Genomic DNA, 230,686 nt, shown 5'->3' on the forward strand with positions numbered 1-230,686 from the left:
ACAAGGACGTGCTGTCCGGTGTCGACGAATTGGTCCGGCGCGGCATGGCGGATCCCGACCGGCTCGGCATGATGGGCTGGAGTGCAGGGGGGCATATGACGGCACGGCTGGAGACCGTGACCGATCGTTTCAAGGCGGCGGTGGTCGGTGCCGGCGCGGTCGATTGGCCCTCTATGTACCTTGGTTCGGACACGCGCTGGCAGCGCAAGGAATGGTTCGTTACCCCGCCCTATGGAACGACCGCCCGCCGCGACCTCTATCAGGACTACTCGCCCCTTGCTGCCGTGGACAAGGTAAAGACGCCCACGCTCATCCTTGCCGGAGCGCAGGATGAACGCGTCCCTTCGGCACAGTCGGTGATGTATTACCGCGCACTCTCGGCGCTCGGCGTGGAGGCAGCGCTCTACCTGGCGCCGAGAGAGCCACATAATTTCAGGGAATTGCGCCACCGGCTGTTCCAGATCAACGTGCAGATGGACTGGTTTATGCGGCATGTACTTTCTGCCTCGTATGCGTTCGAAACGATGTCGCCGAAGTCAGAAGAATCGGATGGTGCGCCTGAGTTATGATTTGGATGAATTTGTATATTTAATATCCAAGTGAACTATAGGCTTCGAGAGCTATCGCGGCCGATTTTAGCGGCGGAATCGTGCCCGATGATCCAGAAGGTCACAAAGCGTTCGCATCGCAGATGAAGCTCCGCCACTTATGCCCAAGTTGAACAGTGCTGGCAGAACATGCGGGGAACGTCAGGCGTTAAGTAGCTGATTTTGCTGGTAGTGGATTTGGCGGCAAAATGGGGTGTGCTAACAACATTTCGCCTGTGACTGGTGGTTTGGTTTATCTTCACAGGTGCAGGTAGTAACAACCTGACCATGTATGTCGTCGAACGAGTCGCTCGCGGGCACCGCTATCTTTACCTGGTCGAGAGTGTGCGCGAGGGCAAAACCGTCCGTCAGCGCACGATCAAGGCTCTGGGCCGCAAGGATGTGCTGGCCGCGAGTGGTGAACTCGACAGGCTGGCCGCCTCGATTGCCCGCCACGCCGAACGCAGCGTCATTCTGTCCGATATCGATGCAGGCCGGATCGCAGCTCGCAGGATTGGCGGCCCGTTGCTGTTCGGGCGCCTGTGGCAGCGGCTTGGTGTCGATGCGGTACTGGAAGAGGTGCTGGAAGGCCGCCAGTTCGGCTTTGCCGTGGAGCGCGCCGTATTCGTCGCCACACTGCACCGCCTGTTCGTCTCCGGCTCGGACCGAGCCTGCCTGGACTGGATGGAGAGCTACGCCATCGACGGCAGCGAGGATCTTGCCCTCCATCACTTCTATCGCGCCATGGCCTGGCTCGGCGAGGAGATCGAGGAGAAGGCAGAAGGGGGATTGGCACCTCGCTGCGTGAAAGACGTGATCGAGGAGAAGCTGTTCGATCGCCGCCGAGACCTGTTCACCGACCTCAGTCTTGTATTCATGGATACGACGTCGCTCTCGTTCTACGGCGCCGGCGGCGACACGCTGGGACGGCGCGGTTATTCCAAGGACCACCGGCCCGAGCTTGCCCAGCTGATCCTGGCCGTCGTGATCGACGCCCAGGGGCGTCCGATCTGTACCGAGATGGTCCCGGGCAACACGGCTGACGTGAAGGTGCTCATGCCCATCGTCACGCGCCTGCGCACCCGCTTCGGCATCACCCGCTCGTGCGTTGTGGCCGATCGCGGCATGATCAGCGCCGATACGATCGCCGCCCTTGAAGAGCTGGGCATGGAATACATCCTGGGTGCGCGAGAGCGCACCAGCAGCGTCATCCGCGATGTCGTGCTGAACGACACGGCCCCGATGGTGCCCCTGGTTCTCGAGCGGCAGGCAGGAGACACTCAGCTGTGGATCAAGGAAGTGCGCGTTGGCAAAGGCGCAGATGCCCAGCGCTATGTCGTCACACTCAACGAAGCTGAGGCAAGGAAGGACAAAGCCGATCGGCAAGCGATCATCGATGGCCTCCAGACCCAGCTGAAGAAGGGTGACAAGGCCCTGGTTGGTAACTCAGCTTATCGCCGCTATCTCAAGGCCAGCGGCAAGACCTTCGAGATCGACATGGGCAAGCTTGCTGACGAGGCCCGCTACGATGGTATCAGCGTGCTGCGCACCAATGCCCGGATCACCCCGCTGCAGGCGGCCATCCGCTACCGTGACCTGCTTCAGGTCGAAGCCCTGTTCCGCGTCGCCAAGGCGAGCTTCGATACCCGTCCCATCTTCCATCAGTCCGATGCCGCTATCCGCGGCCATGTGTTTGTCTCGTTCCTCGCTCTGACGCTGGCCAAGGAACTCACCCGTCTTTGTCAGGAAAAGGGCTTCCAGCCCGAATGGCAGCCGCTCCTCAACGATCTCGATCGTCTTCAGGAAGCCACCATCGAAAAGGACGGCAAGGTCATTACCACCCGTACCCACGTCTCGGGCCAGGTGGGGAATGTCTTCAAGGCAACCGGCATCGCGCTGCCGGCCAATATCAGCGAGTTGCCACCGCAAACCTGAGCCTCTGCAAACTCAACCGACCCCAAAAATGTAGTGGTAACACTTGCGCCTGCGCGCGCATGTCATTGAACAAAAATACATTTTCGAAACGCACTGTTCAAGTTGGGTTATGGAGAGGTTGGAGATGTCGGTCCGGTCATTGCGGGCGTTCTTTCGGACAAGTTCGGTAAACTCGTTTCATTCTCGAAGTTTACCACTGATTTGAGGATCCTGCGCAATTGTCTCCGGTTTGGGGCGTTGAGGTGATCTCGTGGTAGCCGTTGTGTTAACCAACGGTGTTGACGTAAATTATGGCGCTTTCCAAGCGCTGGTAGGCGAAGCTGCCGGAGCTGCATTGCGCTCATGGAAAGGTATAGGGCGGCAGAAGAAAAATTGCGTCGATCAAGCGAGATGCGTCGTTCCCATATTGTTGGAATGAGTTCTGTTGCCTCTTCGCCACATTTCATCCCTCAAATATACTATCGGCAATTTTTAATTGATAATCAGGGTTTTTGGCGGAAAATGTCCTCCTGGTAATCTATGCGTTCGCGCAAGGTGATTTCCGACACCGGGTCGCAGCAGGTCTGGTCACGCTTCCTGCTGTGCGCACGAAAGAAGCAAGGGACACAACGTGAAAACATCCTTCCATAAAGCTGCTCTGCGCGGCGCGACGGGACTTTCGGTTTTTGCCATGCTCTGCGGTCCGGCCTACGGCCAGAGCACACCTCCGGCGGAAAACGAGGAGACGGTTGGCGAAGCGATTGTCGTTACCGGATCGCGCATCGCCCGCCGCAGCGTGGATACGCTGGAGCCAACCATCATCGTTGGCTCTGATCTGCTCGAAAACCGCGGTTTCACGAATGCCGGTGATGCTCTCAGGACTATCCCCGCGTTCGGACCGCCGGCCAGCAGCGGCGTCGGTGCGCAGTCCGGCAGCTTCGGTTCGGGGCAGACCTTCATCGATTTCTTTGGCCTTGGCTCGCAGCGCACCCTGACGCTGGTCAACAGCCGCCGCTTTGTCAGTTCGAACACGACCTCGATCTTCGGTCCTGTGGCGGCTGGCTCGCAGGTCGACTTCAACACCATCCCGACCCTGGCTGTCGACCGCCTTGAAACCGTGGCCGTGGGCGGCGCGCCGATCTACGGTTCCGATGCTATCGCCGGTACCGTCAACATCCTGCTCAAGCAGAAGTATCAGGGCATCAAGCTTGATGCGCAGACCGGTATTTCGGATGAGGGCGACGCGGCTTCCTATCGCCTCGGCATTCTGGCCGGCACCAGCTTCGGCGGTGGCCGCGGCAATATCGTTGGATCCTTCGAATGGAACCGGCAGGAAGGCTTGCTCTATACCGACCGCAAGCGCACCGCTGCAGGCTTGGCCTATGCCGCGCCGATCGATGACAGCCCCTATAGCCAGGTCATCATCCGCGACCGTCGCATTCCCACCATGTCCGAATTCGGTATCCCGCTCAGCGAGGACAGCGTGCCTCTCTTCGGCGGTGAAATCCTGGACGGTGCCGGCAATACGCTGAGGTTCGACCGTAACGGCAATCTCGTTCCGCTTGACTACGGCGAAGTTCACGGCGCCACCAATTCTGCCGGAGGCAATGGTCTCAGCCTGGTTCCGCTGACCAACCTGCTTTCGCCTACCGAGCGTTATCTCGGCTATGTACACGCCGACTATGAAGTCACCGACAACATCAAGGTCTTCGCCGAGTTCAACTATGCTCGTTCGAAGGGGACCGAACTGCGCGCACAGCCCGTCTATAACACCTGGCTCTTCGATGATGCAGGAACGCCGGACGGCAACCTGATCATTCCGCTTTCGAACCCGTTCCTTTCCGACGCCGCGCGCCAGACGATTGCTGCACAGCTTCCCGCCGGTCAGGATTACTTCTACCTTGGCCGCGCCAACACCGACATTACCTCGGGACTGGGCAGCACCACGGTTGAGCTCTACCGCATCACCGGCGGTCTCGAGGGCGACTTCTCGGTCGGCGATCGCAACTTCAAGTGGGAAGTGATCGGCAACTATGGCCGCTCGAAGACGCGGGGCAGCAGCCGTGAACTCGTTCAGCAGAACTTCGAGAACGCTCTGGCAGGATGCACCGGGACCAGTTCGCCGATCCAGACGGTCAGCAGCACCTGCGTGGCCTTCAACCCGTTCGGCAATCAGAACGGTCCGGAAGTCGCCGATTACATGACGACCGTTGCCCATCCCACAGCGACGAACCAGCAGTGGGTGGTCACCGCAGATATTACCGGCGACCTGTTCAACACCTGGGCTGGTAGCGTCGGCTTCGCGGCGGGCTACGAGCATCGCAACGAGAAGGCCGTGTTCGATCCCGGCGTGTTCTTCTACGGTATCCCCGACCCGACGGATCCCACCGCGGATCGCCAGTCCTACGGTCGTTCCATCCCGATCGATCCTGTTCGCGGCAGCTACAACACCGACGAGTTCTTCGGCGAGTTGACCGTGCCGCTCATCTCGCCCGACATGGGTCTGTCCTTCCTGCGTTCCGCTGAATTCCACGGCGCGGGTCGTTATGTGGACAACTCGCTGGCAGGTGGGGACTTCACATGGACCGCCGGGGGCAAGATCAACTTTATCGAAGACTTCGGCATTCGCGGCAACTTTACCCGTTCGATCCGTTCGCCGGCGATCACCGAACTGTTCAACCCGACCAGCGCAATCTTCACGACGGCAGAAGACCCGTGCGATTCGCGTTACATCACCACCGGCCCGAACCCGGCTGCCCGCGCCGCCAACTGTGCAGCGGCGGGTCTGCCGTCGAACTTCACGTCCAATATCGTGGATTTCACCAGCCGCGGTTCGCTTTCCGGTAATACCAACCTCGAAAACGAGAAGGCGAATAGCTGGACCATCGGCGCGATCCTCACGCCGCGTGCTCTGCCCGGTTTCTCGCTCTCGGTGGACTGGGTCAACGTCTCGCTGAAGAACGCCATCGTCAGCCTTGATGCCGACCAGACGATGGCCGCTTGCTACGATTCGACCAGCTTCCCCAACGCGATCTGTTCGCAAATCGATCGGCGTGCAGACGGGCAGGTCGAATTCATCCGGACAGGATATGTCAACGCCGCATCGTACAAGTACCGCGGCCTTCTGGCAGACCTGACCTATGTGTTCGATACGCCGTTCCTCGGCGCGGATAGCTCGATCCTTCTGAAGGGCAGCTATCAGTACATGGACAAGCTGGAGCAGCGTGTCGGCGTGGGCGATCTCGACATTACCCGCGGCAGCATTGGCTATGCAAAGCACAAGGGCACGGCGAGCATTGCCTACAAGAACGGAGGCTTCGGTGCCTTCACCCAGGTGCAGTATTTCGGCAAGTCCGAGGTCGATCCCAATGCTGCCCCCAACACCTATGAGTACCCCACTCGCAAAGCGGTGGCCTATGTCAGTGGCTCGCTGAGTTACGACATCAGCGAAGCTTACACGCTGCGTTTCATGGTGGATAATATCTTTGACACCAATGCGCCGTATCCGTCGCCGGCGGGAGTGAATAGCGTGACGACCTATTGGGACGGCATCATGGGGCGCTATTTCAAGGTCGGCGTTTCCGCCAAGTTCTGATTTCTTTCAGCTACAGAACTGAAGGGGTTGCGATTTTTCGTAGCCCCTTTTCATGCCGCGGCTGGACCTTTGTCTGGCAAGAGTTTTGTGCGGATGGGGTGAAGCCGGTCTGGCATCTCACCTTGTGCGAAGTCCCGCCCGGGGCTGCTTGCATGATTGTTGGGTGCGGCGCGGCGAGTTGGCGAGTTCGAAAACGTCGATGTCTGCGAAGCGAACGCGTTCGTCCGCGTAAACGGATGCTATTGAACCGCTGCGAAATCCAACCCGAAACGACCCAGATACTTCCTGAGCCGGTCGGCATCGTTGGTGCTGTTGCGGCGTGCGCGGGAGGCGGAAAAGAGGCGTCGTCCGGCTTCGGATAGAGACGTGCTCTCGCGGCATATCTGCAGGACGTAAGCTAGCTGCACGCGGTCGAAGGGGTCGATCTCGTTCAGTCTTTCTGCGTCGAGGATTGTTGCCAGTCCATCGTCCTTGCTGGCGGTGTGGCCTCGCCACAGGCGCCCAAGTCTGGTGATTTCGTTGTCGACCGTTGCCAGGTCGATGCGACCTTTCGGTGCAAAGGTTGCCATCCGCGTGACGCTGGCGGCGAGGTCGCGGAAGTTGCCGTTCCAGTGCGCGTCTCGGGACATCGCAAAGGTCAGATAGCGGCCGCGCGCTTCCTTGTTGAACGAAATCCGTTCGCGCTCCCGTTCGGTGTGGCGATCCAGTTCGTAGTCCAGATTGGGGGCGATGTCCTCGCGTCGGTCGGCGAGGCCGGGCAGGGAGAACGTCCAGAGGTTGAGGCGCGCGAAGAGGTCTTCGCGAAAGGTGCCGTCGGTCACGCAGCGTGCCAGATCGCGGTTGGTGCCGGCGATAAGCTGGAAGTCGCTGGACACCTCGCTGTCGGCGCCTACGGGCAGGAAGCGCTTGTCCTCGATCGCGCGCAGGATCATCGCCTGCTCATCCAGCCCGAGTTCGCCGATCTCGTCAAGGAACAGCATCCCGCCATCGGCGCTGCGCAGCAGGCCGGCGCGGTCGGCTGCGGCGCCCGTAAAGGCGCCTTTCTTGTGTCCGAACAGGGCCGACATTGCGCTGTCGCCGCGCAAGGTAGCGCAATTGACCTCTACGAATGGGCCGGAGACTTGCCGTTTCACTTTCTTGAGATCGTGAATGCGGCGGGCGAGCTGGCTCTTGCCGGCACCGGTCGGCCCCATCAGTAGGATCGGCGCGCGGGTACGCGATGCGACCTGCTCGATCTCCTCGATCATCGTGTTGAAGGCAGCGTTCCGGGTTTCGATCCCCGACTTCAGGAATGACGCGCTCTCGCGGCTGTCTTCGGCGAACCGGGTGGCGATGGAATCGTAGCGCGACAGGTCTAGGTCGATCACGCTCCAAGAGCCTGGCGCGGTGCCGTCAGCGCGACGGCTGGGCTGGGTCTGGAGAAGGCGTCCGGGCAGGTAATGCGCCTCTGTCAGCAGGAACAGGCAGATCTGCGCGACGTGGGTGCCGGTGGTGATGTGGACCAGCAGGTCTTCTGCTTCGGGGTCGATCTTCAGGGTGCGCGTGAAATCCAACAGCTTCCCGTAGACTTCCTCGAAATCCCAGGGGTCCTGAAAATCGACGACGTGGCGTTCGACCGTGGTTTCTGGTGAGACGGAGGCGATGTCCTCGCTGACGAAATCGGCGAGGCGGCTGTGCCCCGTGCCATGCATCAGCACGAAGCGGTCAACGCGCAAATCCTCATGCATGGCCAACGCCACCGAGGGGCGCCACTTCATCCAGCGCGAGGGGCCGAACTTGGACGCATCAAGCGTGGAGCCGAGGAAGCCGATGACGGTGGTTGATCGCATATATACATAGATATCAATTTATATAAATGGATACAAATCTGAGATCGTCGTCTTTTTGGCGATATCAGGCAGGAGCGGCAGCGGACTCTGGAAATTTGGCAGATTTCCGGGATTTTCAAATTTTTCTTCGGCGCAAAATCGAATTTGGCACGGTGCCTGCAACTACTGTTCCGTCGGAGCGGTCGAACACTCCGGCACGATGAAACGGGAAAAGCGGGGCGGCCGGAATGGGCCGGCTGCCTCCACTCCCGGAACAAGGAATTGCAACAATGGCTCTCAAGCGCCTCTTTGCCGGCACTGCCTCGCGGCTTCTGCCGCGCGCCGATGTGGTGAACCATGCAGGCGGCGTGGCCTATGCCTATGGCCCCGAAGCGAAGCTCGCTCAGCTGGCCGCTACCGGTTCGCTGTCCGACGGGTTCTACTCCGGCGCCGAAGCGCAGCTTGCCGATGTGCTGGCTGCCGCTGCGGATGTCTCGCCCGAATTCGTGGCCAAGGCTGCGGTCTATGCCCGCAAGTCCGGCGCGATGAAGGATATGCCCGCTTTGCTGACGGCCTACCTGACCACGGCCGATCCCGATCTTGCGCCCCGCGTTTTCGGGCGCGTGATCGACAACGGCCGCATGCTGCGCACGTTCGTGCAGATCATGCGCTCCGGGCAGGTCGGGCGGCGTTCGCTGGGCTCGCGCCCGAAGCGGCTCGTGCGCGAGTGGCTGGAGGCAGCATCGATGCAGCGCCTGATGGCGGCGGCTACCGGCAACGATCCCTCTCTGGCGGATATCGTCAAGATGGTTCACCCGGTGCCCGCGTCAGCAGAGCGGCGCGCGTTCTACGGCTGGCTGATCGGCAAGCCCTATGACCTTGCCGCACTGCCGGCCGAAATCGCCGCGTTCGAGGCGTGGAAGCGGGACACATCGCTGCCGCTGCCGCCGGTGCCGTTCGAATGGCTGACCGCGTACTCGCTCTCTGCGGAGCAGTGGGGCGAACTGGCCGCGCGGATGGGCTGGCAGGCGCTGCGCATGAACCTCAACACGCTTGCCCGCAGCGGCGCCTTCACGGTGCCGGGTGTGAGCGAGGCGGTGGCCAGCCGGCTCGGCGATGCCGAGGCGCTCTCCCGCGCGCGGGTCATGCCCTACCAACTCATGGCCGCCATGGGGCAGGTGGGGGACGGCGTGCCGCTGGAAGTGCAGGCGGCGCTGGAAAAGGCGCTGGAATCCTCGCTTGCGAAGGTTCCGGTCCTTGCCGGCAATGTCGTGGTCTGTCCCGACGTCTCTGGCTCGATGTCGTCGCCGGTCACCGGCTATCGCAAGGGGGCGAGTTCGAAAGTGCGGTGCATCGATGTTGCGGCGCTGGTCGCGGCGGCGATGCTGCGCGGCAACCGTAAGGCCCGCGTGCTGCCCTTCGAGTTCAACGTGGTCCCGCTGAAGCTCGATCCCAAGGCCCGCGTCGCGGTGAAACCCGCGAAGCTGGCCGGGGTTTGCGGGGGCGGCACCAATGTCTCGGCGCCGCTGGCTCTGCTCAACCGTGAGCGAGCCAAGGTCGATACCGTGGTGATCGTCTCGGACAACGAGTCCTGGGTCGATCCCTCACGGCACGGCGCCACGGCGACGATGGATGAGTGGAACCGGCTGAAGGCCCGCAACCCGGGCGCGAAGCTGATCTGCATCGACATCGCGCCTTACGGCAGCACGCAGGCAAAAAGCCGGGCGGACATTCTGAATGTCGGCGGCTTCACCGATGCGGTGTTCGACGCAATGGCGCGTTTCGCCTCCGGGCAGACGCGCGACTGGGTCGAAATCGTGAACGAAACGGAGGTTTGAAGAACGAAGGCGATTGCATTCTCGGCGAATGGGGCAAGGACTACACGTGTCGCAGGTTCGAACCCTGCCCGCCCGGAAACGGGCGGTAGCTCAGTTGGTAGAGCGGTCTTTGCCATACCTCGTCGCCGGGATGCATCACTTCAGGCTGCGGCGAATGCCGGTGGGACTACATTGGCACCACGCGCAGGTCCGACGAGTAAAGCGCCCCGATCCATCCCGACCTCGCGATGGGATGGATCGGGGAGATGCGGGTTCGAATCCCGCCTTGCCATGTAGCTTAAGGACCACGTCTCGCCATTTCTCGTCGCCACGGCCGACCCATTTTTTCACGGCGAATGCCGGGCAAGGACTACATCCTGTCACGATGCAGGCGCGGGTTCGAATCCCGCCAGGTCCACCATTCGGCGGGCCTGTAGCTTAGCGGTAGAGCGGCGCCCCTTGTGGGCAATGTCCTTCCCAATTCTCGTCGCCGTGACCCAATTCAAAGCTGGCGAATGCCGGCGGGACTACATCGGGTAGAGCACCTGCTCTGCGAGCAGGAGGTCGATGGTTCGAAGCCATCCCCGGGAAACCGGAGTAGCTCAGCAAAAACGTCTCGCCACCTCTCGTCGCCGGCACCTATGACGTATTTTCAAGGAGATCGGCCATGACCGACACCAGTTTCGAATTCCGGCAGGTCGAAGGCGGCGTGCCCATCAAGATGTGGACCCGCGGCGTGCCCGTGGACGAGAAGGCGAAGGACCAGCTTGCCGCCGCCTCGAAGATGCCGTTCATCTTCCGCCATGTGGCGGCCATGCCTGACGTGCATGTCGGCATCGGCGCCACCGTGGGCTCGGTAATCCCGACCAAGGGCGCGGTGATCCCGGCGGCTGTCGGCGTTGACATCGGCTGCGGCATGATGGCCGCGCGCACTTCGCTGATGGCGCACGATCTGCCGGACAGTCTGGACGGCATCCGTTCGGCTATCGAGCAGGCGGTGCCGCATGGGCGCGTCGTTGGGCGCGGCAAGCGAGACAGCGGTTCGTGGGGTTCTCCGCCGCCTGCCATTGTCGAAGCCTGGGCAACGCTCGGCGTGCGTTTCGAACGGCTGTGCGACAAGCACCCGCGTCTGAAGAACACCAACAACCTGACGCACCTCGGTACGCTGGGTACGGGCAACCACTTCATCGAGCTTTGCCTCGACGAAGAGGCGCGGGTCTGGATCATGTTGCATTCGGGCTCGCGCGGGGTCGGCAACGCCATCGGCACGTTCTTCATCGAACTGGCCAAGCAGGACATGCGCAAGTGGCACATCAACCTGCCGAACGAGGACCTAGCCTACTTCCCGGAAGGAACCGATCACTTCGACGACTATGTCGAGGCGGTGGAGTGGGCGCAGGACTTCGCGGCGCTCAACCGGCGCATGATGATGGCGCAAGTCATCGCCGCGCTGCGCCTGAAGATCGCCAAGCCTTTCGATGCCGAACTGGAGGCGGTGAACTGCCATCACAACTATGTGACGCGGGAAAACCACTTCGGTGAAAACGTGCTGGTCACCCGCAAGGGTGCGGTGCGGGCCGCCAAGGGCACCTTGGGGATCATCCCGGGTTCGATGGGCGCGAAGAGCTTCATTGTGCGCGGGCTCGGTAACCCGGAGAGCTTCCACAGCTGCTCGCACGGGGCTGGGCGGGTGATGAGCCGCCACGAGGCCAAGCGGCAAGTGTCGCTGGCCGAACATGTGGCCGACACTGCCGGCGTCGAATGCCGCAAGGATGCCGGCGTCATCGATGAGACGCCGCGTGCCTACAAGCCGATCGAGGCGGTGATGGCGGCCCAGGCCGACCTCGTCGAGATCGTCCATACCTTGAAACAGGTGGTCTGCGTGAAGGGGTGATCCCCCTCACGCGGGCCACCGTACCCGAAACCGAATGGAGTGAATACCGTGACCGGGCCAATCGACCCGACCGTAAAGGCTGAAATCGACCGGCGCCTTGCCGCGATCGAGGCGGATGATGGCGCGCGCTTGTTGCTGGCGGTGGAATCCGGCTCGCGGGCCTGGGGCTTTCCCTCGCCCGACAGCGACTACGATGTGCGCTTTGTCTATGTGCGCGCCCGCGATGCCTATCTGGCGCTGCGACCGCCGCGCGACGTCATCGAGCGGCCCATCGTCGACGTGATCGACCTCAACGGCTGGGATCTGCGCAAGCTGCTTGGGCTGATGCTGAAGTCGAACGCGACTGGCAGTGAGTGGCTGCAATCGCCAATCCGCTACCGCGCGGATCATCGGGTGATGACGCGAGTGGCGGCCTTGGCGGACATGGTTTTCGACCCGCGCGGCGTTGCCCGGCACTATGCCAGCCTGGGCCGCAATGCGGTGGATCGTTGGCCCGACGATGACGCGCCGGTGCCCGTGAAGCGCTACTTTTACGCGCTTCGTCCGGCGCTTGCGATCCGTGCCATGCGGCTCGATCCCTCGCGGCGGCCACCGATGAATCTCCAGCAACTCATGGCAGTGACCGATCTTTCATTCGCTACCGTGGAGATGATCGAGGATCTCGTCGCCGCAAAGCGCGAAACGCGCGAGCAGGGCAATGCCCGGCGTTATCCCGAACTCGACGCCCTGATCCGCAGCGAGCTTTTCCGCGACGAGCTGGGGCGCGGGGGCGAATTGCCCGAGCGACCCGTGTCGTCCGATGCGTTCCGGACGGCGGAAGACATTTTTCTGGACTTAGTAAACTCATGATCGAAATCGATGGATCCGAAGGCGAGGGTGGCGGGCAGGTCGTGCGCAATTCCTGCGCGCTCTCGCTCGTCACCGGAAAGCCTTTCCGCATCACCAAGGTGCGCGGCAAGCGCTCGAAGCCCGGCCTGATGCGCCAACATGTAACCGCGATCGACGCTGCAGCGCGGATCGGCAATGCCGATGTGCAAGGCCTTGAGGTGGGCTCGCAAGAAATCGAGTTCCGGCCGGGCCGGGTCGAGCCGGGCGAATACCATTTCTCGGTGGGCACGGCGGGCAGCACCGGTTTGGTCCTCCAGACCGTGCTGATGCCTCTGGTGCTGGCCGAACGGCCTTCGCGGCTGGTGCTGGAAGGCGGCACCCACAACATGCTCGCACCGCCGTTCGATTTCATCGAGCGGACCTTCCTGCCGGTCATCAACCGGATGGGCCCCAAAATAGAGGCACGACTGGTGCGGCATGGTTTCTACCCGCGCGGCGGCGGCCGTATCGAGGTGGACATCACACCCGCACCGCTTCACCCGATCGAATGTCTCGAATCCGGGGCTTTGGGCGCTGCTTCGGCTCAGGTGGTGTTCGCAGGGCTGCCCGGCGAGATCGCCCTGCGAATGGTGGCACGGCTCCGCAAGGATTTTCCGGATTGGCCGGAGGAAGCGTTTTCACTGCGCCAGTTGCCGGCCGATCAGGGGCCGGGGATCATTCTGATGATCGAGGCGCGCAAGGAGGCGGTGACCGAGATTGCCAGCGGTTTCGGACAGCTCGGCGTTACTGCTGAACGTCTGGCGAAGACCGCGGCCGGGCGGCTTAAGGGTTACGTCGAATCCGGTGCCTTCGCGGGCCCGTACCTGGCGGATCAGCTCGTGTTGCCGTTCTCGCTGGCAGGGGCCGGGTCATTCACCACCGTGAAGCCCAGCGGACACCTGCTGACGGGTATAGAGATTGCCCGGCGCTTTGTTGGAACACGCATCGATCTTGGTCTGACCGACACCGGGCATCATCAGGTTACGTTCGCATAGATTGGTCGGAGCCGAGGAGAATTCGGCTTTGAAGAGTGAGCCGCTACGGCTTGATGTAATTCGAATACAATCCCCTGAGTGGAATAAATCACGTTCTATGCCACTCAGGGGCACATCCCGCTTTTCCACCCTGCTGATGCTCGCGGTAGAAGTGGCTTTGGCCAGGCCTTGCGGTTCACAGGCCAACGGGGGGCGCTGTTCCGAACCGAGCGGCGCCGCCGGGATCAGATGGTATGCAGGTTGGTAGAGCGTAGAGCCGATGGTCTATGCCTTGGACTTTCCGGTGCCGCCGGGTTTGGGTGGTTGTCTGTACCGGATATGGACGCCGCGGCCCGGCGTGCGCCTGACTTCGAAGGCTCCGGTCTTTTCCACCAGGTCCCCGAGCTTGGCATGGCCGAAAGTGCGTGGGTCGAAGTCGGAGGCCAGCGCCGCCAGGCGCTGGCCAACGCCGCCCAGCGAAACCCAGCCGTCGTCGTCTTCAAGCTGTTTCACAGCGCGTCTAATAAGCGGAACCGCCATGGAAGGCGAACGGGCAGACGAGGCAGGTCGCTGATCCGGTCGTTCCGGTTCGTCGGAGGTCGGGGCTTCCGGAAGCAGGTTCTCGGTGTAGATGAAGCGCTTGCATGCCTGGCGGAAGCTTTCGGGCGTCTTCTGCTCCCCGAAACCGTAGACATCGATCCCCTGTTCCCGGATGCGAGCGGCAAGCCGGGTGAAGTCGCTGTCAGAAGACACCAGGCAGAATGCCTCGAAGCGGCCGCTATGGAGCAGATCCATGGCGTCTATGACCAGAGCGATGTCCGATGCGTTCTTGCCCACGGTGTTCGCGAAATTCTGGTGCGGCATGATCGCATGCGTGGCCAGAACGTCCGACCAGGATTTCAGGCGAGTGCCGGAAAAGTCGCCGTAGATGCGGCGCACACTGGCCTCGCCGATCTTGGCAATCTCCGCGAACAGTCCGTCCGCAATCCGGTAGGAAGCATTGTCCGCGTCGATAAGGACAGCGAGCCTTGGGGTTCTTGGTTCGGAAGCCATTTCTCATCATGACTTTTCGTAGGGCTGTCTTCCACTCCTAAATCAATTTCGGCCTTTCGGCTTTGCCTTGGGCTCATTCTGGACCGGCTAGGGCCGGGTGACTGTCCCCGCGCGTCCCGCGCGGCCGGGCTCTATCTCGCTTTTCTCGACCGAGCCGCCTTTGGCGTCTCGTCCCTGCGGGCGACGATCCCTGACAGGGGCGGCCCTCGCGGGCCGAATGCGGACGCCCTGCCTGCGGCATGGCGGCGCTTGCCCTGCTTCTGGCTGGCGGGGGGCGTCACGGACCGATAGCCACGCCATGGCGAGCCGCAAGGCGGGCTTTGCCCGCCTCCTCCACTGCGTTTCGGCCCTTCGCGTGCGCCCCGCCATCTTGGCGAGGCTCCTGGTCCGCTCCTGCCGCCCCCCGCCACCCCGGCGCCGGTCAATGGCGGTTGTAGAAAAGGAGTAGGGTAATGAGCAGGACAGAACGTCTCTCGCTTTATGGAGAAGTTACCACCCGCATCATCGCAGAGCTCGAACAGGGAAGGCTTCCCTGGGTGCAGCCTTGGGACTCGTGCCGGTGCCCCTGCATGATGCCGCGCAATGCGGCATCGGGGCGGGCCTATTCGGGGATCAACGTGCTCATCTTGTGGTGCGAGGCAGTGGAATGCGCGTTCAGTTCGCAGCGCTGGTTGACCTACCGGCAGGCCATGGCGGCGGGCGGGAATGTCCGGCGCGGCGAGAAAGGCACGGTGGTTTGCTATGCGGACCGCTTCACGCCCAGGGACGAGGCGGAAAAGGCACGCGGCGAGGACCGGGAGGCAAGAACGATCGCGTTTCTAAAGCGCTTCGTCGTCTTCAATGTCGACCAATGCGAGGGGCTGCCGGAGGACTTCGAGGAGGAGGCTGCGGTGCCCGATCCGGTTCTCAGTCATGCCGCAGTAGACCGGTTGATAGCTGCCAGCGGCGCCGATTTCAGGATTGGCGGAAACGAGGCCTATTACTCTCCGGGCAAGGATTACGTGCAGGTCCCGCCGCAGGCAGCTTTCCATGAGCCGGTGAACTGGTTCCGCACGGCGCTTCACGAAATGGGGCATAATGCCGTAATCCGGATTATGCCGCATGACCTCCGCAGAAGGCTGGTTTTTCAGGCATCGGCCATGCGGCTGTTCGGCATAATTAGAGCCCTTCCAGGAAGGCGAGAAGCTGGTCGTCGGGCCGGAACCGGCCTGACGGCGTTGGCGGAGCAGCGACGCGGGCGAGTGCCTTTTCCTTCATCCGCATATCGGCGTGGATGTAGATCTGGGTGGTCTCGACGTTCTCGTGACCAAGCCAGAGCGCGATCACCGCTGGATCGACGCCGTGATGGAGCAGGTCCATCGCCGTGCTGTGGCGCAGCGTATGCGGCGTGACCCGCTTGACGCCGATGCTCGGGCACGCGCGCGACGCCGTGAGGCAGTGCTTGCGGACCAGATGTCCGAGCGCATCCCGGCTCAGTCTCTCGCCCCGGATCGACGGGAACAGAGGCTTGCTCCCATCCTTGTCGCTGCCGATCCACGCCGCCAGCAGCTTGGCCGTCTCGCGACGGAGCGGGGTGGCGCGCTCCTTCCGGCCCTTGCCCATGCAGCGGATATGCGCGCCGCTTCCGAGCACAACATCGCCTCGCGTGAGGCCGACCAGTTCGGATGCTCGGAGGCCGGTCTGAACCGCGAGCAGCAGCAGCGCATGATCGCGCCGCCCCGCCCATGTCGTGCGGTCCGGCGCTTCCAGCAATGCCGCCATTTCGTCGGCGTCGAGGAATGTCACCGTGCGCTTCACGTAGCGCTTGTTCGGCATGGCGAGGATGCGCTGGCAGTGCAGCAGCCAGGTCGGATCGCTCATCGCAACGTAACGGAAGAACGAGCGGATCGCGGCGAGCCGGGTGTTACGGCTGCGCGCGGTGTTGCGCCGTGCCGTCTCGGTATGGACGAGGAAGTCGGCGACCAGATCGGCGTCGATATCCTCAACCGTAAGTTTGACGGGCGGCTTGCCGTGATGGGCGCTCGCATATCGGAGCAACAACCGGAACGTGTCGCGATAGCCCACAACCGTATGATGGCTCGCCTCCATCTGGACGCACAACCGGTCGGTGAAGAAGCGCTGGATCAGTGCAGGCAAGGCGACCGCGCTCACTGGGCTGCCTCCCGGCCATCGGCTGTCGCTCGCACCATCGCCAGATCAAGCATTTCCGGGACCGCTTCCAGATACCAGTATGTGTTGGAGGGATTGCTATGGCCCAGATAGGTCGTCAGCCGGATCATCTCGCGCGCCGGGTCTTTGCCGGTGCGATACCAACCGATCATCGTCTTGACCGCGAAGCTATGACGCAGATCGTGGATGCGCGGCCCGCGACCATGCTTGCAGTATGGCTGATGAGCCCGAAGCCCGATCTGCTGGCAGGCCCGCGCGAAGTTATAGCGGGCCGCGCAGTCAGTGAACCTCGTCCCCTTGTCCGTGACGAACAGCGGCTTGGCCGGATGGCCGATCAGCCGGTCGCGTTCGGCAAGATAGCCGATCAGCTTCGCAGCGACGCTCGGATCGAGTGGCAACAACCGCTCTTTGCCGAGCTTGCCTTGCCGGACGCGCAGCACGCCATGATCGTCATCGAGGTCATCACGATTGAGCCCGAGCGCCTCGTTGATCCTCAGGCCCGTGATCGCGATCAGCCCGAACAATGTCGAGCAGGTCAGCCCGCGCAGGCCATAGATCGATGGCAGCGCGTTGGCCGCTGCGATAATCGACCCGATCTCGGCATCGGTGTAAATATGCGGGCGCGACCGTTGGAAGCCACCCGGCAAGAGGCCACGCGGTGGCGGTTCGTGCCTCGGATCGAAGCTGCTCAGCCACTGCGCGAACAGCCGCACGACGCTGAGCCGCGCCGCTCGGGTCATCGTGGGAGCGCAGATGTCGATCTCGAAGGAGGCGGAGTCCAAAGGGGCGAGGCTCTTTGCCACGCTCATCGATGAGGTTGCGGATCGGTTGGCGGGCAATGCGGCCGAGGAGAGCGCTGATCCGGCCATTCGCAAGCTGAGGTCGTTCCAGTGAGGGGGCGGGATGACACTGCCGGCATGCCGCGCCGCCCGGAGCCGCTCGCCGTGCGCATTCCCGAGGCCTGTCGGATGATCGGTATAGGCAGGTCCAAGCTCTACGAGCTGATCGCCGACGGGACCATCCAGGTCGTCAAGATCGGCAGCATCACCGTCATTCCGGTAAGCCAGCTTCGCGCGCTGGTGGAGAGGGAGTGAGGCACAGTCCTGGCAAACTGGCATGGCGGGAGTTGGGACTTTGTGCTCGGTCCGCTTAAGAGCTGCCATTATAGAATAGCGGACGTTCGTACCTGAGGGTGCTGGTGTTAATTGCCGCCAACATTCCAGACATTCATGCCAGTTGATCTGGGTACCCCAACCGTTCGGCCATTCACGCTATTTGTGCCACTCTCAAAAGGCGTGGTCTGGTATTGCTCTGGCAGAAAGCCAAGCGTCCTATACCCTGGGAGGCCGGGTCAGACTATCGGGCATCGACTTCAGCGACGTGACGGCACCGTTACCCGAGATCGTCGTCGATCCGGCAGCAGACTGCCTAGAAATCGGGGCAGCCTCGCTTCCGTCAGCGAAGCTGTTTTCAGGGGCTAATCGTCGCGGTTAATACTTTGCAAACAACTGTCCCAAATTAGGCCATGCCAGGTCCATAGCTACTGCTCTGTGAGTAAATGCCGTTTGTGCGATTGATGTCGCTTTGACTTACGCCCGGATCGCATTCAATTTTAGACGCTATGCTGACCAAAATCGTGATTCGCAATGTTGGTGTACTTCGAGCCTTTAAGACGCCGAACGAAACTAACCTCGACAAGCTGACGCTGGTCTATGGCCGCAACGGTCGTGGTAAATCCACGCTGACGTCAATTCTTCGAGCCGCGCGCGACGCGAATCCCGAGATCGTCATGGGCCGCCAATCGCTTGGCAATGGCGGCGGAGCGCCACATGTCGTCCTGACCTCCAACGCCGGGAGCGTACTGTTCAAGGACGGCCGCTGGAACACCAAGGGAGCGCCGATTGAGGTCTTCGACACCACGTTCATCGCCGACAACGTTTTCGCCGGCGAACTAATTGACCTGTCGCACGATCGGGGCTTGTTCTCGATCATCATCGGGGCTGACGGCGTCCGCTATGCCAAGCACCTCGACCGGTTCAACGTCATTGCCAAGAATACGGCGGCGGCGCTGAAGGCGGCCGACGCGGCGCTTACCGCAGACGTGCCAACCGACATGGGCCGAGACGAATTCTACACCCTTGGTACGAACCCGGCATATGAGCAGCGCCTCGATGCAGCGGAGCGCACGCTGGCCGCCATCCGGCAGGCCGACAAGATCGCGGCCCTGAGTGACCTTGAACCCCTCTCACCCGTCGAACTCCCTGCCGACATCGGTCGAATTCTGGGGAGCACGGTTGCAGACATCGATGCGGCCGCGCGGGACCGACTTCGCGCCCATTTCAAGCGGTTCGGCTTCGACAAGAACGGCGAATCCTGGCTGACCTATGGCGTCGAACACATTCACGACGACGCTTGCCCACTCTGTGGCCGCGACGATGTCGATAGCGAGGGGATGGTCAGCATCTATGGCCAAATCTTCAGCGAGACCTACAAGGCACATCTCAGCGCTATCAATGTCTGCGGTTCCGATCTTGACCAGCAGTTGGGGGAAGCGTCTCGTCGGGCGCTGACCATTGCTGCCGCTAAGAACGCGACAGCGGCTTCGAAATGGTCAGATTACGTCCGGTTCGACCGCGAACTGCCCGACATTGCCGAATGCTTGGCCAAAATCGCAGATGCCCATGTGCTGGCCCGAACCCTGCTCGAACGCAAACGCTCCTCACCGCTGGAGGTGATGGAGAAGATCGACGACCTTGGCGCAGCGGCAGGAGCCGTCATTGCCGCACGGAATCTGGTCGATGCCTACAACTTCACCATTGCAGCGATGAACGAGACGATCCGTGCTGCGCGGGTCGCATCCAACACAACGGAGAGCGAGGCGCTGCTGGCCCGCGACAACATTAAGAAGCGCATCGCGCGCCAAGACCCTGGCGTTCAGGGCCGCATTAAAGCGTATCGCCGCGCGAAGAACCGGGATATTCGGGCGAAAGCTGTTCGAACCACCATCCAGGGCAAGCTCAAGCAAGCGAATGAAAGTGCAGCGGCGCACTATCACGCGAAGGTCAACCACTACCTTGCGCGCTTCGCCGCCAGCTTCACTATTTCGGAAATTTCCAACAGCATGCAGGGCAACGCTGGGCAGTCCGACTATGGGCTGCTCATCAAGGGCGAGGCGATCAAGCGCGGCCGCGGACGCATTTCAGATGCGGAACCGACGTTCCGCAACACGCTGTCCGCCGGCGACAAGACAACGCTGGCGTTCGCCTTCTTCCTCGCCAAGCTGGACCACGACCCGCTGCTGGCTTCCAAGACCGTGGTCATCGACGATCCATTGAGCAGCCACGACAGCCACCGTCGCCGGGAAACCATCGAGCGGGTCAAGGACCTGTGTTCGCGTTCCCTGCAGGTCATCGTCCTTTCGCATGACGAGTTCCTGCTCCATCAGGTGCAACAGCGCTGTGTCGGCGTGCCATGCGCTTCCATTCACGTCGACCTGTACGACAACGATGGATGGTCGACAGCGAAGACGGCTGATTTCGAACAGCTGTGCCTAGATAGCCATCCGAAACTGGTGGGTGAAATCGCTGCCTTCGTAGACAGCCGTCAAGGGAAAGCAGACGATGTCGTGTTCAAGATCCGGCTAGTGCTGGAAACGCATTTCCGGCGGTCATACTCGGCATACTTCGCGCGCAACTTGAACCTTGGGCAGATCGTGAAGAACATCCGGACATTGGGTGGCGCTCATCCATGCTTCCCGTTCCTTGCTAAGCTCGACGCATGCGATGATGCGACCTGCAACAAGCACCACGGCGATGATGCCCTCGTTGTCGAAAAGCGAGGGGTCGATCCCGATGACCTTCGTGTCATTGCCATCGATGCGCTGGAATTGGTCGGGGCGCGTCGTCCTACCGAGCCAGCGATCGCGGTGCTGCAGTAACGCCGTTCCGGCTGACGACTGAGATGAGTGTGCCCCCGGACTTCGAAGATGCGCTCGGAGAGTCGCTCGACGTCATCGACCGCGAATTGGCGAACGACGAGGTGCCGTTGCGCGACCGGCCCTTGCGGGCCGCGCGAGACTTCGTGACTTATTGCGTGATGCAGGTCGCGGTGGGCGAGGGGATCACCGAGCCCGGCAAATTCCTCGACTACATGGCGAGCGACTGGTTCAAGGCGATCTATGCCCGCACCGTAGGCTGGTATACCGCGCGCTACGGCCAAGCGGTGAAATCAGGGTCCGACAAATCCCACACCGGCTGCATCCTCGTGCTCGACACGCCGTTTGCGATGCGCATCCCGGTCGTGACGAAGCGGCCTGGCCAACCCGGCGAGACCGTTTGGGTCTGCTTCCCCCAGCAAGTCGAAGACGACGAAGACCCGCTGGAATGGATCGTCGATGGCCCCAATGTTCGCGAGCTGCCGCGCAGCGATGGACTCAAAGCGCGCCGCCAGGCGATCGAGATCGCCAATGCCGATCGAGTGATCGTGACCTCGATCATGGCACTCGAACTTCCGACCAAGCACTTTGCCTTCGAGACCGTCGCCGACGTGAACGTCGTTGCCCGCCTGTTGCGCCAAGTTCTCGACCTTGCGCTCGCTAGCCACTTCGAAGCGTTCGATCACGGTCTCGTAGGCGACATATTCGAGCCGGCGTTCGCGCCGGGGTGGTCGTTCCTCAAGATGCCGCTGGTAGGCGCAATCGACCGGCACTTCGACTTTAAGGCCGAGCGCCAATGGAAGAAAGAGGCGGGGCAATGACCGATCCAACAGTCTCGACGACGGGTGACGCGGGCGACTCGGTCGACGGTGCCGAAGAGACCTGGGTCGTTCGTTTGTTGATCGACACCAGCGTGTGGCTCGATCTCGCCAAGGATTATCGGCAACGGCCAACGCTCGCCGTGATCGAGCAACTGATCAAGGCCGATGCCCTGCGCCTGTTGCTTCCCGACCAGGTCTCGGCCGAGTTTGCGCGGAACAAGGAGCGCATTGTCCGGGAAAGCGGGCAGAGCCTGTCGTCGACCTTCCGCCGCGTCCGCGATGCTGTCGACCGGTTCGGAAACGCCGAAGGTAAGGATGCCGCGCTCGTCCAGCTCGGCGACATCGACCATCGCATCGCCATCCTGGGAGAAGCGGTCAATGAGTCGATCGCCCAGATCGAGGCGCTGTTCGCCGGCGCCGAACATATTGCTACCAGCGACGACGCGCTGCTTCGCGCCGCCGAACGCGCGATCGGCAAACGTGCGCCGTTCCACAAGCCCAAGAATAGCATGGCGGATGCCGTACTGATCGAGCTCTACGCTGCCGCCGCCGCCGATGAGGTGACGTCAGACGACGCCTTCGCGTTCGTCACCCACAACAAGCATGATTTCAGTGCGGTCGGCGCGGACGACCGCGCACCGCATCCCGACATCGCCGACCTCTTCGACGGCGAGCGATCGGTCTATGCCACCAACCTGGTCGACCTGCTGGGCGACATCGCGCCGGACTGGGTTGAGGAGCTCCGTGCCGAATTCGAGGACGAGATCGAGCCGCGCAAGCTGTCCGAGCTTCTGGCTGCCGAACGACTGCTCGAGCGCCAGATCTGGTACAGCCGCCATGGCTTGCGTGCACAGATGATTGCCGAGGGCAAGACCAAGGTTCTGCCCGAAAGCGAGTATTCGCGTGATCCGTACAAACCCAATGAGATCCTTGACACGATCTGGACCGGTGCGCTCGCAGCTGCAAAGCGGGTAGAAGAAGAGGTCGGTCTCGAAAATCTTGGACCCTGGGACGACTTCGAATGGGGCATGTTGAGCGGAAAGCTCAGCGCGCTGCGCTGGGTCCTCGGCGACGAATGGGATAACCTCGATACCTGACGGGATCCACGCATCATGCGGATTTTAGGAGTGCCATGTGCAATCATTATGGCTACGCGAATCTCCGGTAACAGGAGCGGATCAATCTGAACGGCCGAGATTTAGTGCGGAGCCGGCCGGCGGCTCCACGGCGGGCGAATGACTAATTCCGGCACGAGCAGTCATTCAAGCTTCAGTCTTAGAACGGCTTGAATCGGGCGTCTATCCGACGCTGACTGATTGACCGCGGTCGGCACGAAGCCACCGTTCCTTCAATATGTCACAGGCCCGAAGATCATCTTGTACTTCACCTGACCGATGAGCAACCGGTTTACACCGACGACTGCGACCGAGCCTTCGGCCACCGGTCGTCCGAAAATTGCTAGGTTCCCGATGATCTTGGACTTCTCAAAATCTGGAGATTGACCAAAGCGGCGCGTCGAGAGACCGTAAACGGTATCAAACGGATTTCCGCCGGTGTGAAGGACGCTGAAATAGGACGGGTAGATCATTCCGTCGAAACCACGCGCCTGGACGGCTCGGGCGATCTCCCGCGTGATCGGATACGCATGCGACTGGGCGAGGAACAACATCAAGACACTCAGGTCGAGGCTCTCGCACTCGGTGCAGTCTTCCTGCAGAATGGCGGAGAGATCGATCAGCTTCAGCGGGCGCTTCGGTCGCAAGGTTGCGATGTAGAGTTCATCTCCCGCCATGAAGCGGCACTCGTGAACGCAAATTTCCGCGTCCTGTGAGCCATAGAGAACCGGCAGGTCGGATGCATCGAGTCGGCCTTTGCCCCAATGCTCTTTCGGTGGTGCGTCATATTCGTCCGGCTTGGCCGGATTTTCTGGTGCCTTTCGAACTCGATAGAATTCTGTGTCTGTCAACGTGACGGTCGGATAGAGATCAAGAATCCGTTCGATTACTGCCGGCCGTCGCGCAGCATCCTGCAGATCCTCCAAAGGGGCGATATTTCCGATCATCCAAAGCCGCGGCCCATAGTGGAAAAAGCCGATATGCAGCACGTTCTGAAGCAGATTGACATCGGCGGCCAGCGGCGGGTCCGGGTTCAGTGACCCTTGCAGCGTCTCGTTGAAAACGATCGTAGGCGCTCCGCCATAATCCATGACGACAGTGCTGCCCTTCTCAAAGAAGGTTTCGGATAGCCAAAGCAGGTCGCCTCGCGTCAGACAATGTTTGGAGACTGCGCCGCAATTCGGACATGAGCGCTCCTCGGTCTCGAACCACCTTGCCATGTGGCGGAGTCCGCGATCTTTGAAACATTCCGCGCACAGCAGGATGTCGGCAGCAAGTTGCTCATCGTGATCGTCAGTCATGCATCATCCCCGCTGATCGCGTCTCCAGCGCGCTAGCCGGGTAGGTGTTTAGGTCAAGTGGCTTCAGTATGATCCCGTCTGGACGCATGTGAATGCCCTTTTTCGGCGGGAGCCGTCGCCGCGTGAATGTCAGCTATCCCCTCGACTTGGTTCCGAATCGGACAGACGCCTTCCGGCCAGTCCAAGGCATCCCGAATGAGAAAACTGCCGGTCCGTACCTGAGAGCGTAAAAATGGGTGCTGAATGACCGACAAGGGTCGACTACGGAAGGGTTGCTCGCCGTTGCTCGAGTGGGGGCTATCAGTTCGTTCTCGGCAGTACGGCTTGGCCATTGGAGCACGCGGCCGACCGCTCTGTGCCTGCCACTTGCACGGGCGCGGAGCAGGCGATGCGCACGGTCCCGTGGGTGCCGCTGAATTGAACCTGTGTGCTGGATCCCATCTCGAGATGGGCGGTGACCTTCGCTAGTGAGTCAAAAAGGACAGCGCCCGAGCGGCGGACATAGCTGGCGTCCACAACCGTGATCTCGTCAGGGTTCCTGTTTGCTTCACGGCGCGCGGGGCGGCTGACAGCCAGGACATAAGCGTCGGTGTCGAGGCCGGCTATCGTGGTATTGGCGTTTCGATGGCGAAGCCGTCCGTCCGCCAGAAGGTTGAAATAGACCTCTGTGATTCGATCGGTGCCGGTGATGCGGACGCCGATCCAGTCCATGCCTACAAGGCGTTCGACCCGTGATGCAGACTTACCGTCGATGCGGGGCTGCAGGGCAACCAGGAACTTTTCGCGATCGCTTTTCCCGACGGGCTGGAAGCCGAGGTAGGCTTGTTTTATTTTCGGGTCCTCGTCGGCGAGGCCCTCATGGCTGATGAGACGCAGTGCATAAGGATAGTCGGTCGGTAAGCCGCCATCCGGCAGAGTCGTGGGGAATAGCGGAATGACGTCAACTTCGGCGTCCCCGTCGCGAATTTCGACGGTCCTGCCTTTTCGCGTCGCGGTTCCGCCGTGATGGAGCAGCCACTCGAATTGGCCGGGATCGCGGCTGCGGACGTCGTCGAAGAGAATGATCGTGTCCCCGATCCAGAGGATGTTGCGGTAATTGCGCTGGAAGTATCGGCTCGTCGGTCCGGTGGCATCCGCCCAGGCGTAGCGAATGTTGGGCGTATCGAGAACGTGGTCGATCGTGCCCATTGAAGCCGAACCGTCGTACAGGTCGCTGGCGGGCTCCGCGTGCCCGTCGATGGTGACAACGTTATGGGCCTCGCTCTGCCGGTAGTAGGCATCGTATTCCGGCGTCGAATAGCCTGAATGGCCGGAATCCGCGATGAGCGTGCGACCCTTGTGGTATAGGATGAAGCTGCCTGCATCGGCGTGATTGTGGTTCCAGGTAAACCCGGATTTGACCCCGAGGAGCGTGGAATCGGGAGACCAATCACTTCGCATCGTTAGCAGGCCCTGATCCCGAGATACGTAAGTGCGCGATGTGGCGATAGGCGACGACGCGGAAGCGCGGGCCCGGGCGTCAGGGAAATAGGGGAGGTTGGTGGCATCCCTCCAGGCATCCTTCGCAGATACGCCGGAGAAGCCGGCGATGTACTTCAGGTACTCAGGATTGTGTTCGCCAAGCGCCCACAGGTCGGCCAGCGTGTGGCAACCACAACTTGGCGGGCGACTGTCACCGAAATTGAGCGACACCCACCCCTCGCTGCGAGGATAGCTGGTGGCGAGAAAATATCCCGCGACCTTGTCGAGTCCCCTGATGGAGGAGGGCGGGCTGCCCATCGCCTCGTTCCACGAACGGCGGAAAAGCATCAAGCTGTGCAATGCCAGTTCGGCATAGGAGACAGTTTCCGAGTAGGCGCCGTCACTACCGAAAGTGGGGGGTTTGGTGCCGATGCGGGTGCCTGGGAACTCGAACCATTCCACGCTCGCCTCGTCTATGCGGCGGGCCCATTCGAGGCCGCGAGGATCATCCTCGCGCACGGCGAGCGCCGCCACTCCGGCGCCGAAGACGATGTGTGCCCACCAGTTATGCCCCATCGTATCGAGCGCATGGATACGCTTTGCACCATCGACCCAGTCGTCCATGATCGGGAGTATGGCGCCTCGGATGATTCCCTGGACGATGGTCTGGCGGTCGGCCTGCGAAAGCGTGTCTCGAACGGCGTCATAGGCAATGCCGGTGCTCGCGGCGGCATAACCCATCCCGAGGTCGGATTTCCACGGCGGATCGCGGCGGGCGAGGGGGGCGTCGGTCAGCCAGTCCTTTTTGGCCGCGCGCTGCAGCAGGAGGGTCTTGGCTCCTTGCGCGTACTTTACCTGACCCGTGACACGGAATGCTAGTGCGAGAGCTTCCAGCGCACTGTCGATCTCGCGATCGCCGCGCGGCGGCGAGGACAGCGCCTTGTCCGCCGCCTTGCGCAGCACATCCCAGCGCGCGCGGGCTTCGGGGTCGTTGGCGACGAGTTGCTTCACCCGCGCGATGTTGCCAGGATTGAACGCCAGGGTGGCAGGGGATGTTTCGGCCTGTCCTTGAGCCATCGCAGGCACGGTTGCCAGTATCACGGCCAGGGTGGCCAGAGCGCTTCGCATCATCTCATCCATTCCCCGTCCAAGCCGTAGCGCCTGGACCAGTTGCTGTGTGTTTTGTGTCAGGTCATGCGCTCGAAAAGGATTGCCTGGCCGCCGCTTGGCTGCATTGCGACCTTCAGAATGGCCGCGGCATTCACATCACGCCGGGAGATGTCCACTTGGGTGAGTCGGGGTTCCTGCGCCCGGGCGCCGTCGGCAAAGATCATCGCCTGCCATCGCCCTTCGCCTAGGAAGTCGAGGGAAATCTGGATCGTGCGTTCCTGTTCATTGGTCATCGCGCCCAGAAACCAGCGATCCCCGCTCCGCCGGGCGACCGCCACGTACTCCCCGGGCTCGCCGGCGATCGGGCAGGTCTCGTCCCAAGTGGTGGGGCATTCATCGAACCAGTGCAGCGCGGGCCAGCTTCCGGTGCGGTACTTGCCCGGAGCATCGTACCAGTAAAGGAACGTGAGGGGATTGTAATAGACTGCCGCCATAGCCAGTTGGTGCGCGTTGGTCGTCTTGTTCATGTAATGATCGTAGCAGATCGTGTAGTCGATCGGACCCGACAGCGCGCGAGTGAAGGGCAGGGTGACGTTGTGCCGCGCGGTGGGGAACTGTTCGTTGCCGCGCACCCCTTCGAGAGCGACGTAGTTGGGCAGGGTGCGCTCCAGTCCGGCGGGACGCAGGTTGTCGTGCAGGTTCACCAGCAACTGATTGTCGCCGCAGGTCTTCACGAGGTTGTAAATCCAGTCCACATCCTCCTGCCGTCCTTCCCAGATGAAGCCGAACTTGATCCCGGCGATGCCCCACTTGCGGTAAGTGGCGACGATCGCATCGAGCTGGCGCATCGCAGGCACGCGGTCGACGTAGACGATGGTGCCGATACCGTTCTGGCGCGCGGCGGCGACGATGACTTCCATGTCGAGGCCGTCGATGGGACGGGTGGCATCGCTGGGGTCGGTGCCGTCGCCGTACCAGTGTGCGTCGAACTCGATGTAGTCGAGCTTGCGTTCGTGGGCGAAGGCGATGCCTTCCATGGCGCCTGCGTTCGAATAGGGCTTGCGGATTCGGAAGGCGCGGCCCGGGCGGATCCAGTCGTCGGAGCCGAGCCTGTCCGGCGTGGCAAGCGTGGGAATGAACCCTGCCTTGTCAATCAGTAGCGCAGGATGCTCGCCGACCATGATGACTCGCCATGGAGTCGTGAAAGGCGCTTCAACAGCGAACACGGGTGCGGCGTGGGTGTCGCCGGGCCCCGAATAGCCGGTGGCGCGGCCCGGGAAGTGCATAAGGCGGCTGACCATAGTCTGCTCATCCTCACCCGGTGCCAACATCATCCGCGGGTAGTGCAACCGGTCGGATTCGCAGAGTAGCATGGCAAGGCCTGCAGAAGTCTGGGCCAGCGCCGGCGTGTCGGCCAGCGCGCCCTTGTCGGTGCTGGCGGTCAATTCGGGATGAGGCACAGGCGCTATGCGGCCCGGCAAGGACACGGCATACTCGCCTTCGTCGCGACTGGTCCAGACGCGAGTTCCGGTTGGCATGCGGAATTCGACCTGCTCCCCCCCCAGCGTTATGGACTGCCCAGGCGCGGACATCAGGACGAAGCGACAAGCGATCCCGTCGTCGTGCGCGAGCAGGCGGATTGCGAAACGGATGCGTGTCCGGCGGTCCTCGAACCTGGCTTCCAACTGGCTCGCCCTGCCGTCATAGCGCGCGGCAATCCCGTACGGCGGATCCCACGTGCCATCGATAGCAATGATGTCCGAGCCCAGGAACCTCGCGTCCGGCCCGAGGCGCTTGCCATCGGCAAGCACGAGCGCCAAGCGCGAGGGCTCCAGCATGACGGAATTGCCGTGCCGGGCGGCCCAGCGCGGGTGCTCGCCGCGCGATGTCGGAATCAACAGTTCCAGCGTGGTGCGTCCATCGGGGGATGAAATAGTCAGGCGCTGATCCACAGCCGGAGCGTCGGCACGCGCCGCAGGGATGGTCGCGGCCATCCCAGTAGCGGCAGCGCCAAGGCTTGCCAGGACGGTGCGGCGATTGGTCTTCATGCTTGTGCTCTCTCCCGGGGGCGTACTGGTATCAGCGGAGTTGTAGGTTCTCGACGTGCTTGCCGACCAGCAAATCCGCCCCCTGCGGCGTGTCGACGCGTTGGCCGGCGATGTTGAGGTTTTCGATCGTGACGTTGCGAACGGCGGTCTTGGCCGAAAGACCCGATATGATCGACTGGCTCGGCATGCCCTCGCCGGAGAACGTGACGTTGCGTATGGTCACTCCGTCAATTCCGCGTCCTGGCGCCTTGTTGTAGCGGGCGTTGTTACCGGCGACGATGTTTATGAGTTTGCCTTCCTCGATCCTGTCGATGCGGATGTTGCTGAAGGTGATGTTGCGGATGAGCGTGCTGTCGCCCGAGTAGGCGGCGATCGCCCCTTCCCAGTCGGGATCGTCCTCGTCGAGATTGGCGATGTCGATGTTGTCGAAGGTCACGTCACGGATTGTGCGCGGGTGGGCATTGTCGCCAAAATGGCCAATATAAAGCGCGTGAGCCACATCGTTCCAGATGCGCAGATTGCGAACTGAAATGTCGAATGTGTCCCCCGGCGGGTTGATATCTGGAATACCGGTCTGTTCCGCTCGCTGGCGGCACAGCGGACAGTCGGCGACGGCATATATCACCACGGCGTCGTCCGACACGCGTAGATAGCCGCCATCGACGGAGACGTGTCGCGAGGTGGAGATGTTGATCCCGTCCGACCATTTGCCCGAGGTGAAGCCGGTGACGTTGCGCAGCGCGACATTGCTGGAATTGCGGATGTTGATGACCCGTGCGGCGTCCTTGCGATCGCTGTTGATTAGGATGAGGTCGGAGACCGCGACGTTCTGCGCTTTATCGAGGTCGATCCCCCGCCCGGGATCCCAGAGCATCCCGCGTCCCGATATGCTGACGTCCTTCACGCCCTCGAGTGCGAAGGAGCCTTTCAGGACGGCCCCGCCTGCAAGATAGATGCGCTCGCCAGACTTGACCGGGAACACGTCGCTGCCCTCGGGCGGGAGATGGAGCCCGGGCTCGAAAACGCGCACGTTCGGCCCCTTCGGCGCGGCCGCGGGCATGGCCCCTGCCAGGATGTGCAGGTTGCGGAGTCGGTCGTCATTGAACTGGAGCGAGAAGCTCTCCGGACGCGTCAGCGTCATGTGTACGATGCTTCCCTGGCGTTCCGGCTTCACCGCGCTCGCCAATGGAGCGACGGAGACCGTATCGAAGCGGCCATTGTTCTTCTGCACTTCGATTTCAACGGTGCCTTGAAAATCGAAATACACCATCGAAGCGTTTTGCTTGGTGTCGGTGTCGACCTGAACACGGTACTCGTAGAGGTCCTGCCACGGTCCGCCCGGCTTGCGCACCCGAACCGTGAAGTCGTCGTTGTGTGCCGAGTACAGCAGCCCCTTCGGCACCGAATATACCTGCAGCGCGTCTTCCGCCGCGCTTACGACTGGGGTCAGCGTGCAAGACAGGGCTACGACGGCAAGACTCATGCCGACACGACGGCGCAGAATGGCGTATTTGCGCATCGGCGGGGCTCCTAACAGATGCGACGACATCAGAAGTTGGCCGTTCCGGTCAGGAAGAACGAGCGTGGCTGGGTGGTCAGGATGCCAGTGGTGGCATTGGGATACATGCTGATGATCTGTGCTTGTGTCAGCCCGGAAATCGGCAGGTTCGGGTTCTGGATCGAGAAGATGCCGATGTCGTTGAACACGTTGTTGACGTTGAAGCCGAGACGGAAGTCGGGCGTCACATCGTAAGACAGCGAGAGGTCGGTCTGGGTCTGGGTCGGGAATGTCGTCAGCCCGGTGAAGCTGGACGGCCGGGAGCCAAGATAGGTGAAGTTGACGAGGGCCGTGAATGGGCCGGTTGCATACTCCAGGCCAATGCGACCCTGCATCTTCGCAAGGTTCTCAAGCTTGCTGTCGGGATACGCTTCGAGTTGGTCGTCCGCCCGGCCCGTCTGCCCCATGTTCCAGTTGTACCATTCGAGCGCCTTGCCCTTCTGGAGCGTCACGGCAGCCGTCAGGCGCAACTGCTGCGTCACCCGGATATCGCCCTCGATCTCGATCCCGTAGACCCGCGTCTTGTTGAAGGCGGGTGTGGTGACGTAGGTCGTGCCGTCAAGGTCGGTGCCCTGGCCGACAACGTTCACCTTGTCGAGGAGGGTGAAAAAGGGCGTCAGCGTCAACCGGACAGCTGGGCTCGCATAGCTGAACCCTGCTTCGTACTGCGTAATTAGGGGAGGGGTGATCGGCTGGTTTTCGGCCTTGAACACCGTATCGTAGCCACCCCAAAGGCCGTCGCCGTTCTTCTTGCCACGTGCGTAGCGGACGTAGGCCGAGAAGCGATCGGAGAAGCGATAGTTCGCTGCCGCCGTGTAGTTCACGAAATCCAGTTTCTTGTCGAAAGGCACTTCGCGGTTCAGCACGCCCACGAGATTGTCGTAGATCGTCAGCGGATCGCCATCGACGCCGCCGTAGGTGCGGTCACGCGCCAGCGGGTTCGCCGAGGCGAGCAGGTTCGTGCCCTTGTAACCAAAGCGCTCGTAACGGATGCCGGCATCGAGCGTGAGCTTGTCGGTCGCCTTCCAGTTGAGGCCGCCGAACAGTGAGGTCGAGCGATTTTTTACGGTATTGCGGACCGGTGCGGTGCCGATCGAACCGAACCCGGCGGGGTTGGTCATCTGATAGACATTGCCGGTCGCGGCATCGGTGAAGGTGACCTGCGCGGCTTCCATGTCCGATTCGATCGGGGCGATGTAGCCGCCGGGCGGGAGCAGCTCGCGCACGAACTTCGAGCGCGAGAGGTATCCGCCGGCGGTCACGGTCAGCCGGCCGATACGCTTGGAGATCGTCAACTGGTCGATGAACGACTGCTCGTCGAAATCGGTCGAGGTGCCGGTCCCCGAAATGACGCCATTGGCCAGAACCTGCTGGTTGGGCAGGTTGTTGGTCAGCACCGTGTAGCCGGTGGCGGCGCTGGCCACGCGGGCGAGCAACTGGCCGTTGCTGCCGGTCACCGTGATCGTTCCCGGAACGCGGCTGAGCCCTGCTGCGCTGAAGCCCAGGTTGTTCCACAGGTTCTGGTTGTCCAGGCCGTAGGTTCCGACGCCGTTCTGGTTGAGCTTCAGGCGGTTGTCGTTGAACCGGAAATGGTTGCTAATCTGGAGCGTGTCGTCGACGTCGTGTTCCCACTTGAGGCCCACGGTCCGCGCGACGGTGTGGTCGAGATTGTCCGGATCGAAGCGCTGGCTGCCCACGACGCCCGATCCGGGAATGGTGAAGGCTGATTTGCGGCCCAGTGTGTAGTTGTCGTAGCGCGATAGGCCGGGCGCGATCTGCGGATCGTCGAAGCCGATCGAGGGGATGCGCTCGGAATCGTAGGATCCGTTGTGATCGTCGAGATACTTGCCGTAGAGGACCAGTGAGCCGGAGCCGTAGTTCCAGCCCAACGATGCCTTGATCTGCCCACCCCGGTTGAACGGATAGGCGGTCGGCCGTGCGCCAAACGAACGACGGTAGAACCCGCCAATCGAGCCATAGACGCCGCTTTCACCGAATTCAGTGCCATAGTAGGCGTCCGCACGCTGATAGGGCTGGTTCTTGCCCTCGAGACCGAGGCGAACCGAAGCCACGCCGCCGTCGTGATCCGTGAGGGCGTTTTTGGAGATGTAGTTGAACAGGCCGCCGGGCGCGTTCGGCCCTGTGACGGTCGCACTGCCGCCTCGCAGCGCCTCGACGCGCTTCAGAGTAAGGTCCTGACGATAGAAACTGTCAGGCTGGAAGCCGCTACCCTGGATGCCGATCACGGGCAGGCCATCGTCGAGCAATGCAACGAAGTAATAACCCGATGTCGCAGACTGCGTCCCGACCGACAGGCCGCGCGCATAGACGATGTTGCGCGCCTCGCCGATCGATGAGTTCACATAGACGCCCGGCACGTTCTTCAGAAGGTCTGCCGCGCTGACCGGGGCCGAGCGTTGCACGGTGTCCGAATCGATTGTCGAGATGGCGACGGCGGCATCCCGCTTGGCAGTGCGGTTGAGCACACCTGTCACGATGATCTCTTCGAAAGTTGGCTCTTGTGCGTTCGCACCGGTTGCAGCGTCTTGAGCGAACGCTGGAACAGCCAAGCAGGAGGTTACCAGTAACGGCGCCAGCTTGATCGATGTACGAACGCCGCCGCTGTACCGCGACAAGGTGAAGGAACTCATGAGCGCTCTCCCAAGGGCGTCTGATTGTTACGAATCTGATATCGATATCAGTCGATGGTTGCAAGTGGGTATCGATACCAGAACTTGCTGTTTGCTTTATCGGGCGGAATTCGGGCCGATCTTGAATTTACCGCCGCACATCCCCGCCGCCGGCGGAGAACGCTTCAAGTTCATCCACACCCAGGAGGCTCATGTCGCCGGGTATGGTATGCTTGAGCACGGTATAAGCCAGCCCGGCCTCCGCCGTCTCGGCGAGGTCCGCACCTTGCAGCCACTTGTGCAGCACACCAGTGGCAAAAGCATCCCCGGTGCCGATACGATCGAGGATGCCGGTGACGTGAACTTCGTTCGTCTGGTGCGCACCGTCGCGCGCATCGAGGCGCGCCGCAATGCGGTGGTGGCCAGAATTGACAACGTGCCGCGCCGTCGAGGCGATCAGTTGCAGCTTCGGGAACGCCTCGAAAGCAGCCAGCGCCGCCTCGCGCCGCCGGTCGGAGCCAGCAACCGAGAACGCCTTGCCCAGCAGCAGAGATATGTCGCGGTGGTTGCCGATCATGACGGTGGCCGACTGCATCAGGTCGGTGAGGATCGCGCGCGGGTCACTCTCCCATGCATCCCAGAGGAGCGCGCGATAATTGCCGTCGAAACAGACGGGCACGCCGGCGCTTGAGGCCGCAGCTACGGCGGCTTGCGCAAGCGCGACTCCTCCGGGGCCGAGCGCCGGCGTGATGCCCGACAGGTGGAGCAGTCGGGCGCCCTCGAGCGCGGAGGCGAAGTCGAACTGGTCCGCCTTGGAGGTTGCGAACACGGAACCCGCGCGATCGTACGTGATCGACGAGGGCCTCAAGCCCGCTCCGCTCTCGAGGAAATAGAGACCCATGCGCCCGACATCGCGATCCATGTGCGTGGTATCGACACCGGCCGCGCCGAGGGCCGCGCGCGCCTTGTCGCCGAGCGGGCTCGACGGCAGGCGCGTCAGCATCTTCACGTCATGGCCCAGCGAGGCGAGCCCCGCCGCGACATTGGCCTCGGCCCCGCCGACGACCATGTCCAGCGCATCGCACTGGACGGTCAGCCGCGCGCCCGGCGTGGCGAAGCGCAGCAGGACTTCGCCGAAGGTGACGACATGACCGGAAGTGCTCCTGGTCATGTCAGCGCGCCAGCCAGCCGCCGTCGACCGCCAGCACCTGGCCGGTCACGTAGTCCGATGCCTCGGAAGCGAGGAACACGGCGGCGCCCGCGATGTCCTCCGGCTTGCCCCAGCGTCCGGTCGGGATGCGTTCGAGAATCTGGCGGTTGCGCGTCTCGTCGGCGGAAAGCGCGGCGGTGTTGTTGGTGGTGATGTAGCCCGGCGCGATCGCGTTGACCTGCACGCCCTTGGGTGCCAATTCGTTCGCCATCGCCTTGGTGACGCCGGAGACGCCCGACTTCGCCGCCGCATAGCTGGGCACGCGAATGCCGCCCTGGAAGGTCAGCAGCGAGGCAATGTTGACGATCTTGCCGGTTCTGCGCTCCACCATGCCCTTCACAGCCGCCTGGCTGAGGAAGAACAGGGTCTTGAGATTGGTGTCCATCACCGCGTCCCAGTCCGCTTCGGAGAACTGGAGCAGGTCGTCGCGGCGGATGATCCCGGCATTGTTGACGAGGATATCCACTTTACCGAGGCTCGCGACTGCCTCGTCGATCACGCGGCCGACCGGCTCGATGCTGGACAAGTCGGCCTTGATGTTTACCGCCTTGCGGCCCGTCGCGGCGATCAGTGCCAGCGTCTCGGTTGGCTCGGAACGGCCCGCGACGGCGACGTCGGCGCCCGCCTCGGCCAGCGTGACGGCGATGGCCTGGCCGATGCCGGTGTTGGCGCCGGTGACGAGCGCGGCCTTGCCCGTCAGGTCGAAGGAAATTGCCATGATACCATCTCGCCACTGCGGGCGCCGTCACGCGATCCCCGCGTGCGGCGTCCCTGATTATTCGTCATTGCCTTCGGTGCCGGAGCCGCTCCTACTGGAGCTGGCAGATATCCAGCACGTTCATGTCGGTGTAGTCGAGGTTTTCCCCGCCCATCGCCCAGATGAACGCATACTTCTTGGTGCCTGAGCCCATGTGGATCGACCACGGCGGGCTGATGACCGCCTCTTCGTTGGCGATCACGATGTGACGCATCTGGTCGGGCTCGCCCATGTAGTGGAAGATGCGGTCGTTCTCTTCCGGTAGTTCGAAGTACAGGTAGATTTCCGAGCGGCGGTCGTGGAGGTGCGGCGGCATGGTGTTCCAGACCGAGCCTTCTTCCAGCACGGTCAGGCCGAGCAGGAGCTGCGCGCTCTCGCACACGCCGGGGATCACGAGCTGGTAGATCGTGCGCTGGTTCGAGTTGGCGAGGTCGCCGCGCGCCAGCGGGTTGGCCTGATCGAGCGTGATGTGCTTGATCGGCAGCGCCTTATGAGCCGGGACCGACGCGATGTAGAAGCGCGCGCCCTCACCCTCGAAGATCACCTCTTCGCTGCCCATCGGCACGTAGAGGCATTCCTTGTTCTTCACCTCGAAACGCTGGCCGTCGACAGTGATCGCGCCTGGGCCGCCGATGTTGGTGATGCCCGCTTCGCGTCGCTCGAAGAACGACTTACCCTCGGCACTCTTGGGGACGGTCTGCAGCGGCAGCTTGAGCGGCTCCGCGCCCGGAACTGCGCCGCCGATGATGAAGCGCTCGTTGTGCGAGTAGTTGAGGTTGACCTCGCCGGCCTTGAACATGCCGGTGACCAGGTAGCGGTCGCGCAGTTCCTCGTTGGAGACACACTCCATCATGTCCGGATGGGTGGCGTGGTACGTCTTGCAGAACACTGGTTTCCCTCCTTGGGGTATCGGATTGTCTGACGTTGTTCGAATTCCTGGCCTGGCCTCGCACCTGCGACGAGGTGCGGGCGACAAGCGCATGCATTGGCCCTTCGGCAGCGATGTTGCAGGGGCCATCGGAAACCCAGCCCTCGCCGACCCGGTCTCCGGCTATGGAATGGAAAGCGGACCGGAAATCGGTGATCTCCCAGTCCTTCGCAACACTGCGTGCACAGGGGCGATGGAAAGTCATTGACTGATGCTTTCAACGGCTTTCGCCGGATTGATGATGACCCGGCGGTACCGGGTCATTGCTGGCGATCCACGATCGGTCACCTGCAGGATGACGTGGATCGGCTTCGTGGCGCCGGATGGAACGGTAACGGTCGCGATCGCCTTGTGGCTGTCGCGAATTTCGGGAGCGGCCTCGGGGAATGTCGATCCTGCTTCGGGATAGCTCGACCAAGCGAAGTCGAGCGGGTCCCCGTCGGGATCCCGCGAACCGCTGGCATCGAGCGTAACCGTTGTACCGGGCCTGACGGCGAGCGTAAGCGGGGAGGGCGAATGCGTCCCGTTCAGCGCGATTCGAGGCGCATGGTTCGCACAGGATTGGCATCCGGCCAGGGTCCAGGCGATGCGCGCTGCGAAGTCGTTCTGGTAGGCCTGGCGCCACCGCCAGATCGTGGCCTGCCCGCTGCGATAGGTTACGCCGTCCATGCCCACGACGGTATCGGTGGCATCGGCGAAGAGGCCCTGCTCGGGCGACACTCGACCGTAGCGGCCACCCCAACCTCCCCATTCGGGGTGTTCCGGAGAAGACAGACCGTTGCGCACGAGATTCATGAACGACGGGGTGTCCCCTTCCATGGCGTAGAGCCAAGCCGGATACAACGTGCCGAGCGGACCCTTGCGGATATTGCGGGACAGCCAGTCGTTCGTCACCAGTCGACCGTCGGGTCCGCCCAGCGCGGGAGCGACGATGTCGGGCCGTCTGTACAGATCGCCCGAGAACCCGCGCCAGGTCGCGGCCGAATAGTCGCCGAAGGCGTGGATGCTGCCGACCCAGAACAGCCCGGGAAAATTCGTCCTGATCCACGGGCCGGCATCGTCCTGGTCGGAGATCGCGTAGACCCGCAGCCGAGCGACGGCTTTGTGGACGGCCTCGGGCGAGCGGGTGTCGCGCATGTCCGTCAGCGCCTGCGCGAGGTCCACTGCGCCGCCCCACAGGGCGATCCAGAGCGGTCTGGCATCGTCGCGGTCGAGGGCGGCGATAATGGCGCGCGAGCCGTCGGTTGCCTTACCTGGGCCAACGCCTGCGAGGCCGTAGCGGGGGCTTCCCCGCTTGACAGTGCGGGCAAGGGTGCTGGCTTCAGGGTATCGACAGTCGTGGACGCGCAGGTTTCCGGCGACCTTCGCGTAGGCGGCAATCCGCTCATCCACGAGTTCGGGGCGGATCCGTTCATGCTGCCAGACCGAGGTCGACGCGACAACCGCCTCGAGGTCTATCTCGTTGGTATAGAGCAGTAGCCGGATCAGCGACTCTGAATCGTCCGGCTCGTTTCCGATGTCCGTCAGGACGATGAGCCGCGCGTTGTCGGGTTCGCGCGGACAGGCAGTCGCATCGGCCCTAGTCGCGCAGTTCGCCATCGTCGCACAGACCGCTATCGCCAATGCGCCGAGGCAAGCGGCCCAGCGAGCTGGGCTCGCGCGGCGCCGGAGCCGATCGGGCGGCGACTTCGGGGAGCGTCTGATCTTACGGTTACGCCAGGCCATGCGTTACGCCCAGTACGGCGACCAGGGACGACGCAGGCGCATCAGGGCCTCGAGATAGAAGTAGTCGCCCCAGATGCAGGCTTCATCGACGCCAGCCTTGTTTGGCATGTGGTAGACGCCGTGCAGCAGCAGCGCGTTGGACCCGTCGAGAGGCGCGAGATAGTCTTCCGAGAGCGTCTTCATGATCGCGACGGCCCAAGCCTCGTAGGTCTCGCGAAGGGCATCGGACAGCGGCAGTGCCTGGGCCAGCTCCAGCAGTCCGCAAGCGGCGATGGCGGCTGCCGAGCTGTCCCTGTCGACACCCTCGTTATCGGTGAAGATCAGGTCCCAGCAGCAGATGCCATCGTCGGGAAGACGGTTGAGGAAGTGGTTCGCCAGCCGCGACGCGAGGTCAAGGTAGTGCTGCCTGCCGGTGTGCCGCCAGGCGAGGGCGAAGCCATAGATGCCCCAGGCCTGTCCGCGCGCCCAGCTGCTGTCGTCAGAGTAGCCCTGGTGCGTGCTGCCGTGACGTGGTTCGCCGGTGACGGTGTCGACGTAGTAGGTATGGAAAGTCGAGGCATCGGGGCGCACCAGCAGCCGCGCGGCCTGCTCGAGATGCTGGTCGGCCGCGGCCGCGAAGCGAGGATCGCCGGTCTCGCGGGTCGCCCAGTAGAGCAGCGGCACGTTAAGGTTGCAGTCGATGATCATGCGGCCCCGTTCGGCGGGCACATCCATGTCGCCCCAGGCCTGGATGACCTTCGCCACCGGGTCGAAGCGCGCCAGCAGCTGTGCCGCCGCGGCAACGCCGGCATCCCTCGCGTTGCGATCGCCCGTCAGGCGATGACCGGCACAGGAGGACAGGGTGTACAGGAAGCCGAGGTCGTGATGGTCGACGTTGATGCGCTTGTCGATCCGGTTGGCGAACGAGGCGAGGTTCTGTACCGCGATCTTGCGATACTTGTCCGCCCCCGTGAATTCCCACGAGAGCCACAGCATTCCGGTCCAGAAGCCGTTGGTCCACTCGACGTTGTCGATGGGGCCGTAGATGTCGCTCTCGCTCGAGGGCGCGGGAAAATGGGTATCGAACTGCGGCAGCATGCGATCGACCCGCGCCAGTGCCGCGGCGATCCAGGCGTCGACCACGTCCGGACCCGGGCGTTCGAGCGCGCGGTGAGACAGAGCCTCGAAGGTAACTTCACTCATCAATGAGCATCCTCATAACGGTGAACGTCCGATGCGGATGCGATCGCGACGGTGTCGGACGCCTGTCCGTCCTTGAGGGGGACAGGCGTGTATTCGGGCGGGGTCGGGGCAAGGGAGATCGCCGACCAGATCCAGAAGAAGAGCGCGAAGCCCGCGATCAGGAAATAGGTGTGCTGGAAGCCGAACAGATCGTAGCCGGTGCCCGCAAGCGGCGAGAGGATGGCGAGGCCAAGCGAATGGCCGAAGCTGACGCCGACCATGTAGACCGTCGAGGCGAACCGGCTCTCGAAATGGTAGGCGATGTAGCGGAAGATCGAGACGGCCAGGATCGGAAGTTCCACGGCGTGCGCCATCTTGCACATCGAGATCGTGACCGGACCGATCGCGAAGCCCGATCCGGCGATGCGAATGATCATGATCATTGCCGCCAGCAGAAGTCCGCGGGTAGCGCCGATCCTGCGCACAATGAGCGGAGCCAAGAACATCCCCCCAGCCTCGACGAAGATCTGCGCCGCATTGAGGTACCCGAACATCGCGTTGCCTTCCTCCGGCGTGGGGAAGAGCGAGGAGAAGTAGAACGGGAACTGCTGGTCGTAGACGAGGTAGAGGTTGGTGACCCCCAGGATCAGGATCATGAACCGCCAGAACCGGGCTTGGCCGAATAGGGCGAGCGTGTCGCGCAGCTTCAACTGGTCGGCGGCCTGTTGCGCCGCCTCGTCTGGTTCGATCCGGGCAAGGCGGATTAACGGGAACAGCGCCAGGCCGGCGAGGCTGGCAAGGAAGAAGTTGATCGCCGGATCTAGGTTGTAGAGACGGCCGGAGAATGCCGCAGCCGTCGCGAAGCCGATCGAGCCCCACAGTCTGGTGCGGCTGTATTCGAAACCATAGCGCCGGCCGACACGGTCGACGTAGCTCTCAAGGGCATAGCTGCCAGCCATGAAGGTGAAGCCGAGATAGATCCCGCCCGCTGCCGCGCCGAGCGGCAGGCTCCATCGCAGCAGCGGCGCATAGACATACAGGAAGAAGGGCCCGGCAAGGATCACCAGCGAGGCAATCACGACCGGCACCACTTTGCGAAAGCCCATGCGATCGGACAGGAAGCCGTAGGCAGGCTGGGCCAGCATCGCGCCGATCGAATTGACCGCAAAAACCGTCCCGGCCTGGGCCCCGTTCAAGTGCAGCGAGCGGGTCAGCCAGATCGACAGCAACGACATCGCCATGGCCTGCGCGAAGAAGAACGCGAACAGGAAGGCGCTCAGAACAGCGTAGTTTCTCTGTCGATTGGCAAGCACGGCATCCTCGTTCTTTGTGTGGCGGCTGCTTCGACCTTGCGAACGCGCTGCCCTCTGTTATCGATATCACGTATGCAGCCGCGATTCCGGTTTGGCAAGGCCCTAACTTGACACATGGCCACGAGCGGTTATCGATATCAGGAAGGGAAGGGCGTCACCGTATCGGGTGTTCGCCGGCCGTGACGGCCCTGGAGAGGCAATTTGATGACAAATGAGTCGAAGCGCAAGGATAGCGGCGCGAAAAGTGCGCATCGCCCTGTCGTGACGATCCATGATGTGGCGCGCCATGCCGGCGTGTCATCAATGACGGTGTCGCGGGTGATGACCGGCAAGCGGCATGTCAGCGAGGCGATGCGCGAGCGGGTAAATGCCGCGATCGCAGAACTTGAGTATTCGCCCAATCTCAACGCCCGCAGCTTTTCGAGCGCGGTACGGGTGGGGGCGATCTATTCCAATCCTTCCTCGTCGAATCTGGGTACCTTCCTCATGGGCGCGTTTCGCCAGAGCGGGGAGAGCGGCTGCCAGTTCCTTATCGAGCCGGGCGCGAACGAGGCGGAAGCCATCGCCAGCCTCCATCGCCTCGTCGAGGCGCGCATCGGCGGGGTCATTCTGCCGCCGCCGCTTTGCGATTCGCAGGCGCTCCTCGATCTCGCGGCCAGCGCGGACGTGATCCCGCTCGCCTTCGCCACGGCCATCCCCCGCGAAGGCATCTCGGCGATCATCGTCGACGACTACAAGGGCGCTTTCGACATGACGCGCTATCTCATCGGCAAGGGGCATCGCGCGATCGGCTTCATCCAGGGCGATCCGGCTCACTCGCCGTCCCAGCGCCGCGAGCAGGGATACCGCGCGGCCATGGCGGGCGCATCGCTGACGATCCGCGACGAATGGATTGCGCCGGGCCTGTTCAACTACCGCTCGGGGCTCGATGCCGCGCACAAGCTGCTCGATCAGCCCAATCGGCCGACCGCTATCTTCGCCAGCAACGACGACATGGCGGCGGCCGTGACCGCGGTGGCCCATGGTCTCAATCTGCGCATTCCGGGCGACCTCAGCATTGCCGGCTTCGACGACGCGCAGATCGCCGCCACCATCTGGCCCGAGCTTACCACCATACGCCAGCCGATCTCGGATATGGCGTCGCGCGCGGTCGCGCTGCTGAGCGACCAGGTGCGCGAGGCACGCACCGGCGCACGGCCAGAAGTGCGGCACGTGCGCGAGATGCTGACACTGGTCGAACGCGCCTCGACCGGCGCGCCGATCGACTGAACCGGCTGCGCCTGCAGCCATCAAGACATTTGCGAAAGGACTATCGCATGACCATCTTCGGCGCGATCGAAGCGGGGGGCACCAAGTTCGTCTGCGCGGTAGGCAGTTCGGGTGGCGGCTCACTTCGCACCACCACCATCCCGACGCGCGATCCAGATGCCACTTTTGCGGATGTGGAGGCGTTCTTTCGCTCGGCGGCGGACCTCGAGCCTTTGGCGGGTCTGGGCATCGCCAGCTTCGGGCCCGTCGGCGTAGCCCCGGGCCTGCCGCACTACGGCCGCATCCTGGCGACACCCAAACCGGGCTGGGAGGGCACCGACATCATCGCTCGCGCGCACAAGTTTCTCGACGTGCCGATCGGACTGGATACTGATGTCAACGCCGCCGCCCTCGCGGAGATCGCGGCGATCGGCGGCGGGCTGCGCGATCTCGCCTATGTCACGGTTGGTACCGGGATCGGGGTGGGTCTCGTGAGTGCGGGCCGTACCGTCCATGGTATCGGGCATCCCGAGGCCGGGCACATTCCGGTCCGGCGTCATCCGGACCATGGTGATTTCGCCGGACTGTGCCCCTTCCACGGAGATTGCCTCGAAGGCCTTGCGGCGGGGCCGGCCGTGGCTGCGGCGTGGGATCTCACGCCTTCCCATGTTCCGCACGACCATCCATTTTGGGATGTCGAGGCGAGCTATCTCGCGCAACTGTGTGCTACGCTGTTCCTGACGGCCGGGCCGGAGCGCATCGTGCTCGGCGGCGGGGTGATGAAGCAGGAGCGCCTGCTGCCGCTGATCCGGGCGCGCACGCTCGAATTGCTGGGCGGCTATGTCCATGCGTTGCGCACGATCGAGGACATGGAGCGCACGATCGTCTCGCCTGCGTGCAGTGAGCCGTCCGGATTGGTCGGGGCTTTCCTGCTCGCCGAAGAGGCCGCAACCTGACCCGGGAGAAGATCATGCTTCGTACGAGCTCGCTTTCGCTTGCGGCCCTGGCCGCATGTCTGACGGCAAGCGCATCCGCCGGAGTAAGCGCCGGTGAGGGGCGCTGGATCGCCGATCAGGGCGACGGCACCTATCGCAACCCGGTGCTGGCGGGCGACTATTCGGATCCCGATGCCGTTCGCGTCGGTGACGATTTCTATCTCGTGTCATCCTCGTTCACGGATGTGCCGGGCCTGCCGATCCTACACTCGCGCGACCTCGTCAACTGGACGCTGATCGGCCATGCCCTCGGCCGTATTCCGCCTGACGACCACTATCGCACCGCCCGGCGCGGGGGAGGAGTGTGGGCTCCCGCGATCCGCCATCGCGATGGCCGCTTCGTGATCTACTATCCCGACCCGGACCGCGGCATCTTCATGGTCTCGGCGATCGATCCGAAAGGACCATGGAGCGAGCCGGTACTGGTGGACGGTACCACTGGGGCGATCGATCCGGCGCCGTTCTGGGACGATGACGGCACCGCCTGGCTCGCATACGCCTTCGCGAAGAGCAGGGCGGGCAAGGCCAATCTCATCGCACTCAGGCGGCTGAGTGCGAACGGGAGCAGAACCGAAGGCCCCGAACGCATCATCATCGACGCAGGGCAAATGCCCAAGGTTGCGACAAGTCTCGGGCCGCGTCCCTGGCAGACTACCGAGGGGCCCAAGCTCTACAAGCGCGATGGCTGGTATTACGTTTTCGTGCCCAGCGGCAGTGTCAAGGGCGGCTGGCAGGGCGTCTTCCGCAGTCGCAGGATTACCGGACCATACGAGGGGCGCAATGTGATGGATCAGGGCGGCACGGCGATCAACGGGCCGCACCAGGGCGCGTGGGTCGACACGCCGGGCGGCGAGGACTGGTTCCTCCATTTCCAGGATCGCGATGCCTACGGGCGAATCGTTCACCTCCAGCCGATGCGCTGGAAGGACGGTTGGCCGGTCATCGGCGCCGATACCGATGGTGACGGACGGGGCGAACCGGTGCTGGTACATCGCAAACCCGACGTGCCGACGCAGCCGGTCGCGGCTCCGGTCGCCAATGATGAATTCGAGGGAGGCTACTCTCTCGCCTGGCAGTTTGGCAGCAATCCAGGGAGCGACTGGGCCAGCGTGGAGGACGGATGGCTGAGGCTCAAGTCGGTGACGGGATCTGCGGACCTGTATGAGACCGGGGCGGTGCTGTCGCAGAAGGCTCCCGGATTGACGTTCTGCGCGAGTACGCTGATGCGCTTTGCGCCCCTGCGGCTCGGCGAGCGGGCCGGACTGGCGGTCCACGGGTTCAACTTCGCATGGATCGGTCTGGAGAACCGGGCTGAAGGCATTCGGATAGTGCAGGTGCGCAAGGACGGCGAGAGCCCTGGCCTACCCATCACCGAAACAGCAGGGCCGGTGCTGAAGCAGGATCGTGTCTGGCTAAGGGCCTGCGCCAAACCGGTCATGGTGGATGTGCCGCCACCGGACTTCGCGCCCTACTGGCCCTCGATGCTTCGAGATACGCGCATGGCGGTACGCTTTACCTACAGTCTTGACGGTATGCGTTACGAAGAGCTCGGATCGACGTTCGAAGCCAGGCAGGGACGCTGGGTCGGGGCTCAGATCGGTCTTTTCGCGCAGGCGGCCATCGGCACGCCGGCCGCGGTCGCGACGAGTGTCGGATACGCACAGTACGACTGGTGGAAGATCGGTCAGTGAAGCCCCTGGCGGTTGTCGCGCTCGGCGCGCTAGTCTTTGGACTTTCCGCACAGGCTGCGCCGCTCATTACGCCCGGAAGCCTCGAGGTCTACCCGCCGCCGCCGGGCAGCGACTACTATACCTCGTTTGACGACACTTTCACTGTGCGAGTACGTCAGCCGGGAGGGGAATGGCGCGACTTGTACGAATACCGCGTCATGGTCGATCTCGACAAGCCGCAGCCCGCCTCGATGGTCACGTTCGGCACCGGCGGCCCGGTCGAGGTGGCGATCCAGAAGAACAACGGCGCGGTCCGTCACGTCACCGTGCGGCCCGCGTCACGCGGAATAGAGGCCAGGCTCGTCGGCGCGATCGCCTATTTGAAGCTGGAGGGCCCTGCCAACCTGTCGGTCGAGTTTGACGATGATCGCCTGCATAACCTCCATCTCTTTGCCAATCCGATCTATACGGCCATGAGGCCCAAGGATGGTCGCAAGGTCGTGACATTTGGTCCCGGCATCCATGTCCCGCCGCGAGGACAGGACAGTTTCCGGTTTGAATCGAATACCGACGTGCGGCTTGCCGGTGGTGCGATTCTCAAGGGGCAAGTCGATGTCGCCGCGGCGCACAACGTGCGCATCGTCGGGCCGGGCATCCTCAAGGGCGGCAAGGAGGGGATAACCGTCCTTCATTCGCAGGCCATCGAGATCGACGGTCCGATCGTGATCAATCCAGGTCATTATACCTTGATGTGCGGACAATCGCGCGGGCTGACAATCCGCAACCTGCGCACCTTCAGTGCGGGGGGCTGGACCGATGGCATCGACCTGATGGCCTGCTCGGATGTCCACATCGACGGCGCATTCCTGCGCACCTCCGACGATGCCGTGGCGATCTATGCCGATCGCTGGGACTATCATGGCGATGCACGCAACTACCTCGTGGAGAACTCCACGCTCTGGGCGGACGTCGCCCATCCTGTGAATATCGGGCTTCACGGAAGCAAGGATGTACCGCGCACGATCGAGAACCTGGTATTCCGCAACATCGATATCCTCGATCACGACGAGGACGATCGCGACTATCAGGGCGCGTTGGCGATCACCGACGGTGACAACAACCTGGTCCGCAATGTGGTGTTCGACGATATTCGCGTCGATCGGATCGAGGAGGGGATACTGTTCAATTTCCGGGTGGTCTTCAACCAGAAGTACAGTCTGGCTCCGGGTCGGGGGATCGAGAACATTGTGATGCGCCGCGTCCGGTTACGCAGCGGGCGCGTGAACCGCCCCGTCATCGCCGGATACGATACGTACAGGACCGTGCGCGATGTCAGCCTCGTGGATGTCGGCGGACCGGATGGAGCTCTGTCGCTCGAGGATATCGATGTCGGACTCTACGCGGAACGGATCTCGGCTTTGCCGCGGTGAGGTACGTGCAATGAAAAAATGGGTCGCCGGCGGAGGAGCCGACGACCCATCAGGCTTGAGAGGGTCCGTTGGGAGGAATCCCCTCTCGTTCCGGAAGCGTCAGCTTCCGAAATTGTAGCGCAGCGTCGCGCCGAAGTTACGACCGTTCATGAAATGCTGGCGTTCGATCCCGGTCGCGAGATCGGGTTCGCCAACGAAGCGGTCGGCCGCCTCGTTGGTGAGGTTCGAGGCGGTGATCGCAAGCGAGAAGTTGTGTGGAAGTTTAAAGTTGATCGAGGCATCGAGCAGTCCGAAGCTTCGGATGTAGCGCCCGTCGATCGGGTTCGCCGCCAGGCCGAACAGGATTGCCTTTGAACGCCAGGTGTAGACGAGGCGCGCGGAGATCGTCTCGTCTTCGTAAAGACCGGTCACCGAGTACGAATACTTTGACGTCAGGGGCTGCATGGTCGTGACCCGCTGGTTGTTGAGCGTCAGCGGATTTTTCGTCTCGACATAAGTGAACGAACCCTGCACGCCGAAGTGGTGCGCGAAGTCGGGAAGGAAATCGTAGTCGAAGAAGGTCTGGCCCGCCAATTCGATGCCTTTGGCGGTTCCCTTCTCCGCATTGATGGTCTGGGTGATGAAGTATTGGTCGCCCGAGCAACTGGTATTGGTGGTCGGGGTCGGGGCTCCGGAGACGCTCTGGCACGACGAAACGCCGCTGAAGAAGCCGTCGATTTTTTTGTAGAAGAGCGCGGCGGATACGTAGTTCACCGACGAGAAGTAGTGTTCGAACGAGAGATCGAAGCTGTTGGCCGTCTGGGGCTTGAGGTCCGGGTTGCCGATCGTGCCTACACCGCTCACTGTGTTGATGATCAGCGAGGGATTGAGTGCCGAAAACTCGGGACGGGTGATACCCTTGCCGTAGCCAAAGCGCACCAGCGTATCGGGCGTAACGTATCCGGTCAGGTTGAAGCTGGGCAGCGCATAGGTATACGACGAGTTACTCTCGCTCGGCACCACGTTGCCGGTATTGAGCGGATCGATCATGGCGCGCACGAACGTGTCGGTCTTGACCACGCGAACGCCGGCATTGCCTTTGATCCGGTCGTCGAATAATCCGAAGTATGCAACAGCGTATCCGGCGTAGCTCTTCTCGCTAAAGTAGCGGCGGTTGAGCAAGATCTCGGGCAGCGCGTCCTCAGGCAAAATACCTGCGTTGGGGAAACGCGAGCGCACGTTATCGCCTAGCAGGGCATCGGGTGAGAACGTTAGGTAGCCGCCCGAGTAGCCCGCCTCGCCATTCATGAAATTTGTGGGGGATGTCGCGACGAGATCCGCCATCGAGACCACTGATATCGCGTTTGAGCGATCGGCAGCGAGCGCCAGGCCGTTGGTGGTCAAGTTGCGGTTGCTGAACGAGTAGTTGCGGTAGCGGTCCTTCTGGGTGGCATAGCGCGCGCCGACCTTGATGTCCTTGAGGAAGGAATTGTCGAATTTGTAGATCAGATCGAGCGCGGCCGAAATGCCGTCATCATGCCAAGCCTGATTGGTGGCGTTTGAGTAGTTGTTGAACACCCAGGAATTGGCCGATGACAGGTCGGGACCGGTGATCGCGACTTGTTGCGGACGCCCGAGATCGCGCGCGATGTCCCAGGTCAACCCGGCAGCCGAAGCCAGCGTCACGGCTCGGTTGTCCTGTGTCTGGTCGGCTTTGACGTAGGAGAAATCGAAATCGACGTCGAGGTGCTCGCTCGCTGCCCACTTCGTGCCGCCTGCGATCACGAAGGTTTTGTAGCGGCGATGTTCGTCACCGCCTGTCGTCGACAGTCCGGAATTCAGGAACGTGCCTCCGGTGATGCGCCGACCGGACAGCAGGTCGTTCGAACCGCCGTTCGCGTTGCGGTTGGCCAGCATCTCGTCGATCGTGAATGCCTGTGTCGTCAAATCTTGCGCGTACCGGCTATCGGTTGCGTTGAGAAAACGATAGTTCTGGTGGTAGAGGTACGAGTTGTAATTGCCCTCCACGTAGAACTCGAGGCCGGGACTCGGGCGCCATTGCAAGGCGCCATTGAGACCCTTGCGTGTGCGCGCATAGTCCTCCTGAGCAATGTTGGTCTGCACGCCAACTGACGTCAGTAGGTTCTGGCGCTCGTTGGCCGAGACGGTGGCCGGATTGACATCAGCCAGATAGGTCACATCCGCGCGGCCCAGATAGGCGCCATTGAGATTCAGTCCGGTGCCGACATTGGCTGCGTATTCGGCGCTGTCCGCGCGGATCGCCCGGCGGAATTGGGTGCCGCCGACTGCTGGCGTGTTGTCGCCGCGATTGAAGCTCTTGGAGTAGCTTGCCGCGAGCAGCACGCCGATCTCGCCGCCGCCCGGAAGGTCCCAGCGGTTCGACACCATTCCGAAGTATTCGGGCGTAAGCTTCTTGCCCAGATCGTTGTAGCGCCCGCCTGCTGCTGCGGATACCGCTAGGCCCTTGAAATCGAAAGGTTTGCGTGTGCGGATATTTACGAGGCCGCCGATCGCGCCCTCGATATGTTCGGCCGATGGATTCTTGAAGACATCGAGGCCGGCGACCATGCCTGGGCTCGCGCCCTCGACATTGAATTCGCGGCTGCCTGCGGTGAAGTAGGCGCGCCCGTCAACGCGCGATCCGGTCTGGCCCGTGAGGCCTCGGATGGTCAGGCCGGAACCGTTGCCCACGGGAGATGACGCCTCGCCGCCGAACCGATACGCCTGGACGCCCGGGACGCGCGTCAGGGTCTCCGCAACGTTCGGATCAGGCAGCTTGCCGATGTCCTGCGCAGTGATGGAGTCGACGACTTCCATCGTGTTCTTCTTCATCTGGACGGCGCTTTGCAGACTGGCACGGATGCCGGTCACCACGATGTCTTGGCTCGCGTTTTCAGCTGGATCAATCTCGGTCTGGGCAAGTGCAGGCATGGCAACGCAACTTGCGAGAAGCGCGGACGTCAAACGTACGGTGTTTTTCATGTATCCCCTCCTGCAGTTCGGACGCTTTGGCGCGCCCTGAACTTCCTCGACTCCCTCGAACCCTTTTTGGTATCGATACCTAAACTGATATCGATACCAGTTCGCCTGCGCAAATGAAATCTGATAATCGAGCGACGCAAGAGAAAATAGGAAATGATATCAATCTTATGACATCGGAGTTCTGCGGCTAAACTGCCTTTATGACGGTACGAGCCATTATCCCGTCACGTCCACGAACGCCGCCTGTCGCGTGAGTCGTTCTCGTTCATTCTTAACGCATGACGTTCAGGAAAAGGCCTGTCTTGGATGCCCGCAAGAAGGAGAACTGACGGACCACACCTGAGAGTGCGAAATTGGCTGTTGAACGACTGGGAAAGGTCGCGAGCGGCTGAACCTGACCGTCGGCGCCTCGGCATCAGCTTTTGACGGCTGAGTGACCGACATGGGGCGCGAACGTCTGTACTTAGGGACCGCGATTTGTTCGCTGAGGTGTTTGCAAGGGGCGATGGTGCCTAATCGAGGAGGTTGACCGTTCTCCCTGACGTCGCTCTAGCGACAATGGGGCTGCGAGCAATGTGATGGGTTAGTTAGGAATTTGGCGCTGCCATAGAGGGTTAATAGTTTCCCTACCTAGCTTATCCAGGTATCGACGTCTGATGGCCAAAGGTGTCTTCATCCATCGTTCGGACTCGATTTATGACGATAGCCCTGCTGAGCGGTATCAGTTTCCTCCGCAGTATCTGAGCCGAGTGAGCGCCTGCGTCGGCGATTGGGTCATCTATTACGAACCAAGCAAGATTCGGTTTTCGAAAGGGTACTTCGCAGTCGCGAAAGTGGATCGGGTAGTGCCCGACCCTTCCTCGCCTGGCATGTATTTGGCGCTGATCGAGCCGGGGTCCTATCTAGATTTTGTCAACATGGTGCCTTTCAACGGTCCACTTGGCATCGTTGAGCATGGGGTCCTGAATGAGGCTGGCAAGATCTCAGGACGGGCTCAGTCGGCGGTGCGACCTCTTTCGGATGGGGACTTCAATCGTATTATTGACCTTGGCATTGCCGAGGAGGATGAATTCTTGCCGCGCGTGGGTGCGATAGCGGATGCATCTAGCGCCGAATTTGAAATGGTGCGTGAGGAGCGCGTGCCATTCGTTCACGAGATTGAGCGCGATCGGGTCGCCTATCTCGGCTCACGCCTGGTGCGCGATGGTCTGTTTCGGCGGCGGGTCGTGACGGCCTATGAGGCCCGCTGTGCAATCACGGGTCTAAAGCTCATCAATGGTGGTGGCAGGGCCGAGGTGGAGGCGGCACATATCCGTCCCGTCGAAAAGGGTGGTCCTGATGTCGTGAGTAATGGCCTCGCTTTGTCGGGAACTGTGCATTGGATGTTCGATCGGGGCCTCATCAGTCTCGCCGATGACCTTGAGGTTCTGGTTAGCCGCCAAGCGAATGACGGCGAGGCGATCCGAGGGCTGATCAATCGCACGGGGTTTGCGCTTCCTCCTGCGCACATGGCTGATCGACCACATCCGAGCTTTTTGAACTGGCATCGCGAGCATTGCTTCAAGCATTGAGAACGGGCTTCCTTCGCTGACCGATCTGAAGTGACATGTAACAAAACCTCTGATAGTCTGATTTTCAATTCGAGGATTTGTTACATGCCTGCCCCCTCTGAACCGCAAAATGCCAGGCTGCTCCGCCTTCTGGGGGCGGGCGCGATGCTGCGCGCATCTGAGCTACGTGCGGCAGGCATCAACCCCCAGACTATCTCCAGGGCGGTTGAAGCGGGAGAGATCGAACGGATCGGGCGAGGTATTTATCAAAAGCCTGATGCTGACGTTGAAGAAGGTCAGATCCTTGCCGAAGCCGCACTCAGAGTGCCCAAAGGAATCGTTGCGCTCGTTTCTGCACTCGCATTCCATGATCTGACTGACCAGATGCCCCGCCGCGTTTGGATGGCGATCGGAGCCAGCGATTGGGCGCCAGTGCAGTCTTACCCGCCGATACGGCTGGTTCGTTTTACCGATGCCTACCTCCGATACGGCATCGAGCACCACGCGATCGCGGGCGTGCAAGTGCCAATCTACACGGTTTCGAAGACGCTGGCGGATGCCTTTCGCAACCCAAAGCTGGTGGACCGGTCAGTTGCCATCGAGAGCCTGCGCGCCGCACTTCGGCTGCGCAAGGCGACACCGGCCATGATTGCTGACGCCGCGAAGATCAGCGGTGCCTGGAAAACGATGCAGCCTTATCTCGAAGCGCTCACCTCCAATGGCTAAAGCGCCCGTCAACATCGCGAAGTCCGTCAAGGATCGCCTGCTCAATATCGCTCGCAGGGAAGGGCGCGTCTTCGACTTAGTGTTGGTACGCTTTGCTCTCGAACGCCTGCTCTACCGCCTTTCCGTGACCGAGCACCGCGATCGGTTCATTCTGAAGGGCGGAATGCTCGTCACCGTCTGGATCGACGACGACAACCGCGTGACGCGAGATGCCGATTTTCTCGGTCATGGCGATCCCGATCCCGAACGGCTGATAGCCGACTTCCGCCAGATTATGGCGGGCGAGGGCGATGATGGCCTTGGATTTGATCTGGATGCATTGTCCGCCGAGGTCATCCGTGAAGAGATGGAATATGGCGGGGTCCGTCTGAAGACTGCGGCCTATCTCGAGCGGACACGTATTCCGGTTACGATCGATATCGGTTTCGGGGATGCCATGGCCGATGCTACGCAGCACCTCGATTATCCGACCTTGCTCGACCTACCAGCACCCCAGGTACGATCATATCCTCCCGCCAGCGTCATCGCCGAGAAGTTTCAGGCGATGGTGGCGTTGGGCGTCATCAATGGGCGCATGAAGGACTACTATGACCTGTGGGCCATTCCTCGCGCGATAGAGATCGCCCCGAATGACCTCGATGCTGCGATCCGCGCGACCTTCGAGCGCCGCGAGACTGCAGTTCCGTCGGAGCGTCCACCGGGGCTCTCGTCCGAAATGAGTGGGGACAGCGCGAAGCAGCGGCAATGGCGTGCTTATGCTGCCTCACTCGAGCTTGAAAACCTCTCGTTGGAGGCCGTCATCGATGCAGTATGGGATTTGGTTGGCCCATCATGTGATCGGTTGACTGACAAGGCATAGCGGGCTCCGAAAATTCCAGCAGGCAATGTCTACTATCCCAACTGCGCCGCTGCTCCCGCTGCGGGTGCAGCGCATTGCGACGAGACGATCCGGGATATCGGGCTGGATCGAACCGAGACGGTGATGGTCGTGCTTGCGAATAGACGGCAAAATGCGAAGTCTGGCCGATGGGATCAGAGCACCGTATCAGGCCCACACGAACGCGCGGGCAATCACACTCCAAGGAGGGCCATTATTTTCGAATATGGCTACCACCGCCATTCGGTTCGGCTCAGCTATGTAACGCTTCGGCGATTTGCTTGTTGGTTGGGGGTGGAATTGGGGGTGGCGCTTTTCTTGATTTCTAGAAATTGACAAAAATTTCAGTCTAATAAGTGCCGTCGGCTGATCCCTCCTCCGCTACCAAAAATCAATCTCTTAGCATCGATACAAAGAAGCGGTTACACCGCTGTGTAAATCTTTCCGCCTGACGGCCGCCGTTTCCGGTGCTGCCGATCCATGCCTTACCCGCTGTTGGACGGCGCCTTACCTCGGGGTCGGTATTGGGATAGGTCTCGCAATTATCGCCCGTGATAAGTCATTGACGCAAGGCGCGGGCGGCGCAACTCTGCGGACGACTGTTAGCGAGAGGGGCGGGAATGCGAGGGGGCAAATCTGTGAGGCACGCGACCGGGGCCGCGTTGTGGCTGATTGCGGCGGGGCTTGTGCCTGGTGGCGGAGCCTCGGCGAAGGACATCGTGATCCACGCCGGACGCTTCATCGACGGAACCGGGGCGGCGCCTCGGCATAAGGTTTCGATTCTCGTTACCGATGACCGCATCACGGCGATCCAGCCAGGCTTCGTTACGCCGTCAGGCGCCGAAGTGGTGGACCTTGTGGACAAGACGGTGCTTCCTGGTCTCATCGATACCCATGATCACATCACGGCAGGATGGCATGCCGGAGACCCGATCCGCAATACGGTGACGCGCAGCGATTTCGAGGATGCAATCGAGGCGACCGTGTTCACGCGCAATACCCTGCTGGCCGGGTTCACGTCGGTGCGCGACTGCGGGGCCAATACCCAAGTCGTCGTCGCGCTTAAGAAGTCGATCGAGGGCGGGGCGGTGCCAGGGCCGCGCCTGTGGGTAGCCGGGGCGGCGCTCGGGCCGACCGGCGGGCATGGCGATCCGGTCAACGGGTTGCGCGCCGAGTTCGCCGATATTCCGCATATCGCCGACAATGTCGTCGATAGCCCCGAATCCGCGAGGCTGGCCGTCAGGCGGTTGAAGCGCGAGGGGGTGGATCTCATCAAGATCATGCCCTCGGGCGGGGTCATGTCGATCGGCGACGATCCCCGCCACCAGTTGATGACGGACGAGGAGATCAAGGCTGTCATCGATACCGCCCATGCGCTGGGCATGAAGGTGGCCGCCCATGCCCATGGCAAGGAGGCGATCGACCATACGATCGCGCTGGGCGTCGATTCCATCGAGCACGGTTCCTATGCCGACGCAGGCAGCTACAAGCTCTTTAGGCAGTATGGCGCCTACCTCGTGCCCACCATGCTGGTCGGGGAGCGGGTCTATCAGCGCGCGAAGGAGCACCCCGAGCAGCTCAATCCGTCCACTGCCGAAAAGGCGCTTGAGATCGCGCCGCTGCTGCGCCGGAACCTGCATGACGCTTATGCTGCGGGGGTGAAGATCGCTTTCGGCACGGATACTTTCGGTCTGTCGAAGCATGGCGAGAACGCGCAGGAATTTGCCTTGCTGGTGGGCGCGGGGATGACGCCGATGGATGCGATCCGCACGGCGACCGGCAATGCGGCAGATCTGCTGGGCAGCGCCGAAGTCGGCACTTTGCAGGCAGGGCGCTATGCCGATATCATCGCCGTGGACGGCGACCCTCTGGCCGATGTGAAGGTGCTGGAGAGCGTCGGTTTCGTGATGAAGGGTGGGGCGGTCGTCAAGTCGGGCGGCAAGCCGTTGATCTGAGGAGGCGGCTTTCGGCCCGCTCAGGCGGTCAGCCGGGCGCCATTGGCGCGCAGCGTTTCCATGACGCGCGCGGCGGCAAGTTCTGCAGGGTGCTCGACGCCCATCAGCGAGAACGTGCCGCCGAGCAGGAAGGCGCAGTGGCCGTGCACGTTGGCGATCAGCGAACTGGCGAGTTCGGCGGTCTTCGCGGCATTCGCATCCGGGAGTACCGAGGCGACTTCGCGAGCGATCATGCCGGTCAGGCGGACACGCTCGGCCACGAGGACCTCGGCCATGGGCACGCCTTCCGGAACGCGGTGCTCGTAGATGGCAGACCACAAGTTGCGGTGGCTGGCCGCGAAATCGAAGTAGCCGCGCACCAGCACCAGAATGCGCTCCTGGCCCTGCGTGCCTTCCAGCCGCTCGTCCAGCCACTGGGTCCAGAGCCGGAACGTCCGCGCATTGATGGCCATGACGAGCGCGCCGACATTGCCGAAGACGTGCATGACCGTGCCCACCGAGTAGCCGATGCGCTTGGCCACCTCGCGGGCGGAAAAGCGGGCATAGCCGCTTTCCGCCATGACCTGCCGCCCGGTGTCGAGGATCAGCGCGTGCAGTTCCTCGCGGCCATGGTCGGAGCGTCGGGCCACTTTCAGCTCGCTTTGCGTACGAAGGGATAGCGCATCTGGGCGAGGTAGCCGCTCGGCACCGCCTCGGGCACGCCGTAGCCCTGCGGCCACTTGCCCTTGGGGAAGTAATGGGTGCCGAACAGACGGTCGAGCCAGGGGAAGTGAATCGCGAAGTTCTTGTCGATCCCCTCGGCCTCCAGCGCGTGGTGCCAGTGGTGGAAGCGCGGCACGACGAGGAAGCGGCCAAGCCGGTCGAAGTCGCCCCGTACGTTCGCGTGGATCAGCGAGGAGTAGACGTAGACCATGCCGATATAGGCCTGCATCACCGAGGGCAGGAAGCCGAAGGTCAGCAACGGCAGCGAGGTCACGCCGCGCAGCAGCACGATCTCCACGAAGTGCATCCGGCCCCCGGCCAGCCAGTCCATCGAGCGCGCCGAGTGGTGCACCGCATGGAAGCCCCAGAGGAACGGTATGCGGTGGAACAGGCGGTGGAACCAGTACTGGGCCAGGTCGGTCAGGAACATCGCCAGCAGGAACTGTACCGCCCAGGGCAGGCCGCCGATCGCGCCGCGGATGCCGGAAAGGCCGGTGCCGTGGGCATTGAGGTAGCTCGACGGGGCCAGCGCCAGGAAGGTGATGAGCTGCACCAGCATCGAACTGATGAGGAAGTAGAACAGGTCCTCACGCCATTCGGCGCGGAACAGGCGCTGCTTGGCGCGGTGGGGGACGAGGCGCTCCAGCGGCGCGAACATCAGGCCGGTGGCGATGAGGTTCACCGCGAAGAAATCGACGCCGAAGAAAATGCCCCAGTCATGCATCTCGCGCGGCTGGACCGAGGCGCCGCCGAGGATCGTACCCGCCAGTGCGACGACCAGCGCGGTCAGGCCCAGCGCCTTGCGGGGGCGCAGCAGCAGGCTGAGCAGGGCGAGGGCATAGGCTCCGAGCAAGGTGGCATGGACCACGATGCGGAAACCGGAAGAGGCCAGCACGCGCGCGAGTTCGGGCGTGGCAAGCCAGTCCGGCCAGCGCAGCGCCGCGACGAAACAGAGTCCCGCGGCGGAGAGAATGAGGGCGAAGAAGCCGGAGAACCACCCCGTACCGAAGCCGCGCGCTTCGATCGGAGCCTCCAGATCGCGCATCAGCTTTTTCAGAAATCCCGTCATGTCCGTTTCCCTGAAAGTCGTGCTGCCTTCATATCGCTGAAATAGAACGCTGTCTAATTTTTTATTGTACGGTGTTCGATTTCACGATACCTCCATGCGGGAAATGTGATCGAGAGGGTAACGGCGTGACCGAGTTCCTGCTGCTGGCGACGATCTTTCTGGGCGGACTGCTGTTCGAAACGCGGCGGCGTCTGGTGCGCGTGGAGCGGTTGCTGCGAGAGGGGCGGCCTGCGGCGCCGGTTTCCGGGCCGGTTTCGATGCCAGATCCTCTGCCCGAGTTGGAGCGCGTGCAGGAGCCGGTGGACGTGTCGGTCCCGCCGCCTTTAGAGGATATTCTGCCTCCCGAGCCCGTCGAGCGGGTCATCGTTGAACAGCAACCGCAGCCGCAGGCACCGGCAGCGCCTTCCATCCCGGAAACCGTGTCCGAGCCGGTCATTACCGCGCCGCCGCCGCGCAGGGTGGTGGGCCTCGGCTTCGAGGACCTGTTCGGCCGCAAGCTGCCGATCTGGGCGGGCGGCATCACGCTGATCGTGGCGGCGGTGCTGATGGTGAAATACTCGATCGACACCGGGCTGCTTTCGCCGCTGGTGCGCATTGTGCTGGGCTTCACGTTCAGCGCGGCGCTGATCGGCGGCGGCGAACTGGCGCGGCAGCGGGCGGACTTCGTGCGCGACGAGCGGGTGGCGCAGGCGCTTGCCGGAGCGGGCGTGGGCGGTCTCTATGCGGCGACGCTGGCGGCAGCGAATCTCTATGGTCTCGTCGGGCCGGGGCTGGCTTTTGCGGGACTTTTCGCGATTACCGCGCTGGCGCTCGGTCTGGCGCTGCGGTTCGGGGCGCCTTGCGCGGTCCTTGGGCTTGTCGGCGGCCTTGCGACGCCTGCGGTCGTCCAGTCGGACAGTCCGAGCGTGCCGCTGCTGGCGGGCTATCTCGCCGTCCTCATCGGTGCGATCACCCTGCTTTCTCGCCGCCAGCGCTGGGTCTGGTTGGGCGTCGGCGCGCTGACCGGCGGTGCCGGTTGGAGCCTCTTGACGATCGCCATGGGCGGCCTCGACAGCGGTTCCACGCTTTCGATGGGTCTGCTGGTGCTGCTGATCGGTCTCGGCCTTCCGGCCCTTGCGCTGGAGGGCCGTGCGGCCCCGATCCTGCGCGGCGCGGCGGCAATCGTCGGCGCCTTTCAGCTGGCGCTGCTGGTGGCGAACGGCCACTTCGCGCCGCTGACATGGGGGCTTTACGGCTTGCTGTCGCTGGCGTTCTGCTGGCTTGCCGGAAACACGCCGATGCTGCGCCGGACGGTCGCGGTGCCGCTGCTGACGGCGCTCGGCCTCACTGCGTTCTGGCCCGCGCCTGAAGCCGGTCTGTTCACGGCGGTCATGGCCGGGATCGCGGCGATCTATGGCGGCTATGCGCTGCGGAACTTGTGGCGGGAAGGGGGCGGCTTCGTCGAAGTCGGCCTGCTCAGCGCCATTGCCCTCGGCGGTTATGCGGTCTGCTGCGCGAAGTTCTACGAGTCTGCCGCGGGCCACGACACCCGCTTCGCGCTGCTGGCGCTGGCCTTTGCGGCACTGCCTGCGCTGGGCGCCGGACTTGGCTGGCGGCGCGAGGCGCGTCACGAGGATGCCCGTTTCGCCTTGCTGGCCTCCAGCGTGGGTGTGCTGCTGATCGTGGCCGGTATGATGGGCCTTCCCGAATGGCTGGTGCCGGTCGTCTTCCCGGCCGTCGCGGCAGGACTGCTGGGCGTCGCCGTGACGGGACGGGACCATCGCCTGAAGCACGGTTCGCTCGGTTTCCTGGCGCTGGCGGTCGTCGTCGTGCTGGCGGTTTCGACGGAGAACGGCGCCCTGTCCCGTCTGGTGGAGACGGCGACAGTGACGCATCCGGGCCGCGCCCTGCTGCATTGGGGAGCGATGACCCTGGCCGCCGCTGCCTTCACCTGGCGGAATGCGGGAACGCGCCTGCGCTTCGGCTTGCAGCCGCTTACCGTGCTGCTTGGCTATGGCTTTGTTGCGCAACTGGTCCCGGCGCCGTGGCTTTCCGTTGCCTTGGCGGCTGCGCTGGTGCTGCTGGCCGAAGTGAATGGGCGCAAGCCTGTGCTGGCGCTTGAGGCGGCCCAGGGCACGCTGGTCGTGCTCGCGGCACTCTGGGCGCTGGAGCCGATGGCCTATTGGCTGACGGCGAGCGCGAACTCGGTAATGGCGGGCAAGTGGGTCCTCGTGACCGACCTGCCGACATGGGCGGAAGCGCTGCGCCGCCTCGTCGCACCAGCGCTGGCGACGGCCTTTGCGTTCTGGCGCATCCGTGCGCATCTGTCGCGCCCGGCCTTCCTTGCCGGAGCGACGATGGTCGGTCTGCTCGGTCTCGCTGGCGGCCACATCCTGTTCAAACAGGTCTTTGCGCTTGGCGATGAGGAAGCCTTCGCCCGCCTCGGCCTTGCCGAACGCTGCGTCTGGGAGGCTTTGCTGATCGGACTAGGCATGGCGGTCTGGCGCCGGTTCGCAGCGCGCGAGATCGCCCTGGGCTTCCTTGTTATGGGGCTGGTGCATGCGCTCTTTTATAACTGGATTTCGGAGAATCCGTTCTGGAGCCATCAGCAAGTGGGACCCTGGCCGTTGGTCAACCTGCTGCTGCCCGCCTTCCTCATTCCCTTCGCGGTGCCTTCGCTCGCCGCCCGAATCGCACCGGATCTGGCGCCGCGTTTCCAGCTTCCGGCGGACCTGCTGCGGATGGCGCTGATCCTGCTCTTCGCCTTCGCGACGCTGCGTCAGCTTTTTGCGGGAAGCCTGCTCTACGTCGGCTCGGTTGGCGAAGTGGAGAACATCGGTCGCTCGGTACTGGCGATCGCGCTGGCGCTCGGCTTCCTTGGCTGGGGCATCCGCGAGCGGTTGCGCAGCTGGCGCTTCGCCTCGCTGGTGCTGATGCTCGCCGCCGTCGGCAAGGTCTTCCTGTTCGACGCCTCGGGGCTGGACGGATTGCTGCGGATTCTCTCGTTCCTCGCGCTCGGCTTCAGCCTGATCGGGATCGGCTGGGTCTACAGCCGTTACCTGAAGCCCGAGGCGGCAGGCTGATGCGCTATCGCTTCCGCAAGGCGATAGCCAAGGCACTGGTGGAAACGAGCGGGCCGATCCAGTCGACCCACTGATCGAGCTTGGGCCATACCCTGAGGTCGAACGGTCCCCACCACGGCATGTTTGCGCGCAGGCCGTGGCCGTAAGTTTCGATCCAGCGGTACTCGGCCTGCGCCACTTCGCGGCCGAGGAAATAAGCCGAGGCCACGGCGGCGCCCGGCCACCAGCTGCCGGTCAGCAGGCGCAGCAGGGCCTGGACCGCGAGGGCTGCGAGCGTGTGCTCCAGCAGGTTCATGTCATGCTCCCGTTTGCGTGTGGGGGTCCTGTCCGGGATCGCCGGAAGATCGTCAATGCAATAAGGCTTTCCACAAGCCCGCTGAGCGCGTAGGGCGCCCCTATCCCCGGGGGGCCGCTCATGCGCGGCTGAGAGGTGGTCAGCAGACCACGACCCGCTGAACCTGATCCGGTTGACACCGGCGTAGGGAGGGCTGGCGGCAGAGCGTCCGTTGTCCCTCCGACTGGAGCGGACGAAAGACGATGACCCTTACCCCGACACATATTCGCAGCCTCACTTCCCTCGGCGGCGCCGCGCTGGCGCTGTTTGCGCCGCTGGCGATGGCTGAGACGGCGGCCGAGACGGCAGACGAGGCGCCCGACGCTCGCACCGATATCCAGGTCATCGGCCATCCCGACCCAGAGGGCCTGCTGCCGGACCAGACCGCGCCCAAGGCGATCAGCGCGATCTCGGCCGACTTCATCACCAAGCAGGCGCCGACCCTGAACGCCTTCCAGCTCGTCAACCTGCTGCCGGGTGCGAACGTCTCTTCCAGCGACCCTTACGGGCTTTCGACCAGTTCCGGCCTGACCATGCGCGGCCTCGGGCAGGATCAGATCGGCGTGCTGATGGAAGGCGCGCCGCAGAACGACATCGGCTATTTTTACGCTTATCCCTCGCAGTTCGCCGATGCCGAGAACGTGCGGCAGATCGCGCTTTCACAAGGCGCTGCGGCGATCGATGCGCCCGTGGTCGCGGCGGCGGGCGGTACGCTGGCGCTCTCGCTGGACGATCCGAAGCCGGAGATGGGCGGGCTGGTCAATCTCTCGGCCGGGTCCTATGACGCGCGCCGCGCTTTCGTGCGCTTCGACACCGGCACGCTCGGGGCGAGCGGGATCAAGGCCTTCATCTCCTATTCGAACAACCGCGCGGACAACTGGCGCGGTGCGGGCTTCGACAAGCGCCAGCACGTCGATGCCAAGCTGCTGCGCGAATGGGGCGAGGGCAACCGGGCCAGCATCTCGTTCTCGTACAACGATGCCAATACGTCGAGCTACGCCAGCCCGACCTTGGCCGACTGGAAGACCTCGGGCCGCGACTTCAATTATGACAAGCGGTACAGCGAGGGGAACACCAATTACTGGCGGCTCTACCGCGCGCCGTTCCGTAACTTCTACGTCGCCGCGCCGGTCCATCTGAAGCTGTCCGATCGTCTGGCCTTCGACAGTTCGGCCTATCTCCAGCTCGGCCACGGCAACGCGCCCTATGGCACCCAGCTCGCCGAGACCGGCAACTTCCTCGGCACCGAGGAACTGGCCCAGCCGATCACGCTGCCGGGCGCGGTGGACGGCGTCGCAACGGTGATGGGCAACTGGACCGGCAAGCAGTTCCGCGTCGGCGACGTCAGCAAGCTGACGCTTACGGCGGGCGCGCATACGATCACGGCGGGGGTCTGGTTCGACTACGGCACCGACCGCGTTACCCAGTCCTACACCTCGATCGACGCGAACGGCCGCCCGTTCGACATGTGGGGCTATCAGGACAAGGCCATCCGCACTGCCGACGGACGCCTGCTCGCCTACGAGAACGCGCGGACCGAAACGGTGACCAAGGGCTTCTTCCTCGCCGACAGCATCGCGGTGACGCCGCGCCTCGTCGTCGATCTGGGCTTCAAGGGCGTGGACGTGCTGCGCAATGGCCGCAACTACCTGCCCGGACCGCAGGACCGGATCCGCAAGGACAGCTTCGCCGCCCTGCCGCGTGCGGCGGTGCACTACAAGTTGGATGAACGGCAGCAGCTCTTCGCCAACGTGACCACCAACTTCCGCACCCCGAACGAGTTCGCGCTCTACAACAGCTATTACGGCGGCGAACTGGTGAGCGCGGGCACGACGAGCCTGAAGAACGAATATTCGGTCTCGGAGGAACTGGGCTATCGCTACATCGGCCCGAGCCTCTCGTTCTCGCTGACCGCCTTCCACTACCACTTCCGCAACCGGCAGGTAGCGACGGTGGTGAACAGCGGCGGCGCGCTGGTCAATTCGACGATCAATGGCGGTAGCCAGACTTCCTACGGCCTCGACGGCGAGATCGACTATCGCCCGGCCAAGGGCGTCAGCGTTTATCTCTCGGGCGAATACTTGCACACGCGGCTGGGTGACGATCTTGCGGTCGGCGGCGATCTTCTGCCGACCAGGGGCAAGCGCGCGGTCTCCAGCCCCGAGTTCCAGTTTGCCCTCGGCACGACCTACGATGACGGCCGTCTGTTCGGCAGCACTGCACTCAAGTATGTCGGGCGCCAGTACGCGACGTTCATGAATGACGAGAGCGTCAAGCCTTACGCCACTCTGGACCTCTCGGTTGGTGTGCATCTGGCAGGCCTGATCGATGCGCAGCGCATGGACTTGCGGCTCAATGCGATTAACGTGACCAACCCGCATGTGCTTTCGGGCGTGCAGGCGATCACCGCCAATGCGCTGGATACGGTCGGGCGCGGCGGCACGGTGATCGCCGGTTCCTCGTCGAGCTACTACGTCGGAAGCGGACGGGCCTTCGTGGCGACGCTCAGCCGCGCCTTCTGATCGTGAGCGGCATTTCGTCACATCTCGTGCACGGCATGGGCATGGCGCTCGAAGTGCCGCGATGGCCGACGATCACTGCCGCCGAGGCCGAGGCGATCTTCGCCCGCTTTCCCGAAGTCGGCACACCGGGCGCGCTGCTCTGGCATTCGCCCCGCCCGTTTTCGGCGGCGTGTCTGGTGGAGACGGAGCGGGGCGCGTTCTTCCTCAAGCGCCATCATTGGCGGCTGCGCACACCAGCTGCGCTAGCCGAGGAACATGCTTTCATGGCGCACTTGCGCGCGGCGGGCGTAGCCGTGCCGGACGTGGTGGCCGGAGCGGACGGCGTGGGCGCGATTGCCGAGGGCGAGTGGACTTACGAGGTCCTGCGCAAGGCACCGGGTCTCGATCTCTATCGCGACCGCCAGTCCTGGACGCCGTTCCTGACGCTGGGCCATGCCCGTGAGGCGGGCGCGGCATTGGCACGGCTGCACCGGGCGGCGCGCGATTTCCCGGCTGGGCCGCGCGGCGATCATCCGCTGGTCAGCAGCTTCACGATCCTGCCCGCGCGCGATCCGCTTCTGGCGGCGGAGGCCTATGTCGCCGCCCGTCCGGCGCTGGCCGCTTATCTGGCCGACAAGTGCTGGCGGCAGGAACTGGCGCGCCTTTTCGCGTCGCTGGGCGAGGGGCTGACGCAGCGGCTGGCGGAGCAGCCAGCGCTGTGGACGCATAACGACTGGCACCCCTCGAACCTGCTCTGGTCCGCCGAGGGTGAGGTGAGCGGGGTGATCGATTTCGGGCTGGCGACACAGACTTGCGCGCTCCACGATCTCGCTACCGCCATCGAGCGCAGCGCCGTGACCTGGCTCGATCCGGAGCCGGGGGCGGATGGGGAAGCCGCACTGGCGCTTCTGGACGGCTATCGCTCGGTGCTGCGGCTGAGCCGCGCCGATATCGCGACGATGATCCGCCTGCTGCCGCTGGTCCATATCGAATTCGCCTTGTCCGAGGCCGATTACTTCGCGGGCATTCTGGAGGATCGGATGCAGGCCGAACTCGCGTGGCAGGGCTACTGCATCGATCACGCCGACTGGTTTCTTTCCCCGCCGGGACAGGGCTTCCTGCGGGACCTCGAAACCGGAGCACTGTCCTGATGTCTGCACTGGAGATCGTCGCCGTCGCCGTGAGTTTCCTCGGCATCTGGCTGACGGCGAGGCGGAAACTGTTGTGCTGGCCGGTCAACCTCACGGCCTGCGCGCTCTATTTCAAGCTGTTCCTCGACGTGCGGCTCTATGCCGACATGGTGCTGCAGGCGCTGTTCGGCGCGGCGATCCTCTATGGCTGGACCGTCTGGGCGCGGGGCAGGGAGCAGTCCGGGGAGATCGTCGTCAGGCCGCTCTCGGCAGTTCAGGCGGGCAAGGGGCTGGCCATCGGCGCCGTGGCGGCAGTGGCGTTCGGCTGGCTGACCAGTCGCTATACCGACGCGGCCTTGCCGTGGATGGACTGCGCGCTGAGCAGCTTCAGCCTCGTCGCCCAGTACTGGACGGCAAGGCGCCACGCGGCGAGCTGGCTGCTGTGGATCGCCGTGGACGTGCTCTACGTCGGCATGTTCGTGTTCAAGGGGCTATGGCTGACCGCCGGGCTCTATGGTGCAATGATCGTCCTTGCCGTGCTCGGCTACCGTAATTGGCAGCGAGCACGGCGGGAAGAATCGTAAAGGATCAGCCGACGACGATCGCGCTGATCCGGTGGAAGAACGGGTGATGCGGCGTCGCGCCGTGGGCGACATGGGTGAACATGCCGTCGTTCAGGTTCGGCAGCTTCGATTCGACGCCGCAGACTTCCTCTCCGCCGCGCACGTCGATGTGGGCGTGGAGCTTGCCGTCGAACTCCAGGCCGATGTCGACCGCTTGTGGGAACTCGGCGCGCAGGACCTCCAGAACCCGATTGAGACGATCGGTCAGCGTCTCGTCCGTGGGGGGATTCGAGAGCGGGGAACCGTCGATCGAGTACAGGGATGCATCCTTGCGCATGGGGCGCGCCTCCTTGGAGAAACGGGTAGGAAATGGGCTGTTGCAGGACCCAGCTTACCCGTTTTCCCGTAACAGGAAACAGCCGAGTTTCGCGGATGCGACGGCTCGATCAACTATCGGACCCGGCGGCACAATCGCCGTCGCAGTCCAGGCGCATGCGGAACGGCCAGGCTGCGAATCGCCTAGCGCTTCTTGTGCGAAGGGCTGGTCTTCCAGCACAGCCAGGCCACGTTGAGCCAGCCTCCCATCGTCAATTGCCCGGCCCAGGCGATCAGGCCGTAGCCGAACCCGAAGGCGCCCGCGTCGATCGCCAGGACCAGCGCCACGAGCGTCCAGCCGCCAATGCGGGCGAGGCGGCTCTCGCGCTCGGTGAGGGCGCGACCGGCGAGGTCGCGCTGGTGGCGCTTCATCGAGAGCGCAAGCGCGGCGAAGGCGGCGGTTCCCAGCAGCAGGCAGAGCAGGTGGATCATGCCGTCACGGCCTCCCGAGGCTTGCGTCTTGCGGCGCGCGGACCTTCCGCGCGCTTGCGGGCCGCCTTGCGCGCACCCATCGCGAAACCGAGCGCCAGCAGCAGCATCACCAGATCGAACGAGACGAAGAGCCAGTCGCCCGCCAGCAGGCTCACCGGCAGCCCGCGCGAAGTAGTGAAGGCATTGACCAGCGGCACGGCGGCAAAGAGCGCCGCGGCGAGACCCAGCATTTCCGGCCAGGCGCGGGCGGAGGGGCGCACCAGCGCCCAGAGCAGCACCGCGAGCCAGGCCAGGAACAGGCTGTCGATCTCGCGTTCGGCGCGTTCGGCCATTTGCAGCGGCAGCAGACGGTTGGCCAGGAAGTATGTGGCGATGCCGATCGGGAAGCCCGCGATCGTTGCGATGTTGAGCTTTTCAACGAGGCGGAAGCCGAAGTGCGGGCGGCTGGGATCGGGCAACTTCGTGCGACGCTTGACCGTCCAGAGCACGAGGCCGCTGCCGACCATGATCGTGCCGCCGAGGCCGGACAGGAAGTAGAGCCAGCGCAAACCGTATTCGGCGTAGCGACCGGCATGGAGGCCGATCATCACGCTTTCGGTGGCGAGCGCGGCGCCTTTGGGCATGCTCTCGCCAACCGGGCGACCGGTGACGCCGTCGAAGGTCGCTTCCTCGCCGCGCGCGCCGATCGTGCCTTCGGGAGCGCTGGACATGGCGATCTGCGCGGTGCTGTCGCCAGGGTTGGAAACGCGCAGATAGCCTATGCGCTTGCCGTCCCAGCGGGCGGAGGCCGTGTGCATGATCGGGGCAACTGCAGCGAGCGGTGCGGGCTTGCCGCTGCGCGCGACGTCCTCGCTCTTGCCGAAGACGGCTTCCTGGAACGTGGTGCGATCGGCGTAGTTCGCGGCAATGCCCCAGGGCATGTACATCACCGCCAGCGTGACCAGCCCGGTGAACGTGATCATCAGGTGGAAGGGCAGGGCGACCACGGCGGTCACGTTATGCGCGTCCAGCCAGGAACGTTGGCCCTTGTTGAAACGCAGCATGAAGAAGTCGGCGAAGATCTTCTTGTGGGTGATGATCCCGGAGAGGATCGCCACCAGCATGAACATCGCCGCCACGCCCACGAGATAGCGCGCCCAGAGCACCGGAATGTAGTGCAGGTCGAAATGGAAGCGGTAGAGGAAGAAGCCGCCGCTGGTCTCGCGGGTGGAGATTTCCCGGCCGCTCTGATCCAGCACGGCACTGGTCTCGCCGCGCTTCGCGGGCTTGGCGCCGTCGCCGGGTTGCCAATAGACCTGGGTGGTGGCGCTGCGGCTATTGGGTAGCGAGATGTACCAGCTCTTCGCATCGGGCACGGTGCGCTGGAGGAAGCGCACGGCGCCTTCGGCCGCTGTGACCGGATCGGCGTCGCCCGTCACTTCCGGCTGCATCCAGCGGGTGATCTCGTTCTGGAAATAGGCCGAGGTGCCGGTGGCGAACATCGCGAAGAGCAGCCAGCCCAGCAGCAGTCCGGTCCAGGTGTGCAGCAGCGCCATCGACTGGCGCAGACCTTCCTTCACAGCCGGCCTCCCATGCTCAGCGAAAGCCAGAGAAGGCCCGCGCTTGCTGCGCTTCCCACCGCAAGCCACAGCCAGAGCCGCGCGATCGAGCGCAGGCCGAAGGCGAAGAGGGCTATTGTGGCGAAGATCGCGAAAGACAGCAGTGTGGCGGCCACGCTGGCTTCGGCGGGATTGACCGCCAGACCGTGCGCGAGCAGCCGGGCCAGGCAGGCCGTTATCAGCGAGGTGAACAGGTAGTTCGCGGGAATCGCCGCGACGATGCGCGACGTGACGTTCCAGCGGCCGATTCCCCGGCTTGTTCCCCTGGCATTGGCGGCGCTTCTGGCCATGCTCGATCTTCCCCCGAGAGCAGGATATTGCAAATCAATCGCAAGAAACGCGCGGTAGATTTGCGCCGCGCCGGTGTCAATGATTCTGGTTCGTGTCCGGTTCTGGCCGGGAGACCGGCGCAAAAAGAAAGGGGCCGCCTTTCGGCAACCCCTTCGCTTGGTTCGGTTGTCCGGGATCGATCAGTCGCGGCCCTTGCCGAAGGCGACGATCTGGAGCAGGCCGCCAGCCATCGCGACGTTCTTGAAGAAGTGGATGAACTGGTTCTGGTCGGCGAACTGCGAGTGGAAGAACACGGCAGTCGCGAGGCTGAACAGGGCGAGGCCCGCAGCCACCGTGCGCAGGCGGTAGCCCGAGATCAGCAGCGCGCCGCCGATCAGTTCGACCGCGACCGCACCGGCCATGGCGACGGCGGGAAGGGGCAGTCCGACCGAGGAGATGTAGGCCATCGTTCCGGCGGGGTCGGAGAGCTTGGAAAGGCCGCTCAGGATGAAGATGGCGGCGATCAGGATGCGGCCGACGAGCGGCAGGAACTTCACGATTCCGGTTTCGTTGGCGGCGGGAGCGATCTTGGCGGTTACGGTATTCATGGCTTTTCCCCTTCGGGCTTTGTCTGGAGAGGGTCCGGCCGGGTCGGCTGCGGGGTGCCTCGTTGAGACAGGAATTGCCCTGAAAAGAGGCTTCCGGAAATCCGGATAAATTTTATCGTATTGTTCGAATAATTCGAAATGCTATTTCAGCCTGCAAGCCTTCGCGTTTTCCAGCAGGTGCGCCAGGCCTTGGGTGTCGTGCCGACGATGCGGCGGAACAGGCGGGTAAGGTGGGCCTGGTCGGTCAACCCGCACATGCAGGCGATTTCGGACAGGGTATCGTCGCTCTGGAGCATGAGCCGCTGCGCGCGTCGGATGCGCTGGCGGATGACATAGGCATGCGGCGGTTCGCCCATGCTCTTCTTGAAGGAGCGGCAGAAATGCCCGGTGCTCAGGCGGGCGACCTCGGCAAGGTCTTTGCAGGACAGTCCGCCGGCAAGATTGTCCTCGATATGGTCGATCACCTTTCGCAATTGCCATCCGGCGAGGCCGCCCTTGGCGGTGATGTCGGGGAGGGCAACGGCCTGCCGAGAGGGCGGCAGGTGACGGTACGGCCAGTCGTGTGATCTGTCTGCGCTTGTCGTGCCCAGGTCTTCATGAAGCATGGCGAACTCCCCGGAGCCGCCGGTCGGTCTGCATCGGCAAAAGCGAAATCGACAAAGGCAAGACCAGTCGCGGCGCTATGGCAATGATTGTCGCACGGTAATTCATAACCGCAAGCCGATTCGTTATCGTCTTGCCATCTGATCATGACAATGTTCGGAAGAGGTCGCGTTTTTGACTATTTCGGATATTGGATTTTCGGCTGGGAAAGCGAAAGGATATTTACGCTCTCGCGCACCCAGCGCGCGCGATCAGATATCGGGAAGTTCGTCGAGGCCGCTGTCGCGCTCGCACTGGGCGACGAAGCGGTCGAGCAGCCAGGCCGCAGCCGGGCCGGGCGGCGTGTCGCGGCGCCAGATGCCGCCGAAGCGGTAGATACCGCCGGGATGGTCGGGCATCGAGAGGCGGATGAGCGTGCCGGAAACGAGATCGGCCTCGATCATCGGCAGCGGCATGTTGCCCCAGCCGATCCCCTGCCGCAGCAGCGCGTGCTTGGCGCCAAGGTCGGCAAGGCGCCAGGTCTTGGGGCTCATGACCGAGAAGTCCTTGCCCTCGGTGAAGCGCGAGCGGTCGCTGAGCACGAGCTGGGTATATTCGCGTCCCGCGCCGGGCGGGATCGGGTCCATCCGGCCGAGCGGATGGTCGGGCGCGGCCACCGGAACCATCGGTACCGCCCCGATCGAGACGCTTTCGAGTCCGTCCACGCCTGCAAAGAGCGGTCCGGAAAGCCCGATCACGGCTGTCCCGTCGAGGACCATCGAGGTGATCGCGCCGAGCGCCTCGACATGGAGGCGAAGCTGCACGGTCGGAAACTCGGCGGCAAAGGCGCGCAGGATCACGCCGAGGCTCTCGGCCGGGAACATGACGTCGACGGCGAGATCGACTTCCGCTTCAAGACCGTCGAGCAGGCCCTTCACTTTGGCGCGCAGCCCGTCGATGCCTTCAGCCACGCCGCGTGCCTCGGACAGCACGGCGCGACCGGCCGTCGTCAGCTGCGGCTTGCGGGTGCCCTCGCGCTCGAACAACAGGACACCGAGCTGGGCTTCGAGATTGGCGATGCCATAGCTGATAACGGAAACCGCGCGGTTCAGCTTGCGCCCGGCGGCGGCGAAACTGCCGGTATCGACGATGGCCAGGAAGATGCGAAGCTGGTCCAGGGTCGGCGTACCGGGGTTACTCACTTTTCAATCTCCTCGAACAGTCATGTCGATTTTATCCCTCTGAACTTGAAATGGGACCAAGTCTATATGGGTTTCAACAGGACGGCACCTAAACCCCGCCGCCCCCGGAGACAGCACATGATCGAACTTCGCCCTTATGACAGCCTCGGCGGTGCCAACCACGGCTGGCTCGACGCCAAGCATCACTTCTCGTTCGCCGGATACCACGATCCGGCCCGCGTCCACTGGGGCAACCTGCGCGTCTGGAACGACGACACGATCGCCCCGCAGACCGGCTTCCCGCCGCATCCGCACCGCGACATGGAAATCATCACTTATGTCCGCGAAGGTGCGATCACCCACCAAGACAACCTGGGCAACAAGGGCCGCACCGAGGCAGGCGACGTCCAGGTGATGAGCGCCGGCACCGGCATCACCCACTCGGAATACAACCTCGAGGACGTGACGACGAAGATCTTCCAGATCTGGATCATCCCGACCAAGGGCGGCGAACAGCCGAGCTGGGGCGCCAAGCCCTTCCCCAAGGGTGACCGTTCGGGCCAGTTCGTGACGCTCGCCTCGGGCTACGAGAACGACAACGACGCCCTGCCGATCCGCACCAATGCCCGCGTGGTCGGTGCTTCGCTCAAGGCCGGCGAGACTGCCGAATACCCGCTGGGCAAGGATCGCAAGGCCTACCTCGTTCCCGCCATCGGTGCGGTGCAGATCGAAGACGTCCGCGCCAATGCCCGTGACGGCGTGGCGATCAGCGACCTCGACGTGCTGCGAGTGACGGCGATCGAGGACAGCGAGATCGTCCTGGTCGACGCTGCCTGAGAAGAACGGGCCTAACGTGAGAAACGGGAGCGGGCGGAAATCGTCCGCTCCCCAATCTCCCAGATTGCATTTTCCCCATTCGGCGCCGACCTTCTTCCCCGGCGCTCAAACGCACAAAAGAAGCGCAAGGAAGGATTGCCCCATGACCGTCCACTCGTCCGATATCGAAGGCGTCGACCTCGTCGTTCTTCCCCCCGTCCGCGATCTCGGCGACGGTTTCCAGGTTCGCCGCGCGCTGCCCACCGCGCAGCGCCGCATGGTCGGTCCCTTCATCTTCTTCGACCAGATGGGCGAGGCGGTGTTTCGCAGCGGCGAAGGCCTCGACGTGCGCCCGCATCCCCACATCGGTCTCTCCACCCTGACATACCTCGTCGAAGGCGAGATATTCCACCGTGATTCGCTCGGCTCGGCCCAGGCCATCCGCCCCGGCGAGGTCAACTGGATGACCGCGGGCAGCGGCATCGTCCACTCCGAGCGCACCTCCCCCGAAGTCCGCGCCAGCGGCGGCAAGCTGTTCGGTCTCCAGACCTGGATCGCGCTGCCCAAGGAAGCGGAAGAAATCGCCCCGGCCTTCGCCCACCACAAGGCCGACGAAATTCCCGTAACCGAAGACGCCGGAACCCGCCTGACGCTGATCGCCGGTACTTCCGACGGCCTGACCTCGCCGCTCAAAACCTACTCCGACATGGTCTATGCCGACATCGTCATGCTCGACGGTGCGCGCTACCAGGTGAAGGCCGAGCACGTTGAACGCGCGATCTACGTCGTCGGCGGCGAAGTCGAAGTGGAAGGCCAGACCGGCAGCTTCAAGGAGACCGAACTCGTGGTCTTCAAGCCCGGCGCCGAAGTGGTGCTTCGCGCCAAGGGCGGCACCCGCCTGATGCTGCTGGGCGGCGAACCGCTTCCGGAAAAGCGCCACATCTTCTGGAACTTCGTCTCCTCCTCGCTCGACCGCATCGAGCAGGCCAAGGAAGACTGGAAGGAACAGCGCTTCGCCCGCGTGCCCGAGGAGCACGAATTCATCCCCCTTCCGGCCTGAGGAGCACCGGACCATGGCACATGGAACCGCCCATATCGGCGAAACCCCCTGGCGCACCGATATCGTTGTCGGCGGCCACGCGATCACCGCCGACGAACCGGCAGCACTTGGCGGGCAGGGCGCAGGACCGGCACCCTACGACCTGCTGCTCGCCAGCCTCGGAGCCTGCACGGCGATTACTTTGAAAATGTATGCGGCCCGCAAGGGCTGGCCGCTGGTCTCGGTGGACGTGGACTTGCGGCTCAAAGGCTCGAAGGAAGAGATGCATATCGAGCGCAAGCTCTCGATCGTCGGGCTGGATGAGGAGCAGAAAGCCCGGCTTGCCGATATCGCCGAGCGGACGCCGGTTACTTTGACTTTGAAGTCGGGGCTCGGGATCGAGACGGAACTGGTTTGAAGGTAAAAGGAAGTCCTGGGGGATGATCCCCCAGACCCTCGGAATGTCACCGTCGCGCGCCACCTATCCGGTGTGCTCTCCTTGCGGCGCAGCCAGTAAGTCTCCCGACGCAAGGGGTGCGCTAACGGATAGTGCAGGGCGCGACATCGACGGTAATGGGGGTGCAGGGGGGCTATGCTCCCCTGCTTTTCTTTTCTTTTCTTTTCTTTTCCTCCCCTGCTACTTCACCCCTTCTGGCGCAAAGCCCCCAGATCGATCCCGTGCTTGTTCACTTTGTAGTAGAACGTCTTGCGCGGCAGATCGAGCGAGCGGATAGCGGCGCCGATCTCTCCGTTCGCCGCGAGCACGGCGGCAATGATTTCCTCCCGTTCGAAGGCGTCCACGCGCTCGGTCAGGCCTTTGGCGGCTGAGGGTGACGGCGTGGGCGTGGATTCGCCGAGGCCCAGCACGAACTGTTCCGCGAAATTGGCGAGTTCGCGCACGTTGCCGGGCCACTCGTGGCGTTCCAGCATCGTCCGTACAGCTGCGCTTACCGGTGGCAGGTCGCGGCCGGTGCGGCGGGCGGCGTCTCCGGCGAAGCGGGCGAAGAGCGGGGCTATGTCCTCGCGGCGTTCGCGCAGCGAGGGGATGGAGAGGCGCATCGCGGCGAGGCGGTAGAACAGCGGCGGGAGCAGCGCCGGGGGCGGGCCGTCGGCGGTGTTCTGGCTGGTGGAGATCACGCGCATGTCGATCGGCATGGTTTCGTCGCGGCGGCGCAGCACGCGCTGTTCGATGAAGGGGAGCAGTCGCTCCTGGAGGTGCGCGGGGGCGCGGTCGATATCGTCGAGGTAGAGCGTGCCGCGCTGGGCGGCGGCGAGGCCGGGTTCGGCGTGGCCCGACGCGGTGAAGAGTGGGTCTGCGAGCGTTTCCGGCATTCCGGCACAGGCGAGGGGCAGGAAGCGGTGGCGTGCGCGCTTGCCGTTGCGGTGGATCAGGCGGGCTAGGAGGTCCTTGCCGGTGCCGGTCTCGCCCTCGATGAACAGGTCGATATCGGCATTGGCGAGCACCGGGATCATTTCGCGCAGGCGGCGGATGGCGGGGCTTTCGCCGAGGAAGGCGGGGGCATCGTCGGCCTCGGCCAGCGCGCGCAGGCGGCGGTTTTCGAGGGTCAGGGCGCGGGCGGTGGCAGCGCGGTTGACGGCGGCGATCAGGGTGTCGGGGGCGAAGGGCTTGGTCAGGAAGTCCCAGGCACCGGCCTTGAGCATCTGCACCGCCATCTCGATGTCGCCGTGGCCGGTGACGAGGATTATCGGCAGTTCGGGGTCGCGCTCGTGAAGCTGGCGGAACAGGTCGATGCCGGAGATCTGCGGCATGCGCACGTCGGTGACGACGACGCCGGGCCAGTCGGCGGTGATGGCGGCGAGGGCCGGGGTGGCGGCGGGGAAGCTCTCCACGTCGAATCCGGCGAGGCGGAGAAGCTGCGCGGTCGAGCGGGCGAGGTCCTCGTCATCCTCGACGAGGGCGATGCGGGTGGCGGCTTCCATCAGGCGAGTCTCAATTGCAGTTCGAAGGTGGCGCCGGTTTCGCTTGGTGCGAGGCGCAGGGAGCCGCCGAATTCCTGGGCGATGTCCTGCGCGATCACCAAGCCGAGGCCGAGGCCTTCGGCGCGGCTGGTGGCGAAGGGGGTAAACAGGCGGTCGGCGATTTCGGGGGCGATGCCGGGGCCGTTGTCGGAAACGCTGAGGCGCAGGGTCTCGCCTTCGGTGGTGACGGCGAGGGTGATGCGGGCGTCGGGCTGGGCCGCCAGCGCTTCGGTGGCGTTCTGGAGCAGGTTCACGAGGATCTGTTCGAGCCGGACCTTGTCGCCGCGCACTTTGAGATCGGCAGGTATTGCGGGTGTCTCGAAGGTCAGCGCGGCGAGACGCTCCTTCATGAGCAGCCGCGCGCCGTCGAGGACTTCGGCCAGCGAGATGGCGGTCTCGCCCGTCCCGGCCTTGCGGGCGAAGCCGCGAAGCTGGGCGGTGATGACGCCAATGCGTTCGGCAAGCCGGTCGATGGCGGTGAGGTTCTCGCGCACTTCGGCGGCGGCGCCGAGGTCGAGCAACTGGCCTGCGGAACTCGCGTAGTTGCGGATCGCGGCGACGGGTTGGGCGGTTTCGTGGGCGACGCTGGCGGTGACTTGCCCGAGGGTGGCGAGGCGGTTGGCGAGGCGCAGTTCCTCGCGCAGCAGCGCCGCACGCTGTTCGAGGGCGGCGCGTTCCTCCATTTCCCGGCGCAGTTCGGCGGTGCGTTCGGTGACGGCGGTTTCGAGCAGCGCGGTGCGTTCGCGGCGGCGGCGGTTGCGCTGCGCTAGCCAGCGCAGCGCGCCGACGGCGACGAGCGCGAGGATCGCCGCCACCGCCTGCGCGCTGCGCATCGGCGTGGTGACGGCGACGCGGATCGGCAGGGCGAGATTGACCCGCCACTGGTCGCGGTTGGGCGGGCTGGTGGCGAGTAGGAGCTGCGCGGTCGCGCCGGAGCGGTGCAGGAATCCGTCGCCATCGATCGCGTAAGGCGTCGGGGTCAGGCCGGGCGTGCCGATGTCGCCCGCGATCGCTTTCTGCCGGGCGGGAGCGATCGGGTGGGTCATGGCGAAGCGCCAGTCCGGGCGGCTCGCGACGAGTATCACACCGTCGCGATTGGTCACGAAAGTCTCGCCGCCTGCGGTGCGCCACTGTGCCTCGATTCGGTCGAAATCGAGCTTGATGACGATCACGCAGTCTCCGGCGGCCTTGCGCGCGAGATAGAGGCCGGGGCGGTGGCTGACGGTGCCGAGCGCGAACTGGGCGCCGTCGCCGTGTTTCAGCGCGTCGCGGTAGTAGCGGCGGAAGCGGTAGTCGCGGCCCACGAAGCTGTCCGGGCGGCGCCAGTTGCTGGCGGAAATCGCGAAGCCGTCCTCTCCTACGAGATAGATGGCGGAGGCGCCGATCTGCTGCGCGAAGGCCTCGAGCTTGGCATCGAGGCGGCGGTCGGCGCCGGGCTTGCGGTCTGCGGCGGCGATCACGTCGCGGTCGTCGGCGAGGGTCTGGGGCAGCAGGCGGAAGCGGGCGATCTCGCTGTCGAGCAGGGCCTGGCGCAGGCGGGCATCGGCGGCGACGGATGCGGCGAAGGCCGAGGCGGCGCGCTGGCGCACGATCTCTCCGACAAGGCCCGCCGCAATTAGCGCGGCGAGGCAGGCAGCGAGCAGCCAGGTCAGGTTGAGGCGGCGAGTCACCGCGTCTTTCTAGAGCGCGGGCAAGCGATGTGCAAATTTCTGCACATCGCTGCAGTGCAATGTGCCGATTTCTGCGCTCGGGAGGTTGGTGCCCATCGCGCAAAGGCCGGAAAATCAGCCATTTAAAACGAGTGCAAAAATGTCTTTGGCCGCAGCGTGAAATCGAACAGTCTTTGGCCAGCCCGCGATAAGCATAAGTCTTGAGCGGGCAGAGAGAGGAAGAAAGGCCTTACCCATGCACGCAACGTTGTCCGAAACGCACGAGCCGTCCGCACCCAAGCGCTGGTACGCGCATCTCTATGTGCAGGTGCTGATCGCCATCGCGGCGGGCGTGACGGTAGGCCACTTCGCACCCGGTACGGGTGAAGCGCTGAAGCCGCTCGGCGATGCCTTCATCAAGCTGGTCAAGATGGTGATCGCTCCGGTCATCTTCCTGACCATCGTCACCGGCATCGCCTCGATGCGCGACCTTCGCTCGGTCGGCCGCGTCGCGGGCAAGGCGTTCGGCTACTTCTTCTTCTTCTCGACCCTGGCGCTGATCGTCGGGCTGGTCGTCGCGAACGTGGTTCGCCCCGGTCACGGCCTGAACATCGATCCTGCCACGCTCGATGCCTCGAAGGTCGCAACTTTCTCCGAGAAGGCACACGAAACGTCGATCACCGGGTTCCTGATGGAAATGATCCCGGACACATTCCTCTCCTCCATGACCGAGGGTAATATTCTTCAGGTCCTGGTGATCGCCATTCTCTTCGGCATTGCGCTGGCCATGCTGGGCGAGCGCGGCGCGCGTCCGCTCTCGCTGCTCGAAGACGTCTCGCTGGTGTTCTTCAAGCTCGTCTCGATCGTCATGAAGGCCGCGCCCGTGGGTGCCTTCGGCGCCATGGCCTTCACCATCGGCAAGTATGGCGTGGGCAGTCTTGCCAACCTCGCCGGGCTGGTGGCGACGTTCTACGTGACCTCGGCGCTCTTCGTGGTCGTGGTGCTGGGCGTGGTCGCGCGGCTTGCGGGCTTCTCGATCTTCTCGCTGATTTCCTACCTCAAGGCCGAACTGCTGCTGGTGCTGGGCACCTCCTCCTCGGAAAGCGCGCTGCCCTCGCTGATGGAGAAGATGGAACGCGCGGGCTGCCCCAAGAGCATCGTCGGCCTCGTCGTGCCGACCGGCTACAGCTTCAACCTCGACGGCACCAATATCTACATGACCCTGGCGGCGCTGTTCATCGCGCAGGCCTGCAACGTGGAACTGACCTTGGGCCAGCAGGTGCTGTTGCTGGGCGTGGCCATGCTCTCGTCCAAGGGTGCGGCAGGCGTGACCGGTGCGGGCTTCATCACTCTGGCCGCTACCCTGTCGATCGTGCCTTCGGTGCCGGTCGCGGGCATGGCGCTGATCCTGGGCGTCGACCGCTTCATGTCGGAATGCCGCAGCCTTACGAACTTCATCGGCAATGCCGTGGCGACCGTGGTGGTCTCGCGCTGGGAAGGCAAGCTCGACACCGAGCGCTTCAACGCAGTCCTCGCCAATCGCGAACCTGCCGCCGAGCCGAGCCGGGTACTCGCCTGACCCGTGCTCGTCTGACCTGACCCGACACGGGGCGAAAGCCCCGCACAGGAATCACGGACATGAAGACAGTTTCCAAGCGGCTGCTGGCCGCCACCCTTTGCTGCGCCTCGTTTCCGGCCCATGCCGAAGAGGCGAAGACCCCGGTCTACCCGGTTTCCGCCAATGGCGACGGTGCCGTTATCAACGGCTACAGCATCTCGCGCTGGGCCGAGGACTGGCGGGTCATGGCGGACGCGAAAAAGCGCGACGATCCGCTCGACCGGCTCAAGTTCCTGCCGCTCGATGGCGACGGGGACATCTACCTGACGCTCTCGGGCGAGCTGCGCCTCCGCGTCAACCAGACCACCAACCCCAACTTGCGCGAGGCCGAGGCGCAGCGGCAGGACATCAGCCGCGTCGTCGCGGGGGCAGACCTCCATGTCGGCCCGCACCTTCGCTTCTACGGCGAACTGGCGCATGGCGGCCTTAGCGGTCGCAACCTCGGCACGCCTTCGAGCAACTTCCGCAACGGTCTGGCCGCCCAGCAGTATTTCGCCGAGGCGAACGGGCAGATAGCGGGCCTCGACGTGGGCATCCGCTACGGCCGCCAGGAATTCGTCGACGGTGCCAATCTGCTGACCTCGCAGCGCGACAACAATACCATGCACTACACGCTGAACGGCGTGCGGGCCTGGGTGCGCGGCAAGGCGCTGCGCGCCGACGTCTTCGACTTGCGCCCGACCGCTTATGGCGAGGACGGCATCGGTGACGACAAGAGCGATCCCGAGCGCCGCTTCTCGGGCGTGACGCTGGGCTATGCCGTGCCGAAGACGTTCCTGGGCGATTCGAAACTCTTCGTCGATCCCTTCCTCTGGCGGCGGCGCAACGGCGTCGGCACCTGGGGCGGGCGGATCGGCCCGGCGACGCGCTGGTATGGCGGGGTCCACGTCTACGGCGATGCCGGGCCGCTCCAGCTCGACTGGACGGTGAACCACCAGTGGGGCACGTTCATGGATCAGAAGATCGATGCCTGGCAGGTCCTGCTCGCCCAGTCCTGGCGCCTCGGCAAGGACAAGGCGGCGCCGCGCCTGGGCTTCAGTGCGGACTATGCCAGCGGTGGCGGCGGTTATGGTGACGGCAAGCTGCGCGACGCCTATTCGCCTTTCGGCAACAATATCTATTTCAGCTACCAGCTCTACCTGACGCCCTCGAACATTCGCGCCATCGCTCCCAGTTTCAGCTTCTCGCCGCTGAAGAACGTGAAAGTGAATGCCGAATACCGCTTTGCCTGGCGTGACAGCGTCACCGATGCGGTCTATCGGGCCAACGGCCAACCTTTTGCCGGCACCCAGAACGGCCGGGCGCGCAAGATCGCCGAACTCGCCCGCTTGCAGGCGGTCTGGCAGATTTCGCCGCGTGTCTCGTTCACCGGGCGCTACGAGCATCTCGAAGCCGGCCCCGCGCTGACCGATGCGGGTTACCGCAGCTCCGATTTTCTCGCGGGCTGGCTGAGTCTACGTTTCTGATGAAAGGTCATTGATGTCCCCGACCCGTCACGCTGCCGCCCGCGCGCTGCTTTCCGATCCCCTGACCAACAAGGGGACCGCCTTCACCGCCGAGGAGCGTGACGAGTTCGGCCTGCACGGCCTGTTGCCGCCCCATGTCGGCACGCTCGACAGCCAGATCGAACGTCGCCGCAAGGCGCTGGAGGAAAAGGAAAGCGACTTCCAGCGCTACGCCTTCCTGCGCGAGCTTCAGGATTCGAACGAGGTGCTGTTCCATGCCCTCGTGCAGAGCGACCTGCCGCGCATGCTGCCGCTGGTCTACACGCCCACCGTGGGCGAGGGCTGCGAGCGTTTCAGCGAGATCTGGCGCCGCCCGCGCGGGTTGTTCCTGAGCTATCCCAATCGCGACCGCATTTCCGACATTCTCGCCGATCCGGCCTACGACCGCGTGAAAGTGATCGTCGTCAGCGACGGCGAGCGCATCCTCGGCCTCGGCGACCAGGGGGCGGGTGGCATGGGTATCCCGATCGGCAAGCTGGCGCTTTACACCGCCTGCGCCGGTATGCATCCGTCCGAAGTCCTGCCGATCCTGCTCGATCTCGGCACCGACAACCACGCGCGCCGCGAGGACCCGCTCTATGTGGGCTGGCGCGCCCCGCGCGTGCGCGGGCAGGACTACGACGATTTCGTCGAAGCCTTCGTCAGCGCGGTGGACGATCGCTTCCCCGGCGTGCTGCTCCAGTGGGAGGATTTCGCGGGCAAGAACGCTTACGACCTGCTGGTTCGCTACCGTGACCGGCTGCTGAGCTTCAACGACGATATCCAGGGCACTGCCGCCACCGCGGTCGGCACGCTGCTGGCGGCGATCGGCAAGACCGGCGTGCCGCTTGCCGAACAGCGCGTCGTGCTGTTCGGCGCAGGCGCGGCGGGCAGCGGCGTGGCCGAGATGCTGGTGCAGGCGATGATGGCCGACGGGCTGGACGAGAAGGCGGCGCGTGCGAACATCTGGGCGGTGGACCGCGACGGGCTGATTCTGTCCGACATTCCGCGCCTGCCGCATCAGCAGCTCAAACTCGCGCGCGATCCGGCCGAGATCGAGGGCTGGAACGTCAGCGGCCAGAACATGATCTCGCTGCAGGAAGTGGTCGCCAATGTCCATCCGACCGTGCTGATCGGCACCTCGGGGCAGAAGGCCGCTTTCGACGAGCGGACCATTCGCACGATGGCCGAAAAGGTTGCGCGTCCGGTGGTCTTCCCACTCTCCAACCCGATCTCGCGCGCCGAAGCGCATCCGGCGGACATTCTCGAATGGACCGGCGGCAAGGCGATCGTCGGCACCGGCAGCCCCTTCGGCACGCCGGGCGTCACCCAGGTCAACAACGTCTACATCTTCCCCGGCGTCGGCCTCGGCGCCCTGGCCAGCGGGGCCACTGCGGTCAGCGACGGCATGTTCATGGCCGCCGCGCGCCGCCTCGGCGAACTGGGCGGCGGTGAGGGCGAAAGCAAGGGCGGCCTGCTTCCCGCCGTCACCGAACTGCGTGACGTGGCGCTCGAAATCGCCGTTGCCGTCGCCGCGCAGGCGCAGGCGGAAGGGCTGGCGACCGCAGAACCGGATGCCCTGACGCGCGAGAGCATCGCCGCGACCATGTGGCAGGCCCGATACGCCTGAGAAAAAAGGAAGGGGAGGGGCGCCGCTTCTCCCTTTTCCTATCGCTCATAAGAAAACGGGCCGTCCTTCCGGACGGCCCGTTTCTTTTTTCCGAAGCCGAAGCTCAGCCTGCGGGCAGCAGCCTGCGGTCGCTGGCGATGCGGGTCATCGCCTTCTGCAGCTTCTCGAAAGCGCGCACCTCGATCTGGCGGACGCGCTCGCGGCTGACGTGGTAGACCTGGCTCAGCTCTTCGAGCGTCTTCGGGTCGTCCGTCAGGCGGCGTTCCATCAGGATGTCGCGCTCACGTTCATTGAGGCCGTCCATCGCCTCGACCAGCATGGCGTGACGCACGGTCGCCTCTTCGGCATCCGCAACGGTCTCGTCCTGAAGCGGGCGATCGTCCGCGAGAACGTCCTGCCACTGGCCTTCGCCTTCCTCGCGCAGCGAGACGTTCAGCGAGGCATCGCCGCCCATCATCATGCGCCGGTTCATGTTGACCACTTCCTGCTCGGACACACCGAGCGTGGTCGCGATCTTGGCGACGTCATCCGGATGCAGATCGGAATCCTCGTAAGCGTCGAGGTTCTTCTTCATCCGGCGCAAGTTGAAGAACAGCTTCTTCTGCGCGGCGGTGGTGCCCATCTTCACGAGTGACCACGAACGCAGGATGTACTCTTGAATCGAAGCCTTGATCCACCACATTGCATAAGTGGCGAGGCGGAAGCCCCGATCGGGTTCGAACTTCTTCACGCCCTGCATCAGGCCGATGTTGCCTTCGGAGATGAGTTCCGAGACCGGCAGGCCGTAGCCGCGATAACCCATCGCGATCTTCGCCACGAGGCGAAGATGGCTGGTTACCAGCTGGCCGGCTGCCGCCGGGTCCTCGTGCTCCTTGTAACGCTTGGCGAGCATGTATTCCTGCTCGGGCGCGAGAAGCGGGAACTTGCGGATCTCGGACAGGTAGCGGTTGAGGCTCTGCTCGCCGCCCAGTGCCGGCACCGCCGGGAGATTACGTTCCTTGCTCACAATATCCGTCCTTTCCGGTCGGCCCGCGGTCGAAGACCCTTGCGAGGCGTCTTAGCTTGGGGCCACCTTTTAAAGATAGCACATTAATCCGATTTCAGTGTCGCAGTTCATCGATCAGTATCCGCATATCGTCGGGTAACGGACTGACGAAATGGACGTTCTCTCCTGTAACGGGATGGACGAAGCCAAGTTCCGCGGCATGAAGAGCTTGTCGGGTGAAACCGAGTCGCTGAAGAATCGGGCGAATCGCTGAAGGTGTACGACCATATACAGGGTCCCCTAATAGCGAATGGCCGATTGACGACATGTGAACGCGGACCTGATGGGTGCGTCCTGTTTCCAGGCGGCACTCCACGAGACTCGCGTTCTTCAGCGCTTCCAGCGTCTTGTAATGGGTTACGGCATGCTTGCCGCGCCCGTCCTCCACCAGCGCCATCTTCTTGCGGTTGACGTTGGAGCGGGCGATCGCGCCGCGCACGGTTCCGGCGACCGGGATCGGCCGTCCGGACACGACGGCCCGGTAGGCGCGTGCGATCGAATGGTCCGCGAACTGCACGGCCAGTCCCTCGTGCGCCTTGTCGGTCTTGGCGACCACCAGCAGCCCCGAAGTGTCCTTGTCGATACGGTGGACGATCCCGGGCCGCGCGACGCCGCCGATGCCGGAAAGCTGGCCCCGGCAGTGGTGGAGCAGGGCATTGACCAGCGTACCGTCGAGATTGCCCGCTGCCGGATGGACGACGAGACCCGCAGGCTTGTCGACGATGATGAGATATTCGTCCTCGAACACGACATTCAGCGGAATGTCCTGCGCCACCGCTTCGGCCGGGGCCGCCTCGGGCACGTCGATCGCGAAGGCAGTGCCGCCCGCGACCTTGAGCGAGGCCTGCGAGACCCGCTTTCCGGCCAGCGAGATCCGGCCTTCGCCCATCAGCGCCTTGATGCGCTCGCGCGAAAGTCCGCTCGCTTCGGCCAGCGCCTTGTCGAGGCGACCGCCGTCACTGCCGATGAAACCCTGGATGATGTTTTCGTGAGCCCCCATTGCCTGTAGGATTTGGGGATGAATGTCGAAGTGACAAGTGACGTGATCGCAAGATTGCATGAAGAATCCTTAAGCGCCCATCCGGAGGAGTGCTGCGGCATCCTGACGGGAGAGGGCGAGCGGATAGAGGCCGCGATACCCGCTGCCAATGTCGCGGCGCGGCCCACCCACCATTTCGAGATCGATCCGGCCACGCTGCTCGCCGCCCACCGCGCGGCGCGGCAGGGCGGGCCGGAAGTGCTGGGCTATTATCACTCCCATCCGGTCGGCCATCCGGTGCCCTCCGCCACGGATTGCGAACATTCCACCGGGGATTCGCGCATTTGGGCGATCATCGCGGACGGGCAGGTTGCTTTCTGGCGCGATACCGGGAATGGATTTTCGCCGATGACGTACCATATCGTCGCACCAGTGGCCGCTAATGGCCTGAATTCGAATGTCTCGCCCGAATGATTATCGATAACGGAAGTCCCCAGTCCATGACGACCAGTTCGCTCGAACTTGCCAGCCTGCTATGTTCGCGCCTGTGCCATGACATGCTCAGCCCGGTCGGCGCCCTGACCAACGGGCTGGAACTGCTCGCGGACGAGAAGGACCCCGACATGCGCCAGCGCTGCTTCGAGCTGCTGGACCAGAGCGCGCGGATCTCGGCAGACAAGCTGAAGTTCTTCCGCCTCGCCTTCGGCGCTGCGGGCGGCTTCGGAGACATGGTTCCGGTCAGCGAGGCGCGCGCCCTGATCGATGCGCTGGTGGCGAACAATGCCCGCATCGTGCTCAACTGGGCGCTGGCCAGCGAGATGCTGCCCAAGCCTGCGGTGAAGACGCTGCTCAACTTCGGCCTGATCGGCATCGAGGCGCTGCCGCGCGGCGGCACTCTGGAACTGGCGGCGGAATTCCGGGACGGCGTGACGGAGATCGTCGTGCGTGCGGCGGGACCCCGCATCGCCTTCGACCGTGATGTCGGCCGTGCGCTCGAAGGGGCGCTGCCGGAAGGCGATCTTTCCAGCCGCACCGCGCCTGCCGCGATGATCCAGCAACTGGCGCACGGGCAGGGCGGCAAGCTGCAATATGCCCTGGCCGAAGACGCGCTGGTCCTCGGCGCGGTTCTGCCGGGAGCCTGACCCTTCGACAACCCAGGACGCCCCTTCGACAAGCTCAGGGTGAGCGGTAGGTGATGCGATGCGATGTTTCAGACCCATTGTGGTCGGAGGTGATGCGATGTTCCCAGACCCGCTCAGGCTGAGCCTGTCGAAGCCTCCTCGGGAAAGCGCAGGTCCTGGAGCCACAGGTACCGGAGGCGTTGGGGCATGAACCGCTGGCTGGTCAATCGCACCGTCGCCTCGCCCAATTTCAACGAGCGCAAGCTGCCGATCTCGATGGTCGTGCTGCACTATACCGGCATGAAGTCCGCCGCCGAGGCGCTGGAGCGAATGTGCGATCCCGCGGCGGAAGTCTCGGCGCACTACATGATCGACGAGGATGGGATCGTCACTTCGCTGGTACCGGAAGGCAAGCGAGCCTGGCATGCCGGACGCTCGTACTGGCGCGGCGAGACCGATGTGAACTCTGCATCGATCGGCATCGAACTGGTCAATCCGGGGCATGAATGGGGCTACCGGCCTTTCCCGGAGGCGCAGATGGAAGCACTGCTTCCGCTCCTTGCCGATATCGTCAAGCGCAACCACATTCCGCGCGGCAACGTGGTCGGCCATTCCGACATCGCACCTGCCCGCAAGCAGGACCCCGGCGAGTACTTCGACTGGGCGCGGCTTGGCGAACTGGGGCTGGCGCTGAAAATCCCGGCGGCGAAGATGAACCTCTTCTACGACAATCCCGGTGCCTTCTATCTCGCGCTCGAACGCTTCGGCTACGACATCTCGGACGGGCGGGCGGCGGTGACGGCGTTCCAGCGCCGCTGGCGGCCCGAACTGATCGACGGCGAGATCGACGGCGAAATCGGCGCAATTCTGTTGGAACTGCTGTTGGAGCGGGGCAACGGCCGTGCTAGGTGACCGCTCGCACCGGGGAGCCGGGCAGCCGCGGGCGTCTTCGGACGCGCGAGGAAAGTCCGGGCTCCACGAAACAAGGATGGCGGGTAACGCCCGCCGGGCGAGTCGGGTTTTCAGGCCCGGCGAAGCTTAGGGAAAGTGCCACAGAGAGCAGACCGCCTCGCCAACAGGGTTCGTCCCTCGCGGCAGGTAAGGGTGAAAGGGTGCGGTAAGAGCGCACCGCGCTGCCGGTAACGGTAAGCGGCATGGCAAACCCCATCCGGAGCAAGACCGAATAGGGGCTGCGCGCTGTCTTGAACAGCGGGTCTGTTTCGGACCCAGGCAGCCCGGGTTGGTCGCTTGAGCGGCGCAGCAATGCGTCGCCTAGAGGAATGGCTGCCACCGCGGCGTAAGGTCCCCCCGTGGGGAGACCACGCCAGGTACAGAACCCGGCTTACAGGCTCCCCGGTGCGTTTTTATGACAATTTTCAGGGTTCGCCTCCTGGAAGCTCAGGCTTCGGCGGCGACTTTTACGGAAATCCCGTTTTCATCCTCGCAGGCCTGGATGAACCAGCGCTCGCTGCCTTCAAGCCCGATCGCGGTGAGGCGGCCGTGCATATAGGCGCCGGTATCGATGCCGACGCGGTTGGCGCGTACGGCAGGTTCCTCGGTGATCGTGTGCCCGTGGACGACGAAGCCACCGAATTCGCCATTGTGGCTGAGAAACGGCTCGCGAATCCAGCGGCAGTCATGGCCGAGCTGGTTTTCCAGCGGTGTATTGGGCCGCACGCCGGCATGGACGAAGACATAGTCGCCGAGCCGGACCATCTTGCGGAAACCGTCGATGAAATCGAAGTCCTGCTGCGGAATCGTCTCCATCGCGGCGCTGTGGAGGTCTTCGAGTTCGGCCTCCCGCACGAAGTCCGGATCGAGGCCGTAGGAGAGGATCGTCTCGCGCCCGCCGAACTTCAGGAAGCTGCGGAAGGCATCCAGCTTGTCGCGCGAGACGAGCAGCATTTCCTCGTGATTGCCCTGGATGAACTCGACATCGCGGCGATGGGCAAGCTCGCGGGCGGCGGCGAGCACCCCGGCGCTGTCGGGGCCGCGATCGATCAGGTCGCCGAGGAGAATGACGAGGCTGCGGCTGCCGCTGCGCTGGCTGTCGTCGCGCTCGATCGCCTCGATCAGGCGCTCGAACAGGTCCAGCCGTCCGTGGATGTCGCCTATCGCATAGACGCGCTGTCCGGCGGGCAGTTCGGGAAGGCGGGCGCTGGGAGCGCGGCCGAGCAGGTTTCTGATCTTCGCTAGCATGCGTCGCGCTGATTATAGAAAGCCGCGGCCCCGCCGACAAGCGGTCCGCATCGGCTTTCACGCTTCCTGAGCCAAGCCGTTCCGGCATTGCGGCGGGATATTTTATCCTTCTATTTCAGGTAGAAATCGACCGTCGTTACGACGCGGACTTTCTTGTAAGGCGTATCGGAGACGCCCCATCCACCTCCCGAATCGCCATCCCGCGCCTCGATCGTGAAGTAGCCCTGGGTCGCGCTCTTGATGGCGCCGACCTCGGCGCCGCTGTCCTGCGCGAACTGCTCGGCGGCCGCGCGTGCATCCTTGGTGGCGGCGGCGACCATCGGTGGTTTGATGGCGTTGAGTTTGGTGAAGGTGAAGGCCATGCCCGAGCCTTCCTCCAGGATGACGCCGCGCCGGACCAGTTCGAACTGACGCTTCACCGCATCCTGCGCCCGCTTGACGTCCTGGCTGCGCAAGGTCACGCGCTGGCGGACGGTGAAGCTGGTGGTGCCGCTGTTGTCCTTGCTCTGCTGGACGTTGGCGCCGGTCGGTTGCAGGGCGTCGGCGGGAAAGCCGAGTTCGCGGAAGAAGGCCTCGATCCGGCGGGTGTCGTTCTCCACCCCGGACTGCGCGGTGGCGAGATCGCCCGCGGTGGAGGAATAGGCGATCGTCCATGTTGCAAGGTCGGCGGTGACGTCCCGCTCGGCGAGGCCGCGCACGGTGACCGAGCGGTCGGCACGGTGCGCGCGCCGCATCCCGTCGCCCAGCAGGTAACCGCCGCCGACAAGGCCGATGGCGAGGATCGTGGAAGCCGCGATCCAGCGCTGGCCGGTGGATTCGCGCAAGAAGGAGGTGGAGTGACGGGGGCGTTCCGGGCTATTGTCGGTCATCGCGGCTTCTCCCTGAAGTCCTGCGGATCATGCTGTTTCCCGGCTGTATCCGTGATGAACCGTTATATACGTGCGATGAATTGAAGGAAATCCCGTGACAAAGTACCTCCACACGATGATCCGCGTGACCGATCCGGACGCGACGATCCGCTTCTTCGAACTGATCGGTCTCAAGGAAACGCGCCGCTTTTCGAGCGAGCAGGGCCGTTTCACGCTTATCTACCTGGCGGTGCCGGGCGAGGAATCCGAAGTGGAACTGACCTATAACTGGCCCGCCGAGGACGGCTCCTTCGAGGAATATACCGGCGGTCGCAATTTCGGCCATCTGGCGTTCCAGGTCGACGATATCTACGCGACCTGCCAGACGCTGGCCGATGCCGGGGTGACGATCAACCGCCCCCCGCGCGACGGCCACATGGCCTTCATCCGCACGCCGGACGGGATTTCGGTGGAACTGCTCCAGGACGGTCGCCTCGACCCCGCCGAACCCTGGGCCTCGATGCCGAACATCGGCAGCTGGTGACGGGTGCTCGCCGGCCTTCTTCGGGAGGCCGGCAGATTATTACAGTAACGGGCAAGTTAGTTAACTTTATGAAATAGACGCATGTTCATTGGTGCGTCTCCTCCCCTCCCCATATCCCGCCTGACGCGATGAAATTCCGAAGAATCGGTGGTCCTAAGCGATTTTCGATATTTCCGGCATGGAATCGATCCGGTCTAAAGCGGGGGCTAAGATGGGGTTGATGGAACTAATTCGGCAGGGGTTGAGTATCCTGCTTGTGATCGAGCGCGAGCTTTTGCTCTTTGCCGGATTCTGGTTGGTGGTCGGCACTGCCGACGAACTGGCCATGGACTGTTGCTGGCTGTGGTTCCGGCTCTCGGGGCGCGCGAGAACCACGCGAATCTCGGGGGAAGCGGTACGTGCGCCGCTTCGCGGGAAAGCGGCGGTATTCATTGCGGCCTGGCAGGAAGAGCAGGTGATCGGCCATACGGTCCGGCACGCACTTGCGGCATGGCAGCAGGAAGACTTCATCCTTTACATCGGTTGCTACGGCAATGACGGGCCAACCGTCTGCGCGGCGATGGAAGGCGCAGGGATGGACCCCAGGGTGCGCGTCATCATCCACGAGCGGGCAGGGCCGACGACCAAGGCGGATTGTTTGAACCGGCTCTACCGCGCCCTTTGCGACGATGAGGCGCAGTCCGGCACTCGCTTCCGCTGCGTGATCCTGCACGATTCGGAAGACATGGTGCATGCCGCGGAACTGGCGGTGATCGATGCCGCGCTGTCTTCCGCCGATTTCGTGCAGCTTCCGGTGCGCCCCGAACCGCAGCCCGCATCGCGCTGGGTTGGGGGCCATTACGTCGACGAATTCACCGAAGCGCATACGAAGTCGCTCGTCGTACGCGACGCGCTGGGCGCGGCGATCCCTGCGGCAGGCGTGGGTTGCGGCTTCGCGCGCGACATGCTCGAACGTATCGGCGCCAGCCGCCGCCTGGAAGGCGATTTGGAGCCATTTGCGGCGGAATGCCTTACCGAGGATTATGAGCTGGGCGTGCTGGTCTCGCGCGAGGGCGGACGCTCGCGATTTCTGAGGGTTCGGGACGAGACGGGCGAACTCGTCGCCACGCGCGCATACTTCCCGGCCCGATTGAAGGAATCGGTTCGCCAGAAGACGCGATGGATTCACGGAATCGCATTTCAGGGCTGGGAGCGGCTCGGATGGGCGGGGAGCGCTGCCGATACCTGGATGGCGCTGCGCGACCGGCGAGGGCCATTGACCGCCATCGTCCTGGCGAGCAGCTATGCGCTTGTCCTCGTCGAAGGGATACTCGGCATTCCGCGCGTGCTGGGCTGGGATGTCCCGGGCATGCCGGGGCCGCCCTTGCTTGGGTGGATGATCGCGGCGGGTCTGTTCAGTCTGCTCTGGCGCAGTTTCCTGAGAGCGACGCTGACGACGCGGGAATACGGTTTTCCCGAAGGCGTCTGGGCGATCCTGCGGATTCCGGTGGCGAACTATATCGCGATCATGGCCGGACGTGATGCTCTGGCTTCCTACATCCGGACATTGCGGGGCGGGCAGGTGACCTGGGACAAGACCCGGCACGATGCGCATCCGGCTTCCGCTGGTGGAGCGGCGGCATGAGCGTGGTGCAGAGGCTTCGCGGACAGCCGCTGATCGCATTGCTGGCCGTGCTCGCTGGCTGGATGGGCGGGCGGATCTCGGCCTGGGATAATCCCCTGCCGGTTGCGGCCAAGGGTGTTCAGACGATGCGCCTGTCGTCGGTGGAAGGTGCGAAAATAGCCGGATCAGGCCAGGCGGACATGGCAGCGGGGCCTCAATCGCAGCCCGGTGCGGGCTTCTATCCGGCATCCGTTTATGGCCCGGCACCGGGTCTGCCCTATCCCGTGTTCGTGAAAGTGCCGGTCTGGGTTGAGAGGCCGCATCGATGGTATTCCGATCGAGGTCGGGCCCTGCCGCAAGGGCCTTCGGGAGTTGCCTATGGTACGGCCGGAGAACTTCCCTCGGCGATCGGAGCGCTTCGGTTCGGTTCGGAAACGATGGAGGACACGCGGCTACCGGCAGGTCTGCCGCCGGTCTGGCAGTTCGCTGCGCAGCCCTATCCGTCTTCGAGCGCTGCTCCGGTGCCTGTCGCGGTCGCGCGGCCCCGGCGGTGGTCGGTCGACAGTTGGGCACTGCTGCGGCAGGACGGCGCCGGACCGCTCGCCAACGGCGCGCTTCCGGCGACTTACGGGGCGAGCCAGGCGGGCGCGGTGCTGCGTTATCGGCTTTCGCCCGGCGACGCGCGACAGTTGACCGCCTACATGCGCACCACCGCCACGCTGGGTACGGCCATGCGCGAGACGGCTGCCGCACTGGGCGTGTCGGCACGTCCGCTTCCGGGCCTGCCGGTCATTGCTGCGCTGGAAGGACGGCTGACCGAACAGGGCGGGGAGCGGCGCTTCCAGCCGGCGGCCATGGCCGTGACCCAGCTTCCCTATTTCGCCTTGCCGGGCGGTCTGCGGGGCGAGGCTTACGGGCAGGCAGGCTATGTGGCAGGCCGGTTCGCGGCGCCGTTTGCGGACGGCCAGTTCCGGGCCGACCGGACGCTGTTCTCCTTCGGCAAAGTCGAGACCCGGCTTGGCGGCGGGCTATGGGGCGGCGCGCAAAAGGGGGCTGGGCGGCTCGATGCGGGGCCGTCCGCGACTGTGACCCTCCCGCTCGGGAAGGGGCTGTTCGGGCGTGCGGCGGTGGACTGGCGGTTCCGGGTCGCGGGTGATGCCGATCCGGGTTCGGGACCGGCGCTCACTCTATCCGCAGGATTCTGATTCGCCGCTTTCCTCGCTGCCGGTGCTGCGGTAGCGAGAGGGGTGGAATGGATGTCTATCTCCCCATAGCCAATCTCTCCGTCAACGGGATCATCATCGTTGGCCTGGGGGCGATCACCGGCCTGCTTTCGGGCATGTTCGGCGTGGGGGGCGGCTTCCTGACGACTCCGCTGATGATCTTCTACGGCATTCCGCCAACCGTGGCCGCGGCCTCGGCGGCGAGCCAGGTGACGGGCGCCAGCGTGTCCGGCGTCTTCGCCCATACCCGGCGCGGCGGGGTGGACTATCACATGGGCACGGTCATGGTGGTGGGCGGGATCATCGGCACCGGTATCGGCGCCGCGCTGTTCAGCCTGCTGCAACGGCTCGGCCAGATCGATACGGTCATCAATATCCTCTACGTGCTGATGCTCGGCGGCATCGGCGGGCTGATGGCCAAGGAGAGCATCCAGACCATCCGCGCCGAGCGTTCCGGCGTTCCCATCGCCGCGCGCAAGCGGCGGCATCACCCGATGGTCGCCAGCCTGCCGCTGCGCTGGCGTTTCTATCGCTCCGGCCTCTACATTTCCCCGCTGGCACCGTTGCTGCTCGGCATCGGCACGGGCATCCTGACGATGTTGATGGGTGTGGGCGGCGGCTTCATCCTCGTGCCCGCGATGCTCTATATCCTCGGCATGAGCGCCAATGTCGTGGTCGGCACCTCGCTCTACCAGATCCTGTTCGTCACCATGGCGACGACGATGATGCATTCGATGACCACCCATGCCGTGGACATCGTGCTTGCCTCGCTGCTGCTGCTGGGGTCCGTCACCGGCGCGCAGCTCGGCGCGCAGTTCGCCCAGAAGGCCAGTCCGGTGAAGCTGCGCCTGGTGCTGGCGGTCATCGTCCTGTTGGTGGCCGGGCGCATGGCGATCGGCCTCGGCTATCGGCCCGACGAGATCTACACGGTCTCCCCGTTGTGAGGCGCGCGCTGGCTCCGGCTATCGCGCTTGTCGCGGCACTGCTGCTTGGCGGCGCGCGCGATCCGATCCTGGTGCCGGAAATCTCGCAGCATGAGGTGGACTTGCGGCAGGGCTTCACCGGCACCGAACTGCTGCTCTTCGGCGCAATCCTGACGCCCGAGGGTTCCCGCGCCGCGCAGGACTACGATATCGTCGTCGTGCTGAAAGGGCCGACCCAGTCCATCGTCCTGCGCGAAAAGCAGAAAGTGGCGGGAATCTGGATCAATGCCGACAGCACCGAACTGCGCTCGGCGCCGTCCTACTACGGCCTCGCGTCGACCCGGCCGATCAAGGACATCGTCGACGACAAGACCGCCGCCATCTACGAACTCGGACTCAAGTGGCTGCAACTCTCGCCGATCGGCGCCATCGATCCTGCCGAGCAGACCCGCTTTTCCGACGGCCTAGTCGATCTCAACCGCCGCAGCGGTCTCTATCGCGAGGAAGAGGGCGGCGTGAAAGTGAGCGAGCAGGTGCTCTATCAGGCCCGCATCTGGCTGCCCTCGCAAGTGCCGACCGGCACCTATACTGCCGAGACTTACGCGGTGTCCCGTGGGCAGGTGGTGGCTTCGGCGAGCAGCCAGGTGGAAGTGCGCAAGCTGGGGTTCGAGCGGGCCATCGCCAATTTTTCGGAGAACTACGGCTTCGCTTACGGGCTGCTCGCGGTGATGGTCTCGGTCGGGATGGGCTGGCTGGCGGGTCGTCTATTTGCGCTGCGGTGATCGGGCGTTTAGCCGGAAATTAACCGCGAGTGCCTAGCAACCCCGGTGAAACGGCTTGCTGCGGAGGCACATGAACGAGATGCGAATGGTGGGCGGCGAGGCGCAGCATGAGGCCGGGCGCGAGATTGGCCGCGAGCCGATCGGCGCCATCCTCGAAATTTCCGGCGCGGGCGCCCGCATTGCCTTCGATCTCAACCGGCTCAGCGTTTCCGCGCAGGACGACGATCCTTCGGTCGCGATGTCGGGGCAGGTCGGCAGTCAGGTGAAAGTGCGCGTCGGTCGGGGCTGGCTGCTGGCCAGTATCCGCAACCAGAAGAGCGATGCCACGGTCCCCGGCGGCATCGTCGCCGAGGCGGACTTCCTCGGCGAAGGGCTGGAGGAGCGTCTGACCGGCCGCATCCACGGTTTCCGCCGAGGCGTGACGCGCTATCCCATACCGGGCGCGCTGGTCTATCCCGCCAGCACTGACGACTTGCGGCAGGTCTATGCCAGCGACGGGCGGCAGGCGATCCAGATCGGCACCGTCTATCCCACCAAGGACATTCGCGCCGGGCTCTATATCGACGCCTTGCTCGGCAAGCACTTTGCACTGCTCGGCTCGACCGGCACCGGCAAGTCGACCAGCGCCGCGCTGATCCTTCATCGAATCTGCGAGCAAGCGCCGGAAGGCCATGTCATCATGGTCGATCCGCACGGCGAATATGCCGCTGCCTTCCGCAACAGCGGCGTGATCCTCGATGTCTCGAACCTCCAGATGCCCTACTGGCTGATGAACTTCGAGGAGCACTGCGAGATCCTCGTCACTACTCGCGGCGACGAGCGGCAGCTCGATTGCGAGGTGCTCGGCAAGTGCCTGCTGGAGGCGCGCTCGCGCAACCGGCTGGCCGAGCAGATCGGCAAGATCACCGTGGATTCGCCGATCCCCTATCTGCTTTCCGACTTGTCGGTGATCCTGAACAATCACATGGGCAAGCTCGACAAGGGGCATTCGAGCGCGCCCTACATGCGGATCAAGAACAAGCTCGACGAACTCAAGGGCGATCCGCGCTACCAGTTCCTGTTCTCCGGCATGCTGGTGGGCGACACGATGGCGGAGTTCATCGCCAAGCTGTTCCGCCTGCCTTCGGGCGGGCGGCCGATCTCGATCATCGACGTGTCCGGCGTGCCTTCCGACATTACCAGTACCGTCGTTGCGGTGCTCAGCCGCATGGTCTTCGACTTCGCGGTCTGGGCGCGCGAGGAGAAGACGCGGCCGATCCTGCTCGTCTGCGAGGAGGCGCACCGCTACGTTCCCAATGAGAAGAACGCGGACGGCTCCTCGGTAGGCCGCATTCTCTCGCGCATCGCCAAGGAAGGGCGCAAGTACGGCATCTCGCTGGGTCTCATCACCCAGCGGCCTTCCGACCTTGCCGAAGGCGTGCTGTCGCAGTGCGGGACGATCATCGCGATGCGGCTCAACAACGACCGCGACCAGGCTTTCGTGCGCGCCGCCATGCCGGAAGGCGCGCGGGGGTTCCTCGATTCGATCCCGGCGCTGCGCAACCGTGAGTGCGTGATCTGCGGCGAGGGCGTGGCGATCCCGATCCGTGCCGCGTTCGACGATCTGGAGGAATTCAAGCGTCCGGCTTCCGCCGATCCCTCGTTCACCGAACTGTGGAACGTCTCGGGCGGCGAGGAGGAGATGGTCCTGCGCACGGTTCAGCGTTGGCGCGCGCAGGGGCGGTAAGTTTCAAAGATCGCACGCTGCGCGCCACTTGCCCCAGCGGTAATAGGCGAGGGTGAGCGCCACGGTCAGCGCCGAGCCGACCGGATAGGACCACCACAGCGCCTCGCTGCCGATCAGCGGATAGGCGAGATGGTAGAAGCCGAGGCGTCCCGGATAGAGGCCGAGGAACATGATGATCAGCGGCATCACCACGGCGCCATAAGCGCGCAAGGTACCGGTGAGGATCATGGTGATCGACACGATCACGTAAGAGGCGGTGCAGACCAGCTGGATATGCCGGGCGATCGGCATCGCCGGGCTGTCTCCGCCGAGGAACAGCGCCAGCAGCGGGCGGTCGAACACCACGATAAGCGTGGCCAGCAGCGTCGAGAGCGCGAGGTTTGTGGCGAGGCCGATCTCGGTCACCTTGCCTACGCGGCCGTGGTCGTGCGCGCCCAGCGACTGCGCGACCATCGCGCTGACCGCCGAGCCGATCGCCATCGCGGGCATCTGGAGATAGTTCCACAGTTGCAGCGAAGCGCCGTAGGCCGCCGCCGAATCCAGCCCCTCGCGGTTGACGAGGCCGACCATGATGAGGCCCACCGAAGAGACCAGCAGCATCTGTGCGCCCATCGGCAGACCCTTCAGGATCACATAGCGCAACTCGCTGCCGCGCGGGATCAGGTAGCCGAGTTCCGCGCCGCGCAGGCGCATCGGCAGGTCCTTGCGGTAGATCGTCCAGAGCTGGAACACCAACCCTGCGAAATTCGCGAAAGCGGTCGCCGCCGCCGACCCGGCGATACCCAGCGTGGGCAAAGGGCCGGGGCCGATGATGAGCAGCGGGTTCAGGATCACGTCCAGCGCCACCGTAAGGATCATCGCATAGAGCGGCGTCCTGGAATCGCCCGCGCCGCGCATGCCCATCGACACCATCAGCGAGAGCGAGCCGAGCGGCAGCGTCACGAAGATCACGCGCAGGTAGGCCAGCGCCTCGATCCGGCTCTGGCCCGGCGTGCCCAGCGCATGGAGCAGGGCGTCCGCGCCCAGCCATCCGGCCAGCCCGCAGATCACCGAGAGCAGGAGACAGAAGCCCACACCGGAACCGAAGGTCCGCCGCGCCGCGTCGATATCGCGGGCGCCGAAGTGCTGGCCCACGCGCACCGTCGTCGCCATGCCGAAGCCGAAGACCAGCGCGATCAGCAGGAACATGATGATATTGGCATTGGCCGTCGCCGCCAGCGCGCTCTCGCCCAGCAGCCGCCCGACCCAGATCGCGTTCACCGAACCGTTCAGCGTCTGGAGCACGTTCGAGATCAGCATCGGGATCGAGAACACCAGCAGCGTCCTCAGGATCGGCCCCTGCGTAAGGTCGCCCTTCATCCGCGCCATCTTTGCGGGAGCGGGCGCTTCCTCAGGTTCGGTTTCCCCGTGCGGGATCGGCGATGCCTCGTTCATGTGCCCCCTCAAGTGCCCCGCGTGTCGCCCCAGATGTGGATGTGCAGGCGGTCGGTGAAGCGATAGCCTTCCTGCGTGCAGATGTCCGAGAGCCATCCCGACCTCTGCCGGATCACATCGCTGGAGCGGCCCTCCGGCATCAGGAATATCCGCTCGGCGGGGATCGCGTGGCGCTCCTTCAGCGCGCGGACCTCATCGACGTCGGCAGGTTCCGCCACCACGAACTTGAAGTAGGCACGCGGATCGGCGGCCCAGGCGTCGAGCCGCTCGGGCACCAGCGCCAGTTCCGCCGGATTGCCGCTGTGCGAGAGCTTGGGGCTGACATTGTATTGCTGCACCCGCGCATCGAGGCTGGCATGCGGAGCAACCGAGCCGTTGGTCTCGATCTCGACATGCATGCCCGGCCGCGCCTCGTCGAGCGCCGCCAGCATTCGCGCCAGTTGCGGGCCTTGCAGCAGCGGCTCGCCGCCGGTGATGACAAGGCGGTCGGGCGGCAAGTCCGCCACCATGCGCGCCACGTCGGCTTCCTCGGCCATGACCTGATTGGCCTTGCGCTCGAACGCCAGTTCATCGCGGTGGAAGCGATTGTCGCCGGTGAAGCGCCATGTGTACGCCGTGTCGCACCACTGGCAGGCGAGGTTGCAGCGCGACAGCCGCACGAACGTGCTCGGCCGCCCCATGCTGGCGCCTTCGCCCTGAAGCGAGGCGAACACTTCGGGTTCGCCGGGAGTGGTGGTGGCAAGGGCAAGCGTCACGGATGGTCTCGAATGCAAGGTTACGGTTTTAAGGGGTGAGGTTGACACAGTTTACACGGTCCAGAGGAAAAGTGTCACCTTGTGGCTGGTATCGCGTGGGAGGATCGAGGTGTTCACGCGCGCGAACGTGTCAGATGCGCGCGGTGTAGGAAAATAAAAAAGTCCTGGGGCCCTTCGACAAGCTCAGGAGATCCCCCAGACCCTCGGAATGTCTGCGTCGCGCCCCGCCTATCCGTTTCGCGCCCACTGAGAGCCGGGAGACAAAATTGCCTGCGGCGGCAAGGAGCGCACCACGTAGCTGCGCGCGCAAGGAAGCCAGTATTGGGGGTGCAGGGGGTGTTGACCCCCTGCTTCAACCCTTACTTCTTCAACCCAGCCGCGCCAGCGCCGCAGCCAGACGCTCCGCTTCGGCCGAATGGTGCGCATGGTCGGCGCGGGCCTTTTCGATCGCCTCGGGCTTGGCCTTCTCGACGAAGGCCGGGTTGCCCAGGCGCTTGTCGAGCGAGTCCCGTTCCTTGACCGAAGCGGCCATGGCTTTTTCCAGACGGGCCTTCTCGGCGGCGATGTCGATCACGCCTTCCAGCGGGATCGCCAGCGTCGCGTCACCCGCACCCACCTGCATGGCGGCACCGGCGGGAGCGGCTTCGAACACGATCGCGTCGAGACGGGCTAGACGGTCGATCACGGTGCCGTTGCGGCCGATCACCGCGCGGGTCGCGTCCGAGGGATTGGCGACATAGGCGGTGAGGCGTGCGCCCGGCGCGATGCCGAGTTCGGACTTAGCGCCGCGCAGGTTGCCGATCAGGGCGATAAGCCACTCGACTTCGGCCTTGGCTTCGGCATCCACCGAGGCTTCCGGCGCGGGCCATGCGGCGACGATCAGGTCCTGCTCGCGCGTGCCCATCTTGCTCCACAGCTCTTCGGTGACGAAGGGCATGAAGGGGTGGAGCATGACGAGGATCTGGTCGAGCACCCAGCCGGCAACGGCCTTGGTCTCTTCGTCGAAGTTGCCCTTGATCAGTTCGATGTACCAGTCGCAGAACTGGTTCCACACGAAGTGGTAGATCGCGTTGGCGGCGGCGTCGAAGCGCAGGTCGGCCATGGCCTTGTCCAGCGCGGCGACGGTTTCGACGACTTCGCCGATGATCCACTTGTTGACGGCGGACGTGGCTGCGGGCGCCTTGACCGAGGTGCTGGCGACGATGCCGCTGGACTGGCAGAAACGCGCGGCGTTCCACAGCTTGGTGGCGAAGTTGCGGTAACCCTCGACGCGCTTTTCATCCATCTTCACGTCGCGGCCCTGGCTCTCCATGGCGGCCATGAAGAAGCGCAGTGCGTCGGCGCCGTACTTGTCGATCAGGCCCAGCGGATCGACCACGTTGCCCTTGGACTTCGACATCTTCTGGCCGTCGGCAGCACGCACCAGACCATGGAGGTAGAGCCGCTTCCACGGCACTTCCTTCATGAAGTGGATGCCCTGCATCGCCATGCGCGCATCCCAGAAGAAGAGGATGTCGAAGCCGGAAACCAGCAGGTCGTTCGGGTAGTGCTTCTTCAGCAGCGGCGCGTCTTCATCAGGCCAGCCGAGCGTGGCGAAAGGCCAGAGCGCGGAGGAGAACCAGGTGTCGAGGACGTCCTCGTCGCGGGTCAGCTTCTTGTTGCCGGCCTGCGCCTGTGCTTCTTCCTCGGTTTCGGCGACGAAGATCTCGCCGTCCTCGCTGAACCACGCCGGGATGCGGTGGCCCCACCAGAGCTGGCGCGAGACGCACCAGGGCTGGATGTTTTCCATCCAGTTGAAGAAGGTCTTTTCCCAGCTCTTCGGGACGATCTCGATGGCGCCGGAGCGGACGGCTTCCATCGGCGGACCGGCCAGCGTCTGGGCATCGACGTACCACTGATCGGTCAGCCAGGGTTCGATCACCACGCCGCTGCGGTCGCCGTAAGGGGTCTGGATCACGCGGTCCTCGACCTTTTCGAGCAGGCCCTCGTCTTCGAGGAACTGGACGATGGCCTTGCGCGCCTCGAAGCGGTCCATGCCGATGAACTGCGGCGGCACGAGGCCGTCCTGCGTCTGGCAGACATGGGCATCGGCATCGAGCATGTTGAGCATGTCGCCGGCCTTGAAGCCTGCGCGCTTGCCGACTTCGAAGTCGTTGAAGTCATGACCCGGGGTGATCTTCACCGCGCCCGAACCCAGTTCGGGATCGGCGTGTTCGTCGGCGACGATGGGAATCTCGCGGCCGGTGAGCGGCAGGGTGACGGTGGCGCCGCGCGCCAGCAGGGCCTTGTAGCGCTCGTCCTCGGGATTAACCGCGACGGCCATGTCGGCCAGCATCGTTTCCGGGCGGGTGGTGGCGACGTGGATGTAGCCGGAACCGTCCGAAAGCGGATACTTGATGTGCCAGAAGTGGCCGTTGGTTTCGCGCGTCTCGACCTCAAGGTCGGAAATGGCGGTGCGGAACTTGGGGTCCCAGTTCACCAGGCGCTTGTCACGATAGATCAGGCCCTGCTTGTGCAGGTCCACGAAGACCTTGACCACGGCCTTGGTGAAGTGCGGGTCCATCGTGAACTGCTCGCGGCTCCAGTCCATCGAGCAGCCGAGGCGGCGCAGCTGGCCGGTGATGGTGCCACCGGATTCGGCCTTCCACTCCCAGACCTTCTCGATGAACTGCTCACGCGTGTAGTTGGCGCGCTTGTCCTGTTTCGCTTCCATCTGGCGTTCGACCACCATCTGGGTGGCGATGCCGGCATGGTCGGTGCCGACCACCCAGAGCGCGTCATTGCCCTTCAGGCGCTCGTGACGGATCACGATGTCCTGCAGCGTATTGTCCAGCGCGTGGCCGATGTGGAGCGATCCGGTGACGTTCGGCGGCGGGTTCACGATGGTGAACGGCTGCGCGTCGGCACGCTCGGGGCGGAACAGCCCTTCGCTTTCCCAATGCTGGTACCACTTCGCCTCGATCTGGGCGGGGTCGAAGGTCTTGTCGAGGGCGGCTTCTGGCCCGGCTGCAGGAGTGTCGGTCATGGCGCGGCGCTTTGCCAGTAGAGGCCCCCGCGCGCAAGTACGGGTGTTATTTGTGGGGTGCGCTCGTCACATCCGTGACGAGCTTGCGGCACCGGCCCACTCCCCCACCCGACCTCCCATCTAGGATACACTGAGTGGGAGGTCGGGTGGGGGAGTGGGCCGGTGCCGCTTCCGGGCGTGAGCCCGGACGAGCAATTGCGAAATCAACAATCTGTCGCGGCAGGGGAACCCCTTGCCGGTACAGGCATTTTCCCCCAATACGAGCGCACATGCGGGAATGGGCTGAATTCACTCTGTCGGAAAACGACCAGGACGGCGTCCAGACTGTGGCGCTCAAGGGGCCGTTGCGCGTCCATTCGCTGGGGAACCTTGGCGAGAAACTGGCGACGCTGCACGGCCCGTTCGCGCGGGTCGACATGTCCGGCGTCACCGATATCGACACGACCGGGGCTTGGCTGGTCTGCCGCTATGCCAGTGAGCACAAGCTCGAAGTCGTCGGCCAGAGCGAGCAGGCCAAGCGTCTTTTCGCCGCCATCGGCAAAGTCCCCGAGGAAGAGGCCGAGATCGAGCCGGTGCGCCCGCTGCTGCTGCGCACGGTGGGCGAACTCGGCGAACTCGTGGTCGGCTGGGGGCATGGCCTCGTCCGCATGGTCGGCTTCCTGGGCGAACTCATCACCTCGCTGGGCACTGCGATCCGCCATCCCTCGCGGCTGCGCGGCACGGCGCTGGTGCACCACATGCAGCATGTGGGCATCAACTCGCTGTGGATCATCGGGCTTATGAGCTTCCTGATCGGCATCGTCATCGCCCAGCAGGGCGCGGTGCAGCTCGCGCAGTTCGGGGCGGAGATCTACACGATCAACCTCACCGGCCGCCTCGCCATGCGCGAACTGGGCATCCTGATGACCGCGATCATGGTCGCGGGCCGCTCGGGTTCGGCCTTCGCGGCGCAGATCGGCACGATGAAGCTGACCGAGGAGGTCGATGCCATGCGCACAATCGGCGTCTCGCCGATGCAGGCGCTGGTGGTCCCGCGCGTGCTAGCGGCGATGCTGATGATGCCGCTGCTGGGCTTCTATTCCACGGTCCTGGCGATCATCGGCGGTGCCTTCATCGCCAATTTCGCGCTCGACATTCCGTTCTGGACCTTCCTCCAGCGCACCCAGGAAGTGGTGCCGATCACCGACGTCTGGGTCGGCCTGCTCAAGGCGCCGGTCTTCGCGCTGATCGTCTCGCTGGCGGGCTGCTACCAGGGCATGCAGGTGACGTCGAACGCTGAGGAAGTCGGCGCGCGGACCACCCAGGCGGTGGTCACGGCGATCTTCACCGTGATCGTGCTCGACGCCTTCTTCGCGATCTTCTTCACCAAGATCGGCTGGCAATGACCGAAACCGCGCACCATGAAGCCGAGACGCTTGAGGCTGAGCGCCCGTCCGACGAATTTCCCATCGTCGTCGAGGGACTGAGCAACGTCTTCGGCGAGCACGTCATTCACGACAACCTCTCGCTCAAGGTCCGCAAGGGCGAGATTCTGGGCGTCGTCGGCGGGTCCGGCACCGGCAAGTCGGTGCTGATGCGCTCGATCATCGGCCTCCAGCAGCCTGCGTCGGGCGAGATCACCGTGCTCGGCCACCGCATGGGCGATTCCACCGACGAGGAAGACATCGACCTGCGCTCGCGCTGGGGCGTGCTGTTCCAGGGCGGCGCGCTGTTCTCGACCCTGACCGTGGGCGAGAACGTGGAAGTGCCACTCAAGCAGTTCTATCCCGAGATCGACGATACCCTCCGCAGCGAGATCGCCCGCTTCAAGGTGCGCCTGGCCGGACTGGCCGAAGAGTCGGCCTACAAGTATCCGAACGAGCTTTCGGGCGGCATGAAGAAGCGCGCTGGCCTTGCCCGCGCGCTGGCGCTCGATCCGGAACTGCTGTTCCTCGACGAGCCGACCGCCGGGCTCGACCCGATCGGCGCGGCCGCCTTCGACGACCTCACCCGCGAACTGGCGGATACGCTGGGGCTGACGGTGTTCCTGATCACCCACGATCTCGACACCCTCCACGCCATCTGCGACCGGGTGGCGGTGCTGGCCGACAAGCAGGTCATCGCCGTGGGTACGATCCCCGAGCTACTGGCGCTCGATCACCCGTGGATCCAGGAATATTTCAACGGCCCTCGAGGCCGTGCCGCGCTCTGCGCGAAGGAAGATGTCGCGATGAAGCATGACGCGCCTGTCGCGCAGGACGGTTCCGCCCCCGCGGGGCCGCCCATGAACACTACCACTAAAAGCGGGGCATAGGGCACACAGCATGGAAACACGGGCCAATCACATATGGGTCGGAGCCGTCACGCTGGTGCTGCTGGCGACGCTGGCGGCGTTCATCATCTGGATCGCGCGGATCAACGATACCGCGCGCAACGAGTATGACATCTTCTTCAAGCAGTCGGTCGACGGCCTCGCCAAGGGGTCGGGCGTCGATTACGCGGGCGTGCCGGTCGGGCAGATCAAGGAGATCGAGCTGTGGCCGAAGGACCCCAGCTTCATCCGCGTGCGCATCAAGGTGGACAAGAAGGTGCCCGTCACCGTCGGCACCACCGCGACGATCCAGGGCAGCTTCACCGGCGTCGCCGACATCCAGCTCGAAGGCGCGGTGAAGGATGCTCCGCTGCTGACCGAACCCGGTCCCGAAGGCGTGCCGGTGATCCCGACCAAGCGCGGCGGTCTCGGCGAAATCCTCTCCAACGCGCCGCTGCTGCTGGAACGGCTGGCGACGCTGACCGAGAACCTCAACCTGCTGATGTCCGAAGAGAACCGCCGTTCGATCACCGGTATCCTCAAGAATACCGACAAGATGACGAAGGACCTCTCCGCCGCGACGCCGCAGATGAAGCAGACCCTGACCGAGCTTCAGGGCACGCTGAACCAGGCCACCAAGACGCTCGTCGCCTTCGAGGGCGTTGCGGGCAAGGCGGACAGCCTGCTGGGCGATCAGGGCAATTCGCTGGCCGCGCAGCTGCGCCAGACGCTGGGCGCCGCGCAGAAGTCGATGGAGACGCTCGACCAGACGCTCCAGCACGCGCAGCCTGCCTTCGACAAGGTCTCGAACCAGACCCTGCCTGCCGCCGAGGCCGCGATCCGCGATCTGCGCGCGACCAGCAGGGCGCTGCGCAGCGTGACCGAGAAGATCGACGAACAGGGCGCCGGTGCGCTCATCAAGGGGCAGAAGCTGCCCACCTATAAGCCATGAGCACGAGAACGACGATGGGAACCGCGATGAAGCTTCGGCACAAGACCCCGATCCTCGGCGGCGCGCTCGCGGCCATGGCAGCCCTCGCGCTGTCCGGCTGCATCAGCCTTGCGCCCAAGCCGCCGGAAGTGCTGTTCCGCCTTTCGTCAGAGGACCGCGCGCCGGTCGGTACGCAGCGCAGTGGCGAGATCGCGCAGGCGATCGTCGTGCTCGATCCCGAAGCGGACCGTAGCCTCGATGCCCTGCGCATGCCGGTGCGGATCGACGCTGCGACGATGTCCTACCTCAAGGATGCGTTCTGGATCGAGAAGCCCAGCCGCCAGTTCCGCTCGCTGCTAGCCGAGACGCTGCGCGCCGATACCGGACGGCTGGTGGTCGAAGGCGTGGAATTCGAAGTAACCGGCAAGACGCTGGTCGGCGGGCGACTGCTCGACATGGGCTACGACGTGCCGACGTCGTCGGTCGTCGTGCGCTTCGATGCAGTCCGCACCGAACGCGGCGGGCCGATCGAGACCAAGCGGTTCGAAGCCGTGGTGCCGGGCGTGAAGCCGGAAGCGGCGGCGGTCGGTCCGGCGGTCAATCAGGCGGCGAACAAGGTGGCGCAGGAAGTCGCGGCCTGGGTCAAGGGTGAGCAGAAGTAAGAGGAAGACCCGGGGGATGATCCCCCGGACCCTCGGAATGTCTACCTTACGCACTACCTATCCGTAGTGCGCTCCTTGCGGCGCAGCCATTAAGTCTCCCGACGCCACCTTGGGCGCACGACGCCGTTGGTCCGCGTGACCTCGACAGTAACGGGGTGCAGGGGTAATAACCCCTGCATTATTCTTTTCTATTTCAGGTCCGCGAAAGTTCCGCCAGCCGGATCGCCAGCTTGAACGCTTCGAACCGCGCCGCGCGACGTTCGGCGGCTTCCCAGTCCTCGCCCCAGAGTTCGACCTGCCAGTCCTCTTCGAGGTTGGCGGCGTTCCACAGCATGTCCGCGTCGCTATCGGGCCGGATCGCGGCAAGGGCGATCACCAGCGAGGCGGCGAGGCTGGATAGCATCTTGAGTGCCGCCAGCGCGAAGTCGTTTTCCGCGGCGAGGGCGGTTTCGAGGCGGGCCAGGGTCTCGGCGGGCTGCGGCTTGTGGAGAATGCCGGAGATACGCGCGAAGTGCACGTCGTAGCGCGCTTCGGCTTCGGCCAGCAGCGGTTCCCAGACGGCAAGCTGGCGCTGGTAGAGGGCGTCCTCGGGATCGCCGCGATAGCAGAGCGTGTCGGTCTCTGCGTAGGGCAGGACATCACGCACGGCCTGGGCGCGGTCTGCGGCGACGGCGTCGATGGCGAAGTCGGCAAGGTCGCGCAGGAGGAACGACTGGGGATCGATCTGCTCGCCTTGCGCCGCCCATTCCGCTGCCAGCGCTTCGGCGAGCGCCTGGGTGGGGACGACTTGCGGGCGGCCACCGGCGGTCTTGATCGGCCTGCCGTCGAGCAGGACGCGCCAGCCGCCTTCGGTCTCTGCGGCTGCGGCTTCCTTATAGAACCGCTTCATTTCGGACTCCGCCACTTGCGGGCGAGGACCTTGGGCGCGACGAAGGCGCCGACGAGGCCGCCGATGATGAGCAGGTAGCCGAGCCAGAGCGGCAGGGCGAACTTGTTGGCGCCGATCGCCATGCCCGCGATTACGCAGGCGGCGCCGAGGATGCGCACGAGCTGGATGATCGCGAAGCGCGCTTTTGCGGGATCGGGTTCGCTCACGTCAGCAGGTACTCCAGGAGTTCGTTCGGGGCTTCGGCGACTTTTTCCGCGCCTGCCTCGATCAGTTCGCGCGGGTGGTGGTAGCCCCAGTCGACGCCGACGGCGCGGGTTCCGGCAGCCTTGGCCATCTTCATGTCATAGGCGGTGTCGCCGATCATGACCGCCTGCTCCGGCATGGCGCCCGCCTCGATCAGGGCTTCCTCCAGCATGGCCGGATGCGGCTTGGAGGGGTGGCGGTCGGCGGTCTGGAGGGTGACGAAGAGGTCGGAAATGCCGTTCGCCTTGAGGCAGTGGGTGAGGCCGCGATCGGACATGCCGGTGGCGACCCCCAGCGTCCAGCCGCGCGCGTGGAGGGTGCGCAGGCAGTGCTCGATGCCGGGGAACAGCGGCTGCGAGACGCGGCCTTCCTCGCGGGCCTGGCGGAAGGCGAGCTTGTAGGCCTCCGCCATGGCGTCCTGCTGGGCTTCGTCGCTTTCGGGCAGGAGCTGGCGGATCGCCTGGGGCAGCGAAAGCCCCACGGCGCGCCGGATCAACCCGCGCGACGGCGCGGCGAGGCCGAAGGCGGCGAAGCTCGCCTCCATGGCCTCGCAGATCGGCGCCTGTCCGTCGACGAGGGTGCCGTCGCAGTCGAAGACGGCGAGCTTCACCGCTTCCCTCGCGGCGCCGGGGGACGGCTGCCTGCGGGCTTGCCGGGGCCGGGACGGGCGCCGCCGGGCTTGCGCGGGCCTGCCTTGACGCCGGGCTTGGCGCCTGCACGAACCGGCTTGGCACCGGGCTTGCCCGTTCCCTTGCCCGAAGGCTTCCCGCGCGAGCCGGGGCGCTCGGAGGCACCGTCGCGGCGCGAGCGGCGTTCGCCGCGGCGTTCCTTGCGGTACTGCTTGGCGTGGGCCTTGGCGGCGCGCTTTTCGTCGTCCCTGGTGAACTCCGGCGCGGATTCGGGCAGTTCGGCGCCGTCCGCCTCGTCGAAGCCGAGCGAGGCCATCGAATTGGCGAAGTGCTCGGGCAGGGGGGCGGTCACGTCCAGCGGGGTGCCGTCCGGATGCTCGATGATGAGGCGGCGGGCATGGAGGTGCATCTTGCGGCTGATCGTGCCGGACAGGAAGGCTTCCTGTCCGCCGTACTTGCCGTCGCCGACGATCGGGTGGCCGATCGCCGCCATATGGACGCGCAGCTGGTGGGTGCGGCCGGTCAGCGGGTGCAGTTCGACCCAGGCGGCGCGGTTGCCCGCACGGTCGAGCACGCGGTAGCGGGTCTTGGCGGTCTGGCCGCCTTCCTCGTCGACGTGCATCTTCTCGCCGCCGCTGCCGGGCTGCTTGGCGAGCGGCAGTTCGATCATGCCGTCATTGATGCTCGGCACGCCGACCACCAGCGCCCAGTAGATCTTCTTGGCGGTGCGCCCGGAAAAGCGCTTCGAGAAGAACGCGGCACTGCCCGGCGTGCGGGCGATCAGCAGGACGCCGGAAGTGTCCTTGTCGAGCCGGTGGACGAGGCGGGGACGCGGGCCTTTCTCGGCATAGGCGTCGAGCAGGCCATCGACGTGCTCCTTCATGCCCGAACCGCCCTGGGTGGCGAGGCCCGGCGGCTTGTTGAGCACGATCGCCGAGCGGTCCTGCGTGAGGACCATCGAATCGGCGAGTTCGATCTCGGCCTCGGTCAGTTCGCGGCGCGGGCGTGAGCCGCCGAGGCCCGGCTTGGCCTCACCGCCCGGCGGCACGCGCAGGATCTGTCCGGCGGCGAGGCGGGTGTCGACATCGGCGCGCTTGCCGTCGACGCGGATCTGGCCGGTGCGCGCCCAGCGCGAGACCATCGCGAAGCCCACTTCGGGGAGGTGGCGCTTGAACCAGCGGTCGAGCCGGATATCGGCATCGTCGCGGCCGACGGTGAACTGGCGGACGGAATCTGAATTGTCGCGGCTCATGCGGCGACTCCCTTCGTGATGGAAAGGCCGGCAAACAGCGCGGCGAAGCCCGCGATCAGAGAGATCGCGACATAGAAAGCCGCAGTACCAAGTTGCCCGCGCGAGACGAGGGCAATGGTATCGAGGCTGAACGAGGAAAAGGTAGTGTAGCCGCCGAGCACGCCGACGCCGAGGAGCAGGCGGGCATTTTCTCCGCCCCCGCCGGGCGTGAGCAGCCAGCCGGCAAGCAGGCCCATGGCGAGGCTGCCGAGCACGTTGACGGTCAGCGTGCCGTAGGGAAAGGCGCCGGAACGGGCGGGGCCGAGCAGGGCGGTCCAGGCCAGGCCGGTCAGGAAACGCAGCCAGGCTCCGAAACCACCGCCCAGCGCGACGAAGGCCGACGCGGCGAGAAAGGAAGGTTGGGGCATTGCGCCGCCTTAGCCGCGAATGCTCGGATTTCCAATCGTTCCGTCCGACCGGATCGCTGCAGGGGCTTCTATAAAGGTCATTGGGTGCGACCCCACTCCGCAAGGAGACATAATGATGCAGATATCATCGTCGACGAGCGCGCTGAGCGCTCTCATCAACCCCCGTCAGGACATGGACGACAAGCTTTCGACCGCGGTCGGCAACGGATCGATCAGCGACAGCGATGCCACGGTGCTCGAATCGGCGCTCGATTCGATCGACGACGCGCTGGAAACCGACTCTTCGGGCAGCCGTCTCGATCCTTCGCAGATGAAGGACCGGATCGATTCGCTGATCTCCGACCAGGTCGAGAACGGCACTCTGACCGAGGATCAGGCGAGCACCCTGCAGGCGCTCTTCGCACAGGGCCCGTCGCAGGGCGGCGGCGAAACCGGCGGGGCTGGTGAAGCAGGCGGGGCAGGCGGCCCCGGTGGTCCGGGTGGTCCCGGCGGTCCCAAGGGTGCGGGCGGTCGGCCTCCGGGCGGCGCCCCGGTCGAAGAGGCCGACGAGACGGACGAGACCGAGGAAACGGACGATACGGACGAAACCGATTCGACCGAAGAGACCGACGAAACGGAAGAGTCCGACGAGGCCGATGCGGCTCTGGCCGCGATGCAGGCGTTTCTGGATAACCTGAAGGCCCAGCAGGCCGAAGGCGCGACCTATACGGCTTCGGCCGCGACTTCGGCCAGCGTCTCGGCTGCGGGTCTGATCGTCGATCAACTGGCCTGACGCGCCGGATCGGTGTATAAGTTCTCTCCGCCGGGGCATTCCACACCCGGTGGAGGGCGCTTTTCGGCCAATCGATGGCCAAGATTGCTTGCCTTACGGCGCTGGCAGTGCTAGCGGCCCCCAACTTCGAGCCGAACCCCTCAGGGATTCGGTGTCATTACGTTTTTTCTTTCAAGGTACCTTCCGCGTCGGAATGCGGAATTCGTGCCTTCGATTTGTGAGGTGTGTCGGTTTATGCAGATTCTCGTCCGCGACAACAACGTCGATCAGGCTCTTCGGGCTCTCAAGAAGAAGCTGCAGCGTGAAGGCGTCTATCGTGAGATGAAGCTGCGTCGCCACTTCGAGAAGCCCTCGGAAAAGCGCGCCCGCGAAAAGGCTGCCGCTGTGCGCCGCGCCCGCAAGCTGGAGCGCAAGCGCATGGAGCGTGACGGTTCCAAGTAAGATTGGGATCGGCCCCGTGCTCCTTTGAAGTGCGGGGTTGCGGCAGGCGCTTTCTGCTCTTTGGTGAGCGAAGCCATGCCGCTTCAATCGGATCGCTTTCCCGCGATTGCGATTGGCACATCTTAAATTGCTCGGCTTGCGGCTTGAATGCCGCACCGGCTTGAGCCATGAGGGCGCGGAAATTCCATCCGCGCCCTTTGTGCATCTGCCGTGCAGTTGCCGACGCCGGGCGAACCCGAACGAGGCCCTAGACCATGACTGAGATCACTCGCGTTCCGTTGCAGCCGATTGCCAAGGGCTCGCTGGGCAAGATCTGGCTCGGCGTTGCCGCTGTCGCGCTCGCCGCGGGCGGTGTCGCCTATGCCGCGCTGCCCCCGCAGGTTCACGTCAAGACGCTGACCGCCGGAACCGGCGAATCGCCGACGATCGCGGACGTGGTGCTCATCAACTACAAGGGCACGCTGCCCGACGGTAAGGTGTTCGACCAGGCGCAGCAGGTGCCGATGGCCCTCAACGAGGTGATCCCCGGCTTCACCAAGGCGCTCGTGAAGATGCAGCGCGGCGGCAAGTACGAAGTCGAGATCCCGGCCAAGCTCGCTTACGGCGACAAGGCCGTGGGCCAGATCCCCGCCAATACCGACCTCAACTTCCAGATCGAGCTGCTCGACTTCAAGAGCCGCGCCGAGATCGAACAGCAGCAGCGCCTGATGCAGCAGCTTCAGCAGATGCAGGGCGGTGCGCCCGGTGCAGTTCCGGGCGGCATTCCGGGCGGCGCTGCCCCCGGTGGTGCTGCTCCCGGCGGCGCGACGAACTGATCGCGGCGCTTCGGATGATCGTCACCCTTCGTTCCTCGCTCCTGGCACTTGCCTTGGCCCTGCCTGCCGCCGCTCCGCTGGCGGCGCAGGACAAGTCGGCTGCACCGGCTGCCGCACCCGGCGGCATCGCTCCGGCGCCTGCCCGCAAAGTGGCTGTCACCACGCTGACTGCGGGGCAGGGCGCCAAGCCCACCCGCGAGGACTATGTGCTGGTCAGCTACAAGGGCATGCTCAAGGACGGCACCGTGTTCGACCAGAACGAGCAGATGCCGATGGCGGTCGCCGGTGTGGTTCCCGGCTTTGCCGACGGCCTCGTGCAGATGCAGCGCGGCGGCACCTATCGCCTCGAAATCCCCTCGGAGCTGGCTTACGGCGCCGAGGGCGGCGGGCCGATCCCGCCGAATTCGGACCTCGTCTTCGAAGTGACCCTGGTGGACTTCAAGACCCAGGCCGAAATCGATGCGATGGTCGCCGAGCAACAGGTGCAGCAAGACGCTCGTGAACAGGCGCAACCGGCCCGCTCGGGCCAGTAAGGCGCCTGCTGGACGCTCCCCGCGTGGCGGCGTCCCTGCTTGAAGCATTTTCGGACGGGTGCTAGCTGCCCGGTCCTGACATTCCGGCGCGGCGCGCGCCCTGCCGGGCAAATCTGAAGGAAAGCCATGTCGGTCGATACCGCAACCGTTGCGAAGATCGCCAGCCTCGCCCGCATCAAGGTGAGCGAGGCTGAAATCGAGGCGATGGTCCCCGAACTCAACGGCATTCTCGCCTGGGTCGAGCAGCTTGGCGAAGTCGATACTTCGCAAGTCGAGCCGATGACCGCCGTCATCCCCAATACGCTGCGCCTGCGCGACGACGTGATCGATGCCGATCCGCTGACCGGCGGCGACAAGCGCGATGCCGTTCTGGCCAATGCTCCCGCCGCCGAACACGGCTTCTTCGGCGTGCCCAAGGTGATCGAATAATGACTGACCTTACTGAACTCGGCGTCGCGCAGATCCGCGACGGTGTTGCGGGCGGCGAATTCACCGCCGTCGAAGTGGCCGAGGCGTTCAACGCGAACGTCGCCGCGGCGCAGGCCGCACTGAACGCCTTCATCGTCGCGACGCCCGAAAAGGCGATCGAAGCGGCTCAGGCCACCGACGCCAAGCGTGCCAAGGGCGAGGCTCTCGGCAAGATGGGCGGCGTGCCGATCGGCATGAAGGACCTGTTCGCGACCTTCGACGTGCAGACCACGGCCGCCAGCCACATGCTGGAAGGCTTCAAGCCGCAGTACGAATCGACCGTCTCGCAGAAGCTGTGGGATGCCGGCGCGGGCATGCTGGGCAAGCTCAACCTCGACCAGTTCGCCATGGGCTCGTCGAACGAGACCAGCTACTTCGGCAACGTGATCTCGCCGTGGAAGCGCAATGACGGTGGCAACGCGGCGCTGGCGCCGGGCGGTTCCTCGGGCGGTTCGTCGTCGGCTCTCGCCGCGCGTCTCTGCCCGGCTGCTACCGGCACCGACACCGGCGGCTCGATCCGCCAGCCTGCCGCTTTCACCGGCACCACCGGCATCAAGCCGACTTATGGCCGCTGCTCGCGCTGGGGCGTGGTGGCGTTTGCCAGCTCGCTCGACCAGGCAGGCCCGATGGCGCGCTCGGTGCAGGACTGCGCGATCATGCTCGAAGCCATGGCCGGTTTCGATGCCAAGGATTCGACCAGCCTCGACCTCCCGGTGCCGAACTGGGAAGCTGCGCTCTCGGGCGACATGAAGGGCAAGAAGGTCGGCATTCCGAAGGAATACCGCGTCGATGGCCTGGACGAAGACGTTGCCAAGTCGTGGGACGACGGCATTGCCTGGTTGAAGGATGCGGGTGCGGAGATCGTCGAGATTTCGTTGCCGCACACCAAGTACGCGCTGCCGACCTACTACATCATCGCCCCTGCCGAAGCCTCGTCGAACCTCGCGCGCTATGACGGCGTGCGGTACGGCCTGCGCGATCTGCCGGACGGTGCGAACCTTCAGGACATGTACGCCGCGACCCGCGCCGCCGGTTTCGGCCCCGAGGTGAAGCGCCGCATCCTGATCGGTACGTACGTGCTCTCGGCCGGTTTCTACGACGCCTACTACACGCAGGCCCAGAAGGTCCGCGCGCTGATCGCGCAGGACTTTGCGAAGGCCTTCGAGCAGTGCGACGTGATCCTCGCGCCGACCGCGCCTTCGGCCGCCTTCGGCCTTGGCGAGAACGTCGACGATCCGCTGAAGATGTACCTCAACGACGTTTTCGCGGTGCCCGCCTCGCTTGCGGGTCTTCCGGCGATGTCGGTCCCGGCCGGCCTCAACCGCGAAGGTCTGCCGCTGGGGCTTCAGGTCATCGGCAAGGCCTTCGACGAACAGGGCGTGCTGAACGCCGGTCTCGCCATCGAGGCCCGCGCGCAGTTCTCGGCCAAGCCGGAGAAGTGGTGGTAAGCTGGTCGTCTCTCTTCGAACTGGTCGGCGGCATCGCGGAGATGCTGGGCGACCGGGCACCGAAACGGAGGGACGACCGACCCGCTCGACGGCGCGAAACGCCGGAACGGGATTTGAATGACGGGGCGAGGCAGCGGCACGGGTTGCTGCGTCGTTCCAGAAGTGGACCGAAACACGATGACTGAATCAACCTATCGCATCCAGGGCGCCACCGGTGACTGGGAGGTCGTGATCGGCCTCGAAGTCCACGCGCAGGTCACCTCGAACTCCAAGCTGTTCTCCGGATCGGCGACGGCATTCGGCGCGGAGCCGAACTCGCAGGTCTCGCTGATCGACGCGGCGATGCCGGGCATGCTGCCGGTTCCGAACCGCGAATGCATCCGTCAGGCCGTGCGCACCGGCATGGCCATCGAGGCGCAGATCAACAAGTGGTCGCGCTTCGACCGCAAGAACTACTTCTACGCCGATCTTCCGCAGGGCTACCAGATCAGCCAGCTCTACCACCCGATCGTGGGCGAAGGCTCGCTGACGATCGAGGCGGACGAGAAGGCAGGTATCCCCGCCGACAAGGTGATCGGCATCGAGCGCATCCACGTCGAGCAGGACGCGGGCAAGCTGATGCACGACCAGCATCCGACGATGTCCTATGTCGATCTCAACCGCTCCGGCGTGGCGCTGATGGAAATCGTCAGCCGCCCGGACATGACCTCGCCCGCCGAGGCCGGTGCCTACCTGTCGAAGCTGCGCACGATCCTGCGCTATGTCGGTTCGTGCGACGGCAACATGGACCAGGGTTCGATGCGTGCCGACGTCAACGTCTCGGTGCGCCGCCCCGGTGAGGAACTCGGCACCCGTACCGAGACCAAGAACGTCAACTCCGTGCGCTTCGTCATGCAGGCGATCGAGCACGAGGCGAGCCGTCAGGTCGACGTGCTGGAGAGCGGCGGCAAGATCGTGCAGGAAACCCGCCTGTTCGATCCCACCAGCGGCTCGACGCGCTCGATGCGTTCGAAGGAAGACGCGCACGACTATCGCTACTTCCCCGATCCGGACCTGCTGCCGCTCGAACTCGACGACGCCTTCCTGGAGGAATGCCGCGCGAGCCTGCCCGAGCTGCCGGACGCCAAGCGCGCCCGCTACGAAGGCGAGCTGGGCCTTTCGGCCTACAATGCCGCCGTGCTGACCGCCGATGTCGATACGTTCGCCTGGTTCGAGGCGCTGCTGGCCGAAACCGCTTCGGCGCAGGGCAAGCAGCCTGCCGAAGTGGCCAAGCAGGCGGCCAACTGGCTGATTTCCGAATTCTTCGGCGCGCTCAACAAGCTGGGCAAGTCGCTGGAAGACTCGCCGATCAGCCATGAGCAGGCGGCGGAACTGCTGGCTCTGGTGGGCAAGGGCACGATCTCTGGCTCGATCGCCAAGCAGGTGCTGGAAACGATGTTCGAGACCGGCGACAACGCCGGGATCATCGTCGAGCGCGAAGGCCTGAAGCAGGAATCGGATACCGGCGCCATCGAGGCCAAGGTGGACGAGATTCTCGCCGCCAATGCCGACAAGGTCGCCCAGTACAAGGACGGCAAGGTCGCGCTGTTCGGTTTCTTCGTCGGTCAGACGATGAAGGCCATGGCGGGCAAGGGCAATCCGCAGGTGGTGAACGAGATTCTCAAGGCCAAGCTGGGCTGAGGGTTTCAACCGACAAGAAAAGGGCCGGGAAGCGCATCCGCTTCCCGGCCCTTTTTCGTATCCCCTGTCCTTCGCGGGGACGACGGGGTTGATTGAGGTGGGCTTTTTAGCGGCGCTTCCGTCAGCTCGTTTTCGTACCCGTCAGCGTCATCGAGCCGAAGAACCCCGCCTTGATCGTGCCGGTGAGATCGGTGCCGTCCACTTCGGCCTTGCAGTCGAGGTCTATGGCCATCGGCGAGGTCATCTTCATCTTCCAGCTAAGCCGGTTGCCGTCGATCCGGCCCTCGCGCAGGTCCATGGTGCCGAGATCGCCGGTGATCTGGCCGGTGAAAGTGTCACCTTCGGGCACGATGGTCAGCGTGCCCTTCTGGTGCCCCATCGGGGTCTTGGTCGAACATTCGTAGGTTCCGCCGAGCAGCGACATCGTTCTCTCCTTATTCTCGGACGTGTTATTCCTGGCCTTCCGGCGCCGCCGGTGCCGCACGGACCTCGACCGGGATGCCGAGGCCCTTGAGCTGCGGTTCCACCACCTTGCGGTCGCCCACCACCACGAAAGTCAGGCCCCTGGGCTGGAGGTACTGCGCGGCGGCGCTGCCGATCGCCTTGGCGTCGATCGTGCGGTACTTGGCGGCGAGGGTGACATAGTAGTCTTCCGGGCGGCCGAGGCGTTCGTTCTTGCGGATCGCGGCCTGCACGGCGGCGCCCGTCTCGAACTGGTTGGGCAGCTGGCGGATCGCGCCTTCGGTTACGCGCTGGAGTTCTTCCGCCGTCACCGGCTTGGTCGCCGGGAAGGCGCCCATGTCGGCGATGATCGCCTGGATCGCCGCGCCCGTCTTGTCCGACTGGACCGGCGCCGCGACTTGCACCGAACGCGGGCCTACCGGCTGGGCGACGCCGCTGCGCACGCCGTAGCTCCAGCCCTTTTCCTCGCGCAGGTCCTTGTTGAGGCGCGAGAGGAAGCCGCCGCCGACGATGTCGCTTGCCAGTTGCAGCGCTTCGGTGTCCGGCGTCTTACCGGTCATCGGCAGGACGCGCCCGGCCATGATGACCGACTGCGGCGAGTTCGGGCGGTCGATCAGGACGATGCGGTTGGCGCCGACGCTGGGCACGGCGGCATCGAGCCGCTTGACGGGCTTGGGCGCGGCGGGGGCCTGCCACTGGCCGAAGGCGCGCTCCAGCATGGGCTTCAGTTCGTCCATGCTCACATCGCCGACGACGGTGATCCGCGCAAGATCGGGGCGCAGCCACTTGTCGTGGGCGGCCTTGAGCTGGTCCGGCGTCAGTGCGGCGAGCGAGGCGGCATTGCCGAGGCCGTCGCCCGGCTGCGCATAGGGATGCGTGCCGAAGAGTTCGGCGCCGAGCGAGCGGGCCGCCAGCGCGCTGGGGGTGGAGAGCGTCTGCGCCAGTTCGGCTTCGGCCTGCGCCTTGACGCGGGCCACTTCCGAAGGCGCGAAAGCCGGATCGCGCACGATCTGCGCCATGAGGTCGAGCGAAGGCGCGAGATTGGCCGAGAGCGCCGAAAGCGTCACGCTGCTGGTATCGAGCGAGCCGTCCACCGAGATGCTGGCGCCCAGACGCTCCTGCGCCTCGGCGATCTGCGTGGCGTCGAGCTTCGAGGTACCCTGGTCGAGCATGGCGAGCATCAGGCCCTGGGTGCCGGGGGTATCCAGCGCGTCGGCGGCGTAACCGGCGTCGAAATCGAGCGAGAGCACCAGTTTCGGCACCGCGCTGCGGCGGGCGAGGGCGACCTCGATGCCGTTCGAGAGCGTCGCGTGCTCGATGGCCGGGAAAGTCAGCGCGCCGATCTGGCCGAGTGGCGGCATTTCCCGCTTGGGTCCGGCGGGCACGGCGGCGACCTTGGTCTTGGGATCGGGGCGTGGTGCCGGTTTCTGGGCCTCGTCGCCCCAGCCGCCCATCGCATCGCCGCTTTCCTTGCGCTCTCCCGGTACCACGTCCAGCGAATAGACCGGGCGCGACAGCCACTTGTTGAGGGCCGCCTTGATCTCGGCGGGCGTCAGCGCCGCCATGCGGGCGAGGTCCTGCTTGTACTTGGCCGGATCGTCCGAATAGACCTGACCTTCGGCCAGCGTCGCGCCCTTGCCGCTGAAGCCGCCGACGCGCTCAAGTCCGCCGATTTCGCCGGAGAGGGTGCTGACGACGGCGCGGCGCACTTCGTCCTCGGTCGGGCCGTCGCGCAAGTAGTCCGCCAGCACCTTGTCGAAGCCGGCATCGGCCTTGGCGCGGTCCACGCCGGGCTTCACGTCCATCGCCATGGTCAGCAGGCTGAGCTGCTGGAAGACCTGCTCAGAGGCCGTCACCGCGACGGCAAGCTGCTGGCCGCGCACCAGTTCGTTGTCGAGCCGCGAGCTGGCGAGGCCGCCGAGGATGTGCATGCCGATCTGGAGCGCAGGCGTATCGGCATCGTTAAGGCCCGGCGCGGTCCAGTTGCGGGTGAGACGCAGCACCGGTACCTGATCGGCGATCTCGCGCTTGACCGGCGCGGCGAGCGTGACCGGATCGGCGGCCACCGGCTTGATGTCAGGCCCGCGCGGGATGTCTCCGAACCACTTCTCAACCTTGGGGCGGGCCGTGGCGGCGTCGATATCGCCCGAGAGCACCAGCACGACGTTGTTGGGGCCGTAGTGGTCGGTGAACCACTTGCGCACGTCGGTCAGCGTGGCGGCGTCGAGGTCGGCCATCGAGCCGATCGTCGAGTGGCGATAGGGGTGGCCCACCGGCAGCAGGCCTTCGCTCTGGGCATATTCGAAGAGGCCGTAGGGCTGGTTGTCGCCCTGGCGCTTCTCGTTCTGGACGACGCCCCGCTGCTTGTCGAGCTTGTCCTGGGTCACCGCGGGCAGCAGGTGGCCCATGCGGTCGCTTTCCATGAACAGCGCCACGTCGAGCGCGCCTGTCGGCACGGTCTCGACATAGTTGGTGCGGTCGTACCAGGTGGAGCCGTTGGTGGGGGTGGAGCCTGCGGCTTCCAGCGGAATGTCGAAGTCCGGCACATTGGCCGAGCCGCCGAAGAACAGGTGCTCGTAAAGGTGTGCGAAACCGGTCTTGCCGCGCGGTTCGTTCTTGGAGCCGACCTTGTAGTAGGCGGTCACACCGACGATCGGGGCCTTGCGGTCGGTGTGGACGATCGTGGTGAGGCCGTTGGCCAGCACGAACTTCTCGTAGGGGATGTCCACCTTGGCGATGAGGTCGGCGGGGGAGGCGGGGGCCGCATTCTTGCCAAAGGTTGGGTAATTGGGCGGTCCGGTCAGCTCGGGCGCCGGCGGAGTGGCCGGATAAGTCGTCGCACAGGCGGAGAGGAGCAGGGCGGCGGCAAGCGCGATGGCGCTGGAACGAGGAGCAAGTCGCATGGGGCAAGGTCTAGCACGTTGTTCGCGGCTGACCAGAGGGGCGATTTGCCGGGGATGCCGGAGACTTGGCGACAATTCCTGCAAAATCCTCGTCGTCCCCACCTTCGCGGGGACGACGAGGATTTTGGTTTGGGCGATGGTCCGCAAGGTCGATCCGTCAGTCCGGACGGACACGATCAAACCCGTATTCGCCCATGCCTCGTTTGGGGCTGGCAATTATCGCCCGCGCACCCATCTTTGTCGCAGGCCGGTTCCGGCTCTTGTGTTTCAACGATTTTTTCGCGGCGTCGGCATCGTGTCCGAAAATCACGACGGCACGCCTTGTGTTGCATAAAGGCAACACTATATGGTCGAGATCAGGAGGCAATTCATACCATGAATCTCGAAAAGTTCACCGACCGGGCCAAGGGGTTCCTTCAGGCGGCGCAGACCGTGGCGATCCGCATGAACCACCAGCGCATCAGCCCCGACCATATCCTCAAGGCCCTGCTTGAGGATAGCGAGGGCATGGCGTCCGGTCTGATCCAGCGCGCGGGCGGCAATCCGGCCTTCGCGCAGCAGGAAGTCGACAAGGCGCTGGCCAAGGTCCCGACCGTCTCGGGCAGCGGCGCGCAGGGCACGCCCGGTCTCGACAACGATGCCGTGCGCGTGCTCGATCAGGCCGAGCAGCTCGCCACCAAGTCGGGCGACAGTTTCGTCACCGTGGAGCGCATGCTGCTGGCACTGGCGCTCGCCACCACGACTTCGGCGGGGCAGGCGCTCAAGGCTGCCAATCTCACCCCGCAGGCGCTGGAAGCGGCGATTACCGATCTGCGCGGCGGTCGCACCGCCGACAGCGCCGGGGCGGAAAACGCCTATGACGCGATGAAGAAGTATGCCCGCGACCTGACCCAGGCCGCGCGTGACGGCAAACTCGATCCGGTCATCGGCCGCGACGAGGAAATCCGCCGTACCGTGCAGATCCTCGCCCGCCGCACCAAGAACAACCCGGTGCTCATCGGCGACCCCGGCGTCGGCAAGACCGCCATCGCCGAAGGCCTGGCGCTGCGCATCGCCAATGGCGACGTGCCGGACAGCCTCAAGGACCGCCAGCTCATGGCGCTCGACATGGGTTCGCTGATCGCGGGTGCCAAGTATCGCGGCGAGTTCGAGGAACGCCTGAAGGCCGTGCTCGACGAAGTGAAGGGCGCGGACGGGCAGATCATCCTGTTCATCGACGAGATGCACACGCTGATCGGCGCGGGCGCTTCCGAAGGCTCGATGGACGCGGGCAATCTGCTGAAACCGGCCCTCGCGCGCGGCGAACTGCACTGCATCGGCGCGACCACGCTCGACGAGTACCAGAAGTACGTCGAGAAGGACGCGGCCTTGCAGCGCCGTTTCCAGCCGGTCTTCGTGGGCGAGCCGACAGTCGAGGACACGATCTCGATCCTGCGCGGCCTCAAGGAGAAGTACGAGCTGCACCACGGCGTGCGGATCACCGACGGCGCCATCGTGGCGGCGGCGACGCTCTCCAACCGCTACATCACCAACCGCTTCCTGCCGGACAAGGCGATCGACCTCATGGACGAGGCCGCCAGCCGCATCCGCATGGAAGTGGAAAGCAAGCCCGAGGAGATCGAGAAGCTCGACCGCCGGATCATCCAGCTCAAGATCGAGGAAATGGCGCTCGGCAAGGAGACCGATGAGGCGTCCAAGGACCGCCTTGCCACTCTGCGCGAGGAACTGGCCAATCTTGAACAGCAGTCGAGCGAACTGACCACTCGCTGGCAGAACGAGCGCGACAAGATCGCCGCCGAAGGCAGGATCAAGGAGCAGCTCGAAGCCGCCCGGGTGGAACTGGAGCAGGCCCAGCGCCTCGGCGATCTCGCCAAGGCGGGCGAGCTGTCCTACGGCACGATCCCCTCGCTGGAGCGCAAGCTTTCCGAAGCCCAGGCCCAGGCCGATAACGCCCTGCTGCGCGAGGAAGTGACCGAGGACGACATCGCCGGTGTCGTCAGCCGCTGGACCGGGGTGCCGGTCGACAAGATGCTGGAAGGCGAGCGCGAGAAGCTTCTCAAGATGGAGGAAGTGATCGGTGCGCGCGTGATTGGCCAGAAGGATGCGGTCTCGGCCGTGTCCAAGGCGGTGCGGCGTGCCCGTGCCGGGCTACAGGACCCGAACCGGCCGCTCGGCTCGTTCCTGTTCCTCGGCCCCACGGGCGTCGGCAAGACCGAACTGACCAAGGCGCTGGCGGGCTTCCTGTTCGACGACGATAGCGCGATGGTCCGCATCGACATGTCGGAGTTCATGGAGAAGCACGCGGTCTCCCGCCTGATCGGCGCGCCTCCGGGCTATGTCGGTTATGACGAGGGGGGCGTGCTGACCGAAGCCGTGCGGCGCAGGCCCTATCAGGTCGTGCTGTTCGACGAAGTCGAGAAGGCGCACCCGGACGTGTTCAACGTGCTGCTGCAAGTGCTCGACGATGGCCGCCTGACCGACGGGCAGGGCCGGGTGGTCGACTTCACCAACACCCTCATCATCCTGACCAGCAACCTCGGCAGCCAGTACCTGACCCAGCTCGACGAAGGGCAGGACGTGGACTCCGTGGAGCCGCAAGTGATGGAAGTGGTGCGCGGGCATTTCCGGCCCGAGTTCCTCAACCGTCTCGACGAGATCGTGCTGTTCCACCGCCTCGGCCAGGAACACATGGGCCCGATCGTCGATATCCAGGTGGCGCGGGTGCAGAAGCTGCTCAAGGACCGCAAGATCGTGCTCGACCTCACCGATGCCGCCAAGCGCTGGCTGGGCCGGGTGGGCTACGATCCGGTCTACGGTGCGCGTCCGCTGAAGCGCGCGGTGCAGCGGTACTTGCAGGACCCGCTCGCCGAGAAGCTGCTGGCCGGCGAAGTGCCTGACGGTTCGCACCTCCGCATCGACGATGGCGATGGTGCGCTGGCGATCGTGGTGGAATGATCGCGGCTAAATGAAAAGGGCGGGGGAAGCCGATCGCTTCCCCCGCCCTTTTCGTGCCCGGTCCTGCCGTGTCAGCCGACGCGGCGGCCCTTCACGCCGTTCTGTCCGTCGATGCGAATCCAGTAGGCGCCGAGCGAGGCCTTTTCGAGCTGGATCTTGTTGCCGACCCGGGGGGAGCGCAGCCGCGAGGACGGCTCGCCGGTTTCCCACACCGCGCCTTCGGTGATGGTGATGCGCCAGTTGCCGCGCGGCAGTTGCTCGACGCGGGTGATCGTCGAATCGAGCACCTGGTCGACTTTCGCTTCGCTTTCGTCCTTCTTGCCGTCGAACAGCCCGATGCTGGGAAGCGGGAAACCGAACAGCGACTTGCGGACGGTGCGGGCTTCCTCCTTGTCGACCACCTTGACGTCGCCCTGCGTGGCCGATGCCACCAGTACGCCGGCCTCGCGGTCATAGCAGGCGAGGCGGGCGGTGCTGTCGGTGATGGCCTGGCAGGCCGCGAGCTTTTCCAGCGAGCGCGGCAGGCCCTTTTCGTCGTCCCTGGCCAGGCCCGGCTGGGAAACGGCAAGCGCGGCGATGGCGGCAAGGGCCGCGGCGGTAGCAAGCAATCCGGTGCTTCTGGTCATGGGTGCCCCTGACTTCTGGAATATGGCAAATCGTGTTCGAAGATCGCGCCGGAAAGGTCAAGCGCGGCGCACTCAGCGGCGCTCTCAGCGGCTGCGCAGCCACCCGGTCATGGCATAGCGCCGATAGGCCGCCGCGCGGGTCACTTCGCTGACGCTGTGCATCTGGCCGACGCGGAACAGGTCCAGCGTATTGAATGCGGGGACCACGCCTTCCACCTCGTCGGCGTCCTTGTGCACCAGCAGCAGGCCGCCCCATTCGAGGCGCCAGACCGGGTTGAGGCTGAAGACATAGGCGGCGTGGCGGTTCTTGCCGGGGAAGGCATCGTCATGGCCGGTCAGGAAGTCGCCGGGCGAATAGGCGGTGGCCTGGCTGTCGGCGAAATCGACGGCGGGGGTGCCGATGATCCTGCGCAGCAGGTCCCGCGGCGCGCCGGTCGACAGGAATTCGGCGAAGCGGGCAAGGGTGTCCTTGCTGGCCTTGCGCGCCTGTGCCTCGTCCGGCACGCGGATCGCCTCGTAGCGGTACTGGAAGCCGCTGCGTGCCGCGCCGTAGACCGCCTGGTCGAGCGCTTCCTGCTGTTCGGGGGCAAGCCCTGCGCGGGTCTGGCGGTCCAGTTCGATCAGCTTGTCGCCGCTGTTGAGCACTTGCTTCCAATCCTCGCGCCCGCGCAGCAGCGCGTGCATGCGCTCGGCACAGGCCGGATCGAGAAAGCCGCGAATGCGCACGCGCCCGTCGCGGGCGAAGCGGGCGGCAAGGTCTTCGGCGTCGATCTCGGGGTGGAGCGAAAACTTTTCGGACATCGTCGTGCCTTGCACCAAAGCGGGCGCTTGGGAAACCCTGCGGGGCTGTGCTATCCGCCTGCCACGGCCATGACGATCACGCTTTTCCAGCTCAACCCCGCGCTCGACCGCAAGGCGCTGCGCGATACTTTCCTCGCCGAGGGGCGCGTGCAGGTGCGCGATTTCCTCGTGCCCGAAGCCGCGCGGACGATCCGGCAGGTGCTGGAGACAGCCACCCGCTGGGGGCTCGCCTTCCAGGCCGGTACCAAACCCAACCGTAGCCTGCGGCCCGAAGCGATCCAGGCCATGGCGCCGACCGAACGGCGCGCCGTGGCGGAGGAAATCCACGCAGCGGCAGCGGCGGGCGAATATGCGGTCCGCTTCGCCAACTATCCGATCCTCGACGCCTATCTGCAGGGCTGGGACCGCGGCAGCCCGCAGGACCTGCTGCTAGAACATATCAACGATCAGCCGTTCCTCGACTTCGCCCGCGACATTTGCGGCATCCCCGAATTGCTGAAGGCGGATGCCCAGGCGACCCTGTTCGCGCCGGGTGACTTTCTTGGCGTGCATACCGACAGCCATGTCGGCGAGGGCTGGCGCGTGGCCTATGTCATGAACTTCGCGGACCCGGACTGGAAGCCGGACTGGGGCGGCTATCTCAATTTCCTCGATGAGGAAGGGGATATCGTCACCGGCTGGAAGCCGCGCTTCAATGCGTTGAATCTGCTCCGTGTGCCCCAGCCGCATTCGGTGAGCTATGTGCCGCCGTTCGCGCCTGCGCATCGCTTCGCGATCACCGGCTGGCTGCGGGACCGGTAATGGCTGGGCCCGAAATGGCAGGAACGCGGATGGCAGGAACGGGCTTGCGCGAGGCGGTCATGGCTGCCGAGAAGGCGGGAAGGGCCGATGAGGCCCGGCGGCTGTTCGATGCCGCCATTTCGGCCAGTCCCGGCGATCCCGGTCTGGTCAACAATGCGGCGGGCAGCGCCTTGCGGATGGGCGATGCCACGCGGGCGGAGACGCTTTATCGCCGTGCCCATCAGATGGTGCCGCAGGATGCCGAATTCGCCCTGAACCTGGCCATCGCGCACGGGCGTGCGGGCCATCACCGCGAGGCGGTGACCTTGCTGGCGCGATTCGAACGGGTCTGCTCTGCGCAGCCGCGTTACTGGTCGGTTCGCGCTGCGGCAGAGCGCGATGCCGGACTGCTCGCGCATGCGGCGACCAGTTACGAGCGTTGCCTCGCGCTGGAACCGGGCCATGCGCGTGCCCTTCACGGCCGGGCGCGGGTCGCGCTGGAGCGGGACGAAGGCGATGCGGCGGAGCGCTACGCCCGAGCCATCGCAGCCAGCCCCGGCGATGCCATGCTCTGGCTTGGGCGGGCACAGGCTCTTGAAGCCGCGGGTCTGACGAACGAGGCGCGCGAGATCGCCGATACGCTCAGCGCGCAGATGCCGGCATGGCTCGATGCCCATCGCTATCTGGCGGAACTGCGGCTCAACATGGGGGACGGGGAAGGGCAATCGAGCGCCTTTGCCGATCACTATGGGGCTGCTGCGGCGAAGGTTCCGGAAAATGCCGAAATCCATGTCGGCTGGAGCGAGGCGCTGGCGGGTGCGGACAGGTTCGCAGCCGCCGCCGATGTCGCCGCGCGCGGACTTGCCGCCCATCCGGGAGATTCTTCGGTGAGGCTGGCGGCGGCGACGTTTGCCAGTGCCGCGGGCGATCTTGAGCGGGCCGAAACCCTGTTCGCGTCCCTACCTGGCGCGACAGTGCTTCAGCAGGTCGAGGAAGCCCGCCATGCCTTGCGCCGCGCCGATCCCGAGCGGGCGGAGACCTTGCTGGCGGCGGCGCTGGCCGAAGACCCGCAGGATATTGCAGGCTGGGCACTGCGCAGCCTGGCTTGGCGCATGCTGGGCGATCCGCGCGAGGACTGGCTGCATGGGCAGGACGGTCTCGTGCAGTTTCTCGCGCTGGACCTGGCGCCCGGCGATTTCGACGAGGCGATCGGATTTCTCGAATCCCTGCATGACAGGTCGTTCCATCCTATCGGCCAATCGGTGCGCGGCGGGAGCCAGACGCGCGGGGCGCTGTTCCAGCGGATGGAGCCGGAACTCGAAAAACTGCACCACGCGATCGTCGCTGCGGTCGAGCATTATCGCTCGGGCCTTCCGGCTCTGGACGCGGCACATCCATTGCTCCGCCACCGCGAGGCTGACTTCGCCATCACCGGCTCATGGTCGGTGCGGCTGGGGCCGGGAGGACGGCACAGCGTGCATATCCACCCGAAAGGACTGCTGTCCTCGGCGCTCTACCTGCAATTGCCGCCGGTCGATGCCGCGGACCCGCAAGGCGGGTGGCTGGAACTGGGCGGGGCGCCTCCGGAAATGGGGATCTGCTTGCCGCCGCGGACGCAGATCGCGCCGCGCGAAGGCCATCTGGCATTGTTCCCCAGCACCCTGTTCCATGGAACGCGGCCCTTTGCGCAAGGCCGGCGGATGACCGTGGCGGTCGACATTACCCGCATAGACTGACGGGGCGACACGCCAAGCCGGTGCATGACGGTCCGGGTTCTCCCGCGGCCGCCAAAAGTTGTGCTCGCGGACTATTTCCGTCGGCTGCCGAGCGACAGGGGCAACGGTGGGTAAAAAGGAAAGGGCGGGGAACCGAAGTTCCCCGCCCTCCTTTTTCGAACCTTTCAGGCTCGGCTGCCTCAGAACGAGAAGCTGGCCGAGATGAAGAAGTCGCGACCCAGCGGGTCGTAGGTACCCGGATAGGTGTTGGCCTGTTCCTGGTTGTCGCCCAGAAGCGGCGGCTTCTTGTTGAACAGGTTGTTGATGCCGAAGTTGATGTTGACCGCTTCGGTCGCCTGGACGCCGAAGGTGAGGTCGAACAGGTCGTAGGCCTTGATCTTTTCGACCGTGTAATCGGTCGAATCGTCGTCGTCCCTGACGCTCGAGAGGTGACGCCAGCGGAAGCTGGTGGTCAGCGGACCGTCGATCCACGACAGACGCGAGACCCACTTCCACTTCGCAGTCGGATTGCCGCAAGCCAGCGTACCGAACTTGCCCGCGCACTGGTAAGTCGTATCCGGGTTGTCTTCAACCGGGGTATACTTGCTGTCGATGAAGCGGGTGCCAGCGAAGTTGAAGTTGAAGCGCGAGGTCTGGCCGAAGAGACCGAACTCGGCTTCCTTCACGTAGTTCAGTTCGAAGTCGACGCCCTGGACGCTGAGGCCGCCGGTGTTGGCGTTCAGGATCGCAGGCGGATTTTCGCCGTCCATTTGACCCAGCGCGTTACGCGAACCGACGATGGCCTGGCAGTACGGGCTGTTGATGTCCTGGATGACATTGTAGCACAGGTCCAAGGTGTTCGCGAGACCGCCACCGAAGGTGCCGACCGCGCCCTTCACCTTGATCTTGTACCAGTCGACAGTCAGCGACAGGCCGGGGACCATGCTCGGGCGAACGACGACGCCTGCAGTCCACGAGTCCGAGGTTTCTTCGTGCAGGTCGGGGTTGCCGCCGAACAGGCCCTGGATCTGGGCGTTGGGCTGCAGCGCCGTGCCGCTGCCGACCTGGCTGAGCGGAACGCCGGTGGCGACGCAGAGGTCACGGATCGTGACGTTGGTAGCCGAAGCTGCCAGACGGCAGGGATCAACCGCGCCGGGGAAGCCGACTGCCTGGCCACCGAACAGTTCCGACACGTTCGGTGCACGAACGGCGCGCTGGTACTGGCCGCGGAAGGTGACGTCGCGGATCGGTGCGTATTCGACGCTGCCGGCATAGGCCCAGACGCCGCCGACCCTGCCGAGCGAGTAGTCCGAGTAGCGGACGGCGCCGGTGGCTTCGAGGCGCGAGATACCCGGCATGTTCGCCGCGATCGGCACGCGAAGTTCTGCGAAGAAGTCCTTCACGTTGTAGCTGCCCGCGGTCGGATCACCGGCGTTGAAGCCGATGACGTCGCCCGAGGAGAGCGCGGTGTCGGGGATGAATTCAGCCGCGACCTTACGGTATTCGGCGCCGACTGCGATGCCGATATCGTCACCGCCGAGGCCGAGGTTGAACAGCGAACCGCTGACCGAGGCGCTGGCGACCTGGAGGGTCGAAACGTCGCCGTTCTGGGCGGTGATCGTGATCTGATCGACCATGTCCTGGGTCAGGGTGCCCGGACCGAAGATGTTGATCGCGCTGTCGGTACCGTCGAGACCGGCCTGGAAGGCCGAACGCGAGATGTTGCCGTACTGGATGTTCGAGTTACGGGTGCGCGAGTACGAGTAGTACGCGTCGTAGCTGAACTTGTCGTTGATCGGGCCCTTGATGCCGATCAGGGTGCGGAACGCGTTGCGCTCGTCCTGGCTGATACGGCTGCCGGTTTCGAGAACGCGGCGGGTGACCGAAAGCGGCACGATCCCGTCGCCCACGACGTTGCCGGTGTTTACGATACCGTCGAGCTGGTTCAGCGAAGCGATCTGCGAGGCCGTGAGGAACGGCGAGACATTCGCGATGTTGACCTGGAACGTGCCGGTCACCGGGGTGGCGGCCAGTTCGTTGTCGACGCGGTTGTTGACGAAGGTCACTTCCGAATAGACGGTGTTGCCGCCGCCGAGGTCATAATCGGCATAGCCGCCGACCATGTAGCGTTCCTGCGGAACCATCAGCGCGTTCGCCGGACCGTAGTTGTACGCATCCGTTGCGGCGTTGTAGGGACGGGCCGAGCCGGGGCTTTCGAAGAAGGCGCCGGGCGAGCAGAAGATGTTGCCGGTCGGGCAGTTCGCGGCTGCATAGGTCGAGGTGAAGCGACCCTGCGGCGTCGTGGCCGAACCGCCGAAGGCAAAGCCGCCGTCGCCGTCGTCGGTCAGGACGTTGCGCGAGTAGCCGCGGGCGCCCTGGTAGATCGCCTTTCGGTTGTAGTATTCGGTGAAGACGGTGGCGTGACCGCGACCTTCTGCGAATTCCGAACCCAGTGCGAGGTAGGCTTCGTAGCGGCGGCCGTCACCCTGTCCGGTGAGGCTGTACTGGCTGCCGGCTTCGATGCCCTGCACGTTCTTGAGGCGGAAGTTCACGACGCCGGCGATGGCGTCCGAACCGTAGACGGCCGATGCGCCGCCGGTCACCACTTCGACGTTCTCGATCAGGAACGCCGGGATGGTGTTCATGTCGGTGACTTGGTTCGCGTCGTAGGACATCCAGCGACGGCCATTGACCAGCACCATCGTGCGCTGATCGCCGAGGCCGCGCAGGTTCAGCGTCGAAACGCCGCCACCGGGGTTGTTCGAGAATGCGGTCGTGCCGGGGATGACCTGCGGCAGGGTGTTGATGACCTGCTCGACGCTGACGGTACCCGAGAGCTTGAACTCTTCGTTGGAGACGACGGCGACGGGCGCTGCGGTGTCGAGGTTACGGCGAACGATGCGCGAGCCGGTAACGACGATGGCGGGGCCTTCTTCGCCCGATGCAGCGGCGTCAGCCGATGCGTCCTGCGCGTGGGCGACCTGGCCTGCGCAGACGACGGCGAACGCCGAAAGGCAGGTTGCGCTCCGCAGCGCGGCCTTCTTCAGAGTGGTTTTCACGTTTGTGTGTCCCTTGTTGCTTTCGTCCGCCCACCATTTGAAGCGTGACCAATCTCTGGTGGGCGACCCGGATGCAGGCAGGCTGACGCCCGAAAGCGAATTGCTGCCATGGGAGGTTTTGTTGCGCCGGTGGGGGCACGATTCAATGCAATTTGCTGCGCCGCGCAATTTGGGTGCAACGTTGTGCCATTCCTGCAACAGCCGGTGATGTTAAAGAAATCCTCCCTTTGCGAATCGCGCGCGTTCCTGCGGTAAAGTTGCGGTAACAGAGCTGTTGTGTGGAGGCCATGATCTGCAATAAAATTGCAGCAATCGGCATGGGGTGGAAATCCTGTATCGCAACTGCGGCCTTGGCCGCTTGCGCATTGACCCCGCCTTCGCCTCCTTTTAACCGTGTGCTTAATTAAGGGCGCGCCGAAAAACGCGGGCGGCGAGAAACGGCGCTCCTTTGCGGGGGCGGGAAAGGGAAAAGGCAATGATTCTGGACAGCAGCATGGCTGCCGTCGTTACCGGCGCGGCCTCCGGGCTCGGCGCGGCGACTGCGCGTGCGCTTGCGGAAAAGGGCGTCAGGGTTGCGGTATTCGACCTCAATGTCGAAGCCGGAGAGGCTGTCGCGGCCGAGATCGGCGGTATCTTCTGCAAGGTCGATGTGACCGACGATGCCAGTGTCGATGCGGGCTTCGCCGAGGCCCGCGCGGCGCATGGCCAGGAGCGCATTCTCGTCAACTGTGCGGGGATCGCACCTGCCTCCCGGACCGTCGGTCGCAACCGCGAGACCGGCGCGCCGCGCGCGCATGACATGGCGCAGTTCGAGAAGACGGTTCTCATCAATCTCGTCGGTACGTTCCGCTGCATCAGCAAGTCGGCGGCGGGGATGGTCACGCTCGATCCGCTGGATGATGCGGGCTCTCGGGGTGTCATCGTCAATACCGCCTCGGTGGCGGCGCAGGACGGGCAGATCGGGCAGGCGGCCTATGCGGCGTCCAAGGGCGGGGTGCTGGCGATGACCTTGCCGGTCGCGCGCGATCTCATGGGTGAGGGCATTCGCGTCAACACGATCCTGCCGGGCATCTTCGAGACGCCGATGATGGCCGGAATGCCGCAGCCGGTGCAGGATGCGCTGGCGGCGATGGTGCCGTTCCCCAAGCGCCTCGGCAAGCCTTCGGAATATGCGAAGCTGGCGCTCTTCATGCTTGAAAACGACTATATGAACGGCGAATCCGTCCGCCTCGACGGCGCGATCCGCATGGGTCCGAAGTAAGGCGCGGCAGCGTTATGGCACAGGGCATTTCCTCGACCGAACACGGCGCGCTGCCTCCGGGCGCGCGGGCGCAGCTGCTGGATACGGCCAGCGCGATCATGCGCGAGGGCGACGTGATCGACATCTCACTGTCGGAGCTGTCGCTGCGCTCGGGCCTCAATTCGGCGCTGGTGAAGTATTACTTCGGCAACAAGGCGGGATTGCTGAAGGCACTGCTCGACCGGGACTGGCAGGCGATCGTCACCAGCGTGGACGCGCTGGTGGCCAAGGACGGCTGGTCGCCCGAGGCCAAGCTGCGGCGTCACCTGTGGAAGGTCGTCGATACGTTCTACGAGGTGCCCTATATCAACCGCCTGACCATGCGCATGGTGCGCGAGAGCGACGATACCGAGGCGCGGCGCATAGCCGATTCCTATCTCTCGCCGATCTACCGGGCCTATGAGCAACTGATCGGCGACGGGGTGCGGGCCGGAGTGTTCCGTGAAATAGATCCGCAGCTTTTCTACTTTACCGTGACCGGCGCGGTGGACCGTTTCTTCTCGGCACGACTGGTGCTGAAGCATTGCTTCGATCAGGATTCGTTGACCGAGGAACTGCGCGACCGCTACCGCGAACACACGATCGACATCATCATGGCAGGTATCCTTGCGCGCTGAGAAAAGCAGCTTCTGGCATCTGGGCATCATCGGCGGTTCTGGCCTCGCCGCAGGAATCGAACTGGAGGACGCGCAGGAGATTGCCGTCTCCAGTCCGTTCGGGGCGGCTTCCGGGCCGGTCACGACCGGGCGGCTCGGCGGGGTGCGCTTCACGTTCATCGCCCGCCACGGCGCGGGCCATGCGATCCCGCCCTCGGCGGTGAACTACCGCGCCAATATCGACGTGCTCAAGCGCTGCGGGGTGACGGACGTGCTGGCGCTTTCCGCGATCGGCTCCCTGCGCGAGGAAATGGCGCCGGGCCACATGGTCATGGTCGACCAGTTCATCGACCGGACCACGGGCCGCGTCGGCAGCTTCTTCGGTACCGGGCTGGTCGCCCATGTCAGCCTGGCGGACCCGGTCTGTCCGCGTCTGTCGGAATTGGCGGGCGCGGCGGCGAAGGCGGCCGGGGCGAAAGTCCATCCTGCCGGGTGCTATCTCGCGATGGAAGGCCCGCAGTTCTCGACCCGCGCGGAAAGCCGCATGTACCGGGGCTGGGGCGCCGACGTGATCGGTATGACCGGCATGCCCGAGGCCCGGCTCGCCCGCGAGGCGGAGCTGCCTTACGCGATGCTCGGCATGGTCACGGACTACGATTCCTGGCGCGAGGAAGAGGCGGGCGTCGAGGTCAGCCATGTGCTCGAAGTCATGCACGGGAATGCCCGCGTTGCGCGGGATTCGCTACGGGCGCTGGCGGCGAGTCTGTCTGAGGAGCGCGCGCCCAGTCCGATCGACCGGGCGCTCGACCATGCGCTGATCACTGCGCCCGATGCGCGCGATCCGGCTGTGGTGGCGCGGCTCGATGCCGTGGCCTGTAGCCTGTTCGGTGAGCGGGACTGAGACGCCGCCGCCGGGGGCGTAGCATATCCCACTTTCTCAAGCTGACCTTGCATCCCGCTCAGGCTGAGCTTGTCGAAGCCCCCCGAGACGTGGCGCGAGGCCTCCCATCCTTCGACAAGCTCAGGATGAGCGGGGGTGGAAGTCGTACGGGATGAGAAACTACGGGCCGGTGGCGATCTGCCCTGTGCGTTCCCGGAAAAACGCCGGACTTCAGCCGCCGCGCGTTACCGGGATCAGCGCTCCGGTGATCGCGCGGGCGGCGTCGGAGGCGAGGAAGCCGATCACATCGGCGATCGCCTCTGGCTGCACCCAGGTCGAGAAATCGGCATCCGGCATATCGGCGCGGTTGGTGGGGGTGTCGATGATGCTGGGCAGGACCGCATTGACGGTGACGGAAGTTCCCGCAAGTTCCTCTGCCAGCGCTTCGGTCAGGCGGTGGACGCCGGATTTGGAGGCGGCATAGGCGCCCATGCCCGCACCGGCCCTGATCGCCGCGCCCGCGCCGATGTTGACCACGCGGCCTGCCGCCGAAGCCTTGAGCCGGGGCAGGGCAAGCTGGGTGATCGTCGCCGCCGTCGTCAGGTTCATCGCCTGCATCCGCGCCCAGCTTGCCAGCGATCCGCCTTCCAGCGTCTCCCAGGTGAAGCCGCCCGCGACATTGACGAGCACGTCGATGCCGCCATGGGCCGCGACCACCTGGTCCAGAGCAGCCTGCGTAGCGGCCGCGTCGGTGAGGTCCAGGCCGCCGATTTCCAGTGCGCCTGCGAGCGGTTCTCTGGCTTCGGGCGCGAAGTCGATGCGGGCAACCTTGTCTCCTGCCGCAGCGAAGGCGGCGGCCACGGCCGCGCCGAGAATGCCGAAACCACCGGTGACGATAACCGAACGTGCCATGAGAACTCCTCGCTTTGATACGAGGCTAACCGCCTGTCGAGGGCGCGGCAAGACAGGCGGGAATGTCGATGCAGCGTATACGGAAAGGGCGGCTTCCCAAGGGAAACCGCCCTTCTTTGCATCAGTGCAGCGTAATCAGAGCTGGCCGAGCAGGTGGTCGGCCGAGCTGACCTCGAAGGCGCCGGGCGCTTCGACGTTGAGCTGCTCGACCACGCCGTCGTTGACCACCATCGAGAAGCGCTTGCCGCGATGGCCCATGCCGAAGGCAGTGCCGTCCATCACGAGGTCGATCGCCTTCACGAAGTCGCCGTTGCCGTCGGACAGCATGGTCACGTCGGCCGAGCCACTGGCCTTGCCCCAGGCGCCCATGACGAAGGCGTCGTTGACGGCGGTGCAGGCGATCTCGTCGATGCCCTTGGCTTTCAGTTCGGCGGCCTTGTCGACGAAGCCGGGCAGGTGCTTGGCCGAGCAGGTCGGGGTGAAGGCGCCGGGAACCGAGAACAGCGCCACCCTGCGGCCGGCGAAGAATTCCGCGCTCTGCACGGGTTCGGGGCCGCTTTCGCCGGCCTTGACGAGCTTCACGTCGGGCAGCGTGTCACCAATGGCGATGGTCATGGGATAATCCTCTTCAAGCATGGAAAATGTGCCGTGCAGATATAGAGCCGCGCGAGGCGCGGGCAATGCGGCGGCCGAACCGAAATTCACACTTCTGTGAATTTCGCATCAGACTGTTAGATGGCGATTACCTGGCTCGCCAGCCGGTCCACTTCGGTGCGGTCGTGGCTGACGTAGAGGATCGGCAGGGCGAGCTCGTCGCGGATGCGCTCGATCACGGTGAGGATTTCCTCGCGTCTTTCCGCGTCCACCGAGGCGAGCGGCTCGTCCATCAGCAGGAAGCGCGGGCCGGAGAGCAGGGCGCGGCCGATCGCGACCCGCTGGGCCTCGCCGCCGGAAAGCGTGGCTGGACGCCGATCGAGCAGGTGTCCGATGCCGAGGAAGCCGAGCGCGGTGTCGAGGTCCATCCAGCGCCGGTCGGGCGGCGCGAGGCGCCAGCCGTAGAGCAGGTTGTCGCGCACGCTCCGGTGTGGAAACAGGCGCAGGTCCTGGAACACATAGCCGCAGCGGCGCTGCTCGGGCTTGAGGTCGATGCGGCGGGCCTTGTCGAACAGCACCGTGTCTTCGACGAAGATGTGCCCCTCGCTCGGCCGGGCGAGACCGGCGATGGCGTCGAGTAACGAGGTCTTGCCTGCGCCCGAGGGTCCGAACAGGGCAGTCAGCCTGCCTTTCTCGGTGCGGAAGGCATAGTCGAGCTGCAGCTTGCCGCGCCGTAGGGTGATGGCGACGTCAAAGGGCATGATGCGCCGATCCTTGTCCGCTGCGGCGGGCCAGCCATTCGGACGCCACCAGGGCGACGACCGAGACGAGGATCGACAGTACGGCAAGGCGCGTCACCTGCCACTCGGAGCCGGGCATCTGGAGCGCGCTGTAGATCGCCAGCGGCAGGGTCTGGGTCTCGCCGGGGATGTTGGAGGCGAAGGTGATCGTCGCGCCGAATTCGCCGATCGAGCGGGCAAAGCCGAGGACGAGGCCCGCCAGCACGCCGGGCATGGCCAGCGGCAGGGTGACGCTGGCGAAAGTCCGCCAGCGCCCGGCGCCGAGCGTGCGGGCCGCGCTTTCGAAGCGGCGGTCGACGGCCTCGATCGAGAGGCGCATGGCCCGCACCATCAGCGGCAGCGCCATGACCGCGGCGGCGAGCGCGGCGCCGGTCCAGCGGAAGATGAAGGTCAGCCCCAGCCACTCCGCGAAAAAGCGGCCGAGCGGTCCATTGGTGCCGAAGGCGATCAGCAGCAGCCAGCCGGTGACGACCGGCGGCAGCACCAGCGGCAGGTGGACCAGCGCGTCGAGCAGGACTTTGCCCGGAAAGCGCCAGCGCGCCAGCACCCAGGCGAGCGCGAAGGCCAGCGGCAGGGCGGCGGCCATCGCCACGCCGCTGACTTTCAGCGACAGGACCAGAACCTGCCATTCCTCCGGGGTGAGCATCGCCACGAGCGCCGCAGGATCAGCGCGTGCCGAAGCCGAAGCGGCGGAACACCGCCTTGCCTTCGGCGGAGATCAGGAAGCGGCGGAAACCCTCGGCATCCTTGTGGCGCGAGGCGGCGAGCAGGGCGACCGGATAGCTGATCGGATCGTGCGAGGCGGCGGGGAAGGTATCGACCACGCGCACGCCAGGTTCGGCGCGGGCATCGGTGGCGTAGACGATGCCGAGCGGCGCCGCGCCCCGGCTGACGAGGGCGAGGGCGGCGCGCACGTTCTCGGCCGGGGCGAGCTTGCCCTGCACCGAAGGCCAGACCTTGAGCCGCGTCAGCGCCTGCTTGGCATAGACTCCGGCGGGCACGGCATTGGGATCGGCCACGGCTAGCCGGTTCGGCCCGAGCGCGGCGGCGAGGCGGAAGCCCGGCGCGATCTTCAGGCGCACGGGCTTGCCTGCCGGAGCGATGAGCACGAGGTTGTTGGTGAGGAACGACACGCGGGTCTTCGATCGCAGCAGGCCCTTGCCCTGAACTTCGTCCATCCACGGCTCATCCGCCGAGACGAACAGGTCTGCCGGTGCCCCGGCCTCGATCTGGCGGGCGAGGGCGGAGGACCCGGCAAACGAGATCTTCGGACGCGGATGGCCTTTCGCCGCCCAGGCGTCGGCTACGGCGTTCATCGATTCCTGCAGGCTGGCGGCTGCCAGCACCAGCGGACCCGATTGCTGGGCGAAGGCGTGCGGCACCAGCGCGGCGAAAGCCATGAACAGCGAGAGGACGAAGGCAAGCGGCCTGCGCATGGGGGAAGACTCCGGAGCGGGTGCCAGGGAAAGCGGCTGTATCCGGTCGTATATGGATGGAGCGGGGCTTGGCAAGGCGTTGCACCCCCTCCCTTGGTTTGGGGGCGAAGCATGCTCCGGCCCTGCGTGAGGGCAGGGGAAACGGCCTGAGATCGCATGCGATTCTGTTTTTCTGGGCAAGCCCCGGCGATGATGTTAGCATCCCGATTCTGCGAATGATCCGGGGCCGTTACGCCACAAAGGCGGACGGCATTGAATCGGCGGCAAGGTCGCCACGCATAAGAGGATGTTGTGAATGAACGTCATTGACGAAGGTATGTTCGATCGCCGTTCTGATGGGTTTGCCGGCGTAAGTTACGGAATCAGTTCAAGCCTCGTCTATGCCGCGCAAAGCGGCAGGCTGAGCGATCAGGAGCACGATGCGCGCGGCCTCATCGTCGCCGTTGCGCTTTGCGCCTGCTGCTGGCTCGGCCTGGGATATTTCCTGCTCGTTTGAGAGGGAAGGGAGGGGCCGCCTCCCTCCTTCATGGAGCGAGAAATGCCTTCACATCGCCCATGAAGCGATCGAACTGGTCGTGATGGAGCCAGTGTCCGGCATTCTCGTACTCGACCAGCGTGGCGCTGGGCAGCAGGTCCATCCGGCCGCCCCTGGCCGGGCTTTCCGCAAAGCTGTTCCTGCCCCAGAGCAGCAGCACCGGGCAGGTGATCGCCTGCCAAAGCGCGACGACGTCGTCGGTGGGCAAGTCGGAGGCGGACCAGACGTTGAGGTAGTTGTCGAACTTCCAGCTCCAGGTGCCGTCCTCGTTGCGGCTGGCGCCGTGGATGGTGAGGTGACGGGCCTGCTCTTCGGAGAGGAAGGAGTTTTCCTCCTTCATGCGCTGGTAGGCGTCCTTGCGGGTCGCATACTTGCGCGGCGCCCGGCCGGAAGCGCGGCGCTTGTCCTCGATCCACTGCCGGAGCCGCTCGCCCACGCCGCGCTCCTCCATCTGGCGGCGGAGACCCGGTGGCGGGCCAAGGCCCTCGATATTGACCAGCTTCTCCACTTTCTCCGGGAACAGGCCGGTGAACCGGGTCGCGATGTTGCCGCCCAGCGAATGGGCGACGATGGTCACTCTCTCGTGCCCCAGCGTGTGGACCAGTTGCGCGAAGTCGTAGACGAAGGCGTCCATGCCGTAGTGTCCCTCGGGCGACCATTCGGAATCGCCGTGGCCGCGCAGGTCCGGGCAGATCACGTGCCAGTCGTGCCGCAATTCCTCGGCCACCCAGTCCCAACTGCGGCAATGGTCGCGCCCGCCGTGCTGGAGGATCAGCGGCGGCGCCTCCGGATTGCCCCAGTCGACATAGTTGAGGCGCAGGCGCTGCGAGATGAAACGGTTCGAGGTCGGTCCGAGCTGGCTTTTCATGACAGAACCGTGATGCGCCGCGCGGCCAAGGTCAATGGGGCGGCTCAATGGCAGGTTAGCCGGGATTTGCGGGGATCAAGATATTCCTTACCCTGCGCGGCGCTTGGCAAACCGGGGTGCTTGCCCCTATCTCGCCCCCAACGATATTCGCCCCTTTCACGCCGGAGACTTTCACATGGCGACGACGCACAAGACCCGCATGCTCATCATCGGCTCCGGCCCCGCAGGCCTTTCGGCCGCGATCTACGGCGCCCGCGCCGGCATGGAGCCGATCGTGGTGCAGGGTCTCCAGCCCGGCGGCCAGCTGACCATTACCACCGATGTCGAGAACTATCCCGGCTTCCGCGAGGTCATCCAGGGCCCCTGGCTGATGCAGGAAATGGAGGCGCAGGCCGTCCACGTCGGCACCCGCATGATGTACGATATCATCACTTCGGTCGACCTCTCTGGCCCGCTCTTCACCGCGACCGCCGATTCGGGTGACATCTACGAAGCGGACACGCTCGTCATCGCCACCGGCGCACAGGCGCAGTGGCTGGGCGTTCCCGGCGAGCAGGAACTCTCTGGCAAGGGCGTCTCGGCCTGCGCCACTTGCGACGGGTTCTTCTATCGCGGAAAGAAGGTCGTGGTGATCGGCGGCGGCAATACCGCTGTCGAAGAGGCGCTCTACCTCACCAACCACTCCGACGAAGTGACCCTGATCCACCGCCGCGACACCCTGCGCGCCGAGAAGATCCTGCAGGACCGCCTCTTCGCCAACCCCAAGATCAAGGTCCTCTGGGACAAGCGCGTCGATCGCTTCATGCCCGCCGAAAACGGCGAACTGCGCGCTCTCGCGCTGATCGATACCAAGACCGGCGAGCAGAGCGAAATCCTCACCGACGGCGCCTTCGTCGCCATCGGCCACGCGCCCGCCACCGAACTGTTCAAGGGCAAGCTCGCCATGGACGAGACCGGCTACCTCCTCGTCGAGCCGGGCACGCCCAAGACCGCGATCCCCGGCGTCTTCGCCTGCGGCGACGTGATGGACCACGTCTACCGCCAGGCGATCACCGCGGCAGGCACCGGCTGCATGGCCGCGCTCGACGCCGAGCGGTATCTCGCGCATCGTGAGTTTGCCGAGGCGGCGAAAGTCGAGGCCTGATTTTCAAGGAAACAAGGGTTTCTGGGGGCTGAGCCCCCGGACCCGCGGAATGTCTGCCTTTGTGTCCGCCTAACCCTGGGGTGCGCATTGCAGGGCGTGGGTAATCCTTGATTTACCCAATAAAACCCCGTCGTCCCCGCGAAGGCGGGGACCCCGCTTTTCTTTGCGGGCGTGGCGATAAGGAAGCGGGACCCCCGCCTTCGCGGGGGCGACGGAGCTTGTTTTGCTAAATCTGCGGGTGACGAAAGGCGCACGTGCCTATTCGCCGGTCAGCACGTCCAGCACTTGCGCCAGCAACCAATCCTGTGCCTCGGGTTCCACATAGCTATGCGTAGCCCCGGCGCACTGCCGCAAGCGCGTGTCCGCCTTGTCCCAGTTCGCCAGAAACGCGAGACCCGTGCGGTCTCTTGCCGCGACCAGCAGCCGAACCTCGCCTGAAAAGCCCGACAACCCACGCGCGATCTCCTGCGCCAGACCGGCAGGAGCCGCTGGCGCCGGACGCATCGCGGCAAGAAGGCTCCGCACCAGTCCGCCGATCGCCACTTGGCCGGTCAGCAGCCGCCGGATCGCCGCCGGATCGGCCAGACGACGGCGATAATGGTCGCGCACCACTTCGGCAGGGGCTTCCGAGGCATCGTCCTCGATGGTCCAGGGATTGGACAGTACCAGCGCGTCCAGACCCGCACCTTCAGCCAGCATCAGCGCGCTCGCCGCGTCGCAGTTGCCGAACCCGATCACGCGGCGGACATTTGGGCATTCCCGACGGAGGGCAGCGAGCGCGGCGCGGATATCCGGCCCGTTCGAGCGGAAACCGTGATTGTCGCCCTCGCTGTCGCCCACTCCGCGCCGGTCGAAGCGGAGCACGGGGAACCCTTGCGCGGCGATATTGGCGGCGAGACGCGCCTGTCCGTTCCACGCCCCGGCGCGCACTTCGTTGCCCCCGGAGACGATCAGCAGCGCGGTATCGCCCGCCGCCTCATCCAGCGTCCCGACAAGCTGCGCGCCCTCGCAGGCAAAGGTGAAATGCCGCCGCGTCATCCTTCCAGAGCCTCGATAAGAATCGCGGCGAGGGCGTCGGCCTGGGCAGCATCCTCGTCCGGCTCGGCGCGCAGCCAGAGGCCGCTGCCGCCGACCCGCTCCTGGGCGATGACCTGTCCGGGACCGGCCTCCAGCGTTTCGAGGTCGCGGAAAAGCGCAGCGCCGAGCGGATATCCAGCCAGCACGATCCCTTCGCGCCGCGCCGTCTCGGTCAGCGAATCGCGATTTTCCTCAAGCCCGGCTTCCCGTCCGGCGAGCATCCGGGCGCGGAGCATGCCCCGCAAAATCTGCGCGCCCTTGACCGGCGCATAGTGGAAGGCGGGCAAGTCCGGCGTGAACAGGCAGCCGCCGCGAAGGCCCAGCACATGGGTCGCGGCGAAATGATGCGCGGAGGCCTGCATGGCCTCGCGCCAGAGCCCCGCGTCCTGGGTTTCGAGGCCGAGCAGGCTCTCGTTGGTGCCGGGCAGGTCCGGCAGCATCGTGTCGATTCCGGCATGACCGAGCCGACGCATGACTTCGACCGTGAAGCGGCGCAGGCGATTGCCCTCGTCGAACAGCGCGGGGACGATCAGCAGGCGCAATGGGCGCGCACGATCAAAAACGAGGGCTAATTCCTCGCCTCCGTGGACGTCTGAGGGCCATGTCGCGGGGATCAAGTCATGCTCCCCGCAAGCCGGATCACACCCCGACAGGTCAAACCGTGGCGCGCTTGGCTTTCGCGAATTCGAGCAGGCCGCCGAAGGTCTCCAGCATCTCGCCGTCGATCTCGTCGTCCTCGATGATGATGTCGAGCCGGTCTTCCAGCTCGGTCAGCAGGCCGGCGACCGCCATCGAATCCAGCTCGGGCAGGTGCCCGAACAGGCCGGTATCGGCATCGAACGTCTCGGCCTGACCCTGCTTGAGGCCCAGCACGTCCGCCAGGATGCGGCGCAGCAGCAGGTCGGTATCGTCTTGCATGGCCCCTCTCTTCGGGCATTTTTTCCGTTACCCCGCGCCTCTAGCCGCGCTTCGCAGTCGCGGCAAGGTATTGCGCGCCGCTTCGCAGCAGGTCCCGTCCCAATGTCGGCCAGTTTCGCGGCGAGCCCGCGCGGAACATGTCCAGCCGATAGCGCGGGCGGACCACTTCCATCCAGTCGCGCTTGTAGGGATCGTCGCCGGTGCCGAAATCGACGAGATCGACCCGGTCCACGTCGATGACATGGCGGAACAGCGTCGCGCTCAGCACCGATCCGGGCGAGAGCGGTTTTGCCGCCTCGCGGTGGGCGAGCTTGTGAATCCACGCGGTGCCGTGCTCGACGGTCCACATCTGCGCCGCCACCGGCGCGCCCTCGGAAAATGCGATTCCGAGCCGGAGTCGCCCCGCCTTGCCTTCCGCTTCGGCAAAGGCGCGCAGAAAGGCGGGGCTGCCTTCCTCGGGCTTCCAGCTTTCGGCGTAGATCGATTCGTAGGCGTTCCAGACCTCAGCGTCGAAATGCTCCAGCACCCGTGTCTCGACTTTGCCCGACTTGCGCCTCAGCGTCGTGCGCAGCTTGCCGGGGCGTGAGACGAGGTATTGCTCGTAGCTGCGGCCATCGACGGGGAGGATGTGGTTGCTGTCGCAGATGTCGCGGCGGACCAGCCATCCGGTGTTGCGAAACGCCGCTTCGAGGCGGGAGGCGCTGCGGTCTTCGTCGGGAAGCCCGGAAAGCGTCAGGCGGCGGGCCTTTCCGGCAAGGTCCCGCGCGAGCGCTTCCAGCAAGCCATCGGGCCGCGAGGCAAGGGGGCGATAGCGGAAGGTGTACCAGTTCGACAGCGCGTGGAGATGGCCGCCATCACCCCGCAAAGGAAGGGCGGCGATATCGCCGCCCTCGCGCGCCACAGCGATCAGCGGGGCCAGTCCGCAATGCTCGGCCAGCCCGGCGAACCACGCCAGCCGGTCGAAGGGCGCGCGCTGGTTGCTCTCGGAAAGCCATGCGGTTAGCTGGCCGTCCGATTGCACTTGCTTAAGATCGCGGTGATAATCGACCTGTACCAAACCCTTGTGGAGCCTTTCCCGCCATGATCCTGCCGCTCGACCATCTCGCACTGCGCGGAGAGGATTCGGCCGAGGCGCTCGTGCTGCGCGGAGACGTGCTGGACTACAAGGCCTTAAGAACCCGTGTCTCCCGCCTTGCGGCATGGCTCGCGCGCGAAGTGCCGGAAAAGGGCGCGCGGGTGGCGTCTTGGGCGGCCAAGGGCGAACTGACCTGCCTGCTGCCGCTCGCCGCCGCGCGGGCGGGCCTTGTCCATGTGCCGATCAACCCGCTGCTCAAGCACGGGCAGGTCGCGCATATCCTGGCCGACAGCGGCGCCGTGCTGCTGATCGCCACGCCTTCGCGGCTGGCCTCGCTGGAGGAGGGCGACGTTCCCGCCGCCTGCCGCCGGATCGAGGAAGGCGCAGCGCTCGCCGAAGCGCAGGCGCTCGGCGGCGACATGGCGCCCTCGCAGGCCGATCCCGAGGAACTCGCGGCGATTCTCTACACCAGCGGTTCCACCGGGCGGCCCAAGGGGGTCATGCTCAGCCATGCCAACTTGTGGCTGGGGGCGGAAAGCGTGGCCGACTATCTCGGCGTTACCCAGCAGGACCGGGTCCTGGCGGTCATGCCGCTCTCGTTCGACTATGGGCAGAACCAGTTGCTCTCGACCTGGCATGCGGGCGGCTGCGTGGTGCCGCTGGACTACCTGATGCCGCGCGACGTGATGAAGGCGGTGGACCGGCACAATATCACCAGCCTCGGCGCGGTGCCGCCGCTCTGGGTGCAGATCTGCGAGATCGACTGGCCCGCAGAGGTGGCCGCGAAGCTGCGCCGCCTGACCAATACCGGCGGTGCGCTCACCGTGGACCTCGTGCGCCGGATGCGCACGCTGTTCCCCGAGGCGCGGCTTTTCGCGATGTACGGCCTGACCGAGGCGTTCCGCTCGACTTATCTCGATCCGGCGCTGATCGACACTCATCCGACCTCGATGGGCAAGGAAATCCCCCATGCCGAAGTGCTGGTGGTGAACGAGGCCGGAGAGATCGCCGCCGACAACGAGGAGGGCGAACTGGTCCATTGCGGCCCTTTGGTCGCCCATGGCTACTGGCAGGACGCGGCGCGCACTGCCGAACGCTACCGGCCCGCGCCTTCCGGCTCGCGCTATGGCGGCATGGCGGTCTGGTCGGGCGACCGGGTGCGGCGCGATGCCGATGGACTGCTCTATTTCGTCGGTCGCCGCGATGCGATGATCAAGAGCGCGGGCAACCGCATCAGTCCGCAGGAAGTGGAAGAGGCGGCGCTGGCGACGGGTCTCGTTGCCGAAGCGGTGGCGCTGGGTGTGGCCGATGCGCGGCTGGGGCATGCGGTCCATCTCGTGGTTCGCGCTTCCCCCGGAACTTCTGACGCCGAGGCAGAATTGCCGCGTAAACTCATGCAGGAACTGCCGAATTTCATGCAACCCAAAGTGATTCACTGGCGTCAGGCCATGCCGATCGGACCGAACGGCAAGATCGACCGTAACGGGCTTGCGGCGGAGTTGGCGGGGGCGTTGTCGGCATGAAGCCGCTCGGTCCGATCCCCGCCGGTTTTGCGGCGATAGACGGCGTTCTCGCGATCGGCGGCAGGCCGGTGACGCAATGGGTGGAAGCGGCGGGCGATACCCCGCTGTTCCTCTACGAAGCGGCGCGAATCCGCAGCCGCGTGGCGGATTTGCGCAGTGCCATGCCAGAGCGGTTGGCGCTGCACTATGCGGTCAAGGCCAACCCGTTTGTGCCGCTGCTCTCACTGATGAACGGGCTGGTGGACGGGTTCGACATCGCCTCGGGCGGCGAACTCGCCATCGTGACCGGCGCGGGGATCGACCCGGCGGCGGTCAGTTTCGCCGGTCCCGGCAAGCGCGACCGCGAACTGGAAGCGGCGATCCGCGGCGGGGTGACGCTCAACCTCGAATCGGAAGCCGAGGCCCGGCGCGCTCTGGCCATCGGCGAGAAGCTGAGCCTGACGCCGCGCCTTGCCATCCGGGTCAATCCGGATTTCGACCTCAAGGGCTCGGGCATGAAGATGGGCGGCGGCGCCAAGCCTTTCGGCATCGATGCGGGGCGCGTCCCGGCGCTGGTGCGCGAGATCGCGGCCAGCGGCGCGGAGTGGCGCGGCTTCCACATCTTCGCCGGAAGCCAGGCCCTCGATGGCGCGGCGATTGCCGAGACGCAGGGGCAGGCGATCGACCTCGCGGCCCGGCTGGCGCAGGAAAGCGGCATGCCGCTGCCGCATTGCAATCTCGGTGGCGGCCTCGGCATTCCCTATTTTCCGGGTGACACCCCGGTCGATCTGGCTCTTGTGGGAGAGCGGCTGGCGGCGCGTTTCGAGGAGCTTCCCGAGGTCTTGCAGAGCACCGCGTTCTGCATCGAACTCGGCCGCTATCTCGTTGGCGAATCGGGAATTTACCTCGCCCGCGTGATCGATCGGAAGGAGAGCCACGGCGAGGTCTTCCTCGTCACCGATGGCGGCCTTCATCACCAGCTTGCCGCCTCGGGCAATTTCGGCACAGTGGTTCGCCGCAACTACCCTTCCGCCATCGCCACGCGCTTCGACGCGCCCGTGGAGGAGGAGGCCTCGATCGTCGGTTGTCTCTGCACCCCGCTCGACAAGCTGGCCGACAAGGGCGGTTTTCCGCGTGCCGACGTGGGCGATCTGATCGCGGTGTTCTGCGCCGGAGCCTACGGCGCCTCGGCCAGCCCGGCAAATTTTCTGGGGCAGGGACCGGCGCTGGAAATGCTGGTCTAGCGGGATTTCCGCCGCTCCAGCCCGTCGCCCCCGCGAAGGCGGGGGCCCCGCTGCCTTGCGTATGGCGCGAAGAAAAGCGGGGTCCCCGCCTTCGCGGGGACGACGGGGTGGGGCGGTTCAAGACATGGGGTAATGCCGTTAGAACCCGACGCCGATGTTGTCCCATTCCGGGACCGCGCGGGAATCGCTGGCTCACGACTAACGCAATGTTCACCCTTTTGAGCGATAGGCGAGGCTGGAAATTTGCCCGGTCCGCCAGTCTGGTACGGCGGAAGAGACGGGCGCCTGAAGGGATTGGTCTATGTCGCAACGCCGCTTCACCGGACTGCTGGCCGGCTCCGTGCTCGCCAATGTCGTCCTGTCCGGCTGCGCCCATGCCGCGCCGAAGCAGGAGCTTCCGCCCGCCCAGTTCGTGGCGATGCAGGAAGGGCCCAGCGAGGAATACGTGATCGGTCCGCTCGACCAGCTGACCGTGTTCGTCTGGCGCAATCCCGAACTCGGCGCCAAAGTGCAGGTGCGACCGGACGGACGCATCACCACCCCGCTGATCGCCGACATGCCCGCCGTGGGCAAGACACCGGCGATGCTGGCGGAGGACATCCGTCTCCAGCTGTCGCAGTACATTCAGGACCCGCTGGTCTCGGTGATCGTGGACGGGTTTTCAGGCACTTACAGCCAGCAGATCCGCATCGTCGGGGCTACCGAGAAGCCTGCCTCGATCCCCTATCGCGCCAACATGACCGTGCTGGATGCGATGATCGCGGTGGGCGGCCTGTCCGAATATGCGGCGGGCAACCGCGCCCGCCTGATCCGTTTCGACAAGGCGAGCGGCAAGCAGACCGAATATGCGCTGCGCCTCAGCGACCTGCTGAAGAAGGGCAAGAGCAAGGCCAATGTCATGCTCAATCCGGGCGATGTCATCATCATCCCGGAAAGCATGTTCTGAGGACCTGAGGGGAGCGGCGCGGCGCGATGAACGGCCTCTACGAAGAACTGCTGGCGGCGCTCCACAGCGTCTGGCACCGGCGCTGGATCGCGCTGGCGGCGGCCTGGGCGATTTGCCTGCTCGGCTGGCTGGCGATCGCGTTGATCCCGAACACTTACGAGTCGCGCGCGCGGATCTTCATCCAGCTCGACGACGCGCTGGCCGAGCAGGTCGGCATCGGCGTGGCCGACAAGAAGCGCGATATCGAACGTATCCGCCAGACCCTGACCAGCGCGGTCAATCTTGAGAAAGTCGTGCGCGGCACCCGTCTGGGCGACACCATCCAGTCGCCCAAGCAGATGGAATCGGCGGTGGCGGGGCTGGGCAAGAACGTCTCGGTGGTCGCCCAGCAGGACAATCTGTTCGAGATCACCGCGACCGCCAATTACGCCTCGTTCTCCGATGCCGAGAACGCGCAGCTGGCCCGTGAAGTGGCGCAGAAGCTGATCGACATCTTCCGCGAGGAGAACCTCTCGGGCGACCGCGGGGACATGGTCGAGACGCTGACGTTCGTGAACCAGCAGCTCCGCGCCCGCGAGAAGGAACTGGAAACCGCCGAACAGCGCCGCACCGCTTTCGAGGCGCAGCATCCCGAAATGGCGCTCGGCGGCGCGGCGGTGGCGCAGCGGCTGGAAAGCTCGCGCACCCAGCTCCGCGATCTGGAAGCCGATCTTTCCGCCGCGCAAAGCTCGCTGGCGGCGATCGACGGGCAGCTTGCCGGAACCCCCCGCTCGGTGGCGGGCGGCGGGGCAGGCGGTGCCGCCGGAGCGCTGGCCACCGCGCAGGCCGAACTGGCGAGCATGAAGGCGCGCGGCCTCACCGACAATCATCCCGACGTGATCGTGGCGCGCAACCAGATCGCGGGCCTTCGCAGCGCGGCGGCGCAGGAAGCGGCCAGCGGCGGCGGGGCGCCCAATCCGGCCTATTCCTCGCTCCAGTCGATCCGCGCCGAGCGGCTCGCCAATGTCCAGGCGCTGACTTCGCGCAAGGCGGCCTTGCAGTCCGACGTGGCTTCGCTGACTGCCTCGGCGATCCAGGACCCGGAACTCGCCACCGAGGCCCAGCGCATCAACCGCGACTATGACGTGTTGCGTCAGCAATACGACAAGCTCCTGCAGGACCGCGAGGAACTGCGCCTGCGCGGCGAAGTGAAGACCGAGCGCGAGGCAGTGAAGTTCCAGGTGGTCGATCCGCCGACGACGCCGCGCAAGCCGGTGGCGCCGAACCGTCCGCTGCTGCTGGTCGGGGTGCTGATGGCCGGTCTCGTCGGCGGCTGCGCCGGGGCTTTTGCGCTCGGCAAGGTGCGTTCGGTCTTCGCCACGACGGCGGGGCTGGAGCGGGCGACGGGCCTCCCGGTGCTCGGCGCGATCTCGCAGAACGTGACCGATCAGGTCCGTCTGCTGCGCCGCCGCCGCCTCAAGTATTTCTTCGGTGCGGGCGCGGCGCTCTGCGTGCTTTGCGTGGTGCTGCTGGCGGTCGAATTCATCCAGCGCGGCATGGTGGCCTGAGGAACGGCAATGACCCAGCACAGCAAGATCCCGCTCTCGGGCCAGAACAAGACCCGCGCTCCCGGCGAATCGCTGATCGAGCGCGCCGCCGGACAATTCGATTTCAACGCGATGATCGCGCGTCCCGGCCCGCTGCCCGCCGAACCCGCGCGCAAAGCTGCGGCTCCGGCTCCTGCCGAGCCGGTCGCGCCAGTCGTTAGCGCACAGGCCGTCAATGCACAGGCCGTCAGCGCACCCGTAGCGGCGCCTGCGCCGTTCGCGCCGCCGCCGGGTCTCGGTGCCGAACTTCCCGTCGAAGCGCCTGCCGAAGCCGTCCCGCAGCCCGCGCCCGCTTTCCATGGCGAGCATCATCCGGTCGACCGCGAGCAGCTTCGCGAACAGGGCCTGATCGTGCCCGAGGGCACCGTCACCACGCTGCTGGAGGAGTTCCGCATCGTGAAGCGCCAGCTGCTGGTCCAGGCCGGTGACTTGCGCCGTCAGGGTGCCGGAGCCGCCGCGCAGCGCATTCTCATCAGCTCTCCCCATCCGGGCGAGGGCAAGACCTACTGCGCGCTGAACCTTGCGCTTTCGATTGCGGCGGAGAAGGAAAGCGAAGTCCTGCTGGTCGATGCCGACTTCGCGAAGCCCTCGATTCTGTCCGCGCTCGGGCTTCCCGGCGGGCCGGGGCTGATGGACGCGCTGATGGACGAGACGATCGATCCGGCGGCCTGCGTGCTCGGCACCGATATCCCCGGTCTCTGGGTCATGCCTGCGGGCGATACCACGATCAACGACAGCGAATACCTGTCCTCGTCGCGCACCGCAGCGGTGCTGGAGCGGCTCACCGAGAACGCGCCGCGCCGCATGGTGATCTTCGATTCGCCGCCCGCGCTGGCGGCCTCTCCCGCCGCTGAGCTTGCCAAGTACGTCGGCCAGACCGTCGTCATCGTGCGCGCCGACCGGACCGGGCAGGGCGCGCTGGAAGATGCGATCTCGCTGCTGAACGCCTGCCCGAACGTGCAGCTTCTGCTGAACGACGCGCAGTTCAGCCCGAGCGGTCGCCGCTTCGGCTCCTATTACGGGTACAAGGGATGACGTCCCGCCAGATGAAACTGAGTACGATGAAATTGGGTACGCTGAGTCTGGTCGCGCTGGCTGCTGCGACGGCGCCGTCCGTACAGGCGCAGACGGTAGGCTACGATCAGGTCGGCAGCGGTTCCGATGAGGCGACCGCGCCTTCGTCGGATGCAGGCGGGCGTGGCAAGTCCGGTCGCGGCGAGCGCAAGCCGCGCCGTCTGGAAGTGACGCCCTATATCGAGATCGACCAGATCGTCGACGCGCAGCTTTCGCCCGGCAGCGACGTGCTGACTTACACCCAGCTGGCGGCAGGCGTGGACGCGGGCATTTCCGGGCGCAACAATGCGCTCTCGGCCTCGGTCCGCTACGAGCGCTACATCGGCTGGGGCCGCAAGGCGCGGGACGGCGATGCGATCAGCGGGCTGGTGCGCGGCTATACCACGATCACGCCGGGCCTGACACTGGAAGCGGGTGCGCTCGCGACCCAGGCGCGCGTCGAGAACGGCGGCTCGGCGCTCTCCGGCGGGCTGGTGAACGACACTACCCGCACCAATATCTACTCGGTCTACGGCGGCCCCTCGTTCAAGACCCGCGCCGGGGATATCGACCTTTCGGCGAACTACCGCGCCGGTTTCACCAAAGTCGAGCAGCCCGATGCCTATGTCGCCGTGCCCGGCGGCGCGGCGGCGGACCTGTTCGACAAGAGCGTGACCCAGATGGCCGACGTTCAGGCCGGTGTCGCGCCGTATGTGATCGCCCCGGTGGGCCTTGGCGTTGCGGGCAGTCTCTATCAGGAGGACGTCTCCAACCTCGACCAGCGCGTGCGCGACATGCAGGCGCGGGCGCTGGTGACGGTGCCGGTCAGCCGTACCGTGCAGGTCGTCGGCGCGATCGGTTACGAGGATGTCGAAGTCTCCAGCCGCGATGCGCTGCGCGATGCCGACGGCAATCCGGTGATCGGCCGCGACGGTCGCTACGTCACCGACAAGAGCGCCCCGCGCGAGCTGTCCTATGATGTCAGCGGGCTGCTCTGGGATGTCGCGGTCATGTGGCGCCCCAGCCGCCGCACCTCGCTGTCGGCCCATATCGGCCGCCGCTACGGCTCGACCAGCTTCGGCGGCACGCTGGCCTATGCGCCGGACGACCGCAGCCAATTGAGCGTCGGCGTCTACGACAGCATCAGCGGCTTCGGCGGCCAGCTCAATCGTGCGCTCGACCAGTTGCCGGACGACTTCGTGGCCGTGCGCGACCCGGTGACCGGCGAACTGCGCGGCTGCGTGATCTCGCTCGACGGCAACAACTGCCTCTCGGGCGCGCTCGGCTCGGTGCGCTCGGCGGTCTATCGCGGACGCGGGATCGCCGCGAGCTATTCGCGCGAGATCGGCCATATGACCGCGGGCATCGGCGCCGGTTACGACCGCCGCGACTTCATCGCCGGGCGCAACACCGTGCTTGCCGCTGCCGACGGCGTGGTCGATGAGAACTGGTGGATCGCCGCCTATCTCAACGGCCAGCTCGGCCGCGATGCGGGCTGGTCGGCCAATGTCTACGCCAACTGGCTGAACAGCAGCGACGCCCTGACCGGCAATGTCACGGGCTACGGCGCCACGCTCGGCTATTATCGCATGCTCGCTCGCCGCCTGCGCGCGAGCGTGGCCTTGGGGATCGACGGGGTGACCCGCGACGATCCGCTTTACGACGACTACTGGACCGCGTCGGCCCTGGCGGGCCTGCGCTACAGCTTCTGATTGCGAAGGAGAGCAGGGATGTTCGACCAATTCTACGGGTTCGAGGGCCGGCCTTTCCAGCTGACGCCCGATCCGGCCTTCTATTTCGAGAGCGCGACGCACCGCAAGGCGCTGTCCTATCTCGGCTATGGCCTGGCGCAGGGCGAGGGCTTCGTGGTCATCACCGGCGAAGTCGGCGCGGGCAAGTCCACGCTCGTGTCGCACCTGATGGCGACGATCGATCCGGCGCGGCTCACCGCCGCCTGCATCGTCACCAGCGCGCTCGACGGCGAGGCGATCGTCCATGTCGTCGCGCAGGCCTTCGGGCTACCGGTGGCCGGGCATGACAAGGCCTCGGCGCTCGGCGCGATCGAGAGCTTCCTCCATGCCGAGGCCCGCGCGGGCCGCCGCTGCCTGCTGATCGTGGACGAGGCGCAGAACCTGGCGATCGACGCGGTCGAGGAGCTGCGCATGCTGTCGAACTTCCAGCTCGGTTCGCACCCGCTGCTCCAGACCCTGCTGCTTGGCCAGCCCGAATTCCGCACGACTTTGCTGGAAAGCCCGCTGCTCGAACAGCTTCGCCAGCGGGTGATCGCCACTCATCACCTGACCGCGATGGAGCCGCGCGAAGTGCAGGCCTATGTCGAGCACCGCCTGAACTGCGTGGGCTGGAAGGGCAATCCGGGCTTCGATCACCGCGTCTTCGCCGAAGTGCACGAGGCCACGGGGGGCATTCCGCGCCGGATCAACCAGATCGTTAGTCGCCTGCTCCTGCTCGGCGCGGTGGAGCAGCGTTCGCTGATCGACCTCGACATGCTGCACGACGTGCTCGACGAACTGGACGAGGACGGCACCCGCAACCTCGTCTGCCAGAGCGAGCCTCTTGCCGAGGATGAGGCGCCCGTTGCGCCCGCGCAAGGCGCTGCACCGCACGTTGACGCGCTCGATGCCAAGGCAGCGATTGCGCTGATCGAGGCGGCTCTGGCCGGGCGCGATTCGCAGATCGATGAACTTCAGCACGCGGTTCTCGAACTGGCGGCGAATGTCGAGCGCCAGAAGGACGCGGGCGCTGCGGGCGAAGACCCGCGCGTTGCGGCGCTGCAGGACCAGCTCGCTCAGGCGGCGGCGCAAAGCGCCCGGCTGGAGGCCCGTCTGGAAGAGCAGGAACGCACCTTGCGCCACACGCTGACGATGCTGATCGAATGGTTCGAGGGCGGCGACGGCCAGCGCCAGGCTGCCTGAGTTTCCGGCCTGACTGCCCTCGCACCGAGCCGACAAGGATGGACGCCATGAACGACACCCGACCCATCAACGGCCTCTCGGTCGATGTCGAGGACTGGTTCCAGGTCGGCGCCTTCGAGACGGTGATCGACCGCGCCGACTGGCCCGCCATCCGCACGCGGGTCGAGCGCAATTGCGACGATATCCTCGCGCTGTTCGACGCAGCGGGGGTCAAGGGCACGTTCTTCACGCTCGGCTGGGTGGCGGTGCGCCATCCCCGCCTGCTGCGCCGCATCGCCGAGGCCGGGCACGAGATGGCCAGCCACGGCTGGGACCACGAGCGGGTGTTCCGCATGGATGCCGCGACGTTCGCGCGCGATCTCGACATGAGCCGCAAGGCGATCGAGGACGCCGCCGGGGTCGCGGTGAGCGGCTACCGCGCGCCCAGCTTCTCCATCGACGCGCGCACGCCCTGGGCCTTCGAGGTGCTGGCCGAGCAGGGCTATGCCTATAGCTCCAGCGTCGCGCCGATCGCGCACGATCACTACGGCTGGCGCGAGGCGCCGCGCTTCGCCTTCCACCCGCTGGCGGACAGTCCGCTCGTCGAGATTCCGGTGACGACCGCGACGTTCGCCGGACGGCGGCTGGCGGCGGGCGGCGGCGGGTTCTTCCGCGTGCTGCCTTACGGTTTCTCGCGCTGGGCGATCCGGCAGGTCAATCGCGCGGGCCGTCCGGCGGTGTTCTATTTCCACCCCTGGGAGATCGACCCGAACCAGCCGCGCGTCTCCGATGCCCCGCTGCGCTCGCGCCTGCGGCACTATACCAATCTCGGCGTCATGGCGGGCAAGCTGCGCCAGCTCATCGGCGATTTCCGCTGGGGGCGGATGGACGAACTCGCCGCGCGCGAGGCCGAGCGGGCAGTGCCGCTACAGGAAGCGCTGGCGGCATGAACGCGCCTTTCGCTCCGGTGGCGGGCGCGGTGCGGTTGGTCGATCTCGACGATCCCGGCGAAATTGCGCGGCTGGAACTGTTCACCGCCCGCCACCCGCAGGCGACTCCATTCCACCGCCCGGCCTGGTTCGTCTCGGTCGCGAAGGCGACGGGCAACCGCGCGCTGGCGCTGATCGAGGAGCGGCAGGGCGAGATTTTCGCTTTCCTGCCGCTCGATGCGATTCATTCGCCGGTCTTCGGGAGGCTGCTGGCCTCGTCCGGCTTTGCGGTCGGCGGCGGGCTGCTGGCGGTTGAGGGCGCCGATGTCGCGGCAATTTTCGCGGCGCTGGAGGAACTGGCGCTGCGCCAGTCCTGCCCGGCGATCGAACTGCGCGGCGGCGTGCTGCCGCAAGCGGGAGAAAGCTGGGCGCTCAGGACTGAGAGCCACTGCAACTTCGCACGCCCGCTGGCGGCGGATGACGAGGCGCAATTGCTCGACATTCCCCGCAAGCAGCGCGCCGAGGTCCGCAAGGCGCTGGCGAACGATCTCGACGTGGAGATCGGCACCTCCGAGCGCGACCGCGCGGCGCACTATGCGGTCTTCGCGGAAAGCTATCGCAATCTCGGCACCCCGGTTTTCCCACGCGGCCTGCTCGATGCCGTTCTCGATGCTTTCGGGGAGGACGCCGATGTGCTGACCGTGCGCCATCAGGAGCGCCCGGTCGCCAGCGTCATCACCCTCTACCATCGCGGCGCGGCGATGCCTTACTGGGGCGGCGGCACTCACGAAGCACGCGCCCTGCGCGCGAACGACCGGATGTATTACGAGCTGATGCTCCATGCCCGGCGGCGCGGTTGCACTCTGTTCGACTTCGGCCGCTCCAAGACTGGCAGCGGGGCCTACCACTTCAAGCGCAATTGGGGCTTCGAGCCGGAGCCGCTGACTTATGCAGCCTGGACCGCACCGGGGGCCAAGAAGCGCGAGGCCGATCCGACCAGTTCGAAGCTCTCGCTCCAGATCAAACTCTGGCAGCGCCTGCCGCTGTCCGTGGCCAACCGGCTCGGACCGCTGATCGCGCGCGGCATCGGCTGATGGGCGAAATCCTCTTCCTCGCGCACCGCATTCCGTTCCCGCCGGACCGGGGCGACAAGATCCGCTCGCACAATGTGCTCAAGGCGCTGGCGTCGCTGGCGCCGGTGCATCTCGGCTGCTTCGCGGACGACGCGGCAGACCATGCCTGCGAGGGCGATATGGCGGCGCTGGCGGCAAGCCATCTCTTGCTCGCACGCGGCAAGTCGCTGCCGCGCGCGGGAATCGAGGCACTCGCCAAGGGCCTTCCGCTCAGCCTGACAGCCTTTCACGACTGCCGCATGGCGCAATGGGTCGAGGAAGTTCTGCGCAGCCGCCCGATCGAGACGATCTTCGTCTTCTCCGGCCAGATGGCGCAATATGTTCCCGGGCATTTCCGCGGGCGGGTGATCGTCGATCTCGTCGATGTCGATTCGGCCAAGTTCGAGGCCTATGGCGCCGAGGGGCGCGGCTTCCGTAGCTGGATGGAGCGCCGCGAAGCGCGCCTCCTCCGCGCCGAGGAAGCCCGCATCGCGCGCCGCGCCGACCGCACCCTGCTGGTCAGCAAGGCCGAGGCGGCACTGTTCACCGCGCGACTGGACGATCCGGCCTGCACGGTCGAGGCGATGGGCAACGGCATCGACAGCACGCTTTTCGACCCCGCAGGCGTAGCGCCGGAGCCGCGCATGTCGGCTATAGAAGGGCCGCGCCTCGTGTTCACCGGCCAGATGGACTACGCCCCCAATATCGCGGCAGTGGAGCGGGCGATCACCCGCATCCTGCCGCTGGTCCGCGCCCGCTGCCCGGATGCGGGCCTGCACGTGGTCGGGCGCAATCCGCCGCCTGCGCTGCTCGCCCACCATGGCCGCGAGGGCGTTCATGTTTGGGGCCGCGTCGAGGACATTCGCCCCTGGCTCGCGGCTGCCGACATGGCGCTGGTGCCGCTGGAAATCGCGCGCGGGGTGCAGAACAAGGTGCTGGAGGCGATGGCGGTGGAACTGCCGGTCGTGCTCTCGCCGGGCGCCGCGACAGGAATCGAGGCGGAGGACGGACGACATTTCCTTGTCGCGACAAGCGACGCGGCGCTGGCCGATGCCGTCATCGCGCTTGCCCATGACAAAGACCGCAGCCGCGCCATGGGGCAGGCTGCGCGCGAATGGATTTGCGCCCATGCTAGTTGGGAGGCTGCGTTGGCCGTACTGCCGCGCATGATCGGCATGGAGAAGGAAAGCCTGACCGATGCCGCCTGAGACTCTGGCCGCCAAGGCGCCCTCGGGCTGGCACTGGCAGAATGTGCCAGCGCCGTGGCGCCCGGCGCTGATCCGCTGGAGCCTTGCCGCGCTCGTGCTGCTGGCCGCCTTCTTCGGCGACTGGGCGGCGATGGCGCGCCAGTGGTGGGATATCTCGACGTACAATCACATCGTGCTGATCCCGCCGATCCTCGGCTGGCTGGTCTGGCAGCGACGCGGCGAACTGGCGAAGCTTGTGCCGCTGTGCTGGTGGCCGGGATTGGTGCTGATGGCGGGGGCGGCGTTCCTCTGGCTGCTTGGTGCGCTGTCCGGTCTCGATCTGGCGCGGCAGGCAGGCGCGGTGGCGATGCTCGGCGCGACGGTGCCGCTGCTGCTCGGGCCGCGGGTGACGGCGGGGCTGTTCTTCCCGCTCTGCTACATGGCCTTCCTCGTGCCGGTGGGCGAGGAACTGGTCGAAGTGCTCCAGACCATCACCGCCAAGATCACCGTCGCGCTCACCCATGTCAGCGGCATTCCCGCGACCATCGACGGCGTGTTCATCGATACGCCTGCGGGCCTTTTCGAGGTGGCCGAGGCCTGCTCCGGCGTGAAGTTCCTAATCGCTATGATCGCTTTCGGAGCGCTCGCCGCCAATGTCTGCTTCACCAGCTGGCGGCGGCGCGCAGGGATAATGCTGGCCTGCCTGCTCGTGCCGATCTTCGCCAACGGCGTGCGTGCCTGGGGCACGATCTATGCCGCACAGATCGTCGGCGTGGAGAAAGCGGCGGGTTTCGACCATATCGTCTACGGCTGGGTGTTCTTCGCGGTGGTGCTCGCGCTGGTGATCGCGGGCGCCTGGCGCTTCTTCGACCGGCCCCTCGATGCGCCGATGATCGACGCCGAGGCCATCGTGCAGGCGCCGATGCTGGGCCGTCTCGAACGCGTGCGCGTCCCGGCGGCGGTCGTACTGGCCGCGCTGGCGCTGATGCTGGTGGGCGCCAAGGCCTGGGCGCATCGCGGCGACACGCTCGCGGCGCCGCTGCCGCAGCGGATCGACCTGCCGCAAGTGCCCGGCTGGAAGCGCGTGGACTACACTCCGGCGATCTGGTGGGAACCGCGCGCGGAAGGCGCCGACCACCGCCTGCTCGGCCGCTATGCCGATAGCGAAGGCCGCAAGGTCGATGTCTTCGTCGCGCTCTACGCCGGACAGGGCGAGGGCCGCGAAGCGGGCGGCTTCGGGCAGGGCGCCCTGACGCCGGGCACCGCCTGGTCGTGGCAATCACCCGGTCCCGCCTTCGGAGCAGGCCGCAGTGAACGCCTGCTGGGCGGCGGCAAGGTCGAGCGTCTCACCGTGACCTGGTATCGCACCGGAGACCTGCTGAGCGGCAGCAATACCCGCCTCAAGCTCGCCGTCATCGGCGGAAACCTGCGCCTTCGTGCAAGTCCCACGGCGATGCTGATCCTCTCGTCGGAAGGCCGGGACGCTGCCGATGCGATTGTCCGTTTCCAGGCCGCGAGCGGGCCGACCGGCGCGTGGATGGACCGCGTGACCGGGCTCCGCTAGGCCAGCACTTATGTGCGGAATCGCCGGTATCTATCATCTCGAAACGCCCAAGCCGGTGGACCCGGCGCGGGTAGAGGCCATGTGCGACGCGCTGGCGCACCGCGGGCCGGACGGCAGCGGCGTCTGGACCGCGCCCGGTGTGGCGCTGGGCCACCGGCGCCTCTCGATCATCGACGTGGCCGGTTCGCCCCAGCCGATGGCCTCGCCGGACGGGCGGGCGATGCTGGTCTTCAACGGCGAGATCTACAATTACCGCGAATTGCGGCGCGAACTGCGCGCCACCGGCGCACAGTTCCGCACCGACGGCGACAGCGAGGTGATTCTCGCCGCCTGGCAGCGCTGGGGACCGGACTGCGTCACCCACCTCCACGGCATGTTCGCCTTCGCGATCTACGATCTCGATGCGCGGACCCTGTTCCTCGCCCGCGACCGGCTGGGCGTGAAGCCGCTGTTCCTCGCGCCGCTCAGCGACGGCAGCCTCGCCTTCGGGTCGGAATTGAAGGCGCTGCTCGCCCATCCCCTGTTGCGCCGCGAGATCGATCCGTTGGCGGTCGAGGACTATCTCGCCTGGGGCTACGTGCCCGATACGCGCTCGATCCTGAAAGGCGTGACCAAGCTGCCCGCGGGCCATTCGCTGCTGCTGCGCCACGGCGCGCCGCTGCCCCGGCCGGTCCAGTGGTGGGACATTTCGTTCGCCGAGCGCCGCAAGGGCAAGGTGGAAGACCTCGAAGCGGAACTGCTCCACCTGCTGCGCGAGGCGGTCACTTCGCGCATGGTCGCTGACGTGCCGCTGGGCGCCTTCCTCTCGGGCGGAGTGGATAGCTCCAGCGTCGTCGCGCTCATGGCCGAGGCGAGCGGTGCGCCGGTCAGGACCTGCTCGATCGGCTTCGACGTCGCCGCGCTCGACGAGAGCGATTATGCCGCGCAGATCGCCCGCCAGTTCGGCACCGACCACCGCGCCCGGCAGGTCTCGCCCGATGATTTCGAGGCGATCGACGGTCTCGCGGCGATGTTCGACGAGCCTTTCGCCGATGCCTCTGCGCTGCCTACCTGGCGGGTCTGCCAACTGGCGCGCGAATCGGTGACGGTGGCGCTCTCCGGCGATGGAGCGGACGAGGCCTTTGCGGGCTATCGCCGCCATATCTTCCAGCGCGGCGAGGACCGTGTGCGCGGGCTGATCCCGCAGGCGATTCGCGGGCCAGTGTTCGGCACGCTCGGGTCGCTCTATCCGAAGGCGGACTGGGCGCCGCGTCCGCTACGGGCGAAGTCCACGCTGCTCTCGCTGGCGGCGGACAGTGCGGAAGGCTATGCCCGCTCCATCGGCTTCACCCCGCCGGAACTGCGGGACCGGCTCTATTCCGACGATTTCCGCCGCCTGCGCGGGGACTACCGGGCCGAACAGTCCGTGCTCGACATGATGCGCGCCGCTCCGGCCCGCTCTGGCCTCGACCGCTCGCAATATGCCGATCTCAAGCACTGGCTGCCCGGCGATATCCTGACCAAAGTGGACCGCGCGAGCATGGCGGTCAGCCTCGAAGCGCGCGAGCCGCTGCTCGACCATCGCCTGATCGAGTTCGCGGCCAGCCTTCCCGAAAGCTTGCGCGTGCGCGGCGGGCAGGGGAAGTGGCTGATGAAGCGGACCATGCGGCGTTTCCTGCCCGAGCAGATTCTCTACCGGCCCAAGCAGGGCTTCGTAACCCCGATCGCCCAGTGGTTTCGCGGGCCGCTGGCGCAATCGGCGCGGGAAATCGCCTCCAGCGCGACGCTCGCCCGAACCGGCTGGCTCGATGCGCCGCGCCTCGGCGGCCTGGTCGAGGAGCATATTGCCGGCAGAAGCGACCATTCGCGTCTGCTATGGCAGCTCCTGATGCTGGAGAAATCGCTGACCCATTTGGGCATAGTCTGATTTTTCCTCTTTTCCCGGGACTTAGCTGCGCTAACCAGGGATTCCGAAAATCTATAGTGAAGGCGGGTTAACCTAACTTCTTCTTAGGACCTTTGCTCTAGTCCGGGCAGCGACACCATTATTGCAGGGCGTCCATGAAGAGAGCAGGTCGTCAGTACACGATTGAAATGCGGACGCTTTCCGCTGTGGAAGGCCATGTCCTGCAAATGGGCGCTGAGGGGATGAATTTGCGAGGAAATCATGCCTGACCTGCGCGCGTGGATCGCGAAAATCTGGAAGAGCGCCCGGTTCCGGATCGTCTTCTGGGCGGCGCTGACCGGCGTCGTCCTGGGCGTGACCGGCGCCGCGCTGCCGCTGGAGGATGTGCTGGTCAACGGGCGCACCTGGCTGCGCATGCACCCGTCCAAGGGTGAGATCGTCATGGTCTTGCAGGACGGCAAGACGCTTGAGGAACTGGAGGTTCTCGACGTCACGCGTGGGAATGATGCAGATGTGATCCGCAACCTGCAGGGCGCGGGCGTCAAGCGGGTGTTTATCGATCGTTTCCTGAACGATAGTGACAAGGAAGCGGGCCGCGACCAGTTCCTGGAAGCGCTAAAGGCGTTTCCGAACCGTGTGTTCCTGGGCGCGATGCCGGCCAAGGATGGGCCGCGAGGGAATTACGCCGCCGGCACGCCGCCGCGCGCGTTTCTTGAGCATGCCGATGCCGTGTCACTCCTGGCGTTGGATCATCCCTTCAACCTGAGCATCAGCCTGCCATTTTCGTCCGACAGCCCGGTGGGCACCATACCAAGCATGGCGGCGAAGATCGCCGGCGTGACTAGACCCAGCGACCGTGTGTTTCGTCCGGACTATGCCATCGATTACACGACCATCCCGACGGTTAGCTACGTCGATATCCTCAAGGGGCGGTTCGACAAGGCGGCGGTTCGCGGCAAGGACGTGATCATCGCGCCGAGCGCGGAAGTCTATCATGACCTCCACACTCTTCCTGCGCAGGGTTATGCTCCCGGTGCGTTTTTCCATGCGATCGCGGCGGAAACCCTGAAGGAAGGCGTTCCGATCGAGCTGGGTTGGCTTCCGGCATTCCTTCTGGTGCTGGGCGTTGTCCTGACCGGGCTTGGCCGAGGCCGCGTGCTCGATATCTATCGGTTCACGGGGCTGGTCGCGGTCCTGATCGTTGCTCCTCTGGCACTCGACCAGTTCCGCATCCAGGTGGATATCGTTCCCGCGATCGCGATGGCGGCCGTGGCCGTGTTCCGCATGCGCAATCTCGACCGTGTCGAGGTCGCCGGAGAAACCAATTCGGGTTCGGGGCTGCCGAGCATACAGGTCCTGCGCAAGTACGACGCGGTTTCAAGCCGCATCCTCGTGGCGCTTCAAATCCGCAATTACGGCGCGATCATCGGCAGCTTCGCCGAACACGTCGAGGGGCAAGTCGCCAACGAGATCGTCCGTCGTATTCGCATCAGCGACAGCGAGGTTACGGTCTACCACGAGGGCGGCATGTTCATGTGGCTCTCGACGATCCGCAGCACCTTCGATCTCTTTGAGAACCTCGAAGGTCTGCACCGAATCGTCCAGAACGGCATCCAGGTCGGCGGACTCGATATCGACCTCTCGTTCAACTGCGGCATCGATTCGGAGTTCGACCGCCCGGTGTCGAGCCGCGTCGCCAGCGCCATGCAATCGGCCGAGGAGGCCGTGCGCAACGACGAGCTCGTCTACAAGTTCGACAGCCGCAAGCATGAGGCGCAGTGGGAAATCTCGCTGCTTACCCAGCTCGATCGGGCGATCGACAACGGCGAGGTCTGGGTTGCCTATCAGCCCAAGCTCGACGTCGCCAGCAACCGCGTGACCGGCGCCGAGGCGCTGGTGCGCTGGACGCATCCCGAGCGCGGACCGATCAGCCCGGACAAGTTCATCCGCATTGCCGAGGAATTCCACCGGATCGAGCGGATCACGCGGTTCGTGATCGACGATGCCGTGCGTTCGGCGGTCGAACTCCGCCGCCATGGTTTCGACATGAGCATGTCGGTCAATATCTCTGCCCAGCTTCTCCGTAATCCGGGGCTGCCGGGCATGATCGCCGAAATCCTCACGATGTACGGTCTGCCGGCGGACAAGCTCATTCTGGAGATCACCGAGACCGACCGTCTCGACCGCAGCTCGCGGACCTTCCAGATGCTCCAGAAGCTGGTCCAGTCCGGTATCCGCCTCTCCATCGACGATTTCGGCACCGGCAACGCTACGATCGACTATTTGCGCTATCTTCCGGCTACCGAGGTCAAGATCGACAAGGTCTTCATCCAGGCGATGGAAGGGAACAAGGAAGACCTGCTGCTGGTGCAGTCCATCATCGAAATGGCCCACTCGCAGGACCGGGTCGTGGTGGCCGAGGGCGTCGAGACCCAGGCGGCGCTCGAAATCCTGCGCGCCATGCAGTGCGATGCGATCCAGGGCTACTATGTCAGCCGTCCCGTCCCGTTCCGGGACCTCCTCACGCAGATCGTGGGAAGAGAGCCGCGACGAACTGGTTAAAAAAGTCTTGATGACTTCTTAACCTATTGTTATCCATGTCCTCAGCCGCAAAATAGCGGCGGTTCACATGGGGTAATGTTATGTACAGCTGGAACTGGGGCAGCCTCGGCCGCTAATAATCAATCGGGTGCGGCACTTCGCAAGAAGTGCCGCACTTTCTCGTTATGGGGTATGAAAACCCAGTAAATCAGGGTTTTAATGCAGGTCTGGCATGTTCCGGGAACATTCTGACGTCCTCTCCGGCATCGGAGCAGGGCGTTTTTTATTGCCGCCGGTCTGTTAACGACTTGGGGTGAAGTCGCTTTGCTCGGACAAGAATCGGTTAACGCGAAAGCCCTTGAAGGCGTCCGCGTTAACGTTTGATTCGCAAACTGTTAACGATTTCAGTCTTCGCCGTGGCCCATGGCTAGGTAATCGGCGCTCTGCATCTCGTTGAGACGGCTGACCGTGCGCTCGAATTCGAAGCGGCCGTCGCCGGCTTCGTAGAGATCTTCCGGCGCCGCATCGGCGGCTGCGATCAGCTTGACTTTGTTCTCGTAAAGGGCGTCGATCAGCGTCACGAAACGTGCGGCCTCGTTTCGGCGGTCGGGCCCCATCTTCGGAATCCCCATGATGAGGACCGTGTGATAGGCGCGGGCGATCGCGAGATAGTCCGCCGCGCCGCGGGCTTCGCCGCAGAGGCGCTTGAAGCTGAACACGCCCACGCCCTTGAGGCTCTTGGGCACGTGTAGCATGCGTCCGCCGCCCACATCGATATCGGCAGAAGGCACGTGCTCGCTGTCTTCCGGCGGATAGTCGGTCAGACGGTAGAAGACCTCGCGCGCCTGCTCCGTGGCGTGCTCGCCCAGCGGATGATACCAGGTGGCCATGCCCCCCAGACGGTGGAGGCGGTAGTCGGTCGGGCCGTTGAGCGTCAGCACGTCCAGTTCCTTCTCGATCAGGTCGATGAAGGGCAGGAAATGCTCGCGGTTGAGGCCGTTCTTGTAGAGGTCCTTCGGCGCCCGGTTCGAGGTGGTGACGATCGTCACCCCTTCGTCGAGAATGAGGTGGGTGAACAGCCGGCTCATGATCATGGCGTCGGCGGAATTGTTCACCACCATCTCGTCGAAGGCGAGAACGCGCACGTTGCGGGCGATGGTCGCCGCGACCGGCGGGATCGGGTCGCCGCTTTCCTTGCGGCGTTCCTCGCGCAGCAGCGCGTGGACTTCCAGCATGAAGGCGTGGAAGTGGATGCGGCGTTTTTCCTCAATGTCGAGGGTCTGGTGGAACAGGTCCATCAGCATGGACTTGCCACGCCCGACGCCGCCCCACATGTAGAGGCCGCGCGGAGAGGGGGCCTTCTTGCCCAGCAGCTTGCCGAACAGGCCGGTGGACGTCCGCGCCTTGTAGATCTCGCGCTGGAGCTGGTTCAATCGCTCCGCGGCGGCGGCCTGTTCCGGATCGGAACGAAGCTCGCCGGTCGCGACCAGCGTTTCGTAGCGTTCGAGCATCGCGGTCATTGCACGCCTACCTTGAAGGGACGGCCTGCGGCGAGGGCGGGTTCGAACGACACGGGGTCAGCGCGGTTGAGGGAGGTCGGGTCCGAAGACTCAGACCTGACGCTCGGCCTGCATCTTCTTGATTTCGGCGATCGCACGCGCGGGCGAGAGGCCCTTGGGGCAGACGTTCGCGCAGTTCATAATCGTGTGGCAGCGGTAGAGGCGGAAGGGATCTTCCAGCTCGTCCAGGCGCTCACCGGTCATTTCGTCGCGGCTGTCGGCCAGCCAGCGATAGGCCTGGAGCAGGATCGCCGGGCCGAGGAACTTGTCGGAATTCCACCAGTAGCTCGGGCACGAGGTCGAGCAGCAGGCGCAGAGGATGCACTCGTAGAGGCCGTCCAGCTTTTCGCGCTGTTCGGGGCTCTGGAGGCGTTCCTTGCCCGAAGGCGTGGTCGAAACCGTTTGCAGCCAGGGGCGGATCGAGGCGTACTGCGCGTAGAAGTGCGTGAAGTCGGGGACGAGGTCCTTGATCACTTCCATGTGCGGCAGCGGGGTGATGCGGATATCGCCCTTGAGGTCCTCGATCGCGGTGGTGCAGGCGAGGCCGTTCTTGCCGTTCATGTTCATCGCGCAGGAACCGCAGATGCCTTCGCGGCACGACCGGCGGAAGGTCAGCGTCGAATCGAGTTCGTTCTTGATCTTGATGATCGCGTCGAGAACCATCGGGCCGCAGTTGTCGAGGTCGATCTCGAAGCTGTCGTAGCGCGGGTTTTCGCCCGAATCCGGATCGTAGCGGTAGACGGTGAACTTCTTGACGCGCGTTGCGCCTTCAGCCTTGTGAACCTTGCCCTGCTTCTTGATCTTGCTGTTGGCCGGGAGGGTGAAGCTCGCCATGAAGAAATCCCCGTGATCTTGCACTGCGGCACGAACCGCGACTGTGAATGTCCCCTTAGCGATTCAACCGCGTGGGGCAAGGGCCAGAGTGCGTATGATAGCGGTTTCGTGGCCTCAGGGTGTTGCAAATCGGTCCCGCGGGATTGCGGCAGGCGAACGATTCCCGGTGTGAGGCAAATGAATCGCGGGCGATCGAAACGCGGAGCTGGATAAGAAAAGGCCCCGCACGTTGCCGTGCGGGGCCTTTGATCGGCTGGTTTGGAGGAGGGCGGTTTTAGCCGCCCTCTCACCGTCAGTGTCCGGCCATCAGTTGCCGAAGGTGCGCTGCCACCAGCCGCGACGCGGGGCCGAACCATCGTCCGAAGACTCGGCTGCGACGGTCTCGTCGTTGGCGGGGGCTGCGACCACCGGCTCTTCGGCTGCCGGTTCGGCAGTGGCCTTGGCGGCAGCCTTGGGCTTGGCCTTCGTCGCAGTCTTGCGCGCGGGCTTGACGGGGGCTTCCGTAGCCTCGGCAGTGTCGGCCTTGCGGGCGCGGGTGCGCTTCGGCTTGGCAGGCGCTTCCTCGGCGGCCGGAGCTTCTGCAGGTGCTTCGGCCGTTTCCTCGACCTTCTTGCGGCGGGTGCGCTTCGGCTTGGCCGGAGCCTCTTCCTCGGCAGTCGGCGCTTCGGCGACCGGAGCTTCGGTTACGGCTTCGACCGTCTCGGCCTTCTTGCGGCGGGTGCGCTTCGGCTTGGCCGGAGCCTCTTCCTCGGCAGCCGGCGCTTCGGCGACCGGAGCTTCGGTTACGGCTTCGACCGTTTCGGCCTTCTTGCGACGGGTGCGCTTCGGCTTGGCGGGGGCTTCCTCGGCCTCGACGACCGGTTCGGCGGCAACCACCACTTCGGCGACGACTTCGACGGGTTCCTCGGCTTCGGTCACGGTTTCGGCCGATTCCTGGCTGCCGTTCTCGCCGCCTTCACCGTTCTCGTCGCGACGTCCGCGCCGACGACGACCGCCACGGCGACGACGCTTGCGCGGTGCCTCCGATTCGTCGCCTTCCGCGGCAGGAGCGAATTCGCCGTCGGTTTCGGCTTCCGCTTCACCGTCTTCGGCTGCGACGTCGCTTTCGCCCTCAGCTTCGAACTCGGAAGCCTCTTCCGAGCCGTTCTCGTCACGGCGACCGCGACCCCGGCGACGCTTCCGACGCTTGCGGCGCGAGCCGCCTTCATCGTCCTCGTCACGGGTTTCGCCGCGGGATTCGCCCCGGCCGCGCGGTTCTTCGCGCTCTTCTTCCTCGAACTCTTCCTCTTCGTCGATGAAGTCGTCCTCGACGTCTTCGGCGATCGGATCGAAGCGCGGCACGAACTCATTGCGCGGGCCGGACGAGATCACGCGCATCTTCGCGCCTTCGTTCTCGCCTTCGGGGATCACTTCGACAGTGACGCCGTAGCGGTCCTCAATGTCGGCAAGGTCGGTGCGCTTGGCGTTGAGCAGGTAGATCGCCGCTTCGGTCGAGGCGAAGAGCGAAACCACGACGCCCTTGCCCTTGGCTGCTTCGTCCTCAATGAGGCGCAGCGCCGAGAGACCCGCCGAGCTGGCGGTGCGGACGAGGCCGGTGCCGTCGCAGTGCGGGCAGGAGCGGGTGGTCGCTTCCAGCACGCCGGTGCGCAGGCGCTGGCGGCTCATTTCCATCAGGCCGAAGCTGGAAATGCGGCCGACCTGGATGCGGGCGCGGTCGTTCTTGAGCGCTTCCTTGACCGCCTTCTCGACCTTGCGGACGTTCGAGCCGTACTCCATGTCGATGAAGTCGATCACGACCAGGCCGGCCATGTCGCGCAGACGCAGCTGGCGAGCGATTTCGGCAGCGGCTTCGAGGTTGGTGGCAACCGCCGTCTGCTCGATCCCGTGCTCCTTGGTGGCGCGGCCCGAGTTGATGTCGATCGAGACGAGCGCCTCGGTCGGGTTGATGACGATGTAGCCGCCCGAACGCAGCTGCACGACCGGGTCGTACATCGCGGTCAGCTGGTCTTCGGCGCCGAAGCGCTGGAACAGCGGGACGGGATCGGCGTAAGGCTTAACCTTGCGGCCGTGGCTGGGCATCAGGAGCTTCATGAAGTCCTTGGCGGCGTGGTAACCGGCCTCGCCCTCGACGATCACTTCCTCGATGTCGCGGTTATAGATGTCGCGGATGGCGCGCTTGATGAGGTCGCTGTCCGAATGGATCAGCGCCGGGGCGGCCGAACGCATCGTCTGTTCGCGCAGCTCGTCCCAGAGGCGGGCGAGGTAGTCGAAGTCGCGCTTGATCTCGGTCTTGGTGCGCTGGAGGCCCGCCGTGCGGACGATGCAGCCCATCGAGCGCGGCAGGTCCATTTCGGCGATGATCGACTTCAGGCGCTTGCGGTCCGAGGCCGAGCTGATCTTGCGGCTGATGCCGCCGCCATGGCTCGAATTCGGCATGAGCACGCAGTAGCGGCCCGCGAGGCTGAGGTAGGTGGTGAGGGCCGCGCCCTTGTTGCCGCGCTCTTCCTTGACGACCTGCACCAGCAGCACCTGGCGGCGGTGGATCACGTCCTGGATCTTGTAGCGGCGGCGCAGCGCCATGCGCTTGGCGCGCAGTTCGTCGGCTTCCTTCGAGCGACCGCCGCTGCGGCCACCCTGGCGGCGACCGCGACCACGGCGGCCACGGCCACCGTTTTCTTCCTCGGAGGCTTCTTCGTCAGCGGTTTCGAAGCCGTTCTCGACGGCGCCGTCCTCGATCGTGGCGACCTGGTCCTTCTCGGACGTGTCGACTTCGGTCAGGCCGCCGTCGTCGTAGCCTTCGCCGCCGTCTTCGTCCTCGTCATCGCCTTCCGAAGCGCGCAGCGCGGCTTCTTCCTCGGCATGGGCGGCTTCTTCCGCCAGCAGGGCCTCGCGGTCCTCCTTGGGGATCTGGTAATAGTCGGGGTGGATTTCGCTGAAGGCCAGGAAGCCGTGGCGATTGCCGCCGAAATCGACGAAGGCCGCCTGGAGCGAAGGTTCCACGCGGGTGACCTTCGCCAGGTAGATGTTGCCCTTTATCTGCTTCTTGTCGGCCGATTCGAAATCGAACTCTTCAATGCGATTTCCCTTGAGTACCGCCACCCGCGTTTCTTCCGGGTGGCGCGCATCGATGAGCATGCGCGTTGCCATTGTGTATTCTCCGTGCGCGCTCTGCCCTGGCCGGATCAGCCGGGGCGGCGCGTGTCTGTTCGATGAAGCCCGCCGTGAGGACATGAGGCCTGCCGGATGCGGCAAGGCCTGCCTCGAAACGGCCTGTCTCCAAGCGGGCATGGGTAAGTTGTGAAACGGGGCAATCCAGCGCCCCGAGTGCGACGGTTTTTCTGTCTGCCGCGCCGGAGGGCGCGGGGGTGCCTGCGGTCTTGCGGCGGAGTGCCGAGAGACGTGCGGGCGTGTCTGCGAGCGGAAGTGCGCGTGGCGATTTCGGACACGCGAAGAATTGCGCCCACACCGCCACCGCCCGTTCGGGCGTCGGCTGGCAAGGCGGCAATTGGCTTCTCATCTCTCGCGTCAACCTGTTCGATCCGGAACGAATTTTCCGGTTTTTGACGGCCGGGACTTGGCCTTGTCGGTCTTGGACTTGGCCTTGTCGGTCATGCGTCGGTCCTGCCCGGCGCCGTTCGAAGCGGCGTCTTTCCGGAATGCGAGAACCGAGGCTTTTTTATCCCGGGTCGGAACGGCCTAGCATTCAAGACACTGTACGGCAAGTTCATTGCCGAACTGTGTGTCATATCGCTTCCGGAATTGCCGCCAGAGGCGTGAAATCGGGGGAAAAGCGCGTCGTGGCGGGATTGCGGGGCGGGTGGTGGAATCCTAGTCAAAGGCCATGTCGCGCCCGATCCAGCTCGCCATGATCCTGTCGGCGCCTCTGGCGCTGGTGATTGCGTTGTGGGTGCTTGGTCCGCGTTTCGTGCTCTCGCCGCGCGATCTCGATTACGTCGTCCGTTTCGACCTGCCCGACGGCAACATGCCGGTGGACCTGCCGCGCATCGATGGTCCGCCCGACGCCAGCCGCCCGCTCGTGGTGATCGACGCCGGGCACGGCGGTTTCGATCCGGGCGCGGGGCAGGGCGACCTCAAGGAAAAGACCGTGGCGCTGCGGATCGCCACCGCCTTGCGCAACCGCCTGCTCGAAAGCGGCGGCATCCGCGTGGCGCTGACCCGCGATGCCGACCGCTTCATCGCCTTGCCGGACCGGCCCGACATCGCGCGCCGTCTCGGCGCCGACCTCTTCGTGTCGATCCATGCCGACAGCGCCGATGCCGATTCCGCGCGCGGTGCCAGCGTCTACGTCCTTTCGGAAAAGGGATCGAGCGAGGCAGCTGAGCGCTTTGCCGCGCGGGAAAACCAGGCCGGGCGGGTCAACGGCGTGGCGCTGGCGCAGACCAGCCAGACGGTCGGCGCGATCCTGCTCGACCTGTCGCAGCGCGGCACGCAGGCAGGGTCGACGCAAGTGGGCGAGCTGGTCCTGCGCGAGATGCGCGGCGCCGGGCTCGGCCTGCACCGCGACGAAGTCCAGACCGCCGCGCTCGCCGTGCTCAAGGCGCCGGACATTCCCTCGATTCTGTTCGAGACCGGCTATATCAACAACCCGGCGGATGCCGAACTGCTCGGCTCGCGCAAGGGGCAGCAGGCGCTGGCCGATGCTGCCGCCCGCGCCATCCGCGCCTATTTTGCGCGCAAGGTGGGCGCTTGAAACGGAACTGCTGGCAGAGCCAGCGCTGCGACGAAAAGAGTGCCGGGCGTCTGGCCTTGCCGGAAAAGGGCGTGCTAGGACCGCGCGACCGGAGCGGCTCAGTCTCCGATTAATCTGTTGTTGCCGCATTTTCCGGGCGCTCGGGTGTTTCCACCTGACCTCGAAATGCTCTAGAGGGCAGTCGAAATGACCGACGAGATCATCGACAACGGCGCCGAGCAGCCGCCCGAGGACGCCCACTATCGCATCCATCGCGGCGCCGGTTCGCGCTTCACCCGGCCCTTCGCCGCATTCGGCGGGGCCTGGCGCGAGCGCAAGTGGCTCCGGCGTTTCACCTATGTCGGCGGGGTCGGCCTCGTCGCGCTGGGCGGGCTATGGGTTGCCTTCACGCATGACCTGCCGGACGCCAGCAAGCTGCTCGAATACCAGCCGCCGCTGCCGACCATGGTGCGCGGCGTCGATGGTGCGATCGTCTACAGCTATGCCCGCGAACGCCGCGTGCAGCTGCGCTACGTCGATTTCCCCAAGCCGCTGATCGATGCCTTCCTCTCCGCCGAGGACAAGACCTTCTGGACCCACGGCGGCGTCGACGTGACCGGGCTTGCCGGCGCGGTGGTGGACTATGCCGCCAAGCTCGGCACCGGCGGCCGCGCGCGCGGCGGTTCGACGATCACCCAGCAGGTCGCCAAGAACATCCTGATCGGCGACGAATATTCCGTCACCCGCAAGCTCAAGGAAATGGTGGTCGCCCGCCGGATCGAGAGCGTGCTGAACAAGCAGCAGATCCTCGAACTCTATCTCAACGAGATTCCGCTCGGCCGCCAGAGCTTCGGCGTGCAGGCGGCGGCCCGCGCCTATTTCGGCAAGGACGTCGACCAGCTCCAGCTTCATGAGGCGGCGTTCCTGGCGATCCTGCCCAAGGCGCCGGAACGCTACGGCCGCAAGCAGTACGAGGGCATGGCGATCGAGCGCCGCAACTGGGTGCTCGACCAGATGGTGACCAACGGCTGGGTCAGCCGCGCCGATGCCGATGCTGCCAAGGCGCAGCCGCTCGGCCTGATCGCCCGCCGGGTGGAGACCTACCCCACCGGCAATGGCTACTTCATCGAGGAAGTGCGCCGCCGCCTGATCGAACAGTATGGTGAGAAGGCCGAGGACGGTCCGAACAGCGTCTATGCCGGCGGCCTCTGGGTGCGTACCTCGCTCGACTACCAGATGCAGGACGCGGTGCGCGATGCCTTGCGCGCGGGTCTGCTGCGCTATCAGGGCGCGCGCGCCTGGTCGCGGCCGATCGCCCATATCGACGACATGAGCACCTGGCAGTCGCAGCTGATCGTTTCCAACAAGACGATCGACTACAAGGACTGGCGCGTCGGCGTGATCCTCGACCGCAGCGGCTCCACCGGGCGGATCGGCTTTGCTGACGGCAATATCTCCACGCTGACCAACATTTCCGAACTCGCCAAAGTGGGCGATCTCGTGGCCGCCGCGCCGGTGTCCTCGGGCACTTATGCGGTGCGGACGATCCCCGAAGTCTCGGGCGGCATGGTCATCGAGCAGCCCGGCACCGGCCGCATCATGGCGATGCAGGGCGGGTTCGATTCCGGGCTCGATTCCTTCAACCGCGCGGTTCAGGCCGAGCGTCAGCCCGGCTCGACGATCAAGCCCTTCGTCTATGCCACCGGCCTGCAATACGGCATGACCCCGGCGACGCAGGTGCTCGACAGCACCTTCTGCGTCTATCAGGGCGGTTCGCTGGGCAACAAGTGCTTCCGCAACTTCGGCGGCGAGGGCGGCTCGGGCAGCCACACGATGCGCTGGGGTCTCGAACAGTCGCGCAACCTGATGACCGTGCGCATCGCCAACGACACCGGCATGAACCGCGTGGTGAAGACCTTCAAGACGGTCGGCATCGGCGACTACAAGCCCTACCTCTCGTTCGCGCTCGGTGCGGGCGAGACGACGGTTTCGCGCATGGTCAACGCCTATTCGGCGCTGGCGAACAACGGCGTGCAGTTCGCCTCCTCGCCGATCGACTACGTGCAGGACCGCAATGGCAAGGTGATCTGGAAGTCCGACAACCGCCGCTGCGATACCTGCAACATGCCCGAGTGGGACGGCAAGCCGATGCCGCGCATCCAGCGGCGCGGCAAGCAGGTGCTCGATTCCGGGACCGCCTATCAGGTGGTGCACATGCTCGAAGGCGTGGTGACGCGAGGTACTGCGGTCACGCTGCGCGACCTCGGCATTCCGATGTTCGGCAAGACCGGCACGACCAACGGCCCGACCGACGTGTGGTTCGTCGGCGGCACGCAGGACTATGTCGGCGGCGTCTACCTCGGCTACGACACGCCGCGCTCGCTGGGCGGCTATGCCCAGGGCGGCCGCATTTCCGCGCCGATCTTCAAGCAGGTGGTCCAGGCCACCAAGGAGCGCTGGGGCACGCAGCCCTTCGTCGCGCCTGCCGGTATCCGCATGGTGCGGATCGACCGTGTCAGCGGCAAGCAGGTCATGGGCGCGGAGCCGGGCAACGATCCCAAGTCCGCGGTGATCTGGGAGGCCTTCAAGCCCGACACCGAACCGCGCCAGTATTCGCCGGAGGATGAGTTCGCCCGCCGCCGCGATGCCCTCGTCGCGCAGATTCGCGGGGTGCAGGAATCGCGCCAGGCGGCGGCTGCGGCGCGGGCCGGAGACGTGCAGGACTTTGCCGAGCAGCAGGGCGGCGTCTACTGATCCAGGGTTCGGGTCGGCGTGGGGGCGCTTCGGCGCCGCTCCGCCATCACACCGGCGTAAAGGCGTGGTTGCGGAACAGCGCGAGCGCGTCTTTCGCGGTCATCGGGCGGCCATAGTAATAGCCCTGGATCTTGCGGCAGCCGAGCTTGCGGATCATCTCGACTTCCTTCTCGGTCTCGGCGCCCTCGGCGGTCGTCGACATGCCGAGGCTGTCGGCCATGGCCACGACGGCGCGGACGATCGCCAGGCTTTCCGCATTGCCGGTGGCCGCGCCCTGCACGAAGGAACGGTCGATCTTGATGGTCGAGAAGCGCAGCTTGCGCAGATAGCCGAGCGAGGAATAGCCGGTGCCGAAATCGTCGAGCGCCACCTTGCAACCCAGCGCCATGATCTTTTCGAGCGCCGAGCGGGCGAGCGTGGCATCGCGCAGGAAGATGCTCTCGGTCACTTCCAGCTCCAGCCGCGCGGCGGGTAGCCCGCTCTCGGTAAGGGCCGAGACGACGCCGGTAACGAAATTCGGATCGAGCAGTTGCTCGCCCGAGACATTGGCAGCGACGCGCACATGGTCCGGCCAGTTCATCGCTTCGCGGCAGGCTTCGCGCAGCACCCATTCGCCGATCGGGAGGATCAGCCGGGTATCCTCGGCGAGCGGGATGAACTTCACCGGGCTGACGGCGCCGTGTTCGGCGCTGTTCCAGCGCAGCAGCGCCTCGAAGCTGACGACGGTCTCGTTCTGCGCATCGACGACCGGCTGGAAGTGCAGCGCGAATTCCTTGCGCTCCAGGGCGGTGCGCATGGCCGATTCCAGCTTGCGCCGCTCCTCGGCATGGGCATGGTGCGCGGGTTCATAGGAGAAGTGCGCATTGCCGCCATCGTCCTTCGAGCGGTAGAGCGCGAGGTCGGCATTGCGCATCAGCGTCTCCACCGCCTCGCCGTCGCGCGGGCCGATGGCCGAGCCGATCGAGGCGCCGACGAACAGCGTGTGATTGTCGATCTCGTAGGCCTGCGACAGGCTCTGGATCACGCGCTGCGCGACGCGTTCGACATAGCCGAGGTCGGAAGCGTCACGGACGACGATGGCGAATTCGTCGCCGCCGAGACGGCCGCAGACCTCGCGTTCGGTCATCTGTTCCTTGAGCCGCTCCGCCACGCGGGCGAGCAGCTGGTCGCCGACGTGGTGGCCGAGCGTGTCGTTGACCGCTTTGAAGCGGTCGAGGTCGATCATCAGGAAAGCGCAGCGCAGGCGCCACTGCGCGGCATGGGACAGGGCCTCGCCCAGAGCCTCTCCCAGCATCAGCCGGTTGGGCATGCCGGTGAGCGGATCGTAGCGGGCGAGCCAGGCGATCTTGTCGGAATTCTCCCGCGCTTCGGTGACGTCGGAGCCGACGCCGCGAAAGCCGTCGAACTGGCCGTTCTCGTCGATCTGCGGGGTGCCGGAAAGCTCCCACCAGCGCGCCCTGCCGCCGATGGTGACGCGGACCAGCAGGTTGGAAAACTTCTCGCGGCGCTTGAGGCGCTCGGCAAGGTCGTGGAGGCTGGCGGGGAAATCGCCGGTTTCCCAGTCCGCTCCCGCGATGAGCTGGAGAAACGAAAGGCCCTCGATCTCGCGCGCCTGCTTGCCGAGCGCAAAGGCGAAGCGCGGGGAGACGGCGCGGACGCGGCGGGCGGGATCGGTTTGCCAGAGCCAGTCGGCCTCGCCATCCTCGAATTCGCGCAGGAGCAGCGAGACCACTTCGTCGCGCTCGACCATGCCCGCTTCGGCGACTTTCCCGGTCAGGAACTGCCGCGCGGACTGGATCACGCCAGCGACGAGGACGGCGATGAAGGCGGAGGCGACGAGTGCCATGTCGATCAGGCCTACCAGCAGAAAGCAGAGGATGGCAGAGCCGCCGACAAGGCCTGTGAAGACCAGCGTGCCCAGCGGTATGCCGGGGATCAGCACGGCGAAAGCCGTCATCAGCATCGCGATCACGGTCCAGAGCTTGACCTGGACCTGAGGATCGAGAAACGGCCCGAAACCGCAGACCGGGATCGACCAGACCAGCCCCTTGAGCAGAGTGGCGGCGATGTAGGCGCGGGTCTCGCCGGGATGCAGGCTGCGGCTTTCGACCGCGGAAACCATTCGGTCGATGCGGGCGCCGTACCAGACCGACGCACAGACGAGCATGGCCCAGGCCAGCACGAGGGTCAGGTCGAGGCGCGGCGCCAGCAGTGCGACTGCGGCCAGCATCGCCGCCAGCTGCGTGGCAGCACGTGCGACCGGCGCCCGGCCGAGGCAGGAGTACTGGATGCCCCGCAGGCGCGCCCAATCTCCTTCCGCCGGCTGGTGCAGCCCGAGGATCGCGGAGACCGGCAGCTCCTTCGGGAGCGGTTGAATGGCGTGGGGCCGCTTTCTCACATTTCAGGGCTTACCGAGCGAAGGGTTATCGCCCGGTAAACCATAGGGCATTTCCGCGATGGGAGGAAACACCCCTGCGACGGAAGAAAACCGCCGATACGGTGCTATTCGACGGTGACGCTCTTTGCGAGGTTGCGCGGCTGGTCGACGTCGGTGCCCTTCACGCAGGCGACGTGATAGGCCAGGAGCTGTACCGGCACGGCATAGACCAGCGGCGCGATCAGCGGGTGGACGCGCGGCATCTCGATCGTGGCGATGCAGCCTTCTCCCGCTTCGGCAATGCCTTCGGCGTCGGAAATCAGCACGACCTTGCCGCCGCGCGCGCGCACTTCCTGCATGTTGCTGACGGTCTTCTCGAACAGCGGGCCGGAAGGGGCGAGGACGATCACCGGCACCGCCTCGTCGATGAGCGCGATGGGGCCGTGCTTCATCTCGCCGGAGGCATAGCCCTCGGCGTGGATGTAGCTGATTTCCTTCAGTTTCAGCGCGCCTTCAAGGGCCAGCGGATAATCCGGACCGCGCCCGAGATAGAGCACGTCGCGGGCAGGGGCGATGAGGTGTGCCATGGCGGCGATCTCTTCGTCGAACGCGAGCGCGGCGTTGAGACTGGCGGGGGTTTGCAACAGGTGCTGGACGACTTCGGTTTCCTCGGCCCGGTCCATCCGTCCGCGCTTGACCGCGAGATGGGCGGCGAGCGCTGCCAGCACGGCTAGCTGGCACGAGAAGGCCTTGGTGGAGGCGACGCCGATTTCCGGTCCGGCATGGGTCGGCAGCAGCAGGTCCGCCTCGCGCGCCATCGTGCTGGTGGGCACGTTGACGACGACGGCGATGGTCTGCCCGGCCGCCTTGCAGTGCTTCAGCGCGGCCAGTGTGTCCGCCGTCTCGCCCGATTGCGAGATGAACAGGGCAAGGCCGCCCGGCTCCAGAACGGGATCGCGGTAGCGGAACTCGGACGCCACATCGATGTCGACCGGCAGGCGGGCGAACGTCTCGATCCAGTACTTTGCGACCATGCCCGCGTAGAAGCTGGTGCCGCAGGCGACGATGGTGATGCGCTTGATCGCCGAGAGGTCGAAATCGATCTGCGGCAGGGCGACCGACTGGTCCACCTGGTGGATGTAGCTGCGCAGGGTCTGCGCCACCACGGTCGGCTGCTCGAAGATCTCCTTCTGCATGAAGTGGCGGTAGTTGCCCTTCTCGATGGCGACCGCCGAGGCGCCGGAGGAGACGATCTCGCGCTCCACCGGGTTGTTGTCGGCATCGAAGATCCGCGCGCCTTCGCGGGTGATGACCACCCAGTCGCCTTCCTCAAGGTAGGAGATGCGCTGCGTCAGCGGGGCGAGGGCAAGCGCGTCCGAGCCGAGGTAGGTCTCGTCCTCGCCATAGCCGACGACCAGCGGCGAGCCGAGGCGGGCGCCGATCAGCAGGTCCGGGTGCTGGCGGAAGGCGATGGCGAGGGCAAAGGCGCCGCGCAATTGGGGGAGGGCAACCTTCACCGCCTCTTCCGGCGACAGCCCGGCCTCGACCTGCTCCGAAACGAGGTGGGCGACCACTTCGGTATCGGTCTGGCTCTCGAAAGTGCGGCCGCGCGATTCGAGGGCTTCGCGCAGCGGCTTGAAGTTCTCGATGATGCCGTTGTGGACCAGCGCGAGGTGCTCGGTCGCATGTGGGTGGGCATTGGCGGCGGTGGGGGCGCCGTGCGTGGCCCAGCGCGTGTGGGCGATGCCGATCAGGCCCGGCGCGGTATCGCGCGCGAGTTCGTTCACGAGGTTGATCAGCTTGCCCTGCGCGCGCCGGCGGATCAGCTGGCCGTTCTCGACCGTGCAGACGCCCGCGCTGTCATAGCCGCGATATTCCATGCGGCGCAGGCCGTCGACGAGCCGATCCGCGACCTGTTCCTTGCCGACGATGCCGATGATTCCACACATGCGCTTGAAGTACCTTGTTCGAGACGGAATTTGCCTTGCCGTTACACCGATAATGGTTGGCGTTTGGTGGCGCCACCATGAAGGCTTGGTAATGTGTGCAAAGTGGTAGGACTTGAGAGGTAATCCCTCTCTCAGTCGTCGCCGCTGAGCAGGGCGCCGATGCCGCTCACCGCGCCGAGGCCGAGCAGGGTGCTCTCGCCGCGGTTCTGCCCGCCGTAAGGCACGGCGGCGGCCATCATCCGTCCCGCGAGGCGCGAGAAGGGCAGCGACTGGATCCAGACCTTTCCGGGACCGCGCAGGCGGGCGAAGAACACGCCTTCGCCGCCGAAGATCATCGACTTGACCGAGCCTGCGCGCACCACGTCGAAGTCGATGCCCGACGTGAAGGCGGCGACGCAGCCGGTGTCGATGTGGAGTTCCTCACCCGGTGCCAGCGTCTTTTCGATCACGGTGCCGCCCATCTGCACGAAGACCCAGCCGTCGCCTTCCAGGCGCTGCATGATGAAGCCTTCGCCGCCGAACAGGCCGGTCATGATCTTCTGCTGGAAGTGCACGCCGATGGAAACACCGCGCGCGGCGCAGAGGAAGGCGTCCTTCTGGCAGATCAGGCGGCCGTCCACCTCGTCGAGCTTGATCGGCACGATCGAGCCGGGGATCGGGGCGGAAAAGGCGACTCGCGCCTTGCCGCGACCCTCATGGGTGAAGACCGTGGTGAACAGGCTCTCGCCGGTGACGAGGCGCTTGCCCGCGCCCAGCAGCTTGCCCATGAAGCCGCCGCCCTGCTGCTCGGAACCGTCGCCGAACACGGTGGACATGGCGATGGAGGAATCTTTCCACACCATCGCGCCGGCTTCCGCCACGGCGCTTTCGCCGGGGTCCAGCTCGATCTCGACGAACTGGAGTTCCGCGCCCTTGATCTCGAAATCGACATCGTCGGCGATGGCGGAATTGCGGCTGTGGCTCCAGGGACTGTTCGACATGGGAAACTCCGGCAGGCAGGAAAGATCGGTTGCCCGCTATCTGGGATTCGTGAAAGTTCTTGTCAAATTGCGCCTGTCGGATAGTCTATCTGTTTCGACGAACACTGTTCCGACGAAAATCGCCCGGCAAATACCCTATGGGGTCACGACTGGGGCGTGATCGGTGTTCCTGGAGAGGATAACACCGATGAACTTCACCAAGAGGTCGGTTTCATTTGCTTTTATCGGGCTGGCCCCAGTCGCTTGTTTAGGCGTGGCTTGCTCTGGACCTGCTTTCGCGCGCGACATCGGCGGGAGTGCCGCAGTGGTGAACACCGCGCTCCATGTCGATAGCCGCAACGATGTGAGCAAGGGATTCGCACTGATTCGGGCCGGCAAGCCTGCGCAGGCGGTGAAGATGTTCGATTCGGTGATTCTCGCGAGCGAACAGGCTTTGGGCGGCGATGCCCGCCCGCGCCTCTGCCAGTCGGATGCCGCCGCGGCGCCGGTTGCCGCGGGCAAGGCGGTGGCGGTCAGCAGTGCCGTTTGCGACGCGCATTTCGGCAAAGGCTATGCGCTCGTCGATCTCGGCCGGGGCGACCTTGCCGAGGCCGAACTGCGCCGCGCCACCGAACTCGCGCCGGACAATGCGCATTTCGCCAACGAATATGCCGAACTGTTCAAGTCCCGCCGGGAATGGCAGCGCTCCTACGACCTCTTCGCCCATGCCTGGGCGATCGTCGACAAGAGCACTTCGGGCGAGGATGCCAAAGTCGCGGCGCGGGCGCTGCGCGGCATGGGCTATACCCGGATCGAGATGGGTCGGCTCGACGAAGCGGAGAAGCTGTTCCGCCAGTCGCTGGACTATGATCCGAGCAATCAGGGTGCGAAGACCGAACTGGACTTCATCGCGCAGAAGCAGGCCATCGGCGCCTGATTCGTCAGACCTGATCGGATAAGTTCGTCAGGGAGGATGGGCGGTCCGTGAGGACCGCCCGTTTTCGTATCATTTGGCCGACTTTTCGGCCTTTTTCTTTTTCATCGCATCGTGGAAGCGGTCGGCCCAGCCGGGCTTGACCAGCTGTTCGCCGCGCACGAGGCGAAGTTCGCCATCGGCCACGTCGCGGGTGACGGTGCTGCCCGCGGCAACGATGGCGTCCGCGCCGATCTTCACCGGCGCGACGAGGGCACTGTTCGAGCCGATGAAGGCACGCTCGCCGATCACCGTGCGGTGCTTGAAGTAGCCGTCGTAATTGCAGGTGATCGTGCCCGCGCCGAGATTGGCCTTCGCGCCGACCGTTGCGTCACCGACGTACGTGAGGTGATTGGCCTTGGCACCTTCGCCCAGTTCCGCGTTCTTCACTTCGACGAAGTTGCCGACTTTCGATCCCTTGCGCAGCACGGCGCCGGGGCGCAGGCGGGCATAGGGGCCGACGGTGACGCCGCTTTCCAGCGTCGCGCCCTCAAGATGCGAGAAGGCGTGGATGACTACGCCGTCCGCCACGGTGACGCCCGGCGCGAAGACGACGTTCGGTTCGATGGTGACATCGCGGCCCAGCTTCGTATCCCAGGCGAAGAACACGGTTTCGGGCGCGATCAGTGTCACGCCGTCGGCCATCGCCGCCACGCGGCGCTTGGCCTGCCAGCGGGCCTCGGCCTCGGCCAGTTCGCCGCGGCTGTTGATGCCGCCCACTTCGTCCGGATCGGGCGTGACGATCACCGCGCAGGGCCGCCCCTCGAGCGTCGCCACGTTGACGATATCGACGAGGTAATATTCGCCCTGCGCATTGTCGTTGCCGACGCGGGCGAGCAGGTCGAACAGGTCCGCCGACTTCACCGCCATCAACCCGGAATTGCACAGGCGGCAGGCGCGCTGTTCCTCGGTGGCATCCTTGTATTCGACCATCATCGCGATGCGCCCGTCATCGTGGGCGAGCACGCGGCCATACTGGAGCGGGTCCTCCGGCTCGAACCCGAGCACGACCACCGCAGGCGAATCGTCGGCATGAAGCCGCTCGATCATCGCGCGCATCGTGTCGGTGCCGACGAACGGCACGTCGCCGTAGAGAATCAGCACGTCGCCCGCGAATCCGGAAAGCGCGGCTTCCGCCTGCTGCACCGCATGGCCGGTGCCCAGCTGCGGCTCCTGCACGGCGATCGCAGCGCGGCTGCCGAGGGCTTTCTCCAGCTGCTCGCGGCCATGCCCGGCCACCACGACCTGCCGCTCCGGCGCCAGCGCGGCTGCACTTTCCAGCAGGTGCTCCAGCATCGGGCGACCGGCTATGGGGTGGAGGACCTTGTGCAGGTCACTCTTCATGCGGGTGCCCTTGCCTGCGGCGAGGACGACGATAGCGAGAGGCGTGGAATGTTCGACCATGTGCATCACTTGCCAGCAAATTGTTGCGGTTTCCACCGCGGGAAGCCACTGAGAAGAGGATGACAGATTTTCCCTTCGACATCGTCGGTTTCGACCTGGACGGAACCCTGCTGGATTCGCTCGGCGATCTGGGCGTTGCGCTCAACCACGCCCTCTCGCTGGAGGGGCGCCCGCCGATCCCGAGAAACGCGGTGCGCGACCTCGTCGGCGGCGGTGCGAAGAAGATGCTGGCCAAGGGACTGGACGTCACCGGCGGCTCTGTCTCGGACGAGCGGCTGAACGAATTGCACCTCGCGCTGATCGACTTCTACAGCGACCATATCGCCGTGGAAACGAAGCTCTATCCGAGCGGCGAGGCGATGCTCCAGGGCCTCGCGGCACGCGGGGTGAAGATCGCCGTCGTGACCAACAAGCTGGAACGGCTCGCGGTGAAGATCTTCGCGGAGATGGGCCTCTCGCACCACTTCTTCACGGTGATCGGCGGCGATACGCTCGGACCGGGCCGGGCCAAGCCGAAGCCTGACCTCATCGAACTGATGCTGGAGCGGGCCGGAGGCGGTCGTGCTGCCTTCGTCGGCGACACCACTTACGATACCGACGCAGCGGCGGCGGCGGGGATTCCTTGCGTTGCGGTGAGCTTCGGCTTCAACGATCGCCCGCCGCTGGAACTTGGCGCTACGGCGGTGATCGATCACTTCGATGAGCTGATTCCAACCCTTGAGTCGATCGGGGCGGGAGCGGTTTGAAGTTAAGAGGAAGTCCTGGGGGATGATCCCCCAGACCCTCGGAATGTCTACGTCGCGCGCTGCCTATCCGTCGCGCGCTCCCTGCGGCGCAGCCAATAAGTCTCCCGACGCAGCCATGGGCGCGTAACGGAGTTGGCCCGCGTAACCTAGACGATATTGGGGGTGCAGGGGGGCTATGTTTATCCTGAGCTTCGCCGAAGGGCTCTCCTGCTTTTCCCTTACTTCTTCGAAACTTCCACCCCCTCCGGCAAAACCAGCACTTCCAGCCCCTTAGCCGGATCAAGATAGCGCTGCGCCATCGCCTGAACGTCGGCGGGGGTTAGCGTCATCAACCGTTCGCGGGCCTTGCTGAAGCGTTCGATCCGGTCCGCCTGCGTCTGTGCGCGGTCGACCAGCGAGAGCCAGCCTGCGTTGCCCTTGAGTGCGTTCTGGAAGGCTTCCGCCAGCGGCGCGCGAGCGCGTTGCAGCACGTCATCGCTGACGGGCGCCGTGCCCAGTTCGCGCACGACTTTGGCGATGGCCTCGCGGCTGGCGGCCACGTCGGCCACGTCGACCGAGGCGTTGATCGAGAAGGTGCCGTAGCCTTTCCAGTAGTGCGAGAGCGCGCTTCCGGCGGAGGGCGAGTAGGCCTTGCCGAGGGCTTCGCGCAGGCTGTCGGTCAGTTCGATGCGCACGACCCGTTCCAGCAGTTCGAGCCGGAGCGTGTCGAGTGCGTCCGAATCGTCGCGGGTCGGCCAGGTGAGCCGCAGCAGCGCCTGGTCGGCGGCGCCGGTGTGGCGCAGGATGCGGGGGCTGCGGTCGGCGGTGAAGGTGCGCGGGGGCTGGTCGTGGTAGGGGCGGAAGGCGGTTTCGCGCGTGGGGAGGGCGCCCAGCGTCCGGGCCACCATGGCAATGGCCTTGTCCTCGTCGAAATCGCCGACGAGGCCTATTTCCACGGCGCCGTGGGCGAGGCGGTCGGAAATGTCCTGCTTGAGTTTCGCGTAAGTCAGGTGGCGGTAGGCTTCGACCGACTGGAGGCTGAAGCGGGGATCGTTGTCCGAGACGATGCCGCCGAGGTCGGCGCCGAGCGACGAGGCGGGTGTCGCGCGGAGTTGGGCGAAGCTGTTGTTGACCTGCTGGCGGTACTGGACTTCGCCTTCGGAGCGATAGCCGGGGTCGGTCATGAGCGCGGTCATCAGCTGGAGTTGCAGTTCGAGGTCGCGCGGCGTGGTGGCGGTCTGGGCGTCGAAGCTGGAGGCCGCGTTGGAGAGGCCGAAGCCGAGCGTGTGGCCGGACATGATGGTGTCGAGGTCGTCGCGGCTGTGCTTGCCGAGGCCGCCCTTGTCGAGCCAGTTCACCATGTCGGTGGCGAGCGGATTGTCGCGGGTGTCGAGGCGGTCGCCGCCGTCGATGGAGAGGCTGACGCGAATGCGGTCCTTTTCCAGCTCGGTCGGCTTGAGGTTCAGCATGACGCCGTTGGCGAAGCGGATTTCGCGGATGCCGAGGATCGGGTCGTGGGTGTCGCTGACGACGGTGCCGGGGGTGCCGAAATCGGTATAGGCGAAGGCGGCCAGCGCCTGTGTGTCCTCGCGCGGGACCGGGCCGCGGGTGGCGCGTTGCCAGGCGGTGCGGATCGCCTGTTCGCCGCCTTCGGGCGCCTTGCGGCCTTCGAAGCGGATCAGCGGCTTGTCGAGCGCCAGCGCCTCGCGCTTGAGGGCGGCGAGCACGGCCTTGGGGGTGATTGTGGGGGCGAAGGCTTCGAACCGTTCGAGCGCGGACGCCGGCGTGGTGGGGACGAGGCGGTCGTCCACGAGGGCGAGGGCGATGGCGGCCAAGGTCGCGTTGCTGCGGGTATTGGCCGAACCGGCGGCGTTGACCAGCGAGGTGCGCAGCTGGGCGAGCTGTTCGGCGATCTCGGCGGCGGTGAAGCCGTGGGCGAGGGCGCGGCGATATTCGCGGGCGGTGGCGGCAAGGCCGTCCGCCCATTTGCCGTCCACGCTGTCGATGATGAGGCGGGTGGAGCGGGCGGTCTCGAAGACGTCGCCGGTGCCGAAGCCCGCACCGCGGAACGGCGGCTCGGCATTGCGGGAGAGGCGCTGGAGGCGGCGGTTGATGATCGCATAGCCGACCGAGCGGAGCAGGCCTTCCTGACGCTGGGCCACGCTGTCCGGTTCGTCCATCCAGGCGCCGTTGCGCTGAATGACGACGCGTTCGGATAGCGCCGGATCGATCCATATGCCGGTGCGGTTGCGGTCTTTCGCATCGACCGGGCCGGGATCGGGCTGGGGCTCGGCTGCATTGCCGGTCCAGTCGGCGAAGTGGCGTTTGATGTCCGCTTCGACTGCGGCGGCGTCGAAATCGCCGATGACGACCAGCGTGACATGGGCGGGCACATATTCGCGCTCGTAGAAGGCCCGGAGCTTCTGCGCATCGGCGGCATTGAGCGTGGCGACGGTGCCGATCGGGAAGCGGCTGCCATAGAGGGCCTGCGGGTAGAAGAACCGCGTCGAATCGATGGCGTTGCGCAGGCCGAAAGTGTTGCGGTCGCGCATTTCCGAGAGGATCACGCCGCGCTCGCGGTCGATCGCCCCCTGGGAGATGGTCAGCTCGCTCGCGGTCTCGCGCATCAGCATGAGCGCGGTGTCGAGCAGTTTGGCGTCATTGCGCGGCAGGTCGAGCTTGTAGACGGTGCGCTCGAAATTGGTCGAGGCATTGGTGTCGGCGCCGAAGGCGAGGCCGTCGCGTTCGAGCAGCGGGATCATCTGGCCTTCGGGCACGCGCTTGCTGCCGTTGAAGGCCATGTGCTCGACGAAGTGGGCATAGCCCTGTTCGGCGTCGCTTTCGTCGAGCGAACCGGCGGCGACTTCCATGCGCACCACGCCGGTCCCGGCGGGCGTCGCATTATGGCGGATCACGTAGCGCATGCCGCTCGGGAGGCGGCCGAACCGGAAATCCGGGTCGAGCGGGATGTCGCTCTTTTCGAAGGCCCAGCTGGTATCGGGGACTTTGGATGCGGCTTCGCGGGCGAGGACCGGCAGCGGCGCGGAAAGGAGAAGCGCGGCAAGGAGAGCTGTTCGCATGGCGCGAAAGTGGCGCAGCAAGCCGCTGATAACAAGAGGGAGCGGTGTCGTCCGGTGCCGCAATTCGCCCGCTCCGGAGGCAAGAAGGCCCGGCGCACCTCGCGGTGGCCGGGCCTTCTCGTGCATGACTGCTTGGGCTTACTTGCCGCGCAGCTTGCGGTGCTTCGACAGGTCGAGGACTTCGCTCGGGCCGTTGTCGTCCTGCAGCAGGCCGAGGCGGCGGGCGACTTCCTGGTAGGCTTCCTCCTCACCACCGAGGTCGCGGCGGAAGCGGTCCTTGTCCAGCTTTTCGCCGGTGTTCATGTCCCACAGGCGGCAGCCGTCGGGGCTGATTTCGTCCGCCAGGATCACGCGGCTGTAGTCGCCGTCCCAGATGCGGCCGAATTCGAGCTTGAAGTCGACGAGGCGGATGTTGATCGCGGCGAACATGCCCGCCATGAAGTCGTTCACGCGGATCGCCATCGCCGAGATGTCCTGCATCTCTTCATTGGTGGCCCAGCCGAAGGCGGCGATGTGCTCTTCGGCGATCATCGGATCGCCCAGCGCGTCGTCCTTGTAGTAGTATTCGATCAGCGTGTGCGGCAGCGGCTCACCCTCGGGGATGCCGAGGCGCTTCGAGATCGAACCGGCGGCCACGTTGCGCACCACGACCTCGATCGGGATGATCTCGACCTGGCGGACCAGCTGCTCGCGCATGTTGAGGCGGCGGATGAAGTGGTTGGGCACGCCGATGTGGTTGAGGCGCGTGAACACGTACTCGCTGATGCGGTTGTTGATCACGCCCTTGCCCTGGATCGTGCCCTTCTTCTGCGCGTTGAACGCAGTGGCGTCGTCCTTGAAGTACTGGATCAGGGTGCCGGGTTCGGGGCCTTCGTAGAGGATCTTGGCCTTGCCCTCGTAGATCTGGCGGCGACGGGACATGCGTGTTCGTCCTTCGAAACTGTAAAAGAGCAAGCCCCGGACCGTCTATAGTCGCTTGGACCTTGGGCCGGGGCGTTCGAGCGGGCATATAATGGAAGCAGGGGCAAAAGCAAACGGCGCTTGCGGCGTCCAGAACATCAGGCCGAACGTCAGGCGGACCGTCAGCCCCGCTTCGGCGCGAGTTCCGCCGCGAGATTGCGGGCGGCGGCGCTGACTTGCGCCCATGTCGTCTCGAATCCCTCGGGGCCGCCGTAATAGGGATCGTCCACGTCCTGTCCTTCGAGACCGGGAACGTGATCGAGCAGCAGCGAGAGGCGGGCCTTGTGCCTGGCAGGGGCGATCCGGCGCAAGTTCGCGAGATTGCTCGCATCAAGCGCGACGATGCGGTCGAATCGGTCGAAGTCCTTGGGCGTGACCTGACGGGCGCGATAGGCGGAGATGTCGATGCCGTGGCGCAGCGCTTCGGTGCAGGAGCGCGGGTCGGGGCCTTTGCCGATGTGCCAGGAGCCGGTGCCTGCCGAATCGACCTCTATGTCCAGCCCCTCCGTCTCGGCTTCGTGGCGCAGGGCGGCTTCGGCCAGCGGGGAGCGGCAGATATTGCCGAGGCAGACGAACAGGATGGATGCGGTTTCGGGCATGGACCCGACCTAGCGCCGGGTGGCGGGGATTTCCAAACGGATTTCGATCCTGCTCAGCGGTGGCCGAACAGGCGCTCGATCAGGGTGGGCTGGTCCATCGGCTGGATCGGGCCGTGGAAGCGGCGGCGCAGGCCGGGGTCCTGCGGCGGGCGCGGGGTCCAGATGCGCTTCGAGCGATACGTGCTGTCCTGGGTCAGGGCCATGGGCGGAAGGGTCCTTTTCCTCGGTTCGTTTCTTGGGAAATAAACCGCTTTTCCGCCTGAAAGTTTCCTTAACCGATCTCCACCACGCCAGTCAGCCTGCCGGAGCGGCGACTTCCTCGGCCAGCTGGCGAACGATCGCGCCGACGTCGCGGCCGAGGAACGGCTTGCCCAGCATCGGCCGCTGGTTGTGGCGGCCGGGCAGGTGCTGGCGGTCGTAGCCGCTGACGAAAGCGAAGGGCGTGGCGCGCGAGGCCAGTTCGTCGGCCACGCTGTCGATACGCTCGCCGTTGAGATTCCCGTCGAGCAGGGCGAGGTCGGGCGCGGCCGCGCGGATCATGGCGAGGGCCTGTTCGCAGGAAGTGGCCGGGCCGATGGCAATCGCGCCCGAATCCTCGATCTCCATCATCAGTTCCATGGCGACCAGCGGCTCGTCCTCGACGATCAGGACCTTGAGCGTCCGGGATTGCGTGGGAGCGGGCGCGGGCGGGGCCTTCGTTTCGATGGGAGCGGCGGGTTCGGGCGCAGCATCCTCGCCCAGCGGCAGGGCGAGGTGCCAGCGGACGCCGGTGGGCGCATATTCGGCGCTGATGCGGGCGCCGTCGGCGCTCATGCTGCTCTCGATCAGGGTGGAGCCGAAGCCGCGCCGCTCGGGCGGCTGGACCGGCGGGCCGCCCTGTTCGGTCCAGGTCAGCGAAAGCACTTCCCGCGTCAGCGACCAGTCGAGCGCGACGGTGCCGGTCTCGTTCGAGAAGGCGCCGTACTTGTGGGCATTGGTCGCCAGTTCGTGGAGGATCAGCGAGAAGCGCAGCGCCAGTTCGGGCGGCAGGTCCACATCCGGTCCCGACAGCCGCAACCGTTCCTCGCTGACCGCGCCGATGGCGACCTGCTCGGCGATGAGGCTGCGCAGACCGGCGGGTTCCCATGTCGTGGCGCTCAGCAGCGAATGGGCGCGGGCGAGCGACTGGAGGCGGCCGCTGAACGACTGCTGGAAATCCTCGGCGGAGCGCGCATGGCGGAAGCCCTGCGAGGCAATGGCCTGAACCGTCGCCAGCGTGTTCTTCACGCGGTGGTTGAGTTCGCCGATCAACAGGCGCTGGGTTTCCTCGGCGCGGTGGCGTTCGGTGACGTCGAGCAGCTCGATCATCACGCTCGCCCCGCGCGAACCGGTTCCGGCCAGCGAGGAACAGTACCATTCGCCCTCGCGCAAGGCGCCGCCCGCGCGCAGGAAGCGGTGGACCTGGGTTTCCCGGCGATCCTCACCGCCGAGCAGTGCGCGCATGCCCTCGACCACGCCGGGGCGGTCGGCAGGGGCGAGGAACGGGGCATCCTCGACCTTGAGGCCGAGCACGTCCTGCGCGGAAAAGCCGATTTCGCGCTCGGCGCTGCGATACCAGCTGACGATCCGCAGGTTCGCGTCGATCTCCAGCACGGCCAGCGGCGAATTGTCGCCGTGCGCGCGCAGACGGCCCAGCGCCAGACCGAGTTCGTCGCGCTGGCGGGCGATCTCGCGGCGCTGGCGGGCCAGTTCGACGAAGACCGCGACCTTGGAATTCAGTTCCACCATGTCGAGCGGCTTGAGCAGATAGTCCACCGCGCCTGCCTCGTAGCCGCGGAAACGGCGGCGCTCGTCGGTGGCGAGCGCGGTGAGGAAGATGATCGGCACGGCGCGGGTGCGCTCGGTGCCGCGCATCAGTTCGGCCAGTTCGAAGCCGTCCATCTCGGGCATCATCACGTCGAGCAGGGCCAGCGCGAAATCGTGGCGGAGCATCGCCTCCAGCGCCTCGTAGCCGGAGGAGACGGTGACGAGTTCGACGCCGGGTTGGTCCAGCGCGGCTTCGAGGACGAGCAGGTTCTCCCGGATATCGTCGACGGCCAGGATCTTGAGCGGCTCATTCAGCAAGGGCGTGCTCCTGGACGTTGTGGGTCGTGCGGCGCCAGATCTTTTCGAGCGGCGCGAAATCGGCGAAGCTCTCGCCCTCGGCGGAGAAGTGCACGGTCTCCTTCGAACCGAGGCCGAGGAAGCCGCCGGGGGGCAGCGACTGGGCGAAGAGGCCGAGTGCGCGGTCCTGCAGGGTGCGGTCGAAGTAGATCAGCACATTGCGGCTGGAGACCAGCTGGACCTCGGAAAACACCGCGTCGCTGGCGAGATTGTGGTCGGCGAAGACCGCGCGGCGACGCAAGCTGGGATCGAAGCGGGCGACGCCGTAGTTGGCGGTGTAGTAGTCCGCCAGCGAGGCCTTGCCGCCTGCCTCGATATAGTTGCGCGAGAAACCGGCGATGCGCTCGATCTCGTAGACCCCCGCCTCGGCTTTCACCAAAGCGGCGGGGTTGATGTCGGTGCAGTAGAACAAGGTGCGCTCTTCCAGCCCTTCCTCGCGGAACAGGATGGCGAGCGAGTAGAATTCCTCGCCATTGGCGCAGCCTGCCACCCAGACCTTGATCGAGGGCCAGGTGCGCAAGTGCGGGATCACCTGTTCGCGGATCGTGCGGAAGTATTCGGGATCGCGGAACATCTCGCTGACCTGGATGGTCAGGAAGCCGATCAGGACGTTCAAGCTATCGGGATCGTGGAGAATGCGGTCGAGCAGGCTGGAGAGGTGCGGATAGCCGAAATGCGACTGCGCGCGCTGGAGCCGCCGCAGCAGCGAGGCGCGGGAATAGTCGCGGAAATCGTACTGGTAGCGCCGCCAGATCGCCTCGACGAGAAGATCGACCTCGATATCCTCCACCGCCTCGGCGGCGCGTCTTGCGATGGGCCTCATCGGGGCATCCAGACGCGCACGAGGCTGAGCAGCTTGTCGACGTCGAGCGGCTTCGACAGGTAGTCGTTGGCGCCCGCCTCCAGGCATTCGCGGTGGTCGCGCTCCATGGCCTTGGCGGTGAGGGCGATGATCGGCAGGTTCTGCCACTGGGACTGCATGCGAATCTCGCGGGTGCAGGTGAGGCCGTCCATCTCGGGCATCATCACGTCCATCAGGACGAGGTCGATGGCGGAGCCGTCACTGTCGGCGGTGCGGGCCAGTTCGTTCAGCGCCTCGATGCCGTTCCGGGCGATGCGAACCTGGACGCCGTGCGGTTCGAGTACCGAAGTGAGGGCGTAGATGTTGCGGATGTCGTCCTCGACCACCAGGATCTGGCGGCCTTCCAGCGCGGCATCGCGGCCGAGTGCGCGGGCGAGCAGTTGCTGCTTCTCGTCCGGCAGTTCGGAGACGACCTGGTGGAGGAACAGGGTCACTTCGTCGAGCAGGCGTTCGGGGCTCTTGGCGCCCTTGACGATGATCGACTTCGAATAGCGCCGCAGCCGCATCTCTTCCTCTTCGGAAAGTTCGCGGCCGGTGTAGACGATCACCGGGGGGAAGCCGACGCTCTCGTCGTGCGAGAGGCGTTCGAGCAGGTCGAGGCCGGACATGTCGGGCAGGTTGAGGTCCAGCACCATGCAGTCGAAGGTCTCCTCGCCGAGGCGGGCGAGGCAGTCGGCGGCGCTCTGGACGTCCACCGTCTCGACATCGCGCGAGGCGAGTAGGAGGTGGATCGCCTCGGCCTGGCGGGGGTCGTCCTCGACCACCAGCACTCGGCGCAGGCGCTGGTCCATCCGCGCTTCGAGGCCTTCGAGCATGTTGACGAGGGTGTCGCGGCTGACCGGCTTGAACAGATAGCCGACCGCGCCGCTGGCCAGCGCGGCATTGTCGTCGTGGTCGGCGGAGACGATGTGGACCGGGATATGGCGGGTGCGGGTGTCGCGCTTGATGCGGTCGAGCACCGAAAGCCCGGTGTGGTCGGGCAAGTGCATGTCGAGGATCACTGCCTGCGGCAGGTATTGCCGGGCGAGCAGGGCGCCTTCGTCTGCGGTGCCCGCGATCAGGCACTCGAAGCCGACTTCGTGGGCGAGGTCGCAGAGGATGCGGGCGAAGGCGGGGTCGTCCTCGACGATCAGGATCACGCGGGAATCGCCCGAGAGCGTCTCGCGGTCGTCCTGCGGCACCGGCGCGCGGCGGCTGAGCGGGGCGGTGGTCGCGCTGGCCGCTGGGGTTGGCGTCGGGGTGGAGCGAGTGGGGATCAGCGGGGTGCTGGCGGCGTCGCCCGGCTTGAAGGCCACCGGCAGTTCGAGCGTGAACGTGCTGCCCTGGCCCGGCGTGCTGGCGACCGTGATCGTGCCGCCGAGCAGATGGGCCAGCTCGCGCGAGATCGACAGGCCGAGGCCGGTGCCGCCGTACTTGCGGGCAATGCCGCCGTCGGCCTGGCGGAAGGCCTCGAAGATCGCGTCCTGCTGGTCGGCGGGAATGCCGGGGCCGGTATCGCGGACGGCAAAGGCGAGGCGGCCCGGCGCCGTGGGCGCGACCGTCAGCGAGACTTCGCCTTGCGCGGTGAACTTGACCGCGTTCGAGAGGAAGTTCTTGAGCACCTGCTCCAGCCGCAGGGGATCGGTCTCGATCTCGCCGACGCCCTCGGCGGCGGCCATCGTCAGCGACAGCCCCTTGCCGGAAGCGGCGGCGCCGAAAGTGTTCTCCAGCTTGCCGAGCAGGGCGCTCACCGGCACCCGGTGGGGTTCGAGTTCGAGACGGCCCGCCTCGATCTTCGAGATATCGAGCACGTCGTTGATGAGCGTCAGCAGGTCGTTGCCCGAGGACTCGATGGTCTCGGCATAGCGGACCTGTTCGCCCGAGAGATTGCCGTGGCGGTTGTCGGCCAGCAGGCGCGCCATGATGAGCAGCGAATTGAGCGGGGTGCGCAGTTCGTGGCTCATGTTGGCGAGGAATTCGGACTTGTAGCGGCTGGCCTGTGCGAGTTCGTCGGCCTGGCTGCGCAGGCGTGCCTGCGAACGGGTCAGTTCGTCGCGCTGGGCTTCGAGCGACTGGGCCTGTTCCTCCAGCTGCGAATTGCTGCGTTCGAGGTCCGCCTGCTGTTCCTCCAGCTGGCCCTGCGATTGGAGCAGGAGCTTGCTCTGGGCTTCCAGTTCGTCGTTGGTGGCGCGCAGTTCCTCGCTCTGGTTCTGGAGTTCCTCGGCCTGCTGCTGGGTTTCGGACAGCAGGTGCTCCAGCCGGGCGCGGTACTTGGCCGAGCGAAGCGTTACGCCCAGCGAGCCGCCGACGATGTCGAGGAAGGCGGCGAGGTCCTCGGCGCGCGCGTCCGGCGCATTCACGAAGCCGAGTTCGAGCACGGCGTTGACGGTGCCGTCGACCTTGGTGGCGCCGAGCACCAGCCGCGCCGGGCTGGCCTGTCCGAGCGCGGTGCCGAAGGCGAGGTAGCCTGCCGGAATCTGCTCGATCGTGGCGGTGCGGCCGTGGCGGATCACTTCACCCAGCAGGCTTTCGCCCGGCGCGATGGCATCGGGCAGGGCGGCGCCGGCGGGCACGCCGTAAGTGGCGACTTTGCCGAAGGCGCTGTCGTTCTTCACATAGATCGCCCCGGCGACAGCGCCGAAACGCTCGGCCAGGAAGGCGAGGGTGCGGCTCCCCAGTTCGCCCAGCGAGAGACTGCCCGCGGTGGCGCGGGCGAGGTCGGCCTCGCTCTCGCGCAGCCACTGCTGGTGGCGATTGGCATTGCGGTAGCGGATCAGCACGAAGCCGATCCCCGCCAGCAGCAGGTTGGTTGCCCCCGAGAGCGCGCGGTTTGTCACCGCCACATCCAGGCCCAGCCCCTGCGGCGCTATCAGATAGGCCGCCACCGCGCAGCCGATGCCGAGGATCGCTGTGAGCAGCGGCGTGATCGGGCGGCGCGCAACGAAGGCGATCACCGTTGGCAGCAAGTAGAGCACGCTGACCCCGCTGCCGAGCGGGATGGTCGCGTCGATCAGGAGGGCAAGCCCCAGGACGATGATGATGACGAGCGCAAGCTGGACGTGAGGACTGAAGGCCTTGCTGGGCGACATTATGATTCTCAAGGAGAACGGCCGGCTGCAGGTGGGCCGCGCTTCCCCCAAACTTCGGCGCGGTCCCCGGATCGAGGTGTTCAACGCCTTGGGAAGGCTTCGGTTCCCGTCAGATTACGCAAAATTGCATGTTCCCCTGGAAACCCCCGGCGAGAGGCACGGTGGCTTGAGGGTTTCATTAAGCAGTTTCCCTTAGAAACGCTCCGATTCCACTACGTTTCCTGTTGAAAGACGGTTCGCGCGATGCGTCACTTCCTGAAAGCTCATTCGAACCTGATCGCGGACCGTGCCGGTGCCGTGCTGCCGATGGCGGCGGTGGGCATGCTGGTGGCCGCGCTGATCGTGGGGGCGGCTGTCGATCTCAGTCGTCGCTACAAGGCGGAGAACCAGTTGCAGTCGGCTTGCGACTCCGCCGTGCTGGCCGGTCGCCGGACGGTGACGACCGAAGGCTTCGACAAGAAGTCCGAAGATGCCGCGGACGCCTACTTCGCGACCAATTTCGACGACGCTTCGCAGGAAACCTCCGGCACCGTATTCAACGCGGAATCCGAGGATGACGGGCAGACGGTGAAGGGCGCGGCCACCACGACCGTCAACACGCTGATCATGCGCCTGTTCGGTTTCGACAGTTTCTCGGTGGCGGTAAGCTGCACGTCTTCGATGGGCATGGGCAACGCTGACGTCATGCTGGTGCTGGACACGACGGGTTCGATGGCGAGTTCGCTCGACAAGACCACCCGCATCGCCGCGCTGCGCTCGGCAGTGAAGAACTTCTACAAGACCGTGAACACCGCGACCAAGGAAACCAATGCGCGGGTGCGCTACGGGTTCGTGCCCTACAGTTCGACGGTGAATGTCGGCAGGTTGCTGACCGGGTTGAGCCCGAATTACATCGTGGACAGCTTTACGTACCAGACGCGGGTCGCGCGGATCGTCGACTATTCCAGCGGCACGAAATCGACCGGATCGACCAGCTACCAGGACGTCTCCACGTCAAACTGGCGCCGGGGCAACACGGGGTACAGTCAGAGCAATTGCAACAAGGCGCTACCGGCTTCGGGCAGCTACAGTAACAATGGCTCGTCCAGTCTGACGACGACCACGTCGGGCGATACGATCACCGTAAAGGTCACGCAGCCGGTCACCCGGACGGTCTATGAGTGCCGGGAGTACCGCTCCAGCTATTACGTCTATTCCGGAACCGAGACGTCGAACGGCAATACGACGACGACCTATACGAAGTCGAAGTGGGTGGATGCACCGACGACGAAGTCCGATTTCATCGAATGGAATTATACGGCGGCCAGCCGCCCCACGAGCCTGTTCAAGACTTTCGCCTCGACCACGACCTACACGGGCGATAACGGCACGGCCCAGTCGACCTCCTGGTCGGGCTGCATCATCGAGCGCGGCACGGTCAACAGCGACACCTTCAGCTACTCCAGCGTGACCGGCATCTCGCCTTCGGGCGCGCTGGACATCGACATCGATTCTGCGCCCGGTGCCGACGACAAGACCAAGTGGGCGCCGCTCTGGCCGGAGATTTCCTATCGCCGCGCGGGTTCGAGTTCGAGCGACTACACGCTGGCGGACTCCAAGACCGGCGCCTCGGCAGGCACTTATTGCCCGGTGAAGGCGCAAGGGCTGGAGGAAATGAGCCAGGACAACTTCAATGCCTATGCGGATTCGCTGACCGCCGTGGGCGGCACGTACCTCGACATCGGCATGATCTGGGGCGGGCGCATGCTCTCGCCGGATGGCATCTTCCAGAGCAACGTCAATCTGAAGCCGGCCAACGGCGGCGAAGTATCGCGCCACATCATCTTCATGACCGACGGCGAGATGGATACTGCCAACTACGTGCCGCAGGCCTGGGGCATGGAATGGTGGGACCGCAAGGTCACCAGCAACGGTTCCAAGTCGCAGGAAGACGCCCGGCACACCCAGCGCTTCCGCGCGGTCTGCGAGGCGGTGAAGGCCAAGGGCATCCGGGTCTGGGTGATCGCTTTCACCTCGAAGCTATCCGATGATCTCAAGGCCTGCGCTTCCGACGAAAGCTCCTATCTGGCCAGCAATTCGAGCGAACTCGACAGCGCCTTCCAGGAAATCGCCAAGCAAGTGGGCGAGTTGAGGATCACCCAGTAATGAGGAAGGGACTGTCCCTGCGCCGGATTGCGGAGGACCCATCCGGCGTGACCGTGGTGGAGTTCGCGTTGATCGCGCCGGTGTTCCTGCTGCTGCTGATGGGCATCTTCGATCTCGGGCACACTGCCTATGTTCGCTCCGTGCTTCAGGGCGCAGTGCAGCAGGTGGCGCGCAATGCCACGCTGGAAACGGCCGACACTGCAACGGGTGACGCCTATGTGCGCGAGGCGGTGCAAGGCGTCGCGCCGGGGGCAGAGGTCGAATTCTCGCGCTCCAGCTATTACGACTTCACCGATATCGCCCGGCCGGAAGTCTGGGCCGACAAGAACAACAACGGCCGCTGCGACAATGGCGAGGCCTATACCGACGAAAACGGCAACGGCCAGTGGGACGCCGATATCGGCAAGAGCGGCAACGGCGGCGCCAACGACATCGTCGTCTATAAAGTGAGCGCGACCTACAAGCCGCTGTTTCCCGTGCCCGGCCTGACCGATCGCAATGCCACGCGCACGCTTACGGCCACGGCGGTGAAGAAGAACCAGCCTTTCGCGCTCCAGACCGAATATGGCTCGGCGGCGGGGACCTGCAAGTGATCGCGCCGCTTTCGTCTATCCGCAGGGAAGCGCAGCGCCTGCGCGCCGATCGCAGCGGCGTTTCGGTCATCGAGTTCGCGCTTGTCCTGCCGATCCTGCTGACGCTGGGCATGTACGGCACCGAAGTGGCCTACATGGCGATGGTCAACATGCAGGTCGGCGAGATCGCCACCTCGGTGGCGGACAATGCCTCGCGCCTCGGCCAGACGGACAACACCGCCGTCGCGCCGACGGTGAAGGAGACGGACGTCGATTCGGTCATGTGGGGCGCGCTGTCGGAAGGTGCGAGCTTCAACTTCGTCGATAATGGACGTATCATCCTTTCCAGCCTCGAAGTCGATCCCTCGACCAGCCGCGAGTACATCCACTGGCAGCGCTGCCGCGGCAGCCTGGCACGCGCCTCGTCCTACGGTGTGGCTGGGACCGGCAAGACCGGCAACCTGCTGAACGGCATGGGCAAGACCGGGGCGAAGATCCATCCGGTCGCCAATTCGGCGGTGATGTATGTGGAAGTCTATTATCGCTACCAGCCGCTGTTCGGCACGATGTTCGTAAAGGATGCTGAGTTCAGGCAGGAAGCGGCCTTCATCATCCGCGACAACCGCTCGCTCAATCCCACCGGCACGACAGGCGGTGTCACTGGCGGAAACGGGAAGTCGCTCTGCACCTGAGCGGTGCGCTAAGCGTTTGCAAATTTTGAAGAAATGGTCGGGGAGACAGGATTCGAACCTGCGACATCTTGCTCCCAAAGCAAGCGCGCTACCGGGCTGCGCCACTCCCCGACCCTTCGGGTGTCGATGATAATTTCCGAAGCCTTCGCTTCGGGGCCGTTGGTGGGCCCGGCAGGATTCGAACCCGCGACCTAGCCGTTATGAGCGGCCAGCTCTAACCGCTGAGCTACAGGCCCCAACTGCCGCGCCCGGCTTCATCGACGACGCCGGGCGGATTGCGCGTTAGCCCGGCAATTCGTTCTGTGCAAGGGCCAGACTGGAGATGATGTCGGTAACATGGCTGGGTTTTACACCGCGGCGGTGCAAATGGGAAAAAAGCGTGCGCCACCAGTCGTAAAGCGCGTCGAGATCGTGGGGCGCGCGGACGTAAGGGGTGTAGCCGGGCACCAGCGAAGGGCTGTGGAACGAGAACACCAGCACCGGCAGGCCCTGGTCGATCGCGACATCGACGCCGCGCAGGGCTTCCTCCACGGTCACGCCTTCGGGCGTGAGCGGAATGCGCTCCAGCAGGCCGGCGCGGGCGAGGGCGCCACGCAGTCGCGGGGCGCGCCACAGGGCCGGATAGATCGTATTGCCGAGCTGGCGCAGCGGCCCCCAATATACCGTCGTTAGCGGCAGTTCGAGCAAGTCGCCCGCCCGATAGGGCTGCAAGGGGTGCTGGCGATAGTTGGGGCCGCCCGAGGCGCTGTAGTCGAACCGCGCGCGGACCGAAGTGTCGATGGCGATGCCGAATTCGGTGAGAATATCGGCGGTGCGGGGGCCGAGGCCGTAACGACCGGCGCGGTAGATCAGCGGCGCGGTGCCGAAGGCCTCCACGATCCGGGCGTGGAGCCTGGCGAACTTCTCGCGCTCCAGTTCGAAGGGGAGATTGCCCGCGAAGGAGTTGAACTCGTTCACCGCCTCGTCGAACGGCGGGTTGACCCAGGGGTGGAGCTGGACGCCGACTTCGGCGCGTCCGGCCGAGACCGCCTCGCCGATGGCCTCCACCGCTATCTCGGAATCGGCGACCGGATAGTCCACGAGGTAGATCGGCACGATGCCGAAGCTCTCGCAGAATTCCTGGAACATGCGCAGGGCGGGGATCGTGCGGGTGCTGTGGCCTTCGCGGTTCAGCGGCGCGTTCCAGTCGAACTCCTCCTCGGTGTCGACGGTGACGATGAAGCGCTGGCCGAAATCCTTGCCGAAGTGGGCAAGGGCATCCGGACTGGGCGGGAGGAGGAGGTTTGGCCCCGGCAACACTGACATTTCCTCGATCGGCCCCTTATCGGGTCGCATCCGACAGGGCGGCGACATGGACGGATGATGTGACAGGAATGGCCTAGCGGTAAAGTGTTCCGCTTCGGTAAAGGAGGCGCATCAAATTGCGCGAAGGCTCGCTTCCTGGATGGCGGGGAGCGAGAGCTTGAGTTCGTTTTCCTCTCGTTCCAGCCCGCCTCCGGCACCGCTGGCTTCGGCGGCGGCGAGGCGCAAGGTGAAGCCGATCCCGAACATGCCGGTGGAGAGCGACTGGCCGCGCTCGCTGACCGGTGTTTCGAACAGGCTCTGGGCGTCGCGGGCGATGAGCAGCGAGGGCAGGGCGATCCGCATGGTGATACGGCCGTTCTCGACGGCAAGCCGCACGGGCAGCAGCTCCTGCGGCGCGGTCATGCCCGCCAGGACCGCGAAGACGCGCCAGAGTAGGCGCTCGATCTCGATGCGGTCCACGGCGACGAGAACGGGAAGCGCTTCCGCGGGCGGCAGCACGAAGCCGCTGCCGCGCGGCTCGGTCCAGGCCTTGAGGCGCGCGACCGTCTCGGTCAGCACCGAGGCGAGATCGCATTCACCGGATTCGATGCCGAGCGCGCCGGATTCGAGCTTCACCAGCCGGTCGAGTTCCTCGAACCCGGCGAGGATATGCGCGCAGTCTCCGGCAATGGCGGCGGCGAGGGCGCGATATTCGTGCGGGGCGGGGCCGTAGAGTTGCTGCTGGATGATCTCGGCGGCGACCTGGATGGCATTGGCCGGGGTGCGCAGTTCATGCAGGACCTGGCGCATGCGGTCCGCTTCGCTCGGTTCGGCTGCAGGTGCGGCGTCGACGGGGGCGATCCTGCCGGGGCGGCGCAAGCGGCCTGCATAGCCGGTGAAGCGACCGCTGGCGGGATCGAATTGGGGCACTGCGTCGACCTGCCAGCCGCCGCTGACGGCAGGCGCGCCGGTCACTTCGATCCGCGCAGCGCGCAGCGGCTGGCGGTGGCGCATCGACAGCGCAAGGCCGGGGCCATGCAGCAAGGCCGAGGCCAAAGGGCTGGAGATTGGCGGGCTGGGCGATAAGGGCGCGGATGGATCGAGCGGTTCGCCCAGCGCCGGGTCGAGGGCGGGAAGATTGAGGCCGATCAGCGCGCTGGCATGGACGCCGTCCGCCCAGCAGATGCGGCCTTCCGCGTCGGTGGCGAAATCGATGGCGGCAAGAGCGGGCGCGGGCGAATCGGCAAGCGGCAGCCGGGTAGTATTGCCGCTCGCCGCCGTCTGGCTCTCGCGGGCCTTGCGGAATTCCTCGATGCGGCGGACGATCGCGCCGATCCCGGCTTCGTCTTCATTCGTGAGAGGTGCATTGGTCGCGCTTCGGTTGGCGGCCTGCTCGAACTCGGTGAAGGGGGCTGGTTCGGGAAGAACCTGTTCGGCAGGGAGGACTTCTGCCTCGGGGAATGCAGCCTCTTCGATCAGTTCCAGCGGCTCAGCCGATTCGGGCTTGGCAGTGGGCGCGGTTTCGCAAGGCGGAAGGGCGCGGTCGCGGATGCCGAGGCGATCGAGCAGGGCTTCCACTTCCATGCCGAGATCGCGGCGGTGGCGCAGAATGCCGCGCGCACGCACCGGCAATGCGGGGACGAGTTCCAGCCAGCCAGCCTCGTCGAGCCGGGCGGTGCCGATGGCGGCCGTGGCGACTTCGGGTTCCGCTTCGGCAAACAGGGCGAGCAGGCGCGGGTTGGTCAATGGCTGGAGCGGCTGGCGTACCAGCCGCGCGCGGTCGGCGGCTGGAATTACCCCCGCCAGTTCCGTAACCCGCGCAAAACCGGCTTCGATAGCGTCGGAATGCGCGTCGCCGGGCAGGCGGCCGAGGATGTCGATCAGCTGCCTATACTGGATACGCGCCAGCGCGTCCCCGGAGGACGGCAGGCGCAATACCGTGGCAAGGCGATCGTCGAAGTGCATTCCGGCTCCTTGGTGTCTGATCCGAAACTGTCGTTTCGGATCGTTCGGCACCGGCCCTCTCCCTCACCCGACCTCCCAACGAGCGTACCCTGTGGGAGGTCGGGTGAGGGAGAGGGCCGGTGCCGAACCGAAATTCGCGCTTCCGCGAATTTCGAATCAGACCGTTACGCGCCCTGCAAGTGCTTGCGAAGGCGCCCTATCCCTATCCTGCCCGATTTAGCCGCTGAGAGGTTAAGCCGAGGTCACCAGGCTTCTATCAAACTGTGCAGACGCTGTAAGTCGGTAGATTGTAGGCGTTGCAATGCGGGACGATTACGCTATGGGATAATATTATTACAGGGTTGTCGGCGTTTTCGAGTGGATATTGCATGCCGGATCACGCTGCGCGCCCCGCAAGGAAAGTTTCGCATGATTAATCTCGATGACATCGATCGCCGCCTGCTCGCAGAGTTGCAGGACGAGGGGCGGATCACCAATGTCGAACTCGCCCAGCGCGTCGGTCTCACCGCGCCGCCTTGCCTGCGCCGCGTGCGCAGCCTTGAGGAATCGGGCATCATCCAAGGCTACCACGCCGACCTCGACGCCTCGAAGCTGGGCTTCACGATCACCGTCTTCGCGCTCGTCAGCCTGAAGAGCCAGGCCGAGGAATCGCTCCGCGCCTTCGAGGACCACATGAAGGGTCTGCCCGAAGTCCGCGAATGCCACATGCTCAACGGCGAGATCGACTTCATCCTGAAGATCGTCAGCCGCGACCTTCAGAGCTTCCAGGAATTCCTGACCAGCAAGCTGACGCCCGCCCCGAATGTGGACAGCGTCAAGACCTCGCTGACGATCCGCACCGCCAAGAGCGTGCCCGGCGTTCCGCTGGAAGCCTGAGAGCGATACACCGCGTGGCAATGACGAAGAAAACGCGCCGCGTCCTCCTGTTGGGCGCGGCGTTGCTGTTGGTGGGCGGAAACCTCTGGTGGTTCACTCGCCCGCCCGAGCCGCGCCTGCCCGATTTCGAGCTGGGCGCGATTCCCTTGCAGGCGCAGTTCCCGGCCGGGGAACTGGCGCGCCTTCCGGTGTTCGACCGGGGGCAGGGCCAGGGTCGGGGTCAATGGCTGGTCGAGGGGCATCCGGTGGCGTCGCTTGGCGCGCTGCGTCGCCATGTGACCGGCGCCGATATGGGCGGCACGGACGGCAATTATCTGCTGCTCCGGGTGCCGGAACCCGGCTCGGCGGATCAGGTTCGCGCCATGCTGCTGTCGCTGGCGGAGCAGGGGGAATGCGTCGTCGCTCTTACCGACGGTTCCGCCAAGCCGGATGCCGATGGACGCATGGCGGCGCCTCTCCACCGGATCGTCACCGTGCGTGACGATTCCGGCGAGATGCATCGCTGTAAAGCGATTCAGAGTTCCGCGGCACCTTCCAGCGCCAGCAGGTAGCTTTTCGCGCCAAAGCCCGCGACGGTCGCCTTGGCGGCCATGCCGACCCATGACTTGTGGCGGAATTCCTCGCGCGCATGCGGGTTGGAGAGGTGCACCTCGATCACCGGCACCGTGATCGAACGGATCGCATCATGCAGCGCGACCGAGGTATGCGTATAGGCGCCGGGGTTGATCAGCACGGCATGGGCGCCTTCGTCCTCGGCTTCGTGCAGCCAGTCGACGAGGTGGCCTTCGTGGTTGGACTGGCGCATGTCGATCGTGCAGCCGAGCGCTTCGCCGCGTTCCACCAGCATCGCGCCGATGTCGTCCAGCGTCTGCGAGCCGTAGATGCCGGGTTCGCGCTTGCCGAGGCGGTTGAGGTTGGGTCCGTTGAGGACGTAGACGAGCTTGCTGGCCATTTCGCGAATTCCCGGTGCGGTTGCTATCCGGGCGCGGCTCTAGAGCATTTTCCGGCCCGCTGGAAACACCCGGCGGCGCGGAACATGTGAAAGAGGGCGGGTTACTGCGGTGCGGGCATCTCGTCGCCGACGGGGCGGCCATCGGCCTGATATCCTGCGGCTGGCGGGGCGCTCTGCGCCGGAGTGTCCTGCGGCGTCTCGGCTTGCGGCGCTTCGGCTTGCGGTTCGGCTGTGTCGCCGGAGTAGAATTTCGCGAGTTCGGCAGCGTTGGCCTGACGCCGGGCGGCGGCGGCTTCGCGCTCGGCCTGCTCACGGGCGTTTGCTTCCTGCTCGGCAGAAGCCTTGGCCTCGGCGAGTTGCCGCTCCAGTTCTTCCTTGCGGCTCGGCCCGCAGGCGGCCAGCATCAGGGCCGGGATCAGGATCGGCGCGATGCGCGCTATGCTTCGAAACACTCTTGGCTCCTTGCAGGGATGGCGAAAGACGCATCCCTGCAAGGATAGCTAGCGACGAAGGCTTGGGTTTGTCTTAACGCCCGGTCTTCAGCGATCACTGCCCTTGGTCTTGCCCCACTGGCGCATGGCCGAATAGCCGAGATAGCCGGTGCCAAAGAGCGCGTAGAGCGGTTCGGGGATTCCGTTCAGATAGGCGGTCATGGCCTCGCCGATGGCGCGGGCGGTCGCCGAGCTCAGCGCGCCGATCAGGCCCATCGGCAAGGCCCAGAGAATCATCGCGTATATGACGTAGAGAAAGCTCGGCCGGGCGCGGCTGGTCCAGGGATCGGAGGAGGAGGCTTCTGCGACGATGGGTGAGAGACTGGCCTGAAGTAGCTGCAATTCCTGAGAATTTTCGAGTTTCAGCAGTTCCAGCTTTGCGCGCTCGCGGGCTTCGGGGTCGGGGATCACCTTGTCGATGATCTTCGAGACCGGCGCGAGAATCGAATCGAAGAGGGGCATTGCGGGCACTCCCTTGGATGGTGGCCCGCAACCAGATAACCGAAGTCTGGGATGTAGGAAAACGCGCCCTGTCAGCGTTTCTTGGCCGGTGCGCACATCGCGCCCGCCCGATCGGCCAGCGCGAAATCGCCAGCTCTCAGCGCGGTCTTGCGGGCATCGGCGCAGCGCCCATCGGCCACCAGCGCGCCAACTTCCTCGCGCAGGCCCTGCTGCCGCTGGGCCTCTTCGCGGTCCTCGTTCTCCTTGTGGAGGCGATCGACTTCCTGGAAGCCCGCGTGGCGCTGCTGGATCGGATTCTCGCCGCTGTTCGGCTGGACGGAACACGAGGCGATATTGCCGAGCCGGTAGCAGGTCGAAGTCTGCGCCATCGACGGCGAGGCGGCGAATGCGCCGAGCGCGATGCCTATCGCGGCAAGAGTGAACTTCATCTGCACCCCCTACTTTTTGACTCGAAGTATTGCTCCGAATGACCCTGCCGCATTGTTCAGTCAAGAACTTCCGGCGCTGGCTGGCAGCCGGGAAAGCGGGGCAATTTCATTCAGGTATCGCCGATGGATACTGGAGCGGTTTCAAGTAACTGGCTTGAGGTAGCCGCTGGGAAAGCGTCAGACGTCCCGTGGAATGGGGCGATCGAGGTAGCTGGTTTCCCCTCGCTTGCGCGCTTCCCAGGCATTCGTGCGCTCGCGGGCGTAGGCCTTCTGCACGCGGACCCGGCTGATGCCGTAGCGCTGGGCCAGTTCGCCAAAAGTCGCGCCATCGATCACGGCAACGTAAATGGCGGCATTGCGCTCGTGGTTGGGGCTGGCGTTTTCAGGGGTCATCGCATTCTCCCATTCTGGCGGCGCGATTCGTGCGGGCGATCCGATGGAGGCGCAGCCAACTCGTGTCCGCCGAACGCTACAGGGATCGCAGAAACGAAAATGCCGCTTTCTGCGCGAAGCAGAAAGCGGCATTTTTCATTGGTCGGGACGAGAGGATTCGAACCTCCGACCCCCACACCCCCAGTGTGATGCGCTACCAGGCTGCGCTACGTCCCGACCGGAGGGCGCCCTATAGGCAGCATATTTTGAGAGCGCAAGCGTCTCTGTGAGACTTTCTTCATCGCGGTTGAAGCGCGCCTGTGGATACTTATCTGCGAGGCGCATCACGGGGGATGGGCGGGCAGGGCCGGAAGGCCGCGCGTTGCCAGTTCTTCGCTTTGTTGCTAACCGCGCCCATCCGGCAAAGTCCTTGAATGGATTTTCCCGGCGAGGCGTGTCGCAGATCGGATGCGGCGCGCGATTCGCGCCGGGGATGAAAAGACGAGAAGGCCCTTCAGTTCAATGCAAAGCTCGATTCTCAACCAGCTCGCCGCCGCCGCTCCCGCGGGCGCGCCTCCGGCATGGATTCAGTACCTGCCGTTCGTGGCGATGGCGGTGATCTTCTGGTTCCTCATCCTGCGCCCGCAGATGAAGCAGCAGAAGGAGCACAAGAACAAGCTCTCGGCGCTCAAGAAGGGCGACGAAGTGCTGACCGGAGGCGGCCTCGTCGGCAAGATCGTCAAGATCGACGACAACTATGCCGACGTCCAGCTGGCGCAGGGCGTGGTCGTGAAGGCCGTCAAGTCGACCATCGTCGACGTGATCCCGCCGGCCGGCTCGAAGCCCGCAAACGACTGATTTTCCGGCATCGCCGGGTCGCCCCGGCCATGCCAGACTGCATGGAGCGCCCCGGACCGGGCGCTCTTTCGGAGAGAAGCCACAGGCTATGCTCGAATTTCCCACCTGGAAGAAGCTCTGGTACTGGGGCCTGACGCTCGTCATCGCCCTTTGCGCCGTGCCCTCGCTGGTCTCCCTGACCAATGCGCGCTGGCCCGCATTCCTGCCCGAGCCCAAGATCAATCTCGGCCTCGACCTGGCCGGCGGCAGCCGCCTCCTCTTGGAGGCCAACCGCCAGCAGGTCGTGCAGCAGCGCCTCGAAGGCATGGAAGAATCCGTGCGTACGCGCCTGCGCCAGGCCAGCCCGACCATCGCCATCGGCGATTTCTCCAGCACCGGCGGCCAGCTGGCCTTCACCGTGCGCGATCCTTCGCAGGTCGATGCCGCGCGTGAGGCGATCCTGCCGCTGACCTCGGGCGCGGGCCTCACCGGCCAGCGCGACTGGGACATCACGGTGCAGGACGGCACCCGCTTCATCCTCGTGCCGACCCAGGCGGGCATCGACCTGGCGATCAGCAATGCGATGGAGACCGCCGTCGAAGTCGTGCGCAAGCGCATCGACGCGCTCGGCACCAAGGAGCCGGACATCCGCCGTCTCGGCGGCACCCGCATCGACGTGCAGGTTCCCGGCCTCCAGGACCCGCAGGCGCTGAAGAACCTGCTGGGCCAGACCGCCAAGCTCGAATTCAAGCTGGTCGACGAGACCGCCGTGCCGAGCGACCTTGCCAAGGGCATCGTCCCTCCGGGCGACGAGCTGGTGCCTTATGCCGATCCCAACGATCCCGCGGCAGGCGGCGTCCCCGCCCTCGCGGTGAAGCGTCTCGGCGGCATCAAGGGCGACGAACTGACCGACGCCAAGCAGGCCTTCGATTCGAAGACCAATGCGGCCGTCGTCTCGATCACCTTCAACCAGCAGGGCGGCGAGAAGTTCGCCAAGCTGACCAGCGAGAACGTCGGCAAGCGCTTTGCGATCATCCTCGACGGCAAGGTGCTTTCGGCGCCTGCCATGCACGAGGCGATCCTGGGCGGTAGCGCCCAGATCTCGGGCAGCTTCAACGTCCAGTCGGCCACCCAGCTCGCCATCGCGCTGCGTTCGGGCGCGCTGCCGGTCGATCTCACCGTCGTCGAGGAACGCACTGTCGGTCCCGATCTCGGCGCCGATTCGATCCAGAAGGGCGTCGTCGCCATGGGCGTCGGCACCGTGCTGCTGATGCTGTTCATCTTCCTGACTTATGGCCGTTTCGGCGCCTATGCGAACCTCGCACTGGTGTTCAACGTGCTGATGATCCTGGGCGTGATGGCGGTGCTGGGCACCACCCTGACGCTGCCGGGCATCGCCGGTTTCGTGCTCACCATCGGTGCCGCGGTCGACGCCAACGTGCTCATCAACGAGCGCATCCGTGAGGAACGCCATCGCGGTCGCCGCGTCGTGCAGGCGGTGGAACTGGGCTACAAGGAGGCGAGCCGCGCCATCTTCGACGCCAACATCACCAACTCGATCGCCGCCGTGCTGATGTTCGCCTTCGGCTCGGGCCCGGTTCGCGGTTTCGCGGTCGTGCTGATGATCGGTATCGTCACGTCGGTGTTCACCGCCGTCACGATGAGCCGCATGTGGGTTGCGGGCTGGCTGCGTCGCGCCCGTCCCAGCGACCTGAACGTATAAAGGTACTGGCGCATGAAGCTCCTCAAGCTCATTCCCGATCACACGAACATCCACTTCCTGCGCTGGCAGTGGCCGTTCTTCATCACCAACCTGCTGGCGATGGCTGCGTCCATCGTGCTGCTGTTCACCCACGGGCTGAACCTCGGCGTCGACTTCGTCGGCGGCCAGATGATCCGCGTGACCTTCGAACAGAGCGCCACCGCGCCGGTCGGCAAGCTGCGTGACAGCGTCGATGCTCTCGGCTTCGGCGAGCCGGTGATCCAGACTTTCGGCAAGCCGAACGAAGTCTCGGTGCGCATGAAGCTGCCCGAAGGCGCGGACGACAATCCGAAGCTGGCCGACGGCATGGCTCGCAAGATCACCGCCAAGATCCGGCAGGACTTCGCCGATGCCCGCGTCGACGGCGTCGACTCGGTCTCGGGCAAGGTCTCGGGCGAGCTGTTCCACACGGGCATGCTCGCGCTTGGTCTCGCGATGATCTGCATCTCGATCTACATCTGGATTCGCTTCGAATGGCAGTTCGCGGTCGGCGCGCTCTTCGCGCTGGTGCAGGATATCCTGCTGACCGTGGGCATGTTCTCGCTGACGCAGATGGAGTTCGACCTCAACATCGTCGCCGCGCTGCTGACGCTGCTGGGCTACTCGCTGAACGACAAGATCGTCGTCTACGACCGTATCCGCGAGAACATGAAGAAGCATCGCCGCATGCCGATGAACGAGCTGCTCGACCTCTCGGTGAACGAGACGCTGTCGCGCACGATCGCGACCTCGCTCTCGGTGCTGATCATGCTCGTGTCGCTGCTGTTCCTCGGCCCCGACGTGATCTTCGGCTTCACCGCCGCGATTACGCTGGGCATCTTCATCGGCACCTACAGCTCGATCTTCATGTCCGCGCCGATCCTGATCTGGCTGGGCGTGAAGTCGGATACGTTCGTGAAGCAGGAAAGCGAGATCGACCGTCAGGACCGTCTCGCCCGCGAAGGCGGCGCGCGTCCCTAAAGGCAGCGATAGCTGAAAAACGAAAGGGCCGCTCCCGCAAGGAGCGGCCCTTTCTCGTATCAGGCGGCGGCGGTGATCGCTTCGCCCGCCAGCACGTCGCGCCAGAAGCAGACGAGGTTCTGCGCATTCACGCCCCAGGAGAAGCGGCTGACATGGGCGGAAACGTCCGCCTGGCTCGGCGGGTCGGCGAGGATGGCGCTGACGGCCTCGGCGATGGCTTCGGGGGTGCGCGCCGCGATGTGACCGGCGGTCTCGTCCTGCACCACCTCGCGGGCGCCGCCGATGTCGGGGATGACGATCGGGGTGCCGCAGGCCAAGCCCTCGATCCAGACATTGGCAAGGCCCTCGCTGGCGGAAGGCAGCACCAGCACATCGGCGGCGCAGAGCACATGCGGCAGGAGATCATGGCCGACGAGGCCGAGGAACTGCACCCGCTCGCCCACGCCCAGCCGCTCGGCGAGGGCGCGCAGTGGCTTTTCGTCCTCGCCCGTGCCCGCCAGCGCGAGATGGGCATCGGGAAGCCGGGCGAGCGCCTCGATCACCAGCCTTTGGCCTTTGCGCGGGATCAGCGAGCCGGGGGTGACGATCAGCGGCCCCTGCGACCAGATGCCGAGATTGGGCATGGCCGAGACGAGCGCGCGGGCGGCGCCGCGCTCGATGGGGTGGAAGCGCTCGCGGTCGAGGCCGGTGTAATGCACGCCGATGCGTTCGCGCGGCATGCCGAGCGCGACCATGTCCTCGCGCAGGGCGCGGCTCACCGCCAGCATCCCGGCGGCCTGCTGCGCGGCCTGTCGCATCTGTTTCAGCGCGGCGGGGCGCTGGCCCCAGTAATGGATATCGGCGCCGCGCGACTTGATGGTGAGCGGCAGGCCCAGTTCGCGCGCGACGATGGCGGCGGCGGGGCCGTCCGGAAAGAAGAACTGCGCGTCCACGAGGTCGAAGGGCTGCTCGGCATGGAGGCGGCGCACCAGCGGCAGCACGGCGCGGGCGATGCGGGCCGGGTTGCTGTCGCCGCCGATCTTCGGGATCAGGGTGAACTTGGGATAGAGCACCGGCAGGCCCGAGACCTCGCCGCGCTCCGGGATAGCCGCCAGCTTGTCGTAGGGATGGCGGCGGGAGAGCGGCCAGGGCGGCACGCCGATCGGGCTGACCATGGTGAGGTCCACGTCGCCTGCCGTGGCGATGGCCCGCATCTGGTTGCCGACGAAGATCCCGAAGGACGGCTTCACCGGATTGGGAAACAGCGTGGCAATGGAGAGGATGCGCATGACTTCCCTTTACCGGGCGAAAGTTAGAGCTTTCTGACGAGCATCTGCGCAACGGCCAGCCATTGGGGATGTTCCACCGTAGCGACCGGCTGACCGCTTGCCGGGGGGAGCAGGGTGAGCCGCTCACGGCTGCCATCGATCAGGCGCCCGAACGCGAAGCGGCCGCCGGGCAGGGGAGCGAGAACGTCGCGGTTGAGCAGCTTCGGCGCGTCCTGCGGCGGCGACTGGCGCAGCCAGACCTGATCCCCGGCGCGGTATTCGCCGCAGGACTGCTCGACTTCCATCACCATCCACGGCGCATCGGCGGCAAGGTCGCTCGGCAGGATCGCCTCGCGCCGGGTGCGCGGGCTGTCGGCACCGCTTTCGGAGAGCACGGCCATGACCATGGCGGGCACCTCGCTCTCGCTGCGCAGCAGGCGTTCCGGCTCGATATCGAGCGCCTTGGCGATCCGGTTCATCCAGGCGAGCGAGAGGTTGCGCGTGCCCGTCTCCAGTCGCCCGATGGTCTGCGCGGTCGTCGGCGGCAGGCAGGCGGCGGCGACGTCGGCGAGCGTCAGGCCCTTCTGCAGGCGAATGTCGCGAATGCGGTTTATCATCCTCAAAGGGCTCGCATAACCGTTCTGGTTTTCCAAGTGCTGTCATAGTGCCATTCTGGAGTCTGTTCGCACAAGGCTTTGGCTCTCTGTGAATTAATCCGTTTCAAAACCGGAGTTTCGTTGCGGTCTCGCGAAAGGAACGGCACCTTCGGCGTCACCACCGCATCCCGGGAGAACAGAATGTATCGCCGCGAATTCATGGCCACGGCAGGCGCCGGTCTGGCCTGGAGCCTGCTTGCTTCCCGCAATGCGATTGCCGCCGTTACCGCGCCGAACGCGGCCGACACGGCCTTCTATGCGAAGCTCGACGGCTTATTCTACGAATCGCTGGCGCAAAGCCCGGAAATGGCCAGCTCGCTGGGCCTCGACAAGGGCAAGTATGCGGCCCTGAAGTCCCGGCTTTCCGATGGCAGCACCAAGGGCCGCGCGGCGCAACTGGCACGAGGTCACAAGGCGATCGCCGAAGTCGAGAAAGTCGATCCCGCGCCGCTCAGCGAGACGGGGCGGCGCAATCGCGAACTGGCGCTCTACCAGCTGCGCCAGCGGGTGGTGTCGAAGGATAGGTTCGACCTCGAAAGCGCGCAGCGGCCCTATCTCATCACCCAGCAGGGCGGCGCCTATTTCTCGCTGCCCGATTTCCTCGACAGCCGCCACACGATCGAGACCAGGGATGATGCCGAGGCCTATCTCTCGCGCCTCTCCGCTTTCAAGACCGCGCTCGACGACGAGACCGAACTCCAGAAGGAATACGGCGCGCGGGGCGTGGTGGCGCCGGGCTGGTCGCTCGATCTGGCGCTCGGTCAGATGGCGAAACTGCGCGATACCCCTGCTGCCGAGAGCGGCTTGGTGACATCGCTGGCCAAGCGGACGGCGGCCAAGGGGATCGCCGGTGACTGGGCGGCACAGGCCTCGGCCATTCTCGAAAAGCAGGTCCATCCCGCGCTCGACCGGCAGATCGCGCTGCTGAAGGCGCAGCGCCCGACCACGGCGGCGGGCGACGGTGCCTGGCGTCTCAGGCAGGGTGACGAAATCTATGCCGAGGCGCTGAAGCAGGCGACCACGACCGATTATTCGCCGGAGGAAGTCCACAAGATCGGCCTCGAACAGGTCGCCGATCTCACCGCGCAGCTCGATACGATCCTCAAGTCCACCGGGCTCACCCAGGGCGCGGTCGGCGCCCGGCTCGATGCGCTGAACAAGCGGCCGGACCAGCTTTACGCGAACACCGATGCCGGGCGCAGCGAGCTTATAGCGGCGCTCAACGAGGGCATTCGCCAGATGTACGCGAAGTTGCCGCAGGCCTTCGACAATCCGCCGCAGCAGCCGCTCGAAATCCGCCGCGTGCCGCCGGAGATCCAGGACGGCGCCTCGAACGGCTATTACTATCGCGCGCCGCTCGATGGCTCGCGTCCGGCGATCTACTGGATCAACCTCAAGGACGTGGGAGACTGGCCGAAATATACCCTGCCGTCGCTGACCTATCACGAGGGCGTTCCCGGCCACCACCTCCAGGGCGGCTATGCCCAGACCGGCGGCGAATTGCCGATGCTGCTGAAAAACAGCTTCATTTCCGCCTATGGCGAGGGCTGGGCGCTCTACGCCGAGCAGCTTGCCGACGAACTGGGCGGCTACAGCGGGCTGGAACGCGCGGGCTATCTCCAGAGCTACCTTTTCCGCGCCGCGCGTCTGGTGATCGACACCGGCCTCCACCACTATCGCTGGAGCCGCGAGAAGGCGGCGGACTACATGGTCGAGACCGTCGGCTTCGCCCGCCCGCGCTCGCTGCGCGAGGTCGAGCGCTATTGCACGATGATCGGGCAGGCCTGTTCGTACAAGATGGGCCACACGGCCTGGGTCAAGGCGCGCCAGCGGGCACAGGCGGCGCTGGGCGACGGCTTCACCCTGCCGTGGTTCCACGCCATTCTCGCCGAAGGGGTGATGCCGCTGTCGATGCTCGACAAGCGGGTGGACGAGCGCATCGCGGAACGTCTCAAAGGGAAGTGAGGCGCGGGGGATGTTTGGTGGAGGGATATAGTGAAATATCACTCCGTCGCCCCCGCGAAGGCGGGGCCCCCGCTTTTCTTGTCCCACCGCGCGGGCGTTGAAGAAGCGGGATCCCCGCCTTCGCGGGGATGACGAGGTAGTTAGGGACAGGATCGGGGAGGCGTTAGGGAAGGGGGCCGCGTGGGAACGCGGCTTACCCTTCGACCTGTTCTGCCAGTTCCAGCCAGCGCTCCTCGGCCGCATCCTTCTCGCCGCGCGCCTTTTCGATGGCGGACGAGAGGCTGGCGAATTTCGCCGGATCGCGGGTGTAGAGCGCCGGGTCGGCCATGGCCGCCTCGTCGCGCAGGATCGCCGCTTCCAGCTCCTCGATCTTCTTCGGCAGCAGCTCGTAGTCGCGCTGGTCCTTGTACGAGAGCTTGCCCTTCTTCTGCGGCATCGGTGGAGGCGGCGGGGCGTTTTCGCCTTTCGCCTTGGCTTTCCCTGCGCTCGTGCGCTCGCGGCGCTTGGCTTCCCAGTCGGCATAGCCGCCCGCGATCACGTCGATATGGCCCGAACCGTCGAGGCCGAGCGTGACGTTGACGGTGCGGTCGAGGAAGTCGCGGTCGTGGCTGACGATCAGCACCGTGCCGTCGTAGTCCGCGATCACTTCCTGAAGCAGGTCGAGCGTTTCGAGGTCGAGGTCATTGGTCGGTTCGTCGAGCACCAGCAGGTTCGAGGTGCGGGCGAACTCGCGGGCGAACAGCAGGCGCGAGCGCTCGCCGCCCGAGAGCGTGCCGACTTTCGCCTCGACGAGGCCAGGATCGAACAGGAAGTCCTTGAGATAGCCCTGGATGTGCTTGCGCACGCCGACCACGTCGATCCAGTCGCCACCTTCGGCCAGCACGTCGCGAATGCGCATTTCAGGGCTCATCCGGCTGCGCTGCTGGTCGATCACGGTGGCGTCGAGCGTGGCGGCGCGCGTCACCGTGCCCTCGTCGGGCTGGAGTTCGCCCATCAGCACCTTGAGCAAGGTCGTCTTGCCCGAGCCGTTGGCGCCGACCACGCCGATGCGGTCGCCGCGCTGGATGCGCAAGTTGAAGTCCTTGATGACCGTGCGGTCTCCGAACTTCTTGGTCACGTGCTCGGCGACGATGACCGACTTGGTCTTGCTGTCGTCGGCTACGACGGCCAGCTTGGCGGCGCCTTGCGGCCCCATCATCGAGGCACGCTGGGCGCGCATTTCCCAGAGCTTGGCAAGGCGGCCCTGGTTGCGCTTGCGCCGCGCGGTAACGCCGCGTTCCAGCCAGTGCGCCTCGATCTTGAGCTTGGCGTCTAGTTTCTGGGCGGCGCGCGCTTCCTCGGCGTAGACTTCCTCTTCCCAGGCTTCGTAGCCGCCGAAGCCGATGTCGCGGCGGCGCAGGCCGCCGCGGTCGAGCCAGAGCGTGGCATTGGTCAGGCGGGTCAGGAACGTACGGTCATGGCTGATCACCACGAAAGCGCCGTTGTAGCGCTGGAGCCAGGATTCCAGCCAGTCGATCGCGGCAAGGTCGAGGTGGTTGGTCGGCTCGTCGAGCAGCAGCAGATCCGGCTCGGAGGCGAGGGCGCGGCAGAGCGCGGCGCGGCGGCGCTCACCGCCAGAAGCGCTCTTGGCTTCGCGCGAGAGATCGATGCCGAGCTGGTCGGCGATGGCTTCCACTTCGTGCTGCTGCGGGGCGTCGTCGCCGTGAATGGCGAAATCGAGCAAGGTATCGAAGCCGGTGAAGAACGGGTCCTGCTCCAGCGTCACCACGCGGGTGCCGGGCTGGACCGAGCGGGTGCCCTTGTCGGCATCGACCGTGCCCGCGATCAGCTTGAGCAGCGTCGTCTTGCCCGCGCCGTTGCGGCCGATCAGGGCCAACCGGTCGCGCGGGGCGATGTTGATGTCGAGGTCCTGAAAGAGCCAGCCGGAGCCCTGGATCAGGCCGAGGTTTTCCCAGCTGAGAATTGGTGCAAGTGCCATGACGCGCGCCCTACAGGGCAGAGCGGGGGGCTGGCAAGGCGGACGAAGGCGCTGTGGGATTTGTGCAACAGTGAAAACATGGTGCCACCTTCGCGCCACATTCAGGACTTGTTCAAGGCCAGAGGGTTAGGCAGCAAGTCGATATGAACAAGTCCCTTTCCTCTCTGACGGTCGCAGCCTCGCTGGCATTTGCCGCGTTTGGCATGGTCGGACCGTCGCTCACCGCCCACGCTGCCGATCCCGGCGGCGAGCAGGGCGAAGTGCGCCGCGAACGCCGGGCGGGCAATGTTCTCTCCCTGCCCGACATCGAGCGTCAGGTCCTGCCGCGCATGTCGGGGATGCAGTATCTCGGCCCGGAATTCGATTCCGCCGCCATGGCTTACCGGCTGAAGTTCATCCGCAACGGCAAGGTCTTCTTCGTCGATGTCGACGCCCGGACGGGCCGCGTGATCGGCCAGTCGCGTTAGGGCGGATCGACATTCAGCTCATGCGGGCCTGCGAAGCGCGATTCTCTGCGCTTCGGTGCTCACGGACCGAAAGTCCGCTGCGCTCCGATGCTCGATAATCACGCTTCTCGGTTCCACCTGAACTAAATGTCGATCCGCCCTGGTTGGGCATATTGAGGTGGGGATGAACCGTTCTTGTTCATCTTTACGTTCATAATTGAACGCCTAATGCTAACAGCGAAGCCGAAGCGCTGGAACCAAGCCGGTTCCCGTCGCTTGACGCTCCAGGCCTCCAATCCCATTTCGGAGGCCCCTGTTTCAGACCCCCTCGCTTAGGGAGAGATCGAATTGCGCATCCTGATCGTCGAGGATGAACCCACGCTCGGCAACCAGCTCAAGACCACGCTGGAGCAGACCGGCTATGCCGTAGACTTGTCCGTCGACGGCGAGGACGGCCACTTCCTGGGCTCGACCGAAGACTACGACGCCGTCATCCTCGACCTCGGCCTGCCCGAGATAGACGGGCTGACCGTGCTCGGCATGTGGCGCCGGGAAGGGCGCAATTTCCCGGTTCTGGTGCTGACCGCGCGCGATTCCTGGTCGGACAAGGTGGCGGGCCTCGATGCCGGCGCCGACGACTATCTCGCCAAGCCGTTCCAGACCGAGGAACTGATCGCCCGCCTGCGCGCGCTGATCCGCCGCGCCTCGGGCAATACTTCCAGCGAACTGACCGCGGGCGAGGTGCGCCTCGACACCCGCTCGGGCCGCGTCACGCTCGACGGCGAGCCGGTGAAGCTCACCGCGCAGGAATACAAGCTGCTGTCCTACCTGATGCACCACAAGGGCAAGGTGGTGAGCCGCACCGAACTGATCGAACACATCTACGATCAGGACTTCGACCGCGATTCGAATACGATCGAGGTCTTCGTCACCCGCATCCGCAAGAAGCTGGGTGCCGATGTCATCACGACGATCCGCGGCCTTGGCTACAGCCTCGACGATCCCGCAGAGCCTGGTCGCGGCTGAAGAACGCCGGGAGCGGTAAGGTGCAGGAAGGAGACGTGCGCGAAGAGGAGAACCTGAATCAGGTCGGTCCGCGCATGAAGGCGTCCAACACCGGATCGCTGGCCCGGCGCATGATGCTGATCGCGGCAGGGTGGATTTTCATCCTGCTGCTGGTCGGCGGCCTCGCGCTCGATCGCACGCTGACCGGCCTCATCTCGCGCAATTTCGACGAACAGCTCGGCTACATGCTGACCGGCATGATCGGCTCGGCGGAGATCGGGCCGGACGGGGAAGTGTTCTTCATCCGCCCGCTCGGAGACCAGCGCTTCCTGGAGCCGAATTCCGGCCTCTACTGGCAGATTCGCGCCAAGGGGCACGAGGATTTCCCCTCGCGCTCGCTCTGGGACCGCACCCTGAACGTGCCCGCCGACCACTTCGACGCGCAGCCGCACGTCTATGACAGCGACCAGTTCGCCGGCGAGCCGCTGCGGGTGATGGAGCGCTCGATCATCCTGCCGGGCAGCGATTCGAAATGGATGTTCACCGTCGCCGCCAGCCGCGCGGACCTCAACGAACAGCTCAAGATGGTGCGCGGCATCCTCGTCTACAGCTTCGTCGCGCTGGGCTTTGGCCTCTTGCTGATGGCGGGGATGCAGACCTGGTACGGGCTGTTCCCGCTGCGCCATGTCCGCCGCGCGATCCAGAAGCTGCGCACCACCGGGGCCAGCCGCGTCAATCACCCGTTGCCGCAGGAAGTGCAGCCGCTGGTCGAGGAACTGAACGCACTGCTCGCCCATACCGAGCGTCAGGCCGAGGAAGCGCGCACCCATGCGGGCAACCTCGCCCATGCGCTCAAGACCCCGCTGACGGTGGTGATGAACGCGGCGACGGCCAAATCGCCGGACCTGGCCGATACCGTCATCCGCGAGGCGGCGGTCATGCGGCGGCAGGTCGATCACCATCTGGCGCGCGCCCGCGCAGTCGGCCGCCGCGCGGTCGGCCAGTCGCGCGCGGAACTCTGGCCGAGCCTCGAAGCTGTGCTGCGCGCGGTCGAGCGGCTCTACGATCAGGCGCGCCTCGATCTCGACGGCAACCGCGAGGCGGTGGTCGCGCTGGAGAAGCAGGACCTTGAGGAAATCCTCGGCAACCTGATCGAGAATGCGGCGAAATACGGCGGTGGCAGCGTCTTCGTCACGGTCGATCCGGACCGCACCGCGCCGCTCTGCGAAGTCTGGATCGAGGACGACGGCATGGGCATTCCCGAGGCCGAGCGCATCCGCATCTTCGACCGCGGCGCCCGACTCGACACCGGCAAGCCCGGCACCGGGCTGGGCCTTGCCATCGTGCGCGATGTCGTGGAAATCTACGGCGGCACCGTGGAACTCGACGAAAGCGAGGATCTCGGCGGTCTGCTGGTGAAGCTCAAGCTGCCGCGGGTCGATGCATAGAACCAATTCTTGGGGGAAGCGGCGCGGAGGTGGTTGCGGCTCCGGTCATTCGTCCCCATTGGCGCGGTTTACCAGATCAAGGACACTCTCATGACCGATTCCATCAACCTTTCGCTGTCGTCGGACGAGATCGAAATCATCGTCGATGCGCTGGAAGCCGATCTCGAAGGCTATGTCGAGGCGGCCAAGGAAGCACGCGGCAACAACAACCGCGAGGACGTGACCACCTTCACCGAAGCGGCCACGCGCATCCAGACCCTGATGACGAAGCTTCAGGATCTGGTCGGCGAGTAAGCGCTATCGGGCGTCAATCCGGTTTTCGCCTGTGAAGGCGAAGGCCGGGGTTGTCCGGCTACTTTCGCCAAGCCCGAGCATATAGCGGAACAGCCTAAGCTTTCCGTTGCCTCAACTTATCCCGTCATCCCCGCGAAGGCGGGTATCCCGCTTCTTTTTCAACGCCCGCGCTGTGGAACAAGGAAAGCGGGGCCCCCGCCTTCGCGGGGGCGACGGAGTTTTATGGTTCGGTGCCTTGGCTAAGCGCCGGGGGCCGATCATCGGCCCTCCATTTCCCCGCGAGCGGCGGGAATTACGCCTCGTTCTTGGCCCGCTCGTGATGGCGGATCACTTCATCGATGATGAAGCGGATGAATTTCTCGCCGAAATCGGGGTCGAGGTTGGCGTCTTCCGCGAGCTTGCGCAGGCGCACGATCTGGCGCTCCTCGCGGCCGGGATCGGAGGCGGGAAGGTCCTTTTCGGCCTTGTAGGCGCCCACCGCCTGGGTGATCCGGAATCGCTCCGCCAACATGTGGATGAGGGCGGCGTCGATATTGTCGATGCTCGCGCGGAAGCTGGCGAGAACGGGGTCGGCTGCGGGAGTTTCCTGGGTCATCGCGAGGTCCGCTAGCACGGGTTCGCCGCCGCTTCCAGTCGCCGCGTTTCACGTCTTCATGGCATTCGCTCTTGCGTTAACGGCGCCGAACGCGCAATGCGCGGGGCGATGAGTGCCGACGTTCTCCCCCTGCGCGCACGCGGGTCGCAGCCAACCCTCGCTCCCATGCTGGCGGTTACCGCTGCCGGCATGAACAGCGTCAACGCCGTCATCCTTGACCGGATGCAGAGCGAGATTCCCCTCATTCCGGCGCTGGCCGGACACCTGATCGCGGGCGGCGGCAAGCGCATGCGCCCGATGCTGATGGTCGCCGCCGCCGAGCTTTGCGGCTATCAGGGCACGCGCCACCACCGGCTGGCCGCTGCCGTGGAGTTCCTCCACACGGCCACGCTGCTGCACGACGACGTCGTCGACGGTTCCGACATGCGCCGCGGCAAGGCCGCCGCGAATATCGTGTTCGGCAATCCGGCGACGGTGCTGGTGGGCGATTTCCTGTTCACCCGCGCATTCGAGCTGATGGTCGAGGACGGCAGCCTCAAGGTCCTCAAGATCTTCTCGAAGGCCAGCTCGATCATCGCCGAGGGCGAAGTCGACCAGCTCACCGCCCAGCGCCGTATCGAGACGAGCGAGGAGCACTACCTCCAGATCATCGGCTCCAAGACCGCTGCGCTTTTCGCCGCCGCTACCCGCATTTCGGCGGTGGTCGCGGAAAAGACCGAGGCGGAGGAGCAGGCGCTCGACGCTTATGGCCGTAACCTCGGCATCGCCTTCCAACTCGTGGACGATGCGATCGACTACGATTCCGAGGCCGCCGAATCGGGCAAGGACAAGGGCGACGATTTCCGCGAGGGCAAGATGACCCTGCCGGTGATCCTGGCCTATGCGCGCGGCAATGCCGAAGAGCGCAAGTTCTGGGAGGAAGCCATCGCCGGTTTCCGCACCGAGGACGAAGACCTTGCTCACGCGGTCGAGCTGATTAACCGCCACGGCTGCGTCGAGGCCACGCGCGAGCGGGCGCGGCTCTACGGCCAGCGGGCGATCGACGCGATCTCGATCTTCCCGGCAGGCGCTGCGCGCGATGCCATGTGCGAGGCAGTCGAGTTCGCGATCGCGCGTCGTTACTGAACCGATTGTCGCACTACCCTTTTAGGGATCGAACGCCGGGCAGGTTCTGCCCGGCGTTTTCGTATGCGCTCGGGAACAAGGTTGTCACAGCGGTAACGCTGATTTGCTGGCCTGCTATTGCGACATCAGCGTCGCATCTTGGTTTGCCAAAAAAATCTATCCGGTTGAAGCTATAAATAAATACCTATAGGATTTGGGTATTACGAATTCCTGTTTCGGGAGGTCGTCGATGCTGCGGTCCAGTCTGCTTGCAATTCGGATGGTTGTTGTTGGCGGTTTTCTTGCCGGCCTTTGCACTATTTCCGAAGCGAAGGCCGGGGGGGAGGCTTTCGGCATCGATCCTGCGGGCACGGAAGTCGGACATCCCGGCATAACACCGCAGGACAATACGGTAGGGGCGGAGCAGGGAGAGCCGGAACCATCCATTGCGCCTCAGCGTGCGCCGGGCCGCAAGGGCACCTGCTGGACGCTGATCGTCAGCCCTTACGTCTGGGGTGCGTCGCTGGGCGGCGATCTGGGGCTGGCCGGTTTGCAGACCCCCGCGCACCTGCCGTTCCGCGATATCTTCAAGCATCTCGACCTGGCCGCGATGGGCAATATCGAAGTCGTGAACGACCGCTGGGGCGGCTATCTCGATGCCCAGCACGTCCGGACCTCGCAGGCCGAAAAGGTGCTCTCGGTGCCGGTGGACCTGCGCATCCGCACGACGCGGGTGGCGGGGGGCTTCTACTACAAGGCCTGGGTCGTGCCGCTGTCCGGCGAAACGGCGTTCGATGCGGCCCGCACGATCTCGTTCGAGCCGACCGTGGGCCTGCGCTGGACGCGCCTCAAGGCCGGCGCTGCCGTGGCGCCGCTGGGTCTGGAGACGGACAGGCGCGCCGGCTGGGTCGATCCTTTCGCGGGCCTGCGCGTGAATGCCGATCTGTCCCGGCACTGGAACCTGTTCGTGCAGGGCGATGTCGGCGGCTTCGGTGCCGGGTCCGACGTCAGCGTCAATGCGCTCGCCATGCTGGGCTATCGCACGCACCTGCTGGGCCAGCGGACGATCCTGCGCGGCGGCTATCGCTTCATCTACGAGGATTACAGCCAGGACGACTTCACCGGGCGCGGCAGGTTCGTCTGGGACATGCAGCAGCGCGGCCCGGTGCTCGGCCTTTCCATGCTGTTCTGACCGCGTTTCTTTCCCGCGAAGAGGAGAATGACCATGCGAGTGATGACGAAACTCGGCCGCGCGCTGGGCATGCTGGCGCTGCCAGGGCTTCTGGTCGCAAGTCCTGCCGCGGATGCCTGCACGCGGGCGGTCTATCTCGGCCCGAACGGCAATGTGATCACCGCGCGCTCGATGGACTGGAAGAGCGATATCGTTTCCAACTTATGGATACTCCCGCGCGGAATTTCCCGCAGCGGGGAGGCTGGTCCGAACTCGATCAAATGGACGGCGAAATACGGCAGCCTCGTCGTCAGCGGCTATGACGTGTCGAGCACCGATGGCGTGAATGAGAAAGGCCTCAACGCCAACATGCTCTGGCTCGTCGAATCGGAGTATCCGCATTTCGACGGCAAGGGCAAACCCGGCCTGACGATTGCGGCCTGGGCGCAATATGCCCTAGACAACTTCGCGACCGTGGCGGAAGCCGTGGCGGCGCTGGAGAAAGAGCCGTTCACCATCGTCACCGACAATGTGCCGGGTGAGAACCGCCTGACCACGGTGCATCTCTCGCTCTCCGACTCTAGCGGAGACAGCGCCATTTTCGAATATATCAAGGGCAAGCTGGTGATCCACCATGGCCGCGAATACCAGGTCATGACCAACTCGCCGACCTATGACGGGCAGCTTGCGCTCAATGCCTACTGGCAGGGAATCGGCGGCACGGTGATGTTGCCCGGCACGAACCGCGCGGCGGACCGCTTCGCGCGCGCCTCCTTCTACATCAACGCCATTCCCAAGGATGAGGACCCCAACAAGGCGCTGGCTTCGGTGTTCAGTGTGATCCGCAATGCCTCCGTGCCCTACGGCATCAACACGCCCGAACAGCCCAATATCTCTTCCACGCGCTGGCGCACGGTGTTCGATCACAAGCGGGGGCTCTACTTCTTCGAATCGGCGCTGACGCCGAACACCTTCTGGGTGAATCTGAAGAAGATCGATTTCTCGAAGGAAACCGGCAAGGTGAAATGGCTCGATCTTGGACCGAACCAGGATCACACTTTCTCCGGGGAGGTGAACGGCGATTTCGTGGAGCATGCGCCGTTCCGCTTCCTTGGCCTGAACGGCTGAATTTCCCTTTTTCGCGGCGCAGTCCGGCGGTTTTTTCGCACGGGACTTCGCCGCGCAATGATCCTGCAACATCGCTGCAATTGCAGTGGCATGGGAAGCGCCCTATTCAGACGCCGCCATGCCCGCCGAATCCGAGATGGTGACATCGGGCTATCAGCCCGGTTCGCCGCGCCAACGCCTCGTTTCTTCGATCCTCTCCGGGGGATTGATTCTCATTGCGCTGCTTCTGGCGATCTACCAGACCGGCCTCGTTCCCCAACTGGTTGAGAAGACGACGTCCCTGACGACGTTCGATGTCGTCGATCACGACCGCGACAAGGGCGGGGACACCCCGGAAAAGCCCAAGCAGCGCGAGGAAAAGAAGACCGAGAAGACCAAGCAGGCCAAGGTCGTTCAGGAAAAGGTGCCGCCGACTCCTCCGGTCGTAAAGCCGGTCGAGGAAAAGCCCGCTTTTACCTTCCTCAAGGTTTCGCGTCAGGACTTCGCCGCCGCCGATATCGGCAAGATGAAGGGACCCGAACCTGCCCAGGGATCGGCCGCACCGAGCGGCGGCTCCGGCGGAACTTACGGTCCCGGCGAAGGTCCGGGCGGCGCCACGCTCTACAATGCCGACTGGTTCCGCCGTCCGACCGACGCACAGCTCGGCGGTTACCTTCCCGAAAATCGCCCGCGTAGCGGCTGGGGCATGATCGCCTGCCAGACGATCGAGCACTACAAGGTCGAGAACTGCCAGATCCTCGGCGAATCGCCGCGCGGGTCCGGCTTCGGACGCGCGGTGCTGAACGCCGCCTGGCAGTTCGAGGTGCTCCCGCCGCGCATCAACGGCAAGCAACAGCTTGGTACCTGGGTGCGCATCCGGATCGACTACGGCACCAAGGGCGATATCTGAAAAGCATGTTTGAAAAATGCCCTTCCGGGGCATTTTCGTTGCGGCACCAGCCCACGCCCCCACCCGACCTCCCATAGGGTACTATCGTTGGGAGGTCGGGTGGGGGCGTGGGCTGGTGCCGCAAAATTCGCTTTCAGCGAATTTCAAGCCAGCTGCCAGGCCTTGGATGAGGCCTCGACCCTGCCGAGCATGTCTTCCAGCGACATGGGCCGGGCGATGTGGAAGCCCTGGGCCAGCGAGAACCCGGCGATCCGGGCGCTGAGCAGTTGGTCCTCGGTCTCGATCCCCTCGATCACGCATTCCAGCGAAAGCGCGCGCGCAAGGTTGCGGATCGCCGAGATCAGGCGGCGCCCTACCGTCTCGTCGAGGCGAGGGGCGAAGCTGCGGTCGATCTTGACCATGTCGAGCGGCAACTGATGCAGTGACGAAAGGCTGGAATAGCCGGTGCCGAAGTCGTCCAGCGCAATGCGGGCGCCCGTTGCGCGCAGGCGTTCGAGCACGGCGCGGGCGGTTTCGAATTCGGCGATCAGTGTCGTTTCGGTGATCTCGAAAAGCAGGCGCCGCGCATCGCAGCCGCTGCGCTCGATATGGCTTAGCAGGGTCGCGATCGTCTCGCTGTCCGAAATATCGTGGCCGGAAAGATTGAACGAGACCGAGATCGGGTGCGGCAGCAGGGCCAGCGTGTCCAGTGCGTGGCCGAACAGCGTGGCGGTAACCTCGCGGGCGCGGCCTACGCGCTCGGCAGATGCGATCATCTGTTCCGGCGGCACCGCGCCGAGTGTGGGGGCCGTCCAGCGTGCGAGGCATTCGAAACCGATCGGATGATTGCTCTCGGTGGCGATGATCGGCTGGTAGGCGACCGAAAGTTCCTGCACGAGATCGGCGCTCTGCATGGCGGCATCCAGCGCCTGTTCGGAACGGATCAGCGTTTCCAACTGGTTGGAGAAGCGCACGCATTGTCCGCGGCGATGGTTCTTGGCGTGGTAGAGCGCGAAGTCGGCACGGTCGTAGAGCGAATGGGCGTTGCGGGCGCTTTCCGGGTAGATCGAGATTCCCGCCGATCCCCCGACCGCCACCGACACTTCGCCGAGGCGGGCGGGCATGCGGATGACCGCGCAGAATTTCTGCGCAATCGCTTCGGCTTCGTCGGGGCCGCCTGGAACGATGAAGCCGAATTCATCGCCGCCGAGCCGGGCGATCGTCACGCCCGGATCGCACTGCGCAAGCAGGCGGGCGCCAATTACCTGAAGCAGACGGTCGCCCTGGGCATGGCCGTAAGTATCGTTCACCGGCTTGAAGCGGTCGAGATCGATCAGGCCGACGCAGAAGACCTGATCGTGGCTGCGTTCCAGCAGTTTTTCCAGCGTCGCGAAGAAATAGCGCCGGTTCGGCAGGCCGGTCAGCGCGTCGGTCTGGGCCAGGCGGGCATTCTCGTCGCCCAGCGCCTGCGCCTGCCGGCGCTCGACTTGTAGTTCGCGCTGGGCCATCTCCAGTTCGACGAAGGAATCGTAGGTATCGCGCAGGATCTTGAGGATCACGGCGGCGACGAGGGCGATGTTGATCGCCACGGCGGTGAGCGTCTCCGATCCCGTCGTCATGCAGTAGACGAGGAACATGCCCAGCGCCGTGACGCAGATCAGCAGGGCCGCCATGGGCAGGAACGTCAGGCAGAACACGCAGCCGAGCACGGTGACCGAGACGAAGACCGCGACATGGCCATGTTCGTAAGGTCCGCCATAGCGGTCGAGGCAGAGCGCCCAGATGGCAAAGGTTGTGGCGAGCAGCAGCGAGAGCCAGACCGCCTGCTTCATGCGTCGGTGCGCGGCATCGGCCTCCAGATCGTGCTGGGTAACCGGACGCAGCCAGACCAGCATGCGAATCAGGCAGCCGGCGATCAGGATCGCCGGAATCGTGAGGGTAAGATAACCCGGCGCCAGTACGCGATGCGTATAGGCCAGAATGCCCGCGTTGATCGACAAGAGTCCGTAGAGCGGGGGTATCCGCTCGCGCAGGCGCAAGTACTGCGCGACGGGCAGTGGATAGTGCCCGGCGCGGTGCATCTTGCTCTGGATTGAACTGGCGTCGGGCAAAACGAGAACTCCTGAGAGTTTTGCTTAGGTACAATTCCTTGATGAAGCGTAGACGTCTCGCCTTGTCTCATCCGTTTCGGGTTCGACCGGCAGTGGGAGGAAGACTTTCCTGCCGCCACCACCGGCCCTAAGAAGGCATGCGTGAGCACGCTTCCCATCAACTACGTATTGCCCGAAGTCCTGTCCGCATTGCGTGACGGCCCTCACGCCGTGCTGATTGCGCCGCCAGGGGCGGGCAAGACGACGGCGCTGGCCCCGGCCTTGCTGGCCGAGCCTTGGTGCACGGGAACGGTGATCCTGCTTTCCCCGCGCCGCGTGGCGGCACGCGCCGCCGCAGAACGCATGGCCGAGCAGCTGGGTGAGAAGGCCGGGGAGACGATCGGCTACGTCACCCGCCTCGACGTGAAGCGATCGGCGCGAACGCGAGTCGTGGTGATGACCGAGGCGATCTTCGTCTCGACCATCGTCTCCGATCCGGAGCTTTCCGGCGTCTCCGCCGTGCTGTTCGACGAAGCGCACGAGCGTCATCTCGACAGCGATCTCGGCCTCGCGTTGGCGGTCGAATCGAGCCAGGTCCTGCGCGAGGACCTGCGCATCGTCGTGATGTCCGCCACGATCGACGGCGCGCGCTTTGCCCGCCTGCTGGGCGGCACCGTTCCGGTCATCGAGAGTGAAGGCAAGGCCTGGCCGCTGGCGATTCGCTGGCTCGGCGGATCGCCGGACCAGCGAATCGAGGATGCGATGGCCTCCGCCGTTTTGACCGCGTGGCGCGAGCAGGACGGCGATATCCTCGCCTTCCTGCCTGGCGTGCGCGAGATTGACCGCGTGGCGGAGCGACTCGCCGAGAAGCTGCCGGGGGCACTGGTCCTGCCGCTCCACGGACAATGCGAACCGGCCGCCCAGCGCGCGGCGATCCGCCGCGATTCGCAGGGCCGCCGCCGGATCGTGCTCTCGACCGCGATCGCGGAAACCTCGCTGACGCTGGAGGGCGTTTCGGTGGTGGTGGACAGCGGCCTCTCGCGCCGCGCCGAGTTCGACAAGGCGGCGGGCGTCACCCGCCTGGCGACGCACCGGGCGAGCCGGGCTTCCGCCGCGCAGCGGGCCGGTCGCGCCGCGCGTCAGGGGCCGGGCACCGCCTATCGTCTCTGGGAGGAGGCCGCGCATCCGGGGCGGCCCGAGTTCGATCCGCCGGAAATGCTGACCAGCGACCTCGCGCCGCTGACGCTCTCGTTGGCGCAGTGGGGTGCGGGCGATCCGGCGGCCATGGCCTGGATCGATCCGCCGCCGGTGCCCGCGCTCGATGCGGCGCGGTGGCAGCTTGAGGCGCTCGGTGCGCTGGACGGGGAGGGGCGGATCACCGCGTTCGGACGCAAGGTCGCGAGCCTGCCGATGGACCCGGCGCAGGCGGCGATGATTCTCCATGCCGCTGAGCGCGGCGCGGCCGGAACTGCAGCGAAGCTGGCCCTATTGCTACAGGAGCGCGGGCTGGGCGGGCGCAGCGAGGATCTGGCGCAGCGGCTCTCGCGCTGGGACGGCGACCGCTCGCCGCGCGCGGAAGCTTCGCGCAAGCTGGCGGCGGGCTGGGCGCGGCGCGCGCGTTCGCTGATCTCCGGAGAGGATGACGGCGAGGACATTCCCGCAGGCGTGCTGCTGGCGCTTGGGCGTCCGGACATGGTGGCGCGGCGGCGCGATGCGAGCGGTGAGCACTGGCTCTCCGCCGGGGGCAGGGGCTATGTGCTCGATCCTGCCTCGCCGCTTGCCGCGCGCGAGTGGCTGGTGATCGGCGATGCGCAGGGACAGGCCAAGGGCGCGCGCATCCTCTCGGGCGCGTCGCTGGAAATGTCCGAGGTCGAGCAGGGCCTCGGCGCGCGGATCGAGCGGCGCTCGGTCCTGCGCTGGAACGAGGCGGAAGGGCGTGTCGAGGCGCGGCTGGAACGGCGACTCGGGGCGATCACTCTGGCGAGCGGCCCCGATCCCGCGCCCGATCCGGCGGCGATCTCCGCTTTCCTGCTGGAGCGTGTGCGGGAGAAGGGCCTCGATCTCGTGCCGTTCGGGAAGGGCAGTCTCTCGCTGCTGCACCGCGCGCGCTATGCGGGGATCGCGGCGCTGTCCGAAGCGGCGCTGGTGGAGGATCTGGACGACTGGCTTGGCCCGCTGCTGGGGCGGCGACTCGATGCTATCGACAAGGGCGCGCTGGCGGAAGCCTTGCGCAATCGTCTCAACTGGGACGACCAGCAAAGCCTCGAAAAGCTCGCGCCGCCGGAATTCCGCAGTCCGGCGGGTAGCACCCATGCCATCGACTATGAGGACGAGGGCGGCCCCAGCGTCGAGGTTCGAGTTCAGGCGCTGTTCGGGCTGGATCGTCATCCGACCTTCGGGCAGCCTGCGCAGCCGCTGCTGCTGAAGTTGACCTCGCCCGCCGGGAGGCCGATCCAGACGACTCGCGACTTGCCCGGATTCTGGCGCGGATCGTGGCGCGACGTGCAGCGTGACATGAAGGGCCGCTATCCCCGGCATCGCTGGCCGGACCAGCCCTGGACCGAAGATCCGAGCCTCAAGACGCGCAATGCGTTTGAAGCATCCAGAAGCAAGTGATTTGCGCTTGATTCTCTCCCTGATTCGGAGGCAAAGCGCTGGGCCATGAGTGCACGCATCTATCAGCGCCCGAAGAACGCCATGCAGTCCGGCAAGGCACTGCTGGACCAGTGGGTCCTCGAATTCGTCCCCGCCGAAGCGAAGAAGCCCGATCCTCTGATGGGTTGGGCAGGTTCGGGCGATACCCGCCAGCAGGTTACGCTGAAGTTCCCCGATGTGGACGAAGCCAAGGCCTATGCCGCGCGCTACGGCATCGAGGCCGAAGTGCATGCCACGCCGCCACGCCGCCTGAAGATCCAGGCCTACGCCGACAACTTCCGCTGATCCGCCTTCACTAAGAAGCAGGTTTCTGAGCAATCGGCCCGCCTTTCCACGATGGAAGGGCGGGCCGATGCCGTTATGGGCTCACAAAAAAGTCGGACGGGCAGGCTGGACAAACCGGGCGCGCGCCGCCATAGGCCCGCTCGGGAGTCGGGTGGACGTTTGCGTTCGCCAACCTGGTCAGGTCCGGAAGGAAGCAGCCACAACGGATAGCGGCGGGTCGCCCGGCTCCTTCAGCCCACATCACGACAAATCGATGCTGGACCCGCCGGAAGGCCGGTTTTGGCTCTGTTTCGTCGATCTGCGCTGTGGAGCAAATTGGTTTTCCCCTGACATTCTCGCCCCCAGTCCCTAGTTTGGCAGGCGATGGACGATTCACGCGACATGTTCGGCGATACCCCCCCTTGGGACGACAAGGAGGAGGAAGCGGCCGCTCCGACCCAGGCCGAGCTGGAAGAGGCCGGTCAGGCGTCGATGTTCGGCGAACCGGAGCCTGTAGCCGCTCCTTCCGCTCCGGCGCCCGAGCCTGCCCCTGAGCCGAAAGCGACGCCTGTTCCGCGCGGATCGGCTAAGGTCGAGAAGAAAGCGGCGGCGGCTCCGGCCCCGTCCGGCGCGTCCACTGGCGCTCCGGCGCAGCCCTATCGCGTGCTCGCGCGCAAATACCGCCCGCAGACTTTCGCCGAACTGATCGGTCAGGAAGCGATGGTGCAGACGCTGGCCAACGCCATCAAGCGCGACCGGCTGGCCCATGCCTTCCTGATGACCGGCGTGCGCGGGGTCGGCAAGACCTCGACCGCGCGCCTGATCGCCAAGGCGCTCAACTGCATCGGCCCGGACGGGCAGGGTGGTCCGACGATCGACCCCTGCGGCCAGTGCGAGCCGTGTCAGGCCATTGCCGAAGGCCGCCATATCGACGTGATCGAGATGGACGCCGCCTCGCATACCGGCGTCGACGACGTGCGCGAGATCATCGAGGCAGTGCGCTATGCGGCTGTCTCGGCGCGCTACAAGATCTACATCATCGACGAAGTTCACATGCTGTCTCGCAATGCTTTCAATGCCTTGCTGAAGACACTTGAGGAACCTCCAGCCCATGTGAAGTTCCTCTTCGCGACCACCGAAGTGGACAAGCTGCCGGTCACGGTGCTGTCGCGCTGCCAGCGCTTCGACTTGCGCCGAATCCCTGCGCCGATGCTGGCCGGGCACTTCGCCAAGGTCTGCGGTCTCGAAGGTGTCGAGGCCGAGGACGAGGCGCTCGCCATGGTCGCCGCAGCTGCCGAAGGATCGGTGCGCGATGGTCTGTCGATCCTCGACCAGGCGATTGCCCATGCCGATCTCGACGGCGAAGGCCAGGTCCGCGCCGAGAAGGTGCGCGACATGCTCGGCCTGTCGGACAAGAGCGTGCAGCGCAGCCTCATCACCGCCATTCTCGATGGCAAGGGCGGGGAATTGCTCGAACTCGTGGCGCGGCAGTTTGCGCTCGGCGTCGAGCCGATCGCGATCATGCGCGGGCTGATGACGCTGGTGCACCGCATTGCCGTGGCGCAAGTCGCGGGCGGCGCGCACGATGCCCATTCGGCGGAAGAGCGCGAGGCGATCGAAGGCTGGGCCAAGGCGCTCAAGGCCGGGCAGGTCCACCGCATCTGGCAGTTGCTGCTCAAGGGGCATGAGGAAGTGAAATCGGCGCCCGATCCGCTGGTGGCGGTGCAGATGGCGCTGCTGCGGATCATGCATGCCTCGGACATGCCGGACCCCGGATCGTTGGTGAAGAAGCTGGAAGAGCTTGCCGCCCGTGCTCCGGCGCCCGCTCCGGCAGGCGGCGGGGAAGGGGCTGCCCCGAGCGGCGCTCCGGCGGCCGCGGTTTCACCTCCGATCACCGCTGCCATTGCCCTGCGCCGCTGGGAGGAACTGGTCGAGGACGTCGAGCATATGGGCGAGCTTTCGACCGCGAACACCATGCGCATGCAGGTGCGCGTGATCGAACTGGGCGCCAGTCTGCTGCGCTACGCGCAGCCGCCCGGTTTCAGCGAGGATATCACGGCGCTGCTGCGCACCTGCCTGACCAAGGCGACGGGCGAGCGCTGGGAAGTCTACAAGGTTTCGGAAGAGGGTGCGCCCGCGCTCATGCTCACATTGGTCGAGCAGGCCGAAGCGAAGAAGGCCGCCGAAAGCGATGCCGTGAATCAGCACCCGCTGGTGCTGGCGACCAAGGCCGCTTTCCCGCAGGCCGAAGTTATCGAAGATGATCGTCCGCTTGCCGTCGGCGGCGGCGGACGCAACTGGAGACGTTGAGATGAAGTCGATGGAAGAGATGCTCCAGGCCGCACAGCAGGCGGCCGAGACCATCCAGAAGCAGATGAACGAGGCGCAGGCCAAGCTCGATGCCATGGAAGTCGAAGGGCTTTCGGGCGGCGGTCTGGTGAAGATTCGTTGCTCGGCCAAGGGCCGCGTGATCGGCGTGTCGATCGACGACAGCCTGCTCCAGCCCGGCGAGAAGCAGATTCTCGAAGATCTGATCGCTGCCGCCTACAACGACGCGCGCGTCAAGGCGGACTCGGTTGCCGGCGAGGAACTGGCCAAGGCCCAGCAGGGCATGGGCCTGCCGCCGGGCTTCAAGATGCCGTTCTGATCCAGCGGTCTCTCTCGCTGCGGACCGCCTCGATTCGCGGTTTCCATGGGATGATTTCCGTCATGTCTGGCGGAAGTTCCGGGAAAACGCGCTATATTGGATCGAACCTCCGGTATTTTCCGGAGTTGCGATCTAGGGAGAAGGGGAAGTGGTGCGACTATCACTTCCACAGTCTTTCGGCGGCGGCGCCATTGCGCGGCGCGAGAGAGACCCCATATCGTCCCGCGCCCCATGTCGTATTGGGAAAGGCCGGGGGGCTGTCAGCTGCCCCGCGTGTGTGTTGAAATGGAAATGACCTTGAACCTGCTTCCGCTGCTTCCCTTGCGCGACATCGTCGTGTTTCCCGGCATGGTCGTGCCGCTTTTCGTTGGACGCGAGAAATCGGTGGCCGCGCTCGAAGCGGCGATGGCGGGTGAAAAGGACATCTTCCTGCTCGCGCAGCTCGATCCGGGCTGCGACGATCCCGACCGCGACGATCTTTACGACACCGGCGTCATCGCCAGCGTCCTACAGCTGCTGAAGCTGCCGGACGGCACCGTACGCGTGCTCGTCGAAGGGCAGGAGCGCGCGAAGCTGGAGACCCTGCGCACCGAGCAGTCCGCCGAGGGCGAGATGCTGGTGGCCCAGGTCGAGCGCGTCGAGCCGGTCGAGGCGGACGGCACCGAGACCGAGGCGATGATGCGTTCGGTGGTCGAGCAGTTCGGCGAATATGCCAAGCTCAACAAGAAGCTTTCGCAGGATGCGGGCGACCAGCTCGGCGAGATCGAGGATGCGGCGAAGCTCGCAGACACCATCGCCGCGCAGCTTTCCGCCAAAGTGGGCGACAAGCAGGCCGTGCTTTCGGAAGCCGACCCGCTCAAGCGCCTCGAAATGGTCTATTCCTTCATGGAAGGCGAACTCGGCGTCCTGCAGGTCGAGCGCAAAATCCGTGGCCGCGTGAAGCGCCAGATGGAAAAGACCCAGCGCGAATATTACCTCAACGAGCAGCTGAAGGCGATCCAGTCGGAACTCGGCGGCGGCGACGGCGAGGAAGCGAACGAGCTTCAGGAGCTTCAGGAGCGCATCGAATCGACGCGCCTGTCGAAGGAAGCACGCGAAAAGGCGACGGCGGAGCTGAAGAAGCTCAAGTCGATGCAGCCGATGAGCGCCGAGGCGACCGTCATCCGCAATTACCTCGACGTGCTGCTGGGCCTGCCCTGGGGCAAGAAGAGCAAGCTCAAGCGCGACATTTCCTCGGCCCAGGAAATCCTTGATGCCGATCACTACGCGCTCGACAAGGTCAAGGACCGCATCGTCGAGTATCTGGCCGTGCAGGCGCGCACCAACAAGCTGAAGGGGCCAATCCTGTGCCTCGTCGGCCCGCCGGGCGTCGGCAAGACCTCGCTGGGCAAGTCGATCGCCAAGGCGACGGGGCGCGAGTTCATCCGCCAGTCGCTGGGCGGCGTGCGCGACGAGGCCGAGATTCGCGGCCACCGCCGTACGTATATCGGCTCGCTGCCGGGCAAGATCGTCACCAACCTCAAGAAGGCCGGCAAGTCGAACCCGCTGTTCCTGCTCGACGAGATCGACAAGCTGGGTCAGGACTTCCGCGGCGATCCGGCTTCGGCGCTGCTCGAAGTGCTCGATCCGGAGCAGAACGCCAAGTTCCAGGACCACTATCTGGAACTAGACATCGACCTGTCGGACGTGATGTTCGTCTGCACCGCGAACAGCCTGAACCTGCCGCAGCCGCTGCTCGATCGCATGGAGATCATCCGTCTCGAAGGGTACACCGAGGACGAGAAGGTCGAGATCGCCGAGCGTCACCTCGTGCGCAAGCAGGTCGAGGCGCATGGGTTGAAGAAGGGTGAGTTCACGCTCACCCAGGACGGCCTTCGCGACCTGATCCGCTACTACACCCGCGAGGCGGGCGTGCGTACGCTGGAGCGCGAGATCGCCAAGCTGGCGCGCAAGTCGCTGCGCCAGATTCTCGAAGGCAAGGCCACCGAGGTCACGATCACTCCGGAAAACCTCTCCGAGTTCGCGGGCGTGCGCAAGTTCCGCCACGGCGTGGGCGAGGAAGAGCATCAGGTAGGCGCCGTCACCGGCCTCGCCTGGACCGAAGTGGGCGGCGAACTGCTGACCATCGAGAGCGTGACCGTGCCCGGCAAGGGCCAGATCAAGGCGACCGGCAAGCTCGGCGACGTGATGAGCGAGTCGATCCAGGCCGCCTTCAGCTTCGTGAAGGCGCGCTCGCCCGCTTACGGCATCAAGCCTTCGACGATCCAGAAGAAGGACATCCACATCCACCTGCCCGAAGGCGCGGTGCCCAAGGACGGTCCTTCGGCGGGTATCGGCATGGTCACGTCGATCGTCTCGACGCTGAGCGGGGTGCCGGTGCGCAAGGACGTCGCCATGACCGGCGAAGTCACCCTGCGCGGCCGGGTGCTGCCGATCGGCGGTCTGAAGGAGAAGCTGCTGGCGGCTCTGCGCGGCGGTATCACCACCGTGCTGATCCCCGAAGAGAACCGCAAAGACCTCGCGGAGATTCCCGAAAACGTGAAACAGGGTCTTGATATCATTCCCGTTTCGCATGTCGACGAAGTGCTGGCCAAGGCCCTGACCGAGCCGCTCGAAGCCATCGAGTGGACCGAGGCGGACGAACTGGCCGCAGCGCCTTCGCAGACGCCGTCGCCTTCCGCCACCGCGCACTGAATATGTCGCGGAACGCTCTTTCCGTTTCTGGAAAGGTCGTTCCTGCGGCAATTTTCGGTCGATATTGACCGTCGGAAAGAAAGTCTTTTGCGCAGGGCGCTTGTCACAGGCAAGCGCACGCTGTAACGGCCCCCTTCCTGCCGCGCGCCTTGCCGCAGGATTTTGCTAGAAGGATCTTGAAATGGGTTACCGGGTTGCCGTCGTCGGCGCGACCGGAAATGTCGGCCGCGAAATGCTCAACATCCTCGCCGAACGCGAATTCCCCTGCGACGAAATCGCAGCGCTGGCTTCGTCGCGTTCGACCGGGACCGAGATTGAATTCGGCGAAACCGGCAAAATGCTCAAAGTAAAGAACATCGAGCATTTCGATTTCACCGGCTGGGATATTGCGCTCTTCGCCGCAGGTTCCGAGCCGACCAAGATCTATGCACCGAAGGCCGCTGCCGCGGGCTGCGTGGTGATCGACAACTCGTCGCTCTACCGCATGGACCCCGACGTGCCGCTGATCGTGCCGGAAGTGAATCCGGACGCGATCGACGGCTACAAGGCGCGCAACATCATCGCCAACCCCAACTGCTCGACCGCGCAGATGGTCGTGGCGCTCAAGCCCCTGCACGACAAGGCGACGATCAAGCGCGTCGTCGTCTCGACCTACCAGTCGGTTTCGGGCGCCGGTAAGCCGGGCCTCGACGAGCTGTTCGAGCAGAGCCGCGCGATCTTCGTGGGCGATCCGGTGGAACCGAAGAAGTTCACCAAGCAGATCGCCTTCAACGTGATCCCGCACATCGACGTCTTCCTCGACGACGGCTCCACCAAGGAAGAGTGGAAGATGGTGGTCGAGACCAAGAAGATCCTCGATCCCAAGATCAAGCTGCAGGCCACTTGCGTGCGCGTGCCGGTCTTCGTCGGCCACTCGGAATCGCTGAACATTGAGTTCGAGAACGAGATTTCGGCCGAGGAAGCACAGGACATCCTGCGCGAGGCGCCGGGCATCATGCTCGTCGACAAGCGTGAGGACGGCGGATACGTCACCCCGATCGAAAGCGTCGGCGACAGCGCGACCTACATCAGCCGCGTTCGCGAAGACCCGACCGTGGAAAACGGCCTGGCCCTGTGGTGCGTCTCGGACAACCTGCGCAAGGGCGCCGCGCTCAACGCGGTGCAGATCGCCGAACTGCTTGGCCGTCGTCACCTCAAGAAGGGCTGACCCGGCGGGCCTTGGCTCAAACCGATAGAAAAAGGCCTGCGGAGCTTTCGCTTCGCAGGCCTTTTCTTGTGCGGTTCGGCGAGTTACCTGCCTTCATCCGCCGCGAATGCCTTCATCTGCGCATATGCGGCCTCGCGCGCGTGATCCGTCAGGGACAGGAGATAGCGCGAAGCCTCCTTGTATGTCAGGAACGGCTGGTCATCGGCGATGATGGGAACGGTTCGGCTGTTGTAGATTCGTTTCAGCAGGCGTCGTTGCGGCCGGCTCAGCGCCGGGTTTTCGGCGCTCGTGTTTTCTTCTGTCGTTTCCATGGGGCGCTTTATCACGGCTTCGTTCGCGGCAGCAATGGCGCGCACAGGGTGTTCCGGGTTACTCTCCGTCCATGAGCCAAACCCTGACCGGCGGCTGCCAGTGCGGCCGCATTCGCTATGAGGCCGAGGTCGAGAACGACGAGGCCTATCTCTGCCACTGCCGCTATTGCCAGAAGGCGACCGGCGGCTTTGCAGCGGCTTTCGTGCAGGTCTCGAAGGCCGGTGTCCAATGGGCGCAGGAGCCGGACTGGTATCAAAGCTCCGCCATCGCGCATCGCCCGTTCTGCGCGCATTGCGGCACCCCGCTCGGCTTCGACTTCATCGAGAGCAGCGGCAAGATGGACCTGACGCTCGGCAGCTTCGACACGCCGGAATTCTTCCGCCCCACCGCGCATTCCGGTGCTGAGAGCTTGCATCCCGCGTGGCTCGATACCAAGGACCTGCCCAGGCACTACAGCGCGACGACCGAAAGCGTCGCCTCGCGCTGGAAGGCGGCAGGACTGGAGGTTCCCTAAGTGAGCGATCTGCGCAAGGAAGTCATCGAAGGTTACGCAGGCACCGATCTGGCGGTGCATGTCATGGGCGATACCGGCGCGCGGCCGCTGCTGCTGCTCCACGGCCTGTTCTCCAGCGCCGACGTGAACTGGATCAAGTTCGGCAATGCGAAAATCCTCGCCGATGCCGGGTTCGAGGTCTTCATGCCCGATCTGCGCGCCCACGGCGAGAGCGGCGCGCCGCACGACCCCGCAGCCTATCCCGCCGACGTGCTGGTCGAGGACCTCAAGCTGGTGATCGCCGCGCTCGGCCTCACCGATTACGACCTCGGCGGCTTCTCGCTCGGCGCGCGGACTTCGGTGCGCGGCGTGCTCGCGGGCCTCGCCCCGCGCAACCTGATCCTCGGCGGCATGGGCCTCACCGGCCTTTCCGGCTGGGCGCGGCGCAGCGCCCACTTCGTGGATGCCATCGACCGCTTCGGCACCATCGAACGCGGCGACAAGGCCTTCGTTGCGCAGGCCTTCATGAAGTCGATGAAGATCGATCGCGTGGCCGCGCGGCTGCTGCTGGGATCGGTGGACGATACTTCGGCGGATGTGATCGCGCAGATCGCGATGCCCACGCTCTGCGTCTGCGGGGCGGAAGATCGGGACAACGGCTCCGCGCCGGAATTGGCCGAGGCCTTGCCGCAGGGGCGCTATGTCGAGACGCCGGGCAATCACATGTCTTCGGTGACGTTCAAGGATATGGGCAGGGCTATGGCTGAGTTTCTGCTCGATTAAGTAGAAGAAGATTCCGGGGGATGATCCCCCGGACCCTCGGAATGTCAGCGTCGCGCGCCGCCTATCGGTCGTGCGCTCCTTGCGGCGCAGCCATTAAGTCTCCCGACGCCAACATGGGCGCACGACGCTGTTGGTCCGCGTGACCTAGACGGTGATGGGGGTGCAGGGGGGCTTTGCTCCCCTGCTTTTACCCTTTTCTCCCTACCTCAACAGTTGATCTCACCCAGCGGGCGACTAGTCTCCCGCGCCATCAGAGAGACAAATGAGGACGACCCCATGAAATTCGCATCCACCGCGCTTGCCGCGCTCGCGGCCGGGCTTTCGTTCGGCGTGGCGGCGCCGGCCTTTGCCGAGGACGCGCCGTCGTACCCGCAAACTGCGCAAGGCGCCGCCGAGTTCGTGGCCGCTGCCGAGAAGGACCTGTTCGATTTCTCGGTCGACAATGCCCGCATCAACTGGGTGAACTATACGTATCTCACCGATGATACCGACGCGCTGGCGGCGCAGTCCAACGGGCTGCTGACCGAGAAGCAGGTCGATTACGCGGTCGAGGCGGCGAAGTTTGCGAAGCTGCCGGGTCTCGATGCCGACGTTTCGCGCAAGCTCGGCATCCTGCGTCAGGGAATCGTTCTGCCCGCGCCGACGACGCCCGGTGCGGCGACGGAGTTGAGCGCGATCGGCACCCGTCTTGCGTCCACGTATGGCAAGGGCCGCGGCACGCTGGACGGCAAGGAGATCAATGGTTCGGACATCGAGGCGGAAATGGGCAACCTGACCCACACGCCTGCCGAGTTCGCCGAGATGTGGACGACCTGGCACGATAACGTCGGCAAGCCGATGAAGGGCGACTACGTGAAGATGGTCGAGATCGCCAACAAGGGTGCCAAGGAACTCGGCTATGCCGACGTCGGTGCCATGTGGCGTTCGGGCTACGACATGACGCCCGAGCAGTTCTCGGCCGAGACCCAGCGACTTTGGGAGGAAGTGAAGCCGCTCTACCTCGCGCTGCACACTTATGTGCGTCACAAGCTGAACGAGAAGTATGGCGATGCCGTGCAGCCCAAGAACGGTCCGATCCGCGCCGACCTGCTGGGGAACATGTGGGCGCAGGAGTGGGGCACGATCTATCCGCTGGTCGCGCCGAAGGGTTCGGGCGATCTCGGCTACGACATCGGCGATCTGCTGAAGGCGCAGGGCAAGACCCCGATCGACATGGTGAAGGCGGGTGAGGGCTTCTACTCGTCGCTCGGCTTCGCGCCGCTGCCGGAGACGTTCTGGAAGCGCTCGATGATCGTCAAGCCCGCCGACCGCGAGGTGATCTGCCACGCTTCGGCCTGGGACGTCGACAACAAGGACGATGTGCGCATCAAGATGTGCACCAAGGTCGATTCCGGCGACTTCGTGACGATCCACCACGAACTCGGCCACAACTACTACCAGCGCGCCTACAACAAGCAGCCGTTCCTCTATCTCAACGGTGCCAACGACGGCTTCCACGAGGCGATCGGCGACTTCATCGCGCTGTCGATCACGCCGCAGTACCTCGTGCAGATCGGCCTGCTCGACAAGGCCAAGGTGCCGAGCGCGGACAAGGACATCGGCCTGCTGCTGCGTCAGGCGATGGACAAGGTGGCGTTCCTGCCGTTCGGTCTGCTGATCGACCGCTATCGCTGGGGTATCTTCGACGGTTCGATCCAGCCTGCGGACTACAACAAGGCCTGGACCAAGATGCGCCTCGACTATCAGGGCATCACCCCGCCTTCCGCGCGCAGCGACGATGGCTTCGATGCCGGTGCCAAGTTCCACGTTCCGGGGAATACGCCTTACACGCGCTACTTCCTCGCCCGCATCCTCCAGTTCCAGTTCTATCAGGCGGCCTGCAAGCAGGCAGGCTGGAAGGGACCGCTGCACCGGTGCAGCTTCTACGGCGACAAGAAAGTCGGTGCGAACCTGAACAAGATGCTGGAAATGGGCATGTCGAAGCCCTGGCCGGAAGCGCTCAAGGCTTTCACCGGCACCCCGCAGATGAGCGCCAAGCCGATGCTCGACTATTTCGCGCCGCTCAAGAAGTGGCTCGACGAGCAGAACAAGGGCGAGAAGCAGGGCTGGTAAACGAGAACGGCCCCCGGCGATGCGATGTCGCCGGGGGCCGTTTCGAGGCCGATAGGGGGAGCTGGCTCATGCCGGCTCCCCTTTTTCGTGAGCCTTTAGAAGTCCACCGTGATCCCGGTGAAGAACGTACGACCGTAGACGTCGTAGGTCGTCGGGTAGGTGTTCGACTGCTCCTGGTTGTCACCCAGGATCGGCGGCTTCTTGTTGAACATGTTGTTCATGCCGATGTTCCAGGTGAAGCGCTTGGCCACGTCGATCTGCGCGGTGAGATCGAAGTAGTCGTAGGCCTTGATCTTCTCGACGCTGTAGGTCGTCGATTCATCGTCGTCCTTGACCGGCGAGAGGTGGCGCCAGGCGAGCGAGAGCGTCTTGCCCTCGGTCGACCAGCTCACGCGGCCGTTGAGACGCCACTTGGCATAGACGTTGCCGCAGAGCAGGCCGAACTTGCCCGCGCAGTCGACAGTCAGGTCGGAGAGGGCGGCGATCGGCTTGAACGTGAAGTTCATCAGGCGGGTGCCGCTGGCGCGCAGGGTCAGCTTGCTCGATCCGTGCTCGCCGAAGGCCAGCGGGATCGCGTACTGCATGTCGAAGTCGATGCCGTCGGTCTTCATCCCGCCCGAGTTGGACAGGTTGTCGATCGCGCCGGTGATCGCATAGCTGTTGGCGTCACGCGGCAGCAGCGAGCAGTAGCTGGTGTCGTAGGGCGTCCATCCGTTCGCGGCGGTGCCGTAGCAGGCCGAGATGATGTTCGAGGTGCCTGCGGCGGTGATGTAGTTGTCGATCTTGATGTGATAGTAATCGACGGTCAGCGACAGGCCCGGAATGAAGCGGGGCTGGATCATCGTGCCGAAGGTCCAGGTGTTCGCCGTTTCCTCGCGCAGCGAGGTATTGCCGCCGTTGTAGCTCTCGATCTGCGAATCGCCGCCGTTGTAGGCCGTGCCGATCAGGTTCGTCGGAACGCCCGATGCCGCGCAGCTGGCGTTGAGATTGGCGTTCGTGAGCGCGCTCGAGGTGGCGCAGGGGTCGGTCGCGGCCTCGAAGTTCTGGGCATTGCCGCTGTAGAGGTTGTTGACCGTAGGGGCACGCACCGCGCGCGAGAACTGGCCGCGCAGGCTCACGTCCTTGATCGGCGCCCAGACGAGGCCCGCCGAGAAGGTGCCGACCGACTTGGCCGCCGTCGAATAGTACGAATAGCGCGCCGCGCCGTTGAATTCGAGGCGTTCGATGAAGGGCTTGTCGGCGATCAGGGGCACGTTGAACTCGGCGAAGAGTTCCTTGACGTTGTAGCCGCCCGCGATCGGTTCGGAGCCGTTGAAGCCGATCACGTCACCCGAGGCGAGCGCCTCGTCCGGGTTGAAGCTGCCGTGCTCGCTGCGGTATTCGCCGCCGAAGGCCAGGCCGGCCGGGCCGGCGCCCAGATCGAACAGGTTGTTGTTGGTGATCGCGCCGCTGACGACCTTCTCGGTGATCGTCGAGCGGTTGACCGTGTCGATCGAGATGAAGTCGGCCGCTTCCTGGCTGATGTTGCCCGCGCCGAAGATGTTCAGCGGGACGCAGCCGTTGCTGGTGTCCGAGCAGACGAGGTTGCCGCTCGAATCGTAGCTGGTCAGCAGCGCTTGCTGGACGCGGCTGGCCGAGACGTTGCCGTACTGGCGCTCGACCTGCTTGGTGCGCGAGTAGCTGAAGTAGGCGTCGTAGTTCCAGTCGCCGGAGATCTGGCCGCGGGCGCCGATCAGGCCGCGATAGGCCTTGCTGTCGAGGTCCGAGATGCGGTCGCCCACTTCCGAAAGACGGCGATAGACTGCAGCGGAAGTATAGCCGTCGCCATCGGTGTCATGGCTGCTCAGCAGTGCCTGCGTGTCCGCGGAGAGGAACGAGGAATCGGTGTCGAGCGAGTAGGTGCCGGTCAGCGGGGTCGGGGCCAGTTGGTTCTTCACCCGGTTGTGGATGTACTGGCCTTCGCCGTAGAGCGTCAGGTGATCGCTGACGTCGAAGTGGGCCTGGGCCGAGAGCAGCTCGCGCTTCTGCGGGACCTGCAGATAGTTCTCGGAGGCATAGTTGTAGGCATCGGCCGAAGTATAGGCCGAGTAGCTGCCGTCCTGCCCGAACTTGTAGTTGCTGCCGCCGAGCGCGATGCGGCCCGCCGGGATCGAGCTGGAGCCGCCGTTCATCAGGCCGCCTTCGCCGTCGTCGGTCTGTGCCACCGAAGTGTAGCTGCGGCCCGACTGGAGGATCGACTTGCGGCGCATGTAGTCGCCGTAGACCGTGATGTTGCCGCGGCCGTCGGCGAAGTTCTTGCCGACCAGAAGGCCGCCGTTGTACTGTCCGCCGTCACCCTGGCCGGTCAGGCGGTAGTTGGCATTGGCCTGGACGCCGTCGAAGTCCTGCTTGGTGATGAAGTTCACCACGCCGGTCACCGCGTCCGAACCGTAGACGGCGGACTTGCCGCCGGTCACCACGTCGACGCGCTCGATCAGCGCGGTCGGGATCGTGTTGAGGTCGACGATCTGGTTGGTGTCATAAGACACGTAGCGGTGGCCGTTGACGAGAACCAGGGTGCGTTCCGCACCGAGGCCGCGCAAGTCGGCAGTGGCGACGCCGCCGCCCGGATTGTTCGACGCGGCGGTCGAACCCGGCAGCACCTGCGGCAGGTCCTTGAGGATGTTCTCGACGTTCACCTGGCCGGTCAGCGCGATTTCCTTGGCGGAAACGGCCATGATCGGGGCCGCCTGCTCGAGGTTCGGGTTGGACAGGCGCGAGCCGGTCACGACGATGGCGCCGCCGTCGGGCTGTGCATCGTTTGCGGGCGCATCGTCCTGCGCATGAGCCGCGGCGGGCAGACCCATCAGCAGGGTGGAAGCCAGCAGCAGGCGCTTCATTTCGGATGTCATTCGGTACTCCCTTTGCAGTTTCCGGCACACGGTTTGCCGTAAGCCGGACCCAGATCAGGGGGTGTGCTCCCAAGGTGAACGTTCTGTCATCAGGGAATAATAGTCGATCTTTATTGAATCCCGCACAGTTGTAGATAGGCAACTATTATTGCGGTGGATGATACATGAGTGTAATTTTCATGTAATTGATTGAAATAATCACGTAACATGAAATTACTTCAAACTCTACTCAGTCTATATGGATTTGTTGTGCACATTTCCATCACAAAATTATAAGATTGCTCCGTAATGGGTTGACGGGACATATCCGTGTCGGGTTGCAGGCGGCGCGGGCTTGCTCGGCAAAGGTGCGGCGCCCGATACTTCGGCTGGAATCGCAAAGGGCGCCGCTCCTTTCGGAACGACGCCCTTGCTGTGGGAGTGTTGCGGCCGTGGGCCGCAGCGGATCAGCGGAACGGCGGCTCGTTGAACGCGCGCAGCTTGCGGGAGTGCAGCTTCTCGCCTTCGGCGCGGAGCAGGTCGCAGGCCTGGAGGCCGATCTTGAGGTGGCTGGCAATCGCTTCCTCGTAGAAGCGGTTTGCCTGGCCCGGCAGCTTGAGTTCGCCGTGGATCGGCTTGTCGGAAACGCAGAGCAGGGTGCCGTAGGGCACGCGGAAGCGATAGCCCTGGGCGCTGATCGTGGCGCTTTCCATGTCGATGCCGATTGCGCGGCTGAGGCTGAAGCGGTGCGCGGATTCGGTGTAGCGCAGTTCCCAGTTGCGGTCGTCGGTGGTGACGACGGTGCCGGTGCGCATGCGTTTCTTGAGGTTGGCGCCGCCTTCGCCGCTCACCGCCTCGGCCGCCGAGGCGAGGGCCTGCTGCACTTCCGCGATCGCGGGCAGCGGGATCTCGGGCGGCAGGACCGGATCGAGCACGTGGTCGTCGCGCAGATAGGCATGGGCGAGCACGTAGTCGCCGATGCGCTGGCCTTCGCGCAGGCCGCCGCAGTGGCCGATCATCAGCCAGACCTCGGGACGGATGACCGCGAGGTGATCGGTGATGGTCTTGGCGTTCGAGGGGCCGACGCCGATGTTGACGAGGGTGATGCCCGACTTGTCCGGCCGGATCAGGTGGTAGGCCGGCATCTGGTGGCGGCGCCAGGCGGTGTCCGACAGGCGCTCGCGGGCATTGTCGACCGGGGTGTCGAGGTAGAGGCCGCCCGCGCCCGACAGGGCGGTATAGCCGTTCGAACCGATCTGCTGCCCGGCCCAGTCCACGAACTCGTCCACATAGCGGTGGTAGTTGGTGAAAAGGATGTAGCGCTGGCAATGCTCGACGCTGGTGCCGGTGTAGTGCTGCAGGCGGGCGAGGCTGAAATCGGTGCGGAGGCCATCGAACAGGGCCAGCGGCAGCGGTTCCTCGGCCGACTGGCGGAACACGCCGTCCGAGATCTCGTCACCGATGAGGGCGAGTTCGGTGGTCGGGAAGTGGGCCGCCAGTTCCTGCGGGGTGACGCTGCCCATGCCGACGCCGTCGAGGACATAGGGGAAGGGGATTTCCTGCGCGGAAGGCGTGACCTCGATCTCCACCTCGTAATCCTCGTGGAGCAGGGCAAGCTGTTCCTCGAGATAGTCCGCGAAGAGGCGCGGGCGGGTGATCGTGGTGACGTAAGTCCCGGCCTCGTTCAGGCGGCCGAACGAGCGGCTGTAGAACGTGCCGCGTTCCACGCCCGTATAGGTGATGCGCAGTTCCGGGTAGGACCAGGCGCGCGTTTCACGGCGTTCGGAAGGGGGCGGGGTGCCGTTCTCGACGAAGGCGGCAATGTCGGCGCGCAGGGTGCTGACGGCGGTTTCGTAAACGCGGACCAGTTCCGCGAGGGTGCTTTTGATCGTTTCCATCGCCCGTAATTACGCAATCTGTATTGCAGTGCAATAGCGGCGTGAAAAGAGAAAGGCCCCCGCTCCGGTGGGAGCGAGGGCCTTCGATCTCGACGGTCGTTACCGCGAAGCAGAAGCTCAGGCTTCTTCTTCGGTCTCGGCAACTTCCTCTTCGACCGCGATTTCGCCGGGTTCGGCGTTCGGGTCGTAGGCTTCGGTGAAGCCCGAGACGTCCTGTTCGAACATCGCGGCCATCACGTCGACGCCCTGCGACTGCAGGTCGGCTTCGTCCGGCGAACGGGCGACGTTCACCTTGACAGTCACGGCGACTTCGGGGTGCAGGTTCACGCGAACGTCGAACACGCCGATGGTCTTGATCGGGCGTTCGAGCACGATCATCTGCTTCGAGACTTCGGCGCCCTGCTCGTTGAGAGCGTCGACGATGTCACGAACCGAGACCGAACCGTAGAGCTGGCCCGAGTTCGACGAGGCGCGGATCAGGACGACCTGCTTGCCTTCGACGTTGCCCGAGTGTGCTTCGGCCGACGAGCGACGCTCGGCGTTTTCGGCTTCGATCTTCGCGCGGTTGGCTTCGAAGACCTTCTTGTTCTTCTCGTTGGCGCGCAGGGCCTTCTTGTTGGGAAGAAGGTAGTTGCGGGCGTAACCGTCCTTGA

186 protein-coding genes, 3 tRNA genes, 2 other RNA genes, 1 pseudogene and 1 riboswitch (2 of these 193 running past the window's edge) are annotated in these 230,686 nt (G+C 65.0%); of the genes and pseudogenes, 103 read left to right on the top strand and 89 right to left on the bottom strand.

The features are described 5' to 3' along the window. The 3 genes from ACZ1II_RS12990 to ACZ1II_RS13000 all read left to right on the top strand — a co-directional run. A protein-coding gene (locus ACZ1II_RS12990; RefSeq protein WP_465146807.1) for a S9 family peptidase crosses the window boundary here: on the top strand, window positions 1-569 show its 3' portion. It extends 1,471 nt beyond the left edge of the window; 569 of the gene's 2,040 nt are visible here — the last part of the coding sequence; its start codon lies off the left edge, out of view; it ends in the stop codon at window positions 567-569. A 306-nt stretch (window positions 570-875) separates the two neighbouring features. Further along, window positions 876-2,522, top strand: coding sequence for an IS1634 family transposase (locus tag ACZ1II_RS12995; protein WP_465144544.1), 1,647 nt, complete (start codon window positions 876-878; stop codon window positions 2,520-2,522). Window positions 2,523-3,132: 610 nt separating this feature from the next. Next, window positions 3,133-6,096: a TonB-dependent receptor domain-containing protein gene (locus ACZ1II_RS13000; RefSeq protein WP_465146808.1), complete on the top strand. Its 2,964-nt coding sequence runs from the start codon at window positions 3,133-3,135 to the stop codon at window positions 6,094-6,096. Window positions 6,097-6,335: 239 nt separating this feature from the next. Here ACZ1II_RS13000 and rtcR read toward each other — a convergent pair whose 3' ends face one another. Beyond that, window positions 6,336-7,925 (bottom strand): RNA repair transcriptional activator RtcR, encoded by a 1,590-nt coding sequence (rtcR, locus tag ACZ1II_RS13005; protein ID WP_465146809.1) that lies wholly within the window; start codon window positions 7,923-7,925, stop codon window positions 6,336-6,338. A gap of 269 nt (window positions 7,926-8,194) precedes the next feature. On the opposite strand from rtcR, the gene ACZ1II_RS13010 reads away from it, so the two are divergent. The 4 genes from ACZ1II_RS13010 to rtcA all read left to right on the top strand — a co-directional run bounded on the left by ACZ1II_RS13010 (window position 8,195) and on the right by rtcA (window position 13,477). After that, window positions 8,195-9,742: a vWA domain-containing protein gene (locus tag ACZ1II_RS13010; RefSeq protein ID WP_465146810.1), complete on the top strand. Its 1,548-nt coding sequence runs from the start codon at window positions 8,195-8,197 to the stop codon at window positions 9,740-9,742. 646 nt (window positions 9,743-10,388) lie between these two features. Continuing rightward, window positions 10,389-11,615 carry an RtcB family protein gene (locus tag ACZ1II_RS13015; RefSeq protein ID WP_465146811.1) on the top strand — a complete coding sequence of 409 codons (1,227 nt, stop codon included), beginning with the start codon at window positions 10,389-10,391 and terminating at the stop codon, window positions 11,613-11,615. A gap of 48 nt (window positions 11,616-11,663) precedes the next feature. Further along, window positions 11,664-12,464 (top strand): nucleotidyltransferase domain-containing protein, encoded by an 801-nt coding sequence (locus tag ACZ1II_RS13020; protein WP_465146812.1) that lies wholly within the window; start codon window positions 11,664-11,666, stop codon window positions 12,462-12,464. Continuing rightward, window positions 12,461-13,477 carry an RNA 3'-terminal phosphate cyclase gene (gene rtcA, locus ACZ1II_RS13025; protein WP_465146813.1) on the top strand — a complete coding sequence of 339 codons (1,017 nt, stop codon included), beginning with the start codon at window positions 12,461-12,463 and terminating at the stop codon, window positions 13,475-13,477. Before ACZ1II_RS13020 ends, rtcA begins: the two co-directional genes overlap by 4 nt. A gap of 264 nt (window positions 13,478-13,741) precedes the next feature. Here rtcA and ACZ1II_RS13030 read toward each other — a convergent pair whose 3' ends face one another. Then, window positions 13,742-14,509 carry an NYN domain-containing protein gene (locus ACZ1II_RS13030; protein ID WP_465146814.1) on the bottom strand — a complete coding sequence of 256 codons (768 nt, stop codon included), beginning with the start codon at window positions 14,507-14,509 and terminating at the stop codon, window positions 13,742-13,744. A gap of 452 nt (window positions 14,510-14,961) precedes the next feature. Between ACZ1II_RS13030 and ACZ1II_RS13035 the strand changes: the two are divergent. Continuing rightward, window positions 14,962-15,531, top strand: a pseudogene (locus tag ACZ1II_RS13035) (ArdC family protein); the annotation flags it as partial. A 136-nt stretch (window positions 15,532-15,667) separates the two neighbouring features. Here the strand turns inward: ACZ1II_RS13035 and ACZ1II_RS13040 are convergent. After that, complete coding sequence (locus tag ACZ1II_RS13040) at window positions 15,668-16,660, bottom strand: tyrosine-type recombinase/integrase (protein WP_465146815.1); 993 nt, start codon at window positions 16,658-16,660, stop codon at window positions 15,668-15,670. Next, entirely contained in the window at window positions 16,657-17,487 is an 831-nt protein-coding gene (locus ACZ1II_RS13045) for a tyrosine-type recombinase/integrase (protein WP_465146816.1), read from the bottom strand. Before ACZ1II_RS13045 ends, ACZ1II_RS13040 begins: the two co-directional genes overlap by 4 nt. 108 nt (window positions 17,488-17,595) lie before the next feature. On the opposite strand from ACZ1II_RS13045, the gene ACZ1II_RS13050 reads away from it, so the two are divergent. The 4 genes from ACZ1II_RS13050 to ACZ1II_RS13065 all read left to right on the top strand — a co-directional run bounded on the left by ACZ1II_RS13050 (window position 17,596) and on the right by ACZ1II_RS13065 (window position 22,530). Beyond that, window positions 17,596-17,772: a helix-turn-helix transcriptional regulator gene (locus ACZ1II_RS13050; RefSeq protein ID WP_465146817.1), complete on the top strand. Its 177-nt coding sequence runs from the start codon at window positions 17,596-17,598 to the stop codon at window positions 17,770-17,772. Window positions 17,773-18,299: 527 nt separating this feature from the next. Beyond that, window positions 18,300-20,615, top strand: coding sequence for an AAA family ATPase (locus tag ACZ1II_RS13055; RefSeq protein WP_465146818.1), 2,316 nt, complete (start codon window positions 18,300-18,302; stop codon window positions 20,613-20,615). Window positions 20,616-20,638: 23 nt separating this feature from the next. Next, window positions 20,639-21,433 carry a hypothetical protein gene (locus tag ACZ1II_RS13060; protein ID WP_465146819.1) on the top strand — a complete coding sequence of 265 codons (795 nt, stop codon included), beginning with the start codon at window positions 20,639-20,641 and terminating at the stop codon, window positions 21,431-21,433. Next, complete coding sequence (locus ACZ1II_RS13065; protein ID WP_465146820.1) at window positions 21,430-22,530, top strand: PIN domain-containing protein; 1,101 nt, start codon at window positions 21,430-21,432, stop codon at window positions 22,528-22,530. The genes ACZ1II_RS13060 and ACZ1II_RS13065 overlap by 4 nt, the downstream gene beginning before the upstream one ends. Window positions 22,531-22,781: 251 nt before the next feature. On the opposite strand, the gene ACZ1II_RS13070 is transcribed toward ACZ1II_RS13065, so the two are convergent. The 11 genes from ACZ1II_RS13070 to ACZ1II_RS13120 all read right to left on the bottom strand — a co-directional run bounded on the left by ACZ1II_RS13070 (window position 22,782) and on the right by ACZ1II_RS13120 (window position 39,750). Further along, a complete protein-coding gene (locus tag ACZ1II_RS13070; RefSeq protein WP_465146821.1) occupies window positions 22,782-23,849 on the bottom strand; it encodes an RES family NAD+ phosphorylase in 1,068 nt (355 codons plus the stop codon). A 300-nt stretch (window positions 23,850-24,149) separates the two neighbouring features. Further along, window positions 24,150-26,450, bottom strand: coding sequence for a heparinase II/III domain-containing protein (locus tag ACZ1II_RS13075; protein WP_465146822.1), 2,301 nt, complete (start codon window positions 26,448-26,450; stop codon window positions 24,150-24,152). 47 nt (window positions 26,451-26,497) lie between these two features. Beyond that, the gene (locus tag ACZ1II_RS13080) at window positions 26,498-28,468 is read right to left on the bottom strand and encodes a glycoside hydrolase family 97 protein (RefSeq protein ID WP_465146823.1); all 1,971 of its coding nucleotides are present in this window, start codon (window positions 28,466-28,468) and stop codon (window positions 26,498-26,500) included. A 31-nt stretch (window positions 28,469-28,499) separates the two neighbouring features. After that, complete coding sequence (locus ACZ1II_RS13085) at window positions 28,500-29,987, bottom strand: glycosyl hydrolase family 28 protein (RefSeq protein ID WP_465146824.1); 1,488 nt, start codon at window positions 29,985-29,987, stop codon at window positions 28,500-28,502. A gap of 29 nt (window positions 29,988-30,016) precedes the next feature. Beyond that, on the bottom strand, window positions 30,017-32,521 hold the full coding sequence (locus tag ACZ1II_RS13090; protein WP_465146825.1) for a TonB-dependent receptor: 2,505 nt from the start codon (window positions 32,519-32,521) through the stop codon (window positions 30,017-30,019). 283 nt (window positions 32,522-32,804) lie between these two features. Further along, complete coding sequence (locus ACZ1II_RS13095; protein WP_465146826.1) at window positions 32,805-33,827, bottom strand: sugar kinase; 1,023 nt, start codon at window positions 33,825-33,827, stop codon at window positions 32,805-32,807. Window position 33,828: 1 nt separating this feature from the next. Beyond that, window positions 33,829-34,584, bottom strand: a complete 756-nt coding sequence (gene kduD, locus ACZ1II_RS13100) for a 2-dehydro-3-deoxy-D-gluconate 5-dehydrogenase KduD (protein WP_465146827.1) — start codon at window positions 34,582-34,584, stop codon at window positions 33,829-33,831. A gap of 91 nt (window positions 34,585-34,675) precedes the next feature. Continuing rightward, entirely contained in the window at window positions 34,676-35,512 is an 837-nt protein-coding gene (gene kduI, locus ACZ1II_RS13105; protein WP_334185481.1) for a 5-dehydro-4-deoxy-D-glucuronate isomerase, read from the bottom strand. A 240-nt stretch (window positions 35,513-35,752) separates the two neighbouring features. Then, window positions 35,753-37,150, bottom strand: coding sequence for a DUF1593 domain-containing protein (locus tag ACZ1II_RS13110; RefSeq protein ID WP_334185482.1), 1,398 nt, complete (start codon window positions 37,148-37,150; stop codon window positions 35,753-35,755). 129 nt (window positions 37,151-37,279) lie between these two features. Then, the gene (locus ACZ1II_RS13115) at window positions 37,280-38,458 is read right to left on the bottom strand and encodes a glycoside hydrolase family 88 protein (protein ID WP_334185483.1); all 1,179 of its coding nucleotides are present in this window, start codon (window positions 38,456-38,458) and stop codon (window positions 37,280-37,282) included. Then, complete coding sequence (locus tag ACZ1II_RS13120; protein WP_465146828.1) at window positions 38,458-39,750, bottom strand: oligosaccharide MFS transporter; 1,293 nt, start codon at window positions 39,748-39,750, stop codon at window positions 38,458-38,460. Before ACZ1II_RS13120 ends, ACZ1II_RS13115 begins: the two co-directional genes overlap by 1 nt. Window positions 39,751-39,954: 204 nt before the next feature. Between ACZ1II_RS13120 and ACZ1II_RS13125 the strand changes: the two genes are divergently transcribed. The 4 genes from ACZ1II_RS13125 to ACZ1II_RS13140 are packed head-to-tail and all read left to right on the top strand — an operon-like array spanning window position 39,955 to window position 45,093. Continuing rightward, window positions 39,955-41,019 (top strand): LacI family DNA-binding transcriptional regulator, encoded by a 1,065-nt coding sequence (locus ACZ1II_RS13125; RefSeq protein ID WP_147221905.1) that lies wholly within the window; start codon window positions 39,955-39,957, stop codon window positions 41,017-41,019. Window positions 41,020-41,066: 47 nt separating this feature from the next. Then, window positions 41,067-41,954, top strand: a complete 888-nt coding sequence (locus ACZ1II_RS13130) for an ROK family protein (protein ID WP_465146829.1) — start codon at window positions 41,067-41,069, stop codon at window positions 41,952-41,954. 14 nt (window positions 41,955-41,968) lie between these two features. Continuing rightward, window positions 41,969-43,684 carry a glycoside hydrolase family 43 protein gene (locus tag ACZ1II_RS13135; RefSeq protein ID WP_465146830.1) on the top strand — a complete coding sequence of 572 codons (1,716 nt, stop codon included), beginning with the start codon at window positions 41,969-41,971 and terminating at the stop codon, window positions 43,682-43,684. Then, complete coding sequence (locus ACZ1II_RS13140; protein ID WP_465146831.1) at window positions 43,681-45,093, top strand: glycosyl hydrolase family 28 protein; 1,413 nt, start codon at window positions 43,681-43,683, stop codon at window positions 45,091-45,093. The genes ACZ1II_RS13135 and ACZ1II_RS13140 overlap by 4 nt, the downstream gene beginning before the upstream one ends. Window positions 45,094-45,192: 99 nt before the next feature. Here the strand turns inward: ACZ1II_RS13140 and ACZ1II_RS13145 are convergent, their stop codons facing one another. Next, window positions 45,193-48,075 carry a TonB-dependent receptor gene (locus tag ACZ1II_RS13145; protein WP_465146832.1) on the bottom strand — a complete coding sequence of 961 codons (2,883 nt, stop codon included), beginning with the start codon at window positions 48,073-48,075 and terminating at the stop codon, window positions 45,193-45,195. A 656-nt stretch (window positions 48,076-48,731) separates the two neighbouring features. Here ACZ1II_RS13145 and ACZ1II_RS13150 point away from each other — a divergent pair. From ACZ1II_RS13150 to ACZ1II_RS13165, 4 genes are all read left to right on the top strand, one after another. Then, window positions 48,732-49,646, top strand: a complete 915-nt coding sequence (locus ACZ1II_RS13150; protein ID WP_465146833.1) for an HNH endonuclease — start codon at window positions 48,732-48,734, stop codon at window positions 49,644-49,646. An 84-nt stretch (window positions 49,647-49,730) separates the two neighbouring features. Continuing rightward, window positions 49,731-50,351, top strand: a complete 621-nt coding sequence (locus ACZ1II_RS13155) for a type IV toxin-antitoxin system AbiEi family antitoxin domain-containing protein (RefSeq protein ID WP_465146834.1) — start codon at window positions 49,731-49,733, stop codon at window positions 50,349-50,351. Next, window positions 50,344-51,210, top strand: a complete 867-nt coding sequence (locus ACZ1II_RS13160) for a nucleotidyl transferase AbiEii/AbiGii toxin family protein (RefSeq protein ID WP_465146835.1) — start codon at window positions 50,344-50,346, stop codon at window positions 51,208-51,210. The genes ACZ1II_RS13155 and ACZ1II_RS13160 overlap by 8 nt, the downstream gene beginning before the upstream one ends. 638 nt (window positions 51,211-51,848) lie before the next feature. Further along, window positions 51,849-53,183 (top strand): metal-dependent hydrolase family protein, encoded by a 1,335-nt coding sequence (locus ACZ1II_RS13165; RefSeq protein WP_465146836.1) that lies wholly within the window; start codon window positions 51,849-51,851, stop codon window positions 53,181-53,183. Between the two features lie 20 nt (window positions 53,184-53,203). On the opposite strand, the gene ACZ1II_RS13170 is transcribed toward ACZ1II_RS13165, so the two are convergent. Further along, window positions 53,204-53,812 (bottom strand): TetR/AcrR family transcriptional regulator, encoded by a 609-nt coding sequence (locus ACZ1II_RS13170; protein WP_465146837.1) that lies wholly within the window; start codon window positions 53,810-53,812, stop codon window positions 53,204-53,206. A gap of 2 nt (window positions 53,813-53,814) precedes the next feature. Then, on the bottom strand, window positions 53,815-54,954 hold the full coding sequence (locus tag ACZ1II_RS13175; protein WP_465146838.1) for a sterol desaturase family protein: 1,140 nt from the start codon (window positions 54,952-54,954) through the stop codon (window positions 53,815-53,817). Window positions 54,955-55,079: 125 nt separating this feature from the next. Here ACZ1II_RS13175 and ACZ1II_RS13180 point away from each other — a divergent pair, with 125 nt between their 5' ends. Next, window positions 55,080-58,016 (top strand): DUF2339 domain-containing protein, encoded by a 2,937-nt coding sequence (locus ACZ1II_RS13180; protein ID WP_465146839.1) that lies wholly within the window; start codon window positions 55,080-55,082, stop codon window positions 58,014-58,016. A gap of 4 nt (window positions 58,017-58,020) precedes the next feature. Here the strand turns inward: ACZ1II_RS13180 and ACZ1II_RS13185 are convergent, their stop codons facing one another. Then, a complete protein-coding gene (locus ACZ1II_RS13185; RefSeq protein ID WP_465146840.1) occupies window positions 58,021-58,311 on the bottom strand; it encodes a hypothetical protein in 291 nt (96 codons plus the stop codon). Window positions 58,312-58,408: 97 nt separating this feature from the next. Continuing rightward, window positions 58,409-58,518: riboswitch (TPP riboswitch) on the top strand. Between the two features lie 113 nt (window positions 58,519-58,631). Between ACZ1II_RS13185 and ACZ1II_RS13190 the strand changes: the two genes are divergently transcribed. Genes ACZ1II_RS13190 through pnuC form a run of 3 tightly spaced genes read left to right on the top strand, consistent with a single transcriptional unit; the run spans window position 58,632 to window position 62,565 of the window. After that, window positions 58,632-60,872: a TonB-dependent receptor gene (locus ACZ1II_RS13190; protein ID WP_465147296.1), complete on the top strand. Its 2,241-nt coding sequence runs from the start codon at window positions 58,632-58,634 to the stop codon at window positions 60,870-60,872. Between the two features lie 35 nt (window positions 60,873-60,907). After that, window positions 60,908-62,002: a phosphotransferase enzyme family protein gene (locus tag ACZ1II_RS13195; protein WP_465147297.1), complete on the top strand. Its 1,095-nt coding sequence runs from the start codon at window positions 60,908-60,910 to the stop codon at window positions 62,000-62,002. Then, complete coding sequence (gene pnuC / locus ACZ1II_RS13200; RefSeq protein WP_465146841.1) at window positions 62,002-62,565, top strand: nicotinamide riboside transporter PnuC; 564 nt, start codon at window positions 62,002-62,004, stop codon at window positions 62,563-62,565. The genes ACZ1II_RS13195 and pnuC overlap by 1 nt, the downstream gene beginning before the upstream one ends. Before the next feature lie 4 nt (window positions 62,566-62,569). Here pnuC and ACZ1II_RS13205 read toward each other — a convergent pair whose 3' ends face one another. The 7 genes from ACZ1II_RS13205 to ACZ1II_RS13235 form a co-directional block, all read right to left on the bottom strand. After that, window positions 62,570-62,881 (bottom strand): hypothetical protein, encoded by a 312-nt coding sequence (locus ACZ1II_RS13205; protein ID WP_465146842.1) that lies wholly within the window; start codon window positions 62,879-62,881, stop codon window positions 62,570-62,572. 182 nt (window positions 62,882-63,063) lie between these two features. Continuing rightward, complete coding sequence (locus ACZ1II_RS13210) at window positions 63,064-63,351, bottom strand: DUF3325 domain-containing protein (RefSeq protein WP_465146843.1); 288 nt, start codon at window positions 63,349-63,351, stop codon at window positions 63,064-63,066. Beyond that, window positions 63,348-64,910, bottom strand: coding sequence for a PepSY-associated TM helix domain-containing protein (locus ACZ1II_RS13215; RefSeq protein WP_465146844.1), 1,563 nt, complete (start codon window positions 64,908-64,910; stop codon window positions 63,348-63,350). Before ACZ1II_RS13215 ends, ACZ1II_RS13210 begins: the two co-directional genes overlap by 4 nt. Continuing rightward, window positions 64,907-65,239, bottom strand: coding sequence for a hypothetical protein (locus ACZ1II_RS13220; RefSeq protein WP_465146845.1), 333 nt, complete (start codon window positions 65,237-65,239; stop codon window positions 64,907-64,909). Before ACZ1II_RS13220 ends, ACZ1II_RS13215 begins: the two co-directional genes overlap by 4 nt. A gap of 180 nt (window positions 65,240-65,419) precedes the next feature. Continuing rightward, window positions 65,420-65,827, bottom strand: a complete 408-nt coding sequence (locus tag ACZ1II_RS13225; protein WP_465146846.1) for a DoxX family protein — start codon at window positions 65,825-65,827, stop codon at window positions 65,420-65,422. Between the two features lie 146 nt (window positions 65,828-65,973). Next, window positions 65,974-66,432, bottom strand: coding sequence for a helix-turn-helix domain-containing protein (locus ACZ1II_RS13230; protein WP_465146847.1), 459 nt, complete (start codon window positions 66,430-66,432; stop codon window positions 65,974-65,976). Between the two features lie 249 nt (window positions 66,433-66,681). Beyond that, window positions 66,682-67,611, bottom strand: coding sequence for a LysR family transcriptional regulator (locus tag ACZ1II_RS13235; protein WP_465146848.1), 930 nt, complete (start codon window positions 67,609-67,611; stop codon window positions 66,682-66,684). Between the two features lie 117 nt (window positions 67,612-67,728). On the opposite strand from ACZ1II_RS13235, the gene ACZ1II_RS13240 reads away from it, so the two are divergent. The 3 genes from ACZ1II_RS13240 to ACZ1II_RS13250 all read left to right on the top strand — a co-directional run bounded on the left by ACZ1II_RS13240 (window position 67,729) and on the right by ACZ1II_RS13250 (window position 69,863). Next, the gene (locus tag ACZ1II_RS13240) at window positions 67,729-68,427 is read left to right on the top strand and encodes a pirin family protein (RefSeq protein WP_465146849.1); all 699 of its coding nucleotides are present in this window, start codon (window positions 67,729-67,731) and stop codon (window positions 68,425-68,427) included. Window positions 68,428-68,569: 142 nt separating this feature from the next. Beyond that, complete coding sequence (locus tag ACZ1II_RS13245; RefSeq protein ID WP_147220012.1) at window positions 68,570-69,466, top strand: pirin family protein; 897 nt, start codon at window positions 68,570-68,572, stop codon at window positions 69,464-69,466. A gap of 13 nt (window positions 69,467-69,479) precedes the next feature. Beyond that, entirely contained in the window at window positions 69,480-69,863 is a 384-nt protein-coding gene (locus tag ACZ1II_RS13250) for an OsmC family protein (protein ID WP_465146850.1), read from the top strand. A 224-nt stretch (window positions 69,864-70,087) separates the two neighbouring features. On the opposite strand, the gene ACZ1II_RS13255 is transcribed toward ACZ1II_RS13250, so the two are convergent. Together ACZ1II_RS13255 and ACZ1II_RS13260 are read right to left on the bottom strand one after the other, a co-directional pair. Next, window positions 70,088-71,386 carry a sigma-54-dependent transcriptional regulator gene (locus ACZ1II_RS13255; RefSeq protein WP_465146851.1) on the bottom strand — a complete coding sequence of 433 codons (1,299 nt, stop codon included), beginning with the start codon at window positions 71,384-71,386 and terminating at the stop codon, window positions 70,088-70,090. Next, the gene (locus ACZ1II_RS13260) at window positions 71,386-73,095 is read right to left on the bottom strand and encodes a sensor histidine kinase (RefSeq protein ID WP_465146852.1); all 1,710 of its coding nucleotides are present in this window, start codon (window positions 73,093-73,095) and stop codon (window positions 71,386-71,388) included. Before ACZ1II_RS13260 ends, ACZ1II_RS13255 begins: the two co-directional genes overlap by 1 nt. A gap of 235 nt (window positions 73,096-73,330) precedes the next feature. Here ACZ1II_RS13260 and ACZ1II_RS13265 point away from each other — a divergent pair, with 235 nt between their 5' ends. The 3 genes from ACZ1II_RS13265 to ACZ1II_RS13275 are packed head-to-tail and all read left to right on the top strand — an operon-like array spanning window position 73,331 to window position 77,806. Then, complete coding sequence (locus ACZ1II_RS13265; RefSeq protein ID WP_465146853.1) at window positions 73,331-74,653, top strand: dicarboxylate/amino acid:cation symporter; 1,323 nt, start codon at window positions 73,331-73,333, stop codon at window positions 74,651-74,653. Between the two features lie 59 nt (window positions 74,654-74,712). After that, the gene (locus tag ACZ1II_RS13270; RefSeq protein ID WP_465146854.1) at window positions 74,713-76,158 is read left to right on the top strand and encodes an alginate export family protein; all 1,446 of its coding nucleotides are present in this window, start codon (window positions 74,713-74,715) and stop codon (window positions 76,156-76,158) included. A gap of 13 nt (window positions 76,159-76,171) precedes the next feature. After that, on the top strand, window positions 76,172-77,806 hold the full coding sequence (locus ACZ1II_RS13275; RefSeq protein WP_465146855.1) for an NAD-dependent malic enzyme: 1,635 nt from the start codon (window positions 76,172-76,174) through the stop codon (window positions 77,804-77,806). A 103-nt stretch (window positions 77,807-77,909) separates the two neighbouring features. On the opposite strand, the gene rpoH is transcribed toward ACZ1II_RS13275, so the two are convergent. Next, the gene (rpoH, locus tag ACZ1II_RS13280; protein WP_465146856.1) at window positions 77,910-78,812 is read right to left on the bottom strand and encodes an RNA polymerase sigma factor RpoH; all 903 of its coding nucleotides are present in this window, start codon (window positions 78,810-78,812) and stop codon (window positions 77,910-77,912) included. A gap of 94 nt (window positions 78,813-78,906) precedes the next feature. Continuing rightward, a complete protein-coding gene (locus ACZ1II_RS13285; protein ID WP_465146857.1) occupies window positions 78,907-79,851 on the bottom strand; it encodes an RluA family pseudouridine synthase in 945 nt (314 codons plus the stop codon). An 18-nt stretch (window positions 79,852-79,869) separates the two neighbouring features. On the opposite strand from ACZ1II_RS13285, the gene ACZ1II_RS13290 reads away from it, so the two are divergent. The 4 genes from ACZ1II_RS13290 to rnpB all read left to right on the top strand — a co-directional run bounded on the left by ACZ1II_RS13290 (window position 79,870) and on the right by rnpB (window position 82,312). Then, the gene (locus ACZ1II_RS13290; RefSeq protein WP_465146858.1) at window positions 79,870-80,304 is read left to right on the top strand and encodes a M67 family metallopeptidase; all 435 of its coding nucleotides are present in this window, start codon (window positions 79,870-79,872) and stop codon (window positions 80,302-80,304) included. Between the two features lie 26 nt (window positions 80,305-80,330). Then, on the top strand, window positions 80,331-80,972 hold the full coding sequence (locus tag ACZ1II_RS13295) for a histidine phosphotransferase family protein (protein ID WP_465146859.1): 642 nt from the start codon (window positions 80,331-80,333) through the stop codon (window positions 80,970-80,972). 186 nt (window positions 80,973-81,158) lie between these two features. After that, on the top strand, window positions 81,159-81,863 hold the full coding sequence (locus ACZ1II_RS13300; protein ID WP_465146860.1) for an N-acetylmuramoyl-L-alanine amidase: 705 nt from the start codon (window positions 81,159-81,161) through the stop codon (window positions 81,861-81,863). A gap of 9 nt (window positions 81,864-81,872) precedes the next feature. Further along, an RNA gene (gene rnpB / locus ACZ1II_RS13305) (RNase P RNA component class A) lies at window positions 81,873-82,312 on the top strand. 37 nt (window positions 82,313-82,349) lie between these two features. Here rnpB and ACZ1II_RS13310 read toward each other — a convergent pair. After that, entirely contained in the window at window positions 82,350-83,150 is an 801-nt protein-coding gene (locus ACZ1II_RS13310) for a metallophosphoesterase (RefSeq protein WP_465146861.1), read from the bottom strand. A 110-nt stretch (window positions 83,151-83,260) separates the two neighbouring features. Continuing rightward, complete coding sequence (locus ACZ1II_RS13315; protein ID WP_465146862.1) at window positions 83,261-84,019, bottom strand: SIMPL domain-containing protein; 759 nt, start codon at window positions 84,017-84,019, stop codon at window positions 83,261-83,263. 94 nt (window positions 84,020-84,113) lie between these two features. Here ACZ1II_RS13315 and ACZ1II_RS13320 point away from each other — a divergent pair, with 94 nt between their 5' ends. The 6 genes from ACZ1II_RS13320 to ACZ1II_RS13345 all read left to right on the top strand — a co-directional run bounded on the left by ACZ1II_RS13320 (window position 84,114) and on the right by ACZ1II_RS13345 (window position 90,799). Beyond that, the gene (locus ACZ1II_RS13320) at window positions 84,114-84,542 is read left to right on the top strand and encodes a VOC family protein (RefSeq protein WP_465146863.1); all 429 of its coding nucleotides are present in this window, start codon (window positions 84,114-84,116) and stop codon (window positions 84,540-84,542) included. Between the two features lie 241 nt (window positions 84,543-84,783). Beyond that, window positions 84,784-86,166: a glycosyl transferase family protein gene (locus ACZ1II_RS13325; RefSeq protein ID WP_465146864.1), complete on the top strand. Its 1,383-nt coding sequence runs from the start codon at window positions 84,784-84,786 to the stop codon at window positions 86,164-86,166. Further along, window positions 86,163-87,350 (top strand): hypothetical protein, encoded by a 1,188-nt coding sequence (locus ACZ1II_RS13330; RefSeq protein WP_465146865.1) that lies wholly within the window; start codon window positions 86,163-86,165, stop codon window positions 87,348-87,350. The genes ACZ1II_RS13325 and ACZ1II_RS13330 overlap by 4 nt, the downstream gene beginning before the upstream one ends. A gap of 47 nt (window positions 87,351-87,397) precedes the next feature. Continuing rightward, window positions 87,398-88,312, top strand: coding sequence for a sulfite exporter TauE/SafE family protein (locus ACZ1II_RS13335; RefSeq protein WP_465146866.1), 915 nt, complete (start codon window positions 87,398-87,400; stop codon window positions 88,310-88,312). Next, window positions 88,309-89,073, top strand: coding sequence for a TIGR02186 family protein (locus ACZ1II_RS13340; protein WP_465146867.1), 765 nt, complete (start codon window positions 88,309-88,311; stop codon window positions 89,071-89,073). Before ACZ1II_RS13335 ends, ACZ1II_RS13340 begins: the two co-directional genes overlap by 4 nt. Before the next feature lie 79 nt (window positions 89,074-89,152). After that, window positions 89,153-90,799, top strand: a complete 1,647-nt coding sequence (locus ACZ1II_RS13345) for an ATP-binding protein (RefSeq protein WP_465147298.1) — start codon at window positions 89,153-89,155, stop codon at window positions 90,797-90,799. 3 nt (window positions 90,800-90,802) lie between these two features. On the opposite strand, the gene ACZ1II_RS13350 is transcribed toward ACZ1II_RS13345, so the two are convergent. The 3 genes from ACZ1II_RS13350 to ACZ1II_RS13360 all read right to left on the bottom strand — a co-directional run bounded on the left by ACZ1II_RS13350 (window position 90,803) and on the right by ACZ1II_RS13360 (window position 96,013). Continuing rightward, entirely contained in the window at window positions 90,803-92,233 is a 1,431-nt protein-coding gene (locus tag ACZ1II_RS13350; RefSeq protein WP_465146868.1) for an MATE family efflux transporter, read from the bottom strand. Window positions 92,234-92,241: 8 nt separating this feature from the next. Next, window positions 92,242-92,988: a 7-carboxy-7-deazaguanine synthase QueE gene (locus ACZ1II_RS13355; RefSeq protein ID WP_465146869.1), complete on the bottom strand. Its 747-nt coding sequence runs from the start codon at window positions 92,986-92,988 to the stop codon at window positions 92,242-92,244. A gap of 367 nt (window positions 92,989-93,355) precedes the next feature. Next, window positions 93,356-96,013, bottom strand: coding sequence for a valine--tRNA ligase (locus ACZ1II_RS13360; protein ID WP_465146870.1), 2,658 nt, complete (start codon window positions 96,011-96,013; stop codon window positions 93,356-93,358). A 269-nt stretch (window positions 96,014-96,282) separates the two neighbouring features. Between ACZ1II_RS13360 and ACZ1II_RS13365 the strand changes: the two genes are divergently transcribed. From ACZ1II_RS13365 to ACZ1II_RS13380, 4 genes are read left to right on the top strand one after another with little or no spacing between them, the layout of a single operon-like run. Then, a complete protein-coding gene (locus ACZ1II_RS13365) occupies window positions 96,283-97,398 on the top strand; it encodes an ABC transporter permease (protein ID WP_465146871.1) in 1,116 nt (371 codons plus the stop codon). After that, window positions 97,395-98,306, top strand: a complete 912-nt coding sequence (locus ACZ1II_RS13370) for an ABC transporter ATP-binding protein (RefSeq protein ID WP_465146872.1) — start codon at window positions 97,395-97,397, stop codon at window positions 98,304-98,306. Before ACZ1II_RS13365 ends, ACZ1II_RS13370 begins: the two co-directional genes overlap by 4 nt. 10 nt (window positions 98,307-98,316) lie before the next feature. Continuing rightward, window positions 98,317-99,255 carry an MlaD family protein gene (locus ACZ1II_RS13375; protein WP_465146873.1) on the top strand — a complete coding sequence of 313 codons (939 nt, stop codon included), beginning with the start codon at window positions 98,317-98,319 and terminating at the stop codon, window positions 99,253-99,255. 26 nt (window positions 99,256-99,281) lie between these two features. After that, a complete protein-coding gene (locus tag ACZ1II_RS13380; RefSeq protein ID WP_465146874.1) occupies window positions 99,282-99,896 on the top strand; it encodes an ABC-type transport auxiliary lipoprotein family protein in 615 nt (204 codons plus the stop codon). A gap of 193 nt (window positions 99,897-100,089) precedes the next feature. Here ACZ1II_RS13380 and ACZ1II_RS13385 read toward each other — a convergent pair whose 3' ends face one another. The 5 genes from ACZ1II_RS13385 to crcB are packed head-to-tail and all read right to left on the bottom strand — an operon-like array spanning window position 100,090 to window position 103,316. Next, a complete protein-coding gene (locus ACZ1II_RS13385) occupies window positions 100,090-100,785 on the bottom strand; it encodes an ATP12 family chaperone protein (RefSeq protein WP_465146875.1) in 696 nt (231 codons plus the stop codon). After that, entirely contained in the window at window positions 100,782-100,991 is a 210-nt protein-coding gene (locus ACZ1II_RS13390; RefSeq protein WP_465146876.1) for a hypothetical protein, read from the bottom strand. Before ACZ1II_RS13390 ends, ACZ1II_RS13385 begins: the two co-directional genes overlap by 4 nt. Further along, window positions 100,988-101,638 carry an HAD-IA family hydrolase gene (locus ACZ1II_RS13395; RefSeq protein WP_147220038.1) on the bottom strand — a complete coding sequence of 217 codons (651 nt, stop codon included), beginning with the start codon at window positions 101,636-101,638 and terminating at the stop codon, window positions 100,988-100,990. The genes ACZ1II_RS13390 and ACZ1II_RS13395 overlap by 4 nt, the downstream gene beginning before the upstream one ends. Next, window positions 101,635-102,909: an RluA family pseudouridine synthase gene (locus ACZ1II_RS13400; RefSeq protein WP_465146877.1), complete on the bottom strand. Its 1,275-nt coding sequence runs from the start codon at window positions 102,907-102,909 to the stop codon at window positions 101,635-101,637. Before ACZ1II_RS13400 ends, ACZ1II_RS13395 begins: the two co-directional genes overlap by 4 nt. Then, entirely contained in the window at window positions 102,906-103,316 is a 411-nt protein-coding gene (crcB, locus tag ACZ1II_RS13405) for a fluoride efflux transporter CrcB (protein WP_465146878.1), read from the bottom strand. Before crcB ends, ACZ1II_RS13400 begins: the two co-directional genes overlap by 4 nt. A gap of 115 nt (window positions 103,317-103,431) precedes the next feature. On the opposite strand from crcB, the gene ACZ1II_RS13410 reads away from it, so the two are divergent. From ACZ1II_RS13410 to gatB, 7 genes are all read left to right on the top strand, one after another. Next, window positions 103,432-104,088: a hypothetical protein gene (locus ACZ1II_RS13410; RefSeq protein WP_465146879.1), complete on the top strand. Its 657-nt coding sequence runs from the start codon at window positions 103,432-103,434 to the stop codon at window positions 104,086-104,088. Window positions 104,089-104,322: 234 nt separating this feature from the next. Then, the gene (rpsU, locus tag ACZ1II_RS13415; RefSeq protein ID WP_021234711.1) at window positions 104,323-104,529 is read left to right on the top strand and encodes a 30S ribosomal protein S21; all 207 of its coding nucleotides are present in this window, start codon (window positions 104,323-104,325) and stop codon (window positions 104,527-104,529) included. Between the two features lie 254 nt (window positions 104,530-104,783). After that, a complete protein-coding gene (locus ACZ1II_RS13420) occupies window positions 104,784-105,344 on the top strand; it encodes an FKBP-type peptidyl-prolyl cis-trans isomerase (RefSeq protein ID WP_465146880.1) in 561 nt (186 codons plus the stop codon). A 14-nt stretch (window positions 105,345-105,358) separates the two neighbouring features. Next, complete coding sequence (locus ACZ1II_RS13425) at window positions 105,359-105,877, top strand: FKBP-type peptidyl-prolyl cis-trans isomerase (protein WP_465146881.1); 519 nt, start codon at window positions 105,359-105,361, stop codon at window positions 105,875-105,877. A gap of 126 nt (window positions 105,878-106,003) precedes the next feature. Beyond that, window positions 106,004-106,306, top strand: a complete 303-nt coding sequence (gene gatC, locus ACZ1II_RS13430; protein WP_021234714.1) for an Asp-tRNA(Asn)/Glu-tRNA(Gln) amidotransferase subunit GatC — start codon at window positions 106,004-106,006, stop codon at window positions 106,304-106,306. Next, window positions 106,306-107,793 (top strand): Asp-tRNA(Asn)/Glu-tRNA(Gln) amidotransferase subunit GatA, encoded by a 1,488-nt coding sequence (gatA, locus tag ACZ1II_RS13435; protein WP_465146882.1) that lies wholly within the window; start codon window positions 106,306-106,308, stop codon window positions 107,791-107,793. Before gatC ends, gatA begins: the two co-directional genes overlap by 1 nt. 177 nt (window positions 107,794-107,970) lie before the next feature. Next, window positions 107,971-109,473 carry an Asp-tRNA(Asn)/Glu-tRNA(Gln) amidotransferase subunit GatB gene (gene gatB / locus ACZ1II_RS13440; RefSeq protein ID WP_465146883.1) on the top strand — a complete coding sequence of 501 codons (1,503 nt, stop codon included), beginning with the start codon at window positions 107,971-107,973 and terminating at the stop codon, window positions 109,471-109,473. Between the two features lie 121 nt (window positions 109,474-109,594). Here gatB and ACZ1II_RS13445 read toward each other — a convergent pair whose 3' ends face one another. Then, complete coding sequence (locus ACZ1II_RS13445) at window positions 109,595-109,897, bottom strand: hypothetical protein (RefSeq protein ID WP_465146884.1); 303 nt, start codon at window positions 109,895-109,897, stop codon at window positions 109,595-109,597. A 25-nt stretch (window positions 109,898-109,922) separates the two neighbouring features. Beyond that, complete coding sequence (locus tag ACZ1II_RS13450) at window positions 109,923-112,838, bottom strand: M16 family metallopeptidase (protein ID WP_465146885.1); 2,916 nt, start codon at window positions 112,836-112,838, stop codon at window positions 109,923-109,925. Between the two features lie 375 nt (window positions 112,839-113,213). Here ACZ1II_RS13450 and clpB point away from each other — a divergent pair, with 375 nt between their 5' ends. After that, window positions 113,214-115,793, top strand: coding sequence for an ATP-dependent chaperone ClpB (clpB, locus tag ACZ1II_RS13455; RefSeq protein WP_465146886.1), 2,580 nt, complete (start codon window positions 113,214-113,216; stop codon window positions 115,791-115,793). Window positions 115,794-115,864: 71 nt separating this feature from the next. Here clpB and ACZ1II_RS13460 read toward each other — a convergent pair whose 3' ends face one another. Both ACZ1II_RS13460 and ACZ1II_RS13465 read right to left on the bottom strand, forming a co-directional pair. Further along, window positions 115,865-116,419, bottom strand: a complete 555-nt coding sequence (locus ACZ1II_RS13460) for a hypothetical protein (RefSeq protein ID WP_465146887.1) — start codon at window positions 116,417-116,419, stop codon at window positions 115,865-115,867. Between the two features lie 84 nt (window positions 116,420-116,503). Further along, complete coding sequence (locus tag ACZ1II_RS13465) at window positions 116,504-117,220, bottom strand: 2OG-Fe(II) oxygenase (RefSeq protein ID WP_465146888.1); 717 nt, start codon at window positions 117,218-117,220, stop codon at window positions 116,504-116,506. 69 nt (window positions 117,221-117,289) lie between these two features. Between ACZ1II_RS13465 and ACZ1II_RS13470 the strand changes: the two genes are divergently transcribed. Together ACZ1II_RS13470 and ACZ1II_RS13475 are read left to right on the top strand one after the other, a co-directional pair. Further along, window positions 117,290-118,021 carry a 2OG-Fe(II) oxygenase gene (locus tag ACZ1II_RS13470; RefSeq protein ID WP_465146889.1) on the top strand — a complete coding sequence of 244 codons (732 nt, stop codon included), beginning with the start codon at window positions 117,290-117,292 and terminating at the stop codon, window positions 118,019-118,021. Window positions 118,022-118,050: 29 nt separating this feature from the next. After that, complete coding sequence (locus tag ACZ1II_RS13475; RefSeq protein WP_465146890.1) at window positions 118,051-119,736, top strand: tetratricopeptide repeat protein; 1,686 nt, start codon at window positions 118,051-118,053, stop codon at window positions 119,734-119,736. 179 nt (window positions 119,737-119,915) lie between these two features. On the opposite strand, the gene ACZ1II_RS13480 is transcribed toward ACZ1II_RS13475, so the two are convergent. Beyond that, window positions 119,916-122,774 carry a TonB-dependent receptor domain-containing protein gene (locus tag ACZ1II_RS13480; RefSeq protein ID WP_465146891.1) on the bottom strand — a complete coding sequence of 953 codons (2,859 nt, stop codon included), beginning with the start codon at window positions 122,772-122,774 and terminating at the stop codon, window positions 119,916-119,918. A gap of 142 nt (window positions 122,775-122,916) precedes the next feature. Beyond that, window positions 122,917-123,093 (bottom strand): hypothetical protein, encoded by a 177-nt coding sequence (locus ACZ1II_RS13485; protein WP_465146892.1) that lies wholly within the window; start codon window positions 123,091-123,093, stop codon window positions 122,917-122,919. Window positions 123,094-123,249: 156 nt separating this feature from the next. On the opposite strand from ACZ1II_RS13485, the gene ACZ1II_RS13490 reads away from it, so the two are divergent. The 3 genes from ACZ1II_RS13490 to ACZ1II_RS13500 are packed head-to-tail and all read left to right on the top strand — an operon-like array spanning window position 123,250 to window position 125,571. Then, window positions 123,250-124,035, top strand: coding sequence for an SDR family oxidoreductase (locus ACZ1II_RS13490; protein ID WP_465146893.1), 786 nt, complete (start codon window positions 123,250-123,252; stop codon window positions 124,033-124,035). 14 nt (window positions 124,036-124,049) lie between these two features. Next, the gene (locus tag ACZ1II_RS13495; RefSeq protein ID WP_465146894.1) at window positions 124,050-124,691 is read left to right on the top strand and encodes a TetR family transcriptional regulator; all 642 of its coding nucleotides are present in this window, start codon (window positions 124,050-124,052) and stop codon (window positions 124,689-124,691) included. Next, entirely contained in the window at window positions 124,681-125,571 is an 891-nt protein-coding gene (locus ACZ1II_RS13500; protein ID WP_465146895.1) for a phosphorylase family protein, read from the top strand. The genes ACZ1II_RS13495 and ACZ1II_RS13500 overlap by 11 nt, the downstream gene beginning before the upstream one ends. Window positions 125,572-125,781: 210 nt before the next feature. On the opposite strand, the gene ACZ1II_RS13505 is transcribed toward ACZ1II_RS13500, so the two are convergent. The 5 genes from ACZ1II_RS13505 to modA all read right to left on the bottom strand — a co-directional run bounded on the left by ACZ1II_RS13505 (window position 125,782) and on the right by modA (window position 129,292). Beyond that, a complete protein-coding gene (locus ACZ1II_RS13505) occupies window positions 125,782-126,462 on the bottom strand; it encodes an SDR family NAD(P)-dependent oxidoreductase (protein WP_465146896.1) in 681 nt (226 codons plus the stop codon). 135 nt (window positions 126,463-126,597) lie between these two features. Continuing rightward, complete coding sequence (locus tag ACZ1II_RS13510; RefSeq protein WP_465146897.1) at window positions 126,598-127,077, bottom strand: redoxin family protein; 480 nt, start codon at window positions 127,075-127,077, stop codon at window positions 126,598-126,600. 116 nt (window positions 127,078-127,193) lie between these two features. Continuing rightward, the gene (locus ACZ1II_RS13515) at window positions 127,194-127,817 is read right to left on the bottom strand and encodes a molybdenum ABC transporter ATP-binding protein (protein WP_465146898.1); all 624 of its coding nucleotides are present in this window, start codon (window positions 127,815-127,817) and stop codon (window positions 127,194-127,196) included. Further along, window positions 127,807-128,502: a molybdate ABC transporter permease subunit gene (gene modB, locus ACZ1II_RS13520; protein WP_465147299.1), complete on the bottom strand. Its 696-nt coding sequence runs from the start codon at window positions 128,500-128,502 to the stop codon at window positions 127,807-127,809. The genes ACZ1II_RS13515 and modB overlap by 11 nt, the downstream gene beginning before the upstream one ends. 19 nt (window positions 128,503-128,521) lie before the next feature. Further along, window positions 128,522-129,292 (bottom strand): molybdate ABC transporter substrate-binding protein, encoded by a 771-nt coding sequence (gene modA / locus ACZ1II_RS13525; protein WP_465146899.1) that lies wholly within the window; start codon window positions 129,290-129,292, stop codon window positions 128,522-128,524. A gap of 295 nt (window positions 129,293-129,587) precedes the next feature. Between modA and ACZ1II_RS13530 the strand changes: the two genes are divergently transcribed. Continuing rightward, on the top strand, window positions 129,588-129,788 hold the full coding sequence (locus tag ACZ1II_RS13530; protein WP_465146900.1) for a hypothetical protein: 201 nt from the start codon (window positions 129,588-129,590) through the stop codon (window positions 129,786-129,788). Window positions 129,789-129,816: 28 nt separating this feature from the next. Here ACZ1II_RS13530 and ACZ1II_RS13535 read toward each other — a convergent pair whose 3' ends face one another. After that, window positions 129,817-130,695 carry an alpha/beta fold hydrolase gene (locus ACZ1II_RS13535; protein WP_465146901.1) on the bottom strand — a complete coding sequence of 293 codons (879 nt, stop codon included), beginning with the start codon at window positions 130,693-130,695 and terminating at the stop codon, window positions 129,817-129,819. A gap of 175 nt (window positions 130,696-130,870) precedes the next feature. Between ACZ1II_RS13535 and trxB the strand changes: the two genes are divergently transcribed. Continuing rightward, on the top strand, window positions 130,871-131,839 hold the full coding sequence (gene trxB / locus ACZ1II_RS13540; protein ID WP_465146902.1) for a thioredoxin-disulfide reductase: 969 nt from the start codon (window positions 130,871-130,873) through the stop codon (window positions 131,837-131,839). A 258-nt stretch (window positions 131,840-132,097) separates the two neighbouring features. Here trxB and ACZ1II_RS13545 read toward each other — a convergent pair whose 3' ends face one another. Genes ACZ1II_RS13545 through ACZ1II_RS13560 form a run of 4 tightly spaced genes read right to left on the bottom strand, consistent with a single transcriptional unit; the run spans window position 132,098 to window position 134,891 of the window. Beyond that, the gene (locus ACZ1II_RS13545) at window positions 132,098-132,877 is read right to left on the bottom strand and encodes a hydrolase 1, exosortase A system-associated (protein WP_465146903.1); all 780 of its coding nucleotides are present in this window, start codon (window positions 132,875-132,877) and stop codon (window positions 132,098-132,100) included. Further along, a complete protein-coding gene (locus ACZ1II_RS13550; protein WP_465146904.1) occupies window positions 132,874-133,533 on the bottom strand; it encodes a hypothetical protein in 660 nt (219 codons plus the stop codon). The genes ACZ1II_RS13545 and ACZ1II_RS13550 overlap by 4 nt, the downstream gene beginning before the upstream one ends. A 37-nt stretch (window positions 133,534-133,570) precedes the next feature. Continuing rightward, window positions 133,571-133,834 (bottom strand): phosphopantetheine-binding protein, encoded by a 264-nt coding sequence (locus ACZ1II_RS13555; protein WP_465146905.1) that lies wholly within the window; start codon window positions 133,832-133,834, stop codon window positions 133,571-133,573. Window positions 133,835-133,874: 40 nt separating this feature from the next. Continuing rightward, window positions 133,875-134,891 carry a GNAT family N-acetyltransferase gene (locus ACZ1II_RS13560; RefSeq protein ID WP_465146906.1) on the bottom strand — a complete coding sequence of 339 codons (1,017 nt, stop codon included), beginning with the start codon at window positions 134,889-134,891 and terminating at the stop codon, window positions 133,875-133,877. Window positions 134,892-134,914: 23 nt separating this feature from the next. On the opposite strand from ACZ1II_RS13560, the gene ACZ1II_RS13565 reads away from it, so the two are divergent. The 13 genes from ACZ1II_RS13565 (at window position 134,915) to ACZ1II_RS13625 (ending at window position 153,391) form a co-directional block, all read left to right on the top strand. Next, window positions 134,915-136,432: an acyl-CoA ligase (AMP-forming), exosortase A system-associated gene (locus tag ACZ1II_RS13565; protein ID WP_465146907.1), complete on the top strand. Its 1,518-nt coding sequence runs from the start codon at window positions 134,915-134,917 to the stop codon at window positions 136,430-136,432. Next, window positions 136,429-137,655, top strand: coding sequence for a pyridoxal-dependent decarboxylase, exosortase A system-associated (locus ACZ1II_RS13570; RefSeq protein ID WP_465146908.1), 1,227 nt, complete (start codon window positions 136,429-136,431; stop codon window positions 137,653-137,655). The genes ACZ1II_RS13565 and ACZ1II_RS13570 overlap by 4 nt, the downstream gene beginning before the upstream one ends. A gap of 301 nt (window positions 137,656-137,956) precedes the next feature. Next, window positions 137,957-138,601, top strand: a complete 645-nt coding sequence (locus ACZ1II_RS13575; protein ID WP_465146909.1) for an XrtA/PEP-CTERM system exopolysaccharide export protein — start codon at window positions 137,957-137,959, stop codon at window positions 138,599-138,601. Window positions 138,602-138,627: 26 nt separating this feature from the next. After that, complete coding sequence (locus ACZ1II_RS13580; protein WP_465146910.1) at window positions 138,628-140,148, top strand: XrtA system polysaccharide chain length determinant; 1,521 nt, start codon at window positions 138,628-138,630, stop codon at window positions 140,146-140,148. A 9-nt stretch (window positions 140,149-140,157) separates the two neighbouring features. After that, the gene (locus ACZ1II_RS13585) at window positions 140,158-141,222 is read left to right on the top strand and encodes a P-loop NTPase family protein (RefSeq protein WP_465146911.1); all 1,065 of its coding nucleotides are present in this window, start codon (window positions 140,158-140,160) and stop codon (window positions 141,220-141,222) included. Between the two features lie 26 nt (window positions 141,223-141,248). Continuing rightward, on the top strand, window positions 141,249-142,952 hold the full coding sequence (locus ACZ1II_RS13590) for a preprotein translocase subunit YajC (RefSeq protein WP_465146912.1): 1,704 nt from the start codon (window positions 141,249-141,251) through the stop codon (window positions 142,950-142,952). Window positions 142,953-142,970: 18 nt separating this feature from the next. Next, on the top strand, window positions 142,971-144,173 hold the full coding sequence (locus ACZ1II_RS13595; protein ID WP_465146913.1) for an XrtA/PEP-CTERM system-associated ATPase: 1,203 nt from the start codon (window positions 142,971-142,973) through the stop codon (window positions 144,171-144,173). A 47-nt stretch (window positions 144,174-144,220) separates the two neighbouring features. Continuing rightward, window positions 144,221-145,102 (top strand): XrtA system polysaccharide deacetylase, encoded by an 882-nt coding sequence (locus tag ACZ1II_RS13600; protein ID WP_465146914.1) that lies wholly within the window; start codon window positions 144,221-144,223, stop codon window positions 145,100-145,102. Further along, complete coding sequence (locus tag ACZ1II_RS13605) at window positions 145,099-146,175, top strand: FemAB family XrtA/PEP-CTERM system-associated protein (protein ID WP_465146915.1); 1,077 nt, start codon at window positions 145,099-145,101, stop codon at window positions 146,173-146,175. The genes ACZ1II_RS13600 and ACZ1II_RS13605 overlap by 4 nt, the downstream gene beginning before the upstream one ends. Beyond that, on the top strand, window positions 146,175-147,401 hold the full coding sequence (locus ACZ1II_RS13610) for a TIGR03087 family PEP-CTERM/XrtA system glycosyltransferase (RefSeq protein WP_465146916.1): 1,227 nt from the start codon (window positions 146,175-146,177) through the stop codon (window positions 147,399-147,401). Before ACZ1II_RS13605 ends, ACZ1II_RS13610 begins: the two co-directional genes overlap by 1 nt. Further along, window positions 147,391-148,944: an exosortase A gene (gene xrtA, locus ACZ1II_RS13615; RefSeq protein ID WP_465146917.1), complete on the top strand. Its 1,554-nt coding sequence runs from the start codon at window positions 147,391-147,393 to the stop codon at window positions 148,942-148,944. The genes ACZ1II_RS13610 and xrtA overlap by 11 nt, the downstream gene beginning before the upstream one ends. A gap of 10 nt (window positions 148,945-148,954) precedes the next feature. Beyond that, the gene (locus ACZ1II_RS13620) at window positions 148,955-150,850 is read left to right on the top strand and encodes an XrtA/PEP-CTERM system amidotransferase (RefSeq protein WP_465146918.1); all 1,896 of its coding nucleotides are present in this window, start codon (window positions 148,955-148,957) and stop codon (window positions 150,848-150,850) included. Between the two features lie 240 nt (window positions 150,851-151,090). Continuing rightward, entirely contained in the window at window positions 151,091-153,391 is a 2,301-nt protein-coding gene (locus ACZ1II_RS13625; protein WP_465146919.1) for an EAL domain-containing protein, read from the top strand. A 383-nt stretch (window positions 153,392-153,774) separates the two neighbouring features. Here ACZ1II_RS13625 and zapE read toward each other — a convergent pair whose 3' ends face one another. The 3 genes from zapE to ACZ1II_RS13640 all read right to left on the bottom strand — a co-directional run bounded on the left by zapE (window position 153,775) and on the right by ACZ1II_RS13640 (window position 158,910). After that, the gene (zapE, locus tag ACZ1II_RS13630; protein ID WP_465146920.1) at window positions 153,775-154,890 is read right to left on the bottom strand and encodes a cell division protein ZapE; all 1,116 of its coding nucleotides are present in this window, start codon (window positions 154,888-154,890) and stop codon (window positions 153,775-153,777) included. Between the two features lie 90 nt (window positions 154,891-154,980). Then, window positions 154,981-155,763: a succinate dehydrogenase iron-sulfur subunit gene (locus ACZ1II_RS13635; RefSeq protein ID WP_465146921.1), complete on the bottom strand. Its 783-nt coding sequence runs from the start codon at window positions 155,761-155,763 to the stop codon at window positions 154,981-154,983. Window positions 155,764-156,069: 306 nt separating this feature from the next. Continuing rightward, entirely contained in the window at window positions 156,070-158,910 is a 2,841-nt protein-coding gene (locus tag ACZ1II_RS13640; protein WP_465146922.1) for an Rne/Rng family ribonuclease, read from the bottom strand. Between the two features lie 694 nt (window positions 158,911-159,604). Between ACZ1II_RS13640 and ACZ1II_RS13645 the strand changes: the two genes are divergently transcribed. Together ACZ1II_RS13645 and ACZ1II_RS13650 are read left to right on the top strand one after the other, a co-directional pair. Further along, the gene (locus ACZ1II_RS13645) at window positions 159,605-160,474 is read left to right on the top strand and encodes an N-acetylmuramoyl-L-alanine amidase family protein (RefSeq protein WP_465146923.1); all 870 of its coding nucleotides are present in this window, start codon (window positions 159,605-159,607) and stop codon (window positions 160,472-160,474) included. Window positions 160,475-160,660: 186 nt separating this feature from the next. Then, window positions 160,661-163,207: a penicillin-binding protein 1A gene (locus ACZ1II_RS13650; protein ID WP_465146924.1), complete on the top strand. Its 2,547-nt coding sequence runs from the start codon at window positions 160,661-160,663 to the stop codon at window positions 163,205-163,207. Window positions 163,208-163,253: 46 nt separating this feature from the next. On the opposite strand, the gene ACZ1II_RS13655 is transcribed toward ACZ1II_RS13650, so the two are convergent. From ACZ1II_RS13655 to ACZ1II_RS13665, 3 genes are all read right to left on the bottom strand, one after another. Further along, a complete protein-coding gene (locus tag ACZ1II_RS13655) occupies window positions 163,254-165,605 on the bottom strand; it encodes a putative bifunctional diguanylate cyclase/phosphodiesterase (RefSeq protein WP_465146925.1) in 2,352 nt (783 codons plus the stop codon). A 104-nt stretch (window positions 165,606-165,709) separates the two neighbouring features. Next, entirely contained in the window at window positions 165,710-167,533 is a 1,824-nt protein-coding gene (gene glmS / locus ACZ1II_RS13660; RefSeq protein WP_465146926.1) for a glutamine--fructose-6-phosphate transaminase (isomerizing), read from the bottom strand. Window positions 167,534-167,664: 131 nt separating this feature from the next. Then, window positions 167,665-168,513 (bottom strand): TIGR00266 family protein, encoded by an 849-nt coding sequence (locus ACZ1II_RS13665; RefSeq protein WP_465146927.1) that lies wholly within the window; start codon window positions 168,511-168,513, stop codon window positions 167,665-167,667. Between the two features lie 253 nt (window positions 168,514-168,766). Here ACZ1II_RS13665 and ACZ1II_RS13670 point away from each other — a divergent pair, with 253 nt between their 5' ends. Further along, complete coding sequence (locus tag ACZ1II_RS13670; protein WP_465146928.1) at window positions 168,767-169,429, top strand: tetratricopeptide repeat protein; 663 nt, start codon at window positions 168,767-168,769, stop codon at window positions 169,427-169,429. A gap of 69 nt (window positions 169,430-169,498) precedes the next feature. Here ACZ1II_RS13670 and glmU read toward each other — a convergent pair whose 3' ends face one another. Next, window positions 169,499-170,869, bottom strand: coding sequence for a bifunctional UDP-N-acetylglucosamine diphosphorylase/glucosamine-1-phosphate N-acetyltransferase GlmU (gene glmU / locus ACZ1II_RS13675; RefSeq protein ID WP_465146929.1), 1,371 nt, complete (start codon window positions 170,867-170,869; stop codon window positions 169,499-169,501). A gap of 59 nt (window positions 170,870-170,928) precedes the next feature. On the opposite strand from glmU, the gene ACZ1II_RS13680 reads away from it, so the two are divergent. Continuing rightward, entirely contained in the window at window positions 170,929-171,615 is a 687-nt protein-coding gene (locus tag ACZ1II_RS13680; RefSeq protein WP_465146930.1) for an HAD-IA family hydrolase, read from the top strand. 218 nt (window positions 171,616-171,833) lie between these two features. Here the strand turns inward: ACZ1II_RS13680 and ACZ1II_RS13685 are convergent, their stop codons facing one another. The 7 genes from ACZ1II_RS13685 to ACZ1II_RS13715 all read right to left on the bottom strand — a co-directional run bounded on the left by ACZ1II_RS13685 (window position 171,834) and on the right by ACZ1II_RS13715 (window position 182,305). Continuing rightward, entirely contained in the window at window positions 171,834-174,674 is a 2,841-nt protein-coding gene (locus ACZ1II_RS13685; RefSeq protein ID WP_465146931.1) for a M16 family metallopeptidase, read from the bottom strand. Between the two features lie 138 nt (window positions 174,675-174,812). Next, window positions 174,813-175,595 (bottom strand): phosphoribosylaminoimidazolesuccinocarboxamide synthase, encoded by a 783-nt coding sequence (purC, locus tag ACZ1II_RS13690; protein ID WP_147220107.1) that lies wholly within the window; start codon window positions 175,593-175,595, stop codon window positions 174,813-174,815. 161 nt (window positions 175,596-175,756) lie between these two features. Next, window positions 175,757-176,233, bottom strand: coding sequence for a low molecular weight protein-tyrosine-phosphatase (locus ACZ1II_RS13695; RefSeq protein ID WP_465146932.1), 477 nt, complete (start codon window positions 176,231-176,233; stop codon window positions 175,757-175,759). Window positions 176,234-176,286: 53 nt separating this feature from the next. Further along, window positions 176,287-176,436 carry a hypothetical protein gene (locus tag ACZ1II_RS13700; RefSeq protein WP_465146933.1) on the bottom strand — a complete coding sequence of 50 codons (150 nt, stop codon included), beginning with the start codon at window positions 176,434-176,436 and terminating at the stop codon, window positions 176,287-176,289. 91 nt (window positions 176,437-176,527) lie between these two features. After that, window positions 176,528-178,336 (bottom strand): response regulator, encoded by a 1,809-nt coding sequence (locus ACZ1II_RS13705; RefSeq protein WP_465146934.1) that lies wholly within the window; start codon window positions 178,334-178,336, stop codon window positions 176,528-176,530. After that, on the bottom strand, window positions 178,326-179,198 hold the full coding sequence (locus ACZ1II_RS13710; RefSeq protein WP_465146935.1) for a CheR family methyltransferase: 873 nt from the start codon (window positions 179,196-179,198) through the stop codon (window positions 178,326-178,328). Before ACZ1II_RS13710 ends, ACZ1II_RS13705 begins: the two co-directional genes overlap by 11 nt. Then, window positions 179,195-182,305, bottom strand: coding sequence for a hybrid sensor histidine kinase/response regulator (locus tag ACZ1II_RS13715; RefSeq protein ID WP_465146936.1), 3,111 nt, complete (start codon window positions 182,303-182,305; stop codon window positions 179,195-179,197). The genes ACZ1II_RS13710 and ACZ1II_RS13715 overlap by 4 nt, the downstream gene beginning before the upstream one ends. A 243-nt stretch (window positions 182,306-182,548) precedes the next feature. On the opposite strand from ACZ1II_RS13715, the gene ACZ1II_RS13720 reads away from it, so the two are divergent. From ACZ1II_RS13720 to ACZ1II_RS13730, 3 genes are read left to right on the top strand one after another with little or no spacing between them, the layout of a single operon-like run. Beyond that, complete coding sequence (locus ACZ1II_RS13720) at window positions 182,549-184,450, top strand: vWA domain-containing protein (RefSeq protein WP_465146937.1); 1,902 nt, start codon at window positions 182,549-182,551, stop codon at window positions 184,448-184,450. After that, window positions 184,450-185,043 (top strand): TadE/TadG family type IV pilus assembly protein, encoded by a 594-nt coding sequence (locus ACZ1II_RS13725; protein ID WP_465146938.1) that lies wholly within the window; start codon window positions 184,450-184,452, stop codon window positions 185,041-185,043. Before ACZ1II_RS13720 ends, ACZ1II_RS13725 begins: the two co-directional genes overlap by 1 nt. Next, the gene (locus ACZ1II_RS13730; protein WP_465146939.1) at window positions 185,040-185,714 is read left to right on the top strand and encodes a TadE/TadG family type IV pilus assembly protein; all 675 of its coding nucleotides are present in this window, start codon (window positions 185,040-185,042) and stop codon (window positions 185,712-185,714) included. Before ACZ1II_RS13725 ends, ACZ1II_RS13730 begins: the two co-directional genes overlap by 4 nt. Before the next feature lie 34 nt (window positions 185,715-185,748). On the opposite strand, the gene ACZ1II_RS13735 is transcribed toward ACZ1II_RS13730, so the two are convergent. From ACZ1II_RS13735 to ACZ1II_RS13750, 4 genes are all read right to left on the bottom strand, one after another. Beyond that, window positions 185,749-185,825: transfer RNA gene (locus tag ACZ1II_RS13735), tRNA-Pro, on the bottom strand. A 49-nt stretch (window positions 185,826-185,874) separates the two neighbouring features. Next, window positions 185,875-185,950, bottom strand: a tRNA-Ile gene (locus tag ACZ1II_RS13740). A 46-nt stretch (window positions 185,951-185,996) separates the two neighbouring features. Further along, window positions 185,997-187,010, bottom strand: a complete 1,014-nt coding sequence (locus tag ACZ1II_RS13745; RefSeq protein WP_465146940.1) for a polysaccharide deacetylase family protein — start codon at window positions 187,008-187,010, stop codon at window positions 185,997-185,999. Window positions 187,011-187,130: 120 nt separating this feature from the next. Continuing rightward, window positions 187,131-188,963, bottom strand: a complete 1,833-nt coding sequence (locus ACZ1II_RS13750; protein ID WP_465146941.1) for a histidine kinase — start codon at window positions 188,961-188,963, stop codon at window positions 187,131-187,133. A 408-nt stretch (window positions 188,964-189,371) separates the two neighbouring features. On the opposite strand from ACZ1II_RS13750, the gene ACZ1II_RS13755 reads away from it, so the two are divergent. Continuing rightward, a complete protein-coding gene (locus ACZ1II_RS13755; RefSeq protein WP_031342574.1) occupies window positions 189,372-189,839 on the top strand; it encodes an Lrp/AsnC family transcriptional regulator in 468 nt (155 codons plus the stop codon). A 20-nt stretch (window positions 189,840-189,859) separates the two neighbouring features. Next, entirely contained in the window at window positions 189,860-190,390 is a 531-nt protein-coding gene (locus tag ACZ1II_RS13760; protein WP_465146942.1) for a hypothetical protein, read from the top strand. Here the strand turns inward: ACZ1II_RS13760 and aroQ are convergent. From aroQ to ACZ1II_RS13790, 6 genes are all read right to left on the bottom strand, one after another. Beyond that, window positions 190,354-190,791 (bottom strand): type II 3-dehydroquinate dehydratase, encoded by a 438-nt coding sequence (aroQ, locus tag ACZ1II_RS13765; protein ID WP_465146943.1) that lies wholly within the window; start codon window positions 190,789-190,791, stop codon window positions 190,354-190,356. The two genes, ACZ1II_RS13760 and aroQ, sit on opposite strands and share 37 nt — an antisense overlap. A 101-nt stretch (window positions 190,792-190,892) precedes the next feature. Continuing rightward, on the bottom strand, window positions 190,893-191,243 hold the full coding sequence (locus tag ACZ1II_RS13770; protein WP_465146944.1) for a hypothetical protein: 351 nt from the start codon (window positions 191,241-191,243) through the stop codon (window positions 190,893-190,895). Between the two features lie 87 nt (window positions 191,244-191,330). Beyond that, window positions 191,331-191,744: a holin family protein gene (locus ACZ1II_RS13775; RefSeq protein ID WP_465146945.1), complete on the bottom strand. Its 414-nt coding sequence runs from the start codon at window positions 191,742-191,744 to the stop codon at window positions 191,331-191,333. Window positions 191,745-191,815: 71 nt separating this feature from the next. Then, the gene (locus ACZ1II_RS13780) at window positions 191,816-192,172 is read right to left on the bottom strand and encodes a hypothetical protein (protein WP_465146946.1); all 357 of its coding nucleotides are present in this window, start codon (window positions 192,170-192,172) and stop codon (window positions 191,816-191,818) included. 177 nt (window positions 192,173-192,349) lie between these two features. Further along, window positions 192,350-192,565, bottom strand: coding sequence for a hypothetical protein (locus tag ACZ1II_RS13785; protein ID WP_465146947.1), 216 nt, complete (start codon window positions 192,563-192,565; stop codon window positions 192,350-192,352). Between the two features lie 139 nt (window positions 192,566-192,704). Beyond that, window positions 192,705-192,781, bottom strand: a tRNA-Pro gene (locus ACZ1II_RS13790). A gap of 285 nt (window positions 192,782-193,066) precedes the next feature. Between ACZ1II_RS13790 and yajC the strand changes: the two genes are divergently transcribed. From yajC to secF, 3 genes are all read left to right on the top strand, one after another. Next, window positions 193,067-193,402: a preprotein translocase subunit YajC gene (yajC, locus tag ACZ1II_RS13795; RefSeq protein WP_147219807.1), complete on the top strand. Its 336-nt coding sequence runs from the start codon at window positions 193,067-193,069 to the stop codon at window positions 193,400-193,402. Window positions 193,403-193,490: 88 nt separating this feature from the next. After that, on the top strand, window positions 193,491-195,104 hold the full coding sequence (gene secD / locus ACZ1II_RS13800) for a protein translocase subunit SecD (protein ID WP_465146948.1): 1,614 nt from the start codon (window positions 193,491-193,493) through the stop codon (window positions 195,102-195,104). Window positions 195,105-195,116: 12 nt separating this feature from the next. Further along, the gene (secF, locus tag ACZ1II_RS13805) at window positions 195,117-196,103 is read left to right on the top strand and encodes a protein translocase subunit SecF (RefSeq protein WP_465146949.1); all 987 of its coding nucleotides are present in this window, start codon (window positions 195,117-195,119) and stop codon (window positions 196,101-196,103) included. Window positions 196,104-196,162: 59 nt separating this feature from the next. On the opposite strand, the gene ACZ1II_RS13810 is transcribed toward secF, so the two are convergent. Both ACZ1II_RS13810 and ACZ1II_RS13815 read right to left on the bottom strand, forming a co-directional pair. Then, window positions 196,163-197,371 (bottom strand): glycosyltransferase, encoded by a 1,209-nt coding sequence (locus ACZ1II_RS13810; protein WP_465146950.1) that lies wholly within the window; start codon window positions 197,369-197,371, stop codon window positions 196,163-196,165. A gap of 23 nt (window positions 197,372-197,394) precedes the next feature. Continuing rightward, window positions 197,395-197,967, bottom strand: a complete 573-nt coding sequence (locus ACZ1II_RS13815) for a helix-turn-helix domain-containing protein (RefSeq protein ID WP_465146951.1) — start codon at window positions 197,965-197,967, stop codon at window positions 197,395-197,397. Between the two features lie 180 nt (window positions 197,968-198,147). Between ACZ1II_RS13815 and ACZ1II_RS13820 the strand changes: the two genes are divergently transcribed. Continuing rightward, entirely contained in the window at window positions 198,148-199,971 is a 1,824-nt protein-coding gene (locus ACZ1II_RS13820; protein WP_465146952.1) for a DUF885 domain-containing protein, read from the top strand. Window positions 199,972-200,164: 193 nt separating this feature from the next. Here the strand turns inward: ACZ1II_RS13820 and ACZ1II_RS13825 are convergent, their stop codons facing one another. Next, complete coding sequence (locus tag ACZ1II_RS13825) at window positions 200,165-201,949, bottom strand: ABC-F family ATP-binding cassette domain-containing protein (RefSeq protein WP_465146953.1); 1,785 nt, start codon at window positions 201,947-201,949, stop codon at window positions 200,165-200,167. Between the two features lie 143 nt (window positions 201,950-202,092). Between ACZ1II_RS13825 and ACZ1II_RS13830 the strand changes: the two genes are divergently transcribed. The 4 genes from ACZ1II_RS13830 to ACZ1II_RS13845 all read left to right on the top strand — a co-directional run bounded on the left by ACZ1II_RS13830 (window position 202,093) and on the right by ACZ1II_RS13845 (window position 205,142). Then, window positions 202,093-202,416 carry a PepSY domain-containing protein gene (locus ACZ1II_RS13830; RefSeq protein ID WP_147219800.1) on the top strand — a complete coding sequence of 108 codons (324 nt, stop codon included), beginning with the start codon at window positions 202,093-202,095 and terminating at the stop codon, window positions 202,414-202,416. Window positions 202,417-202,743: 327 nt separating this feature from the next. After that, complete coding sequence (locus tag ACZ1II_RS13835; protein ID WP_147219799.1) at window positions 202,744-203,421, top strand: response regulator transcription factor; 678 nt, start codon at window positions 202,744-202,746, stop codon at window positions 203,419-203,421. Between the two features lie 74 nt (window positions 203,422-203,495). Then, complete coding sequence (locus ACZ1II_RS13840; RefSeq protein WP_465147300.1) at window positions 203,496-204,848, top strand: sensor histidine kinase; 1,353 nt, start codon at window positions 203,496-203,498, stop codon at window positions 204,846-204,848. Between the two features lie 90 nt (window positions 204,849-204,938). Further along, on the top strand, window positions 204,939-205,142 hold the full coding sequence (locus ACZ1II_RS13845; RefSeq protein WP_465146954.1) for a hypothetical protein: 204 nt from the start codon (window positions 204,939-204,941) through the stop codon (window positions 205,140-205,142). Between the two features lie 292 nt (window positions 205,143-205,434). On the opposite strand, the gene ACZ1II_RS13850 is transcribed toward ACZ1II_RS13845, so the two are convergent. Then, complete coding sequence (locus ACZ1II_RS13850; protein ID WP_147219830.1) at window positions 205,435-205,737, bottom strand: chorismate mutase; 303 nt, start codon at window positions 205,735-205,737, stop codon at window positions 205,435-205,437. Window positions 205,738-205,845: 108 nt separating this feature from the next. Between ACZ1II_RS13850 and ACZ1II_RS13855 the strand changes: the two genes are divergently transcribed. The 4 genes from ACZ1II_RS13855 (at window position 205,846) to ACZ1II_RS13870 (ending at window position 210,029) form a co-directional block, all read left to right on the top strand. Then, window positions 205,846-206,862, top strand: coding sequence for a polyprenyl synthetase family protein (locus ACZ1II_RS13855; protein ID WP_465146955.1), 1,017 nt, complete (start codon window positions 205,846-205,848; stop codon window positions 206,860-206,862). A gap of 259 nt (window positions 206,863-207,121) precedes the next feature. Beyond that, the gene (locus ACZ1II_RS13860; protein ID WP_465146956.1) at window positions 207,122-208,033 is read left to right on the top strand and encodes a hypothetical protein; all 912 of its coding nucleotides are present in this window, start codon (window positions 207,122-207,124) and stop codon (window positions 208,031-208,033) included. Between the two features lie 33 nt (window positions 208,034-208,066). Further along, window positions 208,067-209,140, top strand: a complete 1,074-nt coding sequence (locus ACZ1II_RS13865; RefSeq protein ID WP_465146957.1) for a linear amide C-N hydrolase — start codon at window positions 208,067-208,069, stop codon at window positions 209,138-209,140. A 118-nt stretch (window positions 209,141-209,258) separates the two neighbouring features. Then, on the top strand, window positions 209,259-210,029 hold the full coding sequence (locus ACZ1II_RS13870) for an energy transducer TonB (protein ID WP_465146958.1): 771 nt from the start codon (window positions 209,259-209,261) through the stop codon (window positions 210,027-210,029). Window positions 210,030-210,172: 143 nt separating this feature from the next. Here the strand turns inward: ACZ1II_RS13870 and ACZ1II_RS13875 are convergent, their stop codons facing one another. Next, a complete protein-coding gene (locus ACZ1II_RS13875; protein WP_465146959.1) occupies window positions 210,173-212,119 on the bottom strand; it encodes a putative bifunctional diguanylate cyclase/phosphodiesterase in 1,947 nt (648 codons plus the stop codon). A 141-nt stretch (window positions 212,120-212,260) separates the two neighbouring features. Here ACZ1II_RS13875 and hrpB point away from each other — a divergent pair, with 141 nt between their 5' ends. From hrpB to ACZ1II_RS13910, 7 genes are all read left to right on the top strand, one after another. Further along, complete coding sequence (gene hrpB / locus ACZ1II_RS13880; protein WP_465146960.1) at window positions 212,261-214,714, top strand: ATP-dependent helicase HrpB; 2,454 nt, start codon at window positions 212,261-212,263, stop codon at window positions 214,712-214,714. Between the two features lie 45 nt (window positions 214,715-214,759). Further along, complete coding sequence (locus ACZ1II_RS13885) at window positions 214,760-215,038, top strand: ETC complex I subunit (RefSeq protein ID WP_465146961.1); 279 nt, start codon at window positions 214,760-214,762, stop codon at window positions 215,036-215,038. A gap of 140 nt (window positions 215,039-215,178) precedes the next feature. After that, an RNA gene (gene ffs, locus ACZ1II_RS13890) (signal recognition particle sRNA small type) lies at window positions 215,179-215,273 on the top strand. A gap of 128 nt (window positions 215,274-215,401) precedes the next feature. Continuing rightward, complete coding sequence (locus ACZ1II_RS13895) at window positions 215,402-217,327, top strand: DNA polymerase III subunit gamma/tau (RefSeq protein ID WP_465146962.1); 1,926 nt, start codon at window positions 215,402-215,404, stop codon at window positions 217,325-217,327. A gap of 1 nt (window position 217,328) precedes the next feature. Continuing rightward, window positions 217,329-217,664 carry a YbaB/EbfC family nucleoid-associated protein gene (locus ACZ1II_RS13900; RefSeq protein WP_465146963.1) on the top strand — a complete coding sequence of 112 codons (336 nt, stop codon included), beginning with the start codon at window positions 217,329-217,331 and terminating at the stop codon, window positions 217,662-217,664. A 285-nt stretch (window positions 217,665-217,949) separates the two neighbouring features. Next, a complete protein-coding gene (gene lon / locus ACZ1II_RS13905; RefSeq protein ID WP_465146964.1) occupies window positions 217,950-220,358 on the top strand; it encodes an endopeptidase La in 2,409 nt (802 codons plus the stop codon). A 181-nt stretch (window positions 220,359-220,539) separates the two neighbouring features. After that, entirely contained in the window at window positions 220,540-221,565 is a 1,026-nt protein-coding gene (locus ACZ1II_RS13910) for an aspartate-semialdehyde dehydrogenase (RefSeq protein ID WP_465146965.1), read from the top strand. Between the two features lie 83 nt (window positions 221,566-221,648). On the opposite strand, the gene ACZ1II_RS13915 is transcribed toward ACZ1II_RS13910, so the two are convergent. After that, window positions 221,649-221,921, bottom strand: coding sequence for a hypothetical protein (locus ACZ1II_RS13915; RefSeq protein ID WP_465146966.1), 273 nt, complete (start codon window positions 221,919-221,921; stop codon window positions 221,649-221,651). A gap of 26 nt (window positions 221,922-221,947) precedes the next feature. On the opposite strand from ACZ1II_RS13915, the gene ACZ1II_RS13920 reads away from it, so the two are divergent. From ACZ1II_RS13920 to ACZ1II_RS13930, 3 genes are all read left to right on the top strand, one after another. Continuing rightward, window positions 221,948-222,391 carry a GFA family protein gene (locus ACZ1II_RS13920; RefSeq protein ID WP_465146967.1) on the top strand — a complete coding sequence of 148 codons (444 nt, stop codon included), beginning with the start codon at window positions 221,948-221,950 and terminating at the stop codon, window positions 222,389-222,391. Continuing rightward, complete coding sequence (locus tag ACZ1II_RS13925) at window positions 222,392-223,153, top strand: alpha/beta fold hydrolase (protein WP_465146968.1); 762 nt, start codon at window positions 222,392-222,394, stop codon at window positions 223,151-223,153. A gap of 276 nt (window positions 223,154-223,429) precedes the next feature. Further along, window positions 223,430-225,265, top strand: coding sequence for a M2 family metallopeptidase (locus tag ACZ1II_RS13930; RefSeq protein ID WP_465146969.1), 1,836 nt, complete (start codon window positions 223,430-223,432; stop codon window positions 225,263-225,265). A gap of 95 nt (window positions 225,266-225,360) precedes the next feature. Here ACZ1II_RS13930 and ACZ1II_RS13935 read toward each other — a convergent pair whose 3' ends face one another. The 3 genes from ACZ1II_RS13935 to rplI all read right to left on the bottom strand — a co-directional run. Further along, complete coding sequence (locus ACZ1II_RS13935) at window positions 225,361-228,156, bottom strand: TonB-dependent receptor (RefSeq protein ID WP_465146970.1); 2,796 nt, start codon at window positions 228,154-228,156, stop codon at window positions 225,361-225,363. A gap of 446 nt (window positions 228,157-228,602) precedes the next feature. Further along, the gene (locus tag ACZ1II_RS13940) at window positions 228,603-230,033 is read right to left on the bottom strand and encodes an AMP nucleosidase (RefSeq protein WP_465146971.1); all 1,431 of its coding nucleotides are present in this window, start codon (window positions 230,031-230,033) and stop codon (window positions 228,603-228,605) included. Between the two features lie 117 nt (window positions 230,034-230,150). Then, window positions 230,151-230,686: the 3' portion of a 50S ribosomal protein L9 gene (rplI, locus tag ACZ1II_RS13945; RefSeq protein WP_465146972.1), read on the bottom strand. The gene runs 61 nt beyond the window's last position; only the last 536 of its 597 coding nucleotides appear in the window; its start codon lies off the right edge, out of view — the gene reads right to left on this strand; the stop codon is at window positions 230,151-230,153.

The organism is Novosphingobium sp. BL-S-20, assembly GCF_055521635.1.

Bases quoted from the DNA above. Each gene is read 5' to 3' on its own strand.
- ACZ1II_RS12995 (WP_465144544.1), top strand. From the start codon at position 876: ATGTATGTCGTCGAACGAGTCGCTCGCGGGCACCGCTATCTTTACCTG.
- rtcR (WP_465146809.1), bottom strand. From the start codon at position 7,925: ATGCGATCAACCACCGTCATCGGCTTCCTCGGCTCCACGCTTGATGCG.
- ACZ1II_RS13010 (WP_465146810.1), top strand. From the start codon at position 8,195: ATGGCTCTCAAGCGCCTCTTTGCCGGCACTGCCTCGCGGCTTCTGCCG.
- ACZ1II_RS13015 (WP_465146811.1), top strand. From the start codon at position 10,389: ATGACCGACACCAGTTTCGAATTCCGGCAGGTCGAAGGCGGCGTGCCC.
- rtcA (WP_465146813.1), top strand. From the start codon at position 12,461: ATGATCGAAATCGATGGATCCGAAGGCGAGGGTGGCGGGCAGGTCGTG.
- ACZ1II_RS13030 (WP_465146814.1), bottom strand. From the start codon at position 14,509: ATGGCTTCCGAACCAAGAACCCCAAGGCTCGCTGTCCTTATCGACGCG.
- ACZ1II_RS13045 (WP_465146816.1), bottom strand. From the start codon at position 17,487: ATGAGCGTGGCAAAGAGCCTCGCCCCTTTGGACTCCGCCTCCTTCGAG.
- ACZ1II_RS13050 (WP_465146817.1), top strand. From the start codon at position 17,596: ATGCCGCGCCGCCCGGAGCCGCTCGCCGTGCGCATTCCCGAGGCCTGT.
- ACZ1II_RS13055 (WP_465146818.1), top strand. From the start codon at position 18,300: ATGCTGACCAAAATCGTGATTCGCAATGTTGGTGTACTTCGAGCCTTT.
- ACZ1II_RS13060 (WP_465146819.1), top strand. From the start codon at position 20,639: ATGAGTGTGCCCCCGGACTTCGAAGATGCGCTCGGAGAGTCGCTCGAC.
- ACZ1II_RS13065 (WP_465146820.1), top strand. From the start codon at position 21,430: ATGACCGATCCAACAGTCTCGACGACGGGTGACGCGGGCGACTCGGTC.
- ACZ1II_RS13070 (WP_465146821.1), bottom strand. From the start codon at position 23,849: ATGACTGACGATCACGATGAGCAACTTGCTGCCGACATCCTGCTGTGC.
- ACZ1II_RS13075 (WP_465146822.1), bottom strand. From the start codon at position 26,450: ATGGATGAGATGATGCGAAGCGCTCTGGCCACCCTGGCCGTGATACTG.
- ACZ1II_RS13080 (WP_465146823.1), bottom strand. From the start codon at position 28,468: ATGAAGACCAATCGCCGCACCGTCCTGGCAAGCCTTGGCGCTGCCGCT.
- ACZ1II_RS13085 (WP_465146824.1), bottom strand. From the start codon at position 29,987: ATGCGCAAATACGCCATTCTGCGCCGTCGTGTCGGCATGAGTCTTGCC.
- ACZ1II_RS13095 (WP_465146826.1), bottom strand. From the start codon at position 33,827: ATGACCAGGAGCACTTCCGGTCATGTCGTCACCTTCGGCGAAGTCCTG.
- kduD (WP_465146827.1), bottom strand. From the start codon at position 34,584: ATGGCAATTTCCTTCGACCTGACGGGCAAGGCCGCGCTCGTCACCGGC.
- ACZ1II_RS13110 (WP_334185482.1), bottom strand. From the start codon at position 37,150: ATGGCGAACTGCGCGACTAGGGCCGATGCGACTGCCTGTCCGCGCGAA.
- ACZ1II_RS13115 (WP_334185483.1), bottom strand. From the start codon at position 38,458: ATGAGTGAAGTTACCTTCGAGGCTCTGTCTCACCGCGCGCTCGAACGC.
- ACZ1II_RS13125 (WP_147221905.1), top strand. From the start codon at position 39,955: ATGACAAATGAGTCGAAGCGCAAGGATAGCGGCGCGAAAAGTGCGCAT.
- ACZ1II_RS13130 (WP_465146829.1), top strand. From the start codon at position 41,067: ATGACCATCTTCGGCGCGATCGAAGCGGGGGGCACCAAGTTCGTCTGC.
- ACZ1II_RS13135 (WP_465146830.1), top strand. From the start codon at position 41,969: ATGCTTCGTACGAGCTCGCTTTCGCTTGCGGCCCTGGCCGCATGTCTG.
- ACZ1II_RS13145 (WP_465146832.1), bottom strand. From the start codon at position 48,075: ATGAAAAACACCGTACGTTTGACGTCCGCGCTTCTCGCAAGTTGCGTT.
- ACZ1II_RS13150 (WP_465146833.1), top strand. From the start codon at position 48,732: ATGGCCAAAGGTGTCTTCATCCATCGTTCGGACTCGATTTATGACGAT.
- ACZ1II_RS13155 (WP_465146834.1), top strand. From the start codon at position 49,731: ATGCCTGCCCCCTCTGAACCGCAAAATGCCAGGCTGCTCCGCCTTCTG.
- ACZ1II_RS13160 (WP_465146835.1), top strand. From the start codon at position 50,344: ATGGCTAAAGCGCCCGTCAACATCGCGAAGTCCGTCAAGGATCGCCTG.
- ACZ1II_RS13165 (WP_465146836.1), top strand. From the start codon at position 51,849: ATGCGAGGGGGCAAATCTGTGAGGCACGCGACCGGGGCCGCGTTGTGG.
- ACZ1II_RS13175 (WP_465146838.1), bottom strand. From the start codon at position 54,954: ATGACGGGATTTCTGAAAAAGCTGATGCGCGATCTGGAGGCTCCGATC.
- ACZ1II_RS13185 (WP_465146840.1), bottom strand. From the start codon at position 58,311: ATGAACCTGCTGGAGCACACGCTCGCAGCCCTCGCGGTCCAGGCCCTG.
- ACZ1II_RS13190 (WP_465147296.1), top strand. From the start codon at position 58,632: ATGGCTGAGACGGCGGCCGAGACGGCAGACGAGGCGCCCGACGCTCGC.
- ACZ1II_RS13195 (WP_465147297.1), top strand. From the start codon at position 60,908: ATGGGCATGGCGCTCGAAGTGCCGCGATGGCCGACGATCACTGCCGCC.
- pnuC (WP_465146841.1), top strand. From the start codon at position 62,002: ATGTCTGCACTGGAGATCGTCGCCGTCGCCGTGAGTTTCCTCGGCATC.
- ACZ1II_RS13205 (WP_465146842.1), bottom strand. From the start codon at position 62,881: ATGCGCAAGGATGCATCCCTGTACTCGATCGACGGTTCCCCGCTCTCG.
- ACZ1II_RS13210 (WP_465146843.1), bottom strand. From the start codon at position 63,351: ATGATCCACCTGCTCTGCCTGCTGCTGGGAACCGCCGCCTTCGCCGCG.
- ACZ1II_RS13220 (WP_465146845.1), bottom strand. From the start codon at position 65,239: ATGGCCAGAAGCGCCGCCAATGCCAGGGGAACAAGCCGGGGAATCGGC.
- ACZ1II_RS13225 (WP_465146846.1), bottom strand. From the start codon at position 65,827: ATGAATACCGTAACCGCCAAGATCGCTCCCGCCGCCAACGAAACCGGA.
- ACZ1II_RS13230 (WP_465146847.1), bottom strand. From the start codon at position 66,432: ATGCTTCATGAAGACCTGGGCACGACAAGCGCAGACAGATCACACGAC.
- ACZ1II_RS13240 (WP_465146849.1), top strand. From the start codon at position 67,729: ATGATCGAACTTCGCCCTTATGACAGCCTCGGCGGTGCCAACCACGGC.
- ACZ1II_RS13245 (WP_147220012.1), top strand. From the start codon at position 68,570: ATGACCGTCCACTCGTCCGATATCGAAGGCGTCGACCTCGTCGTTCTT.
- ACZ1II_RS13250 (WP_465146850.1), top strand. From the start codon at position 69,480: ATGGCACATGGAACCGCCCATATCGGCGAAACCCCCTGGCGCACCGAT.
- ACZ1II_RS13255 (WP_465146851.1), bottom strand. From the start codon at position 71,386: ATGGAAGCCGCCACCCGCATCGCCCTCGTCGAGGATGACGAGGACCTC.
- ACZ1II_RS13265 (WP_465146853.1), top strand. From the start codon at position 73,331: ATGCACGCAACGTTGTCCGAAACGCACGAGCCGTCCGCACCCAAGCGC.
- ACZ1II_RS13270 (WP_465146854.1), top strand. From the start codon at position 74,713: ATGAAGACAGTTTCCAAGCGGCTGCTGGCCGCCACCCTTTGCTGCGCC.
- ACZ1II_RS13275 (WP_465146855.1), top strand. From the start codon at position 76,172: ATGTCCCCGACCCGTCACGCTGCCGCCCGCGCGCTGCTTTCCGATCCC.
- ACZ1II_RS13285 (WP_465146857.1), bottom strand. From the start codon at position 79,851: ATGGGGGCTCACGAAAACATCATCCAGGGTTTCATCGGCAGTGACGGC.
- ACZ1II_RS13290 (WP_465146858.1), top strand. From the start codon at position 79,870: ATGAATGTCGAAGTGACAAGTGACGTGATCGCAAGATTGCATGAAGAA.
- ACZ1II_RS13295 (WP_465146859.1), top strand. From the start codon at position 80,331: ATGACGACCAGTTCGCTCGAACTTGCCAGCCTGCTATGTTCGCGCCTG.
- ACZ1II_RS13300 (WP_465146860.1), top strand. From the start codon at position 81,159: ATGAACCGCTGGCTGGTCAATCGCACCGTCGCCTCGCCCAATTTCAAC.
- ACZ1II_RS13310 (WP_465146861.1), bottom strand. From the start codon at position 83,150: ATGCTAGCGAAGATCAGAAACCTGCTCGGCCGCGCTCCCAGCGCCCGC.
- ACZ1II_RS13315 (WP_465146862.1), bottom strand. From the start codon at position 84,019: ATGACCGACAATAGCCCGGAACGCCCCCGTCACTCCACCTCCTTCTTG.
- ACZ1II_RS13330 (WP_465146865.1), top strand. From the start codon at position 86,163: ATGAGCGTGGTGCAGAGGCTTCGCGGACAGCCGCTGATCGCATTGCTG.
- ACZ1II_RS13335 (WP_465146866.1), top strand. From the start codon at position 87,398: ATGGATGTCTATCTCCCCATAGCCAATCTCTCCGTCAACGGGATCATC.
- ACZ1II_RS13345 (WP_465147298.1), top strand. From the start codon at position 89,153: ATGCGAATGGTGGGCGGCGAGGCGCAGCATGAGGCCGGGCGCGAGATT.
- ACZ1II_RS13350 (WP_465146868.1), bottom strand. From the start codon at position 92,233: ATGAACGAGGCATCGCCGATCCCGCACGGGGAAACCGAACCTGAGGAA.
- ACZ1II_RS13360 (WP_465146870.1), bottom strand. From the start codon at position 96,013: ATGACCGACACTCCTGCAGCCGGGCCAGAAGCCGCCCTCGACAAGACC.
- ACZ1II_RS13365 (WP_465146871.1), top strand. From the start codon at position 96,283: ATGCGGGAATGGGCTGAATTCACTCTGTCGGAAAACGACCAGGACGGC.
- ACZ1II_RS13370 (WP_465146872.1), top strand. From the start codon at position 97,395: ATGACCGAAACCGCGCACCATGAAGCCGAGACGCTTGAGGCTGAGCGC.
- ACZ1II_RS13375 (WP_465146873.1), top strand. From the start codon at position 98,317: ATGGAAACACGGGCCAATCACATATGGGTCGGAGCCGTCACGCTGGTG.
- ACZ1II_RS13380 (WP_465146874.1), top strand. From the start codon at position 99,282: ATGAAGCTTCGGCACAAGACCCCGATCCTCGGCGGCGCGCTCGCGGCC.
- ACZ1II_RS13385 (WP_465146875.1), bottom strand. From the start codon at position 100,785: ATGAAGCGGTTCTATAAGGAAGCCGCAGCCGCAGAGACCGAAGGCGGC.
- ACZ1II_RS13400 (WP_465146877.1), bottom strand. From the start codon at position 102,909: ATGAGCCGCGACAATTCAGATTCCGTCCGCCAGTTCACCGTCGGCCGC.
- crcB (WP_465146878.1), bottom strand. From the start codon at position 103,316: ATGCCCCAACCTTCCTTTCTCGCCGCGTCGGCCTTCGTCGCGCTGGGC.
- ACZ1II_RS13410 (WP_465146879.1), top strand. From the start codon at position 103,432: ATGCAGATATCATCGTCGACGAGCGCGCTGAGCGCTCTCATCAACCCC.
- rpsU (WP_021234711.1), top strand. From the start codon at position 104,323: ATGCAGATTCTCGTCCGCGACAACAACGTCGATCAGGCTCTTCGGGCT.
- ACZ1II_RS13420 (WP_465146880.1), top strand. From the start codon at position 104,784: ATGACTGAGATCACTCGCGTTCCGTTGCAGCCGATTGCCAAGGGCTCG.
- ACZ1II_RS13425 (WP_465146881.1), top strand. From the start codon at position 105,359: ATGATCGTCACCCTTCGTTCCTCGCTCCTGGCACTTGCCTTGGCCCTG.
- gatC (WP_021234714.1), top strand. From the start codon at position 106,004: ATGTCGGTCGATACCGCAACCGTTGCGAAGATCGCCAGCCTCGCCCGC.
- gatA (WP_465146882.1), top strand. From the start codon at position 106,306: ATGACTGACCTTACTGAACTCGGCGTCGCGCAGATCCGCGACGGTGTT.
- gatB (WP_465146883.1), top strand. From the start codon at position 107,971: ATGACTGAATCAACCTATCGCATCCAGGGCGCCACCGGTGACTGGGAG.
- ACZ1II_RS13445 (WP_465146884.1), bottom strand. From the start codon at position 109,897: ATGTCGCTGCTCGGCGGAACCTACGAATGTTCGACCAAGACCCCGATG.
- ACZ1II_RS13450 (WP_465146885.1), bottom strand. From the start codon at position 112,838: ATGCGACTTGCTCCTCGTTCCAGCGCCATCGCGCTTGCCGCCGCCCTG.
- clpB (WP_465146886.1), top strand. From the start codon at position 113,214: ATGAATCTCGAAAAGTTCACCGACCGGGCCAAGGGGTTCCTTCAGGCG.
- ACZ1II_RS13460 (WP_465146887.1), bottom strand. From the start codon at position 116,419: ATGACCAGAAGCACCGGATTGCTTGCTACCGCCGCGGCCCTTGCCGCC.
- ACZ1II_RS13465 (WP_465146888.1), bottom strand. From the start codon at position 117,220: ATGTCCGAAAAGTTTTCGCTCCACCCCGAGATCGACGCCGAAGACCTT.
- ACZ1II_RS13470 (WP_465146889.1), top strand. From the start codon at position 117,290: ATGACGATCACGCTTTTCCAGCTCAACCCCGCGCTCGACCGCAAGGCG.
- ACZ1II_RS13475 (WP_465146890.1), top strand. From the start codon at position 118,051: ATGGCAGGAACGGGCTTGCGCGAGGCGGTCATGGCTGCCGAGAAGGCG.
- ACZ1II_RS13485 (WP_465146892.1), bottom strand. From the start codon at position 123,093: ATGCCGATTGCTGCAATTTTATTGCAGATCATGGCCTCCACACAACAG.
- ACZ1II_RS13490 (WP_465146893.1), top strand. From the start codon at position 123,250: ATGATTCTGGACAGCAGCATGGCTGCCGTCGTTACCGGCGCGGCCTCC.
- ACZ1II_RS13495 (WP_465146894.1), top strand. From the start codon at position 124,050: ATGGCACAGGGCATTTCCTCGACCGAACACGGCGCGCTGCCTCCGGGC.
- ACZ1II_RS13505 (WP_465146896.1), bottom strand. From the start codon at position 126,462: ATGGCACGTTCGGTTATCGTCACCGGTGGTTTCGGCATTCTCGGCGCG.
- ACZ1II_RS13510 (WP_465146897.1), bottom strand. From the start codon at position 127,077: ATGACCATCGCCATTGGTGACACGCTGCCCGACGTGAAGCTCGTCAAG.
- ACZ1II_RS13515 (WP_465146898.1), bottom strand. From the start codon at position 127,817: ATGCCCTTTGACGTCGCCATCACCCTACGGCGCGGCAAGCTGCAGCTC.
- modB (WP_465147299.1), bottom strand. From the start codon at position 128,502: ATGCTCACCCCGGAGGAATGGCAGGTTCTGGTCCTGTCGCTGAAAGTC.
- modA (WP_465146899.1), bottom strand. From the start codon at position 129,292: ATGCGCAGGCCGCTTGCCTTCGTCCTCTCGCTGTTCATGGCTTTCGCC.
- ACZ1II_RS13530 (WP_465146900.1), top strand. From the start codon at position 129,588: ATGAACGTCATTGACGAAGGTATGTTCGATCGCCGTTCTGATGGGTTT.
- ACZ1II_RS13535 (WP_465146901.1), bottom strand. From the start codon at position 130,695: ATGAAAAGCCAGCTCGGACCGACCTCGAACCGTTTCATCTCGCAGCGC.
- trxB (WP_465146902.1), top strand. From the start codon at position 130,871: ATGGCGACGACGCACAAGACCCGCATGCTCATCATCGGCTCCGGCCCC.
- ACZ1II_RS13545 (WP_465146903.1), bottom strand. From the start codon at position 132,877: ATGACGCGGCGGCATTTCACCTTTGCCTGCGAGGGCGCGCAGCTTGTC.
- ACZ1II_RS13555 (WP_465146905.1), bottom strand. From the start codon at position 133,834: ATGCAAGACGATACCGACCTGCTGCTGCGCCGCATCCTGGCGGACGTG.
- ACZ1II_RS13565 (WP_465146907.1), top strand. From the start codon at position 134,915: ATGATCCTGCCGCTCGACCATCTCGCACTGCGCGGAGAGGATTCGGCC.
- ACZ1II_RS13570 (WP_465146908.1), top strand. From the start codon at position 136,429: ATGAAGCCGCTCGGTCCGATCCCCGCCGGTTTTGCGGCGATAGACGGC.
- ACZ1II_RS13575 (WP_465146909.1), top strand. From the start codon at position 137,957: ATGTCGCAACGCCGCTTCACCGGACTGCTGGCCGGCTCCGTGCTCGCC.
- ACZ1II_RS13580 (WP_465146910.1), top strand. From the start codon at position 138,628: ATGAACGGCCTCTACGAAGAACTGCTGGCGGCGCTCCACAGCGTCTGG.
- ACZ1II_RS13585 (WP_465146911.1), top strand. From the start codon at position 140,158: ATGACCCAGCACAGCAAGATCCCGCTCTCGGGCCAGAACAAGACCCGC.
- ACZ1II_RS13590 (WP_465146912.1), top strand. From the start codon at position 141,249: ATGAAATTGGGTACGCTGAGTCTGGTCGCGCTGGCTGCTGCGACGGCG.
- ACZ1II_RS13595 (WP_465146913.1), top strand. From the start codon at position 142,971: ATGTTCGACCAATTCTACGGGTTCGAGGGCCGGCCTTTCCAGCTGACG.
- ACZ1II_RS13600 (WP_465146914.1), top strand. From the start codon at position 144,221: ATGAACGACACCCGACCCATCAACGGCCTCTCGGTCGATGTCGAGGAC.
- ACZ1II_RS13605 (WP_465146915.1), top strand. From the start codon at position 145,099: ATGAACGCGCCTTTCGCTCCGGTGGCGGGCGCGGTGCGGTTGGTCGAT.
- ACZ1II_RS13610 (WP_465146916.1), top strand. From the start codon at position 146,175: ATGGGCGAAATCCTCTTCCTCGCGCACCGCATTCCGTTCCCGCCGGAC.
- xrtA (WP_465146917.1), top strand. From the start codon at position 147,391: ATGCCGCCTGAGACTCTGGCCGCCAAGGCGCCCTCGGGCTGGCACTGG.
- ACZ1II_RS13620 (WP_465146918.1), top strand. From the start codon at position 148,955: ATGTGCGGAATCGCCGGTATCTATCATCTCGAAACGCCCAAGCCGGTG.
- ACZ1II_RS13625 (WP_465146919.1), top strand. From the start codon at position 151,091: ATGCCTGACCTGCGCGCGTGGATCGCGAAAATCTGGAAGAGCGCCCGG.
- zapE (WP_465146920.1), bottom strand. From the start codon at position 154,890: ATGACCGCGATGCTCGAACGCTACGAAACGCTGGTCGCGACCGGCGAG.
- ACZ1II_RS13635 (WP_465146921.1), bottom strand. From the start codon at position 155,763: ATGGCGAGCTTCACCCTCCCGGCCAACAGCAAGATCAAGAAGCAGGGC.
- ACZ1II_RS13640 (WP_465146922.1), bottom strand. From the start codon at position 158,910: ATGGCAACGCGCATGCTCATCGATGCGCGCCACCCGGAAGAAACGCGG.
- ACZ1II_RS13645 (WP_465146923.1), top strand. From the start codon at position 159,605: ATGTCGCGCCCGATCCAGCTCGCCATGATCCTGTCGGCGCCTCTGGCG.
- ACZ1II_RS13650 (WP_465146924.1), top strand. From the start codon at position 160,661: ATGACCGACGAGATCATCGACAACGGCGCCGAGCAGCCGCCCGAGGAC.
- glmS (WP_465146926.1), bottom strand. From the start codon at position 167,533: ATGTGTGGAATCATCGGCATCGTCGGCAAGGAACAGGTCGCGGATCGG.
- ACZ1II_RS13665 (WP_465146927.1), bottom strand. From the start codon at position 168,513: ATGTCGAACAGTCCCTGGAGCCACAGCCGCAATTCCGCCATCGCCGAC.
- glmU (WP_465146929.1), bottom strand. From the start codon at position 170,869: ATGGTCGAACATTCCACGCCTCTCGCTATCGTCGTCCTCGCCGCAGGC.
- ACZ1II_RS13680 (WP_465146930.1), top strand. From the start codon at position 170,929: ATGACAGATTTTCCCTTCGACATCGTCGGTTTCGACCTGGACGGAACC.
- ACZ1II_RS13685 (WP_465146931.1), bottom strand. From the start codon at position 174,674: ATGCGAACAGCTCTCCTTGCCGCGCTTCTCCTTTCCGCGCCGCTGCCG.
- purC (WP_147220107.1), bottom strand. From the start codon at position 175,595: ATGTCCCGTCGCCGCCAGATCTACGAGGGCAAGGCCAAGATCCTCTAC.
- ACZ1II_RS13695 (WP_465146932.1), bottom strand. From the start codon at position 176,233: ATGCCCGAAACCGCATCCATCCTGTTCGTCTGCCTCGGCAATATCTGC.
- ACZ1II_RS13700 (WP_465146933.1), bottom strand. From the start codon at position 176,436: ATGGCCCTGACCCAGGACAGCACGTATCGCTCGAAGCGCATCTGGACC.
- ACZ1II_RS13710 (WP_465146935.1), bottom strand. From the start codon at position 179,198: ATGAGGCCCATCGCAAGACGCGCCGCCGAGGCGGTGGAGGATATCGAG.
- ACZ1II_RS13715 (WP_465146936.1), bottom strand. From the start codon at position 182,305: ATGTCGCCCAGCAAGGCCTTCAGTCCTCACGTCCAGCTTGCGCTCGTC.
- ACZ1II_RS13720 (WP_465146937.1), top strand. From the start codon at position 182,549: ATGCGTCACTTCCTGAAAGCTCATTCGAACCTGATCGCGGACCGTGCC.
- ACZ1II_RS13725 (WP_465146938.1), top strand. From the start codon at position 184,450: ATGAGGAAGGGACTGTCCCTGCGCCGGATTGCGGAGGACCCATCCGGC.
- ACZ1II_RS13750 (WP_465146941.1), bottom strand. From the start codon at position 188,963: ATGCACTTCGACGATCGCCTTGCCACGGTATTGCGCCTGCCGTCCTCC.
- ACZ1II_RS13755 (WP_031342574.1), top strand. From the start codon at position 189,372: ATGATTAATCTCGATGACATCGATCGCCGCCTGCTCGCAGAGTTGCAG.
- ACZ1II_RS13760 (WP_465146942.1), top strand. From the start codon at position 189,860: ATGACGAAGAAAACGCGCCGCGTCCTCCTGTTGGGCGCGGCGTTGCTG.
- aroQ (WP_465146943.1), bottom strand. From the start codon at position 190,791: ATGGCCAGCAAGCTCGTCTACGTCCTCAACGGACCCAACCTCAACCGC.
- ACZ1II_RS13775 (WP_465146945.1), bottom strand. From the start codon at position 191,744: ATGCCCCTCTTCGATTCGATTCTCGCGCCGGTCTCGAAGATCATCGAC.
- ACZ1II_RS13780 (WP_465146946.1), bottom strand. From the start codon at position 192,172: ATGAAGTTCACTCTTGCCGCGATAGGCATCGCGCTCGGCGCATTCGCC.
- ACZ1II_RS13785 (WP_465146947.1), bottom strand. From the start codon at position 192,565: ATGACCCCTGAAAACGCCAGCCCCAACCACGAGCGCAATGCCGCCATT.
- yajC (WP_147219807.1), top strand. From the start codon at position 193,067: ATGCAAAGCTCGATTCTCAACCAGCTCGCCGCCGCCGCTCCCGCGGGC.
- secD (WP_465146948.1), top strand. From the start codon at position 193,491: ATGCTCGAATTTCCCACCTGGAAGAAGCTCTGGTACTGGGGCCTGACG.
- secF (WP_465146949.1), top strand. From the start codon at position 195,117: ATGAAGCTCCTCAAGCTCATTCCCGATCACACGAACATCCACTTCCTG.
- ACZ1II_RS13810 (WP_465146950.1), bottom strand. From the start codon at position 197,371: ATGCGCATCCTCTCCATTGCCACGCTGTTTCCCAATCCGGTGAAGCCG.
- ACZ1II_RS13815 (WP_465146951.1), bottom strand. From the start codon at position 197,967: ATGATAAACCGCATTCGCGACATTCGCCTGCAGAAGGGCCTGACGCTC.
- ACZ1II_RS13820 (WP_465146952.1), top strand. From the start codon at position 198,148: ATGTATCGCCGCGAATTCATGGCCACGGCAGGCGCCGGTCTGGCCTGG.
- ACZ1II_RS13825 (WP_465146953.1), bottom strand. From the start codon at position 201,949: ATGGCACTTGCACCAATTCTCAGCTGGGAAAACCTCGGCCTGATCCAG.
- ACZ1II_RS13830 (WP_147219800.1), top strand. From the start codon at position 202,093: ATGAACAAGTCCCTTTCCTCTCTGACGGTCGCAGCCTCGCTGGCATTT.
- ACZ1II_RS13840 (WP_465147300.1), top strand. From the start codon at position 203,496: ATGAAGGCGTCCAACACCGGATCGCTGGCCCGGCGCATGATGCTGATC.
- ACZ1II_RS13845 (WP_465146954.1), top strand. From the start codon at position 204,939: ATGACCGATTCCATCAACCTTTCGCTGTCGTCGGACGAGATCGAAATC.
- ACZ1II_RS13850 (WP_147219830.1), bottom strand. From the start codon at position 205,737: ATGACCCAGGAAACTCCCGCAGCCGACCCCGTTCTCGCCAGCTTCCGC.
- ACZ1II_RS13855 (WP_465146955.1), top strand. From the start codon at position 205,846: ATGAGTGCCGACGTTCTCCCCCTGCGCGCACGCGGGTCGCAGCCAACC.
- ACZ1II_RS13860 (WP_465146956.1), top strand. From the start codon at position 207,122: ATGGTTGTTGTTGGCGGTTTTCTTGCCGGCCTTTGCACTATTTCCGAA.
- ACZ1II_RS13865 (WP_465146957.1), top strand. From the start codon at position 208,067: ATGCGAGTGATGACGAAACTCGGCCGCGCGCTGGGCATGCTGGCGCTG.
- ACZ1II_RS13870 (WP_465146958.1), top strand. From the start codon at position 209,259: ATGCCCGCCGAATCCGAGATGGTGACATCGGGCTATCAGCCCGGTTCG.
- ACZ1II_RS13885 (WP_465146961.1), top strand. From the start codon at position 214,760: ATGAGTGCACGCATCTATCAGCGCCCGAAGAACGCCATGCAGTCCGGC.
- ACZ1II_RS13895 (WP_465146962.1), top strand. From the start codon at position 215,402: ATGGACGATTCACGCGACATGTTCGGCGATACCCCCCCTTGGGACGAC.
- ACZ1II_RS13900 (WP_465146963.1), top strand. From the start codon at position 217,329: ATGAAGTCGATGGAAGAGATGCTCCAGGCCGCACAGCAGGCGGCCGAG.
- lon (WP_465146964.1), top strand. From the start codon at position 217,950: ATGGAAATGACCTTGAACCTGCTTCCGCTGCTTCCCTTGCGCGACATC.
- ACZ1II_RS13910 (WP_465146965.1), top strand. From the start codon at position 220,540: ATGGGTTACCGGGTTGCCGTCGTCGGCGCGACCGGAAATGTCGGCCGC.
- ACZ1II_RS13920 (WP_465146967.1), top strand. From the start codon at position 221,948: ATGAGCCAAACCCTGACCGGCGGCTGCCAGTGCGGCCGCATTCGCTAT.
- ACZ1II_RS13930 (WP_465146969.1), top strand. From the start codon at position 223,430: ATGAAATTCGCATCCACCGCGCTTGCCGCGCTCGCGGCCGGGCTTTCG.
- ACZ1II_RS13935 (WP_465146970.1), bottom strand. From the start codon at position 228,156: ATGACATCCGAAATGAAGCGCCTGCTGCTGGCTTCCACCCTGCTGATG.
- ACZ1II_RS13940 (WP_465146971.1), bottom strand. From the start codon at position 230,033: ATGGAAACGATCAAAAGCACCCTCGCGGAACTGGTCCGCGTTTACGAA.